At 40.4% G+C, this 230,686-nt stretch carries 202 protein-coding genes, 1 tRNA gene and 5 pseudogenes (1 of these 208 running past the window's edge); 138 read left to right on the top strand and 70 right to left on the bottom strand.

The features are described 5' to 3' along the window. Positions 1-887, bottom strand: the 5' portion of a protein-coding gene (gene rdgC / locus PVK79_RS20160) for a recombination-associated protein RdgC (RefSeq protein ID WP_145241151.1). It extends 25 nt beyond the left edge of the window; the window shows 887 of its 912 coding nt (coding positions 1-887); the start codon lies at positions 885-887; its stop codon lies off the left edge, out of view. Positions 888-1,008: 121 nt separating this feature from the next. Next, a complete protein-coding gene (locus PVK79_RS20155) occupies positions 1,009-2,772 on the bottom strand; it encodes a sensor histidine kinase (RefSeq protein ID WP_257324239.1) in 1,764 nt (587 codons plus the stop codon). A 283-nt stretch (positions 2,773-3,055) separates the two neighbouring features. Between PVK79_RS20155 and PVK79_RS20150 the strand changes: the two genes are divergently transcribed. From PVK79_RS20150 to PVK79_RS20085, 14 genes are all read left to right on the top strand, one after another. Further along, positions 3,056-3,421: a response regulator gene (locus tag PVK79_RS20150; RefSeq protein WP_182731831.1), complete on the top strand. Its 366-nt coding sequence runs from the start codon at positions 3,056-3,058 to the stop codon at positions 3,419-3,421. Between the two features lie 229 nt (positions 3,422-3,650). Then, a complete protein-coding gene (thrA, locus tag PVK79_RS20145; protein ID WP_145241147.1) occupies positions 3,651-6,068 on the top strand; it encodes a bifunctional aspartate kinase/homoserine dehydrogenase I in 2,418 nt (805 codons plus the stop codon). Between the two features lie 9 nt (positions 6,069-6,077). Then, a complete protein-coding gene (gene thrB / locus PVK79_RS20140) occupies positions 6,078-7,004 on the top strand; it encodes a homoserine kinase (RefSeq protein ID WP_257324236.1) in 927 nt (308 codons plus the stop codon). 18 nt (positions 7,005-7,022) lie between these two features. After that, positions 7,023-8,306 (top strand): threonine synthase, encoded by a 1,284-nt coding sequence (thrC, locus tag PVK79_RS20135; protein ID WP_182718314.1) that lies wholly within the window; start codon positions 7,023-7,025, stop codon positions 8,304-8,306. Between the two features lie 734 nt (positions 8,307-9,040). Further along, entirely contained in the window at positions 9,041-10,297 is a 1,257-nt protein-coding gene (gene glyA, locus PVK79_RS20130) for a serine hydroxymethyltransferase (protein ID WP_257324226.1), read from the top strand. Between the two features lie 120 nt (positions 10,298-10,417). After that, on the top strand, positions 10,418-10,867 hold the full coding sequence (gene nrdR, locus PVK79_RS20125) for a transcriptional regulator NrdR (RefSeq protein WP_016708083.1): 450 nt from the start codon (positions 10,418-10,420) through the stop codon (positions 10,865-10,867). A gap of 1 nt (position 10,868) precedes the next feature. Further along, positions 10,869-12,011, top strand: a complete 1,143-nt coding sequence (gene ribD, locus PVK79_RS20120) for a bifunctional diaminohydroxyphosphoribosylaminopyrimidine deaminase/5-amino-6-(5-phosphoribosylamino)uracil reductase RibD (RefSeq protein WP_145241138.1) — start codon at positions 10,869-10,871, stop codon at positions 12,009-12,011. A 12-nt stretch (positions 12,012-12,023) separates the two neighbouring features. Then, a complete protein-coding gene (locus PVK79_RS20115; protein WP_145241136.1) occupies positions 12,024-12,677 on the top strand; it encodes a riboflavin synthase in 654 nt (217 codons plus the stop codon). A 29-nt stretch (positions 12,678-12,706) separates the two neighbouring features. Further along, complete coding sequence (ribBA, locus tag PVK79_RS20110) at positions 12,707-13,819, top strand: bifunctional 3,4-dihydroxy-2-butanone-4-phosphate synthase/GTP cyclohydrolase II (protein ID WP_145241135.1); 1,113 nt, start codon at positions 12,707-12,709, stop codon at positions 13,817-13,819. Positions 13,820-13,920: 101 nt separating this feature from the next. Continuing rightward, complete coding sequence (gene ribH, locus PVK79_RS20105; RefSeq protein ID WP_145241133.1) at positions 13,921-14,385, top strand: 6,7-dimethyl-8-ribityllumazine synthase; 465 nt, start codon at positions 13,921-13,923, stop codon at positions 14,383-14,385. Between the two features lie 15 nt (positions 14,386-14,400). Beyond that, entirely contained in the window at positions 14,401-14,811 is a 411-nt protein-coding gene (gene nusB, locus PVK79_RS20100) for a transcription antitermination factor NusB (protein WP_145241131.1), read from the top strand. Between the two features lie 44 nt (positions 14,812-14,855). After that, complete coding sequence (gene thiL / locus PVK79_RS20095; protein WP_145241129.1) at positions 14,856-15,830, top strand: thiamine-phosphate kinase; 975 nt, start codon at positions 14,856-14,858, stop codon at positions 15,828-15,830. Next, the gene (locus PVK79_RS20090) at positions 15,827-16,312 is read left to right on the top strand and encodes a phosphatidylglycerophosphatase A family protein (protein WP_145241127.1); all 486 of its coding nucleotides are present in this window, start codon (positions 15,827-15,829) and stop codon (positions 16,310-16,312) included. The genes thiL and PVK79_RS20090 overlap by 4 nt, the downstream gene beginning before the upstream one ends. Before the next feature lie 29 nt (positions 16,313-16,341). Then, a complete protein-coding gene (locus PVK79_RS20085; protein ID WP_182731835.1) occupies positions 16,342-19,428 on the top strand; it encodes a ligand-binding sensor domain-containing diguanylate cyclase in 3,087 nt (1,028 codons plus the stop codon). Positions 19,429-19,793: 365 nt separating this feature from the next. Here the strand turns inward: PVK79_RS20085 and PVK79_RS20080 are convergent, their stop codons facing one another. Further along, entirely contained in the window at positions 19,794-20,972 is a 1,179-nt protein-coding gene (locus PVK79_RS20080; protein ID WP_257324194.1) for a hypothetical protein, read from the bottom strand. Between the two features lie 663 nt (positions 20,973-21,635). Between PVK79_RS20080 and PVK79_RS20075 the strand changes: the two genes are divergently transcribed. From PVK79_RS20075 to PVK79_RS20040, 8 genes are all read left to right on the top strand, one after another. After that, entirely contained in the window at positions 21,636-22,073 is a 438-nt protein-coding gene (locus PVK79_RS20075; protein WP_257324193.1) for a hypothetical protein, read from the top strand. Between the two features lie 72 nt (positions 22,074-22,145). After that, complete coding sequence (locus PVK79_RS20070; protein WP_257324192.1) at positions 22,146-24,479, top strand: efflux RND transporter permease subunit; 2,334 nt, start codon at positions 22,146-22,148, stop codon at positions 24,477-24,479. Between the two features lie 12 nt (positions 24,480-24,491). Further along, on the top strand, positions 24,492-25,295 hold the full coding sequence (locus tag PVK79_RS20065) for an outer membrane lipoprotein-sorting protein (RefSeq protein ID WP_257324189.1): 804 nt from the start codon (positions 24,492-24,494) through the stop codon (positions 25,293-25,295). A gap of 162 nt (positions 25,296-25,457) precedes the next feature. After that, on the top strand, positions 25,458-26,915 hold the full coding sequence (gmtY, locus tag PVK79_RS20060; protein ID WP_257324188.1) for a gamma-mobile-trio recombinase GmtY: 1,458 nt from the start codon (positions 25,458-25,460) through the stop codon (positions 26,913-26,915). Beyond that, positions 26,915-29,578, top strand: coding sequence for a gamma-mobile-trio integrase GmtZ (gene gmtZ, locus PVK79_RS20055; protein WP_257324187.1), 2,664 nt, complete (start codon positions 26,915-26,917; stop codon positions 29,576-29,578). The genes gmtY and gmtZ overlap by 1 nt, the downstream gene beginning before the upstream one ends. Then, positions 29,578-30,255: a gamma-mobile-trio protein GmtX gene (gmtX, locus tag PVK79_RS20050; protein ID WP_034823168.1), complete on the top strand. Its 678-nt coding sequence runs from the start codon at positions 29,578-29,580 to the stop codon at positions 30,253-30,255. The genes gmtZ and gmtX overlap by 1 nt, the downstream gene beginning before the upstream one ends. Further along, positions 30,255-30,692 (top strand): VPA1267 family protein, encoded by a 438-nt coding sequence (locus PVK79_RS20045; protein ID WP_232601847.1) that lies wholly within the window; start codon positions 30,255-30,257, stop codon positions 30,690-30,692. Before gmtX ends, PVK79_RS20045 begins: the two co-directional genes overlap by 1 nt. Beyond that, entirely contained in the window at positions 30,689-32,848 is a 2,160-nt protein-coding gene (locus PVK79_RS20040; protein ID WP_257324185.1) for an ATP-dependent RecD-like DNA helicase, read from the top strand. The genes PVK79_RS20045 and PVK79_RS20040 overlap by 4 nt, the downstream gene beginning before the upstream one ends. 131 nt (positions 32,849-32,979) lie before the next feature. Here PVK79_RS20040 and ltrA (PVK79_RS20035) read toward each other — a convergent pair whose 3' ends face one another. After that, the gene (gene ltrA, locus PVK79_RS20035) at positions 32,980-34,458 is read right to left on the bottom strand and encodes a group II intron reverse transcriptase/maturase (protein ID WP_257324080.1); all 1,479 of its coding nucleotides are present in this window, start codon (positions 34,456-34,458) and stop codon (positions 32,980-32,982) included. Positions 34,459-35,334: 876 nt separating this feature from the next. Here ltrA (PVK79_RS20035) and PVK79_RS20030 point away from each other — a divergent pair. From PVK79_RS20030 to PVK79_RS19990, 10 genes and pseudogenes are all read left to right on the top strand, one after another. Beyond that, the gene (locus PVK79_RS20030; protein WP_024592045.1) at positions 35,335-35,700 is read left to right on the top strand and encodes a glyoxalase superfamily protein; all 366 of its coding nucleotides are present in this window, start codon (positions 35,335-35,337) and stop codon (positions 35,698-35,700) included. Positions 35,701-35,849: 149 nt separating this feature from the next. Next, on the top strand, positions 35,850-36,284 hold the full coding sequence (locus PVK79_RS20025) for a hypothetical protein (RefSeq protein ID WP_063529658.1): 435 nt from the start codon (positions 35,850-35,852) through the stop codon (positions 36,282-36,284). Positions 36,285-36,365: 81 nt separating this feature from the next. Continuing rightward, on the top strand, positions 36,366-36,746 hold the full coding sequence (locus tag PVK79_RS20020; RefSeq protein WP_024592043.1) for a hypothetical protein: 381 nt from the start codon (positions 36,366-36,368) through the stop codon (positions 36,744-36,746). A gap of 157 nt (positions 36,747-36,903) precedes the next feature. Next, positions 36,904-37,200, top strand: coding sequence for a hypothetical protein (locus tag PVK79_RS20015; protein WP_138558954.1), 297 nt, complete (start codon positions 36,904-36,906; stop codon positions 37,198-37,200). Between the two features lie 75 nt (positions 37,201-37,275). After that, positions 37,276-37,572, top strand: a complete 297-nt coding sequence (locus tag PVK79_RS20010; RefSeq protein WP_024592041.1) for a hypothetical protein — start codon at positions 37,276-37,278, stop codon at positions 37,570-37,572. A 246-nt stretch (positions 37,573-37,818) separates the two neighbouring features. Further along, entirely contained in the window at positions 37,819-39,261 is a 1,443-nt protein-coding gene (locus PVK79_RS20005) for an IS1182 family transposase (RefSeq protein ID WP_202819450.1), read from the top strand. A 668-nt stretch (positions 39,262-39,929) separates the two neighbouring features. Further along, positions 39,930-40,496, top strand: coding sequence for a phosphoribosyltransferase (locus PVK79_RS20000; protein WP_145235390.1), 567 nt, complete (start codon positions 39,930-39,932; stop codon positions 40,494-40,496). A gap of 212 nt (positions 40,497-40,708) precedes the next feature. Next, positions 40,709-40,933: a transposase domain-containing protein gene (locus PVK79_RS23615; protein ID WP_425607898.1), complete on the top strand. Its 225-nt coding sequence runs from the start codon at positions 40,709-40,711 to the stop codon at positions 40,931-40,933. A 510-nt stretch (positions 40,934-41,443) separates the two neighbouring features. Beyond that, a pseudogene (locus PVK79_RS19995) lies at positions 41,444-42,226 on the top strand (transposase). A 633-nt stretch (positions 42,227-42,859) separates the two neighbouring features. Then, positions 42,860-43,535, top strand: a pseudogene (locus tag PVK79_RS19990) (IS982 family transposase); the annotation flags it as partial. A gap of 55 nt (positions 43,536-43,590) precedes the next feature. Here the strand turns inward: PVK79_RS19990 and istB (PVK79_RS19985) are convergent. Together istB (PVK79_RS19985) and istA (PVK79_RS19980) are read right to left on the bottom strand one after the other, a co-directional pair. Beyond that, positions 43,591-44,364, bottom strand: a complete 774-nt coding sequence (gene istB / locus PVK79_RS19985; RefSeq protein WP_182762799.1) for an IS21-like element helper ATPase IstB — start codon at positions 44,362-44,364, stop codon at positions 43,591-43,593. Then, positions 44,361-45,395 (bottom strand): IS21 family transposase, encoded by a 1,035-nt coding sequence (istA, locus tag PVK79_RS19980; protein ID WP_257324077.1) that lies wholly within the window; start codon positions 45,393-45,395, stop codon positions 44,361-44,363. Before istA (PVK79_RS19980) ends, istB (PVK79_RS19985) begins: the two co-directional genes overlap by 4 nt. A gap of 240 nt (positions 45,396-45,635) precedes the next feature. On the opposite strand from istA (PVK79_RS19980), the gene istA (PVK79_RS19975) reads away from it, so the two are divergent. Both istA (PVK79_RS19975) and istB (PVK79_RS19970) read left to right on the top strand, forming a co-directional pair. Then, complete coding sequence (gene istA, locus PVK79_RS19975) at positions 45,636-47,186, top strand: IS21 family transposase (protein ID WP_257324076.1); 1,551 nt, start codon at positions 45,636-45,638, stop codon at positions 47,184-47,186. A gap of 11 nt (positions 47,187-47,197) precedes the next feature. Continuing rightward, positions 47,198-47,953 carry an IS21-like element helper ATPase IstB gene (gene istB / locus PVK79_RS19970; protein WP_257323996.1) on the top strand — a complete coding sequence of 252 codons (756 nt, stop codon included), beginning with the start codon at positions 47,198-47,200 and terminating at the stop codon, positions 47,951-47,953. 36 nt (positions 47,954-47,989) lie between these two features. Here istB (PVK79_RS19970) and PVK79_RS19965 read toward each other — a convergent pair whose 3' ends face one another. Continuing rightward, positions 47,990-48,160, bottom strand: coding sequence for a hypothetical protein (locus PVK79_RS19965; RefSeq protein WP_257324075.1), 171 nt, complete (start codon positions 48,158-48,160; stop codon positions 47,990-47,992). Here PVK79_RS19965 and PVK79_RS19960 point away from each other — a divergent pair. The 3 genes and pseudogenes from PVK79_RS19960 to PVK79_RS19955 all read left to right on the top strand — a co-directional run. After that, positions 48,105-48,311 (top strand): annotated as a pseudogene (locus tag PVK79_RS19960) (transposase); the annotation flags it as partial. The gene PVK79_RS19965 and the pseudogene PVK79_RS19960 sit on opposite strands and share 56 nt — an antisense overlap. Before the next feature lie 60 nt (positions 48,312-48,371). Beyond that, positions 48,372-48,464 carry a hypothetical protein gene (locus tag PVK79_RS23610; RefSeq protein WP_425607867.1) on the top strand — a complete coding sequence of 31 codons (93 nt, stop codon included), beginning with the start codon at positions 48,372-48,374 and terminating at the stop codon, positions 48,462-48,464. Positions 48,465-48,509: 45 nt separating this feature from the next. Then, a complete protein-coding gene (locus PVK79_RS19955; protein WP_257324074.1) occupies positions 48,510-48,833 on the top strand; it encodes a hypothetical protein in 324 nt (107 codons plus the stop codon). A 57-nt stretch (positions 48,834-48,890) separates the two neighbouring features. Here the strand turns inward: PVK79_RS19955 and PVK79_RS19950 are convergent, their stop codons facing one another. The 3 genes from PVK79_RS19950 to PVK79_RS19940 form a co-directional block, all read right to left on the bottom strand. After that, positions 48,891-51,047 (bottom strand): YjbH domain-containing protein, encoded by a 2,157-nt coding sequence (locus PVK79_RS19950; protein ID WP_257324073.1) that lies wholly within the window; start codon positions 51,045-51,047, stop codon positions 48,891-48,893. Between the two features lie 165 nt (positions 51,048-51,212). Continuing rightward, complete coding sequence (locus PVK79_RS19945) at positions 51,213-52,817, bottom strand: hypothetical protein (protein WP_257324072.1); 1,605 nt, start codon at positions 52,815-52,817, stop codon at positions 51,213-51,215. 355 nt (positions 52,818-53,172) lie between these two features. Beyond that, on the bottom strand, positions 53,173-53,829 hold the full coding sequence (locus PVK79_RS19940; RefSeq protein ID WP_145235393.1) for a Crp/Fnr family transcriptional regulator: 657 nt from the start codon (positions 53,827-53,829) through the stop codon (positions 53,173-53,175). Positions 53,830-54,097: 268 nt separating this feature from the next. Here PVK79_RS19940 and PVK79_RS19935 point away from each other — a divergent pair, with 268 nt between their 5' ends. Continuing rightward, positions 54,098-54,325 carry a YgjV family protein gene (locus PVK79_RS19935; protein ID WP_257324071.1) on the top strand — a complete coding sequence of 76 codons (228 nt, stop codon included), beginning with the start codon at positions 54,098-54,100 and terminating at the stop codon, positions 54,323-54,325. A gap of 9 nt (positions 54,326-54,334) precedes the next feature. On the opposite strand, the gene PVK79_RS19930 is transcribed toward PVK79_RS19935, so the two are convergent. The 5 genes from PVK79_RS19930 to PVK79_RS19910 form a co-directional block, all read right to left on the bottom strand. Then, positions 54,335-55,999 (bottom strand): amidohydrolase, encoded by a 1,665-nt coding sequence (locus PVK79_RS19930; RefSeq protein WP_257324070.1) that lies wholly within the window; start codon positions 55,997-55,999, stop codon positions 54,335-54,337. A 120-nt stretch (positions 56,000-56,119) separates the two neighbouring features. Further along, positions 56,120-56,356, bottom strand: a complete 237-nt coding sequence (locus PVK79_RS19925) for an EF-hand domain-containing protein (protein WP_149982107.1) — start codon at positions 56,354-56,356, stop codon at positions 56,120-56,122. Between the two features lie 12 nt (positions 56,357-56,368). Next, the gene (locus PVK79_RS19920; RefSeq protein ID WP_149982106.1) at positions 56,369-56,605 is read right to left on the bottom strand and encodes an EF-hand domain-containing protein; all 237 of its coding nucleotides are present in this window, start codon (positions 56,603-56,605) and stop codon (positions 56,369-56,371) included. Between the two features lie 114 nt (positions 56,606-56,719). After that, positions 56,720-56,947 carry an EF-hand domain-containing protein gene (locus PVK79_RS19915; protein ID WP_257324069.1) on the bottom strand — a complete coding sequence of 76 codons (228 nt, stop codon included), beginning with the start codon at positions 56,945-56,947 and terminating at the stop codon, positions 56,720-56,722. 22 nt (positions 56,948-56,969) lie between these two features. Next, positions 56,970-57,197, bottom strand: coding sequence for an EF-hand domain-containing protein (locus PVK79_RS19910; protein WP_145235406.1), 228 nt, complete (start codon positions 57,195-57,197; stop codon positions 56,970-56,972). A 315-nt stretch (positions 57,198-57,512) separates the two neighbouring features. Between PVK79_RS19910 and PVK79_RS19905 the strand changes: the two genes are divergently transcribed. The 4 genes from PVK79_RS19905 to PVK79_RS19890 are packed head-to-tail and all read left to right on the top strand — an operon-like array spanning position 57,513 to position 61,387. Next, on the top strand, positions 57,513-58,982 hold the full coding sequence (locus PVK79_RS19905) for a sensor histidine kinase (RefSeq protein WP_182731803.1): 1,470 nt from the start codon (positions 57,513-57,515) through the stop codon (positions 58,980-58,982). A 1-nt stretch (position 58,983) separates the two neighbouring features. Beyond that, positions 58,984-59,526 (top strand): hypothetical protein, encoded by a 543-nt coding sequence (locus tag PVK79_RS19900; protein WP_145235408.1) that lies wholly within the window; start codon positions 58,984-58,986, stop codon positions 59,524-59,526. A gap of 2 nt (positions 59,527-59,528) precedes the next feature. Then, on the top strand, positions 59,529-60,878 hold the full coding sequence (locus PVK79_RS19895; RefSeq protein WP_257324068.1) for a sigma 54-interacting transcriptional regulator: 1,350 nt from the start codon (positions 59,529-59,531) through the stop codon (positions 60,876-60,878). 8 nt (positions 60,879-60,886) lie between these two features. Further along, positions 60,887-61,387: a DUF1543 domain-containing protein gene (locus tag PVK79_RS19890; protein WP_145235413.1), complete on the top strand. Its 501-nt coding sequence runs from the start codon at positions 60,887-60,889 to the stop codon at positions 61,385-61,387. Positions 61,388-61,415: 28 nt separating this feature from the next. Here PVK79_RS19890 and PVK79_RS19885 read toward each other — a convergent pair whose 3' ends face one another. From PVK79_RS19885 to pdsR, 4 genes are all read right to left on the bottom strand, one after another. Next, entirely contained in the window at positions 61,416-61,649 is a 234-nt protein-coding gene (locus PVK79_RS19885) for a hypothetical protein (protein ID WP_145235415.1), read from the bottom strand. A gap of 50 nt (positions 61,650-61,699) precedes the next feature. Beyond that, positions 61,700-61,858, bottom strand: a complete 159-nt coding sequence (locus PVK79_RS19880; RefSeq protein WP_179959192.1) for a hypothetical protein — start codon at positions 61,856-61,858, stop codon at positions 61,700-61,702. A 102-nt stretch (positions 61,859-61,960) separates the two neighbouring features. Next, a complete protein-coding gene (gene pdsS / locus PVK79_RS19875; RefSeq protein ID WP_257324067.1) occupies positions 61,961-64,093 on the bottom strand; it encodes a proteobacterial dedicated sortase system histidine kinase in 2,133 nt (710 codons plus the stop codon). Further along, positions 64,093-64,782, bottom strand: coding sequence for a proteobacterial dedicated sortase system response regulator (gene pdsR / locus PVK79_RS19870; RefSeq protein ID WP_145235419.1), 690 nt, complete (start codon positions 64,780-64,782; stop codon positions 64,093-64,095). The genes pdsS and pdsR overlap by 1 nt, the downstream gene beginning before the upstream one ends. 224 nt (positions 64,783-65,006) lie before the next feature. Here pdsR and pdsO point away from each other — a divergent pair, with 224 nt between their 5' ends. Genes pdsO through PVK79_RS19855 form a run of 3 tightly spaced genes read left to right on the top strand, consistent with a single transcriptional unit; the run spans position 65,007 to position 68,398 of the window. Continuing rightward, the gene (gene pdsO, locus PVK79_RS19865) at positions 65,007-65,744 is read left to right on the top strand and encodes a sortase-associated OmpA-like protein PdsO (RefSeq protein ID WP_257324066.1); all 738 of its coding nucleotides are present in this window, start codon (positions 65,007-65,009) and stop codon (positions 65,742-65,744) included. Positions 65,745-65,783: 39 nt separating this feature from the next. Continuing rightward, entirely contained in the window at positions 65,784-67,805 is a 2,022-nt protein-coding gene (locus PVK79_RS19860; RefSeq protein ID WP_257324065.1) for a marine proteobacterial sortase target protein, read from the top strand. Beyond that, a complete protein-coding gene (locus PVK79_RS19855) occupies positions 67,802-68,398 on the top strand; it encodes a class GN sortase (RefSeq protein WP_145235426.1) in 597 nt (198 codons plus the stop codon). Before PVK79_RS19860 ends, PVK79_RS19855 begins: the two co-directional genes overlap by 4 nt. Here the strand turns inward: PVK79_RS19855 and PVK79_RS19850 are convergent. Further along, positions 68,290-69,252 carry a DMT family transporter gene (locus PVK79_RS19850; RefSeq protein ID WP_145235428.1) on the bottom strand — a complete coding sequence of 321 codons (963 nt, stop codon included), beginning with the start codon at positions 69,250-69,252 and terminating at the stop codon, positions 68,290-68,292. The genes PVK79_RS19855 and PVK79_RS19850 overlap by 109 nt on opposite strands. A gap of 129 nt (positions 69,253-69,381) precedes the next feature. On the opposite strand from PVK79_RS19850, the gene proB reads away from it, so the two are divergent. The 3 genes from proB (at position 69,382) to gltX (ending at position 72,666) form a co-directional block, all read left to right on the top strand. Beyond that, entirely contained in the window at positions 69,382-70,485 is a 1,104-nt protein-coding gene (gene proB, locus PVK79_RS19845) for a glutamate 5-kinase (protein WP_145235430.1), read from the top strand. Between the two features lie 261 nt (positions 70,486-70,746). Continuing rightward, a complete protein-coding gene (locus PVK79_RS19840) occupies positions 70,747-71,106 on the top strand; it encodes a glutaredoxin family protein (RefSeq protein ID WP_145235432.1) in 360 nt (119 codons plus the stop codon). Positions 71,107-71,181: 75 nt separating this feature from the next. Next, positions 71,182-72,666 (top strand): glutamate--tRNA ligase, encoded by a 1,485-nt coding sequence (gltX, locus tag PVK79_RS19835; protein ID WP_182717159.1) that lies wholly within the window; start codon positions 71,182-71,184, stop codon positions 72,664-72,666. A gap of 140 nt (positions 72,667-72,806) precedes the next feature. Here gltX and PVK79_RS19830 read toward each other — a convergent pair whose 3' ends face one another. Further along, entirely contained in the window at positions 72,807-73,058 is a 252-nt protein-coding gene (locus tag PVK79_RS19830) for a LexA family protein (protein ID WP_149983453.1), read from the bottom strand. A gap of 59 nt (positions 73,059-73,117) precedes the next feature. Between PVK79_RS19830 and PVK79_RS19825 the strand changes: the two genes are divergently transcribed. Continuing rightward, entirely contained in the window at positions 73,118-74,233 is a 1,116-nt protein-coding gene (locus PVK79_RS19825; RefSeq protein ID WP_257324033.1) for an IS630 family transposase, read from the top strand. Positions 74,234-74,406: 173 nt separating this feature from the next. Here PVK79_RS19825 and PVK79_RS19820 read toward each other — a convergent pair whose 3' ends face one another. The 7 genes from PVK79_RS19820 to lptD form a co-directional block, all read right to left on the bottom strand. After that, on the bottom strand, positions 74,407-76,422 hold the full coding sequence (locus PVK79_RS19820) for a methyl-accepting chemotaxis protein (protein ID WP_182734710.1): 2,016 nt from the start codon (positions 76,420-76,422) through the stop codon (positions 74,407-74,409). Positions 76,423-76,555: 133 nt separating this feature from the next. Next, positions 76,556-77,371: a symmetrical bis(5'-nucleosyl)-tetraphosphatase gene (locus PVK79_RS19815; protein WP_257324064.1), complete on the bottom strand. Its 816-nt coding sequence runs from the start codon at positions 77,369-77,371 to the stop codon at positions 76,556-76,558. A gap of 203 nt (positions 77,372-77,574) precedes the next feature. Next, entirely contained in the window at positions 77,575-77,964 is a 390-nt protein-coding gene (apaG, locus tag PVK79_RS19810; protein WP_145235442.1) for a Co2+/Mg2+ efflux protein ApaG, read from the bottom strand. Beyond that, positions 77,948-78,757 carry a 16S rRNA (adenine(1518)-N(6)/adenine(1519)-N(6))-dimethyltransferase RsmA gene (gene rsmA / locus PVK79_RS19805; protein WP_145235444.1) on the bottom strand — a complete coding sequence of 270 codons (810 nt, stop codon included), beginning with the start codon at positions 78,755-78,757 and terminating at the stop codon, positions 77,948-77,950. Before rsmA ends, apaG begins: the two co-directional genes overlap by 17 nt. Beyond that, a complete protein-coding gene (gene pdxA, locus PVK79_RS19800) occupies positions 78,754-79,746 on the bottom strand; it encodes a 4-hydroxythreonine-4-phosphate dehydrogenase PdxA (protein ID WP_145235446.1) in 993 nt (330 codons plus the stop codon). Before pdxA ends, rsmA begins: the two co-directional genes overlap by 4 nt. 3 nt (positions 79,747-79,749) lie before the next feature. After that, the gene (gene surA, locus PVK79_RS19795; RefSeq protein ID WP_145235448.1) at positions 79,750-81,045 is read right to left on the bottom strand and encodes a peptidylprolyl isomerase SurA; all 1,296 of its coding nucleotides are present in this window, start codon (positions 81,043-81,045) and stop codon (positions 79,750-79,752) included. A 36-nt stretch (positions 81,046-81,081) separates the two neighbouring features. Continuing rightward, positions 81,082-83,328 carry an LPS assembly protein LptD gene (gene lptD / locus PVK79_RS19790; protein WP_145235450.1) on the bottom strand — a complete coding sequence of 749 codons (2,247 nt, stop codon included), beginning with the start codon at positions 83,326-83,328 and terminating at the stop codon, positions 81,082-81,084. A gap of 103 nt (positions 83,329-83,431) precedes the next feature. Here lptD and PVK79_RS19785 point away from each other — a divergent pair, with 103 nt between their 5' ends. The 3 genes from PVK79_RS19785 to djlA are packed head-to-tail and all read left to right on the top strand — an operon-like array spanning position 83,432 to position 86,007. After that, complete coding sequence (locus PVK79_RS19785) at positions 83,432-84,436, top strand: aminoglycoside phosphotransferase family protein (RefSeq protein WP_257324063.1); 1,005 nt, start codon at positions 83,432-83,434, stop codon at positions 84,434-84,436. Continuing rightward, the gene (murU, locus tag PVK79_RS19780; protein WP_257324062.1) at positions 84,436-85,107 is read left to right on the top strand and encodes an N-acetylmuramate alpha-1-phosphate uridylyltransferase MurU; all 672 of its coding nucleotides are present in this window, start codon (positions 84,436-84,438) and stop codon (positions 85,105-85,107) included. The genes PVK79_RS19785 and murU overlap by 1 nt, the downstream gene beginning before the upstream one ends. Positions 85,108-85,134: 27 nt before the next feature. Continuing rightward, positions 85,135-86,007, top strand: a complete 873-nt coding sequence (djlA, locus tag PVK79_RS19775) for a co-chaperone DjlA (RefSeq protein ID WP_149982088.1) — start codon at positions 85,135-85,137, stop codon at positions 86,005-86,007. Here the strand turns inward: djlA and PVK79_RS19770 are convergent. Together PVK79_RS19770 and rluA are read right to left on the bottom strand one after the other, a co-directional pair. Continuing rightward, positions 85,990-86,919 carry an alpha/beta hydrolase family protein gene (locus tag PVK79_RS19770; protein ID WP_257324061.1) on the bottom strand — a complete coding sequence of 310 codons (930 nt, stop codon included), beginning with the start codon at positions 86,917-86,919 and terminating at the stop codon, positions 85,990-85,992. The genes djlA and PVK79_RS19770 overlap by 18 nt on opposite strands. Before the next feature lie 76 nt (positions 86,920-86,995). After that, complete coding sequence (gene rluA / locus PVK79_RS19765; protein WP_145235460.1) at positions 86,996-87,649, bottom strand: bifunctional tRNA pseudouridine(32) synthase/23S rRNA pseudouridine(746) synthase RluA; 654 nt, start codon at positions 87,647-87,649, stop codon at positions 86,996-86,998. A gap of 925 nt (positions 87,650-88,574) precedes the next feature. On the opposite strand from rluA, the gene PVK79_RS19760 reads away from it, so the two are divergent. The 4 genes from PVK79_RS19760 to PVK79_RS19745 all read left to right on the top strand — a co-directional run bounded on the left by PVK79_RS19760 (position 88,575) and on the right by PVK79_RS19745 (position 93,223). Continuing rightward, the gene (locus tag PVK79_RS19760; RefSeq protein ID WP_145235462.1) at positions 88,575-89,579 is read left to right on the top strand and encodes a Fe(3+) ABC transporter substrate-binding protein; all 1,005 of its coding nucleotides are present in this window, start codon (positions 88,575-88,577) and stop codon (positions 89,577-89,579) included. Continuing rightward, positions 89,579-91,210 carry an ABC transporter permease gene (locus PVK79_RS19755; protein ID WP_257324060.1) on the top strand — a complete coding sequence of 544 codons (1,632 nt, stop codon included), beginning with the start codon at positions 89,579-89,581 and terminating at the stop codon, positions 91,208-91,210. Before PVK79_RS19760 ends, PVK79_RS19755 begins: the two co-directional genes overlap by 1 nt. Next, positions 91,210-92,259, top strand: coding sequence for an ABC transporter ATP-binding protein (locus PVK79_RS19750; protein ID WP_145235466.1), 1,050 nt, complete (start codon positions 91,210-91,212; stop codon positions 92,257-92,259). Before PVK79_RS19755 ends, PVK79_RS19750 begins: the two co-directional genes overlap by 1 nt. A gap of 64 nt (positions 92,260-92,323) precedes the next feature. Further along, on the top strand, positions 92,324-93,223 hold the full coding sequence (locus PVK79_RS19745) for a Dyp-type peroxidase (protein ID WP_182731784.1): 900 nt from the start codon (positions 92,324-92,326) through the stop codon (positions 93,221-93,223). 19 nt (positions 93,224-93,242) lie between these two features. Here PVK79_RS19745 and argR read toward each other — a convergent pair whose 3' ends face one another. Next, positions 93,243-93,710 carry a transcriptional regulator ArgR gene (gene argR, locus PVK79_RS19740; RefSeq protein WP_145235470.1) on the bottom strand — a complete coding sequence of 156 codons (468 nt, stop codon included), beginning with the start codon at positions 93,708-93,710 and terminating at the stop codon, positions 93,243-93,245. Between the two features lie 224 nt (positions 93,711-93,934). Here argR and mdh point away from each other — a divergent pair, with 224 nt between their 5' ends. Then, positions 93,935-94,870 carry a malate dehydrogenase gene (gene mdh, locus PVK79_RS19735; RefSeq protein ID WP_145235472.1) on the top strand — a complete coding sequence of 312 codons (936 nt, stop codon included), beginning with the start codon at positions 93,935-93,937 and terminating at the stop codon, positions 94,868-94,870. An 80-nt stretch (positions 94,871-94,950) separates the two neighbouring features. Here mdh and ispB read toward each other — a convergent pair whose 3' ends face one another. After that, a complete protein-coding gene (gene ispB / locus PVK79_RS19730; RefSeq protein ID WP_145235474.1) occupies positions 94,951-95,922 on the bottom strand; it encodes an octaprenyl diphosphate synthase in 972 nt (323 codons plus the stop codon). Positions 95,923-96,344: 422 nt separating this feature from the next. Here ispB and rplU point away from each other — a divergent pair, with 422 nt between their 5' ends. The 7 genes from rplU to PVK79_RS19695 all read left to right on the top strand — a co-directional run bounded on the left by rplU (position 96,345) and on the right by PVK79_RS19695 (position 101,432). Beyond that, positions 96,345-96,656: a 50S ribosomal protein L21 gene (rplU, locus tag PVK79_RS19725; protein ID WP_006794538.1), complete on the top strand. Its 312-nt coding sequence runs from the start codon at positions 96,345-96,347 to the stop codon at positions 96,654-96,656. Positions 96,657-96,672: 16 nt separating this feature from the next. Beyond that, positions 96,673-96,930, top strand: a complete 258-nt coding sequence (gene rpmA / locus PVK79_RS19720; RefSeq protein ID WP_064665557.1) for a 50S ribosomal protein L27 — start codon at positions 96,673-96,675, stop codon at positions 96,928-96,930. Positions 96,931-97,071: 141 nt separating this feature from the next. Beyond that, positions 97,072-98,226, top strand: coding sequence for an Obg family GTPase CgtA (gene cgtA / locus PVK79_RS19715; RefSeq protein ID WP_145235477.1), 1,155 nt, complete (start codon positions 97,072-97,074; stop codon positions 98,224-98,226). Positions 98,227-98,299: 73 nt separating this feature from the next. Further along, on the top strand, positions 98,300-98,791 hold the full coding sequence (gene folA / locus PVK79_RS19710) for a type 3 dihydrofolate reductase (RefSeq protein WP_257324059.1): 492 nt from the start codon (positions 98,300-98,302) through the stop codon (positions 98,789-98,791). A 79-nt stretch (positions 98,792-98,870) separates the two neighbouring features. Further along, a complete protein-coding gene (locus tag PVK79_RS19705; RefSeq protein ID WP_257324058.1) occupies positions 98,871-99,248 on the top strand; it encodes a DUF3718 domain-containing protein in 378 nt (125 codons plus the stop codon). Positions 99,249-99,385: 137 nt separating this feature from the next. Next, complete coding sequence (locus PVK79_RS19700; protein WP_145235481.1) at positions 99,386-100,087, top strand: DUF3581 domain-containing protein; 702 nt, start codon at positions 99,386-99,388, stop codon at positions 100,085-100,087. Between the two features lie 97 nt (positions 100,088-100,184). Continuing rightward, positions 100,185-101,432, top strand: coding sequence for a DEAD/DEAH box helicase (locus PVK79_RS19695; RefSeq protein ID WP_257324057.1), 1,248 nt, complete (start codon positions 100,185-100,187; stop codon positions 101,430-101,432). Positions 101,433-101,544: 112 nt separating this feature from the next. On the opposite strand, the gene PVK79_RS19690 is transcribed toward PVK79_RS19695, so the two are convergent. Further along, positions 101,545-102,501 (bottom strand): methylenetetrahydrofolate reductase, encoded by a 957-nt coding sequence (locus tag PVK79_RS19690; protein WP_145235486.1) that lies wholly within the window; start codon positions 102,499-102,501, stop codon positions 101,545-101,547. Positions 102,502-102,748: 247 nt separating this feature from the next. Between PVK79_RS19690 and PVK79_RS19685 the strand changes: the two genes are divergently transcribed. After that, on the top strand, positions 102,749-105,634 hold the full coding sequence (locus tag PVK79_RS19685) for a M16 family metallopeptidase (protein WP_182734707.1): 2,886 nt from the start codon (positions 102,749-102,751) through the stop codon (positions 105,632-105,634). 164 nt (positions 105,635-105,798) lie between these two features. On the opposite strand, the gene PVK79_RS19680 is transcribed toward PVK79_RS19685, so the two are convergent. Then, positions 105,799-106,119, bottom strand: coding sequence for a helix-turn-helix domain-containing protein (locus PVK79_RS19680; protein ID WP_016708636.1), 321 nt, complete (start codon positions 106,117-106,119; stop codon positions 105,799-105,801). Positions 106,120-106,121: 2 nt separating this feature from the next. Further along, positions 106,122-106,514, bottom strand: coding sequence for a hypothetical protein (locus PVK79_RS19675; RefSeq protein WP_182717228.1), 393 nt, complete (start codon positions 106,512-106,514; stop codon positions 106,122-106,124). A 338-nt stretch (positions 106,515-106,852) separates the two neighbouring features. Here PVK79_RS19675 and cysE point away from each other — a divergent pair, with 338 nt between their 5' ends. Both cysE and PVK79_RS19665 read left to right on the top strand, forming a co-directional pair. Beyond that, positions 106,853-107,671, top strand: coding sequence for a serine O-acetyltransferase (gene cysE / locus PVK79_RS19670; RefSeq protein ID WP_145235490.1), 819 nt, complete (start codon positions 106,853-106,855; stop codon positions 107,669-107,671). Positions 107,672-107,696: 25 nt separating this feature from the next. After that, complete coding sequence (locus PVK79_RS19665; protein ID WP_257324056.1) at positions 107,697-108,368, top strand: hypothetical protein; 672 nt, start codon at positions 107,697-107,699, stop codon at positions 108,366-108,368. A gap of 6 nt (positions 108,369-108,374) precedes the next feature. On the opposite strand, the gene xseA is transcribed toward PVK79_RS19665, so the two are convergent. Next, positions 108,375-109,709: an exodeoxyribonuclease VII large subunit gene (gene xseA, locus PVK79_RS19660; RefSeq protein ID WP_182759713.1), complete on the bottom strand. Its 1,335-nt coding sequence runs from the start codon at positions 109,707-109,709 to the stop codon at positions 108,375-108,377. 135 nt (positions 109,710-109,844) lie between these two features. Here xseA and guaB point away from each other — a divergent pair, with 135 nt between their 5' ends. The 6 genes from guaB to rimI all read left to right on the top strand — a co-directional run bounded on the left by guaB (position 109,845) and on the right by rimI (position 115,411). After that, positions 109,845-111,314, top strand: a complete 1,470-nt coding sequence (guaB, locus tag PVK79_RS19655; RefSeq protein WP_149982073.1) for an IMP dehydrogenase — start codon at positions 109,845-109,847, stop codon at positions 111,312-111,314. A gap of 103 nt (positions 111,315-111,417) precedes the next feature. Further along, positions 111,418-112,995: a glutamine-hydrolyzing GMP synthase gene (guaA, locus tag PVK79_RS19650; RefSeq protein ID WP_145235498.1), complete on the top strand. Its 1,578-nt coding sequence runs from the start codon at positions 111,418-111,420 to the stop codon at positions 112,993-112,995. Positions 112,996-113,326: 331 nt separating this feature from the next. Then, positions 113,327-114,034: an MATE family efflux transporter gene (locus tag PVK79_RS19645; protein ID WP_274803944.1), complete on the top strand. Its 708-nt coding sequence runs from the start codon at positions 113,327-113,329 to the stop codon at positions 114,032-114,034. A gap of 478 nt (positions 114,035-114,512) precedes the next feature. Beyond that, positions 114,513-114,589: transfer RNA gene (locus tag PVK79_RS19640), tRNA-Trp, on the top strand. A gap of 65 nt (positions 114,590-114,654) precedes the next feature. Next, a complete protein-coding gene (locus PVK79_RS19635) occupies positions 114,655-114,963 on the top strand; it encodes a hypothetical protein (protein ID WP_145235500.1) in 309 nt (102 codons plus the stop codon). Beyond that, positions 114,950-115,411, top strand: a complete 462-nt coding sequence (gene rimI / locus PVK79_RS19630; protein WP_182731775.1) for a ribosomal protein S18-alanine N-acetyltransferase — start codon at positions 114,950-114,952, stop codon at positions 115,409-115,411. Before PVK79_RS19635 ends, rimI begins: the two co-directional genes overlap by 14 nt. Here the strand turns inward: rimI and PVK79_RS19625 are convergent. Then, positions 115,397-118,078 carry a hybrid sensor histidine kinase/response regulator gene (locus PVK79_RS19625; RefSeq protein WP_182739807.1) on the bottom strand — a complete coding sequence of 894 codons (2,682 nt, stop codon included), beginning with the start codon at positions 118,076-118,078 and terminating at the stop codon, positions 115,397-115,399. The two genes, rimI and PVK79_RS19625, sit on opposite strands and share 15 nt — an antisense overlap. 262 nt (positions 118,079-118,340) lie before the next feature. Here PVK79_RS19625 and prfC point away from each other — a divergent pair, with 262 nt between their 5' ends. From prfC to PVK79_RS19605, 4 genes are all read left to right on the top strand, one after another. After that, positions 118,341-119,924, top strand: coding sequence for a peptide chain release factor 3 (prfC, locus tag PVK79_RS19620; RefSeq protein ID WP_145235504.1), 1,584 nt, complete (start codon positions 118,341-118,343; stop codon positions 119,922-119,924). Between the two features lie 55 nt (positions 119,925-119,979). Beyond that, complete coding sequence (gene argS, locus PVK79_RS19615) at positions 119,980-121,722, top strand: arginine--tRNA ligase (protein WP_182759714.1); 1,743 nt, start codon at positions 119,980-119,982, stop codon at positions 121,720-121,722. Positions 121,723-122,094: 372 nt separating this feature from the next. Then, the gene (pdxH, locus tag PVK79_RS19610; RefSeq protein WP_182731506.1) at positions 122,095-122,733 is read left to right on the top strand and encodes a pyridoxamine 5'-phosphate oxidase; all 639 of its coding nucleotides are present in this window, start codon (positions 122,095-122,097) and stop codon (positions 122,731-122,733) included. Positions 122,734-122,739: 6 nt separating this feature from the next. Then, entirely contained in the window at positions 122,740-123,513 is a 774-nt protein-coding gene (locus PVK79_RS19605) for a TatD family hydrolase (protein ID WP_182731505.1), read from the top strand. Here PVK79_RS19605 and PVK79_RS19600 read toward each other — a convergent pair. Beyond that, positions 123,480-124,100, bottom strand: a complete 621-nt coding sequence (locus PVK79_RS19600; RefSeq protein ID WP_145235511.1) for an AhpA/YtjB family protein — start codon at positions 124,098-124,100, stop codon at positions 123,480-123,482. The genes PVK79_RS19605 and PVK79_RS19600 overlap by 34 nt on opposite strands. Positions 124,101-124,396: 296 nt before the next feature. On the opposite strand from PVK79_RS19600, the gene serB reads away from it, so the two are divergent. Continuing rightward, entirely contained in the window at positions 124,397-125,410 is a 1,014-nt protein-coding gene (gene serB, locus PVK79_RS19595) for a phosphoserine phosphatase SerB (protein WP_257324054.1), read from the top strand. 5 nt (positions 125,411-125,415) lie between these two features. Here the strand turns inward: serB and PVK79_RS19590 are convergent, their stop codons facing one another. Next, on the bottom strand, positions 125,416-127,902 hold the full coding sequence (locus PVK79_RS19590; RefSeq protein ID WP_145235513.1) for a PilZ domain-containing protein: 2,487 nt from the start codon (positions 127,900-127,902) through the stop codon (positions 125,416-125,418). Between the two features lie 373 nt (positions 127,903-128,275). Between PVK79_RS19590 and radA the strand changes: the two genes are divergently transcribed. The 5 genes from radA (at position 128,276) to PVK79_RS19565 (ending at position 133,140) form a co-directional block, all read left to right on the top strand. Beyond that, positions 128,276-129,661 (top strand): DNA repair protein RadA, encoded by a 1,386-nt coding sequence (gene radA / locus PVK79_RS19585; protein WP_182719606.1) that lies wholly within the window; start codon positions 128,276-128,278, stop codon positions 129,659-129,661. Positions 129,662-129,819: 158 nt separating this feature from the next. Then, the gene (locus tag PVK79_RS19580; protein WP_145235515.1) at positions 129,820-130,752 is read left to right on the top strand and encodes a hypothetical protein; all 933 of its coding nucleotides are present in this window, start codon (positions 129,820-129,822) and stop codon (positions 130,750-130,752) included. Between the two features lie 570 nt (positions 130,753-131,322). After that, positions 131,323-131,907, top strand: coding sequence for a hypothetical protein (locus tag PVK79_RS19575; RefSeq protein WP_257324053.1), 585 nt, complete (start codon positions 131,323-131,325; stop codon positions 131,905-131,907). Between the two features lie 108 nt (positions 131,908-132,015). Next, positions 132,016-132,765, top strand: coding sequence for a DUF2971 domain-containing protein (locus PVK79_RS19570; protein WP_257324052.1), 750 nt, complete (start codon positions 132,016-132,018; stop codon positions 132,763-132,765). Between the two features lie 81 nt (positions 132,766-132,846). After that, positions 132,847-133,140 (top strand): hypothetical protein, encoded by a 294-nt coding sequence (locus PVK79_RS19565; protein ID WP_182760219.1) that lies wholly within the window; start codon positions 132,847-132,849, stop codon positions 133,138-133,140. A gap of 68 nt (positions 133,141-133,208) precedes the next feature. Here the strand turns inward: PVK79_RS19565 and ltrA (PVK79_RS19560) are convergent, their stop codons facing one another. Further along, positions 133,209-134,564 (bottom strand): group II intron reverse transcriptase/maturase, encoded by a 1,356-nt coding sequence (gene ltrA, locus PVK79_RS19560; RefSeq protein WP_257324051.1) that lies wholly within the window; start codon positions 134,562-134,564, stop codon positions 133,209-133,211. A 662-nt stretch (positions 134,565-135,226) separates the two neighbouring features. Here ltrA (PVK79_RS19560) and PVK79_RS19555 point away from each other — a divergent pair. Further along, on the top strand, positions 135,227-136,204 hold the full coding sequence (locus PVK79_RS19555) for an alpha/beta hydrolase (RefSeq protein WP_182759724.1): 978 nt from the start codon (positions 135,227-135,229) through the stop codon (positions 136,202-136,204). Between the two features lie 527 nt (positions 136,205-136,731). Here PVK79_RS19555 and PVK79_RS19550 read toward each other — a convergent pair. Then, a pseudogene (locus PVK79_RS19550) lies at positions 136,732-137,953 on the bottom strand (IS110 family RNA-guided transposase). Between the two features lie 110 nt (positions 137,954-138,063). On the opposite strand from PVK79_RS19550, the gene PVK79_RS19545 reads away from it, so the two are divergent. The 3 genes from PVK79_RS19545 to PVK79_RS19535 all read left to right on the top strand — a co-directional run bounded on the left by PVK79_RS19545 (position 138,064) and on the right by PVK79_RS19535 (position 139,619). Next, a complete protein-coding gene (locus tag PVK79_RS19545) occupies positions 138,064-138,726 on the top strand; it encodes a DUF6988 family protein (RefSeq protein ID WP_257324050.1) in 663 nt (220 codons plus the stop codon). Positions 138,727-138,785: 59 nt separating this feature from the next. Further along, entirely contained in the window at positions 138,786-139,166 is a 381-nt protein-coding gene (locus PVK79_RS19540; protein ID WP_257324049.1) for a hypothetical protein, read from the top strand. Positions 139,167-139,268: 102 nt separating this feature from the next. Next, on the top strand, positions 139,269-139,619 hold the full coding sequence (locus PVK79_RS19535) for a hypothetical protein (protein ID WP_257324048.1): 351 nt from the start codon (positions 139,269-139,271) through the stop codon (positions 139,617-139,619). A 323-nt stretch (positions 139,620-139,942) separates the two neighbouring features. Here PVK79_RS19535 and PVK79_RS19530 read toward each other — a convergent pair whose 3' ends face one another. After that, positions 139,943-142,660 carry a TonB-dependent receptor gene (locus PVK79_RS19530; protein WP_257324047.1) on the bottom strand — a complete coding sequence of 906 codons (2,718 nt, stop codon included), beginning with the start codon at positions 142,658-142,660 and terminating at the stop codon, positions 139,943-139,945. 568 nt (positions 142,661-143,228) lie between these two features. Here PVK79_RS19530 and PVK79_RS19525 point away from each other — a divergent pair. After that, complete coding sequence (locus PVK79_RS19525) at positions 143,229-144,140, top strand: pectinesterase family protein (protein WP_274803939.1); 912 nt, start codon at positions 143,229-143,231, stop codon at positions 144,138-144,140. 64 nt (positions 144,141-144,204) lie between these two features. Beyond that, positions 144,205-146,289: a pectinesterase family protein gene (locus PVK79_RS19520; RefSeq protein ID WP_257324045.1), complete on the top strand. Its 2,085-nt coding sequence runs from the start codon at positions 144,205-144,207 to the stop codon at positions 146,287-146,289. Positions 146,290-146,530: 241 nt separating this feature from the next. Here PVK79_RS19520 and serA read toward each other — a convergent pair whose 3' ends face one another. The 5 genes from serA to PVK79_RS19495 all read right to left on the bottom strand — a co-directional run bounded on the left by serA (position 146,531) and on the right by PVK79_RS19495 (position 151,280). Next, the gene (gene serA / locus PVK79_RS19515; protein ID WP_145241268.1) at positions 146,531-147,760 is read right to left on the bottom strand and encodes a phosphoglycerate dehydrogenase; all 1,230 of its coding nucleotides are present in this window, start codon (positions 147,758-147,760) and stop codon (positions 146,531-146,533) included. Between the two features lie 13 nt (positions 147,761-147,773). Next, positions 147,774-148,427 (bottom strand): ribose-5-phosphate isomerase RpiA, encoded by a 654-nt coding sequence (gene rpiA, locus PVK79_RS19510; RefSeq protein ID WP_257324044.1) that lies wholly within the window; start codon positions 148,425-148,427, stop codon positions 147,774-147,776. A gap of 53 nt (positions 148,428-148,480) precedes the next feature. Next, complete coding sequence (locus PVK79_RS19505; RefSeq protein WP_182734688.1) at positions 148,481-149,077, bottom strand: 5-formyltetrahydrofolate cyclo-ligase; 597 nt, start codon at positions 149,075-149,077, stop codon at positions 148,481-148,483. Between the two features lie 20 nt (positions 149,078-149,097). Further along, entirely contained in the window at positions 149,098-149,655 is a 558-nt protein-coding gene (locus PVK79_RS19500) for a hypothetical protein (RefSeq protein WP_145241274.1), read from the bottom strand. 107 nt (positions 149,656-149,762) lie between these two features. Then, positions 149,763-151,280, bottom strand: coding sequence for a S10 family peptidase (locus PVK79_RS19495; RefSeq protein ID WP_145241276.1), 1,518 nt, complete (start codon positions 151,278-151,280; stop codon positions 149,763-149,765). A gap of 268 nt (positions 151,281-151,548) precedes the next feature. On the opposite strand from PVK79_RS19495, the gene PVK79_RS19490 reads away from it, so the two are divergent. The 7 genes from PVK79_RS19490 to PVK79_RS19460 all read left to right on the top strand — a co-directional run bounded on the left by PVK79_RS19490 (position 151,549) and on the right by PVK79_RS19460 (position 161,179). Continuing rightward, complete coding sequence (locus tag PVK79_RS19490; RefSeq protein WP_257324043.1) at positions 151,549-152,781, top strand: GGDEF domain-containing response regulator; 1,233 nt, start codon at positions 151,549-151,551, stop codon at positions 152,779-152,781. A 176-nt stretch (positions 152,782-152,957) separates the two neighbouring features. Then, a complete protein-coding gene (locus PVK79_RS19485; protein WP_016708666.1) occupies positions 152,958-153,296 on the top strand; it encodes a P-II family nitrogen regulator in 339 nt (112 codons plus the stop codon). Positions 153,297-153,305: 9 nt separating this feature from the next. Further along, positions 153,306-154,535 (top strand): ammonium transporter, encoded by a 1,230-nt coding sequence (locus PVK79_RS19480; protein WP_145241280.1) that lies wholly within the window; start codon positions 153,306-153,308, stop codon positions 154,533-154,535. A gap of 176 nt (positions 154,536-154,711) precedes the next feature. Next, positions 154,712-154,873: a YqaE/Pmp3 family membrane protein gene (locus PVK79_RS19475; protein ID WP_145241282.1), complete on the top strand. Its 162-nt coding sequence runs from the start codon at positions 154,712-154,714 to the stop codon at positions 154,871-154,873. Positions 154,874-155,018: 145 nt separating this feature from the next. Then, positions 155,019-157,370: a penicillin-binding protein 1B gene (gene mrcB / locus PVK79_RS19470; protein ID WP_257324042.1), complete on the top strand. Its 2,352-nt coding sequence runs from the start codon at positions 155,019-155,021 to the stop codon at positions 157,368-157,370. A 585-nt stretch (positions 157,371-157,955) separates the two neighbouring features. Continuing rightward, positions 157,956-160,862 carry a TonB-dependent receptor domain-containing protein gene (locus tag PVK79_RS19465; RefSeq protein WP_257324041.1) on the top strand — a complete coding sequence of 969 codons (2,907 nt, stop codon included), beginning with the start codon at positions 157,956-157,958 and terminating at the stop codon, positions 160,860-160,862. 56 nt (positions 160,863-160,918) lie between these two features. After that, positions 160,919-161,179: a hypothetical protein gene (locus PVK79_RS19460; RefSeq protein ID WP_257324040.1), complete on the top strand. Its 261-nt coding sequence runs from the start codon at positions 160,919-160,921 to the stop codon at positions 161,177-161,179. Between the two features lie 109 nt (positions 161,180-161,288). Here PVK79_RS19460 and hemL read toward each other — a convergent pair whose 3' ends face one another. From hemL to PVK79_RS19440, 4 genes are all read right to left on the bottom strand, one after another. Then, on the bottom strand, positions 161,289-162,569 hold the full coding sequence (gene hemL / locus PVK79_RS19455; RefSeq protein WP_149982051.1) for a glutamate-1-semialdehyde 2,1-aminomutase: 1,281 nt from the start codon (positions 162,567-162,569) through the stop codon (positions 161,289-161,291). A gap of 29 nt (positions 162,570-162,598) precedes the next feature. Next, on the bottom strand, positions 162,599-163,615 hold the full coding sequence (locus tag PVK79_RS19450; RefSeq protein WP_145241288.1) for an aspartate carbamoyltransferase: 1,017 nt from the start codon (positions 163,613-163,615) through the stop codon (positions 162,599-162,601). 136 nt (positions 163,616-163,751) lie between these two features. Next, entirely contained in the window at positions 163,752-164,186 is a 435-nt protein-coding gene (locus PVK79_RS19445; RefSeq protein ID WP_145241290.1) for a CopD family protein, read from the bottom strand. A gap of 19 nt (positions 164,187-164,205) precedes the next feature. Further along, positions 164,206-165,888: a chloride channel protein gene (locus tag PVK79_RS19440; RefSeq protein ID WP_257326402.1), complete on the bottom strand. Its 1,683-nt coding sequence runs from the start codon at positions 165,886-165,888 to the stop codon at positions 164,206-164,208. A gap of 163 nt (positions 165,889-166,051) precedes the next feature. Here PVK79_RS19440 and PVK79_RS19435 point away from each other — a divergent pair, with 163 nt between their 5' ends. The 3 genes from PVK79_RS19435 to PVK79_RS19425 all read left to right on the top strand — a co-directional run bounded on the left by PVK79_RS19435 (position 166,052) and on the right by PVK79_RS19425 (position 168,561). After that, the gene (locus tag PVK79_RS19435; protein WP_257324039.1) at positions 166,052-167,146 is read left to right on the top strand and encodes a DKNYY domain-containing protein; all 1,095 of its coding nucleotides are present in this window, start codon (positions 166,052-166,054) and stop codon (positions 167,144-167,146) included. 135 nt (positions 167,147-167,281) lie between these two features. Beyond that, positions 167,282-167,620 carry an iron-sulfur cluster insertion protein ErpA gene (gene erpA, locus PVK79_RS19430; protein WP_058560150.1) on the top strand — a complete coding sequence of 113 codons (339 nt, stop codon included), beginning with the start codon at positions 167,282-167,284 and terminating at the stop codon, positions 167,618-167,620. Between the two features lie 701 nt (positions 167,621-168,321). Then, complete coding sequence (locus PVK79_RS19425; protein ID WP_016708680.1) at positions 168,322-168,561, top strand: helix-turn-helix domain-containing protein; 240 nt, start codon at positions 168,322-168,324, stop codon at positions 168,559-168,561. Positions 168,562-168,627: 66 nt separating this feature from the next. Here the strand turns inward: PVK79_RS19425 and PVK79_RS19420 are convergent, their stop codons facing one another. From PVK79_RS19420 to PVK79_RS19405, 4 genes are read right to left on the bottom strand one after another with little or no spacing between them, the layout of a single operon-like run. Further along, positions 168,628-170,007, bottom strand: a complete 1,380-nt coding sequence (locus PVK79_RS19420) for an AmpG family muropeptide MFS transporter (protein ID WP_145241306.1) — start codon at positions 170,005-170,007, stop codon at positions 168,628-168,630. A 43-nt stretch (positions 170,008-170,050) separates the two neighbouring features. Beyond that, positions 170,051-170,671, bottom strand: a complete 621-nt coding sequence (locus tag PVK79_RS19415) for a peptidylprolyl isomerase (protein ID WP_182759574.1) — start codon at positions 170,669-170,671, stop codon at positions 170,051-170,053. Between the two features lie 2 nt (positions 170,672-170,673). Continuing rightward, positions 170,674-171,228 carry a YajG family lipoprotein gene (locus tag PVK79_RS19410; RefSeq protein WP_182731490.1) on the bottom strand — a complete coding sequence of 185 codons (555 nt, stop codon included), beginning with the start codon at positions 171,226-171,228 and terminating at the stop codon, positions 170,674-170,676. Positions 171,229-171,230: 2 nt separating this feature from the next. Next, entirely contained in the window at positions 171,231-172,379 is a 1,149-nt protein-coding gene (locus tag PVK79_RS19405) for a methyltransferase (RefSeq protein ID WP_145241311.1), read from the bottom strand. A gap of 42 nt (positions 172,380-172,421) precedes the next feature. Between PVK79_RS19405 and PVK79_RS19400 the strand changes: the two genes are divergently transcribed. The 13 genes from PVK79_RS19400 (at position 172,422) to PVK79_RS19340 (ending at position 183,189) form a co-directional block, all read left to right on the top strand. Further along, positions 172,422-173,015 carry an alpha-ketoglutarate-dependent dioxygenase AlkB family protein gene (locus PVK79_RS19400; RefSeq protein WP_182719114.1) on the top strand — a complete coding sequence of 198 codons (594 nt, stop codon included), beginning with the start codon at positions 172,422-172,424 and terminating at the stop codon, positions 173,013-173,015. 73 nt (positions 173,016-173,088) lie between these two features. Then, positions 173,089-173,400 (top strand): BolA family protein, encoded by a 312-nt coding sequence (locus tag PVK79_RS19395; protein ID WP_145241315.1) that lies wholly within the window; start codon positions 173,089-173,091, stop codon positions 173,398-173,400. A 100-nt stretch (positions 173,401-173,500) separates the two neighbouring features. Next, the gene (gene fabV, locus PVK79_RS19390) at positions 173,501-174,694 is read left to right on the top strand and encodes an enoyl-ACP reductase FabV (RefSeq protein WP_257324038.1); all 1,194 of its coding nucleotides are present in this window, start codon (positions 173,501-173,503) and stop codon (positions 174,692-174,694) included. A gap of 376 nt (positions 174,695-175,070) precedes the next feature. After that, the gene (locus PVK79_RS19385; protein WP_145241319.1) at positions 175,071-176,414 is read left to right on the top strand and encodes a Na(+)-translocating NADH-quinone reductase subunit A; all 1,344 of its coding nucleotides are present in this window, start codon (positions 175,071-175,073) and stop codon (positions 176,412-176,414) included. Between the two features lie 4 nt (positions 176,415-176,418). Beyond that, positions 176,419-177,621 (top strand): NADH:ubiquinone reductase (Na(+)-transporting) subunit B, encoded by a 1,203-nt coding sequence (locus PVK79_RS19380; RefSeq protein WP_257324037.1) that lies wholly within the window; start codon positions 176,419-176,421, stop codon positions 177,619-177,621. Continuing rightward, positions 177,614-178,378 carry a Na(+)-translocating NADH-quinone reductase subunit C gene (locus PVK79_RS19375; RefSeq protein WP_257324036.1) on the top strand — a complete coding sequence of 255 codons (765 nt, stop codon included), beginning with the start codon at positions 177,614-177,616 and terminating at the stop codon, positions 178,376-178,378. The genes PVK79_RS19380 and PVK79_RS19375 overlap by 8 nt, the downstream gene beginning before the upstream one ends. After that, a complete protein-coding gene (locus tag PVK79_RS19370) occupies positions 178,378-179,010 on the top strand; it encodes an NADH:ubiquinone reductase (Na(+)-transporting) subunit D (protein ID WP_145241325.1) in 633 nt (210 codons plus the stop codon). Before PVK79_RS19375 ends, PVK79_RS19370 begins: the two co-directional genes overlap by 1 nt. Positions 179,011-179,020: 10 nt before the next feature. Beyond that, a complete protein-coding gene (gene nqrE, locus PVK79_RS19365) occupies positions 179,021-179,629 on the top strand; it encodes an NADH:ubiquinone reductase (Na(+)-transporting) subunit E (protein WP_145241327.1) in 609 nt (202 codons plus the stop codon). A gap of 19 nt (positions 179,630-179,648) precedes the next feature. Continuing rightward, complete coding sequence (gene nqrF, locus PVK79_RS19360; RefSeq protein ID WP_145241329.1) at positions 179,649-180,878, top strand: NADH:ubiquinone reductase (Na(+)-transporting) subunit F; 1,230 nt, start codon at positions 179,649-179,651, stop codon at positions 180,876-180,878. A 97-nt stretch (positions 180,879-180,975) separates the two neighbouring features. After that, on the top strand, positions 180,976-182,007 hold the full coding sequence (locus tag PVK79_RS19355) for an FAD:protein FMN transferase (RefSeq protein ID WP_145241331.1): 1,032 nt from the start codon (positions 180,976-180,978) through the stop codon (positions 182,005-182,007). Between the two features lie 84 nt (positions 182,008-182,091). Beyond that, complete coding sequence (gene nqrM / locus PVK79_RS19350; protein ID WP_149982042.1) at positions 182,092-182,304, top strand: (Na+)-NQR maturation NqrM; 213 nt, start codon at positions 182,092-182,094, stop codon at positions 182,302-182,304. Positions 182,305-182,527: 223 nt separating this feature from the next. After that, a complete protein-coding gene (locus tag PVK79_RS19345; protein ID WP_257324035.1) occupies positions 182,528-182,701 on the top strand; it encodes a TonB-dependent receptor in 174 nt (57 codons plus the stop codon). A gap of 74 nt (positions 182,702-182,775) precedes the next feature. Then, positions 182,776-183,189, top strand: coding sequence for a PepSY domain-containing protein (locus tag PVK79_RS19340; protein WP_257324034.1), 414 nt, complete (start codon positions 182,776-182,778; stop codon positions 183,187-183,189). Here the strand turns inward: PVK79_RS19340 and PVK79_RS19335 are convergent. Continuing rightward, positions 183,186-184,301, bottom strand: a complete 1,116-nt coding sequence (locus PVK79_RS19335; RefSeq protein ID WP_257324033.1) for an IS630 family transposase — start codon at positions 184,299-184,301, stop codon at positions 183,186-183,188. The two genes, PVK79_RS19340 and PVK79_RS19335, sit on opposite strands and share 4 nt — an antisense overlap. Before the next feature lie 59 nt (positions 184,302-184,360). Between PVK79_RS19335 and PVK79_RS19330 the strand changes: the two genes are divergently transcribed. Beyond that, the gene (locus tag PVK79_RS19330; RefSeq protein WP_149983453.1) at positions 184,361-184,612 is read left to right on the top strand and encodes a LexA family protein; all 252 of its coding nucleotides are present in this window, start codon (positions 184,361-184,363) and stop codon (positions 184,610-184,612) included. 52 nt (positions 184,613-184,664) lie between these two features. Continuing rightward, positions 184,665-185,390 (top strand): PepSY-associated TM helix domain-containing protein, encoded by a 726-nt coding sequence (locus PVK79_RS19325; RefSeq protein WP_274803937.1) that lies wholly within the window; start codon positions 184,665-184,667, stop codon positions 185,388-185,390. Between the two features lie 106 nt (positions 185,391-185,496). On the opposite strand, the gene PVK79_RS19320 is transcribed toward PVK79_RS19325, so the two are convergent. After that, positions 185,497-185,598: a hypothetical protein gene (locus PVK79_RS19320; protein ID WP_259399789.1), complete on the bottom strand. Its 102-nt coding sequence runs from the start codon at positions 185,596-185,598 to the stop codon at positions 185,497-185,499. Further along, on the bottom strand, positions 185,595-185,957 hold the full coding sequence (locus tag PVK79_RS19315) for a hypothetical protein (protein ID WP_257324032.1): 363 nt from the start codon (positions 185,955-185,957) through the stop codon (positions 185,595-185,597). Before PVK79_RS19315 ends, PVK79_RS19320 begins: the two co-directional genes overlap by 4 nt. Positions 185,958-187,231: 1,274 nt before the next feature. Here PVK79_RS19315 and PVK79_RS19310 point away from each other — a divergent pair. The 6 genes from PVK79_RS19310 (at position 187,232) to cyoE (ending at position 192,729) form a co-directional block, all read left to right on the top strand. Continuing rightward, complete coding sequence (locus tag PVK79_RS19310; protein WP_182759569.1) at positions 187,232-187,645, top strand: hypothetical protein; 414 nt, start codon at positions 187,232-187,234, stop codon at positions 187,643-187,645. A gap of 247 nt (positions 187,646-187,892) precedes the next feature. Then, on the top strand, positions 187,893-188,816 hold the full coding sequence (gene cyoA, locus PVK79_RS19305; RefSeq protein WP_145241343.1) for a ubiquinol oxidase subunit II: 924 nt from the start codon (positions 187,893-187,895) through the stop codon (positions 188,814-188,816). Positions 188,817-188,818: 2 nt separating this feature from the next. Beyond that, complete coding sequence (gene cyoB / locus PVK79_RS19300) at positions 188,819-190,822, top strand: cytochrome o ubiquinol oxidase subunit I (protein ID WP_145241346.1); 2,004 nt, start codon at positions 188,819-188,821, stop codon at positions 190,820-190,822. After that, entirely contained in the window at positions 190,819-191,439 is a 621-nt protein-coding gene (cyoC, locus tag PVK79_RS19295; protein ID WP_182731484.1) for a cytochrome o ubiquinol oxidase subunit III, read from the top strand. Before cyoB ends, cyoC begins: the two co-directional genes overlap by 4 nt. Continuing rightward, positions 191,439-191,798: a cytochrome o ubiquinol oxidase subunit IV gene (gene cyoD, locus PVK79_RS19290; protein WP_145241350.1), complete on the top strand. Its 360-nt coding sequence runs from the start codon at positions 191,439-191,441 to the stop codon at positions 191,796-191,798. Before cyoC ends, cyoD begins: the two co-directional genes overlap by 1 nt. A gap of 46 nt (positions 191,799-191,844) precedes the next feature. Continuing rightward, positions 191,845-192,729: a heme o synthase gene (cyoE, locus tag PVK79_RS19285; RefSeq protein ID WP_145241352.1), complete on the top strand. Its 885-nt coding sequence runs from the start codon at positions 191,845-191,847 to the stop codon at positions 192,727-192,729. 79 nt (positions 192,730-192,808) lie between these two features. On the opposite strand, the gene PVK79_RS19280 is transcribed toward cyoE, so the two are convergent. Both PVK79_RS19280 and PVK79_RS19275 read right to left on the bottom strand, forming a co-directional pair. After that, positions 192,809-193,411 carry an FMN-binding negative transcriptional regulator gene (locus PVK79_RS19280; RefSeq protein WP_182719155.1) on the bottom strand — a complete coding sequence of 201 codons (603 nt, stop codon included), beginning with the start codon at positions 193,409-193,411 and terminating at the stop codon, positions 192,809-192,811. After that, complete coding sequence (locus tag PVK79_RS19275) at positions 193,411-193,986, bottom strand: GNAT family N-acetyltransferase (protein WP_257324031.1); 576 nt, start codon at positions 193,984-193,986, stop codon at positions 193,411-193,413. Before PVK79_RS19275 ends, PVK79_RS19280 begins: the two co-directional genes overlap by 1 nt. A gap of 115 nt (positions 193,987-194,101) precedes the next feature. On the opposite strand from PVK79_RS19275, the gene pdxR reads away from it, so the two are divergent. The 4 genes and pseudogenes from pdxR (at position 194,102) to PVK79_RS19255 (ending at position 198,873) form a co-directional block, all read left to right on the top strand. Next, a complete protein-coding gene (pdxR, locus tag PVK79_RS19270; protein WP_182759566.1) occupies positions 194,102-195,577 on the top strand; it encodes a MocR-like pyridoxine biosynthesis transcription factor PdxR in 1,476 nt (491 codons plus the stop codon). Positions 195,578-196,679: 1,102 nt separating this feature from the next. Beyond that, positions 196,680-197,108 (top strand): hypothetical protein, encoded by a 429-nt coding sequence (locus PVK79_RS19265; protein WP_182731478.1) that lies wholly within the window; start codon positions 196,680-196,682, stop codon positions 197,106-197,108. Between the two features lie 239 nt (positions 197,109-197,347). Further along, the gene (locus PVK79_RS19260) at positions 197,348-197,686 is read left to right on the top strand and encodes an RHS repeat domain-containing protein (protein WP_257324030.1); all 339 of its coding nucleotides are present in this window, start codon (positions 197,348-197,350) and stop codon (positions 197,684-197,686) included. A 27-nt stretch (positions 197,687-197,713) separates the two neighbouring features. Beyond that, positions 197,714-198,873, top strand: a pseudogene (locus PVK79_RS19255) (IS3 family transposase). 627 nt (positions 198,874-199,500) lie between these two features. Here PVK79_RS19255 and PVK79_RS19250 read toward each other — a convergent pair. Together PVK79_RS19250 and PVK79_RS19245 are read right to left on the bottom strand one after the other, a co-directional pair. After that, positions 199,501-201,207 (bottom strand): protein adenylyltransferase SelO family protein, encoded by a 1,707-nt coding sequence (locus PVK79_RS19250; protein ID WP_257324029.1) that lies wholly within the window; start codon positions 201,205-201,207, stop codon positions 199,501-199,503. Between the two features lie 35 nt (positions 201,208-201,242). After that, positions 201,243-201,695 (bottom strand): toxin-activating lysine-acyltransferase, encoded by a 453-nt coding sequence (locus PVK79_RS19245; protein ID WP_257324028.1) that lies wholly within the window; start codon positions 201,693-201,695, stop codon positions 201,243-201,245. 440 nt (positions 201,696-202,135) lie between these two features. Between PVK79_RS19245 and PVK79_RS19240 the strand changes: the two genes are divergently transcribed. The 3 genes from PVK79_RS19240 to PVK79_RS19230 are packed head-to-tail and all read left to right on the top strand — an operon-like array spanning position 202,136 to position 206,369. Further along, complete coding sequence (locus PVK79_RS19240; protein WP_257324027.1) at positions 202,136-203,413, top strand: HlyD family secretion protein; 1,278 nt, start codon at positions 202,136-202,138, stop codon at positions 203,411-203,413. Next, entirely contained in the window at positions 203,410-205,587 is a 2,178-nt protein-coding gene (locus PVK79_RS19235; RefSeq protein ID WP_257324026.1) for a peptidase domain-containing ABC transporter, read from the top strand. Before PVK79_RS19240 ends, PVK79_RS19235 begins: the two co-directional genes overlap by 4 nt. Before the next feature lie 11 nt (positions 205,588-205,598). Further along, positions 205,599-206,369: a hypothetical protein gene (locus PVK79_RS19230; RefSeq protein WP_257324025.1), complete on the top strand. Its 771-nt coding sequence runs from the start codon at positions 205,599-205,601 to the stop codon at positions 206,367-206,369. 1,168 nt (positions 206,370-207,537) lie between these two features. Here the strand turns inward: PVK79_RS19230 and PVK79_RS19225 are convergent. The 5 genes from PVK79_RS19225 to PVK79_RS19205 all read right to left on the bottom strand — a co-directional run bounded on the left by PVK79_RS19225 (position 207,538) and on the right by PVK79_RS19205 (position 212,613). After that, positions 207,538-208,212, bottom strand: a complete 675-nt coding sequence (locus tag PVK79_RS19225) for a hypothetical protein (protein WP_257324024.1) — start codon at positions 208,210-208,212, stop codon at positions 207,538-207,540. A 71-nt stretch (positions 208,213-208,283) separates the two neighbouring features. Then, entirely contained in the window at positions 208,284-209,192 is a 909-nt protein-coding gene (locus PVK79_RS19220; RefSeq protein ID WP_257324023.1) for a histone deacetylase family protein, read from the bottom strand. A gap of 66 nt (positions 209,193-209,258) precedes the next feature. Beyond that, complete coding sequence (locus PVK79_RS19215; protein ID WP_182734665.1) at positions 209,259-209,621, bottom strand: PilZ domain-containing protein; 363 nt, start codon at positions 209,619-209,621, stop codon at positions 209,259-209,261. A gap of 325 nt (positions 209,622-209,946) precedes the next feature. Then, positions 209,947-211,620 (bottom strand): energy-dependent translational throttle protein EttA, encoded by a 1,674-nt coding sequence (ettA, locus tag PVK79_RS19210; protein WP_145241364.1) that lies wholly within the window; start codon positions 211,618-211,620, stop codon positions 209,947-209,949. A 93-nt stretch (positions 211,621-211,713) separates the two neighbouring features. Beyond that, entirely contained in the window at positions 211,714-212,613 is a 900-nt protein-coding gene (locus tag PVK79_RS19205; RefSeq protein WP_257324022.1) for a DMT family transporter, read from the bottom strand. 167 nt (positions 212,614-212,780) lie between these two features. Between PVK79_RS19205 and metA the strand changes: the two genes are divergently transcribed. The 4 genes from metA to PVK79_RS19185 all read left to right on the top strand — a co-directional run bounded on the left by metA (position 212,781) and on the right by PVK79_RS19185 (position 218,504). Then, positions 212,781-213,728: a homoserine O-acetyltransferase MetA gene (gene metA, locus PVK79_RS19200; protein WP_149982020.1), complete on the top strand. Its 948-nt coding sequence runs from the start codon at positions 212,781-212,783 to the stop codon at positions 213,726-213,728. Further along, positions 213,718-214,785, top strand: coding sequence for a homocysteine S-methyltransferase family protein (locus tag PVK79_RS19195; protein WP_182734663.1), 1,068 nt, complete (start codon positions 213,718-213,720; stop codon positions 214,783-214,785). Before metA ends, PVK79_RS19195 begins: the two co-directional genes overlap by 11 nt. 10 nt (positions 214,786-214,795) lie before the next feature. Beyond that, positions 214,796-217,426, top strand: coding sequence for a methionine synthase (gene metH / locus PVK79_RS19190; protein ID WP_182719161.1), 2,631 nt, complete (start codon positions 214,796-214,798; stop codon positions 217,424-217,426). 319 nt (positions 217,427-217,745) lie between these two features. Next, positions 217,746-218,504 (top strand): hypothetical protein, encoded by a 759-nt coding sequence (locus PVK79_RS19185; protein WP_257324021.1) that lies wholly within the window; start codon positions 217,746-217,748, stop codon positions 218,502-218,504. A 64-nt stretch (positions 218,505-218,568) separates the two neighbouring features. Here PVK79_RS19185 and PVK79_RS19180 read toward each other — a convergent pair whose 3' ends face one another. Continuing rightward, on the bottom strand, positions 218,569-218,652 hold the full coding sequence (locus PVK79_RS19180; RefSeq protein ID WP_274804094.1) for a hypothetical protein: 84 nt from the start codon (positions 218,650-218,652) through the stop codon (positions 218,569-218,571). A 295-nt stretch (positions 218,653-218,947) separates the two neighbouring features. Here PVK79_RS19180 and PVK79_RS19175 point away from each other — a divergent pair, with 295 nt between their 5' ends. Next, entirely contained in the window at positions 218,948-222,055 is a 3,108-nt protein-coding gene (locus PVK79_RS19175; protein ID WP_257324020.1) for an FG-GAP repeat domain-containing protein, read from the top strand. A gap of 64 nt (positions 222,056-222,119) precedes the next feature. On the opposite strand, the gene PVK79_RS19170 is transcribed toward PVK79_RS19175, so the two are convergent. Both PVK79_RS19170 and PVK79_RS19165 read right to left on the bottom strand, forming a co-directional pair. Next, positions 222,120-222,317: a CsbD family protein gene (locus PVK79_RS19170; protein ID WP_145241378.1), complete on the bottom strand. Its 198-nt coding sequence runs from the start codon at positions 222,315-222,317 to the stop codon at positions 222,120-222,122. Between the two features lie 332 nt (positions 222,318-222,649). After that, a complete protein-coding gene (locus PVK79_RS19165) occupies positions 222,650-223,282 on the bottom strand; it encodes an RpiB/LacA/LacB family sugar-phosphate isomerase (RefSeq protein WP_182731463.1) in 633 nt (210 codons plus the stop codon). Between the two features lie 391 nt (positions 223,283-223,673). On the opposite strand from PVK79_RS19165, the gene PVK79_RS19160 reads away from it, so the two are divergent. From PVK79_RS19160 to bamE, 6 genes are all read left to right on the top strand, one after another. Beyond that, positions 223,674-225,425: a DUF5666 domain-containing protein gene (locus PVK79_RS19160; protein WP_257324019.1), complete on the top strand. Its 1,752-nt coding sequence runs from the start codon at positions 223,674-223,676 to the stop codon at positions 225,423-225,425. Between the two features lie 60 nt (positions 225,426-225,485). Beyond that, entirely contained in the window at positions 225,486-225,980 is a 495-nt protein-coding gene (locus tag PVK79_RS19155; protein ID WP_257324018.1) for a helix-turn-helix transcriptional regulator, read from the top strand. Between the two features lie 175 nt (positions 225,981-226,155). Then, a complete protein-coding gene (gene hrpB, locus PVK79_RS19150; RefSeq protein ID WP_257324017.1) occupies positions 226,156-228,579 on the top strand; it encodes an ATP-dependent helicase HrpB in 2,424 nt (807 codons plus the stop codon). Between the two features lie 114 nt (positions 228,580-228,693). Next, positions 228,694-229,038: a 5-carboxymethyl-2-hydroxymuconate Delta-isomerase gene (locus PVK79_RS19145; protein ID WP_182731460.1), complete on the top strand. Its 345-nt coding sequence runs from the start codon at positions 228,694-228,696 to the stop codon at positions 229,036-229,038. A 120-nt stretch (positions 229,039-229,158) separates the two neighbouring features. Then, entirely contained in the window at positions 229,159-229,572 is a 414-nt protein-coding gene (locus PVK79_RS19140; RefSeq protein WP_145241388.1) for a DUF4019 domain-containing protein, read from the top strand. A gap of 415 nt (positions 229,573-229,987) precedes the next feature. Then, the gene (gene bamE / locus PVK79_RS19135; protein ID WP_145241390.1) at positions 229,988-230,350 is read left to right on the top strand and encodes an outer membrane protein assembly factor BamE domain-containing protein; all 363 of its coding nucleotides are present in this window, start codon (positions 229,988-229,990) and stop codon (positions 230,348-230,350) included. The last annotated feature ends 336 nt before the right edge of the window (positions 230,351-230,686 follow it).

Below are 230,686 nucleotides of genomic sequence, written 5' to 3'. Positions count from 1 at the left end.
AAACCAGCCGTAAGTTCTTCTAGCATTAGTTTAATTTCTTCAGAGGCGAGAATAAAGTCAGCATCAAGTTTGACCAACATATCTTCTTTAGGGATGTCGGCGTTTTCTTCTTTTAATGTTTCAGAGTAGCTTAAGCGCTTAATAGAGCCATCATTTTGCAGCATGAACTTCAGGCGCTCTTGCCAATCTAGTGCAAGTTTTGTTACTCGCTTACCGCTTTCAAGGTGCGATTTAACTTCATCACAGGCTAAATCATGGCCTTTAAGCTTAACTTGAGCACCGCTATCGTCTGCTTCTTCAAGCTCTGCGTCAGAGCCAATAGCAAAGCCCTCAGGTGTACTGAAGTTAGTTAACCAGTCCGTTAAAAATACATCTAAGTCATAGTTTGCAAATGCAGGAACTACCGGCAATGTACCTAGTGATTTGCGAAGTAGTGCTAGTAACTCTTCTGCTTTATTAAAGCTACCACTGTTGACGACTACCCAGCCATTTTCTTGGTCAATAAAGGCAAACTGTAAACTCGACTTTTTAAAGGCTTGCGGTAATAAGCTATGGAGGATATTTTCTTTGAGCTCGTCTTTTTCTTTTTTCTTAACAGGGCGATTTTCTTCTGCTTCGATAAGTTCTATTTTTTCAGCAACCATATCGTTGATAACGGATGCAGGAAGTACTTTTTCTTCACGTTTAGCACAAACCAAAATACTCTTTTGCGAGAAATGGGAAAGGGTATCACCATGTTTACCAAAGGCTTTGGTCCAGCCAAATGTACTTAAATCTTGACTACCGCAAGGGCGAAATAAATCTTGCTCTAAGGCTTTCTCAAAGTCTTCTTGGGTGTACGACACGTCTTGCTTAAAGCGGTAACAAATAAGGTTACTAAACCACATAGGGAGATTGATCCATTCGGTAAATTTACCCAATCATAACAATAAAAAGCTGATGCGCAAATGACTGATTGGCCAAACGTTTAGCAATTAAGCAAAGTGTTAGGCAAACAGTCTCGGCGCATTAGTTATTAAATATAGACAAAGGTTTTGGCATGTCTTTAGGGAAACTAATATGATAATGCAAGCCGTTCCCCGGTGAGCTTGTCGCATCGATTTCGCCGCTCAAGGTTTGCTTGACCAAATTGAAAGTAATGTGTGTGCCCAGACCACTGCCGCCTTGATCGCGTTTAGTCGTAAAAAACGGATCAAACAGTTTTTCAAGTTGCTGTTCGGTAACGCCATTGCCATTATCTTTAAAGTCGATAATCACTTGGTCATCTTCATCTTTAATAGCAATGTCTATAATGCCATTGCTGACACCATCGAATCCGTGGATCAATGAATTCATAATCAAATTGGTAAAAATTTGACTGATAGCACCAGCAGGTAGATTTAAGGTTAAATCTACCGGGCAATCTAAATTAATATGATGACTGGTATTTTTTATCTTAGGGTGTAATGAGCGAATAATTTCACCTAGATATTCTTTTAGGTTGATAGTTCGCACAGCTTCACTGGCTTGATCAACCGCAATTTGCTTAAAGCTGGCAACCAGCTCTGAAGCACGGTCTAGGTTAGTGGTTAATAGGCTAGTACTTTGTTTGGCATCATTAATAAACTCCTCAAGTGCTTTAGGCGAGAGTGTTTTCTCTTTGTAAGCGTTTTCAATTTGTATTAAACGCTCTTGCAAAAAGGATGTGGCAGTAACCCCTATACCGACCGGGGTATTGATATCGTGGGTAATACCGGCAACTAAACCACCCAAAGCGGCCATTTTTTCTGAGCTGACTAAACGCTCTTGCGCCATATTGAGTTCATCAACATAACGTTGCATTTCAGTTTGTTTAGTTAGTAGCTCTTGCTCAGTATGGCGACGCAAATCAACTTCTTCGGTGAGCGTTAGTTTTTGTTGTTCCAACTCGTATTTTTGTTGCTGTAAATCCATCATAGCTTGACTTAAATTTGATGTTTTACGTGCCACTTCTTGTTCAAGTTGTAGATTTTGCTGATCGAGCTTTTCGTTACTTATTATCAATGCTTTTTGAGTTTGTTCAAGCTCTTTGCGGTATTGCACAACTTTATCGATCAACTTATTGAATGATTGTTCCATTACTTTTAATTCGTTGTGCTCAGTTGTTTCAATTTCGATATGTTGACCTTCGAGGTCATCTAATTGAAGATCTTCAATTTGCTCTGTTAGTTGTGCTAGAGGTTCAGTGAGTAGTTTTCTAAATGCCATTAAGAATAAGATGATTAAAAATGTAGTTTTGATCATCGCATTGCCAATTAAAAAATAAATTGAGATCATAATGCGACTAAATACCACTTCTCGGCTCGAAAATAGCGTGACATCACCAACTTGGGTGGCGCGGCCAGAAAATTCAAAGATCAATGGAAAGGTATAACCGAATAAGCCAGATGGAGTATCTTCGATAATCGCTTCTTCTTGTACTAATTGTTGGCTATATAGCTCGCGAATATCGAGTGAGCGACCTAATTGTGAGATTATCTCGCCGCTATCATCACGTACAATAATACCTTCAATCATTGGAATTGCTAATAAGCCTTCTGCTGTGGTGATGGTTTGTTTAGTGTTTAGCTCCCAAATAGCACGGGTTAAACTACGACTAAATGTTTTTTGTAAGGTCGTCAGTTCGTCACGTATATAATCTTTCGTGTTTACATATTCTGCAATAACTTGCCCGCACGTGACTACAAAAGTTAATAAAAAGTAGACGGATAACACGCTGGTAAGTAGCTTTTTTGATAGGCTTTTTTGTAGCATCGGTGGCCTATAGCTCCTTTATTTTTTTTACAAAGCTTAATTAATACCCTAGCAACGAGTACACTCAGTATTAAAGTTAGCTAATAAATGTTTAAAAATAAATAAAATAATCTTATTTAACAGTACAAACATTGTTAATTTTTCTTTTTTTAGCAAAAACTTAAGCTTATCGCTGTTAAATTTTTGTGTTATAAAATCACAACATTACTACAACATCGTTATTTATTGAGTGATAAGTTGTCTGCTCAGTAATCTATTATCCGTATTTTTTGTTGTCTATATTATGAATTTTTCCGTACTGGTGTGTGATGATTCAACAGTAGCACGCAAACAAGTTATACGCTGTTTAAATGAGTGTATCTCAGCAGATATTATGCAAGCAAAAAATGGCCGTGAAGCGTTAGAGTTAATGCATATACATAACTTCGATTTACTGTGTCTTGACTTAACTATGCCCGAAGTTGATGGAGTACAAGTTCTTGAAGGTATTAAAGCACAAAAAATTGAATGCTTTGTGCTGGTAATTTCGGCAGATATTCAACTTGAAATGAAACAACGTGTCGCTAAGTTGGGAGCTATAGCCTTCGTTGATAAGCCGATAGATAAAACAAGATTAAATGAAATACTGCATAAATTTGGCATTCATTAGATTTCTTTATAATCAAAAGGCATAATTTATCTTTTTATTTGGGGTTGACAGAACAGCCCTGTTTAAGGCAGTCTAAGGGCTATGAAAACAAATAATCACGCATTGACCATTATTATTACAACCACCATTCTTACTGGATAGTGGCATAGGTCGGTGCAACAAATTTAAAGGCCTGTGTTCACAACGAACACAGGCCTTTTTTCGTTTTATGGGATGAGGAAACATAAAAATGCGAGTATTAAAATTTGGTGGGTCGTCACTTGCTGACTTTGCCTGCCTACAACAGGTAGCACAGTTAGTTAAAGCACAATTAAAAGACGAAATGTTATTGGTGCTATCGGCTCCAGGTGGCATGACCGATTCATTGGTTGCACTGGCAAGCGCTGCTGAACAAGGACTTGATTATGATACACAGTGGCACGCATTAATTGAGCGTTGCCAAAGCTTAAAAGCAGCCGTTGAAGCTGAATATGGTAGTGTTCAAAACTGGCCTGATTTAAACGAACTGCAAAATAAGCTAGCGGGTGTCAAACTCATCCAATGTTGTCCAGATCAAGTGCGTGCTTATGTTATTAGTTTTGGTGAGCGCATCAGTGTATCACTGATGCAGTGTCTATTAAGCTCACATAACGCCCACTACCTCGAAGCAACCGATTGTATTGCATCAACTAATGGTCATATTGATGCAGAAGCTGATCTAGTGGCGAGTAAAATTCGTTTTCAAACGGCTTTAAAAGCTAATCCTGCGACTATTTATATTATGCCTGGCTTTACAGCTAGCAACGAACAAGGCCAGCTAACTACACTGGGACGTAATGGCTCAGATTATTCAGCCGCAATTGCCGCAGCGTGTTTAGAAGCTGAAGTATGTCAAATTTGGACTGACGTTGATGGTGTGTACAGTGCTGATCCGCGTTATATCAAAAAAGCCACTAAAGTTGATTTTTTATCATATAAAGAAGCTATGGAGCTTTCTTACTTTGGTGCCAAAGTTCTCCATCCTAAAACAATTCTACCGTGCGCTAAAGCTGGCGTGCCGTGTGAAATTAAAAATACCCATAATCCGGATGCACAAGGATCACTGATCAGTAATGATAATGTGTCATCGGAGCCGGTAAAAGCGTTATCTAGTTTACAAAATCTTGCGATGCTAACGGTTTCAGGCCCCGGCATGAAAGGTAAAGTAGGCATGGCATCAAAAGTTTTTAATGCCCTTGCTCACGATAATGTTTCGATTGTACTGATCACTCAATCGTCATGTGAATTTAGTATCAGCTTCTGTGTCCATGAATCAGATTTGCCATTGGCTCTTGAGGCATTGCAAACTGCGTTTGAGCTTGAATCACAGGCGGGACTAATTGAACCTGTACAAGTGCAGCGTAATTTAGCAATCGTTACTTTAGTGGGTGATAATATGCGCGCTCATAAAGGCTTAGCTGCTAAATTTTTCGCATCACTTGCCCAAGCACAAGTTAACATTGTCGCTATTGCCCAGGATTCAACTGAAAGTGCAATTTCAGCAGTGATTGACGGCGAGCTGTGTAATGATGCTGTAAAAGTGTGTCACGAAAACTTCTTCACTCATATCCCATCAATTGATGTATTTTTATTAGGCTGTGGTTTAGTTGGCCAAGAACTTATTAAGCAGTTAGAGCGTCAGCAAGCATGGCTTGAAAAACGTAATATCAAACTAAACTTGTATGGTGTTGCTAATTCACGTCAATTACATCTTGATAGCGAAGGAATTGCTTTTGACGATTGGCAGCAAAAGTTGGCAGCATCAGAACAACCGTTTGACCTCAAACTGGTTGAACAATTTGTTAGGCAAAATCATTTAATCAATCCAGTGCTGGTTGATTGTACGTCTTCAGATGCTTTAGCGGCTCAGTATGTAGACTTTTTGAATGCCGGTTTCCACGTTGTGGCTGCAAATAAAAAAGCCAATACAAGTTCATATGCTTATTACCAAGATTTAATTACAGCAACGCAAAAAAATAATCGTAAGTTTTTATACGAAACAAATGTCGGTGCAGGTCTTCCAGTAATCGATAACTTACAGTCACTGTTTGGTGCTGGCGATGAGTTACTTGAATTTAGCGGAATTTTATCCGGTTCATTGTCATATATGTTTGGCGCATTGCAAGATGGTTTATCACTGTCTGAGGCAACCATTAAAGCAAAAGAGAGTGGTTTTACTGAGCCAGATCCACGTGATGATTTATCGGGCACTGATGTCGCGCGTAAGTTATTAATTATTGCCCGAGAAGCAGGTATGAAATTAGAGTTGAGCGATATCGAAGTTGAATCAGTGCTTCCTTTGGGTTTTGCCCAAGGTGATAACGTTGACGAATTTATGGCTAAATTGCCAAGTTTAGATGCTGCGTTTAATGACCGTATTCAAAGTGCTGCAAGTGAAGGCAAAGTGTTGCGTTATGTTGGTACTATCAAACAAGGCCACTGCAAAGTAGGTATTGAAGCGGTAGATGAAAAGCATGCTCTGGCTGTTATTCGTGACGGCGAAAATGCCTTAGCAATTTTGAGTGCATACTATCAACCACGTCCATTTGTTATTCGTGGTTATGGTGCCGGCTCAGCAGTGACTGCGGCCGGGGTATTTGCTGACATTTTAAAAACGTTATCGCGCTAGGAGAGTATAATGATCGAAGTATATGCTCCAGCCTCAATCGGTAATTTTGCAGTTGGTTTTGATGCCTTAGGTGCTGCGCTTGCTCCTATTGATGGCACGTTATTAGGTGATGTTGTTGCGGTAAGTTCTAGCGAGCTTGACGAATTTATATGCTCTGGGGATTACGCAGATAAACTACCAAGCGATGCCAGTGAAAATTTAGCGTATCAGTGTTTAGTGCATTTTCGTGAACATGTAGCGCCAACCATGCCAAGCGTTAAACTGGAATTAAAAAAGAACTTACCAATTGGCTCGGGTCTTGGTTCAAGTGCTTGCTCTGTAGTAGCCACATTTGCGGCGCTGGATCAGTTTGCAGGTACTGCACTGAGCCAAGTGCAGTTAATTGAATTAATGGCTGATTTTGAAGCGATTGTCAGTGGCGGTCGTCATTACGACAATATCACTCCGTGTTACTTGGGTGGTTTGCAGCTTACTGGTAATTTAATTCCAAATAAATCAATTGCTTTACCGGTTGATGAGCGTTGGTATTACGTAGCGGCTTTTCCTGGTTTTTCACTTAATACCGCTAAAGCGCGTTCAGTGTTACCAAAACAGCTAAGTATGCATGCGAGCGTTGAATTTGCGCAGCGCTTATCAGCGTTTAGTACTTTATTGTTAACTAGCCGATTTGATGAAGCACTCTCCATCATGAGTGATGAAATAGCGGAGCCGCATCGTGCGCCACTGATCAATGGTTTTAGTGAAGCTAAAGCGGCGCTGCCAGAGTTTGGTGCTGAGATTGTCAGTATCTCAGGTGCTGGTCCTACATTATTTACCGTGTGCAAAACGCTTGAAGCTGCACAGCAATGCGCACAGTGGCTTGAACAAAACTATATTAATGAGCAAGGCTTCTGCCACATTTGTAAACTCGATAACGCCGGCACGCGTCAGCTATAAGAATTTAAGGAACTAATAATGCAATTACATAATTTAAAAGATGATTCTCAAAAAGTGTCGTTTGTTGAAGCAGTTAAAACAGGTTTAGGACGTAATCAAGGAGTATTTTTCCCTGAATCGCTCGCGCCTTTAGCTGATGTTGATAGTTTACTCGATATGGACTTTGTTACTCGTAGCAGTAAGATTTTATCGCATTTGATTGGTGATGAATTACCTGCTGATACGGTTGCACAAATGGTGCAAAATGCCTTTAACTTTCCTGTTAAATTAGTTGAAGTTGAAGACAATATTTATTGTTTAGAGTTGTTCCATGGGCCAACGCTTGCATTCAAAGACTTTGGCGGTCGCTTTATGGCTGAGTGCTTGGCACAATTTAGCCAAGGTGAAAAAACCACAATACTCACAGCAACCTCAGGGGACACTGGGGCAGCTGTTGCGCATGCGTTCTATAACAAGCCAAATATTGATGTGGTTATCCTATATCCAAAAGGTAAAATCTCATTAGCACAGCAAAAACTGTTTACTACTTTGGGTAATAATATCCATTGCTACGCTGTAGATGGTAGCTTTGATGATTGCCAAGCGATGGTTAAAAATGCCTTTTTAGATGATGAAGTTAAATCTCGCTTAGGTTTAAATTCAGCTAATTCTATCAATATAAGTCGCCTTGTTGCACAAGTATGTTATTACTTTGAAGCAATAGCGCAATTACCAAAAGAGCAGCGCGCCAAAGCACATATCTCAATACCTAGTGGTAACTTTGGTAATGTATGTGCGGCGATGATCGGTGCGGTGATTGGTTTACCGGTCGCTAAACTTAGCGCTACAACCAATCAAAATGACACTGTACCGCGCTTTATCCTTGATAAAAACTGGGCGCCTAATGCCACAATCGAGTCATTGTCTAATGCCATGGATGTGAGTAAACCTAATAATTGGCCACGTGTACAAACCATGCTTGATAACAAATGGTTTAGTTATGATGATTTTTATTCAACTAGTGTTGATGAAAATGATACCCAAGCAGTGATGAAAAAAATTCATCAAACAGGCTATGTTGCAGAACCACATACAGCGATTGCTTATCAGGGCCTAAAAGCTAACTTAGCAACTGATTCTGCTGGTATTTTTCTGGCAACAGCGCATCCGGCTAAGTTTAAAGAAAGTGTTGAAGAGATTTTAAATATTGAACTTGAAATGCCAAAACCACTAGCTGATGCATTAGCTAAACCATGCTTAGCCGAGGATATCGCAGATGATTACGATATCCTGCGTGAAATATTATTGGCTAAACTAGGTTAGTTTTTACCCGCTCAGTAAAACTAAAAATAAACGGCATATGTGAAAGCAATGTCGTTTTTTATTGCTTTAAATTGTACTTAATAGCAGTAATGGAAAATTAAACTATTGAACGTGAACGGCGGTTTAGCACTCGTAAACAAAAAATTAAAATGGCTATAAGGCAGATCATAATCCCTGCAAGTATAACTAATTCATTCGCTACCCAATAGATTAGGAGTAATCCGCACATAAATAAAATAAATGGTTTAAATTCATAATAATAAAAGTGTTTGTTAACTTTAATGCGATTTACTTTATGATCTTTACGCCGTGAATTTGAGCGTAATCGCCAAATGTTGGCACCATTGAAGAATAAAAAATACCAATGGCTGTTGGTAAAACAGTGCTGAAAAGTAAAATGCAAAGTCCGCCAACAATGACATAACAATAAGGAATTGATTCGTAGATAGGTTTAGATAGCATAGTAAATTAGTTCATCATCCATGATTACATTGGTATCATAATAGTGTAAACAATCGCGAATGCAACAGATTAAGGTATAAATAATGTAAATGTTATTTGCTTTTATTCATTAAAATTTCTGATGCTTTAATAAAAAAATATCATTACAAAAACACTGTGAATTAAATTCAATCCCTGTTTAAATATGTTCATCTTTACACCATAGGCAAATTGACGTTTTCAGCGTATAATTCAGCCTTCAAAATACCATACACGTTGCCCTAGGAGCCCCCATGTTAGAACGTAGCATGAATATTTCGGATTTCGATCCAGAGTTATTTGAAGCAATCACTAAAGAGACTGCTCGCCAAGAAGAACACATCGAGCTTATCGCATCTGAGAACTACTGTAGCCCACGCGTACTAGAAGCGCAGGGTTCACAGCTAACAAACAAATATGCTGAAGGTTATCCGGGCAAGCGTTACTACGGTGGTTGTGAGCATGTTGACGTGGTTGAACAACTAGCGATTGACCGTGCCAACGAATTGTTTGGTTCAGATTATGCTAACGTTCAGCCTCACGCAGGTTCACAAGCAAATGCTGCTGTGTTCTTAGCTTTATTAGATGCTGGCGATACAGTGTTAGGTATGAGCTTAGCTCATGGTGGTCACTTAACGCATGGTTCACATGTAAGCTTCTCTGGTAAGCTTTATAACGCAATCCAATACGGACTTGACGAAGCGACTGGCGAGATTGATTACGCACAAGTTGAAGCACTTGCACTTGAGCACAAACCAAAAATGATCATCGGTGGTTTCTCAGCATACTCAGGTATTGTTGATTGGGCTAAATTCCGTGAAATCGCTGACAAAGTAGGCGCTTACTTGTTTGTTGATATGGCTCACGTTGCAGGTCTTATTGCTGCTGGTGTTTACCCAAGCCCAGTACCACATGCACACGTTGTTACTACAACTACGCATAAGACATTAGCCGGCCCACGTGGTGGTTTGATTATTTCTGCTTGTGGCGACGAAGCTATTTATAAAAAGCTTAACAGTGCAGTATTCCCTGGTGGTCAAGGTGGTCCTTTATGTCACATTATCGCTGCCAAAGCAGTGGCATTTAAAGAAGCATTACAACCAGAGTTTAAAGTATACCAAACTCAAGTTGTGAAAAATGCTAAAGCTATGGTTGCAGTAATGCAAGAGCGCGGTTATAAGATCGTATCTGATAAAACAGAAAACCACTTGTTCTTACTTGATCTAATTGATAAAGACATCACTGGTAAAGACGCAGATGCGGCTTTAGGTAATGCTAATATCACCGTAAATAAAAACTCAGTACCAAATGACCCACGTTCACCGTTTGTAACGTCTGGTTTACGTATTGGTTCACCGGCAATCACACGCCGTGGTTTTAAAGAAGTAGAGTCTAAAGAGCTTGCTGGCTGGATCTGTGACGTACTAGACAACATCAACGATGAGTCAGTACAAGCACAAGTAAAAGAGAAAGTTAAAGCAATCTGTAAAAAATTACCTGTTTACGCTTAATTGAGTTACAAACAGTAATTGAGTTACAAACAGTAATTTAGATCACAATAGCCTAGTTTTTTGCTATTATAAAGGCCGCCTAAAAGCGGCCTTTTTTGTTTTTAACGGAAGCTGATACCTATGCATTGTCCATTTTGCACCGCAAAAGATACCAAAGTGATTGACTCGCGTTTAGTGGGAGGTGGCCACCAAGTAAGGCGACGCCGTGAATGCAATGAATGTCATGAACGCTTTACTACCTTTGAAGGCGCAGAACTTGTAATGCCTCGGGTGATCAAACAAGACGGTAGCCGTGAACCTTTCAATGAAGATAAACTCCTTAATGGTCTACACCGCGCATTAGAAAAACGCCCCGTCAGTACCGAGCAAGTTGATGAAGTGGTCAATATTATTAAATCGCAATTACGTGCCACTGGCGAGCGTGAGATTTCCAGTCACCTGATTGGCGAATGCATTATGGAAGCGCTGAAAAAACTAGATAAAGTCGCTTACGTCAGATTTGCATCGGTATACCGTTCATTCGAAGATATTCGTGAATTTGGTGAAGAAATTGCCCGTTTGGGAGAGTGATATGAACCAATATCAGTTTAGCGAACAAGATTTCTCTTATATGACCCGAGCGATTGAGCTTGCCAAACAAGGACGCTTTACTACCACCCCAAACCCAAACGTTGGCTGTGTATTAGTAAAAAATGACGTTATTGTTGGTGAAGGTTTTCATCAAGTTGCCGGCCAAGGTCATGCTGAAGTGAATGCATTAGCAATGGCGGGTAGCCAAGCCTTTGGCGCAACTGCTTATGTCACGCTTGAACCTTGTAGCCATTTTGGTCGCACACCGCCGTGTGCCGAAGGTTTAAAAGCTGCTGGCGTGGTAAAAGTAATTGCTGCTATGGTTGATCCAAACCCGCAGGTGGCCGGTAAAGGTTTAGCTATTTTAGCGGACGCGGGCATTGAGGTTGCGTCAGGTTTGTTAGAACAACAAGCAAGGCTGTTAAACCGTGGCTTTTTAAAGCGCATGGAGCAAGGTATGCCATTTATTACCTGCAAAATGGCCGCAAGTCTTGATGGTAAAACGGCACTTAAAAACGGTCAAAGTAAGTGGATAACGGGCCCTAAGGCTCGCCAAGATGTGCAACTACAGCGCGCACAAAGCTGCGCTATTTTAACCGGCGCGGACACAGTATTAGTTGATAATGCAAAACTCAATGTTCGTGTTGATGAGCTGCCAGAGCCGTTACCAACGCAATTACCTGTACGCCAACCTGTACGTATTATTATTGATTCACAAAATCGTTTAACACCTGAGCTAGCATTATTTAGCATTGCCAGTGAAGTAATTATTCTTACCACTGAACTTGATAAATCACAGCAATGGCCTCATTACGTAAGCCATATTGTAGTACCAGAAAAAAATAATAAAGTTGATTTAGTGGCTGCCATGAAACTTTTAGCGCAGCAACAGTTTAATCATATTTGGTTAGAGGCAGGGGCAACCTTAGCGGGCCAAATGACTGAATGTAATTTAATTGATGAATATATTGTTTATCTGGCGCCGAAGTTGTTAGGGAATGACGGCAAAAGCTTACTAAACTTTACAGAGCTGACAAGTATGCAGGACGTTGTTAATTTATCAATTAATGAGTGTGTGTGTATCGGTGACGATATTCGTATCACGGCGACACCACGCAAAGCCTCATCTAAACCAAATAACTAAAGAGTAACCACTATGTTTACTGGGATCATCGAAGCAACGGGCACTATTAGCGAGTTACAACAAAAGCAAGGCGATTTAGCTATCCGCATTAAAAGTAATAACCTTGATATGGCCGATGTAAATTTAGGCGATAGCATTGCAACTAATGGGGTTTGCTTAACGGTTGTGGCCAAGCACAGTGATGGATTTAGCGCTGACTTATCAAATGAGACGATTAGTTTAACGGGATTTGCTCACTATAAACAAGGGCAAACTGTAAACCTTGAGAAAGCCATGCAGCCAGTATCTCGTTTAGGTGGTCACTTAGTTTCAGGGCATGTTGATGGCATCGCGACTATTACCGCAATTACGCCTAATGCGCGTGCCGTTGAGTACTGGTTAAGCACCGATGTACAACTAATGAAATATATTCCTTATAAAGGCTCGGTATGCATTGATGGTATTAGCCTAACAGTAAATGCAGTAGCAGATAATAAATTTAAACTGACAATTGTGCCGCACACTAGTGAGCAAACAACTATTGCTGATTTTAAAGTAGGCACGCAAGTGAACTTAGAAGTAGATCAAATCGCGCGTTATTTAGAGCGTTTGATCAAAGGGGCAGAGCAGCCAGCTAGTTCAGATATTTCAATGAGTTTACTCGCCCAAGCCGGTTTTATTAAATAAACGCACTCCACAACTTACACGAGCAGATTATGAATTTACACAGCGCACAAGAAATTATTGATGACATTAAAGCCGGTAAAATGGTTATTTTAATGGATGATGAAGACAGAGAAAATGAAGGCGATTTAATTATCGCAGCCGAGCACATTAGTGCTGAAGCGATCAATTTTATGGCCACTCATGGTCGTGGTTTAATTTGCCTAACAATGACTCAAGAGCGCTGTGAGCAACTTGATTTACCATTAATGGTAAAAAACAATGGTGCGGCATTTTCGACTAACTTTACGATGTCGATTGAAGCATCGAAAGGTGTGACTACGGGGATTTCTGCTGCTGATCGCGCTCGTACTGTGCAAGCTGCGATTGCCAAAGGTGCTGTACCAAGTGATATCGTTCAACCTGGGCATATCTTTCCTATTATGGCACAACCAGGTGGCGTATTAACGCGTGCCGGTCACACTGAAGCCGGTTGTGATTTAGCCCGCTTAGCCGGTTTAGAGCCTTCATCAGTAATTGTGGAAATTCTTAATGCTGATGGCACCATGGCGCGTCGTCCTGATTTAGAAGTATTTGCTGAGCAACATAATATCAAAATTGGCACTATTGCTGATTTAATTGAATACCGTAACATGAATGAAACCACCATTGAGCAAGTGGCAAAATGTAAGTTGCCAACCGTACATGGTGAGTTTGATTTAGTTACTTATAAAGATACCATTGACGGCCAGTTACATTATGCGCTGTTAAATGGTGAGGTTAAAACGAATGAACCAACCTTGGTACGGGTTCATTTAAAAAGTACCTTCAATGATATTTTGTTATCTGATCGCAGTGCCGATAGAAGCTGGGGCTTGTCAGATGCCATGGCTTATATTGCAAAGCATCAAGGTGTGTTAGTTATTCTAGGTAAGCAAGAATGCACCGAAGAACTAGAAGCGACAGTCAAAGCGTTTGCTGCAGAAGATGCTGGTGAGACGGTAGCGCATCGTAAATTCCAAGGTACTTCACGCACCGTAGGCGTAGGGTCACAAATTTTAGCTGACTTGGGCATTGAAAAAATGCGTTTGATGAGCTTACCTAAAAAGTACCATGCGTTATCGGGCTTTCACTTAGAAGTGGTTGACTACGTAGAGCCACAATAAGCACAACGCTTAAACTAGGCTATTATTTTATTTATATGGTATGATGCGCAGCAATTTTTGCGCAATCGCAACCGCTTGAACTTATTTTTTAGGGTTATCGAATGAAAATTATTGAAGGTAATAAATACGCTCCTGGCAAGAAATTCGCTATCGTTATTTCTCGTTTTAATGACTTTATTGGTAGCAGCCTATTAGCTGGTGCTGTTGATGAATTAAAACGTACTGGTGGTGTATCTGATGATGATATTACCGTAGTTTATGTACCAGGTGCGGTAGAATTACCTTTAGCGGCGAAACGCGTTGCAGCAAAAAAAGAGTATGATGCAATCATCGCTTTAGGCGTTGTGATCAGAGGTGGTACACCACATTTTGATCTTGTCGCTGGCGAATCAAATAAAGGCTTAGCGCAAGTGTCGCTTGAGTATGATATCCCGATTGCATTTGGCGTATTAACCACTGAAAGCATTGAGCAAGCGATTGAACGCGCTGGCACTAAGATGGGCAACAAAGGCGGCGAAGCTGCTTTAGGCGCACTTGAAATGGTTAATGTGTTAGATAAAATTTAAGTTTAAGGAATTTTTGTGAAACCAGCAGCAAGACGTAAAGCACGTATCTTAGCACTTCAAGCCGTTTATTCTTGGCAATTAAGTGGCAATGCCATTGCCGATATCGAACAACAAATGTTGATCGAAAACGATGTGACTAAAATTGATGTTGAATACTTTAAAGATCTTTCGCGTGGTGTTGCTATAAATCATAAGCAACTAGACGAAGCAGTATCGCCACATTTAACTCGTCCATTTAACGAGTTAGACCAAGTTGAACGCGCTATTTTACGTTTAAGCAGCTATGAGCTGAAATTCCGTGAAGATGTACCTTATAAGGTTGCTATCAACGAAGGTATTGAGCTTGCTAAGATATTTGGCGCTGAAGACAGCCATAAATTTGTTAATGGTGTACTTGATAAAGCGGTAAAGCATTTACGTAAGTAATGCGACCGTAAAAGGAGAGCCGGCATAGGCCGGCTTTTTTGTGTATGAAGGAATTTGAATTAATAAATCGCTACTTTAAAGGTCGTGGCATAACTCGTCGCGATGTTAATTTAGGGATTGGTGACGATTGTGCATTGGTTACTGTTCCTGAAAATTGTCAGTTAGCGATTACCACCGATACACTGGTAGCAGGCGTACATTTTTTTGATGACATCGATCCGCGTGCATTAGGCCATCGTGCTCTTGCCGTAAACTTAAGTGATTTAGCTGCTATGGGGGCTGAGCCTACGTGGGTTTCGGTTGCTTTAACGTTGCCAAATATTGATGTTGAGTGGCTGGAAGAATTCACCGAAGGCATGCATGAAATCGCAGAGTATTTTAATGTGCAAATCATTGGAGGCGATACCACGCAAGGGCCGTTAACAATTACTATTTGTGCTAAAGGTACAGTGCCTGCAGGTAAAGCACTGCGCCGAAGCGGTGCTAAAGTAGGTGACTGGGTTTATGTTACAGGGCCGCTAGGTGATGCCGGGCTTGCGATTGAAGCTCGTAAGCAAGATATTAAGATTGCTCCAGAGCACTTAAGGTACGTTAATCAACGATTTGATTACCCAACTCCGCGTGTTGCTGCGGGGCAAGTATTACGCGGTTTAGCATCATCAGCGATTGATATCTCAGATGGTCTATTGGCAGATCTTGGACATATTTTAGCTCTGTCGCAAGTTAGCGCTTGTATTGATGTGAATAAAATACCAACCTCGGATGCATTGCGTGCTACTTTAGAACGAGATCAACAACTGCCGTTTATCCTCAATTATGGCGATGACTATGAGTTGTTATTTACGGTACCTGATAGCAATAAAAGTATGCTGGAAATGAAATTGCGCCAGTATGGTGTAGATGCAGCCTGCATTGGACAAATAAAAAGTGGTGAAGGCGAAGTTGAGCTGATGCTCGATGGCGAAAAATTAGCATATGATGATGCTGGTTTTGAACACTTCACCAAGGAGTCGGTTTGAATAAACCTGCATTATTTAATTTAAAGCGCCCTCATCAATTTTTTGGTTTGGGCTTTGGTTTAGGGTTAGCGCCTAAAGCGCCGGGTACGTTTGGTACCTTTGCTGCGCTACCGTTTATTTTTACTACTATGTATTTCCCGCTGTGGTTACAAATTGTATTTGCGGTGGTTATTAGTATTTTTGGTATATGGGCATGTGGCAAAACCGCTGATGATCTGGGCGTACATGATCATCCCGCGATTGTATGGGATGAAGTTGCCGGATTTTACATTACCATGATCGGAGCTGCATTAAGTTGGCAGTCTTTGTTAGTGGGTTTTTTGTTATTTCGTTTTTTTGATATCGCTAAACCAGGTCCTATTCGCTTTCTTGATAAGCGGGTTCATGGTGGTGTAGGTATTATGGCGGATGATGTTTTAGCTGGTATATTTTCTTTAATTTGTGTTCAGGCATTGTTTAAAATGGGTTATTTGCCCTTTTAACCTTAGTTTTGCAACGAGGTATTGACGTTATGATGCGATTTTTATTGGTTATTATTGTGCTGTTCTGCAGTATGCCAAGTAAGGCGTCAATTACCGACTATGTTGTAAAACAATGGAATATGCAAAATGGCTTACCATCGCAGTCACTTAAAAGTGTCGTGCAAGATAAGCAAGGCTATATGTGGCTGGGAACTCAGTTTGGCCTCAGTCGCTTTGATGGCAATACATTCACTAATTACAATACCTTAAATAGTAATTTTTTACCCAGTAACGGCATTAATAAATTACTTGTCGATAGCGAAGGCTATTTATGGATTGGTACTAAAGATGGTATTGTGGTCATCGATCCCACCACTATGGCAGCGCAAGAGTTTAGTGTAAAAGGCCCTGTACGCGATGTTATCGAAGATGCGAAAGGCAGTATTTGGATAGCAGCGAATGGCCTGTACTTTGTATCTCGCAATCAGATCAATGTCAGCGCAGTGCATGACTTACTAGTCCCTGTGATGAGTGCCAGTTCAGTAAAGCAGATTGTTGGTACTGTCAGTCAGCTGGCATTATCGCCAGAAGGGATCTGGCTGGTGAATGAACGATACTTGCTACGGTTAACTAATTCCTCCTCTGATTTTGCAAAGTTACGCTTAGAACTAACTGCTAAGGTATCGATACCTGAGCGTTTAGCACAAACGATTATTCACGATTTAGCATGGCTGGAAGGAAACTTATATTTAGCGTCAGAGCTCGGTGCTTACTTTTTAGATTTAGATGACGAGTTAAGGCCTTTTCCACTTCCCAATGCGAATAACTCAGCGGTTTATAAATTTATGAGTGACTCAAATGGAGCACTGTGGATTTCGACCTATGGGCGCTTACTGTTTCGAGACAACTCCGGCGATTGGCAATGGGTTGAACCGAGCCAACTTGACCAAAGTATTTGGTTTGCTGATTTATATCGCGATAATGATAATAATATTTGGCTTGCGAGTTTTAGTGAAGGATTATGGCTTGCGCACGAAGGCAGAATAGAACGTCACTCAGCTATATCACAAATGACCGAAGCGGTTATGGCCATTAGCCAAGCGCCCGATGGGAGATTGTGGGTCGCTAACCGCAGTGGTGTAGGCTACTTTGATTTAGATAAAAACTTTATCAATCAAATCCCAAGTAATCAATACGGACGTGCAGCCGTGCATGATTTACAGTTTGATGGCTCACGGTTATATATCGCCACTGGGCGTGGTGTGTATATTTATGAAAACAACACCTTGTTCACTGTCCCTGGACGCGCTTTAAAAGATAACCCGGTGTTTGCGATTAGTCGCTCCAGCAAAGGAGGCTTTTGGCTTGGTACTGGCCGGGGTATGTATCGGCTTAGTTACGGTGGTTTAACCCCATTTGCTTATAACGCATTTTTAGGCAGTAAGTTTATTACTTATGTCGTTGATGAAGCTAATTTTGGTTTAATTGGCACTAGCAAAGGCGCTTACTACTTTACTGATCGTGGTATTGAAAAAATTGGCGATCAAACGAGTCTTGAAAGTGCTTATGTTACAAGCATCTTAAACATTGATGGAGTTGGTATATTAATCGGCTCATTAAATGATGGTTTATTTTATCGAAGCACACAAGGGCATTGGCGTCAGTTAGATGCTACCAATGGCTTACCTTACGGTTCTATTTTTAGTTTACGTTATGATGAAAAGCTCAAGCGCATATGGGTTAGTACCATGAAAGGTGTCTACCGAATGCCGGTTGAGCAGTTTAGTAACGATATTGAAAGCTTAAAAGTAGAGCAGGTTATTTCGTCATACGATCGTCAACTAGACGGTAAGGCCAGCCAGTGTTGTACCGGCCTTGGCCATGATGCTGTGGCGGAGTTAGGCAATTCAATGTGGTATCCGAGCCTACAGGGGGTCGTGGAGATCCCTAAAGATATTGAGCTGTTTGGCGTTAAACCATTACAGCCAAAGGTTGAGAGTTTAAATACTGGGATACGTAAACTTGCAACAGCTGCATTAGGGCGTAATCCTGAATTAGAAATCGATGAGCGTGATATCACCCTTAAATACACTGCGATAGACTATTATGCACCGACCAGTATTGAGTTTCGCTATCGTTTAACTGGTTTAGACAGCGATTGGCGTTATGCTAATACCCGCCGTGAAGCTATTTATACCAATTTACCGCCTGGTGCATTTTTGTTTCAACTTGAGGCTAAACGACAAGGTGAAGGTTGGCAAAAAGCGCAAAGTACGGAATATTCATTTGTAGTACCAAGACGGTTTGATGAAACAATTTATTTTCGGCTGTTGATCACTGGTAGTTTTATTTTATTATTTTATTTAGTGTTTTGGGTATTTAGAAAGCAAGAACGCCGTAAGCAAACCGCGCTTGAAAGTTTAATCACAGAACGCACCGGGGAGCTGCGCCAAGCTAATGATAAGCTTAATCAAGTTAACTCTCAGCTAAAGCTTATGAGTCACTCTGATGAACTTACTGGGCTGAGAAGCCGCCGCTTCTTATTTGATCAACTACCAAAAGATATAGAGCACTTCCAGCGTAACTCACAATCATTACAAGCGCAGGGGAAATCCTTGGTGTTGCTAATCATTAATTTTGATAATTTTAGCCGCATCAATGACGCTTATGGACCGATTGGTGGTGATAGTTGTTTGCAGCAAATGGCTGCATTGCTTAACTCTCGTACGCAAGGATCCGATTATGTTGCCCGTTGGAGTGGTGATGAATTCTTGTTACTGCTACGTGACTTTAAACGCACTGCAATCGACAGTTATGTTGCACAGCTGTGTAAAGTAATTGCTGATCACACATTTAAGTTGCCCAGTGGTGACAGTATAAACTTGACTGCATCGATTGGCTTTTCATTTTACCCATTACCATTATTAGGTGGTCAGGTTATTGGTTGGGAAACCTCTGTCAACTTAGCGGATATCGCGCTACATCAAGTTAAAAAGCGCGGTGGCGATGGTATTGCAAACATCACCTTTGATGAACAGTTAGATGCCTTTGAATTTGAGCAAACCAATAATGTTGAGCAACAACTGAGCGTATTACAAGCCAATGGTTTAGCAGATATCAAAGTGTGGATGCGCTAATTGGCTAATTATGCGTTTGCTTATTCTAAGACGGCTGTTAGTTAAAGATAAGAAATGCCTTAACTCGAAAAGTTAAGGCATTGGGAGGCGAACTAAAAGCAGTTAAGTTTATTTACTGCCCTTGATGGTTCGTGGTTTAGCGATCGTAGCGAACACATGGAGCTTCACAGAAATATGCATCACGCTTTTAGGATAATGCACCATTTTGTGTGGATGTAAATAATGCAGATAGTAAAGAGTATTCGGCGAGAGAGTTTTTCGACTTTATTCAGCTGCAAAGAGGCGATACTTAAATCGCTTAAAAACAAACCCAACATCGCGGTTGGGTTTGTTTATTTTGGTATGCATATTTTTAAATTAATAATTTAAAAATAATACTCCAGCGTTACTGAGCCATAATCTTCATTTCTAATACCATAGAGTGGCATAGTCGGATTGTCGGTTGTGAAGAGTCGCACATCTAAAGTGAGTTTCAATGATTCACCCAAACGACGACTACCTTCTATAAACGCACTTTTTGAGCTCGATTCCGTTAAGTCTTGTGTATAGCCAATTAATAACTGTGAACTTTGTACGTCATTGAACGCCAATCGTGCACCCACGAAAATATCATTTTGTAACGGTGATGGTGAGCGTTCATTTCGTGAATTGCGGTTATACTCCATAAGCAAGCCAAGGTCGGTGATGTCTACGAAACCGACCATGGTGTATTCAAATCCGGCGGTAAATGCACCAACGTTGCCAATCGAATCGTCGCGGGCGATGGCTTCTATTTTCCATAGCCAATTACCGATCGTAGCTTGAGCATCGACGCCAAATTGTTGCATTTGATCATATAAAGGAATAGCCGACGGTTGGTGAAGATTATTTTCTAGCGATTGGTACACCATGTGTGGATCACGGTTGGTGCCTTTAAACCAGCTGAGACCAAAATCAAAAATATCGATTGAGTTAGTGTATCTCAGAGCATAATCAAAATGATCCTTTTTATCATTATCCTCATAAAGCGGATTGTGTGTATCAATGATTATTTGACCAGTAAGCCGCCCATCTATGCCGGGAAACGTTCTGTCACGAAAACCAGGCAGTACAAATGCACTCAGTACACCCCAATCTCTTAAAATAGTGCCTTGTAATATGGGCTGGCCTAGCTTTTCTTCCCCATCGATAGATTCGACTAGGTCAGTTTGGTTGATAACATCAACGAGGTGGTTAGATTCGGTCACACCCCAAAATATTTTGCCAATACCCGCGCGAAATTCCCAGCTATCACCGACATGGAGCCATAATGCTTCTCGAATATCTAGGTGGGTGCGCGCGTCGTCTAACGCGTCATAACGTGCAAACAGCTTGAAAGTGAAGCTGTTACGTCTCTCTTCATCGCTCCAGTAGAGTTCAGGCTCTACGAGTAAAGAGCTTTGCAGCTTTTCATCGTGCGTGAAAAACCGGCTTTGTGCACCTACTTTACCAGCAATATCGACAGCTTGAGCAAGGCTAGGTAGTACAAATAGCGAGCATAGTAAGGTCTTTTTTAACGTATTCATATTAATTATGTTACATCCTTGAAGTCGTTTAGGTGTTAGCCTTCCACGCAGTGAAAAATATCGCTAGCGAATCCAAAGCGTGTCATGGTTAGTTTGCACTCTTTCGCTCGGTTTATTTTTTACGTGAAATAAAACGCAGCGGAATCTTTGCACCTTTTTTATCTAGAGTCAATTCCCCTAATTTTTATAAAGGGCTATGAGAGTGACTGGGTACTTATTCAACATTAAATGTAAGGAAATACAGTTTTTTATACGTAGATTGTGAGTTCAGAATAGCCTAACGCACAGCCAAAAATGCTAGCTAATGGTGTTGTTTTTTACTCCTTTTATTCATAGAAATGCAATATTACCTAGTTATAAATGCAGGACAAGTTTATTTTATTTAGCGTTTATGTAAAGTGCTGCTGTGCTTTAAAAGTTGGCGTATATGGGTAGAATTTAGTGAGTAAGTTATCAAATTTGGCTCGGCAGATTGGTTGCTAAACACATGTGGAAAACGCAATTAATTCAACTTTTATTTCTCCTATCACTTTGAATCTATAATGAATTTTCGCATTCAACTTTAGTATGATTTATCGTCTTTAGATGTGTTTGTCGTATTTACAATCAATAAGCGAGTAATGTAACATTTAAAAAGTAACTAATAATCTAAGGAAAAGTTACATGGATATTAACAATAAATATGAGACAGTGAATACTCATAACCTTGTTCGGATGGAACACTCTGTATTGCTCATTGTTATGGCTGGGGTCGCAGCTCTCAACTACGAAAGTATAAATTGGTATTTATTTAACGCACTATTTTGGGGAATTGACCTCTTTGGATTTTACCCTGGCATGGTTTACTACAAGTATATTAACAAGAATGTTCCCAAAATATTCTACATCATTTACAACACATCACACAGTTATTTGACTTGGACCGCCTTCTCTGTTGCTTGGGTTTATTTTTACGGCTTTGATTACGTTTTATTGGCTCCGTGGATGCACTTAATGGCTGATAGAGGATTGTTTGGCAATACGCTTCGCCCTTTCCATGTTGCATTCAACGTAGAGAAAAATGAGCACTTTAAAAAATTCGAAAATACACTGTATAAGTAGCTTTCTAATTACTTATGTCGGTGTGTTTTAACTTTAAAACCGCAAGGTAAATTCTAAATGGAGTGGAGTGCAATGCGTGAATTTATATTAAAGAGTGGGGTCAGTCGACCCTTTGTAACACTGCTAGCAAGCTTGCTGTTTATCATTGCTACAAGTTGGGGAGCAGGCTATCTAACTTTTAAAAGTGATAGCCGGGTTTTCTTTGAAGAAAGCAACCCTCAATTACAAGCATTTGACCGAATGGAAGCCGTATATTCCCAAAGCGATAATGTCGCATTTTTGATAGTGCCAAAGAGCGGGGATGTATTTACCAAAGAAAACCTTTCTTTAATTTACGATCTAACGGAGCAAGCTTGGCAAACACCTTATTCAAGTCGTGTTGATTCTATTACTAACTATCAGCACACTTTTGCAACGGGTGATGATCTCATTGTTGAAGATTTGGTACTTGACCCTGAGGTACTTGATACGCAAAGAATTGAAGAAATTCGCGCTATCGCTGTTAATGAACCTTTACTTGCGAAACGCCTGATCTCTACTGAAGGCCATGTCAGCCTAGTGAATGTCACGGTGCAAATGCCAGGTACTAATGCTGAACAAGAGTTGACTGATGTGAGCACTTTTGTTCGCCAGATCCGCGATGATTTACTTGAAAAGTATCCTAATACTGAAATTCATTTAACCGGTCTTGTAATGATGGATGTGGCCTTTGCTGAGGCGGCACTTGCAGACAATAACACTTTAATGCCGCTTATGTTTCTGATTGTTATGGTCGCGATTGGCCTTTTACTTCGCACTATCACGGGGACTATTTCTACTTTATTGATTGCCATTGTTGCGATTGTGGTTACTTTGGGCGTGACTGGGTGGTTGGGTATTTATTTAACACCGCCCTCTGCAGCTGCACCAATTATGATTTTAACAGTGGTGGTGGCAGATTGTGTTCACATTTTAGCGAACATGTTTCATGAAATGAGAAAAGGGTTTGATAAGCGACAGGCGATTTATAACAGCTTAGAACATAACTTAAAGGCTATTTTTATTACCAGTGCTACAACAGCCCTTGGTTTTTTAAGTATGAACTTCTCGGATGTCCCCCCGTTTCAAGACTTAGGTAATATGGTGGCATTTGGGGTGATGATGGCCTTTTTGTTTTCAGTGACATTATTCCCTGCCTTGCTTGCTATTTTACCTATCAGACCATTTAAACAAGATGTCAAAGAGCACTCTGGTTTAATGGCTGGTGTCAGTAATTTTGTGGTTAAGAACTATCGCATTTTGTTACCCAGTACATTGTGTGCAATGTTGGTTATATTGTTTTTGATCCCGCGTAATGAGTTAAACGATAGATACGTGGAGTTTTTTGACGAGTCGGTCCCATTTAGAATGGCAACTGAATTAATGGGCAAGGAACTAAGTGGTGTCGATACAATCGAGTTTTCTATTGAAACAGGCACTGCTAATGGTATCAATGATCCTAAAGTAATCGCGGCAATAGATCACTTCAGTGAATGGCTACGCACGTTACCTGAAGTTGATCATGTAAATACGCTCAGTGATATTTTCAAACGGCTTAACAAAAATATGCACGGGGATGACCCTGCTTGGTATAAATTACCCGAGGGTAAGGAGCTGGCAGCACAATATTTATTATTATATGAAATGTCTTTACCGGTTGGTCTAGATCTTAATAACCAAATTAATGTAGACAAGTCAGGCACTCGAGTTGTGGCAACGCTGGAAAATATGCCTACTTATGAGTTATTAGAGTTAGAGGAACTAACAACAACATGGTTTGCGACAAACTATCCCGAGTTGAAGTTAGAGGCTGCCAGTATTTCACTGATGTTTGCACATGTTAGTAAAAAGAACATTAATAGCATGCTCTTAGGTTCTGTGCTGGCGCTTTTGTTGATTTCACCCATCTTAGGTATGGTGATGGGATCGGTAAAATATGGTGTCATTAGTTTACTGCCAAATCTTCTTCCAGCTGGGGTTGCATTTGGTATTTGGGCACTGTTATCAGCTGAGGTGGGGCTTGGCTTATCGGTTGTTATTGGTATGACATTGGGTATCGTGGTCGATGATACGGTGCACTTTATGAGCAAATATTTAACCGCGCGGCGAGAGAAAAACATGTCACCGGAAGAAGCTGTGCATTATACCTTTCAAAGTGTGGGACCTGCATTGTGGTTTACTACGCTAGTTTTAGTTGCAGGTTTCTTGATCATGGCTTTATCGACATATCGTGTAAATGCAGACATGGGGGTGATGACCGCAATTACCATTGTGATTGCCTTACTTGTTGATTTCTTATTATTGCCATCATTATTGATTGCAGCAGACAAAATAAGAAAAGATCCACAGCCTGTTGAAGAAAATAGCGGCATAGTTACGCAAAATTAAGGAGAAACACACATGTTTAAACCTATGTTATCTAAATTATTAGTCGTGGCATTACTCATCAGTGGTCAAGCTTATAGTGTGCAGAGCACTGATATCGCTGCCCAAGAAAAAGGCTTGCGCATTGCGAAAAAAGCCAAAAAATTGGATAGTGGTTGGGGTGACTCTCAATCAGAAGTGGAAATGATTTTGCGCAATAAGCATGGTCAAGAAAGCCGCCGAGCGATTCGTAGCAAAAATTTAGAGTTGAAAGATGAAGGTGATAAAAGCCTGATTATTTTTGATGAACCGCGTGATGTAAAAGGCACTGCTTTCTTAAATTTCTCCAACCCCATTGAGCCTGACGATCAGTGGCTCTACTTACCGGCGTTAAAACGCACCAAGCGTATTTCGTCGCGTAATAAGTCTGGCCCGTTTATGGGCAGTGAATTTTCATACGAAGATATGTCTTCGTTTGAAGTTGAGAAATACACATACAAGTATTTACGCGATGAAATAGCCGAAGATCGTGAGTGCTTTGTTTTAGAATACTATCCAGTAGATAAATACTCGGGTTATCCACGTCAAGTTGTTTGGTTAGATAAAGAAATGTATCAACCAATTAAAACTGAATATTACGACCGTAAAGACAGTTTATTGAAAACATTAAAGTTAACAGATTACAAGCGATATCAGGGGAAGTTCTGGCGTCCAGATAAGTTGGAAATGACAAACCATCTAAATGGTAAAAGTACCGTGTTGTTAATGACAAACTACCGCTTTAGCACAGGGTTAAATGAGCAAGACTTCAGTCAAAATACCTTGAAACGTTTACGATAGATAGTTAACTTTCTTTACACTTAAAGGCGCCCAATTGTTATATATAGTACCTTGAACTATGTATATTGTGTATTAAGGCAGAGAAATCTGCCTTTTTATTTGACAACAAACACTTTAGCATTATAGTGTATTGTATGTTTGATGTGTATAAAGGAATGAACCTTGTCATCGGTTAAAGTCAAAGCAACTATCGTAGAAGATAATACTGGCATTAAAAGTCAGCTCCCCATCTTAATCACCGAACAAGGTGAAGTTGGTTCAGTTACCGATTACTTGCTAAAGATGGAAGCTGATGGTGCTAGTAATGCTTTAATGAATGGTTTTATACAAGCCACTTCTTTGCTCTTGGATTACATGGAAGCCAACAAAGGATTATTTGAAGATCCTAAAATGCTATTCCAAACCTTTGCTAAGCGTCTTTACACAGGCACCATCGGTGAAGATGGTTTAGATCCCTCTGGCTTGTACTGGGTGCCAAGCTCAACTGATAACGTCAATAAACATATTCATCGATTAACGGCATTTACTGATTGGCTGGCTAACAAGCTTGGCGAAGAGTCAATGAACCCTTTGCGAGATGCCACACCTCATGAACAACGCTTGAATTATGCGGCATGGTATCGAAAAAACCAAAATGACTTCCTTGGGCATATTGAAGATAAAACCGTTAATAGAACCATCCGTAAAGCTCGCACAATGAAAGGACGCACTCCATTGACGAAAGCCGAAGACGATGCTTTAGCATTCCCAGATAAGCATTGGGAATCATTCTATAAAGATGGTATTGGCGGAGCAAAAGATCCACGAGTTGCGCTGAGAGATAAGCTTATGCTGCTCTTGATGCACGGTGGCGGTTTGCGTGAAAGTGAAGCTATTATGCTGTGGGTGACTGATGTACTTGAAGATCCGTATGACCCTGAAAAAGCGATAGTTCGAATTTACAACGAAGTCGATGGTAAAGCACCCGAAGGTTGGCGTAGTCGCTCAGGGACAAAAACCAGAGAAGCCTATTTACAAGAAAAATACGCTCGTATACCACGCAAACGAATGAAAGGCACGGCATACGTTGGCTGGAAAACAAGAGTTGTAGACCATCGAGATAACTACATACAAGTTCAGTGGTTTCCAACGGATTATGGCAAGGTTTTTATGTCACTGTGGAAGAGCTACCAAAAATATCGAGCCAGTATTGACTGCCATCACCCCTATGCGTTCATTTCATTCCATCACAGCGCCCTTGGAAACCCATACACTTTGAATGCGTTTCACCAAAGCTATGCGGCGGGATTAAGGCGCATTGGCTTAGAGCCAAGCAAATCGGAAGGGTTAAACCCGCACGGTCATCGTCATAGCTATGGCAGACGCTTAGAGCGTTCAGGACTTAACCCGTTGGTGATACGACGATGTATGCACCATAAATCACTGGAGTCTCAAGTTCCCTACACAGGTAAAGGGCAGCAGGAAATCTCCGATGAACTCAACAAGGCCACGCTACAACTGGCAAATCCTGAGTCCAAAGTAAAATCGCTAGATTGGAAAGAGTTGGTCGAGCACGGTTTTGACGATATTGACCCGCAAGGCTATTTCACAGGCAAGCATCCGAAATTACGAGGTAAATAATGGCAAAAAAAGTCAAGAAACGTGACGGGCGCTCATCGGACTTAACGTTTAAATGGATGCTCACCACCCTTGGCCCTGAGTGGCAGCAATGGCAGGAATTAGCCGCTGAGTGGATGGCGACACAGCATGTGGGAGTTGACCACAAGCTTTCCGCGTTGAGCCTTTTTTTTGAGTCCTACCTGTTGGAGTACGCTCCCTATGCAACTGATATTGGTCTGTTTTTTAAGGGCTACAATGGCCATATCTGCTCCACTGAAGAGCTAGAAGCTACTGTGAGAAAAACTATTAACGACCCCGCCAGAGTATCAAAATCTATCAACTACCCCTGTGACTTCATTAATTACGTCATTGAGCATCATCTATCTGAAGGAGATGATATCGGCAACTTAATACCACTGGTTCGCAATCCGCTGAACAAAATTAAGAGGCAAGACTCACACACTGAAACCGTACGTAACCCACTTCCGTATCGTTACATCCAAGACCTGCGCCAAATTCTGTGTCCATTGCCAGATAAAGCGGAACTGACGGTGATTGAGCAAAACCTACCACAAGGCGAGTCGTTACTGCCTAGCTATCACTACCGCCATTTCAAGCATTGGACATGGGCACAAGAGCAGACAGGGCAAGGCAAAGCAGGTCAAAGTGGCGACTGGTTCGAGGTCGAGCCTGACTTGATTGATAAAACCGACCCCGATTGCGTGTGGCGCACTAAAGAAGTGACTCGCAAAGGTAATAAAATCACCGTTCATCAAATCTGGTCGCCCGTCAAAGCGATGGTGATTTTCATGAAGCTCCACCTACCACTGCGTACCTATCAGGTGTGGATGCTAGACAGCGGTGAAGCGGATACATGGCGCTATGAAAACGGTCAGTGGGTAGTAAACACTCAGCATGATTTTGCACTTGGTAACGAAAAACGCCCATTTGGGAAAGGTATCTTCCGCCGCATTCACGACACTATGACAGGACTGTATTCCACAGGCTTGTATATCAACACCAACAAGACCGCCGACCAGAACAAAGATGAACTGGAGCGTGGTTACATCATCCCTTGGCAAAACGAAGAAGTGTTGTATTGGCTGGAAAAACTGCGCAACTGGCAAGAAAAATACAATCCGATTGCAAAACCTACCGATTGCACCACCCTACTCAAAAAGCACATTGGCAAGGAAAAATCGAAAAAACAGCTAGAAAGTATGGGCGAGATTGCGTTTCTGTTTCGTGATGCATCAGCAAATGGTGAGGATAAATACAAGCCAGTCCAAGATATATCTACTGCGTTTTTATGGTATAGACTCCTATTGGCATTAGAAAATCACCTCGCAGAGCAAGGTAATACCTTGGATAACGGAGAACGATTAAAATTAGTAGTGGATTATCCAGAAGGAACTACTGAAAGCTCGAAGGTTGCGACACACTTTCCATTGCACAGTTTGCGTGTCTCGCTCATCACGGCGTATACGATGGACACGCAATTGCCACTACCTGTGATTTCTAAATTACTAGCAGGGCATACACGCCTGTTGATGACCATCTACTACAACAAAATCACCCCGTCCGTGATGGCGGAAAAAATGAGTGAAGCCGAAGGGGAGCTTGAGGGTAAAGCCAAGCAGTCAGTGCGCAACTTCCTCAAAGATGCCTCACTAGCGCAAATTCAATGCAAAATGGTCTACCACAAAGAAGACAGTATTCAGGCAGCACTGGTTAACCGTAATCCCATCGGCTGGGAGGAGCGTTCAGCTGGCTTATGTTTGGTCGGAGGCAACACCGTAAAATCCGATGAAGTCAGTACGCTGGGCGGGTGCTGGAACGGCGGTGAGTTGATTAGAGATTCAAGTGCTGCCAGTAATCGCATCTATGACAGCGTGCCGCATGGCCCTGAAAACTGCATTCGTTGCCGTTGGTTTATTACTGAGGCGCGATACCTGCCAGCGCTTAATGCTCAGTTTAATCAACTCAGTTACAAGGCGCACCAAGCGGCTAACCTATCGGTTGAAATCGAAGGTGAGCTAGAAGCACTCAAAGACGAGCAGTTCTTCTGTGAAGAGCAAGGTAAACCCTTCACCAAACACAGTGAGCTACAGACGCTGCAACGCCGCCATGAGAAGCAGCAAGTCGAAGCGGATGAGTACGCAAAAGACTGGATAGCGTGCTTCGAGCTAATCTGCAAAATCATTCGTGTCGAGGAAGCCAGAAATGAGGATGACACCAAAGATAAGCTGATTGCCGTGGGTGCGGAGCAAGATATCAGCTACGCCTTGAAGTTTATCGAAACCGACTCAGAGCTTTTACACCTCTCCTTGCTATGTGACGATGCCGAATTCTTCCCTGACTTGCAGGATGAACTTCGTAAAACGCCCGCTATTGAAAAGCGCTCCCGCCAACTTAGTCGTGCTCTGATAAAGAAAGGCTTTGAGCCTATCTTTATGGAAATGGATGAGAAACAGCAGCTAATCGCTGGTAATGCCATGCTACGCCAAATGGCAAAGATAGCCGACCCTGACGATAAAATGGAAGGCTACCGTAAAGTGGCTAATTACATCGAAGCGGGTGAGTACCTGTCTAATCACAAGCTATTTAACGCTGGCATGAATGCACTGTCGGATAAGTCCTTGCGCTTAGAAAATCTCACCCAACCTGCGCTCTTGGAGGGTTAATGGACATTAATATTGATATCATCTTGGCTGACTTAAAAGACGACAAAGTGCCAAGAACCCAAAAAAACCTAGATAAGCTTAACGACATCCTGAAAGCCTATGTAGAATCGGGGCAGCGTGATTTCTCCATTACACAAATGGGGCGAGTATCAGCAGCAGAGGGTGGCCCAGGTTACGAAGCGTTACGAGCAACCAAAAACAAGCACTACCGCACCTTGATTGAAGCATGGGCAGCAAAGTGCAAAACAACCACCAAAAAGCCGTTATCGCCAACCTCACGCTCTAAGTCTGTTCCACAGGATAATAAACTGCTTGAGCGTATTCCAGACACTGCGGTACGGGCTTTGTTTGGTCAGATTATTGCCGAGCGCAACCGTTATCGCAAAGAGGTTAATCTGCTAAAACAGCACGCGAATATTACCATTGATAAGCGTCCTGTACGTCAGTTTGATGCAAGCGCAGAGCCGAGTGTTGAAGTCTTGCCTTCACTATCTGGCATCTTGACCGAATCCGAGAAGAAAGCCTTAGCCTACGCTATCTCTGACGAATGTATGGAAAAACATAACTGGCAAACCACACAAGCTGGCCAAGTAAAAGACATGGAATACAACATAGAAATATTCCCTAGAGGCTTTGCGACAGGTCTACGCAAGTTGTTAGGTGAGGTAGATGATTAATGGCGAACGGTCCGCAAAGAGCGCAGCAGAACCTCGAAGCATTTGAAGTATGGCAAGCCACTCAAACTGATGATGACTTTAAGCAGATCGCCTTTAAAGGCAAGCTCAACCGCATCGAAGTAGCAAAAGGGGTCGGTTGCGGCAAGTCTGCCCTTAACCAAAATCCAGCGCTTAGAAAAGCGCTCAAGGCATTAGAAGACAAACTGCGTGATAAAGGTATACTCCCGCCACTGACCGAATCTGCAAAGAGCAATGCTGACAAACCAAAGCAATACGACAACACGGCTAATCGCAAGCTGCTCGACTCAAAACGAGTATCGACCTTAGAGGCTGAAAACATTGAGCTAAAAGCCAAAGTTAAAGAGCTGGAAGGTAAACTAGAGCGGTTTGGCGAACTGAATGAAACCTTGTCAGAAATGGGGTTCATGCCACGATGAATGTTGCACTCCATCAAGACCAAATGCGTGTCACGAGTATTCCTTACAGCTCTACCAAAATGGTGATATTCAGTGGCGTGCCACTGAAAAAAAACTCATACAAAACTAACAGTGGCAAGTATTACGTCACCATCAAAGCTGATCCAGATGCCATCCCCGTTCAACCAGCCCTCGGTCAACACTGGTCGGTTAAAGGCCATCGTTTAATAGAAGAAATGGAAACGGGTGATTACGTGATGCAGCAGCATACCTATGAATCACCAGAACACATCGAATGCAGCCTGCCAGAAACGGGTGAACAGCTTATTCGCTTTATTGCCAGAGAAAGTGATTTCAAAGGTATCGGTGAAAGTAAAGCTAGAGCACTCTGGGAACTGTTAGGAAAGGATTTTCACCCAACGGTTGGAAAAGACACTCGTGAATCAAGAGAGCGCCTTAGAAGTGTCCTGAGTGAAGATTCTATCAATGCGTTATTTGAAGGTTACGCCAAATATAAAAATCTGGCCTACTGCAACTGGATGACCGAACACAAGATACCAGCAAGTATTCAGCAGCGCTTATTGAAGCATCATGGAGAAGAGTCCATTGAGGCTATTAAACAAAATCCGTATGTCCTTATTGGGTTTGGGATGTCGTTTACGGATGTCGATAAACTGGTTAATTTTGACCAGTTTAAGATCACAGCTTGTGATCACCGCAGACTAAGTGCCGCACTTGAAACCGCGATTCGCAAAGAAATTGAAAAAGGTCACACCTATACCACTCATGCCAATGTGCGCCCTTATCTCAACAAGTTACTGAAAGACAAAACACTGGTCACTCAGGCGTTCCAATCAGGTCATGATAAAGCTCAGTATATTTTAAATCCTGACACAGGAGCCTACCATCCAACGGCGCAACTGCTGATGGAAAATGTCGTTGCCAAACGACTTAAAGCACTAGCTAATCAAAACAACCTTTATGACGAAGTTGCAAATTCTGCATATTGCTCTTCGGTTGGTGAATTACCATACGAGCTAACCAAGAAGCAGATTGAAGCAGTGACAACGTGTTTGGATAACGCCGTGAGCTGTATTACGGGCGGAGCTGGCACAGGTAAAACAACGGTACTTAGAACCGCACTTCGAGCCTACCATCAAATGGGATTTGAAATACATGCGGTCGCGCTGAGTGGCAGAGCCGCTATGCGCTTGCATGAGTCAATTGGCTTTATCACCTCAACTATCGCTAAGTTATTACGTAGAGAGCCTATTGAGCCAAGTTCAGACCAGCCAAAGCATTTACTGGTAATAGATGAAGCCAGTATGATTGACTTACCGACCATGTATCGCCTTGTTAATCACACTCATCCCTCTGTACGATTGATATTTACTGGCGACCCTGACCAACTTCCACCCATCGGCTGCGGCAAGGTGTTGGCAGACATCGTTGAAGCGAAAACGGTGGCTAATACCATGCTAGATATCGTCAAGAGACAGGAAGGTTCAACGGGTATCCCCGAATACTCAAAACTCATCAATCAAGGTGTGATGCCTGACCAATTAAGCACAGGTGCAATACACTTTCACGAAACCAGTAAAACAGACATTGCCAAAGTCTGTTGCGAACTTTACCAAGAATCTCCTGAAAGCAGTCGTGTCATGGCTCCAACCAAGGCGCTCGTAACAGAAATCAATAAACTCATCCAGCAAGCGGTCAACCCAAACAGTGACAGCCTTGAGTTTGAAATTAATGGTGACAAGTTCTTTTTGCCACTTCGCATGAATGATGAGGTGTTATTTACGCAGAATCATTACGACAAAGGCATTCAGAACGGCTCACTTGGTATGCTAACCAACGCCAAACCTTCTGGTGATAGTTACGGTGAAGTGACGCTAGATACAGGTGAAAAGGTCGAGATAACACAATCCGTTCTCGACTGCATGGAGTTGGGTTACGCAATCACCCTACATAAAGCTCAAGGGTCACAGTTTCCACGCATCATCATCGCTCTGCAAAATGGAAGAATAGTAGATAGAGCATGGCTCTATACGGCAATCACGAGAGCTGAAAGTGAAATCCATATCGTTGGTAGTAGCGATGATATGAAGCAGATCACCGAGGCACCTAGTCACTCTCACAAGCGGAATAGCTATCTGAAAGAGCTGCTGGGTTAGCAGTTTCAAACTCGTTTTTGTCGGATAGACGACACCTGTTACCAAGTGTCGCCCTCCTAAGAACCGTACGTGCAACTTTCACTGCATACGGCTCAAGCCTTCACGAAGGCACCTAATTGGTACCCAGCAACTTATAAAGCAGCGAGATTAGGTTCATTCCAAGAGTTGCGGCATTGCCTCTTTGCTTTTCTCTTTGCCAAGTATTCTTGGTATAAAGGATCAAAAGGCGTAGCTTCACTCCTGATTTTCACATGTCTCTCTATTGGCACCTTAGCTATTTGAAATAGATTAAACTGACAATCCATGTTCATGTTCATGCTCTTCTGCCAACCGTGAAATTGCCATTGGCCTCGACGGTTGATAAAGTACTTCATGGCGATCCAAGTTTTTGATTTTGTTGGATGACGCCTTTTAGCCCAATGCCATAACGCTAGAAATAGTTTGTGACTCACATATCCGAATACTTGTTTGGCAACGCAATGTCGATAGTAATTCGACCAGCCCCTGAGTTTCGGATTTATCAACTTGATTAGATCGTTAACGGGGGTAGTTGCGTGCTTTTTAATGAGTTCGCGCAAGTTACTCAGAAATATTAACGTGTTAGATTTGCTCGGTTTAATGAGCAGTTTTCCTTTGTACTTCCTATGGTTAAAGCCTAGGAAGTCAAAACCACGGCTAATGTGAGTAATGTGCGTTTTCTCTTCGGAGAGCGTTAAGCCTCTGTGTGCTAAGAAGTCAGCAATCAACGGTTTGATATCGTTCTCCAGCACGTCCTTTGAAGTGCAAGTGACGACGAAATCATCGGCGTATCCTATAAAGTTGGCTCTCGCCCCATTTTTAAGTGCGGTGGACTTTATGCGTTGCTCAAGACCTGCAAGAGTCATCAGCATCAAGGTTGGAGATATGATCCCGCCTTGTGGTGTTCCCTCGTCAGTGCGATAGAACAGCCCTTTGTCCATAAAACCAGACTTTAACCATTGTTCCAACATTCGTTTATCTACAGCTATATTATTCATAAGCCATTGATGCCCAATCTTGTCGAAACAGGCTTTGATATCTCCCTCAAGAACCCATTGCGCGGATTGCTTTTTACTCAAACAGAGAAAACACTGAGCAATAGCATCAGCAGTGCTTCTATTGCGCCGAAAGCCGTAGCTATTTGGGTCAGCAAGTGTTTCTGACACAGGCTCTAGTGCAAGAAGATGAAGCGCTTGTAGCGCTCTATCGACCATGCACGGGATACCCAAAGGTCTGAGCTTGCCGTTTTTCTTAGGGATGTAGATACGCTTGAGCGGTTTGGCTTGATAAGCCTTTCTGCTCAATTGATTGACTGCTTTCATGCGGCGCGTATCCGTATTCCAGATGACGCCGTCTATTCCGGGCGTTTTACTGCCTTTGTTTTGTGATACTCGCTTAACAGCAAGAAGTTTTGCCGAATGCGAGTGAGTCAGTATCCACTGCAACGCTTTCGCTTTGCCGTGTTTACTTTCTCTTGTTGCTTTTGCAATACGCATCTGAAGCTTTAAAACGTGTGACTCAACAGTTTTCCAATTTATGGATTGCCATTGAGCACTGTCAGGAGAGGCACTAATCTCTTTTGAAATCATCATTTGCGTTTCTCCTTGAATAAAGTTCTTCAAATTCTCTTGCAAAGGAAGACCAGTCGGAAGTCAGCTCACTTTCGTGCCAGACAGACGTCTGTATCTGCATCATTACAATCCAGCCTTTGCTTTCTCCAACATCCTCTACCTGCATCACTATCGGCTATATAAGCTTTCCCAAAGGGAGTGATACAGGCTTACCGTGTTCCGTATGTTGCGCAATGTCAGGTTAGATGCCCGCTATAGTGCGGAGAGTTCAGTGATCACGAAAGAGCATGGGGCAATCTCTTTCCGACTCTCGCGCCTTTTGGCTACAGCGTATTAACCACTTCCGCTGTTTCATCGTATAACGCACCTTACGCGGATTCACTTATGTTCATCATACTGACTGCCTAGCACTCACCCGATTTGTGGTTATCAGGAGGATCGTCCTCTCACGATTAAGATCCCGATTGGCGCATACCAACCTTCGTTACATTGTCAGAGCCGCTACTTTATTCAGGCTCCTAGGATCATCTGGTGATACAGATGGTTCACTCATTAAGCGGTGAACAGCGCTTCATACGACTTCACGTCGCACGCCCCAAGACGTGTTAACGTAATTACTCTATAGGTCGGCTTTGAGCGATAATCGGTCATTGATACTGGCTAAATATCGTCGTTAATAGATTGGTTAAACTGCTCTTTGCGCATATATTCATGAAAATGAGCGCCGAGCGCATATTGTTCTATTTAACTTTTCTTTAAAGTTTTAGAAAACTTAGTGATAGTAATACCTTAGGTTATTTGTTAAAACTATATAATGTAGAAAAATGAGCGTAGCGTCGGCAGAAATATGCGCGATGAGCGCACTATTAAATTGTTATGTGTAATGGAGTAGATGGCATGGAGTTTCAGACGATCCCAATAATGCGGATTTTCGATGAAGATAAAGCAAAAGAGTTTTACCTTGGCTTTCTCGGTATGGAACTAGATTGGGAGCATCGTTTTGAGGATGGTTACCCAATTTACATGCAAGTTTCGCTTGGCGATTTTGTTTTACATCTGAGTGAACACTCTGGTGACTGCACACCGGGCAGCAAGGTCTTCGTTAATGTAAGCAATCTTGATCAACTTTTCGCACAAGTTACTGCAAAGCCTTACAAATACAACAAACCAAGCATTGAAGATGCCCCTTGGGGTGCAAGGTGTTTTACCGTAACAGATCCGTTTTCAAACAGGATATTGTTTAATGAATCAGCAGACACATAACAATCAAATTTTATCGCCAGCAAAAAGCGCTGGCTGCGACGTCAACCCGCTGCGCGGCTTTCCGCGCTAAATTTGGGCGTTAAGCATACGAGGAACCATGTCCAGTGAAGTCACCGTGGCTAAAATATGAATCGAGGTTGGCAGACTGGATGAAACAGTTTGCTAGCGAAAAGTTGTCGTTCACTAATGGTTTTCAAGCAATCCCTGGCTTTCCTTCAAATGGATTTCGTGCTGATGGGCTGCTAACTGATGGGAATGTTGTTATAGCCTTGGAAGTGGAGGTAAAACAAACTCACCCTGATACAAATGTTGGAAAATATTGGCTCTTAAGCCAGTATCAAGCTTATGAAAAGGTGATTTTGTTTCATGTTTATACTCCAGAGTACACATCTTATCCTTGGCGCCTTCAGCTAGGTCAGTTTTATGCCTCAAAAATGGCGATAGAGTTGCCATTTGAATATGAACTAGTCGATCAAAGAGAAGCTATCGATACGAACTCATCATTTGAAGCAGTAACTAGAATTCTAGAGCAAAGAATACTCGGTGAATTCGGAGTAATTGCTGGTAAGTCGCAAAATGCTTAACAAGTGCAGGTTGTCGGACGTGTGCTACGCTGCGCTCCGCACCCGCCGCAACTGCAGGCGTTATGTGCTCTAAGGTATCTCATGCTCTCAATCACCAGTGAAGATAAAGAGAATCAACTTAAAAGTTATTGTCAGCATTGGCTGAGCTTATTAGCCACAAATCAATTTGAAGACGCAGAAAAGCTCATTGATATAAACAATAACTATGGTGTTGTATGGGCAGAATCTGAACTCAAAGACGCTGTGCATGATTACTTTGGTAGCGATGCCCCTGTGAGTTTTCAAAACGAAAATATAGCGAATTGTTACCCTGAGTTTTTAGAAACCGATTCAGGCTCATTGATCTTCGGCTTTTATTTACCCGCCAATGGCGAGATAACCGACCTAACTGTTGAATTTGAGTTTGTACCAATTGGGAACAACAATTATGCTGCAACAATCAACGATGTTCATGTTCTGTAGCATGTACGCACATAACAAGCGCCAGCACATCGCGCCTGCGGCGCTGGACTCGCAACAAGTTGCTCGCCCGTGTGGCGGGCGTTAGCTTTGCGGAGGCTTTATTGACATTTTAATATTAGTTATCGCCTCAGTATTATTCTTTGTTTTGGTTATAAAGTTGGAATCAATGATTCCCATCAACTTTTTGGACAAAGCAGAAAGAACGTTTAACGACCTAGGTGCAAACGTGCAGGTAAGAACAAATTCTTACTCTCGTTTTTATAACACCAAAGGACGATTGGTAAAAAAGTCGGATATAGCAAAAATCCAAAAAGCGGGTTGTCTTACACTTTTTACATTATCGGATAACGCAATCGATATTACGGTGCATCCAGCTAATAAAGATACTGTGTTTGAAAAAGCTAAAAGTATATTTAAAGAGGCTCAAGTTGTTGAAATTGATATACAAAGCTAACAAACCAATTATTCCGACCTCAACTCGCTGCGCTCTTTTCGTCGGCATATTGGGGCGTTATGTTGGAGCAGCATATTGATCGCTCGTATTAAGACAATCAGTTTTGGGGTATTAGTAGCTGCATTAATCATTACGATCACGTTGATGGTAGCCGATGTTGAATTTTATGGGCTCCTCAGTGTTTACGTATTTATGGTTTTATGGAGTTTACACAAGATATTTTTGTGGCTCATCGGTGATGAGTTTGGCATCGCCGTTCAGGTGAAAATTAAGAAAGACGCACCAAAAGCAATTCGTTTCCTTGGGCTGTTATTTGTCTGCTTTGTTTTTTATTTCGTAGCTAAGGGGCTTATCAAGCATGTTTCAACATAACAAGTTGCTTAATTTCGTTCCGGCCACAAACAGCATGGCCTCCACTGGACTGCCTACGCTGCGCTGCGGCAGCCAATTAGCAAAGCGTTAGCACTGTCCACTTATGGCACAGACTGTGTGAAAACTCTGATCACCTTTTGGTCTAAGTATCTGCTGCTTATGATCGATTAATCTATACATTTAGTTCACTTAATATACTGATATTTATATAATAAGACTATTGATTCAGTCGAGGGTTGAGGCAATATGTCAAAGTTTATAAGCGGTGAAGATCGTAACCAATCAACGTTATTTCCAGAATCGTTGGAAGACTACGTCAGTGAAGATAATACGGTCAGAGTAATTGATGTTTTCATTGAGGAACTAAATCTAGCTGAATTGGGGTTTAAAGGATTAACCTTAAAGTCCACAGGCCGCCCTAAGTATCATCCAGCCACACTATTAAAGCTTTATCTTTATGGTTACCTCAACCGTATTCAATCATCCCGCCGATTAGAAACCGAATGCCAACGCAATATTGAACTGATGTGGCTACTTGGTAAGTTGGCACCCGACTTTAAAACGATTGCTGATTTTAGAAAAGACAACGGAGGCGGTATAAAAAATGTATGCAAAACGTTTGTTGAAGTCTGTCGTCGCCTGAATATGTTTGAGAAACCCGTTGTTGCCATCGATGGTAGTAAGTTTAAAGCTAGCAACAACAAAGGCAATAATTTTACGCCAAGCAAAGTTAAATTTCACATCGACCGAGTCGAAAAGAACATTGAACGTTATCTTGAATTACTTGATGAAGCCGATAAAGAGCAAGCTAACGTCACAAAAATTAAAGCCACAAAAGAGAGACTAGCTGACTTTCGCAGCCAGTTAAAAAAACTATACGAGATTAAAGAACAAGTTGAAGCTCATCCTGATAAGCAAATATCCACTACTGATCCTGATTCACGTTTAATGAAAACTCAAGGTTTTACAAGAGTTGTGAGTTATAACGTACAAAGTGCGGTTGATACCAAGCATCACCTCATAGTGGCGCATGACGTGACCAACGTGCCAGATAGAGGCCAGCTTGCGTCAATGACGAAACTCGCACAAGAAGCATTGCGCAAGAAAGATATACGGGTATTAGCAGATAAAGGTTACTTCAGTCAGCCTGATATAAAAGACACTATCGATTTGGGTGCAGAGCCAATCATGCCCAAGACGGATACATCGTCCTCTGAAAAGAAAGGGATATTTAACCGCTCACTTTTCAAATACGATGCAAATAAAGATATTTACTTATGCCCCGCTGGTAATGAACTTCAAAATCGAATGCAGGTATTTGAGCAAGGTAAATACCTTGATGTTTACTTCAATCACATTGCTTGTCGAGATTGTAAAATAAGAAGTCAGTGCACTAACTCTAAAAAAGACCCTAGGCGAATAAGGCGGTGGGTGCATGAGATTCTGACAGAAGAAATGCTTCAAAAGCTAAAGAATCAACCTGAATTGATGCTTCATCGAAAGCAAACTGTTGAGCACCCCTTTGGCACAATTAAACTCTGGATGGGAGCTACCCACTTACTAACACGAGGTTTAAAAAGCGTGGGGACAGAAATAAGTCTTCATGTCCTAGCTTACAACTTCAGAAGAATGATAACAATTATGGGAGTTAACGGCCTAAGTAAAGCAATTAGAGTAGCGTTGCCATAGCAGTTTCGCTCGCGCGGAGAAAATTGCGATACTGAGAAAAAATCGATCGCAACCATCTTAAATGGTTTCAAACTAAGAACATACCCAAGACAATTTATTAAAAATTAGTTTTTACACAGTCTGGGCACAGAGCCGACCTTCGGCTCTAACTCGTTTTTGTCCAGAAACGTGTTTCAGCGGATGGTCAAGAAAAATCATAAATGCCTAGCGAGTAGTGAGCTGTGCGAGCGTCAGGAGTGGCTTTATTATTTTACTTTACCATCATTCCCTTAAATACCCTTTTGGCAGGGTGATGGTCTTCACGCAGTGAGACCATCGCCTTGCTAAGCCTTCAGGGATAAAAAAAGCGTACACACCATTATACATAGTGTGTACGCTTTATATACCCCAAAGAAGCATTTCCAGTAAAGGGCTGCCACTCACTCACACGCGAATAGACACTGTTTTTACTATATACTCCAATTGGGCGCTTTTTTGTTGGCTATAAAAATGTAATTACAAACAGAAACAAGCTTTTTTAGTTTATTTGCGCTAAAATCTCGCCCCACTTTTGCATTTCAAGTGATTAAGGTTTGAAGTTATATTTCTTATATTAAAAGCGCTGCTTTTATTTAAGTCGTATTCATAAACTATACTTGAATGATCAACTCACACTGGGAATTCTAATTATGTCAGATAAGTGCTACATCACAGCGCAACAATTGCTTGAAGATTCATTTCGCGTTGCGGCGCAAGTATACCAAGATGGTTTTCGTCCTGATTTTATTATTGGTATTTGGCGTGGGGGTGCCCCAATTGGAATTGCAGTGCAAGAGTATTATGATTATAAGGGCATAGAGACAGATCATATCGCGGTGCGAACTTCATCGTATTACGGTATTAATAAGCAATCTAAAGAAATTAAAGTACATGGCCTACACTACATTATTGAAAATGCTAACGCAGGTGACTCGTTATTGATTGTTGATGATGTATTTGATTCAGGGCGTAGTATTTTTGCACTGAAAGAAAAGCTTTCGGAATTGATGCGTTTAAACTTACCTAAAGATATCCGCATTGCATGCCCGTATTACAAACCAAAAAATTCTAAAGTTGATATGAAGCCTGACTACTACATTCATGAATCAGAAGAGTGGTTAGTATTCCCGCATGAACTATCGGGTTTAACACCTGATGAGATCATCGCTGGTAAAACAGATTTAGTAAAAATACACGATATTTTATTAGCAAAATAAATCTATTGAGTAAAAATAAAAAAGGCCTTAACTAGGTAGTGCCGATCAGTTAAGCAATAAAAAGCTTGACGCTCGGTAAAATGAGATCAAAATCCTATGATCACAGGCCATAGGATTTTTTTATGCAACTTGCTCATGAATTAGCTAGCACTATCGATGCGTGCAATACGTTTCACACGTGAAAAGTATGCAGAAATACTCTCCCGGAATTAATTGAACACGCTTTTCAACAAACCGGTGTAGCAACCGTTAGAAAGCACCGCCTACCTTTAGAGGCTGTATTATGGTCAATCATTGGTGTGAGTTTATTCAGGTTGCGTTCAGTTTTTGGTGGATCTACTCAAATGGACATCATGTTACCTGATAAAAAAACTTTATTGGCACCTAGTGCAATCGTGCAGGCTAGACAAAGTCTAGGCTCAGAAGCCGTTAAGTAAGTATTCTTAGCAATGGCAAAGCAAAGTTACCAAAGTGATAAGTTTGAAACATGGGCTGGACTCAATTTACTCGGAGCTATAGTCGTTTCTGGTGTATGAGAAAAAGTTATTGCTATGTAATCTGTCAATTGATCTTGGCGGTTCAACAATTAACCAGAGAGGCATCGCAATGACTGAAAATGATAATGTTATTTCCATCGAGGCACCAGTAAATCCGTTAGAATAATTACTAAAAACAGGGGCTCAGCAGCTGCTACCTCAAGCTATAGAGGCGGAACTGCTTACTCAATACCAGCATGAGACCGTCGAAGGGCTTCTGAGGATTGTTAAAACTGAACGTACTATTCAAACAGCCTCGGTGATATTGAAGTAAAAACACCTAAAGTAAGGGAGCAAAAAAATGAAGGCGTTAAATTCAATAGTCCCTTGATCCCGACTTATTTAAAACGGAAGAAAAGCATTGAAGAATTGATCCCACAGCTCTATTTACGAGGGATTTAAACAGGTGATATGCAGCCTGCTTTGGTGTCATTGCTCGGTGAGCAGGCCAAAAGGTTGTCCGTAAACAGCGTATCTCGATTGAAAGAAGCTTGGAAAACAGAATACCAGCAATGGACTGGACGTTCTTTGACTAAACGTCGGTATGTGTATATCTGGGCTGATGGTATTTACAGCAAAGTTAGAATGGATGATAAGCTGTGCTTATTAGTGGTTATGGGCGTAGATGAAACGAGTAGAAAGGCATTGTTAGCGGTGGTAGATGGTCTGGGCAGTGCTGGATTGAAGTGTTAAACCAGTTGCACTCACAGGGTCTAACAATACCGTCCAAATTGACCATTGGTGATGGCGCGCTGGGATTTTGGAATGCCCTGTCCAACAACGCAACATCAGCGCTGTTGGGTGCACAAAATAGCGAATGTGTTAAACAAAGTGTCTAAATCAATGCAGCAGAAAATCAAAGCGAATTTGCAAGATATCTGAATGGCAGAGAGTCGCTTTTCTGCTTATAAAGAGTATGATTTATTTGTTAATAATTACTCTGTTAAATACAAAAAGGCGACGGATTGCTTGATGAAGGATAAAGATGAAATGTTAACATTTTATGATTATCCTGCAGAGCATTGGAAACATATTAGAATCAGTAATCCGATAGAGTCAACGTTTGCGACAGTAAGGCTGAGAACGTATAAAGTGAAGAGCAGTGGCAGTCGGACAACCACCTTAATGATGATCTTTAAGCTCGCACAATCTGCAGAGAAAAATGGTATCGTCTGCGAGGATTTAAGCTATTAGCTGACGTGATCACAGGGATAAAATTTAAAGACGGCGAAAGAATAATGCAAGATCAAGCAGAGCTCATACACCAGATTTGACAATAACTCATTTACTCGCTGTAGATGGCGTTGTTTGGCGGACAACAGATACACTTGAAAATCACGAAACATTTAAAGCTCAAAGCAATGAGCACAGTGAAAATATCTTTCCAAAAATACGCATGGTCTGTCATATGGAGGTCACCAAGCCACCAACTCATCAACAGTGCATTCTCTGATTATCGAACTAATGAAATGGTATTGGCAGAACAACTCATTGAGCATACACCAGATAACTCGTTGACAATCTTGATAACGGTTATTATTCCCGTGGACTGCTAAATCGCTGGCAACAAACAGGGAAACAACGGCCCTGGATGATACCCGCCCCCCCCCCAAAGACCTTTAGTTTGAAGTGATAAAGAAAATAAGCCCTAATGACTTACAGATACGGCTGACGTCTACCCCGCTATCAAGAAAGAAATTTGCTGACTTACCTACTCATGTTGAGGCTCGCTTAGTTAATCTGAATCTCGTTTAAGAAATTGAACTCAATGCCTGTTCCGAGATCCGATCTTTCGACCAAGAACGATTGGATAAACAAGGAACAGGCATGATTAAATTAGTTGAATTGTTTTGCGATGTCGATGATTTTTGCAAAGTATTTATCCCTCAATTGAACAAACAATTACTCGACGATGGCACCCAAAAACGTCGACGAGCAGGACGTATGACGACCAGTGAAATTATGACTATTGTCATTAGTTTCCATATGTCGCATCACCGTGACTTTAAAAATTACTACCTTGGCTATGTTTCACTTATGTACAAAAGTGAATTTCCTAATTTACTCAGCTATACCCGACTCTTAGCTGTTATGCCTAGGGTTATTGTGCCGATGTGCGCCTATTTCACTTCGCTTAAAGGTAAGCCCACAGGGGGGGGGAATTCATTGACTCTACATGCATCAAGGTGTGCCATAATATTCGTATTCCAAGACACAAAACCTTTGATGGAATAGCCCAACGTGGCAAAGGGTCGATGGGGTGGTTTTATGGCTTCAAGCTGCATTTAATCGTAATCATCATGGTGAAATTGTTGCTGCGAAAGTGACAACAGGTAATGTACATGATACTCAACCAGTGCGTGAGTTAGCGAGCTGTCTGACAGATAAATTTTATGGTGACAAAGGGTATTTAAGTAAAGCTTTAGAAGCCGACTTGCTCGATAAAGGGATAAAGCTTATTACGACAGTTCGCAAAAACATGAAGGCAAAAGCGATGTCATTATGAGTGTCAACAACAACCGAAAAGTGATCCACTCCACCATTTGAATAATGATCCACTATTTATTAAGGTTTTCCATTAATCCGGCTTGTTTCTTTTCTTTGATCCTATAACTTTCCCCCTTAATTTGAACAATATGTGAGTGGTGTAAAATTCTATCTAACATCGCTGATGTTAACGCTGTGTCATTCGCAAAAATGCTCCCCCATTGTCCAAATGGGAGGTTACTGGTGAGTATGACCGCTCCTTTTTCATAACGCTTTGCAATGACATCAAACAATAATTTAGATTCCTGAGCACTAAACGGTAAATAGCCTATTTCATCAATTATTAGTAGCCTGGGTGCCAGAACTGAGCGCTGCATCACTTGTTTATACTTATCTTGACGTTGCGCTGTGGTTAATTGCAATATTAAATCAGACGCGCTAATAAAGCGGGTTTTTAAGCCTGCTTGCACTGCCTTGTAACCTAGCGCACTGGCAATATGTGTTTTGCCTACACCTGATGGCCCGAGCAGAACGACGTTTTCTTTTCGTTCAATAAACGAGAGTGTGGCAAGCTCGTTAACTTGTTTTTTGGGCACACCGGTGGCAAACGTAAAGTCAAACTCCTCAAGCGATTTTAATGACGCAAATCCAGCCATACGCGTAAACATAACCTGTTTACGTTGGTGCCGGTACGCCTGCTCACCTTGCAGTACGCGCTCTAAGAACTGTAAATAATCCCATTCCTCTTTTGCTGCTTGCTGCGCTAGCGCTGTTGCATTTGTTTCAACACCGGCGAGTTGCAGCTCCTCCGTTAGTTCATGTAAGCGTGCGAGTTGCAAGTTCATAGTGCCTCCGAGAATTGCGCGTAAATGTTTAAGTCATGATGTAACGGGTGAGTCTCGAAGGACATATCAAATACAGGTATAGCCACTTCTGCCGGCTGTGGTGGTGCAACAGGTTGGAGCGGGGGTAAAGGTTGTAGGTACGCTTGCTCTTCTTTTAATCTATCTGCGGGCTTTACTTTTATTGTGTCGTGAATGCGCTGGTTAGCCACTGTGTTCAACCAGTTAATGACTTCAACATTGGCTGTTTCAACGTCCAAAGTAAGTTCAAGGGCAAATAATTTAGTGGCTAATGGCTGATAAAAGTTATCGCGCACATAGCGCACCATTCGCTCTACTTTCCCTTTTGTTTGTGGGCGGTAGGGTTTACAGAGCTTTGGAATGAACCCCATTTCTTTACTAAATTGATAAAAGCATTGATTAAAGCGATGTTTGCCTTCATCGTAAGCATCACGCTCTATTACCACTGTTTTCATATTGTCATACCACACTTGCTGTGGAATGCCTTGGAAATACTCAAAGGCTTGGCGATGACACGCTTCGAGTGTTTCATAGCGCATGTTATCAGTGATTGCGACAAACAATGCACGGCTGAAGCCTAAAACAGCGACAAAGGCGTGCAGTGGTGATTTCCCACCTCGCATTTGGCCCCAATCAACTTGCATTTGTTTGCCCGCTTCTGTTTCAAAGCGAATAATGGGTTGGGGTTCAACGCTACCTCGATATTGATACAAGTACTGGCGTAGTAACGATATTTCTCCGGTATAGCCTTGCTCTTTAATTTCTCTGAGTAAAACAACGGCTGATAAATGTATTGGAGTGGCTTTAGCTAATCGAGAATGTAAATACGGTTTAAATGCCTCTAATTTTGAAATACCCGTTTTACGAGTAGCATAATGCGGCTCGTCAAAGTCACCTTGAAGGTATTTTTTAACGGTGTTGCGCGATATGCCCAATTGTTTAGCGATGGCTCGTTGAGACATGCCTTGCATGGCTAAGACTTTTATTTTCATGAACTCTTCTTTTGAAATCATGGTGCTTATCCAAAAGCACCAGTTGCATATTATCCCCAGCTTTGATCACCCAATGGCATTAACTTTGATCACTTATTCTCATTAAGCTTTGATCACGAAAATCACTCGATAATGATCACTTTTGTGTTCTTAATGATTTTGCCGATCAAAGCTTAATGCCACTCGTTACCGAGTTCACGTTTTATCATTTTTGTAGGTATGTTAAACCGTTATCTAAATCGTTTGATGAGGATAACAATAATGTCAACAAGACCTATATCTATGAGTAAATTACATGCTATTTTACGGCTGAAATATTCGGCACAATTATCCCATCGAGAGATTGCTAGAAGCTTAAATATCTCCCCTGGGACCGTCGCTAATTACGTTAAAAAGGCCAATGAATTAGGGTTAAACCAATGGCCATTACCTGAAGATAAACAACACGGTACTTTTCTTAATACAAAAATCAGGGACTTCTCAACTCGTCAAAAAAGATACCCAACACCTGACTGGCTCACCATCAATAAGGATTTAAAGCAGCACAAACATTTGACGTTGCAGTTAGTATTCGATGAATTGCGTGAGAAAGTCGCTGAGCCTTATTACAGCTATAGCCACTTCTGCTGCGCCTACCGGCAATGGTTAGGAAAACAACGGTTGTCGATGCGTCAGCATCATAAAGGCGGTGAAAAGCTGTTTGTGGATTATTGTGGCCCCACGCTGACCATCACGTGCCCTACAACACAGGAAACACGTACTGCTCAAGTGTTTGTTGCCGTGCTCGGCGCATCAAATTATACCTATGCTGAGGCAACGTATAGTCAACAACTTGAAGATTGGGTGATGAGTCATGCCCGTTGCTTTGCATTTTTAGGCGGTGTTCCAGAGCTTGTTATTCCCGACAACTTAAAAAGCGCCGTTAGTAAACCCTGTCGCTACGAGCCTGATTTAAACCCCACGTATCATCAATTAGCCGAGTATTTTAATGTCGCTGTCATACCGGCTAGACCTTATAAACCCAAAGATAAATCGAAGGCTGAAGTCGGTGTACAAATTGTTGAGCGTTGGATCATGGCACGTCTGCGTAACCAAACCTTCTACAGCTTAGCGCACCTAAATCAAGAAATAGCAAAGCTACTTGATGTAATGAACAATAAGGTCATGAAGCAATATCAACAGTCACGTAAACAGCTATTTGATAGGGTGGATAAAAGCGCATTAAAGCCATTGCCTGAAAAGCCCTATCACTATACACAAATCAAAACGGTGCGAGTACACATTGATTATCATGTCGAAATAGAAAAACATTACTACAGTGTGCCGTATCAGTGGGTTAAGAAACAATTACGCGCACACATAACCAATCAGCTAGTACAGCTTTATCATGACGATACCTTAATCGCACAACATCCTCGCTCACATCGTTTAGGTGGGCATACAACACAGTCTCATCATATGCCTCTGGCGCATCAAAAACAGCATGAGCAGTCACCGATAAATTTACGCTCATGGGCATTAAGTATCGGGGAGTATACCCACCAAGTTATTGAGTTACAGCTCAGTGGACGGCGTCACCCCGAGCACGCTTATCGCGCCTGTTTAGGGGTGTTGAGTTTAGCTAAAACCTATTCAAAAGAACGGCTTGAGCAAGCGTGTTATCGCGCAATCGTGATGAATACGACAACACTCAAATCAATTAAGCAGATGCTGAAAAAGGGGTTGGATCAACAACCGTTACCCACACAGCAAACAGAGCCAGAAAAGCCAATTAAGCATGGCAACATACGCGGCACACAGTATTACCATTAAGGAAATGAATCATGATAAACACCATTAACCAGCAACTTCAACTACTCAAGTTATCGGGTATAAAGCAAGCACTCAAGCAGCAGTTTGAACAGCCAAATCTATATCAAGAACAAAGCTTTATAGAGCGCGTCAGTTTATTGCTAACACATGAAATTGACACGCGTGAGCAAAGAAAAATCGACCGGCTCGTGCGACACGCTAAATTCCGCTTACCAGCTCAGTTAAATCAACTGATTTACTCACCGGCACGTAATATAGAAAAAGCACAGATACGTAACTTAAGCCAAAATAGCTGGCTGAACTTACATCAAAATATCTTAATCACCGGGGCAACAGGCTGTGGAAAAACATACCTCGCATGTGCCTTAGGGCATGAGCACTGCCTACAAGGAAAAAGCGTTTACTATATTCGATTAAAAGAACTACTTGAAAGCCTGTTTCTAGCACAAGCAGATGGTAGTTACCGGAAATTACTGGCGAAGTTAATAAAGTATGATCTACTGATCTTAGACGACTGGGGGCTTGAACCACTGAGTGCACAGCAACGAGGTGACTTACTCGAATTAATCGATGCGCGGTATGGGTATAAATCACACATAATTATAAGTCAGCTCCCGCAGGAAAACTGGCATGAGATGATTGGAGAATCAACCCATGCTGACGCCATTTTAGATAGGCTAATTCATGGTTCGATTAAGTTGAACTTAAAAGGAGAATCGATACGAAAACAGTTAAATAAATTGACTGATGATGATCAGTTAAGCTAATTTAAAAACGGCTCTACAAAATGATAAATCAGGTGATCAAAGCTGATGAGAATCGGTGATCAAAGTCATGAGAATACGCACCAGTGTTAAGTTAACTGGATCAGATTTCAATTGTTGAAGTGGATCATTTTTGCATTGCTGGTAACAATGAGATAGAGCAATGCTTTCAAAGCGCTTTATAATCGAAACAATTAATAACCAACTCAAGAACATTTCCTTCATCGAACATTCAAGACATCGGAGTATGAACGGTTTTATGTTGAATTTAGTGGCTGGATTGGTGGCTTATTGCTTGAAAGAAAATAAGCCACACCTTAATTTAACTGACGTAGAGCTCAATACATTGGTTATAGCTTAAGCAGAACTCAGGTTAGTTACAAAAACGATTAAAGGAAAAACCTATCGAATTCTGACGTCTATGATTGACCCTATGGGCTTTCCAAGTGAGGAAATGGTTGAATTATATTGTTATCGTTGTGAAATAGAACTTGGTTTTAGAGAAATGAAATAAACACGATTGAACAGTAAATATACTTTGAGAAGCAAACGGGCCGATATGATAGAGCAAGAGTTATGGGGGATATTACTCGCCTATAATCTTATTAGGCAAGTGATGGCAGAGGCTGTGAGTAAGCTCGATAGTGTATTACCAAATCAACTAAGCTTCGCGAGTTGTTCAATGGCAGTGACCCAGATTTTTGCAACTATACCACTGACATCACCAGGGAATATTCCCAAGCACTACACGTTATTAATAGAGCAGTTAGATTACTTTAAATTGCCACGACGGCGCGAAGAGAGAAGCTATAAAAGATGGGTAAAACCAAAGCCATCAAAATATCCATCTAACAAGAATAAAAACACCAGTCAGCTAAACTGACCGGCATTAGCCTTAACTAGGCCTTTTTTATTCATCAATTAGCTGTCTCAACCAATATTATTTATAGGTTTCAAATGCTTCTTTTAATCGTGCTAAATGAGCATATACGTAACTGCTTGACATACGATCTTGGTTTAAGAAGTTTTTATCTATATTAATGCTTGAAATTGGGGTTGTTGCGCTACCAAAATCTAGTGCGTTATGTGAATCACCGATACGGGTTTGGACGTTATGGCTCCAGCTGTTAGTACCTTTGACCTGCCAGTTTCCTGCACTCATATCTTTACGTGGCGTCAGAGGAATACTAAACCCTATCCCCACTTTTTCTATGCTTGTATTGCTGTATGAAACTGCAATATTGGCGTCGCCAAACCAGAATTTGGTCTCTAATTTGTAACCGTTATCTTTATTCCAAAATTGCCCTGCAGTTATATGGAATGAGACATCTTTTTCAGCCCATAAATAACGGTATGAATAAATTGAATAATCACGCTTATCGGTGTTGTAATCTTTGTATTCAAAGTAGCCAAGTTTAGCTTTTAATTTATGGCGGCCTTCAGGGCTTTGCCATACAGTTTCATTGGTTAAACCTATAAAGTCAAAATAATCTTGATAAAGACCAAATTGAGTTTGATTATAGATGTTAAATGGGAGAGCAAAGGTTTGATAGACAATTGCTCGTTTTATACCGCTCTTTTGACGCGAGTTTTGAAAAACCTTACCGGGTTCAAAATTTTCAGTATTAGCTACATTTACTTGACCAGTAACATTGATACCTGCACCGTACCATAGTGGCATATGTAAATCTGCTTGTAGTGCTAATGAATGGTCATATACACCAAATTCAGTAGCGTAAGTTGAAGCAAGCGATGGTGTCAAAGATAGCCTAGGTACAAAATAAGGCCTCGAGCTTTGGGTATTTCCGGCCCATTTTACACCTACAGCATTTTTATCACTAAATTGAGTGCTGACTATTAAATCTGGAGTGATATTTTCATCAATAAAGCGACGGTAATTATCTAAATATCCATTGACTTGTAACAGTGGGATATCTTGTTTTGCCAAGCGAACAATAAATTCATTATTACCAGTAGCGAAGCTTTCAGTTATGCGACCTAAAACAAGCCCTAACGCATCAATTTCATTACGATTAAATACTGAGTTTTCAAATTCAACAATGATTTGTTTACTCTCGCTAATACCAACACGGATATTTTCAAAACCATCGTTAATTAAGCTGCTTTTTAGGCTATGAATTTGTTGATTATTATTTTGTGCAGCTGAAACTTCTTGAGTTTGTTTGGTCGCGGTTAATATTTTTACTGGTTCTGTTGATACAGGTCGACTAACAGATTCTTCCGTTAGATTTTTGGGGGCAGCAAGAGTTGCTGTCGTTCGCTGATTTGAACTCTTAGGTAACAGTGTCGCTGTAATCGGTTGAGGTGCTGGTTTTAGATTTTGGTAGTTATCTTGTGCTTCATCACTGAGGGGCATGCTAATATTGACACCCCAATAAGTATCATCATTAGCAAGTTCTGTATTTGAGTAAAAGCGGCTATTAAATGAAACCGTAGCAATATCGTAAAGCCACTCTTTTGGTAATGTAATGCGAGCGCCTAAATTAAATGCTTCTGCATCATGCTCAGCGAGTACTGAAAGCCAGTTGAACGGTTGATATTCAACAGCAGCAAACGCGCCGTCTAACTGTTCTGTAAGTGTTTCTGATACGCCAACACCAGCACTAAATCGAAAATCCCACAATTGCTTAGATGCAACAGCATAAAAGGCCTCATAGTTATTGGCAGCCCCTCCAATATCCTTAGCACCGACAGCGACACTAAACCAATCTTTTGGAATAAATGGAATTTGGTATTTGGCATTGAATGATAAATCACGGATTTGCCCATCGCTGCTCGCTCTGAATAAATTATCATGCATACTTGATGAAGTGACGCGACCACTTACTTCTAAACCCTCAAATAGTCCTGCAGAAAAAGTAAAATTATGACCATCGGTGTACTTACCTCTAATTTCCAGCTGGTTACTATAACCTATATCGATATCACCTTTGTCGATTACAGCAGCTGAAGGGGTATGAAAAATACCGGTAAAGCCGTTATAAGCAATGCCGTGAGTAAGAGTATCATTGGCAATTGATGTTGAGCTGACAGTGAGAGCGCAAACCGTCGCTAAAGTTGTTTTTTTATTTATCACGTTGTTAACCAAAATAGATTAAGAGTTGGGTTTTAAATCCTTAAAACCAGTCAGTGTATTTAATGTAGCAAGAAAACCTGTAAACAAAAAGTAATTGAGTTTTCAGTATACAAAAGCCGCGCAAGGTGCGCGGCTTTTTAAAGTACAATTAATTCTTTCCAGCAATTAACTACCGCCGGTAGTACCTGTGCCTGTACCTGTTACATCTCTAAGAGTACAATTGTCACGAACTATATTTTGCGGCTCAGCAGTGCCGTCTGGTGTGATAGTGAAAGTTTGTGGAGCAATATTACCGCCAGTTGGTGTCACATTTACAGTGTAAGTAGCTGTATCAGCCTTTACAAGGTTATTCATCAAATAAGCACCATCTGCGTTTTCATTAGCTGAAGTACTTACTTTTCCTGCTAAAGAATATGTAACCAAAGCTCCCGTTAAAGGTAACTGGGTGGTAGTATCTGTAGCATTTGAACAAGAGTAAGTTAATCTGAACTCTTCATTAACAACCTCAGCCTCATTAGCTAGAGTTGCAGTGATTTCACCACAAATATTGACGTTTTCTTTAAATGCCCATTCATTGTCATTGTTATCAAATACATAAAAGTCACCTTTGGCATCAGCAGCAAAACCAAGTTGCGCTGCAATACTTTGAGGAATCAATGTTTGTGTTGACGGTGTTATATGGCGTACAAAAAAGTTGCTTTGAGTATCTATACCAACAAATAAACCACTTTCTGGAACTGCCGCTCCAGTAAATTTAACAGATACGGCTGAAGAACACGCCTGTTTAGTTTCAGTCAGCAGATGTGTTGATAAATGATTAATTTTGTATGTAGCAGGGAAGTTTACAGTGCCTTCCGCACCAACAGTTGCACTTACATCACTTTCATTTTTCCAAATACGAGTTTCTTCGTCGTATGTTGAAACACCGAAAGTATCACCTGCTTTAACTTTAGTACCATCTTTTTTTACAAAGTCTTTAGGTAATGTGGCTTTTACAGTGATGTCTTCAGAGAAGTTTTTGATCTTCGTATCGCCGGAACTCATCGAGATTTTTACAACTGCAGCAGCAGACAATACATCAGTAGTACTATTTGTATTTAGTCCTTCAGGTATTAACTGTGCTGCAGATATTTTACCATCCTCAGCATTCAAAGGTGCAGTAACTACTTTCATAGTGACATTATCACCTGTGATAACATTGCCTTCAGCATCTTGTAATTCAACATCTTTAGAAACATCTACTCTAGCACTGCCATCAGTAGTTTCAACAAATAGGTCATTAACAAGCTTACCAGCATCAGCTGCAACATCTGTTTTTTGTGCTGTTATGGCATTAGCTTCACTCGCTAACGGAATTAAAGCCTGAAGTGCAACACTTTTCTCGCTAGTATCTATAGTTACCGCTTTAGTAACATAGCCTTCAGCTGAAACAAGGAGAGTAGCTTCATCTCGAGTGTCAGGAACATTGAACGCGAAATTACCATCTTGCGCATCAAGTTCAGTAATGCTTGCGCCACTAATATCAACAATATCAGTTTCAATAAATGTGACTTTGGCATCTACAACATCACCGGTAGCAATATCAACAACATTAGCATTGATATAGAATTTTAGAGCACTAGGAGTGTCAGCGTCCGGTGTAGTTGCTGATGGTTTCTCTGGCTCCTTCACGTAATCATTGTTGTCGTTATCGCCAAAACAACCACTTAAAGTTGCTGTAAGACCAAGTGCAAGAGCTAGCTTGGTGAGCTTGAATTTATTATTTCCCATAATCGTTACCTTTCTTTCCTTTCTCTTTAAAGTAAACAGACTTAATTGCAGTTCTATAAATGTACCAAAGAGCGCACCAGATTAGGCTTGCACCTATAATACAATAATTAGTTCATCAAGGATAAGCGCACATTATATATACGTCAAGTGAACATTATATATACTTTTATTAATTAAATAAGAAAATTGTTACCCTGTTATGTAATAAATCTCTTATTTAATTTTTACGGATTTAGCGCAGCTTCGTTATTAGCTTACTATGCTAAAGTAGTAGGCTGCGGTTGTAAATGTAAATAGTTGCATTTTAAGCAGTTAAACGTTGTTTTTTTCGGCTGAATTTTAATGAGAGCCAACTTCATAGCTGCGAAAAACTATCCACGTAATCGCTAAGTTTATCTAAATCAACCGCTTTGAGTCCATCATTTGAGCGTGCAACTAAACCTCTTTCAACCAGTTCCGATACTACGCGGCGATAGGCTCGCTCTGTGGTGGCAAAACGCTCAGCTTCAGCATTTACCGTTGGGTATGCGCGCAGCAGGGTTGGGTTATTATTTTCGGCACGTAATAAACAGTCTTTGGCGATATTGTAACCCAATGGCAACAATAGTTTATCTAAATTAATTTTTTGGTTTTCTTGAAACTTAGCGGCAATAGTTTGTGCTGTGTATAAGCTCAGCTCTGGCTTTTCAAGTAACAGGGCACGCCAGTGCTTTAGTTCTATTAGGTTGTAGCTAACGTCACTGAAGCAGGTGACTGTATAAATGCAGGGGTTATTGTTTAGCGCTTCAATTTCACCAATTAAGGTGTTGTTGCAATCAAGTTGGCCCAGCAGTAAGCGGCGGCCATTACCGACATCATAACTAAACGATACGGTGCCGCTTCTGACTAACACTAATTTTGTAAGAGGTTGATCTTGGTGGATCAGTACTTCTTTTTTAGATTGTTGATAACGGCTGCCAGCAAAGGTTAGTAGCTGGTCGACGAGATAACTAGAAAAATGATATTGAAACATCAACAATGCCCTTCGGACAATTGTCCTATTTATTACACCTTAATGACGTTAGCATTAAGATTCTAAGAATTTACGCTAACTTACTAGCTTAGTTAACTCGGTTAATTAAGCTTAATACCTGATATCCCGTGTAATGATTATTAAAGTGTGCTTTTAGCAGCTTTGGGTTTTTAGTAAGTTAGCTTTTTTATACTATTGCTATATTGTGGAATAACTTTGCCTAAACTACAACATTTGCAATGCTAACCTAAAGTACCGGAGAGAACAAATGAGTTGGGAATATTTGGGGTATTTTGCCTCAGCTTTACTTATTGCCTCTTTAACTATGAGTGATGTGAGCAAACTTCGTTGGTTTAATCTTGCCGGTTGTATTGCTTTCACAGCCTACGGTATTGCGATTGCTGCATGGCCTGTGGCTATCACCAATGGTTTGCTAATCTTCGTAAATATTTATCATTTAATTAAGCTCAAACGTCAACAACAAAAAGCGCAATAATAGCGTGGTTTATTGAGCCTTACTCTGGTTATCAATTTGCGCTTTTTGGTAGCGTAATTCACCGCCAATCCATGTTTGATTTACGACAATGGTAAAAATTTCTTGTACTGGCACTTTAAAATAGTCTTTGTCGATTAAAATAAAGTCAGCCCACTTTCCTTGCTCTAAACTACCTAATTTAAATTCTTGATGTGCGGCATACGCAGCACCTAACGTGAATGCTCTGAGTGCATCTTCTCTGCTCAGTGCTTCAGTGACTCGCCAGCCATTAGCGGGTAATTGATTGTGATCTTGGCGAGTAATTGCTGAATACAAACCGTCAAAGGGGTTGGCCAGTTCAACTGGATAATCTGAGCCTGCAGCTACTACTGAGCCTTGCTTTAAAAACGTTTGCCATGCATATGCACCTTGTAATTGTGTATCGCTAAGGCGCTGCTCTGCCATATGCATATCAGAAGTTGCATGCACCGGTTGCATTGATGGAATGATTTTAAGTGCTTTGAAGCGAGGAATATCTGCTGGATCAACTATCTGTGCGTGCTCTATACGGTTACGTAGTAAAATCCCGCCGGTTTTTTTAAATACATTTTGATAGGCATCTAACACAATATGATTTGCTTTATCACCGATGGCATGGGTATTGGCGCTAAAACCATGGTTAAAGCTCAATGTGTACAGCTGCTCTAATTTTTGTTGAGTTTCGAGCATTAAACCTTGGTGATTCTTTCTATCTGCATAATCGGCCAGTAGTGCGGCGCCACGGCTTCCTAACGCACCATCAGCATATATTTTTACACTACGAATAGACATGAAATCGTTAAGATCTTTATAGCGACCGGCTCTGAGCATATCTTCAAGGGACGGATCTGTTGCACTTAGCATTGCAACAATGCGCAGCGGTAAGGTGTCTTGTTCAGCTCTTTGCTTGTAAACTTGCCATGTTTGTTTATCAATCCCAGCATCGTGGGTTGAGGTTATACCTAAGCTGAGCAGATGTTGACCAGCTTGATTTAAGGCATTATTTACGTCTTGATCAGATGGCGTAGGAATATGTGCAGTAATTAAACTTTCGGCTTTATCGACAAAAATACCGCTAGGTTGACCTGCATGGTTGCGAATAATTTCACCACCTGCTGGTGACTGTACTGTGGGTGTTAATTTGGCTAACTCCATCGCTTTGCTATTAACCCAAATCGCGTGGCTATCGACACGAGAAAGCACCACCGGAACATCTTTGACAACTTTATCTAAGTCAGCAGCAGTAGGAAATTGTTTATTAGGCCACAGTTCTTGATTCCAACCGCGGCCAATAATCCAGCCCTGGTTATTTTTAGCAAATACAGCAAGCTTTTTTTGTATTTCTGCAATCGACGTACTGCCACGTAAATCGAGTTGCGCTAAATTATTACCAAGTCCTATCACATGACCGTGGGCGTCAATTAAACCAGGTAATAAGGTTTGTTGCTCGGCATCAAATACTGCTGCATTAGGGAAACTCGCTTTTAGTTTATCGTCTCCTACTTTTACTACTTTGCCATCTTTAATAACCAGTGTAGAAAATTGCTGTAATTGGCCACTGTAAGTTGGAGTGTAACCGTTAGCATTGTAGATCACCGTGGTATCAGCTAGCACAGGTAAGGATAAAGTGATTAAACAGGCGAGTAAGCATTTCATTGTTAGAATTCTTTTTCTGCTTTTGTTAGTTAAACAGTAACAGAGAATACTGAGTCTGCAAATTAAATATAATAAATTATTTATCGTTGTGCATTTCAACTATGCTGATGAATTAGCTATTCATTTATTTGCATATAGAGTAAATTCAGACAGTGATAATCTACCATCTTTATCGCTGTCATAGTTTTTAAAACGAGACCACAGGGCAGGATCTTTTGCTGACTCTGAACGCGTGATAAGACCGTCTTTATCGCGGTCTAAGTTTTTGAATTGTTCTGCTATATTATCAGTTGTTGCAAAACTGCAACAGCTACTGACAAATAACAAACTTAGTCCCAGTTGTGTACAAAATTTCATTGGGGAAACTCGTTAATCTAGATTATTAGTTAAAAAACGCTTAAATTCAGATAGGGAAATTTTATTGTCTTGGTTTTTGTCCCAACGTTTAAAGTTACTCAACAATTGTGGTTGTGGTTCAAGCTCATTATGCGTTAAATAGCCATCTTTATTGCTATCTAAATGATCAAAACGTTGTTTTACATCCAGTGCCATTGCGCTAAAACTAGTGGCTAGCGACACACTTAATATTATTAATATGCTTTTCATTATTTACATCCATCCTACCAACAAAAAGAATAAAGCATTTGCCATAATTTAAATCCCAACATTAAATCCGTTTACACATTCCCTCCGGGATTATGGCAAATACTTTAAAGCCTTTTAAAATTTAAACTTTGCGAACTCTTGCTCAGATAATTGCTCGTCGTTATTATCATCAAGATCAGTAAACTGCTTTAATCGCGTGTTGTTTTGCTTGGCTTCAAACAATGAAATTTGTCCGTCAGAGTCGGTATCTAATTGCGCAAACTTAACGTTTAATTGTGATGCTAAAACAGTGGCGCTAATGACTAAAAACATCAGTGAAAAAGCGGCGATAAGTTGTTTCATAGCAGTGTTTCCTTAGGGGAATTTATTGCAAAAATTGTTTAAACTCAGCAAATGAAATTTGACCATTTTGATCTTTGTCAATTTGCTCAAAACTTTCGTGTAATACCGCATCTTCAGATGCTTCTGCTTCACTCAATGTGCCATTACTGTCTTTATCAAGTTCTGCGAAGGTGGCCTCGACATCAATGGCAAAGCTGTTAAAGCTAAGCAGTAGGCTGATGCATAAGCACAGCGGTGTTAATATTTTCATATTATTTCCTTATAAACAGTCGTTGATACGGATATTACAAGAACGATGCCAATTTTTTTATTGTATAAATATCAGTGGTTTAATGTTTTGGCATGATGATAAGTGGGAAAAAATGACCGGGCAGTGTGTCTTTTTTGCAACAAATTTTAACGGGTATTGATTAAGTTTTTAAAAAACAGTTGGTTAAGTTGTTTCAATTTAGCGTCAGTCGCTTTATATAGCGCTACACAGTTCGCCTTATTCATTATTCTTATTGATTCAGCTAGTGTATAAGTAACACCTTCCATAATCAGACTTTTAACTAAAGGAGTGGCGATAGTGGCCTCATTCGCTAAAAAGTACAGTGCATTACTTAGTTGGCGACCCAATTTAATAGGCCAGTTTTTGTTTAGTACTTTGTTATCGCTGCTGCCATTATCACTGGTAGTAATTGTATTTTTAAATGCGCTGAATAAACAGCTAGCAGTAACTCAACAAATCGTCAGTGAAAATTATCAAATTACCAAGTCATTTAATAATCTTAAGCAAGACCTCAATAGCTTAGAGCGCGCAACGCGACAAAACTGGGTGCTGAAAAGCGAATCACTCGATGAATTGATTGTTGATAAGTGGCAATCATCACTACAAAGCATTGATGAACTAACTTTTATAAGTTCTACAGGGGAGTATATTAAGCAATGGCAGCAACTCGCACAGGTATTGCAATTAGCGCATACTCAACTCGTTACTGAAGGACAACAAGATGCGCAATTGTTTATTCCTGTGAGTGAATTAATTGCGCGTCAAACGGTGTGGCTAAGAGATCAAAATGAGCTGCAAATAACTAAAAATCAGCAACAGTTAAAAGCTTTGCAAAGCTCATTTATCAATTGGTTAATAGCACTTATCCCATTAACTTTACTAGTAGGTGGTGGTTTTTTATGGCGTATAAGTGGTCGCTTAAAAGGATTAACGTCGGTTATTGATAAGCTTGGGCAAGGTCATTGGCAACAAAAAATAGCTGTACAAGGCTCTGCTGAGTTGGTTGAACTAGGAAATAAATTACAATGGGTGCAAGAGCAGTTGCATCAATTAGAGCAACAAAAAGATACTTTTTTACGCCATGTTACCCATGAATTGAAAACTCCATTAGCGTCAATGGTTGAGGGCACTGACTTACTTGCCGATGAAATCGTTGGGCCAATTAACAAAGAGCAGCAAGCGGTGTTGGCGTTAATTACCCAGAGCATGGTGCGTTTGCGCGCTATGATCGATAGTTTACTTAGTTACAATGCGATTCGCAGCAGCAAAGAAGACTTAAGTGAGCTGGAATTCTCGCAATTAATAACCAAGATAAACAGCCATTTTGAACATCGTTTAGTGGCGCGTAAGCAAAGCTTATGTTGGCATTGTGAGTTACCCGAGCAACCACTGGAAATTGCTGCAGAGCTTGTTGAAATGATCTTAATTCAGTTGATCTCTAATGGCTTAAAGTTTTCACCAGCAGGACAGGCGGTCAATATTGCTCTGTCATTAGCTGGTCGTACTTTGACTATGAGCGTTAGCGATCAAGGCACCGGTATTAAAGAGCAAGAGAAATCACATATATTCAGTGCCTTTTATCAAGGTAAGAATGCTAAAGATATAACCGCTCAAGGTAGTGGTTTAGGGCTCACCATTGTAAAAGAGTCTGTTGAGCAATTGATGGGTACTTTACACGTTGAGCATAATGAGCCACAAGGCTGTCGTTTTATAATTCAAATCCCAATCATCCCTCCAACCAATAAAAACCAAGGAGTTAATTAGCATGGGCGTGCGTTTAAATGCCATTTTAGTGGTTTGCATTACAACCTTAGGGCTCGCAGGGTGTGAGTTAACTGAGCAGCCAGTAAATAAAAGCAACCCTGAAGCTGAACAAGCGGGTAAGGTGACTACACCACAAGGGGATAGTTTACCAAATCCGAAACCTAGGCCGAAAACCGATCCTATGTATGCACCTGCCGAAACGGTCATTGGTTGGCATGCAAAGTCGTGCGGTGGTTTTCAAGTGGCAGCGAGTAAAACGGTTTATATTGGTGCTAAAGAGCTTCAGAATTATTTTGATTTTAGTTGTAAAAATAATGTATTAGCACCGGAAAAAGTATTAACGCAGCTGCTAAAACTGGATCAAGCTTATTATTGGCCAGATGATATAAAACAGTATTTATGGCTGCAAAAACAACAAATAAAACAGCAGATCAACGCTAAAAAACAGCAGCAAGCGCTGAATAATAAAATGCAAGAAACCCTGTCATCACTGGCAGCCATCGAGCAGCAACTATTACTACGCGAAGAAACTAAGGAGCAGTAATTATGTCAACAGAGCAAAACCAAGGCGCGCGAATTTTACTGGTCGATGATGATGCAAGTTTATTAAAACTATTGGCTATTCGCATAGAATCTAAAGGCTATCAAGTGACTACCTGCGAAAGTGGTATTGCTGCGCTACAGTTATTAAAAAATTATGTGTTTGATGCTGTGGTTACAGACTTACGCATGGATGAAATGGATGGTATGGCATTACACCGTCAGTTACAAAATCGCTACCCAGCGCTGCCAGTGTTGATGATGACAGCTCATGGGTCTATTCCTGATGCTGTTGAAGCGACGAAGCAAGGTATTTTTGCCTTTATTACTAAACCGGTAGATAAAGATGAGTTATTTGATAGTTTAGCAAAAGCGATTGAAATTCATGGTCTCAGTGCCGATGAAAGCGCATCAAACAGTAATATCGTGACCCGCAGTGGTGCTATGCTGCATTTACTTGAGCAAGTTAAATTACTAGGTCCGACTCAGGTCAATGTGCTGATCTCGGGGGCCAGTGGTACAGGTAAAGAGTTACTAGCTAATGCTATTCATCAACATAGCCATGTTAGTGAAGGTCCGTTTGTCGCAATAAACTGTGGTGCGGTACCGGGGGAATTACTCGAATCAGAACTATTCGGTCACAAAAAAGGGGCTTTTACGGGCGCGATTAAAGACCACCAAGGGTTATTTCAGCAAGCGCAAGGCGGTACTTTATTTTTAGATGAAATCGGTGATATGCCACTTAATTTACAAGTTAAGTTACTGCGCGTATTACAAGAAAAAACTATTCGCCCTGTGGGCTTTGAAGAAGAAATTCCAATTGATGTGCGGATTGTATCAGCAACTCATAAAAACTTGCCTGATGCGATTGCTAATCAGCAATTTCGCGAAGATTTATACTATCGCTTAAATGTTGTGAATCTTAAATTGCCACCACTGTGTGAGCGCAGAGAAGACGTTAGTTTATTAGCGCAGTATTTTAGCGCTACCATTGCTAAACGTATGGATCAAAAAGAAAAGCGTTTCGCCAATGATGCAATGCATGCATTAGTACGTCACGATTGGCCGGGTAATATTCGCCAGTTACAAAATGTAGTAGAGCAGGTTGTCGCACTTACCCCAGGTGAAGTAATATCAGCACAGCTGGTTGAAAGTGCGCTTAATAGTAATACCAACAATGTTGAGCCGCTTTCTCTTAACGATGCTAAAAAAGAATTTGAGCGTGATTATGTGATTAATGCTTTAAAGATGGCTGGCGGTAACGTGGCTGAAGGGGCAAAACTAGCTAAGCGTAATCGCTCAGATTTTTATAAGTTGATCAAAAAACACAACATTGACGTTGATACTATTTGTTAGGAGAGAAAATGCAGTTATTTATGGTGTATTTAGGTGGGCGTATTCAGGGCTGCCATATTGAAATGCATGATGTTCGTTTTGTTGTTGGGGAATCGATTGAACAAACTTACTCAAAATTAAAAGCGCAGTGGGTCGGTGATAAAAGTAGCGTGCACATGGACAGCTATATGGCGGTAAATCACATTGATGGCTTTGCAGTAACCGTGGTTGATGAACCCGTGGCCCAATCGCAGCAGTTATACTTTGTAAATTTAGGAGCGTATCGTGCTGATAGCTTAGCTGAGCAGCATGACTTTGCGTTATATGTAGCAAGTAGTAGCGACGAAGCTAAACAAAGAGCAAAAGAGGATTTACTAGCTGGTTTAAGTCATATTCATAAAGATGACTTACATGATGTAGATGATTGCTTTGCAATTGACTTGCTCGACAGTCAATTACATATCAAGCTAACCCCGAGCGAGCAATCTCAAGCGATTAAGCCCGATTGGTTTGGTTACCATATATTATAAATAATCAAGAGAGTGTGTAGTGCAAGCGTTAGCCGTTATCACTTTGTTCTGCACGCTCTTTGTCTTCACTGTTACTGGCAATTTTAAAAGCGATAATCACTAAGCCAAACATAGCAAAAGGTAACGCAGCAAGCATATACTCGGTAACATTGCTATCTTGGAAGCTGGCTTGTAGTAAAAAATGCCCAGCAATACACAGTAAAATAACAATTAGTAAGATCGGTAATAAAATAAGTTCTTTTTTAGCAGAATGAGTTTTCATTATTAGGCAGTACTTTTACAAGGTGCGCCATTGTAATGAGCAAACCGCTTTTAGGTCAAACAACTAGGCTGATAAATTACTTTTGATTGTGTTATGTCATGTTTTTCAGTATCAGAGTTAGGTTCGCTACTGTTTAACTCATCACTATCTTCATAGCTGTATAAATCAAAAATAAAATCAATTTCTTCACGTTTCAGTATCGCTTGCATATTGCCTCCTATCTTATCAACTTAGTTAAGTAGTAAGCATATGTCTGCGCGACTGAATTGTAAGTGAACATTAACCGTACAAAATGTGTATAAATGTAATCCTTAATTATTATTAATAGGCAGTCGAACGGTAAAAGTCACACCATCAGCTTGTTGATTATTAGCCGCGCTAACTGTGCCTTTATGGTATTCACATACTAAACGTACTATATAAAGCCCTAAACCCAAGTGTGGTTGCTGCTGCAGTTGTTGACTACGTACCGACACCATTGAATCAAAAATATGCTCTGTTAATCCCTCGGGTAAAAGTGGACCTAGATTACTGACACATAACAGGGCTTCATTATCATGTTGATCAAGGCTGACACTTATAGCGCTATCTTCAACACTAAACTCTAAGGCATTATTGATTAGTTTATCTAGCAACTGAGCAATAAACTCAGGCGCGCCGCTAAGTAGTAATGGTTGCGGACAAATATTAAGGCTAAATTGTTGCTTTGCATAGGTTAGCTGGTAGCCTTGCATACAACCATTGATCACATTTCGCAAATCAAATGGTTCAGCTTCAGCGCTTTGAATACTTTGCTCAAGGCGAGTTGCTTCGCTCATGGTGGTGATTATTTTACCTAAACGCTCGACCCCTTCACTGGCACGATCAAGGTATTTTTGGCTCAGCTCACTTTGTGGCTGCATTTGTAAGTTTTCAAGGGAACTACGTACGACCGCAACGGGTGTTCTGAGTTCGTGAGATAATCGTGACGACATGGTTTCTAAATAGTTAGTGTAACCACCTAAGCGACTTACAATATTTGCAAAACTGCGAGATAAATCGCCAATTTCATCGTTTGAATCGCTGTAATTAATAGTGCCAGTTACTCGCCCTTGAGCATCAATGGCTTGCTCTGCGGTATCTCTTAAGCGACGAATACGACTGGATATCCTTGATGCAAAAAAGAATAACGTTACTGTGCCTATTAGCATCACTGCTAAAATCACATTAAATAGTTTCTCTAACGATTTGTTGCGTAATGTGCGAACACCATTGGTAGTCTCTTCGGCCACTACAGCACCAATGACCTTATCTTGGATCCAAATAGGATATGCGGCTGATAAAATAACCGCTTTGTTATCTGGAGTGAGTCGCCAAGACGATGCTGGTGTGCCACTGAGTGCTTTACCTATATGTGTGCCTTGCATTGCTGCGACATCGTGCAATGTATCTAAAAATTCATTTTCAGGGCGGGTAAGTACTTTATAGTAAAGTGGATGTAAGTAGTTTTTCTCAAATCGTTGCCACCAGGTTTTTGCTGGCTGGTCGTTAAGCCCATCAGCCCAAACGCCGTCGGCATGATGAATTGATCCCGACTGCGCTAACACGCGGTGATGATTATCAACCACCCAAATTCGGCTGCCGCTGTGACCCATACCTTTTAATATACGATTTATTTCAGGGGAGGGCACCAGCACTGAGCCAATATCATTGGGGTTTTGTAAGTTTGAAGTCGACATAGTCTGTTGCTCAGGCTTGCCTTGATCCCAATCTTCAATTGCAAAGCCGAGCTTATTGCCAAGCATCGTTAGCGGAAACCGCAACTCTATGTTGTAGCCAGTCTCTGTACTGACAAAATAGCCTTGAATTTTTGTTATTGGGGTTTTGCTTTGTGCGTCAAATGCGTTGATCCAGCCATCTTGGCGAGCGGTAACAATATAGTGCTTAAATTCTCCTTGTGGGGTTTTTAACATGATCTGTAAGTGATCATTACGGGTTAAACTTAGGGTGTTTTTAGCGCGATAAACCACCGAGTCATCGGTAACTTTAAATACTGCATATAAAAAGTTTTCATATTTACCAACCATATGCTCAAACGATAAGTCCTCAAGCTGATGGTCTGGTTTATTAGTTTGTAAATAGCGCTCGTCGTAATGCCAAAAAAGACTTTGATAAGGCTGCCAGTCCGACAGTTTGCCATCAAGTTGAATGGGGTTACTAAGGTTATAGGCGTAGAGATCACGGCCTTTTATAACCTGATCTAAAAAATTGGTTTGCGAGTCAAATAATGCTGGGCGCTCATGCAGGGCCGTGGCGAGTGCTCGAGTAGTGCCGACTAAGGTTTTTTCTTGACCTTGGCGCAGAAATTTTTCCATTTCCCACACGTATTCATAGCCAAGCCAAGGCAGTAAAAATAAAAAACACGACAGCAATATAAATTTACTGCGCAAACCAAAACGCAGCATTACACTTGCTCCCAGCGATAACCCATACCGTACACGGTATCTATACAATCAAAGTCAGTATCTAAAGCGATAAATTTTTTGCGAATACGTTTAACATGAGAAGTGATAGTGCTGTCATCAACGTAAATCTTTGCATCACTCATTAGTTCGTTACGGCTTTTTACATGCCCAGGGCGCTGTGCCAGTGAATGCAGCATCCAAAATTCAGTTACGGTTAAATCGACTATTTGCTGCTGCCAAAATACTTGCATGCGTTTAGTATCAAGCGTGAGCGGGCCGCGATTGAGTAAAGCATTTTGATCAGCGGGTTGCTCGAGTGCTTCCATACGTCGAAACAGTGCACCGATACGAGCCGCCAAATGCGCCATGCTGATATCTTTAGTGAGATAGTCATCAGCGCCCATGCGTAGGCCACACACTGTATCTATTTCGCTGTCGCGGGCGGTTAAAAAAATAATCGGCAAGGTTTTAGAAAGCGAACGCAGAGTTTGGCATAGTAAGAAACCGCCATCAATTTCATGACCTAAACCAATATCGACAATCGCTAAGTCTGGTAGTGCGTCATTAAAAGCATGCTCTGCACTTTGACGGTTGCTATAGCCGCTGACCAGATAACCCTGCGCGCTGAGCATTTCCATGTAATTTTCGCGGATCGCGGGTTCGTCTTCAATAATTGCAATCTTCTTCATTTACAGCACCTTCTTATATTCTAGTTGCACTATACCTAATTTTTTTGCTTTCGCACTGGCGAAAAAGCAATTGCCTTTTTTTTGCCACAATTGCTCAGCAGTTTGCCTTTTTTGCTCCCCTTTGTTGCCACTTGAGCTTGCTTTAATGGCGTTATACCAAATCGGGCAGCTACCAACCCATGAGTTGCCAACTATTAAGTAATTAAGCAAAAAAGGATTACACCATGAAAAAAATGATTATCGCTTGCACTGTCGCTACTATTTTTGCAGCACCTAACTTAGCCCACGCTGACACAGTTGCAGTTAAAGCAAAAGAAACTCATAAAGAAACGGTGATAGGTTTAAGTACGGGGGCAATTGTTGGCGGTATTGTTGGCGGCCCAATTGGTGCCTTTGTTGGTGCATTTGCCGGAGGCTTGATTGGCGAGCAAGAAGTGGCAGAAGATAAAATTGCCGAGCAACAACGAGCTTTAGTTGTGCTGCAAGATAAAACCGATGATTACCAGCATGTACTTGCTCAAAATACGCAAATGAGTGAGCAGCTCGATAAGCTTGAGAGTAATAACGAACGCCTTGCATTAGCCAAAATGCACAACCTAATGGCAATGACCATTCAATTTAAAACCGGTTCAAGTGAGATTGCCCCGCACTTTGCCAACCAACTTGATCAACTAGTGAATTTACTTCAAAGCCAGCCAGACTTGCAGCTGGATTTAAATGGCTTTGCCGATCAACGTGGTGATGAGCTCGCTAACTTAGCGCTTTCAAAACAGCGAGTCGCAAATGTACAAAGCTACTTAATAAAGCAAGGTATTAGCCATACCCGCTTAACGACTACCGCATTTGGTGAGCAACAAACTGTGGCAGATAGCGATAATTATGAAGAAAACATGTTTGACCGCCGTGTAACGTTAACAACTCGTCCAAGCACGCAGCCGTATAACCAAACCGCGAGTAACTAATCGCCATTTTGCCAAGTAGCCGCCAAGGGAGTGATTTTTATGTTGAGTAAACCAAGCAAAGTGCTGACCCGTAGCCATTTATGGTTACGGGGAAGCCTTTTTACCTTCATCGCGTTTGTTAGCTGTGCGAGTAACGCCAGCACATCGCCAGAACTAACTATGTTCGACAGCAATGGTGCAAAGGCAGCGCCTGGCGTTATCTTAAAAAGTGATGCCACCATGACAGTCACCGGATTGATAAACCATGTCGTGGTAACTCAACATTATCGCAATGAAAACCCGTTTGCTGTTAATGCACGCTATGTCTTTCCGCTACCCGATGAAAGTGCGGTGCATGCTATGACTATGCACATTGGTGAGCGAGTGATCAAAGGTGAAATTGATAAAAAAGCACAAGCCGAGCTGCGCTTTCAACAGGCGCAACAAGCGGGTAAACAAGCCGCTTTAGTGCGCCAGCAGCGTGCAAACATGTTTGTCACTAATGTGGCAAACATCGGCCCTGGCGAAGAAGTGCAAATAGAGCTGCAATATCAAGAAGTGATTGATTATCGCAGTGGTACATTTGCACTACGATTTCCAACCACGATAACGCCGCGTTACCATCCGATTAATGGGGTATTAAATGAAACAGCAGAGGATATGATTGACTCGCAGAGTAATGAGTTATCATCAGCGAGTATTGCTGCCACCGGTTGGATTGCACCGATTTACATGGCCACTAAAAATACCGGCTCGGTTCAAGGCGAGTTTAATCTAACGGTTAATATTGATGTTGGCCTAGAGCTGGTGGATATTCAGTCTAAATATCATCGTATTAATACCGAAAATCTGGCATTTGGTCAGTATCAAGTTACTTTAAATGAACAACGTGCCGTGAAGCGTGATTTTTTACTGGAGTTTAAACCGCTGCAAAAAGAGCAAGCGCAAGCCGCATTTTTTACTGAGCAGCTCAGTAATGGTGAACGTTATGGATTATTAATGTTGCTGCCGCCGGATGATCATTTTACGCAGACTCAGCGTCTAGCAAGAGAAATGATTTTTGTAGTCGACACTTCCGGCTCTATGCACGGACAGTCAATGGAGCAAGCCAAAAGTGCACTTCATTATGCGTTATCGTTACTTGATAGTAACGACAGCTTTAATATTGTCGGCTTTGACGATCAAATTATGCCTATGAGCGATAAACCTGTGCCGGCTAATGATTTTAATTTACGCCGTGCTGAGCGCTTTGTATATAATTTACAAGCTGATGGCGGCACTGATATTAAAGGGGCATTAGATGGTGTACTAGATGCTCGTGAGCATCTAGGGTATGTGCGTCAAGTGGTATTTTTAACCGATGGCAGTGTCAGTAATGAAGATGCATTGTTTAAACATATTAGTGCGCAACTAGGTGATAGTCGTTTGTTTACGATTGGTATCGGTAGTGCGCCTAATAGTTACTTTATGCGTCGAGCTGCAGATGTTGGACGCGGAACGTTTACTTATATTGGCAGCAGTAGTGACGTGCAACCAAAAATGCAGCAACTATTTGATAAGTTAGCTCATCCTGCAATTACTCAACTTGCGCTTAGCAGTGATTTGGCAAATCAAGCTCTTGAATATTGGCCATCGCCGTTACCCGACCTGTATTTTTCAGAGCCGGTGATGGTTGCTATAAAGCTTGATAATAATGCCGGCGTTACTTTAGCGGGGCAAACGGCGCAAGGACCGTTGTCGATAAAGTTAAATACACAACAAGGGCGACCGGCTCATGGAATTGCAAGGTTGTGGGCACGGCAAAAAATTAAATCATTATTACTTTATAACGAGCAAGAGCAGGTTAAAGCACAGGTTGAGAGTCTAGCGCTTGAACATCAATTACTTAGTCCGTTTACCGCCTTTGTAGCGATTGAACAGACACCATCGAGCACTGTTGCTGAGCAGAATGTGCAAGTGGCTAATCAACGACCTCAGGGTCTAGCAATGAGTTTGCCACAAACTGATGGGCAAAGCAGACTACATATTTTACTCGGTTGCATGCTGTTGGCTGGATTTGCAGTGTTGAGACTGAAAAAATGAAAGCAGTGATTGGCGCTATATTGTTGATTGTTGGCTTGGCGTTGCTTGGTCATGGTAGTTATATGCAAGCTAAAGCGTGGCTGGCACAACACCTTATAGAGCAGGCTTGGCAAGTGGCACTGACAACGCCAGAGCAACAAGTTAAACCCTGGTTCTATGCTGATAGTTATGTAACTGCACAACTGAATTGGCCAAGCCAAAAGCAAACCTTAACAATATTAGCAGGAGCCAGTGGCCGTAACTTAGCGTTTGCCCCGAGTCACTTTTTAGCTAGTGCAGAGCTAGGCTCTGAGCAAGCAGGCGTGTTAATTGCTGGACATAATGACACTCACTTTGCTTTCTTACAAAAAGTGAATGTGGGTGAGCAATTTAGCTTACAAACGCAAAATGGCCAAATTGATCGCTATCGAGTGCGTGGGATTGCGGTTATTCATCAGTCCCAGTACGATTTTTTAGCGCATAAAGGCTTGTATTTATTAACCTGTTATCCGTTTGATTCTTTAGCCTCCGGGACTGAATTACGATTATTAGTCTCTGCCGATAAATTGCCATCACCTGCATCGGTGTTATCTATGTCTACGACCAATTCTTGATGACGCTGACTTATCATTACACCTACAAATACCACGCCAATGCTGAGCCATTGGCTAAGAGAAAGCACTTCTCCCAAGATAATTGCTGATAATATTAGGGTGAAAATCGGTATTAAATTTGAATAGGCTGCGGCAGTGAGCACCGACACCTTACTAATTGCGTAATTATACAAACCATAGCCGCCTAAGGTGACGCAAGAGCCTAAATATAAAATACTTAATAATGCGCCAAGGTCGTGTTGATTTTCACTGGGTAAATCAATAAACAGTAAAAATGGCGCAAAGAACAGACTACCGCTAAAACCTTGCAGTGCAATTAAGGTTAATGGTGAGTAGCGAGCAACTAAATGTTTAACTGAAATAGTATAAAATGCAGCGCAGACCATTGCCATTAACTCCAAAAAGTTACCCAGCAATGGATTGGGAGCCTGCTCTGAGCTTGGCGACATTAAAGTTAATAAGATACTGCCGCCAATACAAAAAGTGAAACCAATAACAATGGCCTTACTAATGTACTCTTTGAGCATAAAAAACGCTAAAAGTGCTACGATAATCGGTAAGCACGATACAATAACCCCCGCTTGAGAAGCTGAAGTATATTCCATCGCATGGCCTTCAAATAAAAAATACAAACAGGGCTCAGCCAGCGACATCCCCACCAGATATTTCCAGTCACCTTGATGATATTTAAAGCGAATAACGTAACGCCATAAGCACAATGCCATGACTAAGGTGGTTAACATGCGTAAAAAAATCACCAGTGCAGGGTCATAAATGGCGATCGCGTATTTTAGCGCGATAAAAGAACTGCCCCATAAAAAGGTGGCGATTATTAAACATAAACTGGCTGGCATGAAGGTCGCTTTAAAGTGAATTAAAACACGATCCTAGCACGTCAGCACCGTGATTGAATATTTTTAACTTGTTCAAAAATCGATAACTGGTATAAATAAATCCTTCAATATTTTTGTGTAGTAAAAAGCATGCAAAGGGCACAGGTAATAGTGGTTAAGCTGGGAACGAGTGTACTCACTGGTGGAACCGATAAACTCGACAAAGCACACATGGTTGAATTAGTTCGCCAATGTTGTGAATTAAAAAAGCAAGGTCATCAAGTTGTGCTGGTATCAAGTGGCGCGGTGGCTGCTGGCCGAGAGCAACTATTAAAACCCTGCGGTCGTTCTTTGATTGATAAACAGATGCTTGCCGCGATTGGTCAAGGTCAGCTTATCCACATTTGGCAAAGCTTATTTGCTTTATATGGCGTCAATGTAGGGCAAATGCTACTGACTCGCGCTGACGTTGATGACCGAGAACGCTACCTCAATGCCCGCGATACTTTAACTGCATTATTAAGTTATGACGTGGTGCCAATCATTAATGAAAATGATGCGGTCGCAACTGCTGAAATTAAAGTAGGTGATAACGACAACCTCTCAGCACTGGTCGCTATATTAGCTAATGCCGACAAATTATTATTACTAACCGACCAAGAAGGTTTATTTACCAGTGATCCACGTACTGATGTTAATGCGCAATTAATTGACGAAGTGGCACATATTGATGATGAGTTACGCCAGCTTGCTGGTGGCAGTGGAACTAGTCTAGGCACGGGTGGTATGGCAACGAAATTGCAAGCCGCTGATATCGCTCGTCGAGCCGGGGTGGAAGTGATTATAGCCAAAGGTGCTGGTAAAAATGTGATCCTTAATTGTATGAGCGAACAGTTACCAGGAACACGCTTTGTAAAGCTAACAGCGCCAAGAGATGGCCGTAAAAAATGGCTGTTAGCTGGACCTAAAAGTAGTGGCCAAATAGTGATTGATGATGGCGCAGTAAATGCTTTACAGCAACAAGGCGCTAGTTTATTAGCCAAAGGCGTACGCGGTGTGCGCGGGCAGTTTGAACGTGGCGATTTGATTGATTTAGTCACCAGTGATCAACAATTAGTGGCCCGTGGGTTAGTACGTTTTAGTAAAGCTGAAACCGATACTATTAAAGGTTGTCATTCAAGTGAAATTACAAAGTTGCTAGCTTTTGATTGCGGTAGTGAAGTGATCCATCGAGATGATTTGGTGTTGTTTTAGATTATCAAGCTACTACATTGTAAAACATTAAAGTCATTCCTTGAGGATATAAATGAATAGTTTAATAATACAGCAAGACTCAAGCTTTTATTCTTTGATGCCGGCCTTTTCACTGCGGTATTGAGTTTTGCTTTATATTTTTAAAATAACGTGGATTGCTTTACTTTTTAGGAGATGGATTCGCGTTCTTTGATGCTATTTTAGCTTTATATTCTGTGCTAAAATCTGTGCCCTTAAATTGTTGTAAACAGGGCCCCGTTGATGAAATTAGTTCGTTGGTTATTAGGTAGTTTGATCTTATTTTTTGATTTTGTTTTTACACCACGTAGTAAAAAACGTCCTGCGGGAGAGCAAGCTCAGCTTGATCAACTCACTGCACAATTTAAACTATATCAATTCAAAGCTTGCCCATTCTGCGTAAAAGTGCGCCGTGCAATTAAACGCGAAGGGTTAAAAGTTGAAACGCGCGACGCGAAAAGTAATGAACAGTATCGTCAAGAATTGCTCGAACAAGGCGGAAAAATAAAAGTACCGTGTCTACGTATCGAAAAAGATAACCAAGTCACTTGGTTATATGAATCAAACGATATCATTGCTTACTTAAATAAAGCTGCAGCTTAATATTCATTTTTCAAGCGCATTTGCTGTGTTAGCATTTAGCGCATATTTTATTGCCCATTGAAAGAGAACATAACCATGACAATTCGTACACGTGTTGCGCCGTCACCAACCGGTGACCCGCATCTTGGTACCGCTTATATCGCCTTATTTAATTACTGTTTTGCTAAGCAGCAAGGTGGCGAATTTGTACTTCGTATTGAAGACACAGACCAAGTACGTAGCACTTCAGAATCAGAACAAGCGATTATGGATAGTCTTCGTTGGTTAGGGCTTGAATGGGATCATGGTCCTGATGTCGGTGGTGAGTTTGGTCCTTATCGTCAATCAGAGCGTAGCGATTTATATAAAAAATATGCACATCAGTTAGTTGATGATGGCAAAGCATTTTATTGTTTTGCAACTAGCGAAGAGCTGGACCAAATGCGTGAAGAGCAAATGGCTGAAGGCCTGCGTCCTAAATACGATGGCCGTGGTTTAAACCTTACTGATGACGAAATTAAAGCCAACTTAGCTGCCGGTAAGCCTTACGTTATACGTATGAATATTCCAAGCGAAGGTACCTTTAAATTTAACGATTACTTACGTGGTGAAATTGAGATCCCGTGGGAAAACGTTGATATGCAAGTGTTACTAAAAGCCGATGGTTTCCCAACGTACTTCTTAGCAAATGTGGTTGATGATCACCACATGGAAATTAGCCATATTTTCCGTGGTGAGGAGTGGATCAACTCTGCGCCAAAGTTGCTAAAATTATATGAAGATTTTGGTTGGCAAGCGCCGGTGCTTGGTCACTTACCACTATTACGTAATCCAGATAAGTCAAAGCTATCTAAGCGTAAAAATCCAACTTCTATTAATTACTATAAAGAAATGGGGTACTTACCTGAAGCGGTACTTAACTACCTTGGACGCATGGGCTGGTCAATGCCGGATGAGCGTGAAAAGTTCACGCTTGCTGAAATGATTGAACATTTTGATATGAAGCGTGTATCTCTCGGTGGCCCAGTATTTGACGTTGATAAACTAAGCTGGTTAAACGGCATGTGGATCCGCGAAAACTTCAGCAACGAAGAGCTAATTCAGCGCTTTGTAGATTGGAAGTTTAATGGGGCAATGCTTGCTAAAGTATTACCAGAGGCGAAAGCCCGCATTAATACCCTATCAGATATGGTTGATTTAGCCGGTCATTTTGTCGGTGGTATTCCAACTTACGACCCTGCGTTACTGACCGCTGGTAAAGCCGATGAAGATGTAATTCGCCAAGCTTTACAGTTCTTTATCTGGGAGCTTGAGGGCTTACGAAGCTGGGAGAAATCAGCAATATTTGCTATAGCTAAAGCGGTGTCTACTTTCCATGAGCTGAAGATTAAAGACTTTTTAGAGCCGATATTTGTCGCTATTACTGGCAAAACGTCTTCAACATCAGTACTTGATGCAATGGAAATATTAGGCTCAGATCTATCGCGCGCACGTTTACGTGTAGCACTTGCGCATTTAGGTATCTCTAAAAAGCAAGCGAAGAATATTGAGCGTGCGTATCGCGAGTATCCTGCTGCATAGGTAAAGTAATCTAGCTAAGCTTGATGATCATTAGAAGCCGAACTTTATTAACGTGGAGTTCGGCTTTTTTGTGGAAAAATAATGGAGTATTGCCAACAAGCAAAGCTAGTACTCGTTCACAGAAGTTCTGATCAGTTGCCTTACTTAAATTCAGGCAACTGATTTATTCCTATCAATAGCTTTATCGTTCGGCTTTTTCCAGCAGTTGAAGTGATGAACCCTTTCTTTTTAAGCGTTAAAATCATTGCATGAACACTTGATGATGCAGTTCCAAAATAACGCTCAAAATCATTTTCAGCAGGTGCAACACCATTCACTTTTGTGTAGTAATAAATAAATGCCAAATACTGCCCTTGTTTCACAGTGAACGACGGCAACTCTTCTTTATTCATAATGAACTTTTATCCTAATTGACGATCCTTTAACTCATATTTACTCATTTAATATTGTTATGAACCGAAAGTATATTGTTGAATTATCAGCAGAAGAAAAATGCGAATTAGTTAACTACTGCAAAAAAGGCATGGTCAATGTTCGAAAGTACAAACGAGCCGCCATTTTATTAAAAGCGGACCGTTGTCGATATACAACAGATCAAATATGTGAAGCGGTTCAAGTGAGCTCTTCAACTGTATTTCGAGTCAAACGTCAGTTTGTCGAAGACGGTTTAGAAGCCGCTTTAAATGAAGGTGCACGAAGTGGTGCTATGAGAAAAACCTCCGCGAAAGATGAAGTAACTTTAATAGCCACAGCCTGTTCTGAGCCGCCAACAGGACACTGCCGATGGACATTAGCGTTACTTGGCGAGCGATTAATAACATTAACGGATTTAGACAGTATTTCATATGAAACGGTTCGTAGACGCCTTAAAGAAAATGCGTTAAAGCCATGGCAAAAAAAGATGTGGTGTGTGGCAACAATGGACGCTGAGTATATTGCAAGAATGGAGCATGTACTTGAATTATATGCTGAGCCAGCGGATGAGCTCAATCCCATTATTAATTTTGATGAGGCGATGAAGCAACTTGTTGATGATACACGGCCAGTACAACCGATGAAAAAGGGACAGGTAAAACGCCTAGATTATGAATATAAACGGGTTGGCGTGGCTAACTTATTTGTATTCTTTGACCGTCATCGGGGTTGGCGACACGTTAAAGCAACACAGAGGAAAACGAAAGTTGATTTTGCACACTGTATGAAGGACTTAGTCGATGAACACTACCCACATGCGAATAAAATTCGTGTCGTGCTAGATAACTTATCGACTCATACGGAAGGTGCGTTATATAAAGCATTTTCACCGCAAGAAGCACGACGTATTTTAAATAAAATAGAGTTCCATTACACACCTAAACATGCGAGTTGGTTGAATATGGTCGAGATAGAAATTGGCAATATGAATAAGCAATGCTTAGATCGGCGCATAGCAAGTATGGAAGAGTTAAAGACAGAGCTCACGGCGTGGGAATGGCGCCGAAATAAAGAAGGCGCCAGTATAAATTGGATGTTTAATGTTGATTCAGCACGTGAAAAACTAGAGAGAGCTTACGGTGCTCTCAACTAGTCAAAATTTGTGTGACGAAGTACTAGTGTGTGGACGATGAAATAATAATAATTGGCTGTTCTCACGCAATTTGTTAGCTCAGCAGTGAGAAGTGGGATATCGGTGGTTTATTTTTTTCAAAAAAAAGCCGTGTTTTAAATCAACACGGCTTTGTTGTTTTAATTTGCTTTGCCCTAGACTTTGAACTCATCTACAGATAAGCGTAACTCTTCGGCAAGTTTAGCGACCTCAGAGCTTGATATATTAGTCTGATTAGCCCCCTCTGCGGTTTGTTCTGCAATGGCTACAATAGACTCAAGGCGCTCGCTAATCTCTTGTGAGACTTGTTGTTGCTCTTGTGCTGCTGTCGATATTTCTTCACTCACATCATGTGCTAAAGCAACCGCTGAGGTGATTGAATCCAGTGCTGCGTTGGCTAGGTCTGATTGTTCAACACAAGAATCAGCTTGTTGCTTGCCTTTAGACATTGCAGTCACGGCTGCTTCCGCGCCTGTTTGCAATGATTCTATCATGGCTTGAATTTCTTGAGTCGAGGCTTGTGTTTTACTAGCCAATGAACGAACCTCATCAGCAACAACGGCAAAACCACGACCTTGTTCACCAGCACGTGCTGCTTCAATAGCTGCATTAAGTGCTAGTAAGTTAGTTTGATCCGCGATACCACGAATAACATCAAGAATACTACCAATTGAGGCGCTATCTTGATGAAGCTTATTAATGACTAGTGAGGCTGATTCAACTTCACGAGCTAGCTGCTCAATGGTCGATTTATTCTGGCTAGAAATACCCTTAACACGCTCAGCTTCTTTATCGGCATTTTTGATTTCTTTAAGTGCCTGTTGTGCGCTATTGCTTACTGTTTGTGAGGTACTGCTCATTTCCGTTGTCGCTGTTGCAGCTTGTTCTACCTGTGCTTGTTGATTACGAATTGCTTGACTTGATTCACCGGTGATAGCAGACGTTTCTTCTGAGGCCGCAGCAAGTTGTGTGGAACGAGATATAATACCTTGGATCAAGCTGCGTAAGCTGGCTATAAGTGTATTACAGCTACGCGATAGTTCACCAAATTCATCTTTAGCTGTATCGTCTAGACGTTGTGTCATGTCGCCACTAGCAACAATATCAAGAATGCGGTTTACTTCTGCAAGCGGTTTAGTAATGCGGTTAACCGTTATATAAGCTACGATTATGGCTAACAAAGTTGCGCTGATCATACCAACCCAGGTCCATAAATTAGCTGAATCTACGTCGGTCCTAACTTCTTTTTGCAATTCAAAAGCAACATTACTAGCTTGAGAAACTAATTCATTAAGTTGTTTTATTGCAGTTGCCGTAGCTTGCTCTGCCTCTGTAAGTTCCTTTTCAGTCATTGCGATTACATCAATTAAACGCTTTTTGTTAGCTGAAATACTATTGTTGCCGAGAATGTTATCGCGAAGAGAGACGAAGTAATTGTTTAGATCGTTATATAAACCAGGCTCTGCTGCTTCAACAACCGGTTTTAGTAGCTTTAAGCTACGCTCAATCTCCTCTAAATAATAAAGCTGCTCATTTTTGACGATATCTAAGGTATTTTGGGTTTTAACTGTCAGCATGTCAGTGCTGTTGGTGACTAAAGACAAAAAGTTATTTTCTAATTTATTAGCCGCTTGATAGGCTCTGCTATCACTGCTTTCTAAACCATCAATATCGATAATATCCAAAACCACAGAATTAGCATCTTCCGCTGCAAGCTCTATCGTTTCTAATTGTGCTCGTAATGATTTATTGAGTTCTAATTGGGTTTTTTTATCTTTTAATAAATCTTCTACTAATTTAATAAAGCTTTTGTAAGTTCGCTCAACGTTTTGACTATTTTGATTTAGTTGATCGTTGTCACGTACAACGAGTTTTAACTGTGAATAAGCTTTATCAAAGCGTTGTTTTTGTTCGAACACCAACTTTTCAATTGGCGCAAGCTCTGCTGCTGAAGAGGTATAAAAACTAGCTTGGGCGGCTTTACTCATCAGGATAAACTCAACCTGTAGTTCTGAGCTTTGTTCTAATGCCGGCAATGATAATTGATTTACTTGCTGTGCTGAATTATTAATATTTGCGATTCTGAACAGTGAATTACCCCCAATTAAAAGAAGTAATAAGGTGATACAAATAAAACCACCCCAAATACGTTGGCTGACAGTTAAGTTCATATAAAAATTCCATAAAGAGAGTAGCAATTAGACTTTATCGGCTTTATTGCGGATAAGTTAAGTAATTAAATTCAATTACTTTTAACATTCGTTACTATAAATCTAACAGAAGATGATTAATTTTTCAGTTAAATTAGATGAAATCAGTAGAATTAGCGCTAAAGTATTGCTTATTTTTTAACTCCATCAAGCTCAGCTTCCCACCCCATACACAGCCTGTATCCAAAGCATGGATATTTGCATGATTAGTTACGCCCTCAAGAGCAGCCCAATGTCCAAATACAATGTGCTGTTTAAAAGTTGTAAATTTTGGGTGCTCAAACCAAGGCATCATTGCAGTAGCGTTAGTAATACTACCTTTATAGCTTAACTCTAATTGTTCATCAAGGGTTAAAAATCGCATTCTGGTAAAGTAGTTAACAATATAACGAAATCGCTCAAACTCATTGAGTTGCTCACTCCAAAGGCCTGGGTGCTGCTCATACATATGTTTGAAAAAATCGCGCGCATTCTCACCTTGATAGCAGGATTCAGCAAATTGAGCATGTTGCAGAGCCTGCTCAATGGACCATGCGGGGTTGAGGCCGGCGTGGCTAATAAATACCTGTTCTGTTTTAAGCCATAGAGCCAATGGTTGCTGCTTTAGCATGGCTATATAAGCAGGTAGCTTTGCTGAACCAAGCAGGGCGGTGAGCTTGTCTTTTGGATTAGCGGGTTTATCTAACATATAATTGGCAATCAGGTGTAAGTCATGATTACCTAAGGTAACGGTGATACTATCTTGATGTGTATATAAATAATCTAGGCAGGCAAGAGAGTCGGGGCCGCGGGCGACAATGTCGCCCACTAAATAAAGGTGATCTTTACTTGGGTTGAAGTCAACTTGCAGCAACAAAGCTTGAAATTCTTTATAACAACCTTGTAGATCACCTATCGCATAATTTGCCATTATTTAACCTAAATTCGGGATAATAAATCTATCTCCTGTGGCTATTTTCAACGCTAACTGCGTTGAATCTACTTGCAATAGGCCAGCTATTGACGCGTAAATTCGCCTTGTTATCTCTGAAAATCTCCGACAGGACAGCTTAAAGGCTAGTTATATCATTAAATCAATGCGTTAATAAATATCTTAACCCGATTTCAGGTTATTTAATGTAAAATATTAGGCAGTGATAAACGAAAAACATTAATAGGTGCATCAAACTCTGTACCGAACTCATTCTTCAAGGTGTAATAACCTTGCATCGTTCCTACGGGAGTATCTAGCACTGCACCACTGGTATATTTATAGCTTTCACCAGGACCAATAGTTGGTTTTTCACCGACGACGCCTTCACCTTGTACTTCGATTTCTTTACCATTTGCATCAGTGATCAACCAATAGCGGCTAATTAACTTTGCGCTGCATAGACTGTGATTTTTAATGGTAACGGAATAAGCAAATACATATTTATCAAGTTCAGGTTGTGATTGACCCTCAACATAAAATGTTTCTACCGATACTTTGATGGGTGAGCCCAAATTACTGCTTGTTGTCATAAATCCAATTAGCTATATCAATAAATTGTTGTAACGAAAGGCTTTCAGCACGCAACGTGATATCTATACCAATGCTAGTTAATTCATCTGCGGTGAGTAAATTAGCTAAGCTGTTGCGCAGTGTTTTGCGGCGCTGATTAAAGGCCTCTAAACACACAGTGTTAAGAATTTTAGTACTTTTTGCTGTACGTTGCTCTGGCTTTTTCGGTATTAAACGAATAACGGCAGAATCAACTTTCGGTGCTGGTTTAAAACACTCTGGTGGTACTTCGATGACAGGCATTGCATTACAGTAATACTGTGTCATTACGCTCAAGCGACCAAATGTTTTACTACCAGGTCCTGCTACCATGCGTTTCACCACTTCTTTTTGTAGCATAAAGTGCATATGCTCAATGTTGTCGGCAAACTCAAATAAATGGAACAGCAATGGTGTTGAAATATTGTATGGTAAATTACCAAACACTTTTAGTTTGTTGCGGTCAGCTTTGATCAAACTTGAAAAATCAAATTTCATCGCATCACCTTGATGCACAGTAAGCTTAGGCCCTAAAAATGGGTGCTCAGTTAAGCGCTGGGCTAAATCTTTATCTAGTTCAACAACCGTTAAGTGGCCACTTAGCTCACTTACCGGTTCAGTGATAGCACCTAGACCAGGACCGATTTCAACTAAATTATCTTCAGGTTTAGGATCAATCGCGGTGACGATTTTATCGATGATCATCTCATCACATAAAAAGTTTTGCCCAAAACGTTTGCGGGCGCGGTGTCCTAAATGTACTTTATCTGTCATTGATTTTGTGCTTTTTCATGGGCGAGCTTAATTGCTTCGCGGATCGCTAATTCAAAACTACCTACATCAGCATCACCAGTACCTGCTAAATCGAGCGCCGTACCGTGATCAACTGAGGTGCGTATAAACGGCAAACCAAGGGTGATATTAACTGATTTGCCAAAACCTTTGTATTTTAGCACAGGTAAACCTTGATCGTGATACATTGCCAGCACTGCATCAGCTTGTGATAGATATTTGTCTTGGAACAAGGTGTCAGCAGGCAATGGCCCGATTAAATTCATACCTTCACTATTTAGCTGTTCAATGGTTGGGGTGATGGTGTCAATCTCTTCACGCCCTAAATGGCCATCTTCACCCGCATGAGGGTTAAGCCCACAGACTAAAATACGTGGTTTTTCGATACCAAATTTAGTTTGTAAATCATGGTTTAAAATACCTGCAACTTTACTTAAACGCTCACTTGTAATAGCACGTGATACATAAGCCAGTGGGATGTGCGTGGTCACTAGTGCAACTCTTAAGCCTTCAGTAGCTAATAACATCACCACATCAGGGGTGTTTGATTGTTGGGCAAAGTATTCGGTATGGCCACTAAATGAAATGCCAGCTTTATTGATAATACCTTTATTAACAGGACCAGTTACAACGGCTGCAAACGTACCATTCATATTCTTTTCGCACGCGATACGCAAGGTATCGAGTACGTATTGACCGTTGGCATCATTTAACACACCCATCTCAACGTCGGCACCTAAATCAACTTGGTGCAGATAGACACTCCCTGCAGGGGCGATTACAGCTGGTGCATTTTCATCAAATGGAATTAAATTGATTGTTAAACCAAGCTGTTTGGCTCGCTGTTGTAATAATTGCTTATCAGCAATCACAACCAGCTGCGCAGGCCAATCATGCTGTGCAAGTTGCAACAGTAAATCTGGGCCGATCCCGGCAGGTTCGCCGGGAGTAATTGCAATACGTAGGATCATTGGTTATTCATCAATTGGGAAAATTTCAACATGGGCTTGTTCACGCATTTCTTGCTGCCAGTTAAAGCTTTCTTCTTTAAATTTACGATTAAAGAGCATGCCGTGAGCACGGTTACGTTTAGCTAGTTCGGTTTTATCAGCTATACGTTTGTCTAATAGCTGCACTATATGCCAACCAAATGTGGTTCTAAACGGGTCACTGATCTCATTTTTATCAAGTGATAGTAGGGCATCTCTAAACTGTGGCGCATAGGTCGTAGGATCTGTCCAATCGTACTCTCCACCTTTAAGTGCAGAGCCTGGATCTTCTGAATACTCTTTAGCAAGTTCACCAAAGTCAGCAGTCCCAGCACGTAAATCTTTAGCAAAGCCATTAAGCATATTGCGGGCTTTTTCTTCGCTTAAGATGATTGACGGCTTGATTAAGATATGGCGAGAGCGCACTTCGGTTGTTTCAACAACCTGGCGACCACGAATGTCTTGAACTTTAATAATATGAAAACCAGCGCCTGAACGAAGCGGGCCTATAATGGCATCTTTTTTGGTGCCCTTAACTGCTTCAGCAAAGAGTGATGGCATTTCATTAATGCTCATCCAGCCTAATTGACCACCTTCAAGTGCTTTTGAACCACTTGATGATGAAATGGCGATACGTTTAAATTCTTTCCCGTCTTGTAAAAACTCAATAACTTTATCTGCGCGAGTTTTTGCGCTAGCAATTTCATCCGCAGTGGCATTATTTGGAATATCAACGAGGATATGGCCAATGTCATACTCTTCCGTATTTTGACCTTGGCTTTCCATTATTTTTAAGAGATTATCAACTTCTTGTGGGCTAATATAAATACGACGGTCTACGTTTGCGCGCATTACTTGTTGAGTTGTGATCTCTTTACGAATTTCTTCACGATAAGATTGGAAACTCTCGCCTGATGATTCAATAGTACGGCGTAGGTCTGCGATTGTTCCGCCTTGCTCTTTCGCCATACCAACCAAAGTTTGGTCCAGTTGGCTATCAGAGATTTCTAACCCCATACGCTCAGCTAATTGCATCATCAACGCTTGATTTACTAAACGCTCCATTGCTTGAATACGTAGCGTATCATCCGAAGGTAATTCTTGTCCTTGCTCTTTGGCTTGGGTTTTTACGCGGTTAACAATAGTGTTTACTTCACTTTGTAAAATAACCCCTTGGTTTACAATACCAACCACCTTGTCTATTTCAACAGGGGCTGCGAAAGCGCTTTGGCATAAACCAAGCGTCAAAAATGCTGATGCTAATAATTTTTTTAAATTCATACTTTTTCTAATACTCTTGCTAATAGTACGGTGATACTAGTTATTAAGAAAATACGGTCTACGATAGCCAAAAATACCTTGTTGTAATAATTTTTGTGCATCATAACGGCTTTTACTACCTAACCCTTTTAAGACAATATTAAATCCAATACTTGAATCAAAAGTGGCTTGTTCTTGGCCTATCGCTTGATTTAAATCAGTTGCGATTTGGCGACGGGCGGTAACTTGAAAGGCCCAACAGCATGATTCATATTGCAATCCGCTGAACACCTCGACACTACGACCGTTTTCTAAATCACGGTGATAGCTACTTACAAACTGCCATTGATCACTGAGCGGAATGCTAGTAAAAAAGCCAACTTGTTCGATTGTATTGCCTGAGACATCATTTGCATAGCGATGGTTCAATTGAACGAGTTGATTATCGTCACCTTTATAATCTAAGGTCACATTTGACTGGATAATCTGTTTACCATCGGTGTCATATTGAATTCCGCCTGATAAATACCAGCGGCGGTGCCAATGTAACATGGTTTGTGCGGCAAACAAGGCATTATAGTTGGTATCTGAGTTTAACCCTTGCGATGTTGGCTTGGCTGAGTCACTTAAATAAAATATTTGACCAGCACTAAAATTAAACAACTCTTCACTTTTATTATTAAATAAACGCGTGGTTGCACCTAATGTAAATTGATTTGCTGCGGCTATACGATCCACACTTGAAAAACGACTATCACGGAATAAACCAAAAAAATCATCTTGTAATTTTGTTGTATCGTATAAACCTATATTGGATTGATCTTTATTCGGTGTATACAAATACTGCAGTTGTGGCTCTAAGGTTTGAATACCATCATCAGCGAAGATAGTGGTTTCACGCTCAAAGTTTAATTGGCTGTATAAACGCACTTTAGGCAAAGTACGCGATACTGATTTAGCATAATCAGTATTTGCCAAATCACCTTCTTGCTTATAGTTAGTGTGCAATACGCTAAATTCAGATAAAAACGACCATGCATGCTCTTGGTAGCCGTAGCTTGCTTTTGGTTCGATGTGTAAACGAGTTGCTTTTTCAATAACTTGAGTGTCATTTGTAAAGTGGCTCAGTTCACCGTCTAGGGTAAGTTCAATATCCTGAAAACTAAATGGTGCTGTTTGCGAAAAGCTAATTTGTGGCCACGCCGCATACGATTCAACATGATCACCGAGCACTTCAAAGTTTTGTACTTTTATATCTGTACGCCAAGTATCACCTAAGTGTGATAACGAGCCAGTACGGTACAGTTGGGTGTCAGTACGTGTTGCGTAATTAGAACCCAAATCAGTGAGATAGTTATCATCGCTGACGTTGGTTATATCAACATTAGCACGCCAATTTTCGGCAAAATAACTTTGTTGTTGCCAGTGAAATAGAAAGCGCTCTTTGAGTTCTGGTTCGGAGTCGTCTTTGTCAAGGTATTCAAGTGCTACTAGACCTTCATTGCTATCACTCAAATAACGAAACTCGGTTTGCAGCTGCAAGCCTTTTTTAGACATATAGCGTGGTGTAATCGTGGCATCAAAGTTTGGTGCAATATTCCAATAATATGGAGTAACTGTTTCTACGCCGTAGCGATCTGAACTGGAAATATTGGGTGTTAATAAGCCCGACTTTCTGCGATTATCAATTGGGAAAGTGAAATAGGGTAAATAAAGTACAGGCGTATCCATAATACGCAATACCATATCATGGGTTTCGCCCCAGCCTTCATCACTGGATAATAAAATTTGTTCAGCTTGAATTGCCCACACGGGCGTATCGCTTGGACAGGTAGTAAAGCTTGCGTTCAGCAGATCTAAGCCAGACTTATTAATAGTGAGTTTTTCTGCTCCGCCGTGTGCTTGTTGATCCGTCAGCTTATAATCGGCACCAAGTAGGCTGATTTCAGAACTATTTAAATCAGCATTAAGACCTGAGCTATTTACTTCACTGATAGTGTCACGGTAAGTAATAGGGCCAGTTGCATTAAGTAACCCACGCTGTTTGTCAATTAGCGCACTTTGTGCGGACAAACTCATAGTAAGGGTGTTAATATCAACATTACCGGTAAATTCTGCGCTTTGGGTGCCAAGCAGTTCAATATCATCTGAACGGATATCGATCATGCCTAAGTCAAGGCCAGCAAGCGGTTGCCAAGCTCTGGTTTGCATTGAATTGCCACAAAAGTTGTGTGTCAGTTCAGTTTCGGCGAACGATGGTGCGCTGATCACACTTAGCATCATCATGCCCCAGGTTTTGCTCATTTATTAACCTTAATATGCTGTCGTTGGATGTAAGAATGACATAATAAAGGAAAACAATGGCAAATACAGTAATTGACTTAGTGAAAAATAGATATCTTGTAAAATGAATCGTTATAAAAGTTTACAGCAGTTTTTAAATCCGCACTTCGAAGATGAAGTATACCAGCTAGCTGCGATCACCGGAGACGCCAGCTTTCGTCGTTATTTCCGTCTAAATCGCGGTCAAGATAGCTATATAGTTATGGACTCAGATCCAGCTAAGCTTGATAACACTCCTTATATAGAACTCAACAAAGTTTTTTCTGAGCATGGTTTCAAACTACCAAAAATATTACATGCTGATGAAAAGCAAGGGTTCTTCTTATTAAGCGATTTAGGCAACACACATCTTGCTGATATGCTAGATGATAAAGAACGTATTAATCACTATAAACACCTTATAAAACTTAGTGCACAATGGGCAAAAATGCCGCCTGTTGAGCACATGAAAGATTTTGATCTGGCATTTTTAGAATTAGAACTAAGTATTTTTTTAGAATGGTTGGTAGAGGGATTTTTAGAGCTAGAAGTTACTGCTGCAGAACGTACTTTATGGCAAACGAGCTGTGAGTTATTAATTGAAAATATACTCGCGCAACCTAGCGTCACTGTACACCGTGATTTTCATAGCCGTAATATTATGCACAGTGAACAGCAATGGGCAATTATTGACTATCAAGATGCCGTGCAAGGCCCGGTATGTTATGACCTGGTATCGTTACTGCGTGATTGTTATTTTAAACTTCCTCACGATGAACTTGAATACTTACTTGAGCATGCATTTGCTGAGTTTGAGCAACAGGGCTTGCTCAGTAACATCAGCTTTGCAACCTTTAAACAATGGTTTGATTTAACCGGTATTCAACGCCATTTAAAAGCGGCGGGTATTTTTTGCCGGTTAAATTTACGCGATGGTAAACTCGGTTATATGGATAATGTATTACCGACACTGCGCTACATTAGTGATGTGGCGCAAGATCATTCATCGTTGGTGGAGCTGGGTAAATGGATCAACAGTAAGATTATTCCTGCTACCTTAGTCGCACTTAATAAAGTGCCAACTAAATAATGAAAGCGATGATTTTAGCCGCGGGTCGCGGTCAGCGAATGATGCCACTTACCGCAGAATTACCTAAACCTATGTTAAAGGTGCAAGGAAAACCATTAATCGAGCATCATATTGAGCGACTAAAAACAGCAGGGATCACTGATTTTATTATTAACCTTGCTTGGCAAGGAGATAAGATCCGTGCTTACTTTGGCGATGGTAGCCAGCTTGGTGTACATATTGAGTATAGCCAAGAGCCTGAGCAGGGATTAGAAACTGCAGGTGGTATTATTCAAGCATTACCTTTGCTTGGTGAGCAATTTATTGTTATTAATGGCGATATATTTACCGACTATGATGTTAGTTCATTACTGCATATTCACTTAGATGCGGGCGAGGCACATATTGTGTTGGTTGAAAATCCAGCCCACAACCTAAATGGTGACTTTACGTTGCGTCATCTAAGCGCAGATAGCCCCAAGTATACATTTTCTGGTATTAGTCGCTTTCATCAGCAATTTTTTGCAGGAATTACAGCGGGTACTCATCGCTTAGGGCCATTATTAAAAAGTAAATTGGCTGAGCATGTTGTCTCTACGGAGCTGTACATAGGTAACTGGGACGATATCGGAACTCCAGAACGATTAGCTCAATTGAATGAGTTGTTGATAGAGCAACAAAAAACTCATTAAGTAATTCACATATAATAGGAGCGCCTCATGTGGGGTAAAATTTTAGGTGCCTGCTTTGGCTTTATGTTTGGGCGTATTATAGGCTTATTTATAGGCTTATACCTGGGCCATATGTTTGACAAGAGTTTAAAGCAGAACTTTGATAAAGCCGGCGGCTTTTCAAGCTTATTTAAAGGCGATGATGATATTAATCAGCGCCAAGCGTTATTTTTTACCAGCTGTTTTGGAGTAATGGGGCACATTGCTAAGTCAAATGGCCGCGTAAGCGAAACCCACATCCGTGCTGCCAGTTTATTTATGGATGAAATGGGACTCACTGGTGATGATCGCAAAGAGGCACAAGATGCATTTAAAGCGGGAAAAGACGCTGATTTTTCATTAAAAGAAACTGTTTTCGATTTTAAAGAGCGTTTTGCTCGTCGCCATGATTTATTACAACTGTTTTTAGAAATTCAAATCCAAATGGCGTTTTCTGATGGGGTGTTAGCTGCGCAAGAAAAGGAGCTACTCCAAGAGGTAAGTAAGTTATTAGGGATCTCTAAAACTCACTTTGCATTTGTACTTAAACGTTACCAAGCTGAATTTTCATTTCGTCAGCAACAACAACGCTATCAACAGCAGCAACAACGTCAACAAGGGCAAAGCAGTAGTTATCGTGAAGGCTCAGGGCATCATGTACCGCCAAATAGTGGCATGAGCCGTACTCAAGCTCTGGCTTTGCTGGGGCTAAATAATGAGGCGAGTGAACGAGAAGTAAAAGTAGCGTACCGTAAATTAATGGCGCAGCACCATCCTGATAAATTAGTTTCTCAAGGTTTACCTAAACATATGATGGAACTGGCAGTCAAGAAAAGCCAAGATATTCAAGCCGCGTACGAATATTTAAAAAAGGCGGCGTAAAAACCCGTCTACTTCTTTGGTCAAGCGCTCATGTTGCTCAGGCTCAGAGCGCAAACCAAACAGCTCACGTTGGCGGTAATCATATTTACTGTGACGTTTAACCCAGCGTTTTCTATCCGCCACACTCAGCAGTAAGTCTGGGTTATCTATGTTGTAGTAAATATCCAATAACGGCGGGCTAATAGTCGATATAATCGCGTTAAGTTGTTGGTTACGTTTACTGTTTGGTAAATAACTGCTAAGGCTGACAAATGCATCTATGTTGGTATTTGGATATTCGCCATAGTGTTCGAGCAATACTCCCGCAGAGGCACCTTGTGCAATAACAACAATTTTCCCATCTTCATCCAATGCACTTTGATACAACGCATTAAAGCGTGCAATTAAGTTGAGTTTATAATTATCTATTATCGCATTGCTTATATGAGCGATAGCATCAACATGTACAACAGGAGTAGCTGTGTCAGCTGATGGTTCGCCATTGTCTAAACTTGTAGTTTGCTTAGCCGCTGCAGGTTCAGTTGTTTCACTTGCATCCGCAGGTGGCGCTGCTTGCCAATCAATATCGGGTACCGTCATAGCAATTGTGGCATAGCCTAAATCGTTAAGTTGCGTACGTAAAAAGTTGAGCCCGTTGTTATTGGTAGGTAAGTGTTGCCAATCAGGGATAATCAACACCACACCGCGCTGCTGGGCACTCATGTGTTGGCGATATAAACTTAAAAACTCAGTATCACCGGCAAGTAGCGGTTTTAGTTCATCTTGCGGCATTAGGCGTGATAAATCATTACTGCTGATTGTTGACCATGGTGTGGGTGCAATAAAGTCGGCTGCTTGGGCTGGCATGGCCAAGAAAGTCGCGTAAACCAAACTAATTAATTGCCATACTTTAAACTGTTTGCCGATAGCCATATAAACCACCACGATGAATCAATAAGTTGTTATCGGCGTGTACAGCAAAAAGTTTAGTGTGATTTTAAGCTCGTAATTAAAACTCTGGCTCAGCTTCAAAAGTCATGATTTGTGCTGTTCCCGGGTGAGTGAGCTGTAGCATTTGTGCGTGCAATTGCAAGCGCGGGGCAGCAGCCAGGGCATCAGGGTGAGCATAGAGCCTATCGCCTAAAATAGGGTGCCCCAATGACAACATATGCACACGTAATTGATGTGAGCGTCCGGTAATAGGGGTAAGTTCCACACGAGTGGCGTGCAACTCATGCTCCAGTACAGTGTAATGAGTTAAAGAGGGCTTCCCCTTGTCATGATCAACCATTTGCTTAGGGCGGTTTGGCCAATCACAGATCAGTGGCAAATTGACTGATCCCGTTAATGGCTCTAATTTACCGTACACTCGTGCAATATAGCGCTTTGCAGTTTGGCGTTCTTGAAACTGCATACTTAAATGACGATGAGCCGATTTATGCATTGCTAAACAAATAATTCCAGAGGTTGCCATATCTAAGCGGTGAACTATTTTTGCCGTAGGAAAAACACGGTTAACGCGAGCTATCAAACAATCGGCGTGTTTAGGATCTTTTCCCGGCACAGTCAAAAGTTCACTGGGCTTGTTGACGATCAGTAAATCATCATCTTGAAATAAAATGGTTAAATACGGATCTAATGGAGGATTGTAGTTAATTAACACGGCCGACCTCAATGATTTATGAGCGCGCTATTTTAGAGAAGTCATCGCTTATACACAATCAATAACGTATTAGATTAGACGCGAGAGTATTAATGAGCGAGTTAATTGGCAAGTAGTCGTTAAGCAGAGGGTATTTTTGGGCAAAAGAAAAGCGCGAACTATTGCTAGTCGCGCTTGCGGAATCTTCTAATTTTCTGCATCCTGCAATTGAACTTAATCAACTCCTAAACTTTACTAATCCATGTGATCACACTGTTACTTATTCGTTCTGCGTGATATAGGCTATCCGTGCCTCTGTCCTATGTGCTTCCTTTTGATCCTTTTTGGTAATCTCTATTACCGGTCCTTTACGCATCGTCCTGATGCTATCCCTTAGTTAACAGTTCCATTGTGATACCCTTTAGGGCCTGTCCATCTGTCCGCTTTTATAACATCCTGTCTAACAACTCTCTTGCGAGCCCTGTTGTTATTCCTTTTCGCATCATCTTGACGCTGTCCGTGTATTTACTATCCTTAGTGCTACTCATCCTGAGCCTGTCCGTGAATCCATTTTTTCCTAACGTAACCTTTAATTCGAGGTTTATGAGTAATCATTCCTTGTCCGTTTACTCATTTAAGCGTCACTGCTTAACCGATGAAGTAAGTATAGAGAGTATCTGCAAACAAAATAGGCTAAAAACAGTAACGAAAATACAGTCATTATTTTGAAATTTTATAATAGTTATTATATTTCATGTGGTTAGTTTGTTTTTAGACTTTTTTTATGATGTTTTATACTCAATAGCTGTCATAACCGTGAGATATATCGCACAAGTGATTTCCATTATGGGCATGGTCATCATTGATTAAGATTTAATAAGTGCACTTTTTCAAGGAGCAAGTTATCATTACATGATAATAGTTATTATTTAGTTGGAAGCGATTTATGAAAAAGACATTAGCAGCTTTAGTTGGCTTAGTGTTAACAACCCCTGTGTTTGCAGATGAAGCAGTAAATATTTACTCTTTTCGACAACCGTTTTTAATTCAGCCAATATTAGATGATTTTACTAAGCAAACAGGCATTAAAACAAATGTGGTGTTTGCTAAAAAAGGATTAATAGAGCGTGTTAAGCGTGAAGGAAAGCATAGCCAAGCTGATTTAGTCTTAACCTCTAATTTTAGTGATTTAGTGCAGCTAGATGAATTAGATTTAACCCAAACAATTAATAGTGAAACCGTTAATAGTAATGTACCGGCTAAGTTTCGTGATGTTGAAGGACAATGGGTTGCATTAACTAAGCGGGTGCGTAACGTTTATTCATCAAAAGAGCGCATAGGTGCATTAGCGCATTTAAGCTATGAAGAATTAGCCGATCCTAAATACAAAGGCAAAATTTGCACCCGTTCGGGTAAGCACCCATATAATTTAGGCTTGGTCGCTTCAATGATTGCACACCATGGTGAAGCAGAAACTAAAAAATGGCTTGAAGGTGTGAAAGCAAATTTAGTTCGTAAACCTCAAGGTAATGACCGCGGGCAAGTAAAGGCAGTAAAAGAAGGCTTATGTGATTTAGCGATCGGTAATAGTTATTACTTTGGTAAGATGATGGAAGATCCCGAGCAAAAACCATGGGCTGATGCCGTACATATTAACTTTCCGAATCAAGATAACAGAGGCTCACATATTAACGTATCTGGTGTAGTTATGACCAAGTACGCTAAAAATCCTGAAAATGCCTTGAAACTAATCGAGTTTATGACCGACAATAAGGCGCAAAATATGTACGCTTCGGTCAATATGGAATATCCAGTAAGACTGGGCGTTGAATTATCAAGCTTGGTAGCATCATGGGGTAGCTTTAAGGAAGATAGCTTAGCGCTTGATGAAATTAGCAAATATCGTCCTTTAGCACTTAAGCTAATTGATGAGGTGAAGTTCGACCTTTAATGAGTTTAAAATTTTCACTGTCGCGATGGCAGTTATTCGCGTGGGTTATTGGCATAGTGTTGATAACCCCATTGTGTTTTTTATTGTTCGAATCACTACAAGGCGATTCTGACGTATTTAGCCACCTCTGGGATACCGTGCTATGGGATTATACCCGCAATACACTGTTACTTATTTTGGGTGTTGGCGTTGTCAGTTGTATTATTGCCCTTCCGCTTGGCTGGTTAATCGCTTATTGTGATTTTCCCGGCCGTAAACAGTTTGAGTGGGCGCTTATGCTGCCCCTTGCGATGCCGACCTATATTATTGCTTACGTTTACACTGATCTGTTTGATTATGCCGGTCCGGTGCAAATAGGGTTACGCGAATGGTTTGGTTGGCAATCACCTAATGATTATTGGTTTTTTGATATTCGTACTTTATCTGGTGCGATTATTATGATTGCCTTAGTGCTTTATCCTTATTTGTATTTGATTTTTAAAACTGCATTACGCGAACAGTCATTTAAATTGGTGCAGGCGAGTCAGTTGATGGGATTATCACCTAAGCAGAGCTTTTTCAAAGTTAGTTTACCACTTGCTCGAGGGGCGATTGTGGCTGGACTGACGCTGATCAGTATGGAAGCAATGGCTGACTTTGCAACCGTTAATTATTTTGCGGTAAGTACTTTAACTACAGCGGTTTATGATACTTGGTTAGGGTATTATTCGTTAACAGCTGCGGCTAAAATTTCAGGTATTATGTTACTTATATTGTTTTTAGCGTTAACGATGGAGCGTTTTAGTCGTCGTAATCAAGCTGTATTTGAGCGCCAACCAAGCGTCAACAGTGATGCGCTATATAACTTAACGGGCAAAAGTGCATGGCTGGCAACTATCTTTTGTATTGCAGTGTTATTTTTTGCCTTTATATTACCTGTCGCTGTGTTAATGGGTTATGCCATTTCATATTTCGGACAAGCATGGAATAGCGTATTTTTTCTCTATGCATGGCAAAGCTTTAAAGTCGCGGCCATCGTGAGCATTATCACCATTATTTTGAGTCTGTTAGTGGTATTTTATCAGCGCATTGCTAAGCAGCAATATCCACTTTTACCTGGGCGATTAGCCAGTACAGGTTATGCGTTACCTGGAACAGTACTCGCTATTGCAGTGTTGTTACCATTGACCTTGTTAGACGATAAATTAAATACTTGGTTAGAGCCAATAGGTATTACACCGGGGCTATTATTGAGCGGTACTTTGTTTGCAATTATATTTGCATATGTGGTGCGCTTTTACGCTATAGCTCATGGTGCAATTGAAGCTAGTTTTATGCGGATAAGCCCATCGCTTGATATGGCGAGTCAATCAATGGGGAAAAGCCAAGGCCAAACTCTACGCAAAGTACATATCCCGTTATTACGTCGTGGTATTTTAACCGCAGGATTGTTGGTATTCATTGAATGCATGAAAGAATTACCTACCGCATTGTTATTAAGGCCATTTAATTTTGAAACCTTAGCGACTCATGTGTTTCAGTATGTCAGTGATGAGCAGTTAGAGCTGGCGTCTATTTCAGCGTTAGCAATTGTTTTGGTGGGGTTAATTCCTTTATACTTTATTAATCGCTCGATGGAGCAACGCAGTTAATGAGCAGTTTAGTATTAGAAAATTTATCGTATCAATACAACGGCACATCCGTGATTGAGCACTTAGATTTGACTGTCGCACAAGATGAAATAGTGTGTTTACTCGGTGCTAGTGGCTGTGGAAAAACCACCACATTAAAAGCTATTGCTGGGCTGATTGAAGCAAAGCAAGGAAAAGTATTTATTGATGGTAAGTTAGTCAGTGATGAGCATACTTTTTTAGCGCCAGAGTATCGAAATATTGGCATGATGTTTCAAGATTATGCGCTATTTCCACATTTAACTGTGGCTGATAATATTGCCTTTGGCTTAACCAATATGACAAAAGCGGATAAGTTAAAGCGCGTTGCTGAAATGCTTGAATTAGTGCATTTAATTAATTGTGCAGAACGTTTCCCGCATCAGTTATCTGGGGGTCAGCAGCAGCGAGTGGCAATTGCTAGGGCACTGGCTTATAAACCTAGTTTATTGTTATTAGATGAACCGTTTTCCAATATTGATACGCAAGTACGGTTTGAGTTAATTGCAGATATTCGTCGTATTATTAAAACCCAGCAAGTATCAGCTGTATTTGTTACTCATTCAAAAGAAGAGGCATTTGCGTTTGCTGATACATTAGCGGTAATGCACTGTGGGAAAATTGCTCAACAAGGTACGTCTGAGCAGCTATTTAGTGCTCCAAGCTCAAAGGTAGTTGCAGAATTTCTTGGTCAGGGCATATACTTAGATGCAGAAGTATTAACAGCAACTGAATATCATACTGCTTTCGGATGTGTTGAGTCATTAGTTACGCATCGTCATGTTAAGCAAGTTGGGAAACTTTATGTTCGCCCACACCATCTTGAGTTAATACCTTTTCAATCACAAGGCTGTAGTGCAAATACGGTGACTATTTTAAACAGTCGTTTTGTTGGTTCGCATTTTGTGTATAAGGTTATGGTTGATGGACAAGAAATTGAAGTTGCTGCTCAGTTGGGCCACTCATTTTTAGCAAATGAACAGGTGACAATAAAAATAACACCACACACGGTTAACTTTTTCGCAGATTAAGTGCTTTAGTATTTTTAATTTCATTAAAAACGCCGTGTATGAGATTTTGAGTTAAGGAAATACCATGGCGCAAGCGCAATCTGGAATTTGTGCTGAGGCAAACTTGCACGGTTTACATTTGTTTTTTAATGTATTTGATGGCCACGATGAGTCATTACGCAAAAAGTTAAAATACGTTAGCGCTATCCAAGATGAGTTTTCAGATCAGTTTTCTGAATCGATGCTCTCCAGCCTAGTTGCAGTGGGGGCACAGTACTGGCCGCACATTCTGCCTGAATTTCTGCCTAGTGAATTACAGAGCTTTCCTAATATTACTCATAATGATCATATTATGGGTGCTCAGCCTTTTGATTTATTTGTCCAAATTCGTTCCGATAGGGAAGATGTAAACCATTTATTTGCTTTGCAAATTCTTAAGTTATTTGCCCCCGATGTTGAATTGGTTGAGCAAGTGCGAAACTTTCGATTTTTAGATGGTCGCGATTTTAATGGTTTTATACTCGGTGGTGACACTCCTCATGGTCGCCAAAAGCGCATCACAGCGTTAATCAATAAACCCAACCATTTTGAAGATCAAGGCAGTTACGTACATATACAGCGCTATAAGCATGACTTAAGTGTGTGGCAAAATTTACCTCTGAGTGAGCAAGAGCAAATAATGGGACGCACTCGCTTAGATAATACCTTGATTATGCCTGCGACTGAGAATAGTCATGCTGTACGCACTGAGTTAAAAGATGAGCAAGGGCAACCACTGCAATTAAATCAAAACATGCCTTATGGTGACGTTTACGAACAGGGTATATTAGCGATTAGTTATGCAGCACAGGGAAATGCATTTGAGCAAGTATTACGAAGTCGATTAGGTGATGCCGATTGCTACGATCATTGGCTTGATTTTACTCAAGCCGATATGGGTTCTGCGTTTTTTGCCCCATCAATTAACTTTTTAAAGCAGCTGTAAAAAGTTTGAATCGGTAGATTTATACCGTATCAAATAAGATACGCACACGTTCAAGAGTTACATCAATTTCAGATACTTTAGCTGGAGCGATAAAAATAGTATCGTCACCAGCAATGGTACCTAGTACGCCATCTGCTTTACCTAATGAATCTAATAGTCGAGCAATTAATTGTGCAGCTCCTGGGCTGGTTCGAATAATGATCATCATTTCGTTATGCATTATATCAATCACTAACTGACGTAATGGGCTTTTCGCTGTAGGTACGCCCATTTCAGCAGGCAAACAATAGACCATTTCTTGTTTGGCATTACGAGTGCGTACCGCGCCAAACTTGCTTAACATCCGCGACACCTTACTTTGACTAATATTATCAAAGCCTTGCTCTTTTAGGGCGTCAACAATCTCACCTTGTGAACCAAAGTTTTCTTCTTTTAAAAGTGCCTTAAAGGCCTTTACTAATGCTTCTTGTTTATCTTGTGGTTGCATATTATAGGTTCTTATTCATAAGTGATGCGCTAATTGTACACAATGTTGCATACTTATGCAGTAGTTGTTTGCTTTTGCGATGGATTTTAGTGCTGTAAACCAGCAAGTTTACAACTATGGTCTAAATTATATGTGAAATAAGCAGGATAAATTTGTCTTTAGTCGTTAATTTCATTATCTTTAGAGCCACAAATATTTCCTACCTCAAATTACGGAGAATTCCAATGAAAGTTGCTGTATTAGGTGCTGCTGGCGGTATCGGCCAAGCGTTGTCTTTATTATTAAAAACAGGCTTACCAGCTGGTTCTGAATTATCACTTTATGATGTTGCTCCAGTTGTTCCTGGTGTTGCTGTTGATCTTTCTCATATCCCAACTGACGTTAAAGTTGCAGGCTTTGGTGTTGATGCACTAGATCAAGCGTTAACTGGTTGTGATATCGTTCTTATCCCTGCTGGTATGCCACGTAAGCCTGGTATGGACCGCGCTGATTTATTTAATGTTAATGCTGGTATTATCAAAACATTAGCAGAAGGTATTGTTGCTAACTGTCCAAAAGCATTAGTGGGTATTATCACTAACCCAGTAAATGGCACTGTGCCAATTGTTGCGGAAGTATTCAAAAAAGCAGGTACTTACGACGCGAAACGTGTTTTCGGTATTACCACTCTTGATGTGATCCGTTCAGAAGCATTTGTAGCTGAGCTTAAAGGTGTTGACGTTGCAACTGTGAAAGTACCAGTAATTGGTGGTCACTCAGGCACAACAATCCTTCCGTTACTATCTCAAGTTGAAGGCGTTACTTTCACTGATGAAGAAGTTGCTGCACTTACTCCACGTATCCAAAATGCAGGTACTGAAGTAGTAAATGCAAAAGCGGGCGGTGGTTCTGCAACATTATCAATGGGCGCTGCTGCTGCACGTTTTTGTATGTCTTTAGTTAAAGGCTTACAAGGTGAAGACGTTGTAGATTACGCTTACGTTGCTGTTGAAAATGGCGATGCTGCATACTTTGCACACCCAGTACGTTTAGGTAAAAACGGCGTAGAAGAAATTCTTTCTTACGGTGAACTAAGCGCATTTGAAGAGCAAGCTAAAAACGACATGCTTGATACGCTGAAAAAAGACATCCAAGAAGGTGTTGATTTCATCAACGCTTAATTGCTAAGTCGATTGATACAAAAAAGCCTGCATTTGCAGGCTTTTTTATGCTCGAAGGATTTTTATACATTAGGTGTTTATTAGTGATTACGATCAACGGCAATACGAGCCAAGCTAACGAGTGCTTCTTTATACGGTGATTCATCTAATACAGATAAACATGCAATCGCTTTATCGGCTTCTTCGTTGGCTTTATTCATCGTAAACTCAAGTGCTTTGGTTTCATTGAGGGCACTTAGAATAGCTTCTAAGTGGTCCATACCATTACTGTGCTCAATGGCATCACGGATCAACTGTACTTGCTCAGCATTACCGTGGCGCATAGCATAAAGTAGAGGCAGGGTAGGTTTGCCTTCGGCCAGATCATCACCGATGTTTTTACCTAACTGCTCAGCATCAGCATTGTAATCAAGTACGTCATCCACCAATTGAAAAGCGGTTCCTAAATGCATACCATAAAGATTAAGCGCTTGCAGCGTAGAGTCGTCTTTTTCGGTAATAATCGCAGCAAGGCCTGTTGCAGCTTCAAATAATTTAGCTGTTTTAGAATAAATTACCTGCATGTAGCTATCTTCGGTGGTATCAGGGTCGTTACAGTTCATTAATTGCAGCACTTCACCTTCGGCAATCACGTTGGTTGCATCAGCGAGTATTTGCATAACTTGCATTTTACCAATACCAACCATCAGCTGAAATGAGCGGGTGTAGATAAAGTCACCAACAAGTACGCTGGCTGCATTACCAAACTCAGCATTTGCTGTCGGTGTTCCTCTGCGTAAATTTGATTCATCAACGACATCATCATGCAGTAATGTAGCTGTGTGAATAAATTCAACAATAGTTGCTAAAGTAACATGATCTTTGCCTTCATAGCCAAGTGCTTTAGCCGCTAAAATAGCCAACATAGGGCGAACACGCTTGCCGCCGCTGTTTACTATATATAAGCCTAGTTGATTGACTAATGCTACATCAGAGCGCATTTGCGCGTAAATTAGTTGATTGACGTCATTCATATCGTTTTCGATTAACGCCTGGATAGCTTTTATATCCATTGATCTCCGAGCCAATTTTAATGGGTATACGGGGCTGATTGTACAACAAAAAACAGCTTTGCTCGACAGTTTGTGACGATTCGCTGAAAAAACACGGTTAAGCAGCTTAATTTAGCCTTAATTTGGAAAGATAACTTTTTTATTTGAGAAAATTTACGTTAATTCAACATGGTTGTTTTTTATTCTTAGTGCGTGTTTGTTCGTGGTGTAATTTATTTGTCATGAAACGCTAAAAAGGCTTGGCATAATGCCAATTTAATATAAAATAGGTGAAAATATTGAATCGCCTTCAATGCAGCTATTTTTTATTCATTTAATTAATAAAACAGGCTTGCTAGTTTTTGCACATTAGCGTAAACTTCGCGCCCTATTGAATAATATTTTAGTTGCGTCGATTTGAGGGCGCACAGACGGAGTTAATTATGTACGCGGTTTTCCAAAGTGGTGGTAAACAGCACCGTGTGACTGAAGGTCAAACAATTCGTCTTGAGAAATTAGACGTTGAGACTGGTGCAGCAGTTGAATTTGATTCAGTACTTTTAGTTGCTGATGGTGAGAAAATCGAGATCGGTGTACCGTTCGTAAACGGTGGTAAAATAACAGCTGAGGTTGTTTCACATGGTCGCGGTGAGAAGATTAAGGTTGTTAAATTTAGACGCCGTAAGCATTCTCGTAAGCAAATGGGCCATCGTCAATGGTTCACAGAAGTTAAAATCACTGGCATTAGCGCTTAATTAGAGGTACTTAGAAATGGCACATAAAAAAGCAGCTGGTAGTACTCGTAACGGTCGCGATTCAGAAAGCAAACGCCTTGGTGTTAAGCGTTTTGGTGGCGAATCAGTTCTAGCGGGTAGCATCATTGTTCGTCAACGTGGAACTAAATTCCATGCTGGCACAAACGTAGGTATCGGTAAAGACCACACTATCTTCGCAAAAGCAGATGGTAAAGTTCAGTTTGAACAAAAAGGTCCTTTAAACCGTAAATACGTAAGCATCGTATCTGAGTAATCAGAATCGGTTCTTAAAAAACCCCGCCTTTGCGGGGTTTTTTGTTTTGAAAATAAATATATACCTAAGCCAAGCCTGCAATCAGCTTGGCTTAGGTATATAATAGTGAAATTAACAAGCCAATCCCTAAAGTGAGTAATCATGAAGTTTGTAGATGAAGTAGAAATTCGCGCAGAAGCTGGAGACGGTGGCAGCGGCATCGTATCTTTCCGTCGTGAAAAATATGTCCCAGATGGTGGACCAGACGGCGGTGACGGTGGAGATGGTGGTAGTGTTTATCTACAAGCTGATGAAAACTTAAATACCCTAATCGATTATCAGTTTGAGCGTTTTCATAGAGCTGAACGTGGTACTAATGGCCGCAGTCGTAACTGTACCGGTAAAAAGGCTGATGACTTATATGTGATGGTGCCTGTAGGTACTCGGATCATGGATGTTGATACCCAAGAAGGTCTTGGTGATTTAACTCAACATGGTCAAAGAATTTTGGTTGCAAAAGGCGGTTTCCACGGCTTGGGGAATGCGCGTTTTAAATCAAGTACTAACCGAGCGCCTCGTCAAAAAACATTAGGCACACCGGGTGAAGTACGTAACCTTAAACTAGAGCTATTATTATTAGCTGATGTTGGTTTATTAGGTTTGCCAAATGCAGGTAAGTCTACTTTTATTCGTAGTGTATCGGCAGCGAAACCAAAAGTAGCTGATTACCCATTTACTACGCTGATTCCAAATTTAGGTGTGGTACGTCCAGAAGCAAATAAATCATTTGTTATTGCAGATATCCCAGGGTTAATTGAAGGTGCCTCTGATGGCGCTGGCTTGGGTATTCGCTTCTTGAAACATTTAGAGCGTTGCCGTGTATTACTGCATATTATCGATGTTATGCCTGCCGATGGTTCAAACCCAGTAGATAATGCATTTGCGATCATTAATGAGTTGCATCAGTACAGCCCGAAGCTGGCTGAAAAACCACGTTGGTTAGTCTTTAATAAAATAGACTTATTGCCTGAAGATGAAGCTCAGGAGCTATGTGAGCAAATCGCTGAAGAGTTAGGCGAGACTGAAAATATTTATCATATTTCTGCAATTAATAAGCTAAATACTCAGCCATTAATTCATAACATCATGACGCTACTCGATAGCATGCCAAAAGAAAAGTTTGTACCAGTTGAAGATGAAGAAGTTGAATTCAAATGGGATACTTATCATAAAGATGCCACTAAGAAGAATGATGACGACGACTGGGATAGTTGGGATGATGACGATTATGACGTTGAAGTTGTCTATGAGCGTTAGACTAAAGTAAAATATTTTAAAAGGAGCTGGTGCTCCTTTTTCTTTTTATAATAAAAAAGTATTGGGTTTTAATGTGAAAATTTCAATGATTGCAGCTATGGCTAAAAATAGAGTGATTGGCCAAGATAATGATATGCCATGGCATTTACCCGCTGATTTACAGCATTTTAAAGCGGTTACAATGAATAAGCCCGTGATCATGGGACGTAAAACATTTGAGTCAATTGGTCGCCCTTTGCCTGGTCGACGCAACATCGTTATTAGCCGAAATACAGACTATACTGCAGTTGGGGTTGATGTAGTAACATCTCCTGAAGCCGCAATTTCATTGCTGTGTGAGTCTGATGAGGTAATGGTGATTGGTGGCGGGAATGTATATCAACAATTTTTAAAAAGTGCCGATACACTTTATTTAACGTTTATTGACCTTGATGTTGCAGGGGATACTCAGTTCCCTGATTATGAACAATCAGCAAACTGGCAAGTTGTAGAAGAGCTGTATAATCAACCTGACGATAATAATATTTATGGTTATAAATTCGTCACATTGGATAAAGTTAAGTAACATTATTGCGGTTAGGGTTATAGGTTGGTACAATATTAAACAACTAAGGTAGTTATAAAGTATTACACAAGGGTCTACAATGATAAAATTATCAACACTCATTATTGCTGCAGCTGTTATTTCTGGTTCTGTTGCTTTTAGCGCGCCAGTTAAAGCGGATGATCAGTTAGCTGTTTCAATCTGTGAATATATAGCTGCGGACGATAAAAACCGTTTACGTGATAAATTAAAAAGTTCACGTGTAAAAATTCGTAATATTTATGATGCAGTACTATGTAATGGTCTTAACTTGCTACGCCATGCAGTTGCTAGTAATGCAGTTGATACTGGTGAATACATTGTGAAAAACTTATCTAAAAGCTCTTTAGAAGATGGAGCTGACATAGCATGGGCCGAAGCAAATGGTCATGGCGGTTCTGCATTAATACCAGCTATTAAAGAACGTGCTGGTTTATAAGTTATAATAAATCATTAAAAAAGCCGCGATATCGCGGCTTTTTTGTATCTGAAACAAAAGTTTAACAGATTCGACCTCTATTGTAATTTTATCTGGTAGAATAGGCAGGTTATAAGCAGTTTAAGCAGTGAACAACTATGTTAAGTCCTTTTTATCAGCAACATGCTGACTATGTCTCTATTTCTCGTGAACAAGGGTGTCGTTTCGCAAAGTGCGTTGCTGATGATTACAATCCACTTCATGATAAAGATGCAAAACGTTTTTGTGTGCCTGGAGATTTATTATTTTCATTGGTATTAAGTCGTTATGGCATCAGTGAAAAAATGGAATTTACCTTTGCCGGCATGGTTGATGAGAATACCAAACTCAACTTCCCTGAGGGGGCAGATGAGTTTGATATTACCAGTGGCGATAAAGTCATGCTGAAGGTTAAGCGTGAAGGTAAAACTAGCCAGTGCCAAACACTCACAGATAGTCTAATAAAAAATTACGTTGAGTTTTCAGGTACAACTTTTCCGCATGTTATTATTCCACTCATGGGCAAGCAAGATGTCATGATCAACCCTGCTCGCCCTATGGTTATCTATGAGTCAATGTTGATTAATCTCGATACATTAGAGATCCATGCACCTACGTTAGAATACGCAGAGCCGAGTTTTGAATATACAGGCAAGCGTGGAAAAATCACTTTGCGTTTTAACTTGTTAGAAAATGGCGTAAAAGTCGGCTGTGGTGAAAAGCACATGTTGGTATCAGGTATTCAACAATATTGCCAAGATACGGTGGATGATCTAATTACGTTCTATAACCAACGTAAAGAAACCCTCAAACCAGCTTGAACATTTAGCAAGCTTAAAAAGGCGCCGCAAAGCGCCTTTTTTGTTATTCGCTTTGGGCGTACAATAGCGCCATTATTTGTTACACAAAGCTAAACTTATGTCTGCGACTACTTTCTCTGAGTTAAAACTCGATCCTGTACTGCTTAATGCACTTGAACAAAATGAATATCATACCCCTACGGCGATACAGCTAAAAACTATTCCGCTGATTTTAGCTGGTCATGATGTTATGGGGAGTGCACAAACAGGAACAGGTAAAACAGCTGCTTTTGTATTACCTCTGTTACATAAATTACTTAATACACCAAGTAAAGATGAGCCGGGTACTGCTAGAGTACTTATTTTGACACCAACTCGAGAGCTTGCTCAGCAAGTCTTCGCTAGCTTTGAGAAATACGCGCAAGGTACTGATATTAAAGGTGCACTCGCTTATGGTGGTGCCAGTATTGGCCCGCAAATTAAAGCCATGAAAGATGCACAAGTTGTAGTGGCAACGCCAGGGCGATTACTTGATCATATAATCAAAGGCAGCATTAAGCTATCAAGTGTTGATTCACTGGTGTTTGATGAAGCCGATCGCATGCTTGATATGGGCTTTATTGACGAAATTAAACGTATATTGCGCCATGTTCCCAGTGATCGTCAGACCTTACTATTTTCAGCGACCTTTGACGATAGTGTATTTGAGCTCAGTAAAAAGTTATTAAAAGATCCAAAACTTGTTGAAGTCAATAAACGTAATTCTGCGGCTGTAGAAGTTGAGCAAATCATTTACGCGGTTGATGAAGACCGTAAACGTGAGCTTGTCTCGCACATGATTGGCATGAAAAACTGGCGCCAAGTACTGATCTTTACTCGCACAAAGCAAATGGCCGATCAACTCGCCAAAGAAATGTGGAAAGATGGCTTAAAAACACAGTCAATTCATGGTGATAAATCTCAAGGTGCACGTGATAGAGCACTGCAAGATTTTAAAGAAGGTACCACTCGTGTGCTAGTGGCAACCGATGTTGCAGCTCGAGGTCTAGACATAGTCTCGTTAAAGTATGTGATTAATTTTGAATTACCTTATATAGCTGAAGATTATGTCCACCGTATTGGCCGCACAGGGCGCGCTGGCGAGCAAGGCTTAGCGATGTCATTAGTCAGCCTTGACGAGCAGTGGTTACTTGAAGAAATTGAAGTGTTGCTTGATACTCGTCTAACGCCGCAGTGGTTAGCTGGCTATGAACCTGATCCAAATAAAAAGCCAAAAGACAACCGTAAAAACACCAATAAATCACGTAAAGAGCGCGACAAAAAACGTATTACAGGGCAAAAAACACCAAACAGAAGACGCAAATAATCGTTCTCAGTCGTGACTTATTAATTCATTGCATAATATAGTATTTATTATCAAGCTCAAAATAAGCAAACGGATATGCTTACTTTGAGTGATAAATTATAAAAACGGATACTTACGCAATTTGTTTTTCAGCTAAGTTTAATTCCATCGTCGCTTTTAATAAGCGGTAAAGATTAATAGATGCATCAATTTCTTCTTTACGGTTGGTTAAACTTTCAATATTTAACCCCAGTGGCACGTCTAAATGCGCGCAACTTCTTAGTATTAAATCTAAGTTTTCACGGCAAATACGTACAGATTCACTCAGTGGGTTTTGCGAATCAAGCATCCGCCATTTAGTTGCATCAGGTACGGAAATTCCTAACCATTGCATAAACTCTAAGGTTTTTTCACTGCCGCAGGGCGTAAAGGTTAGAATAATACGTTTAGGTTCGATACCTTGAGCTTTACAGCTGCGCGCATAACTGGTGATCAAATCCACGGTTGCTTGCGCGTTATACACAGCTTGTGAGATAAAAAATTTACAGCCTTGCGTGGTTTTTTCAAGTAAGCGTTCATGTTCATTACGTTTACTTGCGTGGCGCTCGGCAATGGTAACGCCTCCTAAAAAGAAGTCTTGAGGCTGTTCGCTTAAGACTTTATAAGCATCAGGCAGGCTTAATTTAATATCCCCGTCAGATGATGGACTACCGACTAATACTAGGTTTTTTAAATTAAACTGGTTTTTAGTTTCGCTTAACCACTGTTTAAATTCGGCCACACCGCGCTGTGCAACACTTTTATAAGTGATCACTTCTTGATGCGATAAATTACGTAGTAAGTTACTGTATTCTCGAGGATCTACTGTTTGCTTGAACGGAAAAGGGCGAGGCATCTCAGTGCGACTACTTTCATCTTGAATGTCATAAATAATCACGCCATCGTATTCAATTTCATGCAAACGAGCTAAGAGCTTTTGTGCGATAATTTCAAGCTGCGCTTTATCAGTACCAATACGTGGTGGGGTGGTACCAATTAAGTACACACCCTGATTGGTGTCTTCAATTTTCTCTTGTAGTGATAAAGCCATAATCCTCATTCCAGCTAAGTTAGTGTCTATGGTAAATAATATAGCAGCCATTTAGACGTCTAGATAGATTTTTTTAGTGAAACTTTTTCAACGAAGGTGAGTTTTATTCATGTTGCTCTGAATGAAGAGTTCTCTGATACACAACTGTTTACATAATTTATTACCTCAGGGGTCTTATATTGACTTGCTTTGTTGCATAATCGGATGACTAAAAACAAGAAATTTATTCAACTAACAAGGGATAGCAATGAAATTTAAATTATTAGCAACGAGCCTTGCGGTAACGCTTGCACTGGGCGGCTGTGCAAATAACAGCGGCTCAAACATGGTCAAAGAGGTTGAGATTGAACAGTCAACGGTTGCCAGTAGTAATGATCGGGTGTTCTCACAAGATTATTTATTAGAAGAGCTTGATAATGGTTTACGCGTTATGGTGGTGAAAACTGATTACCCTGATGTGGTATCACTACAAATTCCAGTGTCTGTCGGTTCTCGTAATGAAGTCGAAGCAGGTAAAACCGGTTTTGCACACTTTTTTGAACACATGATGTTTAAAGGCTCTGAAAAATATCCGCAAGATGTGTATTCTGATATTCTAAAAAATTCTGGGGTTGATAATCGCGCTTATACAACCAATGATTACACTAACTATCACTTAAACTTTTCAAAGCAACATCTTGATAAAGTACTTGAAATTGAAGCGGATATTTTTCAAAACCTGACTTATTCAGAAGAGCAATTTCGTACTGAAGCATTAACAGTTAAAGGCGAGTACCTTAAAAATAATGCCAGCCCGGTTCGTAAGTTACTTTCTGCAGTACGTAATGAAGCATTCGAAAAACATACTTATAAACATACCACCATGGGCTTTTTTGAAGATATTGAAGCCATGCCGGATCAAATGGCATACGGTAAAGAGTTTTTTGCTAAGTTTTATAAACCTGAATATGTGTCATTAGTGATTGTAGGCGATGTTGATCCAGCTGAAACTATGGCTATGGTTAAAAAACACTGGGGCCAATGGCAAAAAGGCGATTTCGTTGCTGATATTCCAACCGAACCAAAACAGCAAGCGGCGAAATATATACATGAGCAAAACGAAGGCTTACCAGGGCATTGGTTATTAGTATCTTATAAAGGCACAGCCTGGCAGCCAAAACAAAAAGACAGAGCCGCGCTTGATTTACTGTCACAGCTTTATTTTTCAACCAACTCAGAGCTTTACCAAGAGTTAGTGGTTGATAAACAAATTGCTAGCCAAATGTTTAGCTATAATCCTGATACCAAAGATCCCGGCTTATTACATGTTTTTGTGAAAGTTGAAAATGAGGCCGATTTAGCGGTTGCTCGTGATGCAATTAATAGCACCTACGCAAAAGCTCGCACTGAGTTGGTTGATAGCCAAAAGCTAGCTGATTTAAAATCCAATCTTAAATACAGCTTTATTAACGGCCTAGACTCATCACAAGCTATAGGTTCAACCCTTGCCAGTTATATGCATTTTGAGCGCGATCCAGAAGTCGTCAATCAGTTATATGCAACGGCAGATAGCATCACCGCGCAAGATATTAAAGACATTGCTAATAAGTATTTTGTAGACAGTGGTCGTACTACTGTGACTATGTCTGCACTGGATAAAGTGGCTGGCTTTGAACAAGAAGTGGACTTAAACACTCTCGTTGCTAGCAAGCAAACTGTGCAACAGCGTCATTTTAAAGTGCTAGATAAAACCAATAGTTCGCCATTGATTGATATTAACTGGTTATTCCATACCGGTGCTGCGGCTGATCCTAAAGGTCAAAAAGGCGTAGCTGCACTCACTGCGGCCATGCTTGCTCAAGGTGGTTCACAGGCGAAGAGCTACAACGACATTAAACAGGCACTTTATCCATTGGCAGGTAGCTTTGGTTATCAGATAGATAAAGAAATGATTTCGCTACAAGGGCGTGTCCATAAAGATAACGCTGCACAATGGTATGCACTGGTTAGTGAGCAGTTACTAAATCCTGGCTTTAGAGAAGATGACTTTAAACGCCTTAAGAAAGAGCTCATCGACGGTATAAAATCTGGCCTAAAAGCCTCAAATGACGAAGAGCTAGGTAAAGAAGTGCTTTATCATAAGCTGTATCAAGGTCACCCATATGAGAGCTATAACTACGGTGATCTATCTGATTTAGAAGCATTAACACTTGATGACGTGAAAGCGTTTTATGCGAAAGAATTTACTCAAGCTAAACTGACTGTCGGTTTAATTGGCGCAGTACCTGAATCACTTAAAGCAACCATGTTTAGCGATTTAAGTGCTTTGCCTAAAGGTCAGCAAAGTCGTTTATCGATTCCTGATGCACCAGCGCTAAAAGGTCATCACGCTACAATTGTAGAAAAATCAGCGCAATCGACTGCGGTATCGTTTGGCTTCCCAATTGATACCATTCGTAGTAGTGAAGACTGGACGGCACTGTGGTTAGTTCGCTCATACTTTGGCGAGCACCGCAGTTCAAACTCATATCTTTATGAGCGCATTCGTCAAACCCGCGGTATGAACTACGGCGATTACGCGTATATTGAGTATTTCCCACGAGGTATGTTCCAGACTAAGCCTGATGCAAACTTAGGCCGCTCTGAGCAAATATTTCAAGTATGGCTTCGCCCGCTGCGCTCGAACAATGACGCTCATTTTGCAACGCGTACCGCTTTATTTGAACTTGATAAGCTAATCAAAAATGGCATGACAGAAAAAGACTTTGACGCAACGCGTAACTTCTTAATTAACTTTGTGCCGCAAATGGTAGCAAGCCAAAACCGTCAATTAGGGTATGCGCTAGATAGTGAGTTTTACAACACCGATACTTTCGTAAAATATGTAACGAGCAAGCTTGAAAAACTGACAGTAGCTGATGTAAATCGTGTCATAAAAGAGAACTTACAAACGGATGATATTCAGTATGTGTTTATCACCGGCGACGGAAAAGATATGCAAAAGCGCCTAGCGTCAGAGCAAACATCCCCTATGGTATATAATGCAGAGAAACCAGCTGAATTAGTTGCTGAGGATAAAGTAATCGCTAATTACAAACTGGCAATACCAGCGAAAAATATTGAAGTACTTGCTGTAGATAAGGTGTTTGAATAACGAGCATTTAAATAACTAAGAAGCTTAATTTAGATGCCCCAAATTTGGGGCATTTTTATAACATTGCGCCAATTTTTACACCTAATCCAAAAAGTATAATTGCACTGACGATAAGCACTAAGGTGATGTGTCCTCGCGATTCCTTTGACATAATTTAAATCTCCTTATTTCATAATTAAAAACACGGTGATCATGCCAAGCGCAAAGCTGGCAATGGACGACAGCGCTAAAATTGTTGTGATACTTTGCGTATTTAAAGTGTGTGTCTGAGCAACTGAAACTGTATTTTCCTCAAGTTTTATTAACTCACCTTGACGTACTTCTAACACTGCACACAAGGCCATGGTGGTTTCTTTAGACGCTGCACCTTCTTTTTCTACCCGTTGAATAGTTCGTAAACTTACGTCACAGGCATCTGCAAGCTGTTGTTGAGTCCAATCAAGCTTTTGCCTTAATGCTTTTATAGTTTTGGGGTTTAATTGCATGATTATTTCCCCAAAGCTAATGTTGAAATAATATACCCAACAGTAAAACCAACAACAAAACACCCAGCAATAAAAAGAGCTGATTTTTTAGGGTTACTAAATAAAGTTGTTTGCTCTAAGCTTTTAACTAACTTTTTATTTTTAAACAGTGAGCACTCAAGCCTACCAGTTAAAATATTGTGCATTTCAAACTTAACATTAAAAGTATTACCTGATAGTTCAAATTGGTGTTTACTTGTGACATTAATACTTCGCTTTTCACTAACTAGCTCATCATTAATATAGACTTCTTCCTTACCGGTGAAGTAACTGCCAAAGCAGGCTATTTGATCGTCGCCATCTTGAAAGTAAAATTTATAGCCTAGTTTCTTTGTATTGAGTATGTCATTGTTCATCATCGTATTCCTTATTAAGTTGATGATGCTAATTTAGCGTTTATTATTATTTTTTACGCCGTCAGCTTTACGCCAGTTGTTATTTTGTCATATGACAGTATAACTGTCATTGATGTTTAGTTATTGAATTTTAAAGTTTTATATTTTTTATGGCTACACGTTAATTTTATCTACTGTCGTAACTTATTATGTAAAACTATAATGAGATTATTAAAGAATGATTTTGAAATTTAGTTATATCTAATAACTAGAACAAATAACCGCAGCGTTAACACATCTGACTTGAAATCCGTTAAACTGCATAAAAGCTTATCTTCGTATTAATCTAAGGCCGTCCTATGCGTCATGAAATTTGGCAACAGCTCCGCACCGAAGCAAAAGAAGTCGTTACCCGTGAACCCCTATTAGCAAGTCATGTGTATTCATGCATTTTAAATCATGAGTGTTTAGGGTCTGCGTTGAGTTTTATCGTTGCCAATAAGTTATCTGATGCTGTGGTATCTGCATTTACTATCCGGGAGTTATTTGATCAGGCTTTTGTTGAATGTGATCGAATGCTTACTCATGTTGCCCATGATATAAAAGCCGTTAAAGATCGTGATCCCGCTGCCGATACATATTTAACTGTGATATTAAATTTAAAAGGTTTCCATGCAATTCAAGCACATCGACTCGCCCATTGCTTATGGTTACAAAACCGTAAAGAGCTCGCTCGCTTTATTCAAAGCCGTACCTCAGAAGTATTTGGCGTTGATATCCATCCTGCTTGTAAAGTCGGCCATGGTATTATGTTTGACCATGCAACTGGTATAGTGATTGGTGAAACAGCTGTTATTGAAGATAACGTCTCTATTTTACAATCAGTTACTCTAGGTGGTACTGGTAATGAAAAAGGCGATCGTCATCCGAAAATTCGCGCCGGTGTTTTAATTGGTGCTGGGGCTAAAGTGCTCGGCAATATTGAGGTCGGCGAGGGCGCCCGAATTGGCGCAGGCTCAGTGGTACTGAGCGCCGTACCACCACACACCACGGTTGTAGGCGTACCAGCTAAAATTGTTGGTAAACCAAATTGCCCCTGTCCAGCGAAAAGTATGAATCAGAATTTTTTAGAGGTTGATGAGCCGCAAAACGAATCACACACCAGTGCAATGCTCTAAGTAAAAAACTTAAAAGGAATTAAGTATGAGTAAAAATGATCCATTTTCGCTGTTGTTAGCATTTATCACAGGTGTTGTTCTAACGTGGAGTTATTTTGCGTTGAGCTCTGACGAAGCAGCTCCTGTGACTACAACACAAACACAGGTACTTGAACAAGAAGTCAAAATAATGCCTGCCAGTACCGTAGCTGCAGAGCTAGATACAGTATCCCAGTCTCAACAAGTGACTGATATTACCTCGTCTGCCCAAGATACATCAGCGCAAACAACGGATGAACAAACGCTTGAGCAACAAGTGCAACAGCTCAAGCGTGAGTTACTGCAACAGCAAAAATTAGTAAAAGCTTACGAACAACAATTACAAGCACCGTCCGATTTTGAACAAGCTTTGCTAGACAAGTTTACTGAGCAAAGTCGCAATGAAGAGTGGGCTTATCGTACCGAGACTGCTATGAAAGACTTTTTACAGATTGCTGACCTTGGCATCACCCCTGAATTAGTTAGTGCGCAGTGTAAAAGTTCGGTATGTAAATTTGAGCTTGCAGCGCCAAAGGATGTATATGATTTTGATCATACCCAATGGCGCGAACTCAACGATAAGTTGGTACAACAAGACTTTTGGCAGCAATTTAAAGTCAGTACTTCAAAATCAAGCGATCGCGATTTTTCATTATTATTAAGTACTGAGTCAGAATAACGAGCCTCAGCTGACAAGAGCTTGAATCACGCCATCAGCAAGCTCGGTTACAATTAAATCACCTTGAGTTACTTGCTTAATAGACTTAATCACTTGCCCTTGCTCATTTTTAGTGATGCTATAACCACGAGCGAGTACATTGAGCGGACTTACCGATTCTAATCGGCTAGCCTGCATTGCGAGGGTATTTTGGGCACTGTGTAATTGTTGCTGCATGGTTTGTGTTAAACGCCCTTGCAGTTGCTGTAATTGATGACTTGCCTGAGTAATTTTGCGATCTGGTGAGCGCTGCATTAGTCGCGGCGTTAGATTATTTAAGCGGCGCTCATATTGATAGAGCCGATTTTGTATCGCCTGCTGTAATGCTACTGTCAATTCATCTAAACGTTGCGCTTGTTGATTTAACTGATTACGCGGATGACATAATGTTAAACGGTGCTCAAGTGCTGTTGCAACGCTTTGCTTTGCAGATAACTGATGTTTAAACGCATTGGCTAAGCGATTTAATTGTTGTTGGATTTGATTATAAAGTTCGCTGCTATTGGGGCTAACAAGCTCTGCAGCCGCGCTTGGCGTTGCGGCGCGCACATCGGCAACATAATCGCTAATGGTGGTATCAATTTCATGACCGACAGCACTGATAATTGGTAGGTTACTGGCAAAAATAGCGCGTGCCAGTAGCTCATGGTTAAAGCACCATAAATCTTCTAGTGATCCACCACCGCGGCCTAAAATAATTACATCAACTTCATTGCGGGCATTAGCAATATTGATTTTATCAATTAATTGTAGGTGCGCGTCTTTACCTTGCACCATAGCAGGGTAGATCACGACTTCAAGTTGTGGCGCTCGACGCTTAAGTACCGTTAAAATATCTTTGATAGCCGCCCCTGTGGCTGATGTAATAACACCAACACGATGCACAACCCCAGGCAATGGTTGTTTATGGGCGGAGCTAAATAAACCTTCGGCGGCTAAGCGCATTTTTAATTCATCAAACTGTTGCTTTAGTTGCCCTTCGCCAGCAGCTTCCATGTGTTCAACAATCAGCTGATAGTCACCACGCGGTTCATACAGCGATACTCGGGCTCGAACTGTCACTTGTGCGCCATTTTCAGGGCGATAGCGTTGGCCTCGATTGTTGCCTCGCCACATCGCCGCTTTTACTTGAGCGCGATCATCTTTGAGCGTGAAATACCAATGACCAGAGGCTGGTGTAATGAAATTTGATATTTCGCCAGTTAAATTTAACGATGCGAATCCTTGTTCGAGTACGGTTCTTATTTCTCTATTTAACCTAGAAACGGTATAAATCGTTTGCTGCTGGGATGTTACGGCCATAAAGCGACTCTAAAAAGCGATGATGGGGGTATTTTATCATAAATAATTGTGAAATCTTATTTACTCGTGCCCACAACGCTGATAAAATTTGGCCGCAATTCCTTAAACAAGATCCACATGTGAGAAGTTGCCAAAATGCTTAGAATTGCTAAAGAAGCTCTTACCTTTGATGACGTACTTTTAGTACCCGGTCATTCTACTGTTTTGCCACACACGGCAAACATTTCAACTCGCTTAACGCGTGGTATCAAACTTAACTTGCCGCTAGTTTCAGCATCTATGGATACTGTTACCGAAGCACGCTTAGCGATTGCGCTAGCGCAAGAGGGCGGTTTAGGTTTTATCCACAAAAACATGACAATTGAAGAACAAGCCAAAAACGTACGTAAAGTTAAAACGTATGAAGCGGGTATTGTTTCTTTCCCTGTTACTGTGACAGCGGATTTAACCATTGCAGATGCAATTGTACTTGCTGAAGAAAAAGGCTTTTCAGGTTTTCCGGTAACGGACGCTGAAAACGGCCTTGTTGGTATTGTTACCAGCCGCGATATGCGTTTCGAAACCAAGCTTGAGCAACCGGTTTCAACAGTGATGACTAAAAAAGAAAAGTTAGTCACTGTAAAAGAAGGTGCAGCGCGTGATGAAATCTTAGGATTAATGCACGAACACCGTATCGAAAAAATCCTTGTTGTTGATGATGCGTTTAAATTAAAAGGCATGATCACAGTAAAAGATTATCAAAAAGCACAAGACAAACCACATGCATGTAAAGATGAACAAGGTCGTTTACGTGTAGGTGCTGCCGTTGGTGTAGGTCCAGGTACTGATGAGCGTATTGCTGCATTAGTCGAAGCGGGCGTTGATGTATTACTAATTGATACCTCACATGGTCATTCTCAAGGTGTTATCGACCGTGTTGCACAAACTCGTCAAACTTACCCTGAACTACAAATTGTAGCTGGCAATGTGGCAACAGCTGAAGGTGCGATTGCGCTTGCCGACGCCGGTGTTGATGCAGTTAAAGTAGGAATTGGCCCAGGTTCAATCTGTACTACGCGTATTGTTACTGGTTGTGGTGTACCACAAATCACAGCTATCTCTGATGCTGTTGATGGCCTAAAAGGTCGTGACATTCCAGTGATTGCTGATGGTGGTATTCGTTTCTCAGGTGATATTGTAAAAGCACTTGTTGCTGGTGCATCATGTGTGATGGTTGGCTCAATGCTAGCGGGTACTGAAGAAGCGCCTGGTGAAGTCGAGCTTTACCAAGGCCGTTACTACAAGTCATACCGTGGTATGGGCTCGCTTGGTGCGATGAACCAAAAAGAAGGTTCATCAGATCGCTATTTCCAAAAATCAAATCAAGCAGACAAGCTTGTGCCAGAAGGGATTGAAGGTCGTGTGGCTTATAAAGGTCCAATCGCGACAATCATTCACCAACAAGTTGGCGGCCTGCGCAGCGCAATGGGTTTAACCGGTTGTGCCACGATTGAAGAATTAAACACTAAACCTCAGTTTGTACGTGTTACTTCAGCAGGTATGGGTGAGTCACATGTTCATGATGTGCAAATCACCAAAGAAGCACCTAACTACCGCTTAGGTTAATAGCTTCAAATCTATTAAAATTACTGGGCTAGCTTCGCTAGCCCTTATTTATTATAGTCATTCAGGTAACCTGAGTGCTAGTTCTTGACTAACGAGACCCTCAATGAGCAAAGACATTCACGATTCACGAATTCTTATTTTAGACTTTGGTTCGCAATACACGCAATTGATCGCCCGCCGTGTGCGAGAAATTGGTGTTTACTGTGAACTGTGGGCATGGGACGTAACGGAAGAGCAGATCCGTGAGTTCAATCCTCAAGGTATCATTCTATCTGGTGGCCCTGAGTCAACAACCTTAGAAAACAGCCCGCGTGCCCCTGAGTATGTATTCAATGCAGGCGTACCTGTACTTGGTATTTGTTACGGCATGCAAACAATGGCTACTCAGCTTGGCGGTAGCGTTCATAGCTCTGATAAGAAAGAGTTTGGTTACGCGCAAGTTGAAAAAGTCGGTAACTGTGCATTATTTGATGCCATTGAAGACAGCATTACCGATGGCGGTGAAGGCATTTTAGACGTGTGGATGAGCCATGGTGATAAAGTAATGGAAATTCCAGATACTTTCAAAACTACTGCTAAAACATCTACTTGCCCACATGCGGCAATGTCTAACGAAGAAAAGCGTTTTTACGGCGTACAATTCCACCCAGAAGTAACCCACACCCATCAAGGCCAACGTTTACTAGAACGCTTTGCGATTGATATTTGTGGTTGTGAAAAACTGTGGACTGCAGCAAAAATCATTGATGACGCCATAGAGCGCATTAAAGATACTGTGGGTGATGACGAAGTAATCTTAGGTTTATCTGGTGGTGTTGATTCATCAGTGGTGGCTATGCTTATTCACCGCGCGATTGGCGACCGTTTAACCTGTGTATTTGTTGATAACGGTTTACTGCGTTTAAACGAAGGTCAGCAAGTAATGGATATGTTTGGCAATAAGTTTGGCCTAAACATTATCAAAGTGGATGCCGAAGAATTATTCTTAGCGGATCTTGCTGGTAAATCAGACCCAGAAGACAAGCGTAAAGCGATTGGCCATACATTTATTAAGGTATTTGATAGCGAATCTAAAAAGCTTAAAAATGCAAAATGGTTAGGTCAAGGTACTATCTACCCAGATGTTATCGAGTCAGCAGCGTCTGCAACTGGTAAAGCGCATGTGATCAAGTCTCACCATAATGTGGGCGGCTTACCAGATGACATGGAAATGGGCTTAGTTGAGCCACTGCGTGAATTATTTAAAGATGAAGTACGTAAAATTGGTTTAGAGCTAGGTTTACCGTATGACATGCTTTACCGTCACCCGTTCCCTGGGCCTGGTCTAGGTGTGCGTGTACTTGGCGAAATCAAAAAAGAGTACTGTGACTTATTACGCCGTGCTGACGCTATCTTCATCGAAGAACTACACAAAGCAGAGCTTTACCATAAAGTAAGCCAAGCATTCACGGTATTCTTACCGGTGAAGTCTGTAGGCGTTATGGGTGATGCACGTAAGTATGATTGGGTTGTAAGTCTTCGTTGTGTAGAAACTATCGACTTTATGACTGCACGTTGGTCACATTTACCGTATGAGTTCTTAGGTCTGGTTTCAAACCGCATCATTAATGAAATCGACGGTATCTCACGCGTTGTTTACGATATTTCAGGAAAACCACCTGCGACTATTGAGTGGGAATAATTTTTAGGCCTGAAACGTCTGGCACTAACAGGCATTAAATCTTAATTAAGTCCGCGTAATTGCGGACTTTTTTTTATTCGGAACATCACTGAAAAAATGCTCTGACACTTTGTTCTATAAGTCAAAATATGGCCCAGCCTTGATTCTGCGTTACCAATTCACAAATCAAATAATAACTGTCTAAATCCCAATGATCTGGGCTTAGGGCATTTTCGCGGTTCTCTCCTGAGCGGTTACAGAGTACGAACTGACGACATTGTTGTAGTTGCGAAAGAGTCAATATATCTTCTTTAGCGAGAGGGTGCTTTTTACCGATATACGTTACTTTACGTTGTCAAAAGCTAAAACCAAGCTATCGGTCAAACAACTTGATAAGACCATCGCCATTCGTATCGTGCAATTAGGGTCGTCAAACTTAGTGATGTTTATCTACTTCAGCTTCGTCATGGCGTTCCATAACATGCAATTTATGGCCTACGGAGACACCACGCAGTTAGCCGCATTTGCGATTGTTGGCTACTTAGCGAGCTGTTACTACTTCTTCGCTGAAGGCTTAGTCAGCGGCTTGCAGCCACCAGTGAGTCACTACTTAGGCGCCAAGCAATACAAACGCATTAGCGAAACCGTAAAACTGGCTTTTTCTGTTACCGTTGGGTCCGGTATAGCTTTGGTAATACTGTTTAACATTTTTCCAGAAATCTTTATCGGCATCTTTACTACAGGCAATGATGCATTACTTGAAGCAAGCAAAAACGGTATTCGTTTACACTTAATGGCATTGTTTTTAGATGGCTTCTTATTCATGGCGTCCATCTACTTCGTCGCCGTTGGTAAAAGCGGACAAGTCCTGTTTGTTTCCGTCGGCAATATGTTGATACAGTTTCCTTTCCTATTCATCTTGCCGAAATATCTAGGTATCGATGATGTTTGGTTAGCCGTCCCTTTATCTAACATTGCCTTCACATTGATCGTACTGCCGATGCTATTAAGCAACCTGAAAGGTTTTATGTACATGCACAAACAACAAAGTTTCGCTTAAAAAACAATAAGAACAAAATAGTAAGGATATTTTTATATCGACGAGCGTTAAATAACTTTGGGGCAAAAGCGAGTTATGAGTTTTAACAACAGAGTCTGCATCACTTAGTATGACTTGATATGCAGCTGGTCGCTCATGTTTTGATACGCTTTAAAAATGGACAACAAGTTGAGTATAAAAAGTGAATAGAATTGAACCTAACCGCGTTTACTACTGAAAAGAAGCACGGGCTTCGTTGTGATATGGCCGAATCATCAGTCTGGGCCAAAGCTGAACTAAAACGTCTGCGAGTAGCAAAAAGTAAAAAATGCTGAGCATGGATATATATGAAGGCTTATCCTAGTTTAGGTAAGTAATTATAAAAACGGCGAATTAGTTGGCTAATTCGCCGTTTTGTTTATTTAAAAAGCAGTTAAACTAAAAGAGTGATTTTTTTCTTTACCTTTAGCGAAACTTCTCTATAATTCGTCGTCATTGCAGGGGCGTAGTTCCAATTGGTAGAACAGCGGTCTCCAAAACCGATGGTTGGGAGTTCGAGTCTCTCCGCCCCTGCCACTTCTTCTTTACATAGCCTTGATTACTTCTTATATTGTTCCAGTGTTTAAATCTACTGAGTTTTTATGCATCCACGATACGCAGCTATTTTTGGTATAGAAAACCTCGAACTAAATCAGCATTTCCGATTACAGCCAGTCGCTGAACAACGTTCTGATGCACCAAGTGCAGCGCCGCAGGTAAATATAGAGCTAAGTACAACGCTATTGGCTGATTTAAATCGCGCTATTGCCCCATTAAAAATTAGCCAAGTAGTGCAAAGCGATAAGCTTGCATGGCATGATGGTCAATTGAGCTTACCAACCCAGCAGCTTAATGCTGATAATAAACGCGCGCTATGGGCGCTGATGAGCACACACCTTGATAACCTTTGAATCTGTTAATGAATTATCCATTGATGCGCTGATGCGTGTTGAGAACGCGTGTCACACTCATCCGTGGACAGTAAACACTATGCAATCATGTCTCGCTGGGCGTTACTTTAATTTAGCTGCGTTTAATGAGCAGCAAATTATTGGTTTTTATATCGGTGAAAAAGCAGGGCCTGACTTTACTTTAATGGATATCTGCGTGGCACCTGATTTTCAGGGGCAGGGGATTGCCAAACAATTGCTTGCAGCGTTTATTGAATACGGCGAAAAGCATCACGCTGAAAACTTATTTTTAGAAGTACGTGAAACAAATACTCGTGCCATCGCCTTATATGAGCAGGCAGGCTTTAGTGAAATGTCGGTACGTAAAAATTACTACCCAAGTAGTGACCCATCAAAAAATGGCCATGAAGATGCTATCTTAATGGGAATGACATTACTTTTTGGTTAATGACTGTTCTTGTTGCAAGGTATATTTTATCGCTTCAATTAAGCTCAGTGCCAAATAATCACGGCGGTTGTGATCACGGCCACGTAAATTATCTTCAAGTGTGGCCGCCGCATGGTGAATATTACTAAAACCAAAACAACCAGCACTGCCTTTTAAACTATGGGCCAGTGCTCTGAGCTGCTCCCACTCACCATTATTGTATAGCTGCGTAACGTCGGTTAAATAACCTGGCAGTTTTAAGCGATAGTTGTCGTTGATCTGTTGAAATTTATCGCTGTTTAGCAAGCTATCCCATTTATTTTGGCTGTCTTTTTCAATATTTAAATAGCTAACAAGCACACTTTCTAAGGCATCTTTATCGATAGGCTTAGCCAGTGCTTCGTCGCAACCGGCTTGCAAATAGGTGTTTACGTCATCTTTCATTACATTCGCGGTAAGTGCAATGATCGGCCCATCGTAGGCTGCATGGCGGAGCATTTGTGTGGCTTCTAAGCCGCCCATTACCGGCATTTGCATGTCCATAATGATTAATTGATAGTCATTCACCAGCGCCATTTCAACAGCTTCTGCACCATTGTTGGCTATATCAGGCTCAAGCCCCCATGTTTGCAGTAATAACTTGATTAGTACTTGGTTGTCAGGGTTATCCTCGGCGACTAATATATTGGCATCAAAGCTATTTTCTGCGAATGAAAGCTGTAAGTCCTTAGCGGGAGTTAATTGGCTTAACTCAGTCAGCATTGGCACTGTTTGTTGTTTATCAGCAGGTAAGTTACAGGCAATTTGCACGCAGAAACAGCTTCCTTGGCCTGGCGTGCTTGTTACATAAACATCACCACCGAGCAATTGTGCTAAATTTTTAGAAATACATAAGCCTAAGCCAGTGCCGCCAAAGCGTCGTGTTGTTGTTGTATCCGCTTGTTCAAAAGGTTTGAATACCCGCTCAACTTCTCGCTCTGACATGCCAATACCGCTATCTTTAATGGCAAATTCTATGAGTTGTAAATCACTGTTATAGGTAATATCTAATTCAATTAAACCTTGCTCGGTAAACTTCACTGCATTGCTGGCAATATTAATGAGAATTTGCTTTAAACGAGTGCTATCACTATTAATTATACGCGGTAATGGTAAGTGAAAATTGATATTGCAGTTAAGTTTTTTCTCTTGTGATAAAGGACGAATAATCGAATCAATATCATGAACTAACTGCACAATATCTAGCGGTTCTTTTTCAACTGCTAATTTTTCGGCTTCGATTTTCGACAAGTCTAAAATATTATTGATGAGTTCAAGTAAGTGTTTAGAGTTACGTAATATAGTATTTAGGTGCCAAGCGTCGCCGGTTGTATTTTGGCTGTGTAATAGCTGCTCAGTAAAGCCCATGATGGCGGTTAGTGGTGTACGTATTTCATGACTCATATTTGCTAAAAAGCGGCTTTTTAATTGGTTCGCTTGTTCCGCTTGGGCAATGGCCACCTCGAGTTGACTATTCATGGTTTCAAGTGCCTTGGTACGGCTTTCGACTTTATCTTCTAAGTGATGTTTATATTCTTCAAGTTCGTCTTGATAATGACGAATTTGGTTCACCATGTGATTAAAATCATTAAATAATACCCCCACCTCATCATTATTATGGGCAGGCAAATATACCGACAAATCGCCGTCTCCTACTCGATGGCTGGCTGCCCCAAGTAACTCAATTGGGTTAAGTAGTAAATTACGTACCACAATAAAAATCAGCATCGGCAGGGTGATCACTGAAATAATCACAATCAAGGCGGTGATCAAACTGATCGCTTTGCCGGATTGATACAGTAAGGCTTTGGGGATGGTCGAGACATAATAATAACCGCCGCTCATTTGGATGGCGTAAATCATCCGTTCAACTTTATCAATACTCGATAACTCTATGGTTGAGAGCTTACCTAGATCGGCTAAGTCGTGAATTTGTTGCAGCTCATATTCGCTAATATATTGACCGCGCTTATTGTAGTCTGAGCTAAATAATATTTTGCCATTGCTGGTCAGTAATAAATTTAAGGTATTGTTATAGGGCGCTTCTAAAATGCTGGTATTTAAAATCGATGGCTCAACATGCAACACAATAAACCCTAGTTGTTGCGGGCGTTTAAGGTAGTAATCAGCACTGTAAATACGTTGAATAAAATACAAACTGGTAGTGCCATCTTGTTTTTGCACCATAAACTGTTGTTGGCGTAAGTTACTTTGTAAAACTTGTGAGAAAAATGGATAGCTGGTTGGAGCGGTATTTAAATTACTGGAGTAATAGGCGTCGCTTTGACCATCCGGAGAGACTAAATTTACGCTAACAATATCGGGGTAAGCTTCTGAATAGCTTGCAAATACATCCATTAGTGCGCCTAGACGACGGGTGTAATTGCCGTTATCGCGTAAGTCATCTGCTAAAAAGTCACTTAGTACAGGGGAGGCCGAGAGTAACTTTGTAGTAGAGTGAAATGAATCGATGTAATTGAACATTTTTTGTTGTTGCTGTTCAACAAAACGGCTAACAATGAGCTCGGCTTGTTTTTGTGTGGAGCTGGTAACGTTGGTGAGAGTAAAGCCACCTAAAAACAATAACGGTAAAATCACCAAAGGCGTGATATACCATAATAATCTTATACTTAACTTACTTGTTCTCATACCCAAACAAAATATCCTCCATGTAATCTATCAATAGTATGCGTTAGCGTAAAATTACACAAGTTTAGTGCGTTCGCTGCAGCAAACGGGTTGAGCTGATTTTAAACCAAGTTATCGGCTAATTACTTGCAATCGTTGCTTTTTTGGCTAAGACAAACAAGGTATAATGTGACTAATTCTATTTTATATTTACAGTGCGTAGCGAAGACCTGTGCTTAGGTTTGTTTTTGGTTGCGCCTTGTTATGACTTAAAGCGGCTTACATGTCTAATTTATTAAACGAAATCAATACGCGACGCACGTTCGCGATCATCTCGCATCCGGATGCTGGTAAAACTACCATCACCGAAAAAGTACTGTTGTTCGGACAAGCTATTCAAAAAGCGGGTACCGTTAAAGGCCGTGGCTCTAATCAACATGCCAAGTCTGACTGGATGGAAATGGAAAAAGAGCGTGGTATCTCGGTCACGACCTCTGTTATGCAATTCCCATACAATAAAGCGCTAGTAAACTTACTTGATACCCCAGGACATGAAGATTTCTCTGAAGATACTTATCGTACCTTAACTGCGGTCGATTCATGTTTGATGGTGATCGATGCGGCTAAAGGTGTTGAAGATCGTACTCGTAAATTAATGGAAGTAACGCGCTTACGTACCACGCCAATTGTCACATTTATGAATAAATGTGACCGCGATATTCGTGATCCGATGGAGTTGTTAGACGAAGTTGAAACAGAGCTAAATATAGCTTGTGCACCGATCACATGGCCAATTGGCTGTGGTAAAGAGTTTAAAGGTGTTTATCATATTCACCGCGGCGAGACCTTGTTATACAAAACCGGCCAAGGTCATACTATTCAAGAAGTACGCAGCATTAAAGGGCTTGATAATCCTGAGCTTGATGCAGCGATTGGCGATGAGCTTGCTGGGCAACTGCGTGAAGAGTTAGAACTTGTTATTGGTGCATCGCACGAATTTGATTTAGAGCTATTTTTAGCGGGTGAGTTATCACCAGTGTACTTTGGTACTGCGCTTGGTAACTTTGGTGTTGACCATGTGCTTGATGGCCTAACTGAGTGGGCACCAACGCCATTACCGCGTGAAACAGAAGACCGTACTGTTGTTGCAACAGAAGAGAACTTCACTGGCTTCGTATTTAAAATTCAAGCGAATATGGACCCTAAGCACCGTGACCGTATTGCGTTTATGCGTATTGTGTCGGGTAAATACAGCCAAGGCATGAAAATGAACCATGTGCGTATAGGTAAACAAGTCAGTATTTCTGATGCGGTAACCTTTATGGCGGGTGATCGTGAGCGTGCAGGTGATGCTTTTGCAGGTGATATTATTGGTTTACATAACCACGGTACGATCCAGATAGGTGATACCTTCACACAAGGTGAAAAGCTTAAATTTACTGGTATTCCAAACTTTGCGCCGGAATTATTCCGCCGCATTCGTCTGCGTGATCCACTTAAGCAAAAGCAATTATTAAAAGGCTTGGTGCAGCTATCTGAAGAAGGGGCAGTACAAGTATTTAGACCGCTTATTAATAACGACTTAATTGTAGGCGCGGTTGGTATATTGCAGTTTGACGTGGTTGTAGCGCGTTTGAAAGCAGAATATAACGTAGATGCTTTATACGAAAGCGTAAATGTAAATACCGCACGTTGGGTAAGTTCGACTGACGTTAAAAAGTTTGAAGATTTTAAACGTAAGTGCGAAAGCAACTTAGCGCTTGATGGCGGCGATAACTTAACTTACATAGCGCCGAGTCGTGTAAATCTTAACTTATCAATTGAGCGCTATCCGGAAGTGACATTTAACCACACGCGTGAAAATTAGACTCAAATTTTAATTTAAAGCCCGCTAACGCGGGCTGGTAAAGGTAATAAATTACATGAATATTCGTACCCTACTAATTGAAAGAGCCATCGCAGCCATGACTGGCGCTGGCTTACCAGCAGATACTAACCCTGCGGTAACACAGAGTACCCGCCCACAATTTGGTGACTACCAAATTAATGGTGCAATGGGCGCTGCTAAAAAAATGAAAAGCAACCCGCGAGAGCTTGCACAACAAATTATTGATCACTTAGATGTAAGTGATATCGCAGATAAAACAGAAATTGCCGGCCCTGGTTTTATCAATATTCACCTAAAACCTGAGTTTTTAGCGCAAAGCTTAAAAGCGGCAAACCAAGATGCAAAGCTGGCTGTTGCTGAGCATGCACAACCGCAAAAAGTAGTGGTTGATTACTCATCACCTAATCTTGCTAAAGAAATGCACGTTGGGCATTTACGTTCAACGATCATTGGCGATGCAGTAGTACGCGCACTGGAGTTTCGTGGCGACACGGTTATTCGTCAAAACCACATGGGCGATTGGGGCACGCAATTTGGTATGCTGATTGCGCATCTGGAAGATCAAATCAGCCAAGGTGTTGATTTAGATTCTGTGGCACTTGCTGATCTAGAAACCTTCTACCGCGACGCTAAAAAGCGTTTTGATGATGAAGAAGGTTTTGCAGATAAAGCGCGTGATTACGTAGTAAAACTACAAGGTGGCGACGCGCATTGTGAAAAACTATGGAAGTTGTTTATCGCAACCTCGGTAAAGCATTCTGAAGAAGTATACAAACGCTTAAATGTAACGCTTACACCAGACGACATCATGGCTGAAAGTGCTTATAACAGTGACCTGAACAATATCATTAAGTTATTACAAGATAAGAATATTGCCGTTGAGTCACAAGGCGCACAGGTGGTGTTTTTAGATGAGCTGGCAAATAAAGATGGTGAGCCATCAGTGTTTATCGTGCAAAAGTCAGGTGGCGGTTTCTTATACGCAACCACCGATTTAGCCGCCTGTGATTACCGTTCAAACAAGTTAGGCGCAGCCCGCATTTTAATTTTTGTTGATGCGCGTCAAAGCCTACACTTCAATCAAGTAGAGCTTACTGCACGTAAAGCCGGTTTACTACGCGATGAAACTAGCTACGAATTTTGCCCATTTGGCACCATGATGGGTGAAGACGGCAAACCATTTAAAACGCGTACAGGTGGCACGGTAAAACTTGCTGATTTACTTGAAGAGTCAATCACTCGAGCTGCTGCTAAGCTTGCTGAGCGTGAGTCTGACTTAACTGATGAAGAGCGCAGTGAAATTGCCCGTAAAGTAGGTATTGGCGCAGTTAAATATGCAGACCTTTCTAAGCACCGAACCAGTGATTACATTTTCAACTGGGACAGTATGCTTAGCTTTGAAGGGGCAACAGCACCTTACTTACAATATGCTTATACTCGTGTACGCAGTATTTTCCGTAAATCAGGCGTAGACGCAGCAAGTTTAAACGCAGATGTCGCTATTGTTGAGCCGCAAGAAAAAACCCTTGCGCTTAAACTACTGCAATTAGAAGAAGTACTTGATCAAATGATCAGTGAGGCAACACCGCACGTATTATGTAGTTACCTATACGAGCTTGCCAGCCTATACATGACCTTCTACGAAGCTTGCCCAGTACTTAAAGAAGGCGTAGAGCCAAGTGTACGCGATAGCCGTTTAGTGCTGTGTAATTTGGTAGCGGATACACTGAAAACGGGCCTAGATCTTTTAGGCATTGAAGTCATGGAGCAAATGTAATCACCGTCGTATTTTAATCTAATACTGCGTTGTCCACTCGACTGACCCTAATCACATACAACTACGTATGCTCATAGGGATAAGTCGAGTGTCCGCCTTATCTTAGACTAAACTACTTAGGTGAACGTCTGCTGTGTGTAGTTCGCTTTAGCTGCGTTAATGAGTTTATTTAGCCTAAGTCACATACAAAATACGCATGCTCCTTGGCGGCAGAAATAAACTCACTGCCTTGCTAGCGCTCCTACACTTGCAGATAATTTTAGGTGCTAGGTGCTAGGTGCTAGGTGCTAGGTGTAGCTTGACACTGAGCTGCAATTGTTTAATTTTGTAGCTTACAGCTTACAGCTTACAGCTGATAAAGAAGGATTTGATATGAAACTTGAAGATATCCGTCGTGAGTATTTGCAAGATGCTCTGAGCGAAGAGAATTTACTTGATGATCCATTCAAGCAATTTGAAACCTGGCTTGAGCACGCGGTAGCAAGTAAACTGCCAGATCCAACGGCGATGGTGGTGGCAACGGTTGATGAAATCGGTCAGCCTTCGCAACGTATTGTGTTGTTAAAGCATCTTGATGATAACGGGTTTGTGTTTTTTACCAATACCGGCTCGCGTAAAGCACAGGAGCTTAAAGGCAATAATAAAATCTCTTTGCATTTTCCGTGGCACCATATGGAGCGCCAAGTGATTGTTTATGGTGAAGCACAACCACTGCCAACTTCAGCGGTTGCCAAGTACTTTTTGTCACGTCCCAAAGAAAGCCAGTTAGCTGCATGGGCTTCAAAGCAAAGCCGTCCTGTATCATCGCGTAAAGTGTTGATGGAAACTTTTGCTAATATGAAAACCAAGTTTGCTAAAGGCGAAATACCATTGCCAGATTTTTGGGGGGGATACTGTGTTGTGCCAACAAAAATTGAGTTTTGGCAAGGTGGTGCACACCGCCTGCATGACCGTTTTATATATCAGCGTCAAGCTGATAACAGCTGGCAAATTACACGTTTAAACCCATAGTTTATTATGGCGTTTATTGATTCCCACTGCCATTTAGATTTTACTGAATTTGATGCCACCCGCAGCAAGCTAATTCAGCAATGTCAGCAGCTGGGGATCGAAAAATTGATCGTGCCAGGGATCACTTTGGCACAATCTCTTTCTTTATGCGCTTTTGCTAAACAGCATTCTGCAGTGCGCATCGGTGCAGGTTTACATCCTTACTTTTTAGCAGAATATCACCACAGTCATTTAGCCAAACTGACTGAGTTTACTGTGCAACATCGCCAGCAATTGGTCGCTATTGGCGAATGTGGCATTGACCGCAGTATTGACGATATTGTTTTGCAAACTCAGATATTTGAGCACCATATCGATCTTGCTAATCAGCTTGAATTGCCATTGATTGTGCATCATCGACAAAGCCATGACCTTATTGCACAGTCATTTAAGCGCTGTAAGCCAAAATATGGTGGTGTTATACATGCTTTTTCAGGCTCATTACAACAAGCACAGTATTATATTAAACAGGGTTTTAAACTCGGGGTGGGCGGGGTGATCACTTATCAGCGAGCACAAAAAACACGTTCCGTTGTTGCTCACATAGCACCTGAACACTTACTACTTGAAACAGATGCACCTGCAATGCCGTTAGCGGGCTTTCAAGGGCAAATAAACACGCCGTTACAGTTACCCCTAGTGTTTGAGCAGTTATGTCAATTAAAGCAGATCACAACACCTTATAAGGCTGGTTTTCAAAAGCAGCTTTATGATTCGTGCTCAGAACTTTTTCGGATATAACGATTTACTTGCCAGCGCTTTAAACCACGGCCTAATTGCCAAGTAAAAATGCAGGTTATCACTAGCATTAGTAATACTTGGCGGCCTAAGTCATGAAAGCTGCTATGACTGGTTGCTACTGCTGAGCGGGTCAAGTAAGTTATTGCAACAAATCCTAGTGGGCGATCGTCATCACTGATTATCGGTTCAACAAACGGGGTTTTAAGTTTACTAATACCTGGAGTGGAGTTGGGCAGCTTACCTAAAATATGGTGAGCTTGCCAATTATCACTACTGGCGATAAGTATGCCTTGCTGATCATAAATCGTTGCAGCCAGTACAAACTCATCTTTGCTTATGCTGTTACATAAGGCTGTTAATTCAGGTTTGTTTTTTTCAAGTAGCGGCGTTTTGGCATTGAGAGCCATAAAACGAGTTAAGCTTTTTGCTGTGCTGTCGGCACTATCATAAAGCAACTGGTGGCTTTGAAAACTACCATTAACAGCAACCCAAGTCAGCAATACAAAGCATGCCGCAGCAATACTTAATCGCACTAGGCGTTGCCTAAGAGATGCTGAAATAGGGTTTTTAAGATGGTTATTTTTCATAGTCACCGTTTACGCTGCTGACAGCTTTTGTTTTTGATGTTACAACTAAGCGTAACTATAACCTTAAATCCCCCTTTATGGCGAATTAATACCAATCGACTTAAATATTTAGTCTTTCTAGCGTGCTAAATAAAGCGCTAACGGCGTTATAAGTTTTTTATGTAGAACAACTACATATAAAATTTATGCCTTGTTATCACTCTATTTATCCGTCGCTATAAATGACCAATAACCTAACCCGATTGGTATAATTGTTATTTTACAGGGGAGACATTAGTATCATTTTTGGAGTTATCATGACATTGGAGCGCTTTGCGAGCCTTACATCAGAGCAGTTATCGGCACAGTTGTCGTTAGGTATGTGGTATCACTATCAAGATGCTTTATTAGTACCAACAAGCTTACCAACTGATCCGCAAGGAATGTTTAGTATTGCTTTTGCAGGGGACTTTAGCGGCCAACAACTAGCTAATATAATTAACTTTTTAGCTCAGCAGCAGTTTATTGTCAGTGCATTTTGTCGTTATCAACCAGAGCCAAACTTAAGCCCCGCACTGTGTTTTTACAGCGAGACACTAAGTCCAAGCATTAATCCTTTGGTACTGAATGAATTTGCCCATCCATTGGGATTTCAACTTGTACAAGTTAGTAAGCCACCGATTTTAACTAAGCCTGGTTTATTAGTAATGGATATGGACTCAACCGCCATTACGATTGAATGTATTGACGAAATCGCAAGGCTTGCTGATGTATATGATGATGTCGCAGCGGTAACCGCACAAGCGATGGCTGGTAAGTTAGATTTTAGTGAAAGCTTACATCAACGAGTCGCTAAACTTGCGGGTATTGAGCAAAGCTTAATTGATGAACTAAAAAATAGTTTACCATTAATGCCAGGGATCAAAGCGCTATGCCAAGTGCTAAAGCAGCATAATTGGTATTTAGCCATTGCCTCAGGTGGCTTTGTGCCATTTGCTGAACAAGTGCAAAAACTGCTTGAACTAGACGAAGTACATGCCAATGTTTTGGAATTTAAAGATAATAAGTTAACAGGTAAAGTGCTAGGCATGATTGTTGATGCGCAGCAAAAAGCCGTGGTGTTGAGCCAATTACAGCAACGATTAAATTTACCTACGCAACAAACAGTGGCGATTGGTGATGGTGCGAATGATTTGACCATGATGGCTGCGGCAGGACTCGGTGTTGCCGTACACGGTAAACCTAAAGTTGTTGAACAAGCCCAAGCTGCAATTTGCCAAGGCTCGCTATTACAACTGTTATATTTATTAACTATTCCTGTTATTAAGTAACGGAGTTAAGTTAGCCGTTTAAGCCAAGTCTGCTTGCGCTTATTCATTTGGTCTACCAGCTCTGCGGTAAAGTCCAAATGACTAAGCGTTTCATCTGTTACATCAACCATGTCACCAACACCTGTTACTGCCCACAGTGCCTCTTCAAGATCTTTTGCTTTGTGCAATGCATATTGGCTTACGTATTTTAACTCGTTAGATAAGTAATCTGTATCAGGGCGGCCAGTGCGTGAAATATAAATACGCATTATAAAGATCAACTCAGATTTGAGACCTTTCTTTAAAAAGAGTAACTGTGGGGCATAATCCTCGCCTGCACTGCACTTGCTTTTTATAGCGTCTTTAATGGTCGGTTTTTTAGGATCAAAACGAATAAATAAAGTGAAAGGTAGAGGAGGATCTTGACGACTGCGATCTTTTATAAGCGGTGTGATCACGCCATTGAGCTGCTCTGGCGATAAAAAAGCATCAATGCTGGTGGTATTATTAAGCAAGCCATAGTTTTGCAAAATAATATGCAATGGGCTCGGGTACAAGCCTTGACCAATTGCTCCTGTTTTAAAATGTGCAGCTTCTTTATGTAAATAAAACGGAAATTGGCAGACACTTTTAGTTACCATATTTCGCAGCGCTGTCGATAATCCTGGCACCTTTGGCGCTTCTTCAGATACTTTTAGTTTATCTTTATTATTTTCAATTAACTGCGTAAAAAATTTCACCCCTTCGTGTGGGTTATCAACAATACGTAAGGCTTTTAAGTTGATAGTGGTGAACGATTTACTGACCGCCATCACTTCGTACTTTAATTTACTCAGCGTGTGCTTTTTGGTTATTTTTTGCAGCTCAGGTAAGCTTAATTCAACAACTTCACCTTTTTGAAAAGTAACCGGTTGGTCACACTCAATTTGCAACCCCATCACCGAGAAATCACGACTATGAGCGGTATGTGTTTGCTCATCCTGAGTTGTTAATACTACATCGGTTTTATACAAATAGCGTTTGTGAGAGCGTAGGTTTACATACTCTAAATCCACGGTTTCAAGCTTTGGTGGGGTTTTATGTTTGCCATGGCCAAAGTGCTTGAGCTGATTAACTATACTTTTATCGTAACTAAAACTTTGATAATGCGCTCGTTCAACGTCTGTTCCGACTGCTGTTAAAATCACAAGATATTTTACGTCTTTGATCATTCCTTGTACGCGAGGCGTTGGTGGCTTGTTTAATTTTTCAATATCTTTGCCAGCGGTATTTGGTAAGCTTAATGGAATAAATGAATCTTCTGGATGGCTTGGCATTAACTGTACTTTAAAACATTGCCAGCTTTCTTTTTGGCTACCAAAACCAAAAAATAATGCGCTTAATTGCGGCTCTGCAGTCAACTCCGTGCGTGTTGCTGAGTAATAATATACTTTTCCAGCAACCACGTGCGTAAAGGTGTATAAATACTCTTCTTTAACTGGGGCTGGGTTACTTAGTAACTGACTTAAACGTTGCTGATTTAAAATAGTGTATAAACATGACAGCTTTCGCTCATCGCAAAAATAACGCTGAATAAAAATATTGTTTTCAGTGGTCAGCACTAAACTTGGGTAGAGTTTATCGTTTTGCAAACTAAAAAAAGTAAATAACGAAGTCACCCGGGGAATATAGTACTGCTCATAGCCTTTTGAGACGACGGCATCTAAAGTATTATCTAAATTTACTTTATAGCGACGCTTATTGCCGTGAATAAAGCTTTCTAAAAACTCATCAAATTTTGCGTTATTTTCTATAAAAGTACGTTTTAAGCGAATATGATTAAATTCCGCAGAGATTTTCTCAACTGCAACAACTTCATATTGAATGCCGTTTTTTAAACCTAATTCAAAATCTTGCTCAAGACCGACTAAACGCAGTCCTAATAACTGCCCTTTTTTGACTTGATAGCGCGGTGAGAGCTTTATTTTTGCGCCACTTAAAGATATATCTGAGGTGGTTGCTGCAATGGTGTTGTCTTTATTGAGTTCTACAGTGATTTTGATTGAATAGTTCATCCGTTCTTCACGGCGACTTTCATAAGAGGCAAATTTAATAACCTGGCAATCTAATTTTTGTTCATTCTGTAACTCAGGTTGCTTAGCTTGTTCAGCGGCTTTTTTTTGCATTACACGATGGTTATTATCGGTGTTCATTACAGCTTCGTAAACAGCAAGGGTATAACCACCATGGCGTTCTATGGCTTGTTCAAATACCGCAATAGCGGTTTCATCCATAAAGTGTTGTTTGCCTTCATACTCATAAGGTTTAACTTGGCCTGTTACTTGGCCGCGTAAATCAATAAAACGGGCGATAGGTTGCGACAAGCGCGACATTTCCATCTTGATCAAGAACTGCTCAGGTTTTGTTAAACCCGCTGTCTTCGATTTAAAGATCGTGTCAAATTTGGCATTACCTAAATATGATTTAAGCTCATCAACTAAACTTTCATATTTAAGCAGAGTGTCTTCAGTCATTTATAAAACCATCACCGTCTATTCTAAAAAGTTGGTATACTGCACATGTATTTACACACTCACTTGGTTGCTGGTTTGCAGCATGTGCGGTGTAATGAGTTACCATCTTTAATTTTTATTATTATGAGATTGCCAAATAAATGGCTCATTACTTTAGTTTATTAATCAAAAAAGCCCAAGCTAAAAAGATTAAGCAAAAAATATGCCCTAAAGTAAAAGTGATAAACCTTGCTTTTTTATATATCTCGATTGTGGCGTTGAATTGCCTTATTGGCAAGGTCAATATTCAGCGCACGATAACGTAACAATAAATTAAAGATCATCCTAGTATGGACATAAATGATTTCAAAATGACGAAGGTAGGCAAAAGTTAATGGCAAAAGCGGCAAAAATAGAGTTTGTTTGCACCGAATGCGGAATGAACTACCAACGCTGGCAAGGACAGTGTCGCTGCGGCGCATGGAATACCTTAGCCGAATTTAAGCCCTCAGCAGGGCAAACTAAAAAAGCAGCAACGCGCAGCGTTGTTGGCGGCTATGCTGGTGGCGTTGGCGGTGGCTCGAAAAAAATTAATGACATCGCAACCACCGAAGCCGAAAAGCAACTAACCGGTATTGGTGAACTTGACCGAGTATTATCAGGTGGCGTAACCACAGGTTCTGTGAATATTATTTCAGGCGATCCCGGAGCAGGTAAAACGACTTTATTATCGGATTTAGTCGCGCGCATGTCACAGCGTATGCCATCACTTTACTGCACCGCAGAAGAGTCGTTATCGCAATTTAAAAATCGTGTTAATCGCTTAAAACTCGATTACAACCCAGACGAACTGTATTTGTTATCAGAAACCAGTGTTGAAACCATTATCGACGAGCTTGAAAAAAATAACATCAAGTTTGCAGTAATCGATTCTATTCAAGCGGTTGTTACTGATACCGCAAACGGCAGCCCAGGTTCACCGTCACAAGTTAAAAGTGCCGCGCAAGCGCTTACACAGTACTGTAAGCAAAACGACGTCACTATGTTTATTATTGCCCACGTAAATAAAAATAATGAAATAGCGGGGCCGCAAACCTTAGTGCATATTGTTGATGCGTTATTACATATCGACACTAACGATGGGCAAATACGTACCTTGCGCGCCAATAAAAACCGCTTTGGTGACATTGATACTGTAGGCATTTTTAGAATGTGCGAACGCGGTATGCTAAGTGTTGATAACCCCAGTGAAATATTTTTATCGGGATCAAGTACCGACTCACCCGGTTCAACCATTACTTGCATTCGAAAAGGTAACCGCAACTTGTTGCTCGAAATACAATGTTTAACTACCGAAACCGAGGCGGAGTTTCCACAGCGAGTGTGCGTAGGTTTAAATATGAACCGAATAAAAATGCTCACTGGTATTTTACGCAAGCACACTAAAACCAAAATCTTTCATGATACGTTTTTTAATATTGTTGGCGGGCTGAGAATTGATGAAACCGAAACCTGTATCGATTTAGCCTTAGTGACTGCCTTACTCAGTAGCTTAAATGAGTTTGTTGTACCGCGTACCACCTGCATAATGGGCGAGCTGAGTTTAAACGGTGACGTACGGCCAATCGACAGTGGCGTGCCACGCGTTAAAGAAGCTGCCCAACATGGTTTTACCGAAATATTTATTCCATTTCGTAATTACCATAAATCAATGGAAGGGTTAGGCGCTAAGATAACCCCAGTTAAAACAGTGCATGAACTGCTAAGTTTAATTAATTAGCCACGCTCAAAAAAGTGCAAATCAATTTGCACTTACTTATGCTAGGCCTTATCAAAGGTATTATTGAATGATACGCTTAGCAAAATCTTAAGTCTAAAGCCGTTAGAGACTAAGCTAAATAACAACGGTGATAATAGAAATCGTAATAAGGAAATAGAATGAAAAAACTCGCAATTGTTGCTGTTGTTGTCGCTGCGGCTATCGGTGGTGTTAGCTATGCAAATCATGCACTGACTCAAGAAGTTAAAGTAGAAGTTGATCGTCAGCTTGCATTAATGAGCCAGCAAATGGGTGTAACAGCCAGTTATGAAGATATTTCGGCCAGCGTGCTTGGGCAAAGTGTTGAAATATCAAATATGCAAATCACTGGTTTTGATCAGCAGCCGGTTGCTAATATTGCGAGCATTGAAGTGGCGGGATACGAAGTAGATAAAATTGCTCCTCGTACCGAGTTGAGCATAAAAAACTTTACCTTCAGTGAGCATTTTTTAGCGCAGTTACCACCAGACGCTAACAATAAACTCGCTGCTGCTAGCTATGATCTCCATACATTGATGAACTATGATGAAAAATCAGGTGATAGTGATATCGACTTTGCGCTTAATGCTAAAAATATTGTAGGCCTTAATTTTAACCTCGGTCTAGCAAAATCAACCGCATTGATGAATGCTTCATTGGCGCTGAGCAAAATGCAGCAACAACTAGGTAGTCAACAGCCGACTTTAGAGCAGCAATTACAGCAACAAACCTTACTAATGGAGGCGCTTGCAGAGCTTGAACCACGCAGCATCGAAATTGCCCTCAATAACGAAGGTGAATTTAAAGCACTCGTTGAACAAACGCTTGAAAAGCAAGGTATGACGCTGGAGCAAATGCAGCAAATGGTCAATATGCAGCTACAACAAGCGCCAGTCAGCGAGGAACTGAGTGAAGCGATTAAAAACTTCACGCAAGGCTTAAGCTCATTAACCGTGTCAGCAAGCTTGCCAGAAGGGCAAACCATGACCGAAATTAACCAACAGATCTTCACCCTAATGGGGCAACCAGAAGAATTGGCAGAGTTTATAAATTTAAAAGCGAAGGGCGAATAGCTCTTAGAGCTATAAGTTGTAAGCCTTAAGCGGTAAGTTTAAGACAAAATACAGTTTTGAGTTATTTTAAAGCGCGAGTTAATCTCGCGCTTTTTTATTGGCGATTCGGGTGAGGGACTAGGATTTAGGCGCTAGGAACTAGGAAAAACCAAAGCAGGTCGGCGTAAAATTTATTATCGTAGGTTGTGGTTCAGAGCAACGAAACCCAACGGTGAAAATTAAAGTTTAGAGATTGTTTCAAGTGGGAAACTGACGTTGATATAGATTTAGGATAATAACTTATTGAATAATCAAGCTGTTGTTTGCTCCCATATTCAGGAAAATGAGCGACACGCGTATCTTTATCTGCTTTATTTTCCTGTATTCATAAACAGTTTTGATTTTTTTTAACAACTCGCGGGTTTATTTCTTGTGATTTACAATAACAAAATAACAACAAAGATAAATTCCTTGATTTACATTTAGATACAGAGTTAGACTGAAAATATTAAAAAACTCAAAGGATTTTCTGTCAGCAACTTGTGGGTTTAGATCCTTTGAATAAGCTGTTATATATCTATCGGAGTTTAGGTGTTCAAATTTTTAGTCGGTTCTGTAGTCGGTTCTGTAGTTGGATTGTTTGGTGGATTTATTTTATTTGTTTCTATTTTAATTACAGATATAAAATTTGATGTCTCGATTGCCACAAATATAGTTATAGCGATTGCCACCGTTATGGCGACAGTTATTCATTTCAGTTCGATAAGGCAACAAAGAAAAGATAGATTATGGGATATTAATAAACCAATTCTCTTAGGCCTCAGCAAGTCTCTATCTTCAGTTATTAAAGCATCAGAATTTTACCTTCATGAAGAATATGCAGAAAGACATATGGATGAATCAACGAATTCAAATAATGCTCCTGATCCTAATGTTTATAAAGACTTCTCTGAAAAACGAGACTATGCATTAAATGTATATAAAACCTTAATGGATAAAGAGTTGATTGAAGCATTAAAAGAAGCAAAGAGGATCAACGACAATATTGACCACGGCGTTAATGAATATGACGTTGATCATATTACAGCATATGAAGAATCTATATCTACTAACAAAGACTTACAAGATAAACTTGGTTTTTTTATAGCAAAGATATCAGGCGTAAAAGATATATAACAAGGCATTCAAACGGAAAATTTACAGTTGGCTGTTTTTCGTGCCTCAAACATTTTAGCCAACTATAATTTTCCGCTTAATGCGGCGTTAGGCCGAAAAAGGAAAATTATGCCAGCCGAAATTTATCATCCATGTTTTTTACCTCCTGAAGATAAAAACGTGAAAATCTGGCGATACATGGATTTCACTAAATTTGTGTCGTTACTTGAAACTGAATCTCTATTTTTGTCTCGAGTAGACAGGTTTGAAGACCCTTATGAAGGTGCAACTTCTCATGCCAACTCTATTATGAGACCGCATATTTATGGAGACAAAGGCATTCCGGAAGAAGCGCTGCAACAAATGTCTAAATTTATAAAGTGGACACGTTCATGGACGTATGTTAATTGCTGGCATATGAATAACACTGAATCAGCGGCAATGTGGAAGTTATATGCCCAAACCAATGAGGCGGTAGCAATTCAATCAACTTATACAAAACTCCATGATAGGTTGGCGAAAGATACTTATGTTGGTGTTGTTCACTACATAGACTATGACAAGGATTGGTTGCCCGAGGGTAATGGATTTTGGCCGTACGTTCACAAGAGACAGTCTTTTGAGCATGAGAAGGAACTACGGGTACTAATTCAGGATCTTCCGAGTTTTGAAGAACCTGACAAAGGGTTTGATTATTCTCGTGAAAATAATGAATTTGGAAAATCAATTAAGGTTGATCTAAAAGAATTAATTGAAAACGTATATGTTTCACCTGCAGCTCCCACGTGGTTCTTTGACGTCGTCGCAGGCGTTGCTAAACGTTATGGGTATGAATTTGAGGTCAAACAGTCAAATCTAGCAAAAGAACCTGTATTTTAGTGAGGCATGGCCTAACAAACGCGTCAATTAGGACGCTCGCAAGCTCGCGCCTATTACGCGGGCGTTATGTTGCATAGGGATATGATCGAAACTTTCAAGAAAATCAGTTTTATTACGGTCTTGAGTACATTAGCTGTAATGTTTGTGCTTCTTCTCTCTGATGCACCGTATGCAATGTTAAGCGTAAATGTTTTTTTAGTATTGTGGAGCTTGGATAAAGTTTTTTTGTGGTACTTTAATTTTGATTTCGGAATCGCAAATCAACTAAAAATTAAAAAAGAAGCTCCTAAACTACTAAGGCTAGTAGGTCTCATATTTGTTCTATTTATTTTATATATTGGTGCAAACGGTATATTGGAGTTGTCTGCAACATAATCGGGTAGCCGGAGGTCTCTAACCTCCAGCCCCCACACCACCCATCATGCGGGTCCGCAATGGGCGGTTCATCTCCCGTAGTGAATATTGATCCAAATATCTCTTAATGACGCTAAACCTTGTGACGCTAGATAGTCATTGCCTATCGCAATGTTAATTCCTTTTGTTTTTGAGCTTCTACAAGGACCTTTACTGGTGATACCACATGCAATGGCGAGTCGTTCGCTAACACCCAATTTCATTAAACTGCGTACTTTGGTGCGAGGTTTACGCCATTGCCGCCAGTAGCACATTCTTATCCTACGGCGGATCCAGTGATCTAAATCCACCGTTAGCTGATAAGCGTTGGCTATTAGGTAGTAGTGTCCCCAGCCGCGCAAATACTGTGTGAGTTTATGAATTTGTAGGGTCATTGAGATCCCCCAGTTGCGGTTAGTGAGCTCCCTGACATTTGCTTTAAATTTCTTTAGCGCCTGTTCGTGGATCTGCACTTGACCGTAGCGGAAGGTAAACCCGAGAAATTTCGAGCCTGATACTGGACCGACCCGACTTTTCGATTCATTCACTTTGAGTTTTAATCGCTTAGTGATGAACGCAGTAATTTCCCGTTGGATTATTAGTCCTTCGCTTTTGGTTTTTACTAAAATGATTATGTCATCAGCGTAACGGGCAAACTTAAGGTGTTTGTAGGCTAGCTTCTTATCTAATTCATCGAGTAAAATATTGGAAAGTAAAGGGGATAATGGCCCACCTTGAGGGACTCCTTTGGTTGACTCAAACCACAGACCTGTTTCGCACTCTGCTACTCCCGCTCGTAGGTATTTACCGAGTAGGCGCATGAGTGCTTTGTCTTTGATTTTACGACCAACACGATTCATCAGCATGTCATGGTTTACTTCATCAAAGAACTTAGACAAGTCGATATCAACCGCTGTTTTATAACCTTGTTTAACACAAAATTGAACATGGTTCACTGCTTGACTGGCTCTTTTATGAGGACGATAACCATAACTATGTGGTGAAAATTGAGTCTCAAAGTAAGGGCTGATCACTTGAGCAATGGCTTGTTGGATCACTCTGTCGATAACAGAAGGGATCCCAAGCATTCGCTCACCGCCATCGGGTTTGGGTATCATCACGCGTTTGACTGGCAAGGGTTGATAAGTGCCGTTAAGTAATTGTTGTTTAATACCCAGCCAATGTAACTTAGCGAAGTGATTAAACTCTTCAATACTCATATTATCAATACCCGCAGCCCCTTTATTGCGCTTAACATGTTGCCATGCTGCACCAATATTGTGGTTGCTTAGTACCCTTGCCATCAGGTCATGATCTGTTTGGCTATATTCATTCGAGGTATTATTCACAGTAGAACGCTGTTCATCACTATCGCAACACGGTGATCTATGTGAATTCAAGTTCATTTGTAGTATCTCCTCTGGTTAAGATGTTCAGGCCTTCACCGTGTCCCCTCCATTACGATGGGCGTTTGGCTACTATGCCGTCTGCTGACTTCTGATAAATCACTCTAGCGATTACTCGATAAAGCGCGTCTAAACTAACGCTTGTTTACTGCTATTTCGCTCGCTGTAGGTCGCAGCAACCAAAGCGCCAAGGGTTGATCAACCAGTCCCTAACTGGTAATCTCCAAGCGTTAGCGCGGATGCGTGTTTATCAGATCTCCCCGAATAAGGTGCATCGACTTTCTCTGCACAACTGCATCATTTACGGTGGCCGTTAGATCACATGACTTCGCTATCTTGTGCTAGCTCGTCTTCAGCCTACGCCTCATATGATGTTTTTGTTCATCAGCTCGCAGATTTGCTAGCGGCTTCCTCCAGACTATCTCTCGCGATTTAGCCCTTGCCATTCGCTAGTAGTTATCGTTTAATAACAGTATGTTATTTAAACGGTGATCTTCCTACAGAGGACTTTCACCTCATAAGTCAATGCCCATGTCGGGCGTACACAAGCCAAGCCATCGGAAAACCGCTCACTGGCTGCGCCAAAACGTTTGCGTTTTCAGCTGCTTGGGGCGTTAGCTGCTTAGGTAGGCTCCTGAATAATTTAAAGTGTTACATTAAAGATGAATAACGCAATTAAACTAATTTTCTATTTCACATTCGCTGTGCTTATATCTGGCTGCACTTCAATTGGAAGCTACATTATATCAAATCCTGATGTTTATTTATCAGAGACCGAATTTATCAAAGCTGAGCCTGAAGAAATCGGTTTCATAAAACACGAATTTTGCTCAATTAATAAAAAAGAGTGCATTCCATATATAACCGCTCCTGCTTACCTAGCGGAGGATTTCCCAACGGGGAACTCTGTATATTACAACCTTCATGCAATAGGCAATGGAGTAGAAAATACGATATCTTACAAAATGACGCCTGATACATTTGATCGTTTCAAGGGAACTGCTGTATTGCTGCATGGATATGGAGGCAATAAAGAAGTTATGATAGCTACTGCTATCTATTTCAGAGCTCTTGGTATGAACGTGGTCATCCCTGATCTATTTGGTCATGGCGAATCAAGAGAAAAGTTCGCTTTTGGTTCGCAGGAACATCAGATACTTTCACAACTTCTACATCAATTAATAACTAAAAAAGATAATCAAGAATTTACGATAGTTGTCGGTCATTCCATGGGAACTTTAACCGCAAGTAATCTACTTTTATCTGAACATGTAGATGCAGCTATTTTACTTGCCCCAATGATGAGATTCGACCTAGCTGCAAAAGAATTCTTACCGTATAAAGCTCCTATGTTAAGCCGTTTTTTGTCCGAACACGTGGATGATATTGTTACGAAAACAATGGAAGATGCATCAGTTACATTGGAAGAAACTGACTTATTAATTAATTTAAATGAAAGCAGTAAACCAATATTGTTAGTAAACTCAAATATTGATTCGGTTTCACCACCTAATTACTTTTTGTCAGTTAAAAATAAACAGGTAAAAAAACTTATATTTGAAAATCGAGCTCATTCAAGTTTGATGGTTTTCAATAAAGAAGATTCCAGTAAAATTGAGAAGTGGTTATTTGAATTGTAATGTGTTGAAGCAGCTAATAAGCCAATTAAGCGGGACTAAAAACAGTTTGCTGGTTTCGCTTCGCTACACATTTTAGCAAATAATTTTTAGCCCCTTATTGGGGCGTTGGTATGACTCCCACTGTCAAGTTAAACACACAGATCCTTGCCTAACTTTTTAAGCCATAATTACTTCAGCTCGAATTAGAGCGAGTTAATACATAGGATGAAGCAAGTAATTTCGTCGGTTATCTTGCTGATATGACTACAGGCGTCCTGCCTTTCGTGAATCAGCTGCGCTGTTCAAAATTGTTCCTGACAATTTTGTCGTTGGTTATTACTATTTCTAGTAACAGAGCAAACCTTACTTATTTCATCGTGGCACCTGTCTTCAGTCTATGTTCGTGGTTCAATGCAGCGTTAGCTGCATTGCCATCCTAAAGCTTCCGCGTCCTGCTCACGCCCCTTACCTACATCCATGTAGGCAACGCCGTCGGTGGTTGTGCCACACCCGATGCTTGATCCCATGCATTAACTCTAATTCGTTTATCATGCGGGTACTCTTGCCAATCTAAGTTTTGTATTCACTGGCGTAAGCACCACTTCTTTAGCAATGGCCCATATGTACGCAATCATTTCTCGGGCAATTGCGGTGACAACCAGGTTGTAGTGTTTCCCTTTGGCTATCATTTTTTTATAGCGCTTGCAGAGCCTAAGTTGTGCTTTCCACGCAATATCAATAATATCCTTTGGTAAACCTTCTTGTCGTTTTTGCATATCTGTCGATATATTTGCTGCATAGCGATAAGTGTGCGCGCCTTCAATTAGTAGGCGTCTTGCTCGGCCATTTCCGCATTTTGTGATAGCGCCAATATGGCGTTTGCCACCACTCGAGTGTTCACTGGGTACAAGACCGAGATAACTCATTAATTTACGGGGATGATCGAAGCGCGTTAAATCGCCAAGCTCAGCAACAACACCGGTGGCGACCAACAAACGAACACCTCGCATTGCTTGTATTGCTTTAACAACGGGATAATAACGCCATTGATGGACGTGATGTGTAAGTTCATTATCTAATCGTTCAAGTCGGCTTATTCGCTCGGTAATTGTTTGTAAAAACTCTTGTAAGACGATGTGCTGTGCTGGGTGTGGAAGCACAAGCTCAGTGAGCCAACGTAAATGTTTTTGTGACCAATTTGCAGTGCCTTTGTAATTAATATTATTACGAAGCAGCAGTGCTTTTAATTGATATTTAGCATCTTTTAAATCTTTCATGGCTACTTCGCGTGCGCGAGATAAATCACGTACAGCTTCATCTTCAGGCTCGGGAACATAGATAGGTGTTAAATCTTCAGATTTAAGTAATTTAGCGAGCTTAAGGGCATCACGTTTATCGGTTTTAATCTTCTCGCCTGGTTTTTTAGGAATAAGAGACGGGGCAACCACATAACAGCAATGGCCAAGGCTTGTGATTAATCTGTAAATCCACAAATTTATAGGGAATAAATTTGAACCGCGTAGCGGGCTTTAGTGAGTATCAGGGACGATACGAATAATAACCACAAGGGCCTGCTTCATAAACAAAGTGTAGCGTTGCGCCAGGGTATTTAGATTCAAACTGACGAACAAGCTTTTGAACGGCAATTTTGGAAGACGAAACTCGACCAAGGTGAACAGGTTGTGCACCTCTATGTTCTTCAATATAGGCGACTTCATTGAATTCTTTATGTGTATCAAGTCCGATAAAAAGTATGCTATGTTTATTCATGTTAGCCTCTGCTGTTTAGTTAATTGACAAACTAATTATGGCTCTGGCTTTGAATTAAGCTAACCCACGAAAAGCGGAGGCTAACACCGTGTGGGAGTCATTATGTCTAAATGCATATGAATCTCCTGAGCAATTACACTGAAATGTTGACCTTCGTTGAGAAAGAGCTCGATGAAATAATCATTACTTCAGATAAGCCAAATATTAAAGCCGCTGCGACTTTGCTGACGGTCACAATTGACCACGCCCAGGGTATTAAAATCCTCCTTGGAAAAGGGGCTTACCCATCGGCAGCGGCATTGATGAGAGTTGTTTTCGAAACCTATATAAGAGCAATGTGGGTTTGGAAATGCGCGAGCAAAAAACAAGTCGATACATTTATCAACAAGGATAAAATTGTCTCGAGTGATGGCAAGGCCATTTACTTTAAAGACTTGGTCAAGGCAGTTGAGGTTAGCCACGGGCTACCAGCATACCTTTCAGAAATTCAAGCTAATGTATGGTCGGGGCTAAACAGCCTAACCCACGGTGGCAATATTCAACTTGCTAGGAACTTTGATGGTAAAACCATACGTCATTGCTACGACAATGATTTAGTCAACGAAGTTATAGAGTTCTCAACTATGCTTACTTGCTTGGCATTTTCAGGAATCTTAGACTTAGCCAATAACAAAAATGGGGAGTTAGTGTCCGGCAAGCTCTTGCAGTTAATCGAGCCGTGGGCATTTAACAATTCAAGCAAGAAGGACGCAGCAAGCTGCGCCTCTTCTTGAGGCGTTAGGTTTCTCTTACAAAGGAAGTAAAAAGTTTGGTGCAAAATAAGTACACAAAGATGGCAATCATTGCCCTGATAGTTTCGAGTTTTCTTGGCGCTTTGTTACTTGGCAGCGTTTATGACTTCTTTTCGGAAAAAACGGATATGGGGGTACTTGGTTGGTTCTTTGCCTTTTTGGTTCCGCTTGGAGTAATAATAAACCTTTTTGTTGCCTATAAAATATTCCGAGGCAGCTTAAGGTTTATCAAATTTGCATTTTGGATATACGTACTACAAATTATCGGATTTGAGACACCCCACTTAGGGTTTTCAATCACTTTAGGCTTTAGTTTTAATATTACGTGGTCAGTATATGATGTAAGCATTATTTTCAATTTGTTTGCAATTCTTATGTCAGTAATCCTTTATAAAGCAATGTGCAATGCCAACGAAACCTAACAAGTGCATTATGTTGTTCGTAAACTCACTGGGAATTTTACTCGCTGGAAAAGCGCTTCTAAAATCCCCATATGCAAAGCGTTATGTGTTTAAGGAAGTTCGGTGAAACATCCACTATTTAGTGAAAATATGGACGATAAGTTAAGTCGTTTTTTATTAATATTTTCAGAATCGAAACTTTGTCTGTTCTTTGGTTTTTCTGCTCTTTTGATATTTGTTATTGCGAGCCAAAATTCGACATTTTTTGAATTTCTTAATAAACATTGGCTAGGGAATATTCTTCAAGTATATTGCGTAGCAGGTGCAATTTTAACTTGGCTGGCCGCACAAGATCATAGTTACAAAATTGGGTATCGTAAATTAGTGCTTTTCATGTTCTTTCTTTGGCCACTTAGTTTTTTATATTTAATGTATGTTCAAGTTAGCTTTCATTTAGAGTCAAAAAACACATAACACATATGAGCCTAAACTCTGTCAATAGGCACTAGTATTTTATTTGAGCGTTTTTATAAATGGACGGTCAATTCTAAATCAATAAAAAAATTCGTTTACTTCGTTTGTCGATGTGGCTGTTAAGCAAGTAGCTTAGGCAAATACATATAAGGTGCGTTACTCAGTAATCGATTATTGCAATCTCATTGCAGCCTACTTTTTTGCATATCTTTAATGGGTTTTTACAAACATTACATAAAAGCTAGATACAAAAAAGCCCGCATATTTTATGTATCTGCGGGCTTTTTTATCAGTTCAAATAGACACTGATTCGTTGCAGTTTACTAAAATGTATAACTTGCGCCGATAAAGTATTGTGTACCGGTATGGCTGTATTCTCTCGTTAAGTTGAGATCTCCGTCTCCGGTACCATATATACGTTCAACTTCGTCTGTTAAATTAATAATTTCCAGTGAAAGCGAAATGTTTTCATTCACATTATAAAATGCAGATACGTCTACATGAGTCGGACCAAACTTACGCTCTTGAGCATGGCCGTTTCCGGCTGGCTCTTGAAGTAGGTAATCATCGCGTTTGTTTAATGATATACGAGCGCCATAGTTTTCTTCATCATAATACAATGTTGCATTATAAGAATTGGGTGACAAGCCTGTAGAGTCTTGTGCGCTTACATGTGTGAAGTTAGCAACCACACCAAAGTTAGACAGCCAACCGTCTAAAAAGATAAAGGGTTGTTGATACATCAGCTCATAACCAGTCACGCTATAGCCGTCGTTATTATTGACTGGTATGCGGTGTGTATAGGTTTGCGATGCGGGGTCACCTAGGGGGGCTGTGGCTATATACTGAGGATCAGCGTAAATAGATGGCCAAAACTCTTCGTCTACCAGTTTTTCTACTTCTTCAGTATCAAGAGAGGTCACTATGTCTTTATTAAAAACATTAAAAGCAACAACAGCTTCTTCTGCGAAATACCATTCAACACTCAGGTCAACATCATTTGATTCATAAGGGTTCAGTCCAGGATTACCTAAGTTACCTACAGTAAAAGTCGTATACCCAAACTGCGGTGAAGCAATATTTAAACTACCTAGACTTGGGCGAGTCATGCTGCGAGCATAAGCAAAACGAGTCACTATATCATCGGTGACTTCAAGTGCTAAATTCATCGATGGTAAGAAGTTATTGTAATCGCGCGTAACCGACAAAGGACTATTGTTTATAATGGCTTCAGAAGTGACCTCAGTGTTGACATAGCGCACGCCAAAGTTAGTACGAAGATACATGTCACCAATTTCATGATCACTGTTTAATTCAAGGTAAATGGCTTGTGTTTTCTCACCTACCACCCAGCCTTGAGCTGCATTATTGGTATAATTATGAGTAAGAATACCGTCGGCCTCTAGCTTATCAAAGTCAGCAACAAGAAAAGGAGCCAAAGTAGCGCCATCTAAGCCTTTACCAAAATCCGAATACGGAAATGGGGTTGTATATTTTGAAGGATCAAAGGGAGTAAAGTCACCATCTGCCGTTCGATATTCAACTTCTCTGTCATTAAAGGCAAGTCCGGTTTTTATATCAAAGCTATCTCCGGCATAAGCGAGATCCAGTTTCACTGTGGTATTTGATTTTTTAACATCGTCACTACGATTAGAGGCATTGACTGCATCAAGGTAGTTATTAGGATCGGTCGTATCGTAATCGCCATAATCTACTGTCGCTGCATTTCCACTGCTGTAATCATAGGAATAGAAGTGGGGAACCGATCGGTAGTAATAACGAATTTCCTCTCTGTCAGCGTCGTTTTTAGCCATACCAGCCATAAGGTCAAGCGACCAGCGATCATTAAGTTGAATATCGCCAGATAATACATACTGGTCAAATATCGAATCGGACACCTGGTATCGGCTTTCGTACCATGAGGTGACATTTTCAAAACTGCCAGCAACAAGGACTTTACCCGACTCATCGACCGTAAACGAAACGGGGCTTTGACCTTGGAAATCACCCGGAGCACCACGATTAACTAGCCACTCCATAGAGTTGTAGTTTCTGCGATCATTTTCTAACTCAGAATGCAATATATCCAATGTGAATAACATGTCGTCATTAGGCTTATATTGCAAAGAACCGGTAACCCCAATACGTTTTTGCTCATTCCCGAAAAAATCAGCCCGCGGTAACCGAGGTACCCATAAACAGGATATAGCTTCTTCAGCACCACAGTAATTACTAGGCGTTCCGTTGATGGTCGATAGCCCAGAAGTGTCACCCCATGTGCCATTACCAATTCGATTTGTTGGCTCCCAGCGCACGCTGCCAAAGCCTTCTTGACGCACACTTCTATCTGATACTGCGACCGAAAAAAGTGCACCAAAGGTATTATCAGCAAATGTATTACTGGCTAAGAAAGCAAACCTAGGGTCAACTTCACTGGTTAAATCATTATAGCCACCTTTAAGTGACAGGGTCGAATTGAAGCCGGGGTTATCAAAAGGGCGTGCAGAGTACATATCGACTGTACCAGCAATACCACCTTCTTCAATCGAGGCTGTTTGCGTTTTTTGAATATCTATACGGTTGAAAAGCTCTGATGCAAATACATGGAAGTCAAAGGCTCGACTATTGTTAACAGTTACGCCGCCAGAATCGAGACCATCACTTCCTGCGGGTACTTCCATACCGTTAAGCGTAGTTCGGGTAAAACCCGGGCTAAAACCTCGTAGAACAATATTACGACCTTCACCACCTTCGCGCGATATTGCCACTCCAGGAACTCGCTGAATGGCTTCTGCCACATTTAAGTCTGGAAACTTACCAATATCTTCAGCCATAATTGACTCACGAGTATTAGCTGCATCTCGTTTGGCTTCTAAGGCTTTAATTAAAGAACCACGAAAGCCTTTTACTTCAATGACCTCAACATCCTCAGATGCTGCTGGTTGAGATTCTTGAGCGTTACTAAAGAATGAACTTACGGTAAGGGCGGCAAGCACGTTAGTAGCAATTAAGCTTTTCATAAATGTGTGTGTTAGTTTCATTATTGCTTCCTTGGAACAAAGAGAGATTAAATTGCGCACTATTTGATAAGGTAGCGCGTTAAATTAAAAGTAGAGATGCTGTTACTTTGTTTACATAAGTTACCACTAATAAAATTTATTTTTATTAGGTTGCCACCGGTGGCAGTTTGGTGTCAAGTTGTTTGTTAATATAATGTATGATTTGTATCGTTAGATCTGCGAGCTTTATTTTTGTAAAAAATAACACGATGATTTTTTTAGGGAATGATATTTAAATAAATTTGCCACCGGTAGCATAATTTGTTAGAAATAAGTATTGAAGAAGATTTTTTGGATAAATACCAGTCCAATTAGTTGGAATTGCGTTACATGCTAACTTCGTTCACAGATAATCAGCTATGTTGCAAACTGTGACTGCTATGTAGAAGTTATGGCTACAGGTGTTCAGTTGCTGTCCCCATAAGATGAGAGCGATTGTGATATCAATAATAAAAGGGTGGTTACGACAGTGATTACAAAAAACAAAAGAACAAGTCCTTTAGCGCTTTTAATTACATTGTTTCTTGTATCATTTGGGGCGCGATCGGTAGTGGCTCAAGAGTACGCCACAAAGATGGTAGTCTCCAAAGATGGTACGGGCGATTTTACTTCCATTCAGGCAGCAATCAATGCAAGTAAAACTTACCCTTGGCATGACATAAGTATTTTCGTTAAAAATGGCGTTTATGCAGAAAAGGTAGAAGTTTACTCATGGAATACACGAATAAAACTAATAGGTGAAAGTAAAGAAAATACAATTATTACCTATGGCGACCATTTTAATAAGATAAATTTAGGTCGAAATAGTACCTTTCACACATATACATTAATGGTGCGAGGGAATGACTTTAGCGCCCAAAATTTGACTATTATTAATAGTGCAGGCGCGGTTGGGCAGGCTGTTGCTTTGCATATCGAGGCTGATCGAGTAAGCATAAATAACGTAGCTATCAAAGGCCATCAAGATTCCTTGTACCTAGCTGGCGAAGGGTTTCGCTCGTATTTCAAAGATTGTTATATCGAAGGCACCACAGACTTTATTTTTGGTGAAGGCACAGCAATGTTCGAAGACTGTGAAGTTAAGTCACTCAGTAACTCTTATATTACAGCTGCTTCTACCCCTAAAAATCAGGCGTTTGGATTTGTGTTTAATCGTGTGAAGCTAACTGCCAGTGCTGCTGTTGATAAAGTTTATCTTGGCCGTCCTTGGAGACACCACGCTAAAACTGTGTTCATTAACTCTGACTTAGGTCTGCATATTGCTCCTGAAGGTTGGCAAAATTGGGGGGATGTTAGTAAACAGGAAACCGTTTTTTATGCTGAGTTTAATAACTCAGGGCAGGGGACTAATAGTATTAAGCGAGTGGCTTGGGCGCATCAACTGAGTCAAGTCGAAGCGCAAGACTACACCATTAAAAACGTGATGCGTGGCTGGCAGCCAAATATAGTTAGTAAAAAATGATCTTACTTACTCGCCACAGGCCTACTTTAAACATGCTATTTTTACTATGTAAGGAAAACTTCACATGCAGTTACATGGTCGGTTAAAAACAATAAGCGGTACTATTCAGGGCTTATTATTTTTCTTTGGACTTATATGTCAAAGCTTATCTGCGAATGAACTCGTATCACCACGAGTTGATGCAATTGTTGATAAAAACAATGAACACGCTTTTGCCACCATTGCACAAGCTATTGAGCAAGCACCTAATAATTTATCTCAGCCCTATATTATTAAAATAGTCTCTGGTGACTATTATGAAAAACTCGTTATTAACAAACCTTTTATTACGTTATCAGGTGCAGGGGCTGATACTACTCGATTATATTTTGATGACTATTCAGGAAAAGCAACAGTAAATGGTGGCAACCTAGGAACATCAAACTCAGCCACGTTAACTATTAAATCACCCAATTTTAGTGTTGAAAACTTGCATATTGAGAACACCTTTGACTTTGCGTATTACGATGCGCTGAGTAACGAGGATCCAAAACGTGTATCAGGTCTACAAGCAGTGGCTGTATTGACCGACTATGGTAGTGATAAAGCATTGTTTAATCATGTAAAAATCAGTGGATATCAAGATACTCTTTACACGAAAGCAGGGAGATCTTTATTTATCAATAATACCATAAGTGGTCATGTTGACTTTATTTTTGGGGGCGGAGCCGCCGTTTTTTATAAGTCGAACATAGTGACTCGGGCTAGACCTAACAAACAGTTACCCATAGGTTTTATTACTGCACCAAGTACTAATATTGAGCAAGCATTTGGTCTGGTTTTTATTGATTGTGCACTTAGCGCAGAGGAAGGGGTGCAAGACAATAGTATGGGGTTAGGAAGACCTTGGCATCCTACAGCTACATTCCCTGATGGAAGGTATGCAGATCCTAATGCAATAGGACAAACAGTATTTATAGATACTTGGATGGGAGCGCATATTCAACAAGAAGCTTGGCATCCAATGGAAGGAACAGCTAGAGCCGGTGGTAAAAAGGTGTTTCGTGCAGAAGATGCTCGTTTTTTTGAGTACAATTCTTCCGGTCCTGGGGCATTTATAACAACGAATAGAAGACAGCTAAATGAGAGTAAAGCAGCATCTTTTACTTGGGAAAATATCTTGGGTAAATGGTATCAATCTCCCCGTATTCAACAAGCAATACAGCAGGTATCGACGCGTGAGGTTGTCAGTTCACTCAGTGGTGAAATGGCTGAGTACACCATTGAAAGTGAGTATCGAAAAAACAAGAAACAGTTTCCTTTTATTAGTCCGATAAACAAACCGGAAAATATCGAGCAAACAGCACAGTCCATCAGCGAACATTACAACTTAGCTTACAAAACGGTGGATGGCTCAACGCTGCACCTTGACTTATTTTATCCTAATAAAGCAGAGCAGGCTAAACCGTTGGTCGTAATGATCCATGGCGGCGGATGGAGGACTGGTAACAAGTCTCATCAAACGCCAACGGCACGCTGGTTAGCTGGCCAAGGTTTTGTGGCGGTAAGTGTCGAATATAGAACCTCTAAAATGGCGCTCTATCCAGCTGCAATGGCAGATATCAACGATGCGATTAAGTGGCTAAAACAACATCATAAATTATATATGATAGATACCAAAAAAATCGCGGTGTTAGGGGCGTCTTCTGGTGCTCATATGGCCACGTTATTCGGGGCCATGAGTACCAATCACGATACAAAATCGCCTTACGAAGCAGTGCAAGCAATCGTGAACATTGACGGCGTGGCTGATTTAACCTCAACAGCGGCGAGGATGTTTGAAGATAAACCTGGAAAGATTTCTTATGCAGCGCTTTGGTTAGGTGGGCGTTATGCACAAGAGCCAAAACGTTGGCATGCGGTTTCGCCGGTAGAATATTTAAGTAAACATACTCCAGCAACGTTATTTATTAACTCTTCCCATGACCGTTTTCATGTTGGCAGAGATGCTTTTGTAGCGCAGCTAATTAAAAACAACGTCCATCAACAAGTGTATACCATACCCGATACACCGCACACCTTTTGGCTATTTCACCCTTGGGTAGACGAAATGCGCAGCGTACTTGCGTCGTTTCTCAATAAGGTTTTGGTAGAGGAAAACCCTCGCTAACGCCTCTATTGAGGAATTTAGTAATAGAGAAATCTTTGACCGAGTTGTGAAAATATTCTTAAAAGCGAGCCGTTATAGCAAATACAGTAAGATGTAACTTAAGTGAAACTTGTTTAATACAGACAATAAAACTGGCAATATTTCATCGGCTAAGGTTGAAAAAAGTATTATTCTTCATCCAAATAAAAGCCGTGCTTGATTTAACAAGCACGGCTTTTATTTTTTGACCAGCTGACAGCTGTTAGTGAAGAATACGTGCTCTGATCGTGCCTTCTACTGCACTTAGTTCTTTTAGTGCAATTTCAGAGTGGTCGGTATCTACGTCTATTACTACGTAACCAATCGCTTCGTCTGTTTGCAAGTATTGCGCGGCGATGTTGATGCCGTGCTGGGCAAACGCTTGGTTAATTTGGGTTAACACACCTGGGCGGTTGTGGTGTACGTGTAATAAACGGCTACGGTTAGCAAGCTCTGGCAGTGATACTTCAGGGAAATTAACAGCAGTAATAGTTGAGCCGTTATCTGAGTATTTTGCTAGTTTACCCGCTACTTCAATACCAATGTTTTCTTGCGCTTCTTGAGTTGAACCACCAATGTGTGGTGTTAAAATTACGTTGTCGAATTCGCGTAGTGGCGATACAAATTCTTCATCGTTTGATTTTGGCTCAACTGGGAATACGTCGATGGCAGCGCCGCTGATTTTTTTATCACGAAGTGCTTCTGCTAGGGCGTCAATATCAACTACAGTGCCGCGTGAGGCGTTGATCAAAATTGAACCTTGCTTCATCACTGAAATTTCCGCGCTACCAATCAGGTTTTTAGTCTGCGGTGTTTCAGGTACGTGTAAGCTAATAACATCAGCGCGTTGCAGTAGCTGCGTTAGGTTATGTACTTGTGTGGCATTACCTAGGGTTAGCTTGTCTTCAATATCGTAAAATTCAACGTTCATACCGATATTTTCAGCCATGATACCTAGCTGCGTACCAATGTGGCCATAACCAATAATACCTAGAGTTTTACCACGGGCTTCAAATGAGCCATTGGCGGTTTTTAACCAGCCGCCACGGTGGGCAATGGCATTACGCTCTGGAATACCACGGAACAATAGTAAAATTTCACCAAGTACTAACTCAGCAACAGAGCGGGTATTAGAAAACGGTGCGTTGAATACTGCAATACCGCGCTTGCGGGCGGCACTTAAATCAACTTGGTTAGTGCCGATACAAAAACAACCAACGGCAACCAGTTTTTCTGCCGCTTCAAGTACAGCTTCAGAAATATGAGTACGAGAACGAAGGCCTACAAAATGCACATCTTTAATGCGCTCAATTAGTTCGTCCTCAGGCAATGAGGTTTTTACATAATCAATATTGCTGTAGCCGTTACGTTTTAGCGTTTCTACAGCGCTTTGATGTACACCTTCAAGCAAAAGAATTTTAATTTTGTCTTTTGCTAACGATACCTTACTCATATCCTCATCCTATTTATCTAATTTGCGGCCCATTTTTGGTACCGATAATCACTTTATCTGCGCCACGGTGGGCAAATAAGCCGTTGGTTACTACGCCAACAATTTGATTAATTGTCAGCTCTAAATCTTTTGCTTGGCTGATCGACAAGTTATGTACGTCTAAAATAACGTTACCATTATCTGTTACCACGCCATGGCGATAAACTGGATCGCCGCCTAGTTTAAGCAGTTCACGAGCAACATAACTGCGTGCCATTGGAATAACTTCTACCGGCAGTGGAAATTCACCCAAGGTGTCCACTATTTTTGTTTCATCAACAATACATACAAATTGTTTTGCTACAGCTGCGACTATTTTTTCGCGGGTTAGTGCTGCGCCACCGCCTTTGATCATTTCGTTCAGCGCATTTATTTCATCTGCGCCATCAACGTACACGTCAAGGGCATCAACATCATTGAGTTCAAATACTTCAAGACCGAGTGCTTTTAGTTTTTTGGTTGAAGCGTCAGAACTTGATACCACACCGCGTATGGTGTCTTTTACTGAGCCTAATGCATCAATAAAATGGTTTACAGTTGAGCCTGTGCCAACACCCACAATGGTGTCTTTTTTTACAAATTCGAGTGCAGCCCAAGCAGCTGCTTTTTTTAATTCATCTTGTGTCATGATTATGTGCTCAATAGGTGAGAGGGATTGCCATTAGTATATAAATAAATTGCTTACCAATGGTAGATTTTCTGTGGTGTGATTATGTAATTTAATGGTACATCCCACGATTCAACCGGTAAACTTGGAACATGTTGGCATTGATGTGCAAGGCCAATCAGTTGTGGTTTTTGCCAGTTTTCTTTTTCGTAGCGCGCCAAAGTTTTATCATAAAAGCCACCCCCCATCCCTAACCGGTTACCGTTATCATCAAATGCAACTAATGGCATTAGCAGATAATCAAGCTCCGCTAGTGGGCATATCTGACTACAATTTAACTTAGGCTCCAAGATACCATAGCGATTTGCCCTCATGGGTGAATTTTCTTCATAGCGCTGGAAGTATAAAGTAGTGCCGTTAAATGGGTGGATTACAGGTAGGTAAAGGGCGTGGTTTTTAGTCCAAAGATCTTTTATTAACAATGAGGTATCTAGTTCTGCGTCATTGCTAAAATAAATGCCAATATGGGCATTTTCAATAGTTTTTTGCTGTTTTAAGTGTTGAGTAAAATTCACTTTAAGCGATTCTGCGGCAATTTTTTGCTCGAATTTTGACAGTGAGTTACGTGCTTTACGGATTTGTTGGCGGATCAGTGCTCTTTTTTCGCTCATATTTATTTTTGCTTTATCTGTTAATTATCCATAAAACTGAATAAATCAGGGAATGCAAACGACAATCCTAGTACTACAAGCAAGACAACAACCATAGCTATAAGTGAATACAGCAGCATGTTACTGCGTTTTTTGATCGGCGTTGTCAGCTCTTCATCTAGCAATAGGTCGTCAGTTTGCCACTCGTCGCCTTCATCAGGATCTGGTTGTTGGGTTGTGGCTGGTAAGCGTTGCTCTAGGTCGTCGAGTTTTTCTTCGATGCGAATTAAACTACTGGTGATGTAATCAAGGGCGTTAAAAATACGCTCATCTCGCTGGTTGGTTGTATCGCTGCTACTTACCGCTGGTGTGTTGTTGGTTATTGGTTGCAGTTTACTTTTGATGCCTACGCTGGCAAGTAGCTTTGCTTGCTTGAGTGCTTTTTCTTTTTCACAAGGCGCAAATAGGGGTTTGTTTTCAAAAAATGCAGCTACTTTACTTTCAGGGGCTTTGAGCTTTACAGCCAGTTGTTTAATTGCATTCGATTGCTCAATATCTTGAGCTAGACCTGCATACATAACACGGAAGTTTTCAGTCATCTGTGTTTTCCAAAAACGTAAAATCAATAGTTTGAGTATATCCGAATTATCGATAAACAAAAGCCCGTAAAAACGGGCTTTTTTAATCCAGTGGTTTTAAGCGCTGTTTAATACTTCGCAGCTTCACCTTCTTTTGGTAGTGACTGTAAAATAAAATCACGTAAATCGTTATTTGATGTTTCTAAATCTGCATGGCGTAAATACATCATGTGGCCACTGCGGTAGCCTTTAAAGCTTAGGCGATCACGCATTTTACTACTTGGATCTAGTTGCCATAAAGTGTATTTAGCATCAAAGTAGTTAGTGGCACCATCATAGTAGCCTGATTGGATCATCACATTGAGGTATGGGTTTTGCGCCATTGCTAAACGCAGATTTTCACCAGTGTTATTATTGCTGCGATCCCACGGGTGTACATTACCAAACAGGTTATATTTTACGTCAGTTTTATAGTTAAGCTCTTCACGTAAGTAGTGATTGATGGCTGGTGTAAATGAATGCAACCATGATGTTAGCTCAGCCCAGTAGTCTGGAGATTCGCCAGCGTCACGCTTGTCCATGCCTAAATAACGCGAATCTAGACGGCCTAACGTTTGACCGCGTTCACGTAGTAGTTCTTTCCAAAAGAAGTTGGTAGGAATATCAAGGTTGTTTTGCGCAACAAACTTTTCAGATACACCGGCATACAGTGCCATTTGTTTAATGATAGCGCGTTTTTCTTCATCATTAATAAAGCCACCTTTAGCAAGTGCAGGAATTAGCTTGTTAACGGTAAAGTCTTCAACTTCTGGTAGTAATTCATCTAAATCTTTAGCTTGCAATGCTGGGCTTAAAGCTTTGTGATACCACGCCGTTGCAGCAAAGTAAGGTAGACGGTTAGCTGCTTTTATCGGACCGTCGCGTTTAATACCAATGTCTGTTGGTGAAACTAGCACAACACCATTGATATACATCCATTGACTGTTTTGTAATTCATGGGCAAGGCCTGATACGCGGGTTGTGCCGTAGCTCTCACCAATTAAAAATTTAGGTGAGCGCCAGCGCTCTGTGCGATTTACAAAGGTGTTTAACCATTCTGCTAGGTATTTAATGTCGGCATTGACACCAAAAAACATGCTTTTTTGCGCCTCTTTACTTGGTAATTCACCTTTATCGTTTTCAAGAATACGCGAGTAGCCAGTGTTTACTGGGTTAACGTAAACGATATCAGCAACATCAAGCACTGAGTATGGGTTGTCTTTCACGCCATACGGTTGAATAGGGTAGCCTTCGTCATCAATTTTTAATACCCGTGGTCCAGTATAGGCTAAGTGCATCCATACTGATGCAGAACCAGGTCCGCCATTAAATGAAATTAATAATGGGCGTTTAGTGCGATCGTCAACTTTGTCGCGTTCATAATAAGTGTATTGCAATGTAGCAACGGCATCGCCTTTGTCATCCCATACCGGTTGTGTGCCTGTGGTTGCGGTATATGAAAAACGCTCGCCATTGATGCGCGCTTTATGTTCAGTGACAACTTTACTATCGACATCGATACGACGTTGATTTTCTGCATAACTGACTGTGCTTACACTCAAAGTAAGTATGGCCACAGAGACACTAATGATACTAATAAGCTTCATGGTGGATCCTTTAAACAATAGTTAACCTATTAAAGATAATTTTTAAGTAAATAACAAAGGGAATGAGACTAGACGACGATATTAATCGGTGAGCACTAGACATAAATATTATCAGTAATGCAAAGGCTATGCTTTTATGCGTATATTTTCAGCAATATATTTTGCTCAAGCTAATAATAAAGTATATTACCGCCTGTTATGACTTTTAGTTTTTTTATTCGTAAAAAGTTTACCCTCGCAATGTCCACCTGAAGTGTAGAGAAGATATATGCAAAGAGTTTTAGTTGTTGAAGATAGTAAAGTGGTCCAGCAGGTGTTGCGACACTTATCAGCTCATTATCTTGATGTTGCTGTCGATTTTGCCTGGTCACTTGCCGAGACCAAAGAATTCATTGCGAAGCATCAGTACACACTTGCTTTGGTCGATTTAACCCTTCCTGATGCGATGAATGGCGAAGTTGTTAAATATACCTTGGCGCAAGCTATCCCTACAGTGGTACTAACATCTACCATCGATGAATATAAGCGCCAGCAAATATTAGAGCTTGGGGTCGTTGATTATGTAATTAAAGATAATCGTGATTCATATCATTATGCGGTTAAATTAGTGGCGCAGCTATTACGTAATCAAGGTTGCAAAGCCTTAATCGCCGATGATTCAGTTTTAAGTCGTTCATTAATGAAGCAAATGCTCGAAAAGCAGCTGTTTGATGTGCAAGATGCGCATGATGGTGAGCAAGCTCTAAAAATACTGAAAAATGATCCCGAGATTAAATTGTTACTAACTGATTATGCGATGCCGACAATGGATGGCTTTGAGCTTGTTAAGGCGGTGCGAAATTTTCGTGGTCGTGATGATTTAGCTATTATTGGTTTGTCAGGTGCGGGTAAGCATGGTTTATCTGCACGGTTTATTAAATTTGGCGCGAATGATTTTTTAACCAAACCCTTTATGAATGAAGAGTTCCATTGTCGTGTATTACAGACTATGGAGCAGCTGTCACTGATAGCAGATATTAAAGAAAGTGCCTTTCGCGATGATTTAACTAATCTTTATAATCGCCGTTATTTTTATCAATTTGCCGAACAACTGCTAAAAGAAACATCGTCTAACAATAGTTTAGCATTACTCGATATTGATTTTTTCAAAGCGATCAATGATAAATTTGGCCATGAAGCTGGGGATCAGGCTTTAAAGCAAGTAGCGTCTTTATTACGTAGTTCGTTTAAAGATTTTACCGTTGCCCGTGTCGGTGGTGAAGAGTTTGCGGTTGTATTAACTAATTTAGATTTGGAACAAGCGTATTCTTTACTTGAAGCGTTTAGAGTGCGGTTGTCTGAGTATGATTTTGTGATCAATGGTGATGTATTTGCAATTACGGTAAGTATAGGTTTAACAAAATTTCAAAATGTTACGTTAACAAGTGCCATGCGCCTAGCTGATAAGGCTTTGTATCAAGCTAAAGAACAAAGTAGAGACTGTGTCGTCAGACAAAGCTAGGCTGCTGCACCAGTTCAGCTAATATGTTAAAAAAATGCACCTGTATGGTGCATTTTTTATGCGGTTAATTTGTTTTTATTATGTAATTTGTTGTTTTTAAAACGTTAAAAATAGTGGCACAAAGGTTGGATTGTCTTAGCAAACAGGATAACAATAAGCGTCCGAAGGGGGCCACTATGAAAATGATTAGTGCAATAATAAAGCCATTTAAATTAGATGATGTGCGAGAAGCGCTAGCTGATTTAGGCATTGAGGGGATGACAGTTGTTGACGTCAAAGGTTTTGGTCGTCAACGAGGTCATACAGAGTTGTATCGCGGAGCTGAATATCAGGTTGATTTTATTCCTAAAATTAAACTGGAAATTGCTACTCGTACCGAAAATTGTCAACGGGTCGTTGAGACCATTACCAAAATTGCATCAACAGGCAAAATTGGCGACGGCAAAATTTTCGTTTACGACTTAGATCAAATTGTCCGTATCCGTACGGGTGAATTAGATGAAGAAGCAATTTAAGGGGGCTTTATGGAAAACACGATCGTAGAACTCAAGTTTTCGTTAGATACATTTTATTTTTTAATGTCGGGTATTTTAGTAATGTGGATGGCAGCAGGTTTTGCTATGCTCGAAGCGGGCTTAGTGCGTTCAAAAAATACCACTGAAATTTTAACTAAGAACGTGGCGCTCTATGCCATCGCATGTACCATGTTCTTACTAGTTGGCTACAACATTATGTATGTAGACAACGCTGAAGGTGGCTTAATTCCATCTCTAGGTGGGCTTATTGGCACCCAAGCCGCTGATGCAAATCATTCTTTAGAATCTGACTTTTTCTTTCAAGTCGTATTTGTTGCAACCGCTATGTCGATTGTATCGGGTGCGGTTGCTGAACGCATGAAGTTGTGGGCTTTTCTAGCCTTTGCGGTAGTGTTAACTGGTTTTATCTACCCAGTTGAAGGTTACTGGACATGGGGCGGCGGTTTCTTATCTGAAATGGGTTTTGTTGATTTTGCAGGCTCTGCCATTGTTCACGGCACAGGCGCTGCTGCAGCACTTGCCGGTGTATTAATGCTCGGCGCTCGCAAAGGAAAATATGGTAAAAATGGTGAAATTTATCCAATTCCAGGCTCTAACTTACCATTGGCTACATTAGGTACATTTATTTTATGGATGGGTTGGTTCGGCTTTAATGGTGGTTCACAATTACTTATCTCTGATGCTGAAAACGCGACTGCAGTAGGTAAAATATTGTTAAATACTAACGCTGCTGCGGCAACCGGTGCCATTGCTTCACTGTTTGTTTGTAAAGTGTTGTGGGGTAAAGCAGATTTAACTATGGTACTTAATGGTGCGCTTGCTGGCTTGGTTGTTATCACTGCTGATCCATTATCACCGTCACCTTTACTTGCTTGCTTACTGGGTATTTTAGGTGGTTCATTAGTGGTGTTTAGCATTGTAGCACTAGACAAAGTTAAAATTGATGACCCTGTAGGTGCTATTTCAGTGCACGGTGTGTGCGGTATCTTGGGTATTCTCTTAGTGCCAGTATCAAATACTGATGCAACCCTAGTGAACCAGTTAATTGGCTTAGTATGTATCTTAGGTTTTGTATTTATTGCTTCACTTATTGTGTGGACAATACTTAAGAAAACCATGGGTATCCGGGTAACAGAGGAAGAAGAACTAAACGGTATGGATCAACACGATTGTGGCATTGATGCTTACCCTGAGTTTGTTTCGGTACGTAGTAACTAATTAAAAGTAAAAAGTTTTAAAATCATTGTGTGTTCAATACAAAGCCCTAATTTAGATTAGGGCTTTTTTTGTACTTACGCAGAGGCTAAATTTTTTTAATTAAAGTTTATTAAAACAGCAAAAATCACAATAAGTAACTATGCTTAAAATTAGTCCAACTACAAATAAGGTTAAGCATGGATAACAAACTATTACTGATTATTTTGTCTATATTCTTACCACCTGTTGCTGTGTTTTTGAAAGCGGGTGTGGGTAAAGATTTGATTATTAATATTGTCTTGTGCTTTATATTTTTTATACCGGCAATGATCCACTCATTGTGGTTGTGTACACGCTAAAATTAAGCCACCGCAACAGAGGTTAAAAGATTTAATGCCCAAAGTTCGGGGCAAGTAGTTTCAGTCAAGGTTAATTTTGCAGGTGTTAGGCTATATGCTAAGCTCGCACCTGTAAATTTAACTCTGGAAATAAATAGCAACGTCAATGGCTGATAAAAAAGACTCCCGCTCCACTAAAACTCCATCAAAACGCCCGGCAAAGAAAGCACCAAGCACAGCGTCTAAGTCGGTGAAAAAAACTTCGACTAAAAATACGTCTGCAGCGAATATAAAAAAACGTGGAATTGGTCGCAAAGTCTGGTCTATTTTTTGGAAACTAAGCTTAGCTGGTATTGTTGCGATGGGCTTATATTTAATTTATCTAGATGCCAAAATTACGCGTCAATTTGAAGGTAATAAATGGCAATTACCAGCACAAGTTTATGCACGAGCAATGGGTTTTTACCCAGGACAATTCTTATCTAGCCAAGAAGTGGTGTGGGAGCTTGATAGGCTAAACTATTCATCGGTCAATCAGTTAAGTCGAACTGGTCAGTATGTAAAAGCGGGCGATAGTATTAAAATCTTCCGTCGTGAATTTGAATTTTATGATGGCTTAGAGCAAGCACAGGTTATTGAGTTACGCTTTGCAGGACAAAAACTCGCGAGTATTAAAGATAAGTTTGGCAGGCGTTTAAACAATGCTCGATTAGAGCCAGTACAAATTGCGCGCATAGGCAATGATTCAAAACAAGATCGAGAGTTTGTGCCGTTGGATAAATTCCCGCCGATGCTTACAGATACATTATTAGTGGTTGAAGATCAGAACTTTTATCAGCACCACGGTGTATCCGTGTTTTCGATTATGCGGGCTTTATACAGCAATATTAAAGCAGGGCGTACAGTTCAAGGCGGTAGTACGTTAACCCAGCAGCTGGCAAAAAATATTTATTTAACCCGTGATCGTACGCTGGTCCGTAAATTTAACGAAGCGTTGATCGCGTTAATTTTAGATTATCGCTATTCAAAAGATCAAATTTTAGAAGCTTATCTAAACGAAGTATACCTTGGTCAATCGTATAACCAAGGTGTGCATGGCATGGGCTTAGCTTCTGAGTTTTACTTCTCTAAGCCTGTTGATGAGCTTGAATTCGATCAAATTGCACTACTCGTTGCGATGGTGAAAGGCCCTTCATATTATAATCCACGCCGTTATCCTGAACGCACTATGGAACGTCGTGATTTAGTGCTACGTTTGATGGTTGATAATAAATTAATTGATACCCGCGAATACCGTGCTGCATTAAAGCGGCCAATTGATATTGCACCTATGAAAGACAGCTTGCCTAAATCGTATCCTGGTTATTTAGAGCTGGTGGATCGTGAGCTGAAAAAATTACTACCGGACCAAGAAGTACTCGATGCGGGCGTGCGTGTATTCACTTATTTTGATCTCCAAAAACAAGCGGCAATGGAAGAGGCAATTGAAAAAAGCCTACCTTACCTTGAAAAACGCGCCACGACAGAGCAGCTTGAAGCGGCGATGATCTCAGTGAATGTAGAGAAAGGCGGTATATCTGCTTTAGTTGCGGGACGCGATCCGCGCTTTTTAGGTTTTAACCGCGTACTTGATACTAAGCGCAACATAGGCTCGTTAGTTAAACCGGCTGTGTATTTAACAGCTTTGGGTTTACCGCACTATAACTTAGCTACTTTGTTAGATGACTCGCCAGTACAAGTGACTAATGAGCAAGGCAAAGTATGGCAACCAGAGAATTTTGATCATCAATATCGCGGTATGCTGCCACTATATAAAGCGTTTAGTCAAAGTATCAATATTCCTGCGGTAAACTTGGGACTTGATGTCGGGGTTGATAAAGTAGCGAACACACTCAATAAACTCGGCGCTAAAGAGCAAATATCACATTATCCATCATTACTGCTTGGTGCCGTTGAAATGTCGAGCTTTGAAGTCGCACAGCTTTATACCACGTTGGCGGCTGATGGCGAATACCGTCAATTAACATCTATTTCGGCATTAACCGACTCTGTTGGGCGTGTGCTTTATCAGCATCAAGTTAGTTCTGAACCGCGTTTTGATAAAGCCGCTGTTTATATGACTAAATACGCGATGAAGCGAGTCACCAAAGATGGCACTGCTAAACGTTTAAATGCCCATTTCCCATCAATTCAGCTGGCTGGTAAAACGGGCACCAGTAATGATCTACGTGATAGTTGGTATGCAGGGTTTGATCAAAATACAGTAACCGTTGCTTGGCTTGGTCGTGATGATAATAAAAGTACAGGCTTAACGGGCAGTGTTGGTGCATTAGAAACGTATATTCGTTATCTTAAGCCGCTCAACCCTGAGGCAATAGCAGATACTCGTCCGCCTTCAATTCGCTGGGCTTTTATTAATGAATTAACGGGTAAGCAAGCGCCACCGGGCTGCGGTAAAGTAATTCAACTGCCACTTAGAGCCAGTGAATTTGAGCCAAGGCCTAGCTGTATGCGTTAACGTTAATTAATTTTCATCGCTTAGTTCTTAGGGACGCAGGCCGTATGGCTTTCTATTTTAAAACTGCTTAGATTGTTCTTTTTTAATAGATTGCTGTTTACAATTTACAGCTAATATCTCAAGTGCACGGTGTACCTTATGATTGTAGCGTCTTTACTCTATACAATTTAGAATATCACCTTAGCAAAGATAACTACACTTACTTGCTCTAAATTGTACACTTAGACATATTATTGCAGGTAAAACGCTTGATAAGCTTGCCGTATGCCCAGCAAAATCAGTGATTATGCAATATTCGTTCTTTTGTGATCAACTCCTTGAGGTTATTATCTGATAGATAAATCTGTGCCCTGATCCATTTTTCTCCCCGTGCGTTGCTAATTCAAGAGTGGTTGACTAGCTAATTTATCAGTAAGACTTTTAGTTTGATTTTAAATAACAGTAAACAAAGTTTAGTTAACCTAATTTTGCAGTGGTTTACAATTTTGAAGCATTAAGACTGCGTTCTATTGACGTATTTTTAAACAAGAGGTAGATTTAACATGGTTTAACAATAATATTAAATAAATTAACAGGGAATTAAAGATGAAACATTCACTACTCTCGCGCGCAATTAAGTTATCTATTTTTGCTAGCTCGATTGCTGCGTCAAGTTATATACCACTTAGTGTAGCCGCAGATGAAGGTGCTATTAATGAAGTTGAACGTATAGAGGTAACAGGGTCACGTATAAAACGCTCTGCAATGCTAGGTGCAAGCCCTGTAACTACAGTAACCTCCGAAGACATTAAAGTAGCTGGTATTACACGTGTTGAAGATTTGTTAAATGACTTACCTGCAGTTTTTGCAGGTCAAACATCAGGTACTGCAAATGGCGCGACAGGCACAGCAACTGTAGACTTAAGAAATTTAGGCCCATCTCGTACACTAGTACTTATTAATGGCCGACGTATGCCTTCTGGTTCGCCATCTGCCGGAGGGATTAGTGCTGATGTGAATCAAATTCCGGCTGCGTTAGTTGAAAGAGTTGACGTGTTAACTGGTGGTTCATCTGCGACTTATGGCTCTGATGCTGTAGCTGGTGTTGTTAACTTTATACTTAAAGATGATTTTGAAGGTTTTCAATTCGAATATCAAGGTAGCATGTATCAACATAATAATGATCATGGTGATATGCGCAGAGCGTTGGATGATTCTGGTTTTGAAGCGCCTGACAGCAATGTTACTGACGGTAATACACATGACTTTTCAGTCTTGCTAGGCGTTAATTCTGCTAATGGCCGTGGTAATTTAACAGCCTACGCTACCCTAAGAGAAGTTGATGCTGTTACACAAAATAATCGTGACTATAGTGCATGTGCGATGGATTTGAATGACGCAGGTGAGCGTGTCTGCGCAGGTTCTAGTACTATACCTACAGGTAGATTTACTGACTTCGATAAATTTGACCTGACTACAGACGGCCATACTTTTGTTGATCGCGATGGTTTACTATACAACTATGGACCGCTAAATTATTTTCAACGCCCTGATACCCGAAAAACATTTGGTGTGACAGGTCATTATGAACTGTCAGATTCGCATACTGTTTATACCGAAATGAGTTATATGGATGATAGAACTGTTGCGCAAATAGCACCATCTGGCTCATTTTTTAACGCACCAGTAAATGTGCAGTGTAATAATCCTTTTTTATCAGAACAACAATATAATAAATTATGTGCTACCCAAGGTTTAGGTAGAGAAGATTCTATTGAAATGTTTATTGGTAAACGTAATATAGAAGGTGGACCTAGGCAAGATGATTTACGCCATACTTCATCAAGGTTTGTTTTAGGTATTAGGGGTGAGATAAATGATGATTGGACTTATGATGCATTTATGAATTTTGGTTCTGTTGCATATATTCAAACGTATAAGAATGAGTTATCAATTTCTCGTTTTGGGCGAGCATTCCAAGCCGTTGAGAATGCAGATGGTGAGATAGTTTGTCAGTCAGTTATTGATGGCTCAGATCCTAATTGTGTTCCTTGGAATGTATTCAACCCTAGTGAAATTAACCAAGAACAATTAGATTATTTAACTAAACCTTTATATTCTCGTGGAGACACGAAAACTAAACAATTAAGTGGTTATGTTACTGGTGATTTAACTGATATGGGTATTGTTGTTCCAGGGACATCGACCGGCGTTGGAGTTGTGTTCGGATTAGAGCATAGGAAAGAGTACTTAACCTTAAACCCAGATGAAAACTTTACCTCTGGGGATGGTGCAGGTCAAGGTGGGCCAATAAATGGTGTAACTGGTGAGTTTGATGTAAATGAATTTTTTACCGAATTCAATGTTCCACTTGTAGAAGATACTTCCTATGCTGAATATATTACTCTTGAGCTTGCTTATAGGTATTCTGACTATTCTACAGATAAGCAAACGGATACTTATAAAACAGCCTTTGATGTTCGTTTTAATGAGCAGGTAGGCTTACGAGCAAGTTATCAACGAGCTGTACGTGCAGGTAATGTTCGTGACTTATTTAGGCCTTCAGGTCTTGGCCTTTTTAACTGGGAAGACCCTTGTGGTGCGGGAGCTGAGAACCCTCTAACACAAGAGCAATGTGCCAGAACTGGTGTTACTGCAAGCCAGTATGGCTCTAAGGCGCTTATAAACGATGCAGGGCAGTATAACTCTATAACTGGTGGTAACTCAGAGTTGTCTCCTGAAAAATCAGACACTTATTCTTTCGGTATCTTACTGTCACCAATCGAGAATCTAGATATTGCTATTGATTACTTTAATATTACAGTAAATAATGCAATTCAAGCTATACCCGAAGCAACTATTCATAATGAGTGCGCTGTTAATGATAACGAAGCGTTTTGTGATTTAATTAACCGAGATCCAAATACTGGCTCACTATGGATTGGTAGTAATGCAATCACAGCTACAGATATTAACATTGGTGAAGTAGAAACCGCTGGGGTTGATTTTGATATCTCCTATCGTTATCCGCTAGATGAATTAGGCGCTATGCGCTTTACGTTAATCGGCACTTGGTTAGATACATATTCAGTACAAAACATCCCTGGTGGTGATATTGATGACTGTGTTGGCTATTGGGATAGAGCCGTTTGTGAAGCACCGATGCCTGAGTTACGTACTAATTTTAGTGCGACGTGGTTAACGCCATGGGATGCAAATATAACTGCAAAAGTACGTTATTTTGGTGATACAGATGAATATACTCGTAACCAGAAAAACGAAGTAGTTTCAGGACCGACGTCGCTTAATTCACAAACATACTTTGACTTAGCGGGCAGTTGGAATGCAACCTCTAATATTAGCATAAGAGCAGGTATAAATAATGTATTTGATGTAGCTCCTCCGTTAATACCAAATGGTCCATCAGGTATTGCAAATGGTAATGTGTTCCCTGGCTCGTATGATGCGTTAGGGCGTTACTTATTTGCTGGCTTTACTTATAGCTTTAATTGATAAAACGCTAGCTCAGATAGAATTGTCTACCTGAGCTCTTATTAAGGAGGCGAAAAATGAAGCTTTTAATATTAATTAGTTTTTTTCTTATCTTGTGTGGGTGTAGTTCCTCTACAGGTAGTGAATTAGCTAAAAGCTCCAAACAAGTTACTGCTAATGTTAATGGATCAGGATACAAATGCGAACAAGAAATTATCACGGGAACGAAGTTCAAAAAGAAGCGTTGCAGAACCCATGAACAAATAAAAGAAGATGAAGCACAAGCTAAAGAATTGCTAAGAGCACGAAAAAATTCTGCTGGTGTTCAAGTTAATTAGATGTTGTCGCATTATCAATTTAGCAGTGTATTAAATTTAATAATTTTACTTATAATTTGTTAAGCAATAGAATCAAAAAGCCCAGTGGGCTTTTTGATTTTTTGGTACGTTAAAGCTTAGCAAAAGCTCTTTTTGCTGCTGCAATTGTATCGGCAATTTCTTGCTCAGAGTGTTCAGAGCAAACAAAACCAGCTTCAAATGCTGATGGTGCTAAATACACGCCTTCTTCAAGCATCAAGTGGAAGAACTTTTTAAAGCGTTCTAAATCGCACTGAGTTGCTTGTTGGTAAGTGGTTACTTTCTCTTGTTCAGTAAAGAAGAAACCATACATACCACCGGCATAGTTAGTTGTAAGAGCAATCCCTGCAGCTTTTGCTGCGGCTTCAAAACCTTCACAGATTGCTTTACTTTTTGCTTCAAGATCAGCATGTAGTCCTTCAACGCACAGTAACTCTAGTGATTTTAGACCCGCAGCCATGGCAATTGGGTTACCTGATAAAGTGCCTGCTTGATAAACTGGGCCAACAGGAGCGATGTAATCCATGATCTCAGTTTTACCGCCGAACGCGCCTACTGGCATGCCGCCGCCAATCACTTTACCTAAACAGGTTAAGTCTGGAATGATGTTGTAATAGGCTTGTGCACCACCTAGGGCTACGCGAAAGCCGGTCATGACTTCATCAAAAATAAGCACTGATTTATATTCATCACATACTGCACGCAGGCCTTCTAAAAAGCCTGGTACTGGTGGAATACAGTTCATGTTACCAGCAACTGGCTCTACGATAATACAGGCGATTTCGTCAGCGTATTTGGCAAAAATAGCTTTTACTTCATCAAGGTTATTAAACGAAACAGTTAATGTATGCTTGGCAAAATCTTCAGGGATACCTGGCGAGTTTGGTACGCCCATAGTCAATGCGCCAGAACCCGCTTTCACTAATAATGAATCAGCATGTCCGTGGTAACAGCCTTCAAACTTTAAAATTTTATCGCGACCAGTAAAGCCGCGAGCAAGGCGTATTGCACTCATGGTCGCTTCTGTGCCAGAACTTACCATACGAACTTTTTCGATTGATGGTACAAGCTCTTTTACTTTTTCAGCCATTAGAATTTCAGCTTCTGTTGGCGCACCGTAACTTAGGCCATTTTCTACCGCATCAAGCACTGCTTGTTTGATAGCTGGGTGATTATGACCCATGATCATCGGGCCCCATGAGCCAACATAATCAATATAACGGTTGCCGTCAGCATCAAATGTAAATGGGCCTTGGGCTTTGGTAATAAATAGCGGTGTGCCGCCAACGCCATTAAAGGCACGTACTGGAGAGTTAACGCCACCGGGAATTGATTGTTGTGCGCGGGCAAATAAATCTTGGCTAATTGTCATAAAAAATCCTATTAGTTGTCACGTTAAAATTAACTATCGCGTTTACGGCTAAACCAAGGCACAGCAACTTCGTATTGCTCTACTTTATCGGCAACATCGAGTGTCAATGCAAACAGCGCCATGCGAATTAACACGCCATTTTGTACTTGGCGGAAAATAGCTAAATTGTCATTAAGGTTTAAATCGTTATCAAGCTCATTGGCTTCTATACGACTATCGCGTGGTAATGGGTGCATTAACACGGAGTTTGGTTTGCAGTGGGTGTTATAAATTGATTGGCTAATTCTAAAACCACCACGGTATTTATTGGCTTCTTCTTGCGATGGGAAGCGTTCTTCTTGGATACGGGTTTGATAGACGATATCGGCGGCTAAGTTACCTTCCATTTTATCGACAATTTCAATTTTATGGCCTGCATTATCGACGGCATCAAGAATATAGCTAGGCATTTGTAAGCCATCAGGTGCCACCATCGAAAATTTTATATCTTTATAATGACATAATAATTTTGATAATGAATGCACGGTACGACCGTATTTTAAATCACCAACAAGGGCGATATGCATACCATCTATTTTTTGATCGAAGCGATGTAGTTCACGCTCAATTGTCAATAAATCAAGTAATGCTTGAGTTGGGTGCTCGTTAGGGCCATCGCCACCATTGATCACCGGCACTGAGCAGCCAGTAGCAAATTCAGCCACTGAGCCTGCATCAGGATGGCGCATAGCGACCGCATCGGCGTAAGCTGAAATAACGCGCGCGGTATCGTATAACGACTCGCCTTTGGCTAATGCAGAGCTTTGCATCCCCGTTGTTTCACGAACCAAACCACCTAATAAATTAAAGGCTGTACCAAAGCTTACGCGGGTACGGGTACTTGGCTCAAAGAATAAGTTTGCTAAGATTGCGCCTTCTAATACATTGGTGCGTTTTTGCTTTTTAGCATACGGCTCCATTTTTTTGGCTACTGCAAAAATACGTTCAATACAGTCGCGATCGAGCTGATTGACAGAAAGAATATTTTCACCTTGGAAACTTAACATGGGGGCTGTTCCTATCACATTCAAAAGGGGCGCGATCAACCATCATCGATGGGCACGCAATCGCGCGATATTATACCCAAACCACCTCAAGAAGCGAGTTTCTGCATCTTGAAGTGGTTTGGGTATATAGCAAATTTTACAAGCTGGGTTTAGTTATAGCTAAAAATACGATCACTAATAGCACTAATACCGGTAGTTCGTTAAAAATACGATAAAAGCGGTGGCTGCGAGTATTACGGTCGTGTTTAAAATCCGCTAGTAATTTAAAACAATAGCCATGGTAAATGTATAGCACGATCACTAATACTAGTTTGTAGTGCATCCACATGCTGTATTTAAACCAGTCGCGGCCATATTCAACAATTGTCAGCACGCCAAACACCGCCGTTAGTACTGCAAATGGCGTCACAAAATACAGTAACCGTCGCTCCATCACTTTGAGCATGGAGTTACAGGACTTTTCTTCGCTCATAGCGTGATAAACAAAGAGGCGGGGTAAGTAAAATATGCCAGCAAACCAGGCAATCATAAAAAATACATGTAAGGCTTTGTAGATCAGTAGCGCGCTCATAATGTTCTCTTATTGTTAGTTACAGTAAGCTATTACGTATGGTAAGAATGTGGCGGATCTGATCCCAGCGCATTATTCCCATAATTTGTTGATTATCGAGTAAGTTATAAATATACACAGCCCCGCTGCGCTTATCTTTTAATACATCAAACGCATCAGCCAAAGTGGCTTGACTGCTGATCCCTTGCAAGCTGATGTAGTTGATCGAAATATTTTGATCTGACATTAAACTTAAATCATATTCTGCAAGGCGATAACCATTTTCAGGATCATAAACAATTAACGGGGTTTGGCTATCAACAGCATTTAAGGTGCTTTCTATTTGTTCTTTATCATCTGAATAGAGTAGTTTGAAGTTTTCATCCATCTCGTCCATTACCCCGACTTTTTGCAGTGCTTCGGTGGCAGGGGAGACATGATAGGCTAAACCTTGAAAGTCGAGCTGCTGTAAAAATATCGACCGATTGCCAAATACTTGTAATGCGGTGACGTATGCCGCTGAGATAACTAACATGGCCGGCACGATTATTTCAGGACTTGAGGTTAACTCCATTACCGTCGTTAAAGCAGCCAGTGGAGCATGTAAGGTGGCAGCTAATAAGCCTGCCATGCCTAAGACGCTATAAGTACCAGAGATATCAACGCCGGGACTAATAAATTGTGCAAAAAAGGCCATTAAAGTGCCCATCAGTACGCCTAAACCAATCACTGGGCCAATGATCCCGCCGGGAATACCCAAGCCAATGGCAAATAATGTCGCCAGTAATTTAGCAATTAAAATAGTGGTTAATAGTTGCACATCATCAGGGCTTTCTACGGCCAAAGTTATTGCACTCATACCAGACCCCATCGCTTGTGGCACCATATAAGCAATGCCGCCAGCAATCAGACCTGCCAGCAATAAACGTGGAAACATACTCAAAGGTTTGAAGGTACGAATGATCAACATTAGATTTTGGTTAAAAGCATAAGCAACCGCGCCCAAAGCCATACCAAACAGGATTAAAAATGGATAGTGCCAGCCACTTAATGCCGTCACTGTGATCAGTGCTAATTCTGATGCGTCACCAAATACAAACTGCGTCGCCAGTGCCCCAGTGACTGCAGCGAGCATTATTGGCACAAATATATGTACTTTGTATTCCCTAAGCACCACTTCCATCACAAAAATAACAGCTGCAAGTGGTGTATTAAATGATGCGGCAATACCAGCTGCAACCCCGCAACCGCTGAGTGTCCGCATGGCGTTATGAGGCAAATGTAATTTATCGGCCAGCAAACTTGCACCGGTTGCGCCCATATGTACAGATGGCCCTTCACGGCCAACCGAGAAACCACTGATCAATGCCAGTGCACCACCGACAAATTGATTTACCGTGTTGTATAACGGCATTTGCCCGTAATGGCGTTTAATACGGTGAATAACAAAGGGAATACCTAATCGATAATGTTTAAAACCAGTCAAAGCAGCAAATAGCGCAATTAAGAAGGCAGCAATAATAGGCATTAACACCCGCTCAAGAGGCGGTAAGGTAGTAAAATCGTCAGGATTTTCAAGGAACAAACCTTGGAAAAATAGAATAGTTAAGCGAAATAGAATGATCAAAAACGCCGCAATTAGTCCAGCACTTACGCCGAGTAAGCACAATTGCACCGATGTTTTTGGCTTTGCCAAGCGACGCCTAAGCGTTTCAAGCCACATGCATATTTCCTCGCCACCTATTTCAGCGGGCAGTTTATCAAAATAGTTAATGGAAGTCCTTGAGATTTTTACTGGTATTTCACTTAAAGCAAATTGATATTTAGTAAGGCTTTGGGTAAGTTGCAAACTCATAGAAACGGATATTCAATTTTGGAAGGGTTTTATGCACCTACTATTAAGTATTATAACTACATTTGCATTAATGGCTTGGCCTTTAATGGTGATGATGTCACCGATGATGCTTGCAGCTCCTGGAGCTATGGATAATAAAGCGGCAGTTTTGAGTGTAATGTTATTTTTGCTTTTCCCAGTAGGCATCTTCATTTTATTTGGGTTGTTTGGTATTAATTATTTAGGCATTAACAGTTTTTTATTAGCTAAAATAAGTGCCGTCGTTGTTTGCATTGTTTTTGTAGTTTTTGGGTATTCAAGTTTGTTTATTAACATGATTAAAGGGGTGCCAAATAGTGGCTATGCTGTTGTTAATAATACAGTGTATTTTAGTGGTACAGTGATTTCAGGTGCAGACCCTGATAGCTTCATTACTTATGATAGCAAAGACTATGAAAATGAACATTCAACGTCACTATATGCCAGCGACAATCATAGTTTTTATTATTTTGGGAAGCGGATTTCTGATGTTGACCCTCGTAATATTAAAGGGCAATTAATCAGTCACAAATTATATTGGCTTAATGACACTCAAGTGGTCTTGAGAAATCAAATTATAGAAGCTGCAAATCCCCGAACATTTTCAAATTTTGATGATAACTTCCCACAATGGAATTATTCAGAAACAGAAGGGAAATATACAGTTTACTATGATGATGAAATATTGAAAGCTGTTGATTTCGACTCTTTTACACCGTTATTTAGCGGTTATGCCAAAGATAAAAACCACATTTTTTATGGCGAAAATATTATTGTACCGGAGGCCGACTTGCAGACGTTTGAAATACTCACTACAAGCTATGAGTTCGCTCGCGATAAAAGTAATATTTATTATTTATCTGGAAATGAAACCAGCGCAATAAACGGGCTTGATCCTGACTCTTTCGAGGAAATTGAGCGAAATTATATTAAGGATAAAAGTGGTGTATATCATTATAGCCAGTCTGATGGTGTTCAGCGCATCCATGGTGCAGATGTTGAGAGCTTTGCAGTAACTGATTATGATGAAAGTACAAATTCAGATGCGCTAGATAAAAAGCACTATTACATGCGAGGTGAAATTGTCAGCTCTAGAAGTGACTTTTGATCAAGCTAATTGAAGATGGATCGGTTTTCCTGATGACAACCTAGTTATAGAAGAAATTAGTAGTTGTTTACTATACTTGATTAAAACACTCGGGTATTAGATAATCAAAACAATGTAGGTATAGAGGGTTATGGTATGTCAGAAGAATTACCCATTAAGTTCAGCGATGCAGCTGCTGTTCGCGTTAAACAGTTAATCGACGAAGAAGAAAATCCAGATCTAAAACTGCGTGTTTATGTAACAGGCGGAGGTTGTTCAGGTTTCCAATATGGTTTTACTTTTGATGAAAAAGCAAACCCAGGCGATTTAGAAATTGTAAAAAATGGCGTAACCTTAGTGGTTGACCCAATGAGTATTCAATATTTAGTTGATGGTGAGGTGGATTACACCGAAGGACTTGAAGGCGCACGCTTTTTTGTTTCCAATCCCAATGCAACTACCACCTGCGGGTGTGGCGCTAGTTTCAGCGTTTAAAGCAATTGATTAAAGCCGCAGCTAGCGGCTTTTTTATTACCTAAAAAATCTTATTATCTAGAATTACTTCGTAGCTATTATTTCATTAACTGATGCTGTTGTTGCTGATCTGAGCTTTGTAACCTTGCTGACTTTAGCGCTTATTTCTTGTTTATAGATGCTAAGTGAACGTCAAATTGGCTTACTTTAGCTTAAGTCACTCATTTATGTAGGGTGAGTGACTTGGAGCATTAGAATAAAAAAACCTAACACTATTGCAGAAAACGCTAAAATATATATAAAGCCTTTCTTACCTTTTTTGATCGGTACGCCATTTGCTTTAAGAAAAAAATACCAAATTAAGCAGAGGATAATGGGTAGTAAAAACAATAATCTGAACATAAACGCTTGCTCCTAACAATAAAGGGACAGTTAATAATGTAACTATTTAATTTATAAGTCAAAAATAATTAATCATAAAAAAGGTTTATTTAAATTAATTATTTGTTACATTAAAAAGGAACTAATTATAGAACGCGCGTTTTGTTGTGACTTTAACAATAAAGCTGCTCATCTATAATAGCTGATTCCTTAAATGGGGACTCAGCTGAAATTAGTTATTTCACATGAGTCTGAATAGTATATAATGTATCCAAGAGTGAGACGGGCAAATTTCACTCTTAATTAATTAACTTTAAATCATCTAGTAGGAGATGTTTTTTATGATGGGTAAAACAGTTTCTTCTGAAGAAAACTCAAAACTAACCAAGTGGCTTAAAACTAAGCGTCACGAGAAAGGTCACACAATGCGAAGCCTTGCTCAAGTACTTGGTACACCACATTCATTTATTGGCAAAATTGAAAACCAAGAGCGCCGTTTAGACGTAATTGAATTTTTACGTTATTGTGATGCATTAGAAGTCGACCCGTATGAAGGTTTAGGCTTATTAAAAGAAGACTAATATTTAGTTTCTTTTTGTAAGCGCAGGGAAGCGCTCTCATTGATGTGAAATGATTTCTTTCCCTTATTAATTCCTACCGTGATAACTATTTTCTAATTCATACAATTTATGCCGAATAAGATATAAGAATATGAGTGATGGTATTACCATCAGGGCAGTCAAAATAAAAAATAACGACCAATTTCCACCTAACCAATCATCAATCACCACACCGCTATAACTTGAAAGTAAGGTTCGTCCTAAATTTCCCAATGACGCTAATAAAGCATAATGTGTTGCGCTAAAAGCGCGATCACATAGCATAGATATAAATGCTACCATAGCAACTAATGACCATGCTTGAGTAAAGCCATCGACGACAATTGCCATTGCGTACAAGTGTTCTTGCGGGCCTGCGAGAGCGATCCAAGAAAACATTAAGTTAGAAGCAGCCATTGCCACACCGCTAATAAACAAACCTTTAACGATGCCGTACTTGTGGTTAAAAATACTGCCTAAAAATGCGAACACAATGGTGATAAGCCCCGTGCCGAGCTTTGAATAGTTTGCTATTTGAGTGTTTGAAAAGCCGACTTCTTTATAAAACACAATCGACATACGGGCCAGAAATGCTTCACCAATTTTAAATAAAAAGATAAAAGCGAGCAGCGCAAGTGCAGTCTTCACGCCATTACGCGCGAAGAATGTTTTAAAAGGATCAAGTACAGTAACAGCCAACCATGCTGCAACTTTAGTTAATTGTGTTTGCTTACCAAGCGCCAGTTTTTGCCGATAAATACGTTCTAGTTCTGCATGTACAACTTCGCGGTTAGATTCAGGTTCTTTTGCCCAAAATACACAACTCATAAGTAATAACATCACAATAGCTAAAAAGTAATACACTTGTGGCCAGTCAATGCTTGGCATATCTGCCATATAAAACGGAATAGCACCTAGCAGAGCATAACCGCTCCACCAACCAGAAGTAGCCATTGCTGCTGCTGCGGTTGCTTTATGGCTCTCGTTTTCACTGAGGGTATCGATACGAAAAGCATCAATAGCAATATCTTGAGTCGCTGAGGCGATAGCAATTAATAAGCACAACGCAGCTGCGATGGCTAAATGCGCGGTGATATCTAATCCTGCCAGTAAAATAACTCCTAGCAAAATAAAGCATTGGCAAAATAGTATCCAACTACGGCGCTGGCCTAGCCAGTTATATAGCAACGGCAGTTTTATTCTATCGACTAAGGGTGACCATAAAAAATTAATGCTGTAAGCACCAAATACAATGCCAAATAAGCCAATCATGCTGCGACTGAGGCCTTCATCTTTTAGCCACGCAGACATCACGGAGCCTATGAGGACCCAAGGAAAACCGCTGCTCATACCAAAAATAAACACATTTATAAGTCGTTTATCTTTAAAGTACGAAAAATATTCTGATACCGACAAGCTTTTAGTCATAACGCCTTCATTGGCAATAGCGGTTTGGCCGCTATTTTTATTGTTATAGTGGGGTTGGCTCTAATACAGTTATATTTAAAATAACAACCGGGGTTTTTGGTACAAAGTCATAACCAATTTTTTCATTAAATCCCGTTTCAACTTGCATGATTTTATCAAGCGTTTCGTAGCCTTCCATTACCATACCGAACACGGCAAAGCCCCAGTCTTTACCTGGGTTTAGGTGGTCGTTATTGTCCATGTTAAAGAAAAACTGACGAGTACCAGAATGAGGTTGACGATCTTGATAGGCCATGGCAATACTGTACATATCGTTTTTTGAACCGTTACCGCTTTCATTAAAGATTGGATCGCCTTCATAAACCCCGTCATATTCTTTATCGTAGCCACCGCCTTGAATGACAAAGTCTCGGTCGTTTTCTACATCACGTTCAACACGATGAAATACGGTGCCTTTATAGCTGCCATCCATCACATAAGTTAAAAAATTATTGACGGTGATAGGGGCTTTTGAGCGATCCATCTCGACTATGATTTTCCCCATTGTGGTAGTTATTTCAACTCGTGGGAACATATTGTTTTTTTGCACAAAGCGTCCTTCGGTCGCTGCCATTGCGGTTTGGCTAAGTTGCACTAATATAAATAATAAAAATAGACGTTTCATGGTTAACCTTCTAAAAATGCGAGTAATTCAGGGTCTGATACCATGCGGGTAATTAACTGCTCAGTCAACTTATTGAGTTGTCCTTCAATTTTTGCTCTATCGTGACCTAGTGGTCCTTCAAGGCTTGCATTACCACGGTAAATTTTACTGAAGTTACTATCGCTGCGAATAACACGCACACCTAATTCAATCTTTGCATTGCTGGTATGCGACATCATTTTTTCAGTAACTACGGCTTGCAGTGTATGAATATCAACTTCAAAACGAGTAGTCGCAAGATTTGAAATGCTTGCACCGTTTCGGCTAAGAGCGCTATCTAGGGCACTTTTAATTGACTCAGTAAGGCCTTGGCTGGCAATTGTTTGGGTTTTGTCTGAGGTTATTAATTTTAATGTTGCTGGGTCACCTCTAAGATCAATAACACTGGTACTTAAACTTTGATTAATTGAGCTTAATTTGCCACCTTGATAGAGCGGATTTAAGATCAATTGATTAGGCTGACTACTGCAAGCCGACAGTGATAATAAAGCACAACAAGGTAAAACATATTTCATCATAGCTATAGCATTCCATTATTTTTAGTGGCACTTAATACTACAAACTTTTTATTTGAACCAAGTAATTCACAATTGCCAAACATACGTTTTAGTTTGTCATGGTAGTCCAGGTGGCGGTTACCAATAATACGTAATTCTCCGCCATTTTTTAATGTGTCTTTGGCTTGTTTAAACATTTGCCATGCAATGTGATCTGTCACGGCTTGTGCTTGGTGAAAAGGCGGATTACATAACACTACATCGACACTTTCACGTTCAAAGCCCGTTAAGCAATCATTTTCAATAAAGCGGCATTGCTCAAACTTATCTTCCATATTGAGCTCTACAGTTAATCGTGCTGATTCAACCGCCATATATGATTCGTCCACAAAGGTAACTTCAGCGTTAGGGCAGCGTGCGAGTGTCATCAAACCCACCACACCATTACCGCAACCTAGATCAATAATACTTTTTGCTTTATTGGTTTGTGGTAAAAAGTCAAAAAAGAACCGTGCACCAATGTCCAGAGAATCCCGCGAGAACACATTGGCGTGATTACTAATGGTAAAATCAGTGCCTTCAAGAGGCCAATTAACAGGAAAATCAGCAGCTTTATAACCACCTTCCGCTTGGCTAATAATTAGGCGAGATTTTTTCACTGCTAAACTAGTTTTAGTTTCACCAATAAATTGCTCGAAAGCTTTAATTGTTGAATTATGTACATCTTTGGTTTTTGCTGCGCCAATAACCGGAGTGCCAGGTGCGAGTACTTCGCTGAGCTCAGATAATTGATATTGCAAGAAGCCCAATGTGCGTGGCACTTTTAAAATAACTAAATCAACGTGTTCAGGCAAAGCCGATAAGCTATCTAGCTGGCTAAATGCGGTGGTTGGTATTTTATTTTCTGCTAAGTTGTAAGCCGCCGCTTGGTGGCTAATATAAGAATCGTTTACTGAACAAACCGTTAATTGTTGTTTACTAAAATAACAAGACAAGGCTCCAAAACTATCATTTAAAATCAGCAAAGAGCGACAATCAGGATAATGTTCAGTAACATAGTCAATTAGGTACTCGTCTGCTGAATCCCAAGCTTGTAAGCTACGGTTTTTTTGATCCAAAGGAAAACGTTCAAGAGTAAATGTTTTATCGCCGAACTGTGCTTGCGTGGTCATAATAGTTAGTGATCAGTAATCAAATGATAGGTAAATTCTAACATGCAACGGCAAAAGGCCAACCCCCATATGTTACCAAATGGCTTTTACTACCAAGCAAAAGCGTTAAGTGCGCAAAAAAGTCTCGATTTATTCTACTATTTACGCGACTCACTGACTTGGCAGCAACCAAAAACGACCGTGTTTGGGAAAACGAACCCCATTCCACGTATGCAATGTTTTATTGCTGATGCTGGTGTACGTTACGGTTATTCTGGTTCGACATTAAATGTTGAACCATGGCCTGATGTATTAGATGCCATGCGACTACGATTAAATAAACAATTTGATGTTGGATTTAATGCCTTATTAGTTAACTTATACCGTGATGGGAATGATTGCATGGGCTGGCACGCCGATGATGAAGCAGAACTTGGCCATGAGCCTATTATTGTATCGATTTCATTAGGGGCTGAACGAGTATTTAAAATAAAACATAAAGTAACCAAGGAAGTCACTTCGCTTACGTTACACAGCGGGAGTTGCTTGGTTATGAATGGACTTAGCCAGCAACAATATCTACATGCGCTTCCTAAACAAACACGTTTGGCACACCCTCGAATCAACTTAACTTTTCGAACAATTTTTCAAAAATGAATATTTGTTGGCCTTTATAGTAGTGGCCTTGATATAGTAAGCACATAAATAACCAGTAAAATATGAGTGTTTTATGTCAATGCAACAACAGATTGAAAGCAAGTTAGCTGATGCGATTGCGTGTAAGCACCTTAATGTGGTGAACGAAAGCCATATGCATAGTCGTGGTAGCGATTCACACTTTAAAGTAATTGTAGTAAGTGAAGAGTTTAGCGGTAAACGTTTATTGCAACGCCATCGTCAAATTAATGAAGTGCTAAAAGATGAGTTAGCGAATCATATTCATGCATTGGCTATCCATACTTTTACTCCTGATGAATTTACAGAGCAAAGTGGTCAGGTTGCTGACTCACCGACTTGTTTAGGTGGCTCTAAATTAGATTAGCGGCAAGGTCTGAGAGTACACAAAACTCATCAGACCTGTATTTTTACAATTAGCCTTTAAACTAGCGCTAATTTTTATTGAGATAAATATAGGATGATCAATGGTCATTAAGCCTAAAATTCGCGGTTTCATTTGTACTAACGCCCACCCAGTAGGTTGTGCAGAGCACGTACAAGAACAAATTAACTATGTAAAACAACAAGGCGCATTAAAAAATGCCCCTAAAAATGTATTAGTTATCGGTGCTTCAACTGGCTATGGCCTTGCATCTCGTATTACTGCTGCATTTGGTGGCGGTGCTAAAACTTTAGGTATTTTCTTCGAAAAAGAAGGTACTGAGCGTAAAACCGGTTCTGCAGGTTGGTATAATACTGCTGCATTTCAAGCGGCCGCAGACGCTGAAGGTTTATGGTCAAAAAATATTAATGGCGATGCGTTCTCTAACGAAATCAAACAAAAAGCGATTGATACAATTAAAGCGGATTTAGGCAAAGTAGACCTAGTTATATACAGCCTTGCATCGCCGCGTCGAACTGATCCAAATACCGGCGAAGTTTACTCATCAACGCTTAAGCCAATTGGTAACTCGGTTACGACTAAAAACTTAAACACCTCAAAACGTGAAATTGATGCTATTACCGTAGAAGCTGCAAACCAAGATGATATTGATAACACTATTAAAGTGATGGGCGGCGAAGACTGGGAAATGTGGATTGATGCATTAAAAGAGGCTGATGTACTAGCTGATAACTTTAAAACCAGTGCTTATACTTATATCGGTAAAGAACTAACATGGCCAATTTACGGTCACGCGACTATTGGTAAAGCGAAAGAAGATTTAGATCGCGCAACCGTAGCAATCAAAGACTCAACTAAAGCATTAAACGGTGAAGCTTATGTATCATCATTAAATGCAGTGGTCACCCAAGCAAGTTCTGCAATTCCTATTATGCCGCTTTATATTTCAGCGCTATTTAAAGTAATGAAAGCGGATGGGACCTATGAAGGCACGATCGAGCAAATTCACGCGTTATTTACTGAGAACCTTTATGGAGACTCACCACGCTTTGATGACGGCGGTCATTTATTCCAAAACTACAAAGAGCTGGAAGATGATGTACAAGCGCGTATTCAAACTGTGTGGGACAGCGTAACCACAGAAACAATAGACGAATTAACTGATTACGTGGGTTACCACAATGAGTTTTTACGTTTATTTGGGTTTGGTATTGATGCTGTTGATTATGAACAAGATGTCGATCCAGTTGCCGCTATAGCTAACATGATTGATTAATTCAGCCATGTTTATTTGAAAAGTCGCTATGGCGACTTTTTTTATTGATAAATTTTACTTTATCGTTATTTAGCGGATTAATTTCCATCCCACCTCGCAAGCAATAGCACTTTGGTCTATATTGAATTTTATTCAAATGCGGCTAATAGGTTAAATAACTGCTCCTGTCGTATAAATTTCATAATTACACTCGCATAGTGACCCTGATTGATGTTAAAATTCGGGCAATATATGTGAGGAATTTTACTGCGTTGCTTGTTTTGTAATTTAAACAGGCGGTTCTTCGTTATCTTGAATTTGGCTTAGGGTTATCAAGAAAAGCGACGTGGTCGGTACGATTTTTCAGTTTCTTTCCGTTAATGTAGTGCAAGTGCGTATGATCAACATAAAAAAAGGTCTGGACTTACCCATAGAGGGCGCGCCTCAGCAAGTTATTCATGATGGTTCTACCGTCAAACGTGTAGCTGTGCTAGGTGAAGAGTTTATTGGTATGCGTCCAACCATGCATGTTCGTGTGGATGACCAAGTTAAAAAAGGCCAGGTACTTTTTGAAGACAAAAAGAACCCAGGTGTATTATTTACTGCTCCAGCTGCTGGTACAGTAAAAGAAATTAATCGTGGTGCAAAACGTGTGCTGCAATCTGTCGTTATTGAAATAAACGGCAGTGAGCAAATCACCTTTGACGCTTTCTCGACTGAGCAACTTTCGAGTCTCGATCGTGAAAAAGCCAAAGAAGTACTAATCCAGTCGGGTCAATGGACAGCATTACGTGCTCGCCCATTCAGCAAAGTAGCAGCTGTGGATGCAAATCCTAGTTCGATCTTTGTGACGGCTATCGACACTAACCCTCTTGCTGCAGATCCTGCAGTGATTATTGCTGAAAATGTACAAGCATTTGAAGCAGGTTTAGCTGTGGTATCACGTCTGACTGATGGTAAGGTATTTGTTTGTAAACAAGCAGGTAGCCAAGTACCTAGCTCATCAATTCCTCAAGTAGAAGTACATGAGTTTGGTGGCGTACATCCGGCTGGCCTTGTTGGCACACATATCCATCACTTAGATCCAGTATCGGTAAGCAAGCAAGTTTGGCATATCGGTTACCAAGACGTTATTGCCTTTGGTCACTTATTCCTAACTGGTGAAATTAGCACAGACCGTGTGATTTCTCTTGCTGGTCCGCGTGTTAAAAACCCACGTTTAGTGAAAACTCAACTGGGTGCTGCTTTAGATGATTTAGTTGCAGGCGAATTAGAAGACGGCGATAACCGTGTTATCTCTGGCTCTGTTTTAGCGGGCGCTACTTCACAAGGTCCTCAAGCATTCTTAGGTCGTTACCACATTCAAGTATCGGTATTACTTGAAGGTCGCGAAAAAGAGTTGTTTGGTTGGATTGCTCCAGGCACAGATAAATTCTCTGTAACACGTACTTTCTTATCACACCTAACACCGAGTCGTTTATTTAAAATGACAACGTCAACAGGTGGTTCAAAACGTGCCATGGTACCACTTGGTAGCTATGAGCGTGTTATGCCTTTAGATATTTTGCCAACGCCTTTATTACGTGACTTAATTGCCCGTGATTTGGATAGTGCAATTTCATTAGGGGCGCTTGAACTTGATGAAGAAGATTTAGCGTTATGTACCTTCGTTTGTCCAGGCAAATACGAGTATGGTTCAATCCTACGCGATTGCTTGACTACGATCGAGAAGGAAGGCTAGAGAGATGGGTTTAAAGAAATTTCTAGAAGATATCGAGCCGCATTTTGAAGCCGGTGGTAAACATGAAAAGTTTTATGCGCTGTATGAAGCAGCTGCAACTATTTTTTATACCCCTGGTCACGTAAATAAAGGCGCGACACACGTTCGTGATAACATCGACCTAAAACGCATGATGATTTTAGTGTGGATGGCGACGTTCCCTGCAATGTTTTTTGGTATGTTCAATATCGGTCATCAGGCCGCTGGTGCATTAGCGCAAGGTTTTGAACTAGCAAATTCTTGGCAAGTTGGCCTGTTCCAGATATTTGGTGGTGAATTAACTGCTGAATCCGGCTGGGGCGCTAAAATGTTTTATGGCGCATGTTTCTTCCTACCTATTTACGCAGTTACATTTGTTGTAGGTGGTTTCTGGGAAGTCATATTTGCTTCAGTGCGTAAGCATGAAATTAACGAAGGTTTCTTCGTAACGTCTGTGTTATTCGCGCTTATCCTACCTGCAACCATTCCTTTATGGCAAGTTGCACTAGGTATTACATTCGGTGTAGTAATCGCTAAAGAAATCTTTGGTGGTACTGGTCGTAACTTCTTAAACCCTGCATTAGCGGGTCGTGCGTTTTTATTCTTCGCATACCCTGCACAAATTTCAGGTGATACAGTATGGACCGCAGTAGATTCATTCTCTGGTGCAACTATGCTAGGTCAAGCGTTTGTTGGTTCACTTGATTACAGCAACATGGCTCTTTGGTGGGATGCGTTTTATGGTTTCATTCAAGGTTCAGTAGGTGAGACATCTACACTTGCATTGCTAGTTGGTGGCTTATTCCTCATTTACGTACGTATTGCTTCATGGCGCATCGTGCTAGGTGTGTTCTTGGGTATGGTGGCAACAGCATTCTTATTAAACGCTGTTGGTTCTGATACTAACCCAGTATTTGCAATGCCTTGGCATTGGCACTTTGTACTTGGTGGTTTTGCTTTTGGTATGTTCTTTATGGCGACAGACCCTGTGTCTGCAGCATTTACTGACAAAGCAAAGTTCGCATATGGCGCACTAATTGGTGTTATGGTAGTAATGATCCGTGTAATTAACCCTGCATTCCCTGAGGGTATGATGCTAGCAATCTTATTTGCTAACTTATTCGCACCATTGTTCGATCACTTCGTAGTGCAAGCTAATATCAAGCGGAGGTTGGCACGTAATGTCTAGTAATAACGAATCAATCGGCAAAACGCTAAGCGTTGTTGTAGCACTATGTTTAGTGTGTGCAATCATCGTATCGTTTGCTTCAGTTCAGCTTCGCCCTTTACAGCAAGCTAACAAAACGCAAGATATTCAAAAAAATATCTTGGCAGCTGCGGGCATTGATGTGTCTGGTTCTGTATCAGAAACTTTTAAAGCTAAGATCGAAACTCGCCTAGTTAATATGGAAACAGGTGAGTCTCAAACTGGCGAAGCAGTACAGGCTAAAATCGACGCTTTCGATTTTGAAAAAAGCAAGTTTGATCAAAAAATTAGCTTTGCATTAAAAGCAGAGGGCATTAAGGATATCGCTGGTATTCAGCGTATGACTCATGAGTCTCCTGCATATATCTCGAAAAAAGCAGACGGTTCTACAGATGCTATCATTTTACCAATCCAAGGTTATGGCCTTTGGGGTATTATGTATGGTTTCTTAGCGCTTGAAAGCGATGGCGAGACAATTAAAGATATTAACTTCTATAAGCATAAGGAAACACCAGGTCTTGGTGGGGAAATTCAAAATCCACAATGGACTGCTAAATGGGGTGGCAAAGAGCTACCAGTTGATGTTGTGAAAAGCGGTGCTAAAAATGATCATCAAATTGATGGTTTATCTGGTGCAACTTTAACTTCAAATGGTGTTGATCACACAGTTGACTTTTGGACTGGCGAAAACGGCTTTGGTCCTTTCCTTGCGAGAGTACGTGAAGGAGCGTTGAAATAATGGCTGATACTAAAGAAATGAAGTCGGTCCTATTTGGTCCGGTACTGGCAAATAACCCAATCGCATTACAAGTACTTGGTATTTGTTCTGCGCTTGCGGTAACGTCGAGCTTAAAAAATGCTTTAATCATGTCAATCGCATTGACCTTAGTAACAGCGTTCTCAAGCTTCTTTATCTCAATTATTCGTAACCAGATCCCGTCATCTGTACGTATTATCGTGCAAATGACCATTATTGCATCATTGGTAATCGTTGTTGACCAAGTATTACAAGCCTTCTCTTATGCTACGGCGAAAGAGTTGTCTGTATTCGTTGGTCTAATCATTACTAACTGTATCGTGATGGGTCGTGCAGAAGCATACGCAATGAAGTCGCCGCCAGTAATGTCGTTCCTTGATGGTATCGGTAATGGCTTAGGTTACTCAGTAGTGTTACTGACTGTTGGCTTTATTCGTGAACTATTTGGTAAAGGGTCATTATTTGGTGTTGAAATCATCCCTCTTGTACAAGATGGTGGTTGGTATCAACCTATGGGTCTATTGATTTTACCGCCTAGTGCATTCTTCATCATTGGTTTATTCATTTGGGTACTTCGTACTTATAAGAAAGACCAAGTAGAAGCGAAAGGGTAAGGGGCAGACTGTGGAACATTATATTAGTTTATTCGTAAAAGCAGTTTTCATTGAAAACTTAGCTTTGGCCTTCTTCCTAGGTATGTGTACTTTCCTTGCAGTATCAAAGAAAGTTACAACGTCTATCGGTCTAGGTGTGGCAGTTATCGTGGTATTGGGTATCTCAGTACCAGTTAACAACTTGGTTTATCATGCGGTTCTTGCACCTGGTGCACTTGAGTGGCTTGGTTATCCTGACGCGGATCTTAGCTTTTTACGTTTCTTGACGTTTATCGGTGTTATTGCAGCACTTGTACAAATTCTTGAAATGGCATTAGATAAGTTCTTCCCAGCACTTTATAACGCGTTAGGTATCTTCCTACCATTGATCACAGTTAACTGTGCAATCTTTGGTGCGGTATCTTTCATGGTTGAACGTAACTATAACTTCACTGAATCAGTGGTTTATGGTATCGGTTCTGGTGTGGGTTGGGCGCTAGCAATTACTTTGCTTGCTGGTATCCGTGAGAAAATGAAATATTCAGACGTGCCAGACGGCTTACGTGGTTTAGGTATTACCTTTATCACTGTTGGCTTGATGGGTCTTGGCTTTATGTCATTCTCTGGCATTTCACTTTAATAGGTAGCGAGGATAAATCATGAGTTATGAGATTTTCTTAGGCGTTGGTGTTTTCATCGCTATCGTTGTACTGCTAGTTTTAGTCATCATTGGTGCTAAATCTCAGTTAGTTGCAAGCGGTGACATCATCATTGGCGTAAATGGCGATCCAGACAAAGCCATAACAACATCTGCAGGTACCAAGCTTTTAGGCGCGTTATCTGAGTCAGGTATTTTCGTATCATCTGCATGTGGTGGCGGTGGCTCTTGTGGTCAGTGTCGTGTACACATTCATTCTGGTGGCGGCGATATCTTACCAACTGAACTTGATCACATCTCTAAAGGTGAAGCCCGTGAAGGCTGTCGTTTAGCGTGTCAGGTAAATGTTAAAAATGACATGGAAATTGAACTTGAAGAGTCAATTTTCGGTGTTAAAAAATGGGATTGTGAAGTTATCTCTAACGATAACAAAGCAACCTTCATTAAAGAACTTAAACTACAGATCCCTGATGGCGAGTCAGTACCGTTTCGTGCCGGTGGTTATATTCAGATTGAAGCACCTGCGCATCACGTTAAATATGCTGATTTCGATGTACCAGAAGAGTATCGTGGCGATTGGAACCATTTTGGTTTCTTCAAGCTGGAGTCAAAAGTAGACGAAGAAACAATTCGTGCTTACTCAATGGCTAACTACCCAGAAGAAGAAGGCATCATCATGCTTAACGTGCGTATCGCTGCGCCGCCGCCAAGAGATTTAAGCTTACCGTGTGGTAAAATGTCATCGTACATTTGGTCACTTAAAGAAGGTGATAAAGTAACTATCTCTGGTCCATTTGGTGAGTTCTTTGCAAAAGATACTGATGCTGAAATGGTATTTGTAGGTGGTGGTGCTGGTATGGCACCTATGCGTTCACACATCTTTGACCAACTTAAGCGTTTGAACTCTAAGCGTAAGATGAGTTTCTGGTATGGTGCACGTTCTAAGCGTGAAATGTTCTATGTTGAAGATTTTGACGGCCTAGCGGCTGAAAATGATAACTTCGTATGGCATACCGCGCTTTCAGATCCACAACCAGAAGATAACTGGGAAGGCTATACTGGCTTTATCCATAACGTGTTATTTGAGAACTATCTTAAAGATCACGAAGCGCCAGAAGATTGTGAGTTCTACATGTGTGGTCCTCCAATGATGAACGCTGCTGTTATCACTATGTTGAAAGACTTAGGTGTTGAAGACGAAAATATCTTACTAGATGATTTCGGTGGCTAACACCCGTATCAAAACAGTTTAGTTTTGGTTAGAATATCAGCCTCGTAGCAATATATGTTACGGGGCTTTTTTATTTCCATTACTTAAGTAGGCTGCTATGAATAGAGTTTTTCACCGACAAGGCATGATTGCCATCTTTTTTCTTACCCTCACTTTACTCATTAGTGGCTGTGGCCAAAATGATGAGCCCCAAGAGTTATACCTTGAAGGTAAAACTATGGGTACTACTTACCATATTAAGGTCTTCGCCAAGCAACAAAAGCTGGATTCATTAAATTTATTACCAGAAGTAACTCTGTTGCTCAAAGATATAAATCAATCAATGTCGACTTATATTGATGATTCTGAAATCAACACTTTTAATCGTCTTCCCGCAGGTCAAGTTATGCCTATTAGCCGTGATTTTAGAGCAGTTGTAAGCGAGTCCATCCGCTTAGGTGAGTCTACTCAGACTCTTGATGTGACCATGGGACCACTGATTGATTTATGGGGTTTTGGTCCTGATAAAAAACCAACAAAACGTCCAACAGATGAAGAACTCGCAGCCATGGTTGCACAAATTGGGGTTGATAAACTAATACTGACTGAGCAAGGCCTAGCGAAAACAGTCGCGGGTTTAGAACTATCATTTTCTTCTACTGCAAAGGGTTATGGGATAGATAAAGTAGCTGAATTATTAGAAAGCCATGACTTAACTGATTATATGGTTGAAATTGGTGGTGAGTTACGTGTATCAGGTAAAAAACCGAATGATCAAGATTGGCGTATCGCTATTGAGCAACCGGATGCTGAGCCTGGTGTGCGTAAAGTGCACCGTGTATTAGCGCCGGGTAATAACGGCATTGCGACATCGGGTGATTATCGCATTTACTATGAGATGGATGGTATTACCTATAGCCATTTAATTGATCCGGCAACAGGTATGCCAAGTCGCCATGATCTAGTATCGGTTACTGTATTGCATCCATCAGCGATGACAGCTGACGGCCTTGCAACAGCACTGACTGTGATGGGGATGGATAAAGCCAAAGCCTATGCTGAAAAAAATGATTTACCGGTTTATCTGATCGGCAAATCAAAAGATGGCTTAGTGACTTATTCGAGCCCTGCATTTAAACCCTATTTGTAGCGCGGTTTAAATCAGTTTATAATAGCAACAGCTTGGTGATTATCATCAAGCATTATTTTATTGCTGATCAATAGGGGCTAAGCAATGTCACTTTTTCTTCTTACGTTTGGTTTACTGCTTTTAATTGTCGCAGCGATGGCTGTGGGCATGATAGTGCAAAAGAAATCTATGGCCAGCAGCTGTGGTGGTTTAGGCTCTGTAGGCATTGATAAAGCCTGTGATTGTGATGACCCATGCGACAAACGCAAAAAGCGTATGGCAAAAGAGCAAGTTTGGAAAGAAAACCAAATATTATAAGCTCTTGATAGCTATCAAATATACATTAAAAAGCGCCTCTTTAATAACAGGCGCTTTTTTAATGCCCACTTACGGCTAAAATGTGTCAAGTAATCGACCACTGCGACAATATGTCACACCCAGTGAAGCTCGTATGGACTGTATAATATGATGTATTCCTAATCGTTTATTCACTGCAGGCATTGATTATCAATTAACAACTTAATTAACAACGCAATTAAACTTGGCTGCGAAACTGCGTGCGCTTTCTGATTACGAATTAGCACTAAGTAATAGCCAAGGACGATATGGTGACTTTACACAACTTAGGCTTAAAGCAAGTTATGACGTTAATTCGGCACTGATGTTAAGCACGCAAGTTGATAATTTAACTGATGAGTATTATGAATATGTATAGTGGGATGACTCGTAAACTCTGCATAGCCCAGCACAAGGTCGTGCTATATCTGTTGCAATTAAGTTTAAGTATTAATGAGTAAGCAGTTACTCGCGTGGCGCAAGTTGGCAAGGCGACTCCATCTATGGTTGGGGTTAAGCCTTGGCATGTTTTTTGTGATCCTTTGCTTGTCAGGAGCTGCACTTGTTTATTATCCGCAAATAGATACCTGGTTGCATCCGGAGTTAGCAAATGCAGCGCAGCAACCGTGTGATTACAACACTGCATTAAAAACATTACGCATGCAGTATCCAGATAAGCTGGGACCGTGGCGGTTTGAAGTGACCCCTGAACAACAATTCATTCCGGCGCGCTATTATAACCCTCAAGAGACTCAAGGGCAGGATTTTGCACCTATGATGGTGTGGTTGTCAGCTGATGGCAGCACCTTGCTCAGACAGTCATTTTGGGGCGATTACCTAGTACTTCGTCACACAAATTTTGACTAGTTGAGAGCACCGTAAGCTCTCTCTAGTTTTTCACGTGCTGAATCAACATTAAACATCCAATTTATACTGGCGCCTTCTTTATTTCGGCGCCATTCCCACGCCGTGAGCTCTGTCTTTAACTCTTCCATACTTGCTATGCGCCGATCTAAGCATTGCTTATTCATATTGCCAATTTCTATCTCGACCATATTCAACCAACTCGCATGTTTAGGTGTGTAATGGAACTCTATTTTATTTAAAATACGTCGTGCTTCTTGCGGTGAAAATGCTTTATATAACGCACCTTCCGTATGAGTCGATAAGTTATCTAGCACGACACGAATTTTATTCGCATGTGGGTAGTGTTCATCGACTAAGTCCTTCATACAGTGTGCAAAATCAACTTTCGTTTTCCTCTGTGTTGCTTTAACGTGTCGCCAACCCCGATGACGGTCAAAGAATACAAATAAGTTAGCCACGCCAACCCGTTTATATTCATAATCTAGGCGTTTTACCTGTCCCTTTTTCATCGGTTGTACTGGCCGTGTATCATCAACAAGTTGCTTCATCGCCTCATCAAAATTAATAATGGGATTGAGCTCATCCGCTGGCTCAGCATATAATTCAAGTACATGCTCCATTCTTGCAATATACTCAGCGTCCATTGTTGCCACACACCACATCTTTTTTTGCCATGGCTTTAACGCATTTTCTTTAAGGCGTCTACGAACCGTTTCATATGAAATACTGTCTAAATCCGTTAATGTTATTAATCGCTCGCCAAGTAACGCTAATGTCCATCGGCAGTGTCCTGTTGGCGGCTCAGAACAGGCTGTGGCTATTAAAGTTACTTCATCTTTCGCGGAGGTTTTTCTCATAGCACCACTTCGTGCACCTTCATTTAAAGCGGCTTCTAAACCGTCTTCGACAAACTGACGTTTGACTCGAAATACAGTTGAAGAGCTCACTTGAACCGCTTCACATATTTGATCTGTTGTATATCGACAACGGTCCGCTTTTAATAAAATGGCGGCTCGTTTGTACTTTCGAACATTGACCATGCCTTTTTTGCAGTAGTTAACTAATTCGCATTTTTCTTCTGCTGATAATTCAACAATATACTTTCGGTTCATAACAATATTAAATGAGTAAATATGAGTTAAAGGATCGTCAATTAGGATAAAAGTTCATTATGAATAAAGAAGAGTTGCCGTCGTTCACTGTGAAACAAGGGCAGTATTTGGCATTTATTTATTACTACACAAAAGTGAATGGTGTTGCACCTGCTGAAAATGATTTTGAGCGTTATTTTGGAACTGCATCATCAAGTGTTCATGCAATGATTTTAACGCTTAAAAAGAAAGGGTTCATCACTTCAACTGCTGGAAAAAGCCGAACGATAAAGCTATTGATAGGAATAAATCAGTTGCCTGAATTTAAGTAAGGCAACTGATCAGAACTTCTGTGAACGAGTACTAGTAACTTGGCTGTATAACTTGCACTTTACTTTACTACTTGGCAGTACAGGGACAATTATTGTCGGTTACCTTGGAATTGGCAGCGCGCTCTTATTACTCACAGGTTTAGTTGCGTGGTGGCCTAAGTCAGGTTTTTGGTTGAGGCAATTGCGTTTTAAGCGCCGCGCTGCTTTATTAGGACGCATGTACGATTGGCATAAAACAATCGGTTTAGTGATGTTGTTACCCTTGTTTATTCTTACTAGTACCGGTGCGATGCTAGCCTTGCCCAAAGAGACCAATGGCTTGCTTGGCTGGGCACTGGATGAAGTCGAAAGTGCTGCAAGACCAGCACCACAGTTAACTTTTTCAAACCCGCAAATTAGTGTTACTCAGGCTGTAAAAATAGCACAAACACAACTGCCTAAAGCGCGACTTGCATGGATAGAAACTCCCAGCGTAAACCAAGGCTATTATCGACTGCGCATGCAGGTAAGTGATGATAAATCGACACGTTTTCCAAACAGTTATATTGATATTAATCCGCGCTCAGGTGAGGTAGTGAAGGTCTTCGATCTTAGGCAGCAAGGAACAAGTAACCAAATCAAAAACTGGCTACATCCACTGCATAATGGCAGTGTAGGTGGGCTAAGCCTTAAAGTGCTATGGATCATCGCCTCGTTGGCAAGTTTAGGGTTGGCTTGGCTAGGTTGGTATCGTTATTATCTACGTAAAAATACAGCCAAAAAAGATCGCAAAAAATAACAAGCCCTGAGAACAGGGCTAACGTACTTAAATTTAAAGTTTTATAAGTTGACTACCTAACACGGCGTATTCGATGTGTTTATCGTTGCGTAGTAAAAAGTGTGCTTTAGCTCCACGCTTTAGCATCGCGGTTTAAATCTATTCCTTGCGCATTAAAACGGGTTTGCAGCTGTGCCCCATCGGGATTGACCATAGGAATGATCATCAGTGATAGTTTGTTTTGCCAATTTTCTCGCCATGCATTATTTTTTTTTCGATTGCATAGCTTAAAAAATCCATTAATGCGGCACTTGCCGTATTTTCATCACCATGCATTTGGCTCCACATCATAACTTTGATTGGCCCCGAGCCAATATAAAATGCATCAATTGATTTACCTAAGAATGATTGACCTAAATTTTTTCGCTCTATGCTGGGGTGAGCAGCTAACGTATCTAGTAAAGGAGCAAGATCAGCGTGTGTAATCGCTGCTTTGTTTAATCCTTTAATTTGGTGCATTGCGATTGGTGCGGCAGTTAAGCTAAATGAGCAACTAAGTAAGCCAACTAGTATGGTTTTGCGAATCATAATAATACCCTGCTATTCTTGCTTTGCAAATTTTTAAGAATATAATATTAAACTGGATCGGTCCAAAATTATCTTCACTTTAAGTGAAATCATTTCTCATAACTGTGATGCTTTGCGGGCTTTATTTTCAATTGATTGTTTATTATAAAATAATATCTTTTGATAAAGTTTTTTGTGAACATTTAAGTTGATTTTAGGGCTAAAATTTAGACTAAAGTCTATGGGTTAATTTTTTTCATCTATCAGATTTATTTTTATCAGTTGTAAGCTTTGAGCTATTACACTAAATTTAGTTTCAAGGAAGCGAAATGAACAAGCCGCTTACAAAGAATCTTTATAATTGTGTGTGAAGATGTTGTCAAAGGCGGTTCAAGTTTAGTACAAACTGGGCTTGGACTGTTTTTATTTTACTGCCACATGATTAGACGAACTGAAAGTTTGTCACTAAATTACAGTGTTTATTGAACAACGCTAAAACTGAATCTTTATAATTGTGTGTGAAGATGTTGTCAAAAAGACAGTTCAAGTTTAGTTAACCTGAGCTTGAACTGCTTTTATTTACTGCCACGCGATTAAATGAACTTATTGTTCATCAGTGAATCTACAATACGTATTGAAAAATATTATAACCGAATCTTTATAATTGTGTGTGAAGATGTTGTCAAAAAGACGACTCAAGTTAGGGGATAACTTGGCTTGAGTTGCTTTTTATTTTAACCGACATGCAGTTAGATGGCGAAGCAGCCAATACTAAATTCAATAGCGAATACGCTATTAAACGAATCTTTATAATTGTGTGTGAAGATGTTGTCAAAAAGACGACTCAAGTTAGGGGATAACTTGGCTTGAGTTGCTTTTTATTTTAACCGATACGCAGTTAGATGGCGAAGCAGCCAATACCAAATTCAATAGCGAATACGCTATTAAACGAATCTTTATAATTGTGTGTGAAGATGTTGTCAAAAAGACGACTCAAGTTAGGGGATAACTTGGCTTGAGTTGCTTTTTATTTTCTAAAAGCCGCCAATTATCATTTAAGTTATTTTTAAAGCGCCAGTATGGCGCTTTTTTTATAGCTGTAATTCAACATATTAATAAAAAGTTAGCCCGCTATGTTGTTTTATACTTGTAGCTTGTGTTGACTTTGTTATAATCCTCCCGAAATTTCAGTAATTACTGAAACTTTATTGATGAAGATCATAACAACGAAGTGGAAAATAGCGTAAAGCCAGTCTCTTTACTTCGTAATATATAACCAATAAGGCCATATACGTTTGAATTCGCAAAATTGTCCGCCAACAAAAACGCACTCTACGCTTAGTAGATGGCAGTTGCGTGCGCGTGCACTTTTTGCCGGACGAGAGCTATTTTCTGTATTAGTTATTTTATTAATTAATTCAGCCATGCTGGTAAATGGTAGTATTGAAGATGCGACAGAGCTAAAAAGCTTATTAACTGAAGGGGCTGTATATGAGTCATCTTTAATTAATGTATTGGGCTTTTTGGCATATCCAGTTGTGTCGTGCCAGTTACTCATTGGTTTATGTTGGTTGATTTTTCACTTTTTCCCAGCGCGTCGTGCTGGGGTTATTTTACGCAAAGCAGCCTTTGCTTTTCGTCAAACAAAAACATCTTTAGTAGTACACAGCGCTCATGGTTGTCGTGCTCCACCTCTTGTTAATGGTTGAACGCTACTCGTTATAGATAGTTTGGCTTTTTAACTAATCTGCTGATTCTGTCCGCTGTAATAACGCTTAGCCGCAGTGTACCTGCGATTCAACCAACACCCTCAAATTCCTTTATTGCTTTTTTGATGCTTAGTATTTTTTATGGCGCTAAAAAGTTACCTGAGGAATATTCAAACCGTTGTTTTTACGCTTTTATTTAGAGTTGTAGGGGCAGCACATATCAAATTTTAGGTTGTAGGATAGTCCTTTGTTAATTCGAAACCTCTGTAATATTGCTCTGGGCACAACTGTGCTCGCACTGACTGGCTGTAAAGGCGGGGTGCTTGATCCAAAAGGGCAAGTTGGGATAGATGAAAAAAATCTGATCATCATTGCCACTGTGCTGATGTTAATTGTGGTTATTCCTGTGATTGTGATGACCTTGTACTTTGCGTGGAAATATCGTGATGGCCAAGAGCAGCAAATTTATGCGCCAAAATGGGCACACTCAGGAAAAATTGAAGCCGCAGTCTGGGCCATTCCTATTGTGATAGTGATTGTACTGGGTGTCATTACTTGGCAATCAACGCAACAGCTTGACCCTTATAAACCGCTTGAAGGTAAAGGCAAACACTTAACAGTTGAAGTGGTATCACTGAATTGGAAATGGCTGTTTATTTATCCTGAGCAAGGTATTGCTACGGTTAATGAATTGGTATTTCCAGCCAATGTACCGGTGGAATATAAAATCACCTCAGAAAGTACCATGAACTCATTTTTCATCCCACAACTAGGTAGCCAAATCTACTCGATGGCGGGCATGGAAACTAAGTTGCATTTGATTGCTAATGAACCGGGTACGTTTAAAGGCTTTTCTGCTAACTACAGCGGCGCAGGTTTTACTGGTATGAAATTTAATGCCATAGCTACGCCAACGCAAGCTGACTTTGATACGTGGGTAAACAAGGTGAAAAGCCAAGCTAATACGCTCACTAAAGCGAATTATGATGCACTGGCATTACCGAGTGAAAACAACCCGGTGACTTATTTTGCTGATGTTGATGATGGCTTGTTCCACACCATCATTATGAAATATATGCAAGCACATGGTGATATGAACAAAATGCACAGTGCAATGCCTGAGCACAGCGGTCATGAAAATCACACAATGCACAGCGAGGGCGAGGAATAATTATGTCGTTATTTGGAAAATTATCGTTAGATGCCATTCCGTTTCATGAACCTATTTTGATGGTGACAATGGCGGTAGTAGTGATTGCAGGGGCATTGATTGCAGCTTTAGTCACAAAATATAAAAAATGGGGTGTGCTATGGCACGACTGGATCACCTCAATCGATCATAAACGCTTAGGTGTGATGTACATTATCCTTGCCTTGATCATGCTGTTTCGTGGTTTCTCAGATGCCATTATGATGCGGGCACAATTGGCGCTTGCTACAGGAGGCGCAACGGGTTATTTGCCGCCAGAGCATTATGACCAAATCTTCACCGCGCATGGGGTGATCATGATCATCTTTATGGCGATGCCATTTATGATTGGTCTAATGAACATTGTATTGCCACTGCAAATTGGTGCGCGCGATGTAGCATTTCCGTTTTTAAATAATCTAAGTTTTTGGCTTACTGCCGGTGGTGCAATATTAATTAATATTTCATTGTTCTGTGGTGAATTTGCAAAAACCGGTTGGGTCGCTTATCCGCCGCTATCGGAGATGTCTTTTAGCCCTGGAGTCGGGGTCGATTATTATATTTGGGCACTGCAAATATCAGGTATTGGTACACTATTAACGGCAGTAAACTTTTTAGTAACAGTGTTTAAAATGCGTGCCCCTGGTATGCGTTTAATGCAAATGCCAATTTTTACCTGGACATGTACATGGGCAAATATCTTAATTGCTGCGTCATTCCCAATCTTAACTGCGGTGTTGACTATGTTAACGCTAGACCGTTATTTAGATTTCCACTTCTTTACTAATGAAGCTGGCGGTAACGCCATGATGTACATCAACCTGTTCTGGGCTTGGGGTCATCCTGAAGTGTATATCTTGATTTTACCTGCGTTTGGTATTTTCTCTGAAGTTATCTCGACCTTTACCGGTAAACGTTTATTTGGTTATAAATCTATGGTTTATGCCAGCGGTGCAATTTCTATCTTAGGTTTTATTGTTTGGTTACACCATTTCTTCACTATGGGGTCCAGTGCTAATGTTAATGCCTTCTTTGGCGTAATGACCATGGTCATTGCGGTGCCCACCGGAGTGAAACTGTTTAACTGGTTATTTACTATTTATCGTGGTCGTTTACGCATCACAGTTCCTGTACTTTGGACACTTGGCTTTATGGTGACCTTTACCATCGGCGGGATGACAGGGGTACTACTAGCAATCCCAGGTGCTGATTATGTATTACACAATAGCCTCTTCCTGATTGCACATTTTCATAACACCATCATCGGTGGTGCGGTATTTGGATACTTGGCTGGTTTTGCATTTTGGTTCCCTAAAGCAATGGGCTTTAAACTTCATGAAGGTTGGGGTAAGGCGTCTTTCTGGTGTTGGTTAATTGGTTTCTTTGTTGCATTTATGCCGCTATACGTTCTTGGTTTCTTAGGTATGACACGTCGCTTAAACCACACCAATAACCCAGATTGGAATATCTGGTTGTACATTGCCTTTGTCGGTGCGGTGATCATTATGTTTGGTATTTTGTTCCAAGTTGTACAGCTTATTGTGAGCTTTAAAAATCGCGAAGCATTAAAAGATACAACCGGCGATCCGTGGAATGGACACACACTTGAGTGGTCAACATCGTCACCACCACAATACTATAACTTCGCTACTATACCGCATGTACACGATATCGATACTTGGACTGATATGAAAGAAAAAGGCCAAGCGTATCAACAACAAGCAAGCTATGCGCCTATTCATATGCCAAAAAATACTTCGGCAGGGGTGATGATGAGTGCGTGTTTTACCACATTCTGTTTTGCCATGATTTGGCATATTTGGTGGTTGGCAATTGTCGGTGTTATTGCTGGCATCACGGTATTCTTTAAGCGCTGTTACACCAGTGATGTTGATTACTACGTGCAACCAGAAGAAATTCTTGAAATTGAAAGTGCACATAATAAAAGTGCAACAACATTTAACCAAGGTAAGGAGTTCAGCGCATGAGTGCTACCTCTGCAGATATAAATATCATCAATCATGATGCCCATGCTCACGAGCATCATGATACTGGTGGCGATACGGTATTTGGTTTTTGGCTTTACTTAATGACCGACTGCTTATTGTTTGCCTCATTTTTTGCCACCTACGCTGTGCTTTATATGAATACAGCGGGTGGCGTATCTGGCAAAGATATTTTTGAACTGGACTTTGTAGCGGTTGAAACTGCTGCATTGCTACTAAGTAGTATCACTTTTGGTTTTGCGATGATCTCAGCTCATGCGCAAAAGAAGGCCGCTACATTAACGTGGCTGGCAATTACTTTTGCTTTTGGTGCTGTGTTTATTGGTATGGAAATTTATGAATTTCATCATTTAATTGCCCATGGTAATGGCCCGCAGCGCAGCGCATTTTTAACCTCGTTCTTCTCTTTAGTAGGCTTACACGGTATGCACGTAACCGCTGGTCTAATTTGGATGGCGACGATGATGATCGAAGTATCACGTCGTGGTTTAAACCCAGCAACCGTTACACGTTTAAGTTGCTTAAGTTTGTTTTGGCACTTTTTAGATGTGGTATGGATCTGCGTATTTACCGTTGTTTACTTAATGGGAGTGATGTAATGAGCCACAGTGAATCACATGTATTTAATGAGCTACATACACAAAGCCATAGTGATGCTTCACATGGCAGTGTTAAAGACTATTTAATAGGTTTTGTTTTATCAATCATTCTAACGGCCATTCCATTTTGGGCGGTGATGAGCGGTACATTGTCAAAACCAACCACATTTGCCTGTGTTGTCGTAATGGCCATTGTGCAAATTTGGGTGCATTTAAAATACTTCTTGCACCTGAACTTTACCACCGAAGACGGTAAAGCCAGTTCGTTATCGTTCATCTTCAGTGCGCTGATCATCGTCATGGTGGTTGGCCTGTCTGTATGGATCATCTACGAATCGAACGCCATGATGATGTACTAGCCCCAGCTAGTACGTTTTCGTAAAGCAAAGAATAGGGGAACTGCAGATGTTTCGTCGTTATTTAAAGGTCACTAAGCCCGGTATTATCATGGGTAATTTGATCTCGGTTGCGGGTGGGTTTTTACTCGCCTCGCGTGGTGATATTGATGGCTGGCTAATGCTTGCTACATTAGTTGGCTTATCGCTGGTGGTAGCCTCAGGTTGCGTGATCAATAATGTGATCGACCGTGATATTGATATTCGCATGGCGCGCACGCGAACACGGGTAACCGTTACCGGTGAAATGTCTGCAACCACGGCTTTGCTGCATGGCACAGTACTTGGCTTACTAGGCTTTGCTTTACTAATGGTTTTTACTAACTGGATTGCGGTATTTTTTGCTGTGTTTGGTTATGTCATATACGTGGGTGTTTACAGCTTATATATGAAGCGTCGCTCAGTGTATGGCACGTTTATCGGTAGTTTATCAGGAGCAGTACCACCAGTGGTAGGGTACTGCGCTGTTTCAGCACAGTTTGATGTTGGCGCGTTGATCTTATTAGTAATGTTTAGTTTGTGGCAAATGCCGCACTCTTATGCGATTGCTATTTTTCGTTATAAAGACTATCAAGCTGCGCGTATTCCGGTATTACCGGTAGCGCAAGGTATTGATAAAGCTAAACATCATATTGTGTTGTATATCGCGGTATATGCGTTAGTGGTGATGTTATTAACCATTGGCGGTTATACCGGTATGGCTTTTTTAGCTGTTGCTTGCACTACTAGTTTTTGGTGGTTATTAATGGCGCTGCGAGGTTATCGTCGTAATATTGATATTAGTGGTTGGGCACGCCAAGTATTTGCGTTTTCAATTGTGAATATCACTGCACTGAGTATCGCCATGGCAGTTGATTACCAAAATATTGCCCCGCATCTGTTTGCTTTTAACTAATTACTAAACCGAGTTTATTTCAAAGTTAACCAAAGGCTCTAAGATCTCCGAGGAGCCTTTTTTCATTTTTATAGCACCGCTAATTGATTAACTCAGCAATACTGAGTTTCCCCGCTAACATTAAACTTTGCTTTATGGCTGCACGTATTTCAGCTGGCTTGTTTTGACTAAGTTTAAAATTGCCCTGCCAATGAATGGTAATAAATTCAATAAAACTTAATTGTTGATACATTGCCTTGCGCTGCTGTACGGGTACCTCATTAATTTGCCATTTATCTGTAGCATGCTCAGTAAAGTGTTGCTCAAAGTGATCGGTTAGTCGTTGCATGATCTGTTCTTTGTGCTGTTGGTCTTTAACAATACGCACTTTAGCTGTCACATAAACACTCGAATAAAGCCAACTAGGTAGGGTTTTATTGTGTGCGTAAGCGGGCGATAAATAGCAATCATCGCCACTAAATAATAGCTTCACTGATTGACCATCAAATGATGACAGGGGGTTATATTTGGCCACATGGCCGATAAAAACTTCGCGAGCTGGGTCATATAATAATGGCACGCGGCATATATCATTGAGTTGGTTTTGTGTATTAGGCATTAAAATGGTCGCCAGTGGATAGTTATTTACTAACTGTTGTAATTGCTTACTATCATGTTGTTGAAAATGGGCCGCTGGGTACATTATAGTTTTCCTTCTAACTGAGATTTTATTGTCGGCCATTGCTCGTCTATAATACTGAACTGAGCGGTGTTTCGGTATGAGCCATCGGCAAGTAACCTGTCTTTATAACTAATGCCTTCAAAGCGGGCGCCAAGGCGTGTTATAGCATTACGCGATTTTTGGTTTTGTTCATGGGTATTAAAAATAATACGCACTAGGCCTAATTCTTCGAACGCATATTGCAGTAGCAAGTATTTAGCGTGGGTATTTACAAAACTACGTTGCCACTTTTTAGCAATAAATGTGTGGCCAATCTCGGCGCTGTAATTTTGTTTATCTAACCTAAATAAACGTGTAGTACCAAGCACCTGCTTACTTACTTTATCAACTATGGCGTAGACTATTTGTTGTTCGGCATTAAACTGCGCTGTATTGATAAACCAATCATCGAGAATTGCACGGGTTTGGGTGTAATTTATTAAAACCCAACGCCATATTTGTGGATCTTGGCCTGCTTGATATAGCCCCTCGAGGTGGTTTTGTGTCAGTGGCTCTAAAGCCAGCTTACTGGTTTGATGAATGTGTTTTGTAAACATGATAAGCCCCATATTTTGCTATTTATGAATAACAAAGGTACGCTACTTTGGTCAGTAATAAACAACCAGTTTTAGCTTTTTAACTAGACCAGTTTAGAGTGTTTTTGGAGTCGTAATGCAGCCGTTAGTTATTGAATTTGATGAGTCCGAGCCTGCCAAATATTTGCAACTGGCCAGCGCGATACGCAGTGCCATAATGCAAGGCAAGCTTGCGCCAGGGGTAAAACTCAGCTCGGCGCGTGTCATGGCAAACACTTATCAGCTCAATCGCCATACAGTGATGAATGCATTGCAATTATTAGTAGCGGAAGGCTGGCTTGAATCTCAGCAGCGCTCAGGTTATCGGATCACCAACTCATTGCCCATTCAAAGTAGTGTTAGTACCTCAAGTACTCCAATACTGAAAGCAAAACCTTATCAATTTGCTAAAACATTGGCTGTGCCTGCTGCTGGAATGGATTTAACTGCGTATAGATATAACTTTGCTGGTGGCTTGCCTGATCTTGCCAGTTTCCCACAAAAAGAATTTAAACGCTCCGTCAGCCATGTGTGTAATCACTTAGATATCAATCAACTGCATTATGGGCAGGTCAGTGGTAACGAGCAATTAAAAGCTCATATTTGTGATTACTTATACAAAGCGCGTAATTTAAACGTAAGCGATGTATTGATCTGCAATGGCTCGCAAGAAGCACTGTTTTTAATCGCAAAAGCGTTTATAAAAAAAGATGATTTTGTCGCAGTAGAAACGTTAGGTTATCCGCCAGCAAGGCAAGCATTTGCAGCTTGTGGCGCGCAATTGGTTGATATAAAACAAGACGATGAAGGCTTATGTGTTGATGATTTAAAAGCCCAGCTGGAATGTTATCCAATTAAAATGCTGTACTTAACGCCGCTGCACCAATATCCAACTACCGTGACCTTATCGCCAACGCGGCGCTTGCAAATTTATCAACTGTGTTATGCCCATAACGTTATGATCATCGAAGATGACTACGACCATGAATTTCATTATCGCTGTCAGCCATTACAACCCATGGCCGCCGATGACCCCGCGGGCATCGTTATTTACCTATCGACGTTTTCAAAGATTATGTTTTCAGCTGCACGTATCGGTTATATCTGCGCAGCGCCTGAAGTATTAGCGCAATTAACTGCGTGGAAGCAGCTGATGAACCATAAGAACGATGTGATCATGCAATTAGCTGTGGCGCACTGGATGAAAGAAGGTGGCTTTGAACGCCATTTAAAGCGTATGACCAAACTGTATAAACAGCGCTATGAAGCGATGGATGCCTATTTAATAGAGCTACAAGCACTTGGGCATCCTATAGAATATAAAAAGCCCGACGGCGGCATGGCGATGTGGGTCAACTTTAATAAAGACACTCAGCACTTAAAAGCGCAGTTAGCAAAGCAAGGTATATATTTACAAACCCAAGCCGAGTTTTACTTTACCAACTCAGTACGTAGCTTAAAACCCATAAACTATAGCTATGCTCGGCTTGGTTTTGCAGGACAATCGAGTGAGAACATGCAGCAAGGTTTACAGCTTGTAATGCAGGAGTTGTATGCCAGTGTACGAAAATAATATAGTAGAAAGTTAATCATAGATAACTTTATTGCTATTACTTTTGTTATGGCTTTAGTTATTAATTTTTCATAATCTGGATCTATATATAACTTTAAATATTTTATTAATCAGTCGGTTAATCATATAAGAATGTGATTAAAAACTGAGCTAACATGTGGTGGGAGTAGGGGCTATGGACAACAAGTAAGACAGCTTACAGTTGAGTTGCATAAATTGAATTGGGGGGGACTTAAATTTACAATGAGATTTAGTGTTCAAATTGAGTACTTGCTTGATGCTATTTTAAGGAACCAGTTCATCTTAGCAACATCAATTACTTCAGTGGATTTAAACCAATTCGAATAAACTAATAAATAAACCTGCTTTATCGTGAATAAAAAATTAAGGGGGATGATTATAATAGCTTTAACGTGGTTTTTTCTTATAATCCAATTAGTGGTTTTATTGATGACGCTAAAGAGTCATTTTTATATTTATCTTCTACTTTTCATTATAAATACACTTTTTTTATTTTTTATAGAAAACGTAAGTATGAAGATGACGTATTTTTGCCACTTAGAATTGCTTTTTATTTAGGTTTATCACTTTTAGTATTTGCAATTGCATTTAGAATTTTAATTTTTTAGAAATTGTTGATTAGAAGAAAAATAAATCGTGTCAGGTCTTTCTTTTTGCCTGTCAACTTATTTGAACTTGAATTAGAGTAAATACCTGTACGTAGCGGTAGTTGGCGCACCTTTAGCTAAAACTTCCGTGGAAACATGACGTGAGGTGACGGCTTCACCAGCGCGAGCTATAACGCTATGGGTAAACCCACGTAAATATTAAAAGATGTGCAAACCCTCAACTTTACTTGTGGCCCGCAACATCAGCGTTTTATGTAAGTGAACGCCAATGACACCACGTATTACAGCGACAAACTTTACGAAGAAGAAATTGACTGCACAAAAACCACGAACAAATAGGGTTCAGCTCACTTGCTTCATAATAGCTTGTCATAATTCCTCAGTGACGGTTTTTCGATGCTGGCATATAAGTAGTGTTATGAAGCAATAAACCTGAATCTGTAATTTCAAAGAGTATAGGTCGAGTGTAAAAAATGATTAATGTAATTTTTGTAATGATGGCAGCAATTACCTCAAATGAAGTCTTTATTAATAAAGCGCTGAATGGTTGTCCAAAAAAAGAAAATTTGATTGAACATGTTTATAAGTCAGAAACTATTTTCAACGATGCAACGCAGCTGTATGTTTTTTATCCTAAAGAATTTTCAGGCTTGAAGATTGAAAGTGTAATGTTTTTACTTAATAAAAAAGATAGTCGATTATCTTTATACTCTAAAATTGAAGAGTATAAAGAAAATAATAAATTCGTTGTCTCTGCAATTTGGTTTGATTCTAATTTATATTCTGAATTAATAGCTAATTTTGAATATCGCTCAAATGAAAGTGGTAATGGAGAAGTGTGCGTGCTTTCGGTAGATATTCCGTTTGAGAAGTTAGTTAAGAATTGGAGTGGGGGAAATTAGATTTTCATATTAATTTAAAATGTTAATTATATTATTTAGCTCGGTTTATAATAACGCTTTAAATGATAATTTGAGACAAGCTGGATGGTTTGGTTAAGTGAGTAGCTTAATCGGGTGGGAGTGTAACTTTAACGACAGATAGCTATTATGGGAAATCAAAAATATATGGCTGTCCCTTTTCTTCTGAACTAAGCCAAATTGAAGGACAAGTACAAAAAGTACAAGTAGCCCATACAGATATGCTTGGCTCTACGGTGCTTATTACAGATCAACAAGGTAAAGGCATTGGCCAATACATTTATGATCCGTGGGGCAAGCAGCAACAAGTTTATACAAGCCAAGCGCTCACCAGCAATGCGATGTTATTGTCGCAAATGCGCAGCTTCACCGGCCACGAACAAATGGATAAGCTGGAAGTCATCCATATGAATGGCCGTATTTATGATGCCAATATAGGTCGTTTTTTACAAGCGGATCCCTTTGTCCAGTTCCCTAATTTAACGCAAAGTCATAACCGCTATAGTTACGTGTTAAATAACTGTAATGGTCTAATGAAACTGGAGAGGTTTATAGCGTAAAATGAGCTAAACCAAAAAGGTATCACTATGACCAGAAAATCAAAAGTAACACTCAGTGCACAACAAAAACTTGAATATGCCAAATTAATGGTAGAAGAAGGTTATACCAATAAGCAAATTGAAGAGATGTCTGGCGCAGGAAAGTCAGCAGTATCACGTTGGAAGCAACAATATCTATCTGAGCTAGATGGTAAGAGCCCGGGAAATGTACAAGCACTAACACCTGAGCAGCAACGTATTCAATTGCTAGAGAAGCAGCTACAGCGCGCTTTAAGGGATAATGATATATTAAAAAAAGCCACCGCTTTCTTCATTCGCGACAATCAAAATTTAAAGTAATTAAAGCGTTGAAGAAAGCAACCCCAAGCTATACGGTATCTGAGTTGTGTCGTGCTTTAGAAGTCAGTACAAGTAGTTATTACTATGCGCCAGTCACGCCAAATAAGTCAGAGCAGGCACTGCTGGCGTTAATTGAATCTATCGCTGACGATTCCGGTTATACGTATGGTAGGCGTAGAGTGCACGTTGAATTGAATGCGTTAAATCATACGATTGGAATATATAAAACAGCGGCACTGATGAAAAAGTTGAATATAAAAGCCATCAGGCCGAAGAAAAAACATTACTACCCTAATTCAGGTGATGAACATAAGTACGCACAGAACCTCTTAAAACGAGAGTTTAACCCTGATTCACATAACACGCATTGGGTCGGTGATATTACCTATATTAGGAATCACCAAGGGTGGAGTTACTTGGCCTGTGTGTTAGATTTATCAACGAGGGAAGTTGTAGGGTATGCCTTATCAACAAGCCCAAATGCTGAATTGGCTATAGCAGCATTGAATAATGCTATTAAGCGTCAACAGCCGGTTCTTAATTAACTGATGTTTCATTCCGATCAAGGGTGTCAGTATTCTGCGGCCTCGTTTAGAGCTCGGTTATCACAACTAACTATAACGCAAAGTATGAGTCGTCGAGGTAATTGTTGGGATAATGCAGTAATGGAGCGATTTTTTAGAAGTTTAAAAACAGAGCGACTGAATCGCCTGTCATTTATAAATCATCATTCAGTTATAAGTGAGGTGGACAATTATATTCAGTTTTACAATTACAAACGTAGGCATTCTACGCTTAATTATATGACGCCACATCAGAAATATAATGAATTAAAAAATGCCGCTTAGAATCTCTACAGAATTTGTTGACCATTACAGATATTAGGCTGCAAGCCACCAGCTTTAACAGTTACGCTTCCATTGAATTAAAAATTGATGATATGTAATGGTCTGGCTCAGCTCTGAGAAAAGCTTTAATTGATCAACTTATAGGGCAATACCTTAATCATGAGAGGTGTTATGTCGGTTGTCTGCTGATAATGATGAGAGAAACCCGCAAATGGAAACACCCTGATACAGGCGAGATGATGACCTTTACCCAAACGGTTGAATGGCTTCAAAGTGAGGCTTATACAATCATGAAGGAAAGAACTGAGCTTCGAGTAATTGTAAAAGGTACAGATTACGCAAGTACAGCGAACGAGTCGCACTCTTAAGTTGGTATTATAATTTTCGGGACTAGCTGGCCTGAATTGGCCAGCTCAGTGGACATTGGTTTAAGTGTTTGATTTGAACTATGCTTTTGTAATGTTGCTATGTATCTAGACGTTAGGAATGAGGCAAATAATAAAGCAATAAATGGTATGTATGCCCCAGCTGTAGGATAAAAGTCAGGTTGGTCAAAATCGACAGTGGCACCAACTAAAATACCTTGTATCAGGTTTTATTCTAAGTTGTTGAATTTGTTGTTTTAATCTAGGGGTAATCATCAAGCAAACTTTCTAGCTCTTTGCTTGGGAACAAACCTGCCCATTTTTGTTGATTGGAATTTATGCAATACTTTTTGATGGCATCAAATTGAATTTCTTTACCAAGGATGTGGACTGAGTCACCCACATAATTCACCTCAACATAAGCGATAGGGTCCTTTCTAGAGCTCTTTGTGCCCCAAACGACAGATGATATAGAATCGCACTGTACTTTGTAAGGCACAATACAAGCGTTCAAGAGTGGCCAGTATCTTCGGCTACTTGAGATGGTAGCTTCAATAAACGCTGTAATTGACTTTCTGTTTGCCCCGCTGAAATCACTAAGTGAATCACAAACTTTTGAACACTCCTTCCTCAATATACTGTAGTATGTATCTGGTCGATTTGAAAAAATGAAACCGAGATAATTTTCACTAACTTTATCATTGTCAGTATATTCTGAAGACTCAGTGAGCTTTGTTAGCTTAAATAATTTTTTAACAAAAGTTGCTAGTTTTTCCTCATTATCAATTTTTGGATTTTCTAAAGAACCTACACACATTTTAGATAAAAATGGTACTGGAGTTTTTTGTTGTAATAAAAACTCTTTAGTAAGATTGTCACAGAACGCATTAATGGATTCATTTTTACTGAAAATTTCTTTAGGTAGCATTGCTTTAATAAAGCCCTGAAACTCTTTCATCAGATCGCCTTCGATTTTATCTTTTGACCTCTTTAAGTTGTCATTAAAAGTGTGATTTGGCCCATGGTGCTCAATACTATCCACTGGTTTACACTGATATTTTGTTATTTGTTCGAATGTTGAGCGCATTCCATAAATAAGCGCTTCTGCGTCTTCACCAAAGCACTCTTTAGAATGATGATAATATTTAAACCAGCTTGGTAATGAAGTCGAGATTCCGAAGTCAACAGACTTGCCTGTAAATTCCATATTAGAGGTTAGGAACCTTCCAGACCATAACCTTAGAGCACGCTCAGCTCCTTTTTGTTTAATAATACCCTTCCACATTTGTTCGAAAAAACCAGGGTTCATTCTGTTAAAATATTTGGAATAAAATTGAACTCTTTTAGCATCAATTGGTTGCGAACTTTGATTCAAATTAGGGTTATGATCATAAAAAATACTCCTTTCAAAATGAGCAGGACGAATGAAAAAAGGACGTATAACTAAAGCGACTCTTTTCAGCGCTCTATCCTCTTCGAAGTAAGCTTTAGTACCAGTGTCAATTATTGCTAAGATGGGTACGCTTTGGTTGGGAAGTTCATGAAAAAAAAGCTCTGAGTAGATAACTTCTCTAACTGCTTCCCCCAATTCAATCAGACCATTGCTGTGATCAGAGTCTGAATAGATTGAAGTGAGTGCCGTTCTACCGGTTCCTTTAATTATATATTTATTTTTTATTGAACATCGACCACTGCCACCAAAATTACTACCCCCAGTTGCGCCATACCTATCAGTAATTACAGTTTCTGTCGACGAGAGAAAGCCTGCTTCATTTTGTGCATCGGTAGGCTTTCCAAATGCATATTCCTTAAGTACTTTTTTCTCAAATACCTCAATGTCGCTTGGTTTTTTTATATCAACCCCTTCCTCAATAAGCCACCTATAATTTAACCATGCAATACTAGGGTTTTTATAATGCCTTACTTGATGGTTAATAAAGCATGAGCTATTAAAATTTTCCAGTTGCATAATTAGTTACCTTAAAATCGAGGTTTTCATTTTGATTATAATTTTTTACGAATGTCAATATACTTGGTGTAGTTTTCTTTAACCCGAACCGACTTTATACCACGTAGGAAAATAGGGTTGTTTCTTATTAGAAATAGTAGCGCTCGTAGGCTATCAGGATAAGGTGCTACAACATCAGTAATCCAACAAATAGTCCCTTCATTCCACTCATCTAATCGTAAACTAGAAATTTCTCGGCCATTAGCAAGCTGACCTGCTACCCGAGCAGTACATAATGCATAAGTAATATAAGCCCTAGGGGCTCCAGTGCGTTCACAAAAAGCAAAACAAATCTGACCCAATCTAAGTGGATGAATTAAATGGTGATACACCGCAGCTATCGACAGCTTCGCTCTTCCTGTTGCATGTAGTAACTCAGTTGAATATCCCATAGTCTCAGCAACGCGAGAGTGCGCCGAATTCTTAGGTGATAAACTAAAGTTTTTCATATGTCTTTCTTCCTAAAGTTCCATATCCTTACTTCTTAATTTGGAGATGTTAGAGTGTTTTACGAACCATAAACATTATGTTAATTTAATTTGCAAACGTTTGCAAATTGATTTAAGTTGTTTGTTAATTGATTGAGGATGCTTTATTTATACTAATTTTTGAAAGCCATTTAATTTTAATGGGTAATAAAAGGGTACGGCAAATTTAATTTTTTTAATCTTGTCAATAATGCTCTTCCTATCTGTGTGGCGAACTATAGCCACTATTTTAATAAGTGGAGTAAGTAGGCTTTATTAAGGTGTGAAAATATTAATAACTAGCCAAGAAAGCTTTAACTTCTCATAGCAAATATAAGAATTAAAAAGTGCATACAAGGTTTCTTGAGTACCATAATGGGATTCAAGAATTTATTGAAGTTATTCATAGTGAAAGAATAGTTATGGAAGATGTAGAAGAAAATTTTTTTAGAAAAGATGCAGTTGAATCTTTATCAAATAGAAGTTTTGGTAACCCAATTGCCCGAATGCCAAGAGTTTGGATGTGTTTCAGTTTGTTTGTTGTAATTGTTATTGCTTTCACCTTCTGGTATTTGCTTTCTTCACAATACTCTAGAAAAGAGGTTGCTTTAGGATGGTTGGTGCCTGACGAAGGGGTAGTCAGTATCACTTCAGGTCGTCATGGTGTCGTTTCAAAGTTAAATGTCATTGAAGGCCAGGTTGTCTCAGCCGGAGAGGAAATAACAACTTTGGTTTTTGATGGAAGTGTTATTGGTCCTAACTCTACAACAGACTTATTACTTCAAGAAATGTCTAAAGAGCGAAATGAAATTAAGCGTCAAATCAGAATTCTGACTGAAAGCGTTCAGCTTGAAGAGAGTAAAGCAAGAAATCAGGTTCAATCGTTAACTGATCAGTTAACATACCTCAGCTCTCAGCTGGATTACCAAAACGAAATTATTGATATAGAGAAAGAACTGCTCTTAAAAATTGAGAAGCTTAATGCTGAAGGGTCTATATCTACTTTAGAGCTACAGCGTCAAAGAGAGAGCTATGCAGTGCAAAAGCAAACCCTTCAAACCCTGCTGCAAAATATTTCTCGAATGAAAGCTGAAAAGAAGCAGTTATTAGCACAGGTTGAAAGACTCCCTCTAGATCATGAGAAGTCAATTTCAGAGTTTAATACACGACTATCAGGGCTGTTCCAGCGGGAAACTGAATTGTTAGCTCAAAATAAAAGAGTGATCATGGCTCCGATTGAGGGGACTGTTGCTTGGCTAGCTGCTCAACCAGGAAGCTCTATCACACCAAACTCGACATTAGTCACAATCATCCCAAAAAATACAAATATGTTTGCTGAAGTATTTATTCCCTCAAATGCTATAGGTTTTATTGATATGGGTAAAGCTGTGCGTGTCATGTTTGATGCCTTTCCTCACCAAAGGTTTGGCTCTGTAAGTGGACACGTTTCTCATTTAGGTAGGGTGGCGTTAAGTGAACATGAGTTACCACAACAGATTAAATTAGAAGGAGCAACATATAGGGCAAGAGTTCAGCTGGATCATCAATTTATAAATGCTTTTGACAGAGAGTTTCAGTTTCGTCCTGGAATGACTTTGCGAGCAGAAATTATCTTAGAGAACAGAAGTTTTTTAGAGTGGCTGCTCGAACCAGCATTTGCACATAGGCAAAGGCAGAAAACTTTGGAGGGACTCCAATGAAGTTGCCATATTTAAACTTGTCAGGTATGAATCGACTTCCACTGATTCATCAATCGACTTCAGCAGAGTGCGGCTTAGCTTGTTTGGCTATGATTTCCAATTATTTCGGTAACCGTATTGATTTAATTGAGCTTCGTAGAAAACATAGTTTGTCTATTCGTGGCATGAAATTAAAGACACTAGTTGATCTTGCGATCGAATTGGAGTTGGGCTCAAGAGTATTGCGTTGTGGCCTTGAAGAGCTAGCTGCTCTCCGTACCCCATGCATTCTGCATTGGGGCTTTAATCACTTTGTTGTCTTAAAAAAAGTGACATCTAAATGGATCGAAATTCATGATCCGAGTGTTGGCTTTCGTAGGGTAGTCCTGGAAGAGGTTAGTCGAGAGTTTACAGGTATTGCTATTGAACTCACACCAACTGAAAATTTTAAAAAGAAGTCAGCACCATCTGAACTTAAATTGTTTGATTTAGTAAAGTTTGATCGACAACTATTTGGAAGCTTTTCTCTAGGGCTTTTGCTTTGTTTAATTGTTGAAATATTGCTGCTTGCCTCACCATTTTATATGCAAGTTGTCATAGATGAAGTGCTGATGAAAGGAGACAAACTGCTCCTTGATGCTATAGCCATAGGTTTCGGCTTTGTAGTGTTATTCTCTGTGGTATCAAATATTCTGAGAAAGTTAACCTTCCAGTTTATTGGGCAAGTTTTATCATTTGATATGTCTTCAAGAGTGTTTCAGAAGCTATTGTCTTTACCAGTAAACTATTTTTCCAACCGTCAAACAGGGGATGTACAACATCGAGTTAGCTCGCTCAATCAGGTGCAATACTTTTTAACCACAGGTGCCCCTGCTCTGTTAATGGATAGTGTTTTTTCTATCTTAATCTTAACTATCATGTTTTTTTATCATTCGTCACTTACTTTTGGAGTGTTATTAGCTGTTGCTGTCTATTGTTTTTGGCGATGGCTGGTTTTCGGGATGATGAAACGGGTTGCGGGAGATTTAATTATATCTGAAGCGGCAGTTGAAACAGATCTATTGGAAACTCTCAGAAGCATGCCAACACTAAAACTATCGGCAATGGAAGCACAAAGAGAAGCTAAGTGGCGCAACTTACAAGCAAATAAAATTAATGCAAATTTACGAGTCGGTAATCTAGATATTGCTAATCAAGGGGTCAATGAAGGAATATTTCAAGGGCTAAGAGTTGTAATTATATTCGTTGCAGCAAAGTTGGTGTTGGAAAATGGCTTATCAATCGGCATGCTAACCGCTTATTTAGCATATTATACCCGCTTCAGCCAACGTATAGTTGCCCTCATAGAAGCAATTGTACGTTTTAAACTTCTGTCAGTCCCATTAAATAGAATCTCCGACATTGTATACAACAAGCCAGAAGATGCGGGTCTTAATGGTTTGCGTAATAGTTCACTGAAGGGAAAGTTAGACTTACGCGGAATAGCCTTTACTTATGGTGCTAAAGAGGCGCCAGTATTGCGACGAATACAACTAAGAGTTGCTGCGGGGGAGTTTGTAGCAATTGTTGGCCCATCAGGTACGGGGAAATCTACACTATTAAAAATTATAGCTGGCATTGAAAGTACTAACACAGGGCAAGTACTTTTCGATGAACGTCCTGTGAGTCACTGGAATCGAAATGAGCTGCGTCGTCAAATTGGCGTAGTGCTTCAAGAAGATAGCCTGTTTCGTGGCACAATCGCGGAGAATATAGCTCTTTTTAGTGAAGAGATCGATATGGAACACGTTAAATTTGTGTGTCACCAATGCGCTATAGCAGTTGAGATCGAGTCTATGCCAATGAGCTATGAGAGTCTAATTGGTGATGTTGGTACCAGTCTCTCCGGCGGGCAAAAACAACGCATATTACTTGCTAGAGCTTTGTACAAAAAACCAAAAGTATTGTTACTTGATGAAGCTACTTCACATCTTGATTACCAAAATGAACAAATTATTGCATCCACTCTCTCAAAACTAGGTATCACAAGAGTTGTCGTTGCTCATCGTCAGGAAACAATAGAGTCGGCAGATAGAGTACTCATTCTTAAAGATGGGGTTCTGGTAAATAAAAGTATTGAGCGCCTAAAGCAGCAAAGTTTAAAAAATACATCCCACTCGTCCGATGCCGGACATAATTTAATAGCTAAATACTAAGGAGAAATAGTATGAGGGAATTAAGCCAAGCAGAATTTGACAGTCGGTCAAATGCTATTTTCGGAGGTAATAATGAAGATATAGAAGTGATTAGTGTTTCAGGGTCATTTTTACCTTACACCGCTGAATGGGCTGCTTATATGTATTCAATGAATGACAGATTAGCAAATTCATCCACAATGATCGATGTTGGTAATCTGGATATCGATGTAACTTTAGATAGTGACGGCGATTACAGTATTGATAGCTTCATTGAAGATATCAAGGACATGACCGCTGATGAAAAAGCACAGTTCTCTAAAGCTCTAGCTGATCTTTCCACAGTTATTGGAGGGGTTGTTGAGTCTGCTATTGCGAATGGCGCTGACATATCTCCACAAACACTCGATAGATTGAGTAATTTAGGAAAAGGTATAGGTGCTATCGGGACTGCGATTGATGCTGGGCTGATAGCAACTAAATTCTCTAATGGCGACTACTCAACTGGAACTATTGCTGATGCATTAAATATAGTTGCAACAGTCGCTGTTGGTACAGCTTTAGGTGGCCCCGTTGGTTTTGCAGCAGCATTTGCGACAGCATTGTTTGGTGATGAAGTAATTGAGTTTGCGCTTGATGCTGCAGTTAGCGCTGGTCAGTTAACTGTCGAACAATACAATGAAGTAGTGAATAACATTGCACTTTCTATGGATTCTTCAGGAATGGACTTTGGAGATATTGAATACTGGAAGGCTTTATTTGCTATTCCTGATGTCGGTATAGGGGGAGGGTGGAGTGAGTAGGTCGCAACTTGCTACTTAACATCTTTAAAATTTATGCAGGCATGTTTTTGTATATGTCTGCTTTAGACAATAGGTATGATAATGACAAATAAAAAACATGAACGCTCAAGAAACTGCTCTGATTGTGGGTGGAAGTTCCCAATATCTAAGGTAAGTGCGCCAATAGACAGAGTCGATGGAAAGACTTTCAACTGTCCAAATTGCAAAGCGGCCCTTGTATACCGCACAAGTACAGGCCAGATGTATCGAATTTTCACACTTATGACACTTCCAGCCATCATCTTAGCGTTTATTTATAGAAATAGCCCTTTATTTGAAGCCGTTGGGACCTTTGTGGTTTTGCCGTTAGCGATAATTGCAGCTGTCGTATGGCGTCGTAGCGAGTATATTGAACGTATTAAGTGACAAAACCTAAAAGACTTTCAGTTATTTCAAATAGTTTGACTGATAAATAAGCATGCAACGGAGGTGAGCTCTTTATCTTTATCCCAAAGTTTCTTAACTAAAAAGATATTTTTGAACCATATTCCCGAATTCACATTATATAAATTAAATTTTCGCCTCTCCTATGAACTAGGTGTTGAGCTTGGTAATTAATAGAGGCGAACCACAATATCAGTCCATAGTTGATAAACCTTCCTGGTGAATCTACATTCCAATTAACATGCTATTAAAAAAGTAACTGGGGTCACCCATTAGAAAGTTCCGGTCAAGTAGGCAGCTGTGTTTTCTTGATCTTTTCATTAAAAAAACCAAGTTTTGGGTACAACTTTATGGCAGTGATGGGCGCTCTTATGTTTACTATTGTGTAGTACAAGTGCATTTTCTCAAGGGTATCTAACCCCATTAGGAAGTGGTATTGAAATTGATAAATATCAATTTTTGGGTGAGAGTTCTGGCGGAATGGTTGTGTGGTTGAAAGGCCCTATTTTTGTAATCCGGATAGTTGTAAAGAAACAGAAAAAGTATAATAGTTTACCTCAATATAAGAATATGGTTGCTGCAATCATGGCTGCGCATGCTCAGGGTTAAAAAGTGGGGTTTTGGTCAACAGGGTATGCCACAAACTATTTTTGGGGAGGCTCGGTGACATTCCCTTTAGTTCGCGATATGTGGGTTACTGATTAGCTCTTTAAAACCCTCGTTATTTTTATCATTGAACTCACAGTTATTTTAATTGTAAATCCTCACTATCAAAATAGAGCGGCTTTAAGGTGCCACAATTGGTAAATTTATAGGTCAATTCGCTAGCATTTGGGACGCGTTTTGATGTGCGAAATTTTTGCAGACAGGCATTAGTTAAATCTGCAAAAATAAGGTGATTAAAACTCGGTGCTTGGGTTATTTTATGGATATAAATTCGCTCATTATTTTTGAGGGTGATCATGTCGTATTCTTGCCACTGCGATGATTCGTTCAAATCAGTTAATTCCCGCGCATAAAGTAATTTACTCATTACAATAGGTCTATGTTGATAAACCAAACTGCCATCGCGCTGGTAGTGTCCGGCATACACATCTGCCGTAATTGTTAGTTCTTCGCCACGCATTAGCCGTTGAATATTAAATGGTTGTGGTTTGATAGTAATAAGCTCTGCATCACGTACCAGGCTTAAAAAAGCGACATCTGGGTTTTCAATTTGATAAACAACTTGCACATCGTGAGGTAATTTATAAGTCGGTAGGCTAACTGCAAAAATACGCGAGCCTTGATTAACGAGCACCATAGCATGCTCTGCATTGTAAGCTGGGTTAATCGGCGGAAGCTCTTCTTTTACAGCTTCTTCTTCGGCGTTGGCAATACTCGACATAAATGCAAGTAACAAAATAAACAACAGTCGCATAACGATCTCAATAAAGGTATGAATTTAAAGTGTAGTCAAAAATACTGTTTTAGCAGTTTTATACTCTGCTTTTAAAACAGCGCGGCTTGCTCTATAACAATTGCGTGGCGTTTTGCAAGGCGCAAGTGATCTCTATCATAACCTCCGCCAATCACGCTTGCCACTGGCGTATTGTGCTCAATACAGCGCTTAAACACTAAGTGATCTCGTTTTTCAATGCCTTGCCAGCTAATATCAAGTTTACCTAAACCATCTTGCTGCCAAATGTCGACACCTGCATCATAAAGCACTAAATCAGGGTTAAGTTCTTTGAGTAAAAAGCGCAAGGTATCATCAACAACCCCTAAATATTCATCATCTTGCATATTATTAGCTAAACCAATGTCGAGATCGCTGGCGGATTTGCGAAATGGAAAATTCTTTTCACAATGAATCGAGCAGGTATATGCATAAGGTTGGTGTTGTAATATGGCTGCGGTGCCATCGCCTTGGTGTACATCTAAGTCAAAAATCAATACATTGGTCACTTCAGCTGATTGAATCAGCGTTTGTGCAGTAAAGGCTAGGTCGTTGACCATACAATAGCCAGAGCCAAAATCGGTGTGAGCGTGGTGTGTACCGCCGGCTAAATGGCATGCAATGCCGTGCTCAAGAGCTAAGCGCGCAGTTTGCAACGTGCCTTGAGGTGCGGTAAAAGTTCGTGCCATTAATTGTTCAGACCAAGGTAGCCCAATACGACGCATCGCTTTATCATCTAAGCGGTTATGCCATAAATCTTGAATGTAATTATCACAATGTACCAATTCAAGCGCCTCAGGGCTGCCAAGTTGAGGTGTTATTAGGTTGCTATTCGCCAAACCAAGTGCTTTTACTTGTTGGTATAAATGGGCAAATTTACTCATTACAAAACGATGGTTAGGATCAAAGTTAAACGAATAGTTAGGGTGATAAACCAGCGGTAAGTGTTGATTAAGAGCCATAGTCAGATTGCGTTGCGAATTTTCTCTAGGGTAACCTACAGGGCAATTTCAATCCAGTTACTTGCTTTACGCACTATGGATCAAACTCTCAAGTTCACGGTGCAGTAGTGTATCGTCAGCGAGGTTTAACTCAATTAAACGCTTTAAATGGGTAATACTATCTATATCAATATGGGTACATTTTAAACCTATATGTTGTTGTTCGATATGGCAAATAGTGACAGTCATCGCGATGATTACTTCACTTTGCGGGAGTTTAAAGGCAAGAATAGCACTACTGTTTTTTGTAAAGTTAAAGTCATTATTGCGACTAACCAGAGCGCCATTTAATGATATATCGAGCAACTGGCAGGGGTAACTATGGGTATTATTGGTTAAATGCGCGGGAGTTGAAAATAAAATGCGCGTGTAATGGCGGCGGTTTTCCATCATTATTCCTTTTAGGAGTATTAGGATTAAGTGTAGCCTGTTTTTTAGTCAGTATGTGTAATTAATACCAATCGACTTAAATATTTAACCATTCTAGCGAGCTAAATAAAGCGCTAACTGCGTTATAAATTTTTCATGTAGAACAACTACATGTCAAAATTTATGTCTTGTTATCACTCCATTTATCTGTCGCTATAAATGGTCAGTAACTTAACACGATTGGTATAAGCTGAACTCTGGATCGTGAATCTCTGATCTATATTCCAGGTTAATAAAAAAAGCCCCACATAAATGTGGGGCTTAAAAAATGTTTAGAACCTAGAGCTTAACCTATCTTTTTGTACTTAATACGCTTAGGTTGCGTAGCCGCAGTGCCTAAGGTCTTTTTAAGCCATTCTTCATATTCAGTGTAGTTACCATCGAAGAAGTTAATTTGGCCTTCGTCACGGTAATCAAGAATATGTGTTGCAATACGGTCTAAGAACCAACGGTCATGCGAGATACACATAACGCAGCCTGGGAATTCTAAAATAGCGTTCTCAAGGGCACGTAATGTTTCAACGTCCAAATCATTGGTTGGCTCATCCAGCAGGATTACGTTGCCACCGGCTTTTAATAACTTAGCTAAGTGTAAGCGGTTGCGTTCACCACCTGACAAGTCCTTAACAAATTTTTGCTGATCGTTACCTTTGAAGTTAAAGCGACTAACGTAGGCACGGCTTTGGAATTCAAAGTTACCAATTTTTAGTACGTCTTGGCCGTTTGAAATTTCTTGGAAAACAGTATTGCTGTCATCCATATTGCCACGGAACTGATCAACGGTTGCCAGTTCAACCGTTTCACCTAGGTTAATTTCGCCGCTGTCTTGTTTGTCTTCACCGCTGAGCATTTTAAACAGCGTTGATTTACCTGCGCCATTGGCACCGATAATGCCAACAATTGCGCCTTTAGGCACAGTAAAGCTTAGATCATCAATTAACACGCGATCGCCAAAGCTTTTCTTCAAGTTTTTAACTTCAATAACTTGATCACCTAAACGTGGTCCAGGTGGAATAAATAGCTCGTTGGTTTCATTACGTTTTTGGTAATCAGACTGCTGCATTTCAGTAAATTGCGACATACGCGCTTTTGACTTAGCTTGACGACCTTTTTGGTTTGAACGTACCCACTCAAGTTCTTGTGCAATTGATTTTTGACGGGCTTTTTCAGACTTTTGCTCTTGCTGCAGGCGCGCATCTTTTTGCTCAAGCCAAGAAGAATAATTACCTTCCCATGGAATACCTTCACCACGGTCAAGCTCTAAGATCCAGCCAGCTACATTATCGAGGAAGTAACGGTCATGGGTTACCGCCACAACAGTGCCTTCGTAATCATGCAAGAAGCGCTCAAGCCATGCTACAGATTCTGCATCTAAGTGGTTAGTCGGCTCATCGAGGATAAGCATATCTGGTTTTTCAAGCAATAAGCGGCAGATAGCGACACGGCGACGCTCACCACCTGACAAGAATTCAATTTTAGCATCCCACTCAGGTAAGCGCAGGGCATCTGCGGCGCGCTCTAATACGTTGTCGATGTTATGACCATCGTGGGCTTGAATAATTGCTTCAAGCTCACCTTGCTCTTTGGCTAGTGCGTCAAAGTCAGCATCTTCCATCGCGTATTCGTTATATACTTCATCAAGACGGTTAAGCGCGTTTTTAACTTCGCTGACTGCTTCTTCCACAGTTTCACGAACCGTTTTGCTTTCATCTAGAATAGGCTCTTGCGGTAAGTAACCAATTTTAGTGCCCGGTTGAGGATATGCCTCACCTTCAAACTCTTGATCAAGGCCGGCCATAATACGTAGCAACGTTGATTTACCAGAACCGTTTAAACCAAGTACACCAATTTTTGCGCCCGGGAAAAAATGCAAAGAAATATCTTTTAAGATAGTGCGCTTAGGTGGCACAACCTTAGATACTCGACTCATCGAGAAAATAAACTTATCAGGTAAAACCATGGAAGGAGCCTTCAAATAATAATAAAAATTTCAATGTTGTATTGTAGTGGCTCACAGGTGAAACAGTCAACGAATCAACCAAATAACAATGTGCTAATTCGCGAGCAATACTCCTACACCGATTAAAGCAAGCAAGCCGCCTATTAACATTTTATTGGTAACAGGCTCGCGCTTTATAAAACCAATGCTCATTACAATTAATGGCGCGGTTGCGAAAATCGTTTGTGCAATGGCTGGATCGGTATATTTAACTGCGCCAAGTTGAAGCCATAAACCAAGGAAAGTGCCTAAAAACACAGCCGCAAAAAACCATTGTTTGCCGCTAATTCCCCTCAGAGTTAGTGCTTGTTTAAATTCACTGCTTTTAAATACTGCAACAACTAAGGCCACAGTCATCGTACCTGCTGCTAATCTAATTAATGCCGCCCATAAGCTACTCATATGCTCATTATTGAGTGCGCCTTTAGACATCACCATACCGAGCGCTTGGCAGATAGCAGCTGCAAGGGCACATAAAACACCTTTGCGATAATGTTGATGATCAACCTGTGGCAATGTTTTTTCAGGCTTGATTGCTATTACTACGCCAATGGTTGTAAGTACAATACCGCACCATGCAAATGGCGATAAATAATGATTTAATAGCAGGATATTAAAAACCCCCACAAGGGCTGGAGCAAGGGACTCAATAACTAACGTGCGAGCAGGGCCAATATTTCGCAGCGCAGTAAAATAGGCGCTATCGCCAATCGCAATCCCAATCACCCCGCCAGCAATTAGCCAAAGCCAGCTTGTCAGATGATGTGGTAGTGCAGCGTCTTGAATAATCGCAATAGTCGCTAACATCATGGCACTTGCTAACACGCCTTTACTGATGTTTAGCTGCATAGGCGTTAAGTGATGGCTAAAACCTTTATATAAAATGGTCGAAAGCGCCCAAACAATAGCTGCTAATATAGCAAAAAGTTCTCCTAAGCCTAGCCAATCAATCACGTTTACCACCTTAAAATAAAATCAACAGGCGCATTATGGCGAGCGGTTTTTAGAATGCAAAAAAATAGCTAAAATAAATTCATTTGGACATCTAAACATCTAGAGGTTGAAATTTCCAGCTATCCGTTCATAATTAGCCATTGGTTAATTATGCCTTGGAGATGAGTATGCCTATTACCGTTAAAGATGAATTGCCCGCAATTGCGAAGTTACGTCAAGAAAACGTATTCGTAATGCCAAAAAGCCGCGCTAAAACCCAAGAGATCCGTCCGATGCGCTTGGCGATTTTAAACTTAATGCCTAATAAGGTAGAAACCGAGGTGCAATTTATTCGTTTGCTCGCTAATTCACCCTTACAAGTGAATGTAGAGCTTCTACGTTTAGACACTCATCGCAGCAGTAGCAATTCAGAGCAGCATTTAGACACTTTTTACCGTTATTTCTCTGAAGTGAAAGACAACAATTACGATGCATTACTCATTACCGGCGCACCATTGGCACATTTAGAATATGACGATGTAGCCTACTGGGATGAACTAAAAGTAATTTTAGATTGGGCGGAGCAGCATGTAACCTCAACATTATTTTCGTGTTGGGCGGCTCACGCGGGTTTATTTCATCATTATAATCTAAAGCGTGAACTAAAAGAAAATAAGCTCTGTGGCGTGTTTACCCATAAGTGTTACTTTGAACATGGAGCCTTAACGCGTGGTTTTGACGATACCTTTGTAGTGCCGCACTCGCGTTATGGTCATATTGATATTGAAAAAATTAACGCTTGTGATGACTTAGTTGTGCTGGCAGGTTCAGAGCAAGTGGGCGCTTACTTAATAAAAAATAAATCCGGCAGCCAAGTGTATATTACCGGGCATCCTGAGTATGATGCAGACACTTTAAAAGGCGAATATCAGCGCGATTTAGAAAAAGGCCCTGATGCGCCATTGCCTGAAAATTACTTTCCAGAGAACAACCCAGATAACGAACCGTCGAAAACTTGGCAAAGCCATGCCTTTTTACTGTTTTCGAATTGGTTAAATTATTATGTGTACCAAACCACACCCTATGATATTAATTTAGTTAGCCAAGCCGTAAGGACTAACAACTATGCCGAATAATTTAGAAAACAAAAGCGCCGAGTTAATTGAAGCGTTAAAACAGCGTATTTTAATTCTTGATGGTGCTATGGGTACCATGATCCAAGAACACAAATTAGAAGAACACGATTACCGTGGCGAGCGCTTTAAAGACTGGCATGTGCTAATTAAAGGTAATAATGATTTATTAAGCATTACACAACCAAAAATTATTGCTGATATTCATCGTGGCTTTTTAAGTGCAGGTGCCGATATTATCGAAACCAACACCTTTAATTCGACTACAATTTCGATGGAAGATTACGATATGGCCAGCATCAGCCGTGAAGTAAACTTAGAGTCAGCTAAATTAGCACGCAGTATTTGTGATGAGTTTACTGCTAAAAATCCAGCAAAACCACGCTATGTTGCGGGTGTTTTAGGGCCAACCTCAAAAACCTGTTCAATCTCACCGGATGTGAACGACCCCGGTTATCGCAATGTCACGTTTGATAAGTTAGTCACCGCGTATGTTGAATCAACCCTTGCTTTAATGGAAGGTGGTGTTGATTTAATTTTGATAGAAACAATTTTTGATACGCTTAATGCAAAAGCGGCTTCATTCGCGGTTGAAGAAGCGTTTGAACAAGCAGGGCGCAAGTTGCCTGTGATGATCTCTGGCACCATAACCGATGCCTCGGGCCGTACGCTGTCAGGGCAAACCACCGAAGCATTTTATAATTCTATTCGTCATATAAAGCCAATTTCAATTGGCTTGAACTGCGCGCTAGGTCCAGATTTATTGCGCCAATATGTAGAAGAACTATCGCGTGTTTGCGAAACCTTTGTCTCTGTTCACCCCAATGCTGGTTTACCGAACGAGTTTGGGGAATATGATTTAGAAGCACCTGAAATGGCTCAAGAAATTATCGATTGGGGCAAGTCTGGCTTTATCAATATTGTTGGCGGTTGTTGTGGTACCACACCTGCACACATCAGGGCATTTGCGAAAGGGCTTGAAGGTGTTAAACCTCGCCTATTGCCAGAGCTTGAAGTGCGTATGCGCTTATCAGGCCTTGAAGCGTGTAATTTAAACTAAGGTAGCCGAGATGACACAAAAAATAGCAGTATTTACCAACGTTGGCGAACGTACCAATGTGACCGGCTCAGCCATGTTCAAACGTTTGATCATGGAAGAAGATTACGAGAGTGCGCTTAATGTTGCCCGCGAGCAAGTAGAAAACGGCGCACAGGTTATTGATATCAACATGGATGAAGCCATGCTGGACTCAAAAGCCGCCATGGTGAAATTTTTAAATTTGATTGCCTCCGAGCCTGATATTTCTCGCGTGCCAATTATGGTCGACTCTTCTAAGTGGGAAGTCATTGAAGCGGGCTTAAAGTGTATTCAAGGCAAGGCAATTGTAAACTCAATCTCGCTAAAAGAAGGTGAAGAGCCATTTATTCGCCAAGCTAAAATTATTAAACGTTTTGGCGCCGCTGCAGTGGTTATGGCGTTTGATACCGACGGCCAAGCAGATACAGCCGATCGCAAGTTTGAAATTTGTCAGCGTAGTTACCGCATTTTGGTGGATGAAATTGGCTTTGCGCCAGAAGATATTATTTTCGATCCCAACATCTTTGCGGTAGCAACCGGTATTGAAGAGCACGACAACTACGCAGTTGAATTTATTGAAGGTACACGTCGCATTAAGCAAAACTTGCCACACTGTAAAGTGTCGGGCGGGGTGTCGAATGTATCGTTCTCGTTTCGTGGGAATAACCCCGTGCGAGAGGCTATTCACTCAGTATTTTTATATCACGCAATTCAAGCGGGTATGGATATGGGAATTGTTAATGCAGGGCAACTCGCTGTGTATGATGATATTCCAGCGGAGCTGCGAAAAGCCGTTGAAGACGTTATTTTAAATACCGATCCAGGTGCAGGTGAACGTTTAGTTGAGTTGGCACCTAAATACTCAGGCATGGCACAAGCCGAACGCGTAGAGGATTTAGAATGGCGTACTTGGCCGGTCGAAAAGCGCCTTGAACATGCTCTTGTTAAAGGCATTACTACCTTTATAGATGAAGACACCGAAGAATGCCGTGCTGCTGCCGATAAACCTATTCATGTGATTGAAGGGCCGTTAATGGACGGCATGAATGTGGTAGGCGATTTATTTGGCGCAGGTAAAATGTTCTTACCGCAAGTCGTTAAATCAGCGCGAGTGATGAAGCGCGCAGTGGCCTACCTAGACCCTTACATTGAAGCAGAAAAAGAAGAAGGGGCTACTAACGGTAAAATCGTGATGGCCACCGTTAAAGGTGACGTACATGATATTGGTAAAAATATTGTTGGCGTAGTACTGCAATGTAATAACTATGAAGTTATCGATTTAGGCGTAATGGTGCCTGCAGATAAAATACTGCAAACCGCGATTGATGAAAAAGCCGATATCATTGGTTTATCAGGGCTGATTACACCATCGCTTGATGAAATGGTGCATGTTGCCAAAGAAATGAAGCGCCGTGGTTTTGAACTACCGCTATTGATTGGTGGCGCGACTACCTCAAAAGCGCATACTGCCGTTAAAATCGAGCCACAATATGACAAAGGCGTGGTGTATGTAAATAACGCCAGTCGCGCTGTAGGCGTGGTTTCTAACTTATTGTCGAAAGAGCATAAAGCTGAATTTTTAGCAAAAACCAGCGCTGAATATGTCAAAGTACGCGAGCAGCAAGCACGCAAAAAACCACGTTCAAAACCGGTTACTATTCAACGTGCCCGCGACAACGCCGCCAAGCTTGATTGGGATAATTACACTCCACCGGTGCCGAAAAAGCTGGGCGTGACAGAGTTTAAAAATGTCTCGATAGCCACTTTACGACAATACATAGACTGGACGCCGTACTTTATGACCTGGTCAATCGCCGGTAAATACCCACGTATCATGACTGATGAAGTGGTTGGCGAGCAGGCGCAAAGCTTATTTAAAGACGCCAACGACATGTTAGACGATCTTGAAAAGTCAGGCAGTTTGCAACCGCTTGGCGTAATTGGTTTATTCCCAGCTAATCGCGTGGGTGACGATATTGAAATATACACAGACGAAACTCGCGCTGAACTATTAACCACATCGTGCCATTTACGTCAGCAAACAGAAAAAACCGACTTTGCTAACTACTGCTTAGCTGATTATATCGCCCCGAAAGGCACGCCTGATTACTTTGGTGCATTTGCTGTAACAGGCGGTCTTGAAGAAGACGACTTAGCTGATGCGTTCGATGCACAGCAAGATGACTACAACAAAATAATGGTAAAAGCGGTGGCAGATAGACTCGCCGAAGCCTTTGCTGAGTACTTACACGAACAAGTGCGTAAAGAATATTGGGGTTTTGCCCCAGACGAAAACCTTGCGAATGAAGATCTTATTCGTGAAAACTATCAAGGTATTCGCCCTGCACCCGGTTACCCAGCGTGTCCAGAGCACACTGAGAAGAAGAAAATCTGGCAACTACTCGACACTGAAAAGCGCATTGGCATGCAGCTCACCAGCTCATACGCCATGTGGCCCGGCGCAGCGGTATCAGGCTGGTACTTCTCTCACCCTGAGGCTAAATACTACGCCGTAGCGGCAGTACAAAAGGATCAGGTTGAAGACTACGCTAAACGTACCAACATGACGCTGGAAGAGGCCGAAAGGTGGCTGTCGCCTAATTTGGGGTATGAGCCGGAATAGGGCAGCTTTAAGCGGTAAGTGATAAGTAAAAACGAGTCAAATTAGGCTCGTTTTTTTATGAATAATAATTGTATAAGCTGGTGATTTATTACCTTTGTTTGGTGGAGTTATTCAATGATGCAATTTAAGTCATGTTGGTAGGGGATAAGTCACTAAAATAGCATTATGAATTTATCTAGGCGTAAACTTATAATGATTCGCAACGACTTAAAAACTGTAATTATAACTGTAGATATAAGGGGATTGTTTTTGACTTTTACCTAACGCCTAGTTTCTTTACGTCTCCTTATTAATCAATATCTTAACTAAAGGGCTACACATGAAGTTTCTAAATCTCTCTTTACTGTGCTTATCTCTACTTTTCGCATCAAATACGTTTGCGCTTGAGCAGCAGTATCATCAAAACATTTCTGCGATTATTGCCGCGTTTAAAGCAGATGATAATGCGGCGATAGCTGCGCTTGTTAGTTATCCGTTAAAGCGCAGCTATCCAGTGCCTGCTATTAATAATCAAGCTGAGTTAGTCGAACGTTTCGAGCAGGTATTTGATCCGCAGCTGATTGCACAGATTGCCAATTCAAATATCGATACTGATTGGGATAAGATAGGCTGGCGCGGCATTATGCTAAATAGTGGCATCGTTTGGGTTGATACCGACGGTAAAATTATCGGTATAAATTACCAAACAGCCAAAGAGCAGTTGCTAGCGAAACGTTTAATAGCAGCTGATAAACAAGCGCTGCACCCAAGTGTTAATACTTTTGCAGAGCCTATTTTAGATTGGCAAACGGCTAAATTCCGTATTCGTATCGATGACTTAGGGGATGGAAACTTCCGCTATGTATCGTGGAGTATTGATAAAAAACTCAGTGATAAACCAGATATTGTTTTAGTTAATGGCGATATAAAGTTTGACGGTAGCGGTGGTAACCATAGCTACACATTTAACAATGGCCGTTACAGCTATGTATTACAAGTTACAGTGATCGGCTGTGATACCTCGCCACCAGGTTGGCTTGAAGTATACAAAGACGATAAGCGTATTTTGTCTCAGGATATTATAAACACTGGAAGTTAAAAGTTAATTATCTTAGATGCAAAAAAGGGGAGTGTGCTTCCCTTAAATATAGGGCGCTATTTTATTAAATACGCACTTTAACAAATGCCGCAATTGCATCGTCTTGGCAATGTGTGAAAAAACACTCTTGAAAACGAGCACCGCCAATGGCTTGTTTAATCAGCTCAGGGTCAATGGCTTCAAGTGCGCTTAAGTAATCTTTAGCTACATCTGCTTTTAGTTGATTTAAGATACATATGAATAGTTCGTTACCTATTGGCCATTGAGTTTGGTTTTAAATTTGCGAAGTTATGGTTATGCATTACTCGGTGCTAGCCACTCTTTAACTTTGTTAACCTTTGTTGGATTTTGTTAATAGGTTCTTTATTTTTAAATGTTTGGTTATATAATGCTGGTGCTAATGGATCATTATAATTAAAAATAAAATACAAAGGATTAGGGAATTGATTAAATTATCTTGCTTTACTTTACTCATGATGAGTGCTTATTCAGTAAATGCTACTGATGCAGAACATTTACAAAATACTCAAGAAAATACCTATGGTGATGCTGTTTTAGTTAACGGTCAAAAAATAAATTTTGATAAGTCACACTTCGATAGCTTAACTACAAAAGCTAAATTATCTACACCTTCAAAAAATAATACATCTTTTCAAACTGCTACTAACAACCAAAATATTGAACTTACAAGTGTATTTCGTGATTTCTCATTAGACAACTCTATGGGTCAAAAAGGCTTATATGTTACAGCGCTAACAGGGTTGAATAGTATGCATATTATATCTGCCCAACAGAGCAGCTTTAATATCATTGAATATACGAAGGATGAGTATCAGGTAACAGCTCGTTATGATTTTGACAGCAGTATTCAAGATACAGCACTGTTAAAGGATAATGTGACTGATACCTATTATTTATATGTATTAGAAGGCAAATTTTTAAAAAAGGTTAATTTAGTCACTCAAAAGGTTGAACTAAGCACGGAGCTAACTTTTGATTATTATAATGCTGATTCAGTCGATGCTTTTGATATAAATAATGATGGCAAAGATGAGATTATTGTTTATAGAAACAATGAGCTGTTAGTGCTCAATGCTCTTGATCTGTCTGAGTTAGCAGCACTTAAAAATGCACAGCAAAAATTTGTTCTGGGATCATTTACTCAAGCTAACGTTAAAGAAATCCTATTTAGTGATGGTGCGGTTTTTCGGTTTGAAAATGATACGTTTGTGCTGCATAAACAACTTAATTTAAATGCTAGTGGCGAACACCTGATAGCAGTGGATATAAATAACGATGGCTTAGACGAAGTAATTAATGGGCAGAGTTGGAAAAGCATAGAGATGTTGAGCCCAAGTACAGAAAAAGTTTTGTGGACAGCTCAGAGTGGCCAAGATATTGATAAAGTTATTGTTGCAGACATCAATAAAGACGGCATCGATGATTTAGTTTACGGTGACGGCCAGTGGGGTCAGTTGTACGCGCTTTCACTTACAACTGGTATTGAGTTTTGGAGTATAAAAAATCCTGGACATGGTGTGTCAGGTATTGTCGTTGACGATTTTAACGGTGACGGCAAACAGGATATTGCTTGGGGAGCGGGTTATTCATCTTCAGGTGAAGATGAGTTTCAGATCCACAATGTGGATGATAAAACTAAGCAATGGTCTAAAAAAATTAAGCAATATTCTAATAAATCTTTAGCGCTTGCTGATATCAATAATAATGGAAGTTTAGATGTACTTTACACACTAACTGATAGTAATTCTCTATATATTGTTGATACAAAAACAAAAACTAGAATTCTTACAAATATTGAGCTGAAAAATGACTGGGATAGTAATACTTTGATTACTACCGCTGATTTATTCAATGACGGTAAAAATTATATAATTTCTGGTAGTTCTGCAATATATGATGCAAATGTTCAGGTTTTTTCTCCTGATAGTGGTGAGGAGATATTTCAAACAAAGCTTGGTAGCGGTGATTATGTCAGTGCGTTAACTGCGTTTGATATCAACAATGATGGCAAGCTAGAAATAATTGTAGGCAATGGTGCTGAACATACCGGCAGTGAAGGGAATTTTTTCAAGGTCTTAAATGGACAAACAGGGGAAGTGTTAAAAATATCGCCCAGTTTGGGTTTTTCTTGGCGTGGAATGAGCTCAATAGTAACTGGAAGCTTTATTAACAATGACAATATCGACATTGTTAGTTTAGTGGATGGTTCTCTAGTTGGTTATGATTATTCTAACAATACCATTATGAAGGTTACCCTAAGCCAAAGCTTTAACGGTTTAGTTAATGTTATTGCTAACGGAGAACAATCTTTAGTAGCGTCTAGCTCTAGTGGGTCGCTGTATAAGGTAGCTTTAAACGGTCAAGAAACATTAATCGCTGAAGTGTGCCAAGGCACTTTAAATAACTTGGTATCAGTAAGAGCGGGATTTGTGCAATATTCGTGTTCAGATCAATTTGGTGAGTACGATTTAGATAATAATACGATTTCATATAGGATCGACAGAGCTAACGAAGCTAGTTGGTTAGCAAGTACGACGTTCAATAATGTTGACTATACACTGTTGTCAGGTAAGTCATTAGAAGTGTTTTCTAACCAAACGGCTGTACCTTTAGCTAAACCAGATAATATTAGCTATTCAGGTCACGTGTTATCAAGTATTCAAATAGATTTACCTGTTGCTGATGATATTGACTATGTTGTATTGGATCAAAGACCAGCCTTAGGCAAAGTAGAGTTCAGTGATAGGAAAGCGGGGTTGTTGACTTATGTTCCTTCTGGAGTTACAACCGGTACTGATGTGCTTAACTACTACACCGTTAAAGGGCGTGCGCGTTCGGCTGTAGCAAGTTTAACATTAGATTTGACAAATACGGCTCCGGTTGCAAATAACATGACACTGCAAACACATTGGAATACGCCACTTAATTTTAACCTTGAGGGGCTAGATGAAGATGAAGAAAATCTGGTATTTGATATTAAAAATACGCCTGCGCATGGGCAGATTCAGTTAATCGATGCTGCATCTGGGAGTGTTACATTTTCGCCAAGTGGGGAGTCACTTGAGCCAGTGTCAGTAAGCTATACAGTCAGAGATTCTTTAATAGAAACTAAAATACATAATGTAGTTATCGAGTTTAAAAATACGACTCCACAAGCTCAAAATTCAACCTATAAAACGTCTTATAATAGCGAAGTAAATGGCCGTTTTTCAGCACTAGATAATGACGATGATACGATTGAATATGAGCTAGTTACTGAGCCTAATTCAGGGAGTTTTAGCTTTGAAGCTGATACTGGGTTGTTTAAATTAACTCCAACAGAAGAAGAAAGTCATACGATTACTTTTAGCTATATCGCTAAAGATAAGTTTGCTAGCTCTGCGACTCAAACTGTCACCGTGAATGTTGAAGGTAAGCAAGGTGCGCCTTCATCTGAGTCTAGTTCAAGCTCAGGTGGTGGCATCTATTATCTAATTGCATTGCTATCGTTTTCTCTTCTTGGTAGACGCCGACAAATTTATAGTAAATAACTTACTATAGATAAAAAACCGCCAAGTGGCGGTTTTTTCATAAAAGCAGTTGCTATGCTTTAGGTTAATGGCCTTTCTCAAACTCATCAACTTCGCGCTCAGCTTCCTCTTTCGATTTACCGTATGCTTGTTGAATTTTACCAACAAGCTCTTTACGACTACCTTCAATTTTATCTAAATCATCGTTGGTAAGGTCGCCCCATTTACGTTGCGCTTTACCTTTAAGTTCTTTCCAATTACCTTCAATACGATCGCTATTCATAATTTACTCCTTGTATAGATAAGTGATTTTCTTGTCGTGTTCAGTTATTAAAGAGCAAACTCTATACCATGCTAGATATTTATTTTATTTCATTTTAAATCATTGCTTTACGATCTATTCTCTCGGTAGCTATTAGATTGTGTGTTTAATTATTACGTTAATGTGTGTAATTATTACGACCTTGAAAAGTAGGGATTGATTATTAATATTTGTGTGGGAAATTCACTTTTTAGAATTTTCCTTTAACTATTTCATATAAAAAAGCCAATGAAATTTATATATTACATTGGCGTGTGCGTATTAATTAGAGTCAGTACGAATACCGGATATATTTAAATACGCGCTTTAACAAATGCAGCAATTGCGTCGTCTTGGCAATGTGTGAAAAAACACTCTTGAAAACGTGGGCCGCCAATGGCTTGTTTAATCAGCTCAGGATCAATGGCTTCAAGTGCGCTTAAGTAATCTTTAGCTACATCTGCTTTTAGTTGATTTAAAATACCTGCATTTGTTACTTGAGATTCTTTACGCTCTGCAGGATACCCTTGGCCTTTTTCGCCGGTAAATGCTTTTTCGAATATGTATTTAATATTAAGCTCAGCGCCCCAGCCAAAGCCTTTGGCATAGGGTAAAGCGAGTGCATTGCCATTGTTTATTTGCGCAAACAGGTAGGCATCAGATGGGTCAATGCAGTAGCCACATGTTACACCAGGAAATGCATTGCTCGCCATTAACGCGCCTTGGCCAGTACCACAACCGGTAACTACAAAGTCTACCGCTTTTGAGTTGAGCAGTAGGCTTGCAATGATCCCAAGGTGAATATAGGTTAATCGATGATCGTTATCGCCATCCATACCTACATTAAATACTTGGTGATTTTGGGCATTAGCCACAGTGTTAAGCTGTTCAAGTACTGTAGGGTTTTTTGCCGCTTGACTGAATTCGTTCATTAATGCGATTTTCATTTGACTCTACCAATTTTGTTAACGTTGAGTTGATTCTACATACCAATGCTACCGGTGGCAAATGTTGTTGTCTATTACATATTATTACTTATGTAAGTTGCCTGAGAATAATTAGTAACCTATTCGAACTTTGAGTTTGGCTTCCCTTTTTCTAAATAGTGGCTATGCATAACTCGATGTTTTCAGTTTTTTGTTAATTATATAACAGCAGATGTTTTTATTCATTATTGTGGTTACCTTAATCCTAATACCCCTAGCTTGCTTTTTCTTTTATAAAAAACAGTATGTTAAAAACGTAGGTAAAATTACCTATTTACTAAAGCAATAGCTAGGTCAATAGTGTTGTTGAAGTATGTATTCAGTAAATACAATTAACCCTAGGATTATTAGTATGAAAAAAATGAGTAAACATATATTCACTTTAAGCGCACTTACCATATTGACCGCTTGCGGTGGCTCTAATCAAAGTGAACAACCAGACTCTATAGTTGTTAATCCGATAACCCCTCCCGTTTCAATTTCTCCTAAGCTTGTTGTAACACAAGGTACGATCACTGGCTTTGGGAGTATTTATGTTGATGGTATTAAATATAATACTGATACGAGTAATATTAGGAAAAATGGCTTAAACACTCAATTAAGCGCGCTTAGTGTTGGTATGAAAATTAGTTTTTCAGCGCAACAAAATGACTCAGACGAATGGGTTGCGCAAGACGTGGCATACGACACTGAAGTTGAAGGTGTAATTCAAAGTATTGATCGTAACAATAGTCAAATACTGATTGCGAATACAGTTGTTTTTTATAATGATTTAACGCACTTTATTGATACTTCAGAGACACTGATTGGTGTTGGGCAAAGGGTCGAGATAAGCGGCTACCCGCAAGCAGACGGTACTTTTTTAGCGTCATACATTGAAGCCGACACCGATGAAAGTAATGATGGGCATGAATATACTGCTGGGATTGTATCTAATTTAGACGAGGCAACATTACAGTTTACTATTAATGGCGTTGTTATTGATTATAGCTCGGCTGTAATTGATGGCGTATTAGCAAACAATACCTATGTTAAAGTTGAAGGCAATTTAGTTGACGGGGTAATGGTTGCCAATAAGGTTGATGCTAGAACCGTTAAAGAGTCACTTGATATTGATGATGATAGCGTATTACGTTACCAAATAGAGGGGTTAATTACCCAAGTAAGCGCAACATCTATTGGGGTTAATGGGCAAATATTTGACTATGCAAATGATGTTGAGATTGAAGGGGCTGCACTGAATGATTTAACTGTGGGTATGTTTGTTGAGGTTTATGTTAATAACAATTTAGTCACTTCTATCGAATTTAAACAGTCTTCTTATTCATCAGACGGTAAAGTAAAAGGCGTTATTGAAGATATAGACCGTGAAAGCAAAACCATCACCGTTAATGCTGTGGTATATGTAATTAATGAATTTAGCCGTTTTGAAGATGATGATGAGCAATATTTTAGTTTTGCCACTTTAAATATTAATGATTATGTTGAAATTGCCTACCTGCAAACATCACCACTGCTTAGTGTTTTAAAAATTGAAAAAGAAGATCAACACGAATATCAACAAGAATGGGAAATGAAAGGGCAAGTAACTGCAATTTCAAACAATATAATTACGGTTAACGGTGCTGAAATAGTGCTAGTTACTGATGCAAAATACATCATAGATGATGCATTAGTTTCTTTTGCAACGTTTTTAAGCCAACTAATTGTTGGAGATCGTGTTGAAGTCGAAGGGCAATACGACACTAATAACTTATTTATTCTTGGTAAGGTTGAACTTGGCCGCAATGATAATGATGGCAGCGACGATGATGGAGGCGATGCAGACCGAGGTGACGATGGTGATGATGACAATGGCAACGATGATAAGCATGTCGGCTATGTTGAATTAGAAGGAACCATTACTCAACTTTTAACAAATAAGAGCTTTATGCTAAATGGTTACGAAGTGCAGTTATCGGAAAATGCAGAATTAGAGCTAAATGATCGAGATGTAAATTTAATAACTTTTATGGAGGCATTAGCCGTGGGTCGTACCATTGAAGTTGAAGGTCAATGGGTGGAAAATAAATATATCCTTGTTTCTGAAGCTGAGCTAAAGTAAAGAAACGTATTACAATAAATAAAGCCACATTATTGTGGCTTTTTTTATGGCTAGGTAAAAATGATGCATAAAGATAAGTTAATTTCATTCACATTGATTATGATCGTTATTTTTAAGTTGATTGATTTATCAACTGATATTTCAAGCAATATAGAACCTAAGCATATTTGGCAAGAAATCACGCTAATTGCTTTATCGTTAGCATTGTTCGTTTATTTAGTGATTGATATTCATAAGCGCACTATTAATGAAAAGTTAAACTTGGCGCAGTTAAAGGTCTCGAAAGAAAATATAAGGCTTCTTAATCAGCAATTAGAAGACTCTAAAGTCGCATTTTTTAATGAAATTGAAGGGCAGTTCCAAAAGTGGGGATTAACGGCTGCTGAAAAAGAGATTGCACTATTTTTAGTAAAGGGATTATCAACATCAGAGATTGCTAGCATTCGAAATAAATCAGAAAAAACCATTAGTAATCAATCGTCTGCTATTTATAAAAAGGCTGATGTAACTGGCAGGCATGAGCTCGCGGCTCTATTTTTTGAAATGTTGTTGTAAGTTTTTTTAAGTCTTTCATAAATAAAGGTAGTTGCGCTCAGTCGGTTTACTGTTTCAATAATATTTAATTTGATAACACAAAACGCCGATGTGTATTAAATATTAATAGTATCAATCGCTGCCACACAATTGTTTTTTGTTACAATGCTAACAAAGCAATTTAGGATAAATAGCTGTGCTGCCGGTTCAAGACATATATCAACAACTCGTTACTACATTACAAAGTGATCCGATTACCTTACTGCAAGCGCCGCCGGGTGCGGGTAAGTCAACATGGTTACCATTGCAGTTGATGCGCGACGGGCACTTTAAGCACATTGTCATGCTTGAGCCGCGTCGCTTAGCTGCACGTAATATTGCCAACTATTTAGCACAGTGCCAAAACGAAACCGTAGGGCAAAGCGTTGGTTTACGTATCAGGCAGGAAACCAAAGTCAGTGTTAATACCCGCCTTGAAATTGTTACTGAGGGCATGCTCACGCGTATGCTACAAAACGACCCAGAGCTCAGTGGCGTTGACCTACTGATATTTGATGAATTTCATGAGCGCTCTATTGCGGCCGATACCGCATTAGCGTTTGCATTAGAATCTCAAGCTGCACTGCGTGATGATTTAACGATTTTATTGATGTCGGCAACCCTTGATAGCGAACGCTATCAGCAGTTTTTTGATTGTTCAATTATTAGTTCCCATGGGCGTAGCTTTCCCATCGATGAAATTTACATACCCATTAAAGATGAAAGCCGCTGGCTTGACGCTATGGCCAGTATTATCAAACAAGCTTTAGTTGAACAAACAGGCAGTGCGTTAGTTTTTTTGCCCGGTCAATATGAGATCAACCGCGTACAACAAGCGCTGTCAGATTTGCCTGCAAATTGCCATGTAGTTACTCTGTTTGGTGAACAAGATAAAGCATCTCAACAAGCTGCAATTGCCCCTGCAGCAAAAGGTACTCGTAAAGTGGTGCTGACCACCAATGTTGCCGAAACTAGCTTAACCATTGAAGGTATTCGTATTGTGGTTGATAGTGGCAAGCGCCGCGCTGCTAGTTTTAATTTAAAAACTGGCGTTACTGAACTCACCACACAAAGCATTTCTCGCTCATCGGCAATTCAACGAGCTGGGCGGGCAGGGCGTATTGAGCCCGGAGTAGTTTATAGGCTTGGTTCAAAACAAACCTTTGAGCGGCGTAATAGCCATGATGCGCCAGAAATTTTAAGTGCTGATATTAGCCAATTATTATTGGAGGCAAAATGCTGGGGCGCGGAGTTAACTGATCTAAGCTTGTTAGATAGTCCAACAGCACAACAAATACAGCAAGCAACAAAATTACTGCAAATGTTAGAGGCGCTCGATAATAACAATAAATTGACCCCCCTCGGTACACGTATGCTAAGTTTTGGCGCGGATATTCGCCTAGCGCACATGCTAATTAAAGCGCAGCAACTCGAACCTCAGATGCCAGGTATTTATACATTAGCGGCGTATTTAATTGCGTTATTAGAGAGTCGGATTAGCCATGCCGCAGATTTAAGCTTAGCATTACACAGCCAACATGCTCGGCCACATCCGGTATTTAAACAGCAACTGAAATTTTGGTTAAAGCGATTAAAGCTAACTGAAGTACGCGAACTACAAACCACTTATTTGGCTTTGCTGGTGGCGTTTGCTTTTCCTGATCGATTAGCTAAAAAGCGTGGCAATGGTTACTTGCTTGCCAATGGCGCAGGTGCTGAGCTAAACAACGAGCATTGGCATAACGAGGACTACCTTGCAATTGCTTCAATGGGAGGCCAAAAAGGCAGTCGTATTTTTGCAGCTGTTGCGTTTACTCCTGCAGAGATTGAGGATGAACTGACACATTTATTTACTGCACAAACGCGCTGTGAATTTGACGAAAAAACAGGGCGCTTTATTCATCAAGATGAAGTCAAACTAGGGGCAATTACAGTTACTAGCCAACCGAGTAAACATCCGCTTGATAAAAGTGAGCGGGCGAAAGCGTGGTTAACTTTATTTCAAAAACAAGGCTTTGAATTATTTAATGAGCAAAGCAACAGTGAGCAGTTACTTATTCGTATGTGTTTAGCCAGTAATTTAGTGCCGGAGCAATTTCCTGTCATCACTAAACAAAGCTTAATCGATGACGCACAGCTTTGGTTAGGTGCTTTTCTGGAAGATATAAAAACCCTCGAACAATTGAAAAAGTTTAACTACTTTAATGCCTTGCAAAGTTGTTTTAATTGGCAACAACAAAATGCGTTAAATGATTTATTCCCGCTGAGAGTGTCAGTTCCAAGTGGCTCAAATATTCGTATTGAATATCAACTCGACGGCCCTGCAAAACTCAGTGTTCGTATGCAAGAAGTGTACGGCATGACCAGTACGCCAATATTAGCGCAAGGCAAGTTACCCTTATTAATGGAACTACTCTCACCAGCAAGACGACCTTTACAACTAACACAAGATCTTGCTGGCTTTTGGCAAACCAGCTATCGGGAGGTGCAAAAAGAAATGAAAGGTCGTTATCCAAAACACTTTTGGCCTGATAACCCCGCCACCAGTGCGGCTACGAGTAAAGTTAAAAGTAAGATGTGAAGGAGTTAGCAAGGACAAAGTTAGCAAGAGTAAAATTGACTATTAAGCAGTGTTTTATAGTTTAAAAAAAGGTAAGTTAAATACTTATTGACTGCATAAATAAGGAGTTATTTAATGCCACACTTTATTATAGATTGCTCGCAGAGTATCTTGACTCATCATGATGAAGATACCATTAATGAACAAATTCATCACACTGCAAACGCATCGGATTTGTTCGCTGAGCATGAAATTAAAGTCAGAGTAAACCCGTATAATCGTTATTTAGTGGGTAATAAACAGCACGAATTTATTCATGTTTTTGGATATATAATGGAGGGGCGAACGACTGAGCAAAAAGCTGAATTATCAAAAGCGATAGTGACTAAACTTACTCAGATGTTCCCACATATCGACAATATTGCAATGAATGTCAGTGACTTTGAAAAGGCAACATATTGTAATAAAAGCCAGCTTTAAGCAGAACATAGTGAGCGATGCTTCGACAGCGCAGATTGTTTTTTGAAAATCATTTATGGCAAAGTTGAACAGTGATTTTGTGCTTGAGGCAAAATAACTTGATAGAAAAAAGGACTCACCATGAAAAATATAATTGTTGTTTTATGTTTATTTATAAGCACATTAACGTGGTCTCAGACGCTAAGGGTTGTTGATGTATCAACAGAAATCGCCCCTGCGACTAGCTGGTTAGAAGTTGTTGATAGTGGTAAATACGCAAACAGTTGGCAGCAGGCTGGGGCGTTTTTTCAAAAAAATGTACCGCAAGCGCTTTGGGTATCTAAGTTAGAGCAAGTTCGTACGCCGCTAGGTGCTGTTACATCTCGCGAAGGTATCAGTCGTCAAGTGTTAACCTCAATACCGCAACTGCCCGACGGTGATTATGTGATTTTAGAGTTTCAAACTGATTTTGAAAATAAAGCACAGTCGATTGAAACCGTGACATTAAAAAAATCTGCTGAGCAATGGCAAGTGATTGGTTATTTTATCCAGTGAATTAACCTATTATTACTACAGCTGTATTTTTTAACGAAATAAAAAATATAAAATAATTATTAAAAATTGGAGTTTACAAAAATAAAATAATGATAATGACATTTATTGTTGCTGATGTTGCATTAATTTACTTTAGTTGTGGATTGTTGTGCTCTACTAGTGAGTAAGTTATCCAAATGAAATCATGGTATAAAATGGTTGCTATAGTGGGTTGGAAAGTAATATCTAATCATAAGTGGGATTGAAATATTTATAATTATAGTATTTGTTTTTTATTTTATTATACATTTTTACTGATTAATTTTTTATCTTTAATATGTTTCCATTTGGGGTTGATATTTTATTTTTTTTGTTCATAATTAACGCGCTTAATCGCGTTGAAATGGAATTTAAAAGATAATTATTAAGGAATGACATGAAAAAGATATTATTAACAATTGCAATGGCGTTTGTTTTGGCCGCATGTAATAGCACCTCACAAGGCCGTGATTTTGATATGGAAGTTGTAAAAGGCTTCAAAAAAGGCGAAACAACTCAAGAGCAAGTCAAAGAAGCGATTGGCGACCCTATGGGCGTTAATGATATAGGTAATGACGAAGTTGTATGGACATACAGCTACAGCGAAGGTCAAGGCGGTGGTGTAGGCTTTATTCCATACGCAGGCCATGTCGGTGGTTCTCAAAATGAGACAAAGAATGTAACAATCCGTTTTAATGCTAAAGGCATTGTATCAGGTTTATCATTCAATGAATCAGCAGGTAGTTCTTCACACCTATAACTCGTTACTATCTATTTCAACGCATTTCTATTACGGCTGCTTAGCAGTCGTAATACCCCTATTATTTATCCTCTCCCTAAATCAATCACTTTTTTATATTAAATGGTCATTAAGTTTTATATTTATTTTAAAGTAAATTATAGGCTGGTTGTTAGTCTAATGACTTTTTATTTAAATAAGTTATTGAGTGTGTTAATTTTATTATGCATTGAAAGTGCCGGTGAACATTAAAATAATTTAATTAAAAAGGTATGGGTCTTAAGTTGTAGAAGATTCGCTACATGCTTACTGAGATTGTCCAGAACAAGCCAGCCTTTTAGATGATATTTTATAAGA

It is taken from the genome of Pseudoalteromonas rhizosphaerae (assembly GCF_028885455.1).
GTDB lineage: Bacteria > Pseudomonadota > Gammaproteobacteria > Enterobacterales > Alteromonadaceae > Pseudoalteromonas > Pseudoalteromonas rhizosphaerae.
Note: the sequence above shows the minus strand (reverse complement) of the source record. Positions and strands in the feature narration are given on the sequence as shown.

Bases quoted from the DNA above. Each gene is read 5' to 3' on its own strand.
- PVK79_RS20155 (WP_257324239.1), bottom strand. From the start codon at position 2,772: ATGCTACAAAAAAGCCTATCAAAAAAGCTACTTACCAGCGTGTTATCC.
- PVK79_RS20150 (WP_182731831.1), top strand. From the start codon at position 3,056: ATGAATTTTTCCGTACTGGTGTGTGATGATTCAACAGTAGCACGCAAA.
- thrA (WP_145241147.1), top strand. From the start codon at position 3,651: ATGCGAGTATTAAAATTTGGTGGGTCGTCACTTGCTGACTTTGCCTGC.
- thrB (WP_257324236.1), top strand. From the start codon at position 6,078: ATGATCGAAGTATATGCTCCAGCCTCAATCGGTAATTTTGCAGTTGGT.
- thrC (WP_182718314.1), top strand. From the start codon at position 7,023: ATGCAATTACATAATTTAAAAGATGATTCTCAAAAAGTGTCGTTTGTT.
- glyA (WP_257324226.1), top strand. From the start codon at position 9,041: ATGTTAGAACGTAGCATGAATATTTCGGATTTCGATCCAGAGTTATTT.
- nrdR (WP_016708083.1), top strand. From the start codon at position 10,418: ATGCATTGTCCATTTTGCACCGCAAAAGATACCAAAGTGATTGACTCG.
- ribD (WP_145241138.1), top strand. From the start codon at position 10,869: ATGAACCAATATCAGTTTAGCGAACAAGATTTCTCTTATATGACCCGA.
- PVK79_RS20115 (WP_145241136.1), top strand. From the start codon at position 12,024: ATGTTTACTGGGATCATCGAAGCAACGGGCACTATTAGCGAGTTACAA.
- ribBA (WP_145241135.1), top strand. From the start codon at position 12,707: ATGAATTTACACAGCGCACAAGAAATTATTGATGACATTAAAGCCGGT.
- ribH (WP_145241133.1), top strand. From the start codon at position 13,921: ATGAAAATTATTGAAGGTAATAAATACGCTCCTGGCAAGAAATTCGCT.
- thiL (WP_145241129.1), top strand. From the start codon at position 14,856: ATGAAGGAATTTGAATTAATAAATCGCTACTTTAAAGGTCGTGGCATA.
- PVK79_RS20085 (WP_182731835.1), top strand. From the start codon at position 16,342: ATGATGCGATTTTTATTGGTTATTATTGTGCTGTTCTGCAGTATGCCA.
- PVK79_RS20080 (WP_257324194.1), bottom strand. From the start codon at position 20,972: ATGAATACGTTAAAAAAGACCTTACTATGCTCGCTATTTGTACTACCT.
- PVK79_RS20075 (WP_257324193.1), top strand. From the start codon at position 21,636: ATGGATATTAACAATAAATATGAGACAGTGAATACTCATAACCTTGTT.
- PVK79_RS20070 (WP_257324192.1), top strand. From the start codon at position 22,146: ATGCGTGAATTTATATTAAAGAGTGGGGTCAGTCGACCCTTTGTAACA.
- PVK79_RS20065 (WP_257324189.1), top strand. From the start codon at position 24,492: ATGTTTAAACCTATGTTATCTAAATTATTAGTCGTGGCATTACTCATC.
- gmtZ (WP_257324187.1), top strand. From the start codon at position 26,915: ATGGCAAAAAAAGTCAAGAAACGTGACGGGCGCTCATCGGACTTAACG.
- gmtX (WP_034823168.1), top strand. From the start codon at position 29,578: ATGGACATTAATATTGATATCATCTTGGCTGACTTAAAAGACGACAAA.
- PVK79_RS20045 (WP_232601847.1), top strand. From the start codon at position 30,255: ATGGCGAACGGTCCGCAAAGAGCGCAGCAGAACCTCGAAGCATTTGAA.
- PVK79_RS20040 (WP_257324185.1), top strand. From the start codon at position 30,689: ATGAATGTTGCACTCCATCAAGACCAAATGCGTGTCACGAGTATTCCT.
- ltrA (WP_257324080.1), bottom strand. From the start codon at position 34,458: ATGATGATTTCAAAAGAGATTAGTGCCTCTCCTGACAGTGCTCAATGG.
- PVK79_RS20030 (WP_024592045.1), top strand. From the start codon at position 35,335: ATGGAGTTTCAGACGATCCCAATAATGCGGATTTTCGATGAAGATAAA.
- PVK79_RS20025 (WP_063529658.1), top strand. From the start codon at position 35,850: ATGAAACAGTTTGCTAGCGAAAAGTTGTCGTTCACTAATGGTTTTCAA.
- PVK79_RS20020 (WP_024592043.1), top strand. From the start codon at position 36,366: ATGCTCTCAATCACCAGTGAAGATAAAGAGAATCAACTTAAAAGTTAT.
- PVK79_RS20005 (WP_202819450.1), top strand. From the start codon at position 37,819: ATGTCAAAGTTTATAAGCGGTGAAGATCGTAACCAATCAACGTTATTT.
- PVK79_RS20000 (WP_145235390.1), top strand. From the start codon at position 39,930: ATGTCAGATAAGTGCTACATCACAGCGCAACAATTGCTTGAAGATTCA.
- istB (WP_182762799.1), bottom strand. From the start codon at position 44,364: ATGAACTTGCAACTCGCACGCTTACATGAACTAACGGAGGAGCTGCAA.
- istA (WP_257324077.1), bottom strand. From the start codon at position 45,395: ATGATTTCAAAAGAAGAGTTCATGAAAATAAAAGTCTTAGCCATGCAA.
- istA (WP_257324076.1), top strand. From the start codon at position 45,636: ATGTCAACAAGACCTATATCTATGAGTAAATTACATGCTATTTTACGG.
- istB (WP_257323996.1), top strand. From the start codon at position 47,198: ATGATAAACACCATTAACCAGCAACTTCAACTACTCAAGTTATCGGGT.
- PVK79_RS23610 (WP_425607867.1), top strand. From the start codon at position 48,372: ATGATTGACCCTATGGGCTTTCCAAGTGAGGAAATGGTTGAATTATAT.
- PVK79_RS19955 (WP_257324074.1), top strand. From the start codon at position 48,510: ATGATAGAGCAAGAGTTATGGGGGATATTACTCGCCTATAATCTTATT.
- PVK79_RS19945 (WP_257324072.1), bottom strand. From the start codon at position 52,817: ATGGGAAATAATAAATTCAAGCTCACCAAGCTAGCTCTTGCACTTGGT.
- PVK79_RS19940 (WP_145235393.1), bottom strand. From the start codon at position 53,829: ATGTTTCAATATCATTTTTCTAGTTATCTCGTCGACCAGCTACTAACC.
- PVK79_RS19935 (WP_257324071.1), top strand. From the start codon at position 54,098: ATGAGTTGGGAATATTTGGGGTATTTTGCCTCAGCTTTACTTATTGCC.
- PVK79_RS19930 (WP_257324070.1), bottom strand. From the start codon at position 55,999: ATGAAATGCTTACTCGCCTGTTTAATCACTTTATCCTTACCTGTGCTA.
- PVK79_RS19925 (WP_149982107.1), bottom strand. From the start codon at position 56,356: ATGAAATTTTGTACACAACTGGGACTAAGTTTGTTATTTGTCAGTAGC.
- PVK79_RS19920 (WP_149982106.1), bottom strand. From the start codon at position 56,605: ATGAAAAGCATATTAATAATATTAAGTGTGTCGCTAGCCACTAGTTTT.
- PVK79_RS19915 (WP_257324069.1), bottom strand. From the start codon at position 56,947: ATGAAACAACTTATCGCCGCTTTTTCACTGATGTTTTTAGTCATTAGC.
- PVK79_RS19910 (WP_145235406.1), bottom strand. From the start codon at position 57,197: ATGAAAATATTAACACCGCTGTGCTTATGCATCAGCCTACTGCTTAGC.
- PVK79_RS19900 (WP_145235408.1), top strand. From the start codon at position 58,984: ATGGGCGTGCGTTTAAATGCCATTTTAGTGGTTTGCATTACAACCTTA.
- PVK79_RS19895 (WP_257324068.1), top strand. From the start codon at position 59,529: ATGTCAACAGAGCAAAACCAAGGCGCGCGAATTTTACTGGTCGATGAT.
- PVK79_RS19890 (WP_145235413.1), top strand. From the start codon at position 60,887: ATGCAGTTATTTATGGTGTATTTAGGTGGGCGTATTCAGGGCTGCCAT.
- PVK79_RS19885 (WP_145235415.1), bottom strand. From the start codon at position 61,649: ATGAAAACTCATTCTGCTAAAAAAGAACTTATTTTATTACCGATCTTA.
- PVK79_RS19880 (WP_179959192.1), bottom strand. From the start codon at position 61,858: ATGCAAGCGATACTGAAACGTGAAGAAATTGATTTTATTTTTGATTTA.
- pdsS (WP_257324067.1), bottom strand. From the start codon at position 64,093: ATGCTGCGTTTTGGTTTGCGCAGTAAATTTATATTGCTGTCGTGTTTT.
- pdsR (WP_145235419.1), bottom strand. From the start codon at position 64,782: ATGAAGAAGATTGCAATTATTGAAGACGAACCCGCGATCCGCGAAAAT.
- pdsO (WP_257324066.1), top strand. From the start codon at position 65,007: ATGAAAAAAATGATTATCGCTTGCACTGTCGCTACTATTTTTGCAGCA.
- PVK79_RS19860 (WP_257324065.1), top strand. From the start codon at position 65,784: ATGTTGAGTAAACCAAGCAAAGTGCTGACCCGTAGCCATTTATGGTTA.
- PVK79_RS19855 (WP_145235426.1), top strand. From the start codon at position 67,802: ATGAAAGCAGTGATTGGCGCTATATTGTTGATTGTTGGCTTGGCGTTG.
- PVK79_RS19850 (WP_145235428.1), bottom strand. From the start codon at position 69,252: ATGCCAGCCAGTTTATGTTTAATAATCGCCACCTTTTTATGGGGCAGT.
- proB (WP_145235430.1), top strand. From the start codon at position 69,382: ATGCAAAGGGCACAGGTAATAGTGGTTAAGCTGGGAACGAGTGTACTC.
- PVK79_RS19840 (WP_145235432.1), top strand. From the start codon at position 70,747: ATGAAATTAGTTCGTTGGTTATTAGGTAGTTTGATCTTATTTTTTGAT.
- gltX (WP_182717159.1), top strand. From the start codon at position 71,182: ATGACAATTCGTACACGTGTTGCGCCGTCACCAACCGGTGACCCGCAT.
- PVK79_RS19830 (WP_149983453.1), bottom strand. From the start codon at position 73,058: ATGAATAAAGAAGAGTTGCCGTCGTTCACTGTGAAACAAGGGCAGTAT.
- PVK79_RS19825 (WP_257324033.1), top strand. From the start codon at position 73,118: ATGAACCGAAAGTATATTGTTGAATTATCAGCAGAAGAAAAATGCGAA.
- PVK79_RS19820 (WP_182734710.1), bottom strand. From the start codon at position 76,422: ATGAACTTAACTGTCAGCCAACGTATTTGGGGTGGTTTTATTTGTATC.
- PVK79_RS19815 (WP_257324064.1), bottom strand. From the start codon at position 77,371: ATGGCAAATTATGCGATAGGTGATCTACAAGGTTGTTATAAAGAATTT.
- apaG (WP_145235442.1), bottom strand. From the start codon at position 77,964: ATGACAACAAGCAGTAATTTGGGCTCACCCATCAAAGTATCGGTAGAA.
- rsmA (WP_145235444.1), bottom strand. From the start codon at position 78,757: ATGACAGATAAAGTACATTTAGGACACCGCGCCCGCAAACGTTTTGGG.
- pdxA (WP_145235446.1), bottom strand. From the start codon at position 79,746: ATGATCCTACGTATTGCAATTACTCCCGGCGAACCTGCCGGGATCGGC.
- surA (WP_145235448.1), bottom strand. From the start codon at position 81,045: ATGAATTTAAAAAAATTATTAGCATCAGCATTTTTGACGCTTGGTTTA.
- lptD (WP_145235450.1), bottom strand. From the start codon at position 83,328: ATGAGCAAAACCTGGGGCATGATGATGCTAAGTGTGATCAGCGCACCA.
- PVK79_RS19785 (WP_257324063.1), top strand. From the start codon at position 83,432: ATGAATCGTTATAAAAGTTTACAGCAGTTTTTAAATCCGCACTTCGAA.
- murU (WP_257324062.1), top strand. From the start codon at position 84,436: ATGAAAGCGATGATTTTAGCCGCGGGTCGCGGTCAGCGAATGATGCCA.
- djlA (WP_149982088.1), top strand. From the start codon at position 85,135: ATGTGGGGTAAAATTTTAGGTGCCTGCTTTGGCTTTATGTTTGGGCGT.
- PVK79_RS19770 (WP_257324061.1), bottom strand. From the start codon at position 86,919: ATGGCTATCGGCAAACAGTTTAAAGTATGGCAATTAATTAGTTTGGTT.
- PVK79_RS19760 (WP_145235462.1), top strand. From the start codon at position 88,575: ATGAAAAAGACATTAGCAGCTTTAGTTGGCTTAGTGTTAACAACCCCT.
- PVK79_RS19755 (WP_257324060.1), top strand. From the start codon at position 89,579: ATGAGTTTAAAATTTTCACTGTCGCGATGGCAGTTATTCGCGTGGGTT.
- PVK79_RS19750 (WP_145235466.1), top strand. From the start codon at position 91,210: ATGAGCAGTTTAGTATTAGAAAATTTATCGTATCAATACAACGGCACA.
- PVK79_RS19745 (WP_182731784.1), top strand. From the start codon at position 92,324: ATGGCGCAAGCGCAATCTGGAATTTGTGCTGAGGCAAACTTGCACGGT.
- argR (WP_145235470.1), bottom strand. From the start codon at position 93,710: ATGCAACCACAAGATAAACAAGAAGCATTAGTAAAGGCCTTTAAGGCA.
- mdh (WP_145235472.1), top strand. From the start codon at position 93,935: ATGAAAGTTGCTGTATTAGGTGCTGCTGGCGGTATCGGCCAAGCGTTG.
- ispB (WP_145235474.1), bottom strand. From the start codon at position 95,922: ATGGATATAAAAGCTATCCAGGCGTTAATCGAAAACGATATGAATGAC.
- rplU (WP_006794538.1), top strand. From the start codon at position 96,345: ATGTACGCGGTTTTCCAAAGTGGTGGTAAACAGCACCGTGTGACTGAA.
- rpmA (WP_064665557.1), top strand. From the start codon at position 96,673: ATGGCACATAAAAAAGCAGCTGGTAGTACTCGTAACGGTCGCGATTCA.
- cgtA (WP_145235477.1), top strand. From the start codon at position 97,072: ATGAAGTTTGTAGATGAAGTAGAAATTCGCGCAGAAGCTGGAGACGGT.
- PVK79_RS19705 (WP_257324058.1), top strand. From the start codon at position 98,871: ATGATAAAATTATCAACACTCATTATTGCTGCAGCTGTTATTTCTGGT.
- PVK79_RS19700 (WP_145235481.1), top strand. From the start codon at position 99,386: ATGTTAAGTCCTTTTTATCAGCAACATGCTGACTATGTCTCTATTTCT.
- PVK79_RS19695 (WP_257324057.1), top strand. From the start codon at position 100,185: ATGTCTGCGACTACTTTCTCTGAGTTAAAACTCGATCCTGTACTGCTT.
- PVK79_RS19690 (WP_145235486.1), bottom strand. From the start codon at position 102,501: ATGGCTTTATCACTACAAGAGAAAATTGAAGACACCAATCAGGGTGTG.
- PVK79_RS19685 (WP_182734707.1), top strand. From the start codon at position 102,749: ATGAAATTTAAATTATTAGCAACGAGCCTTGCGGTAACGCTTGCACTG.
- PVK79_RS19680 (WP_016708636.1), bottom strand. From the start codon at position 106,119: ATGCAATTAAACCCCAAAACTATAAAAGCATTAAGGCAAAAGCTTGAT.
- PVK79_RS19675 (WP_182717228.1), bottom strand. From the start codon at position 106,514: ATGAACAATGACATACTCAATACAAAGAAACTAGGCTATAAATTTTAC.
- cysE (WP_145235490.1), top strand. From the start codon at position 106,853: ATGCGTCATGAAATTTGGCAACAGCTCCGCACCGAAGCAAAAGAAGTC.
- PVK79_RS19665 (WP_257324056.1), top strand. From the start codon at position 107,697: ATGAGTAAAAATGATCCATTTTCGCTGTTGTTAGCATTTATCACAGGT.
- xseA (WP_182759713.1), bottom strand. From the start codon at position 109,709: ATGGCCGTAACATCCCAGCAGCAAACGATTTATACCGTTTCTAGGTTA.
- guaB (WP_149982073.1), top strand. From the start codon at position 109,845: ATGCTTAGAATTGCTAAAGAAGCTCTTACCTTTGATGACGTACTTTTA.
- guaA (WP_145235498.1), top strand. From the start codon at position 111,418: ATGAGCAAAGACATTCACGATTCACGAATTCTTATTTTAGACTTTGGT.
- PVK79_RS19635 (WP_145235500.1), top strand. From the start codon at position 114,655: ATGCATCCACGATACGCAGCTATTTTTGGTATAGAAAACCTCGAACTA.
- PVK79_RS19625 (WP_182739807.1), bottom strand. From the start codon at position 118,078: ATGAGAACAAGTAAGTTAAGTATAAGATTATTATGGTATATCACGCCT.
- prfC (WP_145235504.1), top strand. From the start codon at position 118,341: ATGTCTAATTTATTAAACGAAATCAATACGCGACGCACGTTCGCGATC.
- argS (WP_182759714.1), top strand. From the start codon at position 119,980: ATGAATATTCGTACCCTACTAATTGAAAGAGCCATCGCAGCCATGACT.
- pdxH (WP_182731506.1), top strand. From the start codon at position 122,095: ATGAAACTTGAAGATATCCGTCGTGAGTATTTGCAAGATGCTCTGAGC.
- PVK79_RS19605 (WP_182731505.1), top strand. From the start codon at position 122,740: ATGGCGTTTATTGATTCCCACTGCCATTTAGATTTTACTGAATTTGAT.
- PVK79_RS19600 (WP_145235511.1), bottom strand. From the start codon at position 124,100: ATGAAAAATAACCATCTTAAAAACCCTATTTCAGCATCTCTTAGGCAA.
- serB (WP_257324054.1), top strand. From the start codon at position 124,397: ATGACATTGGAGCGCTTTGCGAGCCTTACATCAGAGCAGTTATCGGCA.
- PVK79_RS19590 (WP_145235513.1), bottom strand. From the start codon at position 127,902: ATGACTGAAGACACTCTGCTTAAATATGAAAGTTTAGTTGATGAGCTT.
- radA (WP_182719606.1), top strand. From the start codon at position 128,276: ATGGCAAAAGCGGCAAAAATAGAGTTTGTTTGCACCGAATGCGGAATG.
- PVK79_RS19580 (WP_145235515.1), top strand. From the start codon at position 129,820: ATGAAAAAACTCGCAATTGTTGCTGTTGTTGTCGCTGCGGCTATCGGT.
- PVK79_RS19570 (WP_257324052.1), top strand. From the start codon at position 132,016: ATGCCAGCCGAAATTTATCATCCATGTTTTTTACCTCCTGAAGATAAA.
- PVK79_RS19565 (WP_182760219.1), top strand. From the start codon at position 132,847: ATGATCGAAACTTTCAAGAAAATCAGTTTTATTACGGTCTTGAGTACA.
- ltrA (WP_257324051.1), bottom strand. From the start codon at position 134,564: ATGAACTTGAATTCACATAGATCACCGTGTTGCGATAGTGATGAACAG.
- PVK79_RS19555 (WP_182759724.1), top strand. From the start codon at position 135,227: ATGAATAACGCAATTAAACTAATTTTCTATTTCACATTCGCTGTGCTT.
- PVK79_RS19545 (WP_257324050.1), top strand. From the start codon at position 138,064: ATGCATATGAATCTCCTGAGCAATTACACTGAAATGTTGACCTTCGTT.
- PVK79_RS19540 (WP_257324049.1), top strand. From the start codon at position 138,786: ATGGCAATCATTGCCCTGATAGTTTCGAGTTTTCTTGGCGCTTTGTTA.
- PVK79_RS19530 (WP_257324047.1), bottom strand. From the start codon at position 142,660: ATGAAACTAACACACACATTTATGAAAAGCTTAATTGCTACTAACGTG.
- PVK79_RS19520 (WP_257324045.1), top strand. From the start codon at position 144,205: ATGCAGTTACATGGTCGGTTAAAAACAATAAGCGGTACTATTCAGGGC.
- serA (WP_145241268.1), bottom strand. From the start codon at position 147,760: ATGAGTAAGGTATCGTTAGCAAAAGACAAAATTAAAATTCTTTTGCTT.
- rpiA (WP_257324044.1), bottom strand. From the start codon at position 148,427: ATGACACAAGATGAATTAAAAAAAGCAGCTGCTTGGGCTGCACTCGAA.
- PVK79_RS19505 (WP_182734688.1), bottom strand. From the start codon at position 149,077: ATGAGCGAAAAAAGAGCACTGATCCGCCAACAAATCCGTAAAGCACGT.
- PVK79_RS19500 (WP_145241274.1), bottom strand. From the start codon at position 149,655: ATGACTGAAAACTTCCGTGTTATGTATGCAGGTCTAGCTCAAGATATT.
- PVK79_RS19495 (WP_145241276.1), bottom strand. From the start codon at position 151,280: ATGAAGCTTATTAGTATCATTAGTGTCTCTGTGGCCATACTTACTTTG.
- PVK79_RS19490 (WP_257324043.1), top strand. From the start codon at position 151,549: ATGCAAAGAGTTTTAGTTGTTGAAGATAGTAAAGTGGTCCAGCAGGTG.
- PVK79_RS19485 (WP_016708666.1), top strand. From the start codon at position 152,958: ATGAAAATGATTAGTGCAATAATAAAGCCATTTAAATTAGATGATGTG.
- PVK79_RS19480 (WP_145241280.1), top strand. From the start codon at position 153,306: ATGGAAAACACGATCGTAGAACTCAAGTTTTCGTTAGATACATTTTAT.
- PVK79_RS19475 (WP_145241282.1), top strand. From the start codon at position 154,712: ATGGATAACAAACTATTACTGATTATTTTGTCTATATTCTTACCACCT.
- mrcB (WP_257324042.1), top strand. From the start codon at position 155,019: ATGGCTGATAAAAAAGACTCCCGCTCCACTAAAACTCCATCAAAACGC.
- PVK79_RS19465 (WP_257324041.1), top strand. From the start codon at position 157,956: ATGAAACATTCACTACTCTCGCGCGCAATTAAGTTATCTATTTTTGCT.
- PVK79_RS19460 (WP_257324040.1), top strand. From the start codon at position 160,919: ATGAAGCTTTTAATATTAATTAGTTTTTTTCTTATCTTGTGTGGGTGT.
- hemL (WP_149982051.1), bottom strand. From the start codon at position 162,569: ATGACAATTAGCCAAGATTTATTTGCCCGCGCACAACAATCAATTCCC.
- PVK79_RS19450 (WP_145241288.1), bottom strand. From the start codon at position 163,615: ATGTTAAGTTTCCAAGGTGAAAATATTCTTTCTGTCAATCAGCTCGAT.
- PVK79_RS19445 (WP_145241290.1), bottom strand. From the start codon at position 164,186: ATGAGCGCGCTACTGATCTACAAAGCCTTACATGTATTTTTTATGATT.
- PVK79_RS19440 (WP_257326402.1), bottom strand. From the start codon at position 165,888: ATGTGGCTTGAAACGCTTAGGCGTCGCTTGGCAAAGCCAAAAACATCG.
- PVK79_RS19435 (WP_257324039.1), top strand. From the start codon at position 166,052: ATGCACCTACTATTAAGTATTATAACTACATTTGCATTAATGGCTTGG.
- erpA (WP_058560150.1), top strand. From the start codon at position 167,282: ATGTCAGAAGAATTACCCATTAAGTTCAGCGATGCAGCTGCTGTTCGC.
- PVK79_RS19425 (WP_016708680.1), top strand. From the start codon at position 168,322: ATGATGGGTAAAACAGTTTCTTCTGAAGAAAACTCAAAACTAACCAAG.
- PVK79_RS19420 (WP_145241306.1), bottom strand. From the start codon at position 170,007: ATGACTAAAAGCTTGTCGGTATCAGAATATTTTTCGTACTTTAAAGAT.
- PVK79_RS19415 (WP_182759574.1), bottom strand. From the start codon at position 170,671: ATGAAACGTCTATTTTTATTATTTATATTAGTGCAACTTAGCCAAACC.
- PVK79_RS19410 (WP_182731490.1), bottom strand. From the start codon at position 171,228: ATGATGAAATATGTTTTACCTTGTTGTGCTTTATTATCACTGTCGGCT.
- PVK79_RS19405 (WP_145241311.1), bottom strand. From the start codon at position 172,379: ATGACCACGCAAGCACAGTTCGGCGATAAAACATTTACTCTTGAACGT.
- PVK79_RS19400 (WP_182719114.1), top strand. From the start codon at position 172,422: ATGCAACGGCAAAAGGCCAACCCCCATATGTTACCAAATGGCTTTTAC.
- PVK79_RS19395 (WP_145241315.1), top strand. From the start codon at position 173,089: ATGTCAATGCAACAACAGATTGAAAGCAAGTTAGCTGATGCGATTGCG.
- fabV (WP_257324038.1), top strand. From the start codon at position 173,501: ATGGTCATTAAGCCTAAAATTCGCGGTTTCATTTGTACTAACGCCCAC.
- PVK79_RS19385 (WP_145241319.1), top strand. From the start codon at position 175,071: ATGATCAACATAAAAAAAGGTCTGGACTTACCCATAGAGGGCGCGCCT.
- PVK79_RS19380 (WP_257324037.1), top strand. From the start codon at position 176,419: ATGGGTTTAAAGAAATTTCTAGAAGATATCGAGCCGCATTTTGAAGCC.
- PVK79_RS19375 (WP_257324036.1), top strand. From the start codon at position 177,614: ATGTCTAGTAATAACGAATCAATCGGCAAAACGCTAAGCGTTGTTGTA.
- PVK79_RS19370 (WP_145241325.1), top strand. From the start codon at position 178,378: ATGGCTGATACTAAAGAAATGAAGTCGGTCCTATTTGGTCCGGTACTG.
- nqrF (WP_145241329.1), top strand. From the start codon at position 179,649: ATGAGTTATGAGATTTTCTTAGGCGTTGGTGTTTTCATCGCTATCGTT.
- PVK79_RS19355 (WP_145241331.1), top strand. From the start codon at position 180,976: ATGAATAGAGTTTTTCACCGACAAGGCATGATTGCCATCTTTTTTCTT.
- nqrM (WP_149982042.1), top strand. From the start codon at position 182,092: ATGTCACTTTTTCTTCTTACGTTTGGTTTACTGCTTTTAATTGTCGCA.
- PVK79_RS19340 (WP_257324034.1), top strand. From the start codon at position 182,776: ATGAGTAAGCAGTTACTCGCGTGGCGCAAGTTGGCAAGGCGACTCCAT.
- PVK79_RS19335 (WP_257324033.1), bottom strand. From the start codon at position 184,301: ATGAACCGAAAGTATATTGTTGAATTATCAGCAGAAGAAAAATGCGAA.
- PVK79_RS19330 (WP_149983453.1), top strand. From the start codon at position 184,361: ATGAATAAAGAAGAGTTGCCGTCGTTCACTGTGAAACAAGGGCAGTAT.
- PVK79_RS19315 (WP_257324032.1), bottom strand. From the start codon at position 185,957: ATGATTCGCAAAACCATACTAGTTGGCTTACTTAGTTGCTCATTTAGC.
- cyoB (WP_145241346.1), top strand. From the start codon at position 188,819: ATGTCGTTATTTGGAAAATTATCGTTAGATGCCATTCCGTTTCATGAA.
- cyoC (WP_182731484.1), top strand. From the start codon at position 190,819: ATGAGTGCTACCTCTGCAGATATAAATATCATCAATCATGATGCCCAT.
- cyoD (WP_145241350.1), top strand. From the start codon at position 191,439: ATGAGCCACAGTGAATCACATGTATTTAATGAGCTACATACACAAAGC.
- cyoE (WP_145241352.1), top strand. From the start codon at position 191,845: ATGTTTCGTCGTTATTTAAAGGTCACTAAGCCCGGTATTATCATGGGT.
- PVK79_RS19280 (WP_182719155.1), bottom strand. From the start codon at position 193,411: ATGTACCCAGCGGCCCATTTTCAACAACATGATAGTAAGCAATTACAA.
- PVK79_RS19275 (WP_257324031.1), bottom strand. From the start codon at position 193,986: ATGTTTACAAAACACATTCATCAAACCAGTAAGCTGGCTTTAGAGCCA.
- pdxR (WP_182759566.1), top strand. From the start codon at position 194,102: ATGCAGCCGTTAGTTATTGAATTTGATGAGTCCGAGCCTGCCAAATAT.
- PVK79_RS19265 (WP_182731478.1), top strand. From the start codon at position 196,680: ATGATTAATGTAATTTTTGTAATGATGGCAGCAATTACCTCAAATGAA.
- PVK79_RS19260 (WP_257324030.1), top strand. From the start codon at position 197,348: ATGCTTGGCTCTACGGTGCTTATTACAGATCAACAAGGTAAAGGCATT.
- PVK79_RS19250 (WP_257324029.1), bottom strand. From the start codon at position 201,207: ATGCAACTGGAAAATTTTAATAGCTCATGCTTTATTAACCATCAAGTA.
- PVK79_RS19245 (WP_257324028.1), bottom strand. From the start codon at position 201,695: ATGAAAAACTTTAGTTTATCACCTAAGAATTCGGCGCACTCTCGCGTT.
- PVK79_RS19240 (WP_257324027.1), top strand. From the start codon at position 202,136: ATGGAAGATGTAGAAGAAAATTTTTTTAGAAAAGATGCAGTTGAATCT.
- PVK79_RS19235 (WP_257324026.1), top strand. From the start codon at position 203,410: ATGAAGTTGCCATATTTAAACTTGTCAGGTATGAATCGACTTCCACTG.
- PVK79_RS19230 (WP_257324025.1), top strand. From the start codon at position 205,599: ATGAGGGAATTAAGCCAAGCAGAATTTGACAGTCGGTCAAATGCTATT.
- PVK79_RS19225 (WP_257324024.1), bottom strand. From the start codon at position 208,212: ATGCGACTGTTGTTTATTTTGTTACTTGCATTTATGTCGAGTATTGCC.
- PVK79_RS19220 (WP_257324023.1), bottom strand. From the start codon at position 209,192: ATGGCTCTTAATCAACACTTACCGCTGGTTTATCACCCTAACTATTCG.
- PVK79_RS19215 (WP_182734665.1), bottom strand. From the start codon at position 209,621: ATGGAAAACCGCCGCCATTACACGCGCATTTTATTTTCAACTCCCGCG.
- ettA (WP_145241364.1), bottom strand. From the start codon at position 211,620: ATGGTTTTACCTGATAAGTTTATTTTCTCGATGAGTCGAGTATCTAAG.
- metA (WP_149982020.1), top strand. From the start codon at position 212,781: ATGCCTATTACCGTTAAAGATGAATTGCCCGCAATTGCGAAGTTACGT.
- PVK79_RS19195 (WP_182734663.1), top strand. From the start codon at position 213,718: ATGCCGAATAATTTAGAAAACAAAAGCGCCGAGTTAATTGAAGCGTTA.
- metH (WP_182719161.1), top strand. From the start codon at position 214,796: ATGACACAAAAAATAGCAGTATTTACCAACGTTGGCGAACGTACCAAT.
- PVK79_RS19185 (WP_257324021.1), top strand. From the start codon at position 217,746: ATGAAGTTTCTAAATCTCTCTTTACTGTGCTTATCTCTACTTTTCGCA.
- PVK79_RS19170 (WP_145241378.1), bottom strand. From the start codon at position 222,317: ATGAATAGCGATCGTATTGAAGGTAATTGGAAAGAACTTAAAGGTAAA.
- PVK79_RS19165 (WP_182731463.1), bottom strand. From the start codon at position 223,282: ATGAAAATCGCATTAATGAACGAATTCAGTCAAGCGGCAAAAAACCCT.
- PVK79_RS19160 (WP_257324019.1), top strand. From the start codon at position 223,674: ATGAAAAAAATGAGTAAACATATATTCACTTTAAGCGCACTTACCATA.
- PVK79_RS19155 (WP_257324018.1), top strand. From the start codon at position 225,486: ATGATGCATAAAGATAAGTTAATTTCATTCACATTGATTATGATCGTT.
- PVK79_RS19145 (WP_182731460.1), top strand. From the start codon at position 228,694: ATGCCACACTTTATTATAGATTGCTCGCAGAGTATCTTGACTCATCAT.
- PVK79_RS19140 (WP_145241388.1), top strand. From the start codon at position 229,159: ATGAAAAATATAATTGTTGTTTTATGTTTATTTATAAGCACATTAACG.
- bamE (WP_145241390.1), top strand. From the start codon at position 229,988: ATGAAAAAGATATTATTAACAATTGCAATGGCGTTTGTTTTGGCCGCA.